Annotated in this window: 210 protein-coding genes, 4 tRNA genes and 1 other RNA gene (2 of these 215 only partly in view); 126 read left to right on the top strand and 89 right to left on the bottom strand. The window is 70.5% G+C overall.

From position 1 onward, the window contains the following. Together pyk and J2X63_RS15300 are read left to right on the top strand one after the other, a co-directional pair. Positions 1-625: the 3' portion of a pyruvate kinase gene (pyk, locus tag J2X63_RS15305; RefSeq protein ID WP_309978780.1), read on the top strand. 791 nt of this gene lie to the left of the window's left edge; only the last 625 of its 1416 coding nucleotides appear in the window; its start codon lies off the left edge, out of view; its stop codon occupies positions 623-625. Positions 626-741: 116 nt separating this feature from the next. Next, a complete protein-coding gene (locus tag J2X63_RS15300; RefSeq protein ID WP_309978778.1) occupies positions 742-1641 on the top strand; it encodes an alpha/beta hydrolase in 900 nt (299 codons plus the stop codon). A gap of 57 nt (positions 1642-1698) precedes the next feature. Here the strand turns inward: J2X63_RS15300 and J2X63_RS15295 are convergent. Next, positions 1699-1781 (bottom strand) — tRNA-Leu (locus tag J2X63_RS15295). 36 nt (positions 1782-1817) lie between these two features. Between J2X63_RS15295 and J2X63_RS15290 the strand changes: the two genes are divergently transcribed. The 17 genes from J2X63_RS15290 (at position 1818) to J2X63_RS15210 (ending at position 25559) form a co-directional block, all read left to right on the top strand. Next, positions 1818-2426 carry an ANTAR domain-containing response regulator gene (locus tag J2X63_RS15290; protein ID WP_159602535.1) on the top strand — a complete coding sequence of 203 codons (609 nt, stop codon included), beginning with the start codon at positions 1818-1820 and terminating at the stop codon, positions 2424-2426. Between the two features lie 138 nt (positions 2427-2564). Then, complete coding sequence (gene polA, locus J2X63_RS15285; protein ID WP_309978776.1) at positions 2565-5285, top strand: DNA polymerase I; 2721 nt, start codon at positions 2565-2567, stop codon at positions 5283-5285. A 113-nt stretch (positions 5286-5398) separates the two neighbouring features. Then, the gene (locus tag J2X63_RS15280; protein ID WP_309978774.1) at positions 5399-7072 is read left to right on the top strand and encodes a DUF885 domain-containing protein; all 1674 of its coding nucleotides are present in this window, start codon (positions 5399-5401) and stop codon (positions 7070-7072) included. A gap of 140 nt (positions 7073-7212) precedes the next feature. Continuing rightward, positions 7213-9549, top strand: coding sequence for a metallophosphoesterase (locus J2X63_RS15275; protein WP_309978772.1), 2337 nt, complete (start codon positions 7213-7215; stop codon positions 9547-9549). Positions 9550-9735: 186 nt separating this feature from the next. After that, positions 9736-11187 (top strand): 30S ribosomal protein S1, encoded by a 1452-nt coding sequence (gene rpsA, locus J2X63_RS15270; protein WP_159599853.1) that lies wholly within the window; start codon positions 9736-9738, stop codon positions 11185-11187. A 112-nt stretch (positions 11188-11299) separates the two neighbouring features. Continuing rightward, positions 11300-11911, top strand: a complete 612-nt coding sequence (gene coaE / locus J2X63_RS15265) for a dephospho-CoA kinase (protein ID WP_309978770.1) — start codon at positions 11300-11302, stop codon at positions 11909-11911. Between the two features lie 60 nt (positions 11912-11971). Beyond that, complete coding sequence (gene uvrB, locus J2X63_RS15260; RefSeq protein ID WP_309978768.1) at positions 11972-14038, top strand: excinuclease ABC subunit UvrB; 2067 nt, start codon at positions 11972-11974, stop codon at positions 14036-14038. Between the two features lie 123 nt (positions 14039-14161). Further along, on the top strand, positions 14162-17053 hold the full coding sequence (gene uvrA, locus J2X63_RS15255) for an excinuclease ABC subunit UvrA (protein ID WP_309978766.1): 2892 nt from the start codon (positions 14162-14164) through the stop codon (positions 17051-17053). 5 nt (positions 17054-17058) lie between these two features. Next, a complete protein-coding gene (gene uvrC / locus J2X63_RS15250) occupies positions 17059-18984 on the top strand; it encodes an excinuclease ABC subunit UvrC (protein WP_309978763.1) in 1926 nt (641 codons plus the stop codon). Positions 18985-19020: 36 nt separating this feature from the next. Next, on the top strand, positions 19021-19896 hold the full coding sequence (gene rapZ, locus J2X63_RS15245) for an RNase adapter RapZ (protein WP_309978760.1): 876 nt from the start codon (positions 19021-19023) through the stop codon (positions 19894-19896). Positions 19897-19932: 36 nt separating this feature from the next. Continuing rightward, entirely contained in the window at positions 19933-20913 is a 981-nt protein-coding gene (gene whiA, locus J2X63_RS15240; protein WP_309978758.1) for a DNA-binding protein WhiA, read from the top strand. Between the two features lie 198 nt (positions 20914-21111). Next, on the top strand, positions 21112-21738 hold the full coding sequence (locus J2X63_RS15235; protein ID WP_309978756.1) for a superoxide dismutase: 627 nt from the start codon (positions 21112-21114) through the stop codon (positions 21736-21738). A gap of 93 nt (positions 21739-21831) precedes the next feature. Then, positions 21832-22836, top strand: coding sequence for a type I glyceraldehyde-3-phosphate dehydrogenase (gene gap, locus J2X63_RS15230; RefSeq protein ID WP_309978754.1), 1005 nt, complete (start codon positions 21832-21834; stop codon positions 22834-22836). A gap of 11 nt (positions 22837-22847) precedes the next feature. Then, positions 22848-24062 carry a phosphoglycerate kinase gene (locus tag J2X63_RS15225; RefSeq protein ID WP_309978752.1) on the top strand — a complete coding sequence of 405 codons (1215 nt, stop codon included), beginning with the start codon at positions 22848-22850 and terminating at the stop codon, positions 24060-24062. Further along, positions 24053-24841, top strand: a complete 789-nt coding sequence (tpiA, locus tag J2X63_RS15220; protein WP_309978750.1) for a triose-phosphate isomerase — start codon at positions 24053-24055, stop codon at positions 24839-24841. The genes J2X63_RS15225 and tpiA overlap by 10 nt, the downstream gene beginning before the upstream one ends. Before the next feature lie 87 nt (positions 24842-24928). After that, positions 24929-25180 carry a preprotein translocase subunit SecG gene (secG, locus tag J2X63_RS15215; protein ID WP_159599832.1) on the top strand — a complete coding sequence of 84 codons (252 nt, stop codon included), beginning with the start codon at positions 24929-24931 and terminating at the stop codon, positions 25178-25180. A gap of 10 nt (positions 25181-25190) precedes the next feature. Beyond that, positions 25191-25559 carry an RNA polymerase-binding protein RbpA gene (locus tag J2X63_RS15210; protein WP_309978748.1) on the top strand — a complete coding sequence of 123 codons (369 nt, stop codon included), beginning with the start codon at positions 25191-25193 and terminating at the stop codon, positions 25557-25559. Positions 25560-25638: 79 nt separating this feature from the next. On the opposite strand, the gene pgl is transcribed toward J2X63_RS15210, so the two are convergent. From pgl to tkt, 6 genes are read right to left on the bottom strand one after another with little or no spacing between them, the layout of a single operon-like run. Beyond that, positions 25639-26409, bottom strand: a complete 771-nt coding sequence (gene pgl, locus J2X63_RS15205; protein ID WP_309978746.1) for a 6-phosphogluconolactonase — start codon at positions 26407-26409, stop codon at positions 25639-25641. 11 nt (positions 26410-26420) lie between these two features. Then, positions 26421-27365 carry a glucose-6-phosphate dehydrogenase assembly protein OpcA gene (locus tag J2X63_RS15200; protein ID WP_309978744.1) on the bottom strand — a complete coding sequence of 315 codons (945 nt, stop codon included), beginning with the start codon at positions 27363-27365 and terminating at the stop codon, positions 26421-26423. Next, entirely contained in the window at positions 27362-28903 is a 1542-nt protein-coding gene (zwf, locus tag J2X63_RS15195) for a glucose-6-phosphate dehydrogenase (protein ID WP_309978742.1), read from the bottom strand. Before zwf ends, J2X63_RS15200 begins: the two co-directional genes overlap by 4 nt. Before the next feature lie 16 nt (positions 28904-28919). Further along, positions 28920-30524: a glucose-6-phosphate isomerase gene (locus tag J2X63_RS15190; RefSeq protein WP_309978740.1), complete on the bottom strand. Its 1605-nt coding sequence runs from the start codon at positions 30522-30524 to the stop codon at positions 28920-28922. Next, entirely contained in the window at positions 30521-31633 is a 1113-nt protein-coding gene (gene tal / locus J2X63_RS15185; protein WP_309978738.1) for a transaldolase, read from the bottom strand. The genes J2X63_RS15190 and tal overlap by 4 nt, the downstream gene beginning before the upstream one ends. Positions 31634-31659: 26 nt before the next feature. Next, positions 31660-33753 (bottom strand): transketolase, encoded by a 2094-nt coding sequence (gene tkt, locus J2X63_RS15180; protein ID WP_309978736.1) that lies wholly within the window; start codon positions 33751-33753, stop codon positions 31660-31662. A gap of 322 nt (positions 33754-34075) precedes the next feature. Here tkt and J2X63_RS15175 point away from each other — a divergent pair, with 322 nt between their 5' ends. Continuing rightward, on the top strand, positions 34076-34996 hold the full coding sequence (locus J2X63_RS15175) for a heme o synthase (RefSeq protein WP_309978733.1): 921 nt from the start codon (positions 34076-34078) through the stop codon (positions 34994-34996). A 7-nt stretch (positions 34997-35003) separates the two neighbouring features. On the opposite strand, the gene J2X63_RS15170 is transcribed toward J2X63_RS15175, so the two are convergent. Together J2X63_RS15170 and J2X63_RS15165 are read right to left on the bottom strand one after the other, a co-directional pair. After that, positions 35004-35597, bottom strand: a complete 594-nt coding sequence (locus tag J2X63_RS15170; protein WP_309978732.1) for a gamma carbonic anhydrase family protein — start codon at positions 35595-35597, stop codon at positions 35004-35006. A 7-nt stretch (positions 35598-35604) separates the two neighbouring features. After that, positions 35605-36543, bottom strand: coding sequence for a COX15/CtaA family protein (locus J2X63_RS15165; protein WP_309978730.1), 939 nt, complete (start codon positions 36541-36543; stop codon positions 35605-35607). Between the two features lie 247 nt (positions 36544-36790). Between J2X63_RS15165 and sufB the strand changes: the two genes are divergently transcribed. The 5 genes from sufB to J2X63_RS15140 are packed head-to-tail and all read left to right on the top strand — an operon-like array spanning position 36791 to position 40903. Continuing rightward, complete coding sequence (sufB, locus tag J2X63_RS15160) at positions 36791-38209, top strand: Fe-S cluster assembly protein SufB (protein WP_309978728.1); 1419 nt, start codon at positions 36791-36793, stop codon at positions 38207-38209. A 14-nt stretch (positions 38210-38223) separates the two neighbouring features. Next, the gene (gene sufD / locus J2X63_RS15155; protein WP_309978726.1) at positions 38224-39393 is read left to right on the top strand and encodes a Fe-S cluster assembly protein SufD; all 1170 of its coding nucleotides are present in this window, start codon (positions 38224-38226) and stop codon (positions 39391-39393) included. 2 nt (positions 39394-39395) lie between these two features. Then, a complete protein-coding gene (locus tag J2X63_RS15150) occupies positions 39396-39722 on the top strand; it encodes a non-heme iron oxygenase ferredoxin subunit (protein WP_309978724.1) in 327 nt (108 codons plus the stop codon). 50 nt (positions 39723-39772) lie between these two features. Further along, positions 39773-40552 carry a Fe-S cluster assembly ATPase SufC gene (gene sufC, locus J2X63_RS15145; protein ID WP_159599804.1) on the top strand — a complete coding sequence of 260 codons (780 nt, stop codon included), beginning with the start codon at positions 39773-39775 and terminating at the stop codon, positions 40550-40552. A 21-nt stretch (positions 40553-40573) separates the two neighbouring features. Beyond that, positions 40574-40903 carry a metal-sulfur cluster assembly factor gene (locus J2X63_RS15140; RefSeq protein WP_309978722.1) on the top strand — a complete coding sequence of 110 codons (330 nt, stop codon included), beginning with the start codon at positions 40574-40576 and terminating at the stop codon, positions 40901-40903. 54 nt (positions 40904-40957) lie between these two features. Here J2X63_RS15140 and J2X63_RS15135 read toward each other — a convergent pair whose 3' ends face one another. Further along, positions 40958-42997, bottom strand: coding sequence for a M3 family metallopeptidase (locus J2X63_RS15135; protein ID WP_309978720.1), 2040 nt, complete (start codon positions 42995-42997; stop codon positions 40958-40960). 97 nt (positions 42998-43094) lie between these two features. Between J2X63_RS15135 and J2X63_RS15130 the strand changes: the two genes are divergently transcribed. Next, the gene (locus J2X63_RS15130) at positions 43095-43928 is read left to right on the top strand and encodes a methyltransferase domain-containing protein (protein ID WP_309978718.1); all 834 of its coding nucleotides are present in this window, start codon (positions 43095-43097) and stop codon (positions 43926-43928) included. Positions 43929-43958: 30 nt separating this feature from the next. On the opposite strand, the gene J2X63_RS15125 is transcribed toward J2X63_RS15130, so the two are convergent. The 4 genes from J2X63_RS15125 to J2X63_RS15110 all read right to left on the bottom strand — a co-directional run bounded on the left by J2X63_RS15125 (position 43959) and on the right by J2X63_RS15110 (position 48713). Continuing rightward, positions 43959-44183 carry a hypothetical protein gene (locus tag J2X63_RS15125; protein WP_309978716.1) on the bottom strand — a complete coding sequence of 75 codons (225 nt, stop codon included), beginning with the start codon at positions 44181-44183 and terminating at the stop codon, positions 43959-43961. Further along, entirely contained in the window at positions 44183-44629 is a 447-nt protein-coding gene (locus J2X63_RS15120) for a GNAT family N-acetyltransferase (protein WP_309978714.1), read from the bottom strand. Before J2X63_RS15120 ends, J2X63_RS15125 begins: the two co-directional genes overlap by 1 nt. Positions 44630-44639: 10 nt before the next feature. Next, entirely contained in the window at positions 44640-47222 is a 2583-nt protein-coding gene (gene valS, locus J2X63_RS15115; RefSeq protein WP_309978711.1) for a valine--tRNA ligase, read from the bottom strand. 141 nt (positions 47223-47363) lie between these two features. Continuing rightward, the gene (locus tag J2X63_RS15110; protein WP_309978709.1) at positions 47364-48713 is read right to left on the bottom strand and encodes an MFS transporter; all 1350 of its coding nucleotides are present in this window, start codon (positions 48711-48713) and stop codon (positions 47364-47366) included. A 75-nt stretch (positions 48714-48788) separates the two neighbouring features. On the opposite strand from J2X63_RS15110, the gene J2X63_RS15105 reads away from it, so the two are divergent. The 5 genes from J2X63_RS15105 (at position 48789) to ndk (ending at position 54957) form a co-directional block, all read left to right on the top strand. Then, positions 48789-49184, top strand: a complete 396-nt coding sequence (locus tag J2X63_RS15105) for a GntR family transcriptional regulator (RefSeq protein WP_309978708.1) — start codon at positions 48789-48791, stop codon at positions 49182-49184. Positions 49185-49413: 229 nt separating this feature from the next. Further along, positions 49414-52722, top strand: a complete 3309-nt coding sequence (gene ileS / locus J2X63_RS15100; protein WP_309978706.1) for an isoleucine--tRNA ligase — start codon at positions 49414-49416, stop codon at positions 52720-52722. Next, entirely contained in the window at positions 52719-54116 is a 1398-nt protein-coding gene (locus tag J2X63_RS15095; protein WP_309978704.1) for a folylpolyglutamate synthase/dihydrofolate synthase family protein, read from the top strand. Before ileS ends, J2X63_RS15095 begins: the two co-directional genes overlap by 4 nt. Further along, a complete protein-coding gene (locus J2X63_RS15090) occupies positions 54113-54538 on the top strand; it encodes a DUF4233 domain-containing protein (protein WP_309978702.1) in 426 nt (141 codons plus the stop codon). The genes J2X63_RS15095 and J2X63_RS15090 overlap by 4 nt, the downstream gene beginning before the upstream one ends. Further along, a complete protein-coding gene (gene ndk, locus J2X63_RS15085; RefSeq protein WP_159602070.1) occupies positions 54535-54957 on the top strand; it encodes a nucleoside-diphosphate kinase in 423 nt (140 codons plus the stop codon). The genes J2X63_RS15090 and ndk overlap by 4 nt, the downstream gene beginning before the upstream one ends. Before the next feature lie 42 nt (positions 54958-54999). On the opposite strand, the gene J2X63_RS15080 is transcribed toward ndk, so the two are convergent. Beyond that, complete coding sequence (locus tag J2X63_RS15080) at positions 55000-55626, bottom strand: vitamin K epoxide reductase family protein (protein WP_309978700.1); 627 nt, start codon at positions 55624-55626, stop codon at positions 55000-55002. Positions 55627-55903: 277 nt separating this feature from the next. Between J2X63_RS15080 and J2X63_RS15075 the strand changes: the two genes are divergently transcribed. Beyond that, positions 55904-58549, top strand: coding sequence for an Rne/Rng family ribonuclease (locus J2X63_RS15075; protein WP_309978698.1), 2646 nt, complete (start codon positions 55904-55906; stop codon positions 58547-58549). Here the strand turns inward: J2X63_RS15075 and J2X63_RS15070 are convergent. Next, the gene (locus J2X63_RS15070; RefSeq protein WP_309978696.1) at positions 58535-58828 is read right to left on the bottom strand and encodes a DUF4031 domain-containing protein; all 294 of its coding nucleotides are present in this window, start codon (positions 58826-58828) and stop codon (positions 58535-58537) included. The two genes, J2X63_RS15075 and J2X63_RS15070, sit on opposite strands and share 15 nt — an antisense overlap. A gap of 219 nt (positions 58829-59047) precedes the next feature. Between J2X63_RS15070 and rplU the strand changes: the two genes are divergently transcribed. From rplU to J2X63_RS15000, 14 genes are all read left to right on the top strand, one after another. Further along, the gene (gene rplU / locus J2X63_RS15065; protein ID WP_159604957.1) at positions 59048-59356 is read left to right on the top strand and encodes a 50S ribosomal protein L21; all 309 of its coding nucleotides are present in this window, start codon (positions 59048-59050) and stop codon (positions 59354-59356) included. A gap of 25 nt (positions 59357-59381) precedes the next feature. After that, complete coding sequence (rpmA, locus tag J2X63_RS15060; protein ID WP_130352862.1) at positions 59382-59639, top strand: 50S ribosomal protein L27; 258 nt, start codon at positions 59382-59384, stop codon at positions 59637-59639. A 74-nt stretch (positions 59640-59713) separates the two neighbouring features. Continuing rightward, entirely contained in the window at positions 59714-61282 is a 1569-nt protein-coding gene (gene obgE, locus J2X63_RS15055) for a GTPase ObgE (protein WP_309978691.1), read from the top strand. Then, positions 61279-62097, top strand: a complete 819-nt coding sequence (gene proB / locus J2X63_RS15050) for a glutamate 5-kinase (RefSeq protein ID WP_309978689.1) — start codon at positions 61279-61281, stop codon at positions 62095-62097. Before obgE ends, proB begins: the two co-directional genes overlap by 4 nt. Before the next feature lie 9 nt (positions 62098-62106). Next, positions 62107-63375: a glutamate-5-semialdehyde dehydrogenase gene (locus J2X63_RS15045; protein WP_309978687.1), complete on the top strand. Its 1269-nt coding sequence runs from the start codon at positions 62107-62109 to the stop codon at positions 63373-63375. Between the two features lie 50 nt (positions 63376-63425). Then, positions 63426-63647 carry a hypothetical protein gene (locus tag J2X63_RS15040; protein WP_309978685.1) on the top strand — a complete coding sequence of 74 codons (222 nt, stop codon included), beginning with the start codon at positions 63426-63428 and terminating at the stop codon, positions 63645-63647. 15 nt (positions 63648-63662) lie between these two features. Further along, positions 63663-64262 carry a nicotinate-nucleotide adenylyltransferase gene (gene nadD / locus J2X63_RS15035; protein WP_309978683.1) on the top strand — a complete coding sequence of 200 codons (600 nt, stop codon included), beginning with the start codon at positions 63663-63665 and terminating at the stop codon, positions 64260-64262. Further along, positions 64259-65356 (top strand): hypothetical protein, encoded by a 1098-nt coding sequence (locus J2X63_RS15030; protein WP_309978681.1) that lies wholly within the window; start codon positions 64259-64261, stop codon positions 65354-65356. Before nadD ends, J2X63_RS15030 begins: the two co-directional genes overlap by 4 nt. 34 nt (positions 65357-65390) lie before the next feature. Continuing rightward, positions 65391-65765 carry a ribosome silencing factor gene (gene rsfS, locus J2X63_RS15025; protein ID WP_309978679.1) on the top strand — a complete coding sequence of 125 codons (375 nt, stop codon included), beginning with the start codon at positions 65391-65393 and terminating at the stop codon, positions 65763-65765. Between the two features lie 92 nt (positions 65766-65857). Continuing rightward, positions 65858-65933 (top strand) — tRNA-Ala (locus tag J2X63_RS15020). Between the two features lie 74 nt (positions 65934-66007). Then, on the top strand, positions 66008-67213 hold the full coding sequence (locus J2X63_RS15015) for a glutathionylspermidine synthase family protein (protein ID WP_309978677.1): 1206 nt from the start codon (positions 66008-66010) through the stop codon (positions 67211-67213). Next, a complete protein-coding gene (locus J2X63_RS15010; protein ID WP_309978675.1) occupies positions 67210-67806 on the top strand; it encodes a hypothetical protein in 597 nt (198 codons plus the stop codon). The genes J2X63_RS15015 and J2X63_RS15010 overlap by 4 nt, the downstream gene beginning before the upstream one ends. Positions 67807-67833: 27 nt before the next feature. Beyond that, on the top strand, positions 67834-68331 hold the full coding sequence (locus tag J2X63_RS15005; RefSeq protein ID WP_309978672.1) for a glutathione peroxidase: 498 nt from the start codon (positions 67834-67836) through the stop codon (positions 68329-68331). Positions 68332-68420: 89 nt separating this feature from the next. Beyond that, positions 68421-68948 (top strand): hypothetical protein, encoded by a 528-nt coding sequence (locus J2X63_RS15000; protein ID WP_309978669.1) that lies wholly within the window; start codon positions 68421-68423, stop codon positions 68946-68948. Between the two features lie 67 nt (positions 68949-69015). Here the strand turns inward: J2X63_RS15000 and J2X63_RS14995 are convergent, their stop codons facing one another. The 6 genes from J2X63_RS14995 to J2X63_RS14970 form a co-directional block, all read right to left on the bottom strand. After that, positions 69016-70500, bottom strand: a complete 1485-nt coding sequence (locus J2X63_RS14995) for a dihydrolipoamide acetyltransferase family protein (RefSeq protein WP_309978667.1) — start codon at positions 70498-70500, stop codon at positions 69016-69018. Beyond that, a complete protein-coding gene (locus tag J2X63_RS14990; RefSeq protein ID WP_309978665.1) occupies positions 70500-71522 on the bottom strand; it encodes an alpha-ketoacid dehydrogenase subunit beta in 1023 nt (340 codons plus the stop codon). The genes J2X63_RS14995 and J2X63_RS14990 overlap by 1 nt, the downstream gene beginning before the upstream one ends. Then, a complete protein-coding gene (pdhA, locus tag J2X63_RS14985) occupies positions 71519-72673 on the bottom strand; it encodes a pyruvate dehydrogenase (acetyl-transferring) E1 component subunit alpha (protein WP_309978663.1) in 1155 nt (384 codons plus the stop codon). The genes J2X63_RS14990 and pdhA overlap by 4 nt, the downstream gene beginning before the upstream one ends. 108 nt (positions 72674-72781) lie before the next feature. After that, on the bottom strand, positions 72782-73276 hold the full coding sequence (locus J2X63_RS14980; protein WP_309978661.1) for an Lrp/AsnC family transcriptional regulator: 495 nt from the start codon (positions 73274-73276) through the stop codon (positions 72782-72784). Next, on the bottom strand, positions 73273-74100 hold the full coding sequence (locus tag J2X63_RS14975) for an oxygenase MpaB family protein (RefSeq protein ID WP_309978659.1): 828 nt from the start codon (positions 74098-74100) through the stop codon (positions 73273-73275). The genes J2X63_RS14980 and J2X63_RS14975 overlap by 4 nt, the downstream gene beginning before the upstream one ends. Before the next feature lie 17 nt (positions 74101-74117). Next, positions 74118-75251 (bottom strand): hypothetical protein, encoded by a 1134-nt coding sequence (locus J2X63_RS14970; protein WP_309978657.1) that lies wholly within the window; start codon positions 75249-75251, stop codon positions 74118-74120. Positions 75252-75330: 79 nt separating this feature from the next. Here J2X63_RS14970 and J2X63_RS14965 point away from each other — a divergent pair, with 79 nt between their 5' ends. Together J2X63_RS14965 and J2X63_RS14960 are read left to right on the top strand one after the other, a co-directional pair. Continuing rightward, positions 75331-76530 (top strand): glycoside hydrolase family 3 N-terminal domain-containing protein, encoded by a 1200-nt coding sequence (locus tag J2X63_RS14965; RefSeq protein ID WP_309978655.1) that lies wholly within the window; start codon positions 75331-75333, stop codon positions 76528-76530. Between the two features lie 71 nt (positions 76531-76601). Continuing rightward, positions 76602-77165, top strand: a complete 564-nt coding sequence (locus J2X63_RS14960; protein WP_309978653.1) for a YceI family protein — start codon at positions 76602-76604, stop codon at positions 77163-77165. Positions 77166-77258: 93 nt separating this feature from the next. Here J2X63_RS14960 and J2X63_RS14955 read toward each other — a convergent pair whose 3' ends face one another. Next, positions 77259-78359 (bottom strand): winged helix DNA-binding domain-containing protein, encoded by a 1101-nt coding sequence (locus J2X63_RS14955; protein WP_309978652.1) that lies wholly within the window; start codon positions 78357-78359, stop codon positions 77259-77261. 120 nt (positions 78360-78479) lie between these two features. Between J2X63_RS14955 and J2X63_RS14950 the strand changes: the two genes are divergently transcribed. Further along, on the top strand, positions 78480-80078 hold the full coding sequence (locus J2X63_RS14950) for an ABC-F family ATP-binding cassette domain-containing protein (RefSeq protein WP_309978650.1): 1599 nt from the start codon (positions 78480-78482) through the stop codon (positions 80076-80078). A 25-nt stretch (positions 80079-80103) separates the two neighbouring features. Here the strand turns inward: J2X63_RS14950 and J2X63_RS14945 are convergent, their stop codons facing one another. From J2X63_RS14945 to J2X63_RS14935, 3 genes are read right to left on the bottom strand one after another with little or no spacing between them, the layout of a single operon-like run. Further along, complete coding sequence (locus J2X63_RS14945) at positions 80104-80937, bottom strand: SURF1 family protein (RefSeq protein ID WP_309978648.1); 834 nt, start codon at positions 80935-80937, stop codon at positions 80104-80106. Continuing rightward, the gene (locus J2X63_RS14940; RefSeq protein ID WP_396133163.1) at positions 80934-81179 is read right to left on the bottom strand and encodes a hypothetical protein; all 246 of its coding nucleotides are present in this window, start codon (positions 81177-81179) and stop codon (positions 80934-80936) included. The genes J2X63_RS14945 and J2X63_RS14940 overlap by 4 nt, the downstream gene beginning before the upstream one ends. Next, positions 81176-81541, bottom strand: a complete 366-nt coding sequence (locus J2X63_RS14935) for a DUF3099 domain-containing protein (RefSeq protein WP_309978646.1) — start codon at positions 81539-81541, stop codon at positions 81176-81178. Before J2X63_RS14935 ends, J2X63_RS14940 begins: the two co-directional genes overlap by 4 nt. A gap of 145 nt (positions 81542-81686) precedes the next feature. On the opposite strand from J2X63_RS14935, the gene J2X63_RS14930 reads away from it, so the two are divergent. Beyond that, positions 81687-82397 carry a beta-ketoacyl-ACP reductase gene (locus tag J2X63_RS14930; protein ID WP_309978644.1) on the top strand — a complete coding sequence of 237 codons (711 nt, stop codon included), beginning with the start codon at positions 81687-81689 and terminating at the stop codon, positions 82395-82397. Positions 82398-82400: 3 nt separating this feature from the next. On the opposite strand, the gene J2X63_RS14925 is transcribed toward J2X63_RS14930, so the two are convergent. Then, positions 82401-83735, bottom strand: coding sequence for an APC family permease (locus tag J2X63_RS14925; RefSeq protein WP_309978642.1), 1335 nt, complete (start codon positions 83733-83735; stop codon positions 82401-82403). Between the two features lie 141 nt (positions 83736-83876). Here J2X63_RS14925 and J2X63_RS14920 point away from each other — a divergent pair, with 141 nt between their 5' ends. Beyond that, positions 83877-85349 carry an anaerobic C4-dicarboxylate transporter family protein gene (locus tag J2X63_RS14920; protein WP_309978640.1) on the top strand — a complete coding sequence of 491 codons (1473 nt, stop codon included), beginning with the start codon at positions 83877-83879 and terminating at the stop codon, positions 85347-85349. A 37-nt stretch (positions 85350-85386) separates the two neighbouring features. After that, a complete protein-coding gene (locus J2X63_RS14915) occupies positions 85387-86736 on the top strand; it encodes a M20/M25/M40 family metallo-hydrolase (RefSeq protein WP_309978638.1) in 1350 nt (449 codons plus the stop codon). Positions 86737-86779: 43 nt separating this feature from the next. Here J2X63_RS14915 and J2X63_RS14910 read toward each other — a convergent pair whose 3' ends face one another. The 3 genes from J2X63_RS14910 to J2X63_RS14900 form a co-directional block, all read right to left on the bottom strand. Beyond that, positions 86780-87724 carry a hypothetical protein gene (locus tag J2X63_RS14910; RefSeq protein ID WP_309978636.1) on the bottom strand — a complete coding sequence of 315 codons (945 nt, stop codon included), beginning with the start codon at positions 87722-87724 and terminating at the stop codon, positions 86780-86782. Positions 87725-87807: 83 nt separating this feature from the next. Then, on the bottom strand, positions 87808-88470 hold the full coding sequence (serB, locus tag J2X63_RS14905; RefSeq protein WP_309978634.1) for a phosphoserine phosphatase SerB: 663 nt from the start codon (positions 88468-88470) through the stop codon (positions 87808-87810). Beyond that, positions 88467-89714: a glucose-1-phosphate adenylyltransferase gene (locus tag J2X63_RS14900; protein WP_309978630.1), complete on the bottom strand. Its 1248-nt coding sequence runs from the start codon at positions 89712-89714 to the stop codon at positions 88467-88469. Before J2X63_RS14900 ends, serB begins: the two co-directional genes overlap by 4 nt. Positions 89715-89794: 80 nt before the next feature. Between J2X63_RS14900 and glgA the strand changes: the two genes are divergently transcribed. The 3 genes from glgA (at position 89795) to J2X63_RS14885 (ending at position 92207) form a co-directional block, all read left to right on the top strand. Further along, positions 89795-90982: a glycogen synthase gene (gene glgA, locus J2X63_RS14895; RefSeq protein ID WP_309978628.1), complete on the top strand. Its 1188-nt coding sequence runs from the start codon at positions 89795-89797 to the stop codon at positions 90980-90982. An 81-nt stretch (positions 90983-91063) separates the two neighbouring features. Next, positions 91064-91849 (top strand): ABC transporter ATP-binding protein, encoded by a 786-nt coding sequence (locus J2X63_RS14890; protein WP_309978626.1) that lies wholly within the window; start codon positions 91064-91066, stop codon positions 91847-91849. A gap of 109 nt (positions 91850-91958) precedes the next feature. Further along, the gene (locus tag J2X63_RS14885; protein WP_122936417.1) at positions 91959-92207 is read left to right on the top strand and encodes a type B 50S ribosomal protein L31; all 249 of its coding nucleotides are present in this window, start codon (positions 91959-91961) and stop codon (positions 92205-92207) included. Positions 92208-92286: 79 nt separating this feature from the next. On the opposite strand, the gene J2X63_RS14880 is transcribed toward J2X63_RS14885, so the two are convergent. After that, positions 92287-93096: an exonuclease domain-containing protein gene (locus tag J2X63_RS14880; RefSeq protein ID WP_309978622.1), complete on the bottom strand. Its 810-nt coding sequence runs from the start codon at positions 93094-93096 to the stop codon at positions 92287-92289. Between the two features lie 113 nt (positions 93097-93209). Here J2X63_RS14880 and J2X63_RS14875 point away from each other — a divergent pair, with 113 nt between their 5' ends. Both J2X63_RS14875 and J2X63_RS14870 read left to right on the top strand, forming a co-directional pair. Then, on the top strand, positions 93210-94103 hold the full coding sequence (locus J2X63_RS14875) for an alpha/beta fold hydrolase (protein ID WP_396133162.1): 894 nt from the start codon (positions 93210-93212) through the stop codon (positions 94101-94103). After that, positions 94100-95200: a glycosyltransferase family 1 protein gene (locus J2X63_RS14870; protein WP_309978618.1), complete on the top strand. Its 1101-nt coding sequence runs from the start codon at positions 94100-94102 to the stop codon at positions 95198-95200. Before J2X63_RS14875 ends, J2X63_RS14870 begins: the two co-directional genes overlap by 4 nt. A gap of 11 nt (positions 95201-95211) precedes the next feature. Here the strand turns inward: J2X63_RS14870 and J2X63_RS14865 are convergent, their stop codons facing one another. Beyond that, positions 95212-95856, bottom strand: a complete 645-nt coding sequence (locus tag J2X63_RS14865; protein ID WP_309978616.1) for a histidine phosphatase family protein — start codon at positions 95854-95856, stop codon at positions 95212-95214. A 31-nt stretch (positions 95857-95887) separates the two neighbouring features. Continuing rightward, on the bottom strand, positions 95888-96709 hold the full coding sequence (locus J2X63_RS14860; RefSeq protein ID WP_309978614.1) for an NAD-dependent protein deacetylase: 822 nt from the start codon (positions 96707-96709) through the stop codon (positions 95888-95890). Between the two features lie 110 nt (positions 96710-96819). Here J2X63_RS14860 and J2X63_RS14855 point away from each other — a divergent pair, with 110 nt between their 5' ends. Together J2X63_RS14855 and J2X63_RS14850 are read left to right on the top strand one after the other, a co-directional pair. Beyond that, positions 96820-97653 (top strand): RNA methyltransferase, encoded by an 834-nt coding sequence (locus J2X63_RS14855; protein WP_309978612.1) that lies wholly within the window; start codon positions 96820-96822, stop codon positions 97651-97653. Further along, on the top strand, positions 97650-98975 hold the full coding sequence (locus tag J2X63_RS14850; RefSeq protein WP_309978610.1) for a D-alanyl-D-alanine carboxypeptidase: 1326 nt from the start codon (positions 97650-97652) through the stop codon (positions 98973-98975). The genes J2X63_RS14855 and J2X63_RS14850 overlap by 4 nt, the downstream gene beginning before the upstream one ends. Here the strand turns inward: J2X63_RS14850 and J2X63_RS14845 are convergent. Further along, positions 98957-99742, bottom strand: coding sequence for an SGNH/GDSL hydrolase family protein (locus tag J2X63_RS14845; protein WP_309978609.1), 786 nt, complete (start codon positions 99740-99742; stop codon positions 98957-98959). The genes J2X63_RS14850 and J2X63_RS14845 overlap by 19 nt on opposite strands. Before the next feature lie 63 nt (positions 99743-99805). Between J2X63_RS14845 and J2X63_RS14840 the strand changes: the two genes are divergently transcribed. Beyond that, the gene (locus J2X63_RS14840; RefSeq protein ID WP_309978607.1) at positions 99806-101611 is read left to right on the top strand and encodes a DEAD/DEAH box helicase; all 1806 of its coding nucleotides are present in this window, start codon (positions 99806-99808) and stop codon (positions 101609-101611) included. 43 nt (positions 101612-101654) lie between these two features. After that, complete coding sequence (locus J2X63_RS14835) at positions 101655-103082, top strand: MFS transporter (protein ID WP_309978605.1); 1428 nt, start codon at positions 101655-101657, stop codon at positions 103080-103082. A gap of 12 nt (positions 103083-103094) precedes the next feature. Here J2X63_RS14835 and J2X63_RS14830 read toward each other — a convergent pair whose 3' ends face one another. Continuing rightward, a complete protein-coding gene (locus J2X63_RS14830; RefSeq protein ID WP_309978604.1) occupies positions 103095-104318 on the bottom strand; it encodes a PLP-dependent aspartate aminotransferase family protein in 1224 nt (407 codons plus the stop codon). A gap of 111 nt (positions 104319-104429) precedes the next feature. On the opposite strand from J2X63_RS14830, the gene J2X63_RS14825 reads away from it, so the two are divergent. After that, positions 104430-104906, top strand: a complete 477-nt coding sequence (locus J2X63_RS14825) for an Lrp/AsnC family transcriptional regulator (RefSeq protein WP_159606183.1) — start codon at positions 104430-104432, stop codon at positions 104904-104906. Between the two features lie 22 nt (positions 104907-104928). Here J2X63_RS14825 and J2X63_RS14820 read toward each other — a convergent pair whose 3' ends face one another. The 6 genes from J2X63_RS14820 to J2X63_RS14795 all read right to left on the bottom strand — a co-directional run bounded on the left by J2X63_RS14820 (position 104929) and on the right by J2X63_RS14795 (position 113037). Continuing rightward, on the bottom strand, positions 104929-106023 hold the full coding sequence (locus tag J2X63_RS14820; protein WP_309978601.1) for a VIT1/CCC1 family protein: 1095 nt from the start codon (positions 106021-106023) through the stop codon (positions 104929-104931). 183 nt (positions 106024-106206) lie between these two features. Then, the gene (locus J2X63_RS14815) at positions 106207-107079 is read right to left on the bottom strand and encodes a DUF3097 domain-containing protein (RefSeq protein ID WP_309978599.1); all 873 of its coding nucleotides are present in this window, start codon (positions 107077-107079) and stop codon (positions 106207-106209) included. A gap of 9 nt (positions 107080-107088) precedes the next feature. Continuing rightward, positions 107089-110523: an error-prone DNA polymerase gene (locus J2X63_RS14810; protein WP_309978597.1), complete on the bottom strand. Its 3435-nt coding sequence runs from the start codon at positions 110521-110523 to the stop codon at positions 107089-107091. Positions 110524-110539: 16 nt separating this feature from the next. Then, positions 110540-112087 carry a DNA polymerase Y family protein gene (locus J2X63_RS14805; RefSeq protein ID WP_309978595.1) on the bottom strand — a complete coding sequence of 516 codons (1548 nt, stop codon included), beginning with the start codon at positions 112085-112087 and terminating at the stop codon, positions 110540-110542. Beyond that, positions 112084-112809 (bottom strand): hypothetical protein, encoded by a 726-nt coding sequence (locus J2X63_RS14800; RefSeq protein ID WP_309978594.1) that lies wholly within the window; start codon positions 112807-112809, stop codon positions 112084-112086. The genes J2X63_RS14805 and J2X63_RS14800 overlap by 4 nt, the downstream gene beginning before the upstream one ends. Positions 112810-112953: 144 nt before the next feature. Further along, a tRNA-Leu gene (locus J2X63_RS14795) sits at positions 112954-113037 on the bottom strand. Between the two features lie 112 nt (positions 113038-113149). Between J2X63_RS14795 and J2X63_RS14790 the strand changes: the two genes are divergently transcribed. Both J2X63_RS14790 and J2X63_RS14785 read left to right on the top strand, forming a co-directional pair. Then, positions 113150-114475, top strand: a complete 1326-nt coding sequence (locus tag J2X63_RS14790; RefSeq protein ID WP_309978592.1) for a M20/M25/M40 family metallo-hydrolase — start codon at positions 113150-113152, stop codon at positions 114473-114475. Between the two features lie 55 nt (positions 114476-114530). Then, a complete protein-coding gene (locus J2X63_RS14785) occupies positions 114531-115349 on the top strand; it encodes an undecaprenyl-diphosphate phosphatase (RefSeq protein WP_309978590.1) in 819 nt (272 codons plus the stop codon). 43 nt (positions 115350-115392) lie between these two features. On the opposite strand, the gene J2X63_RS14780 is transcribed toward J2X63_RS14785, so the two are convergent. Next, complete coding sequence (locus tag J2X63_RS14780; RefSeq protein ID WP_309978588.1) at positions 115393-116340, bottom strand: PAC2 family protein; 948 nt, start codon at positions 116338-116340, stop codon at positions 115393-115395. 75 nt (positions 116341-116415) lie between these two features. Between J2X63_RS14780 and J2X63_RS14775 the strand changes: the two genes are divergently transcribed. The 9 genes from J2X63_RS14775 (at position 116416) to lnt (ending at position 126461) form a co-directional block, all read left to right on the top strand. Continuing rightward, complete coding sequence (locus tag J2X63_RS14775) at positions 116416-117090, top strand: HAD family phosphatase (RefSeq protein ID WP_309978585.1); 675 nt, start codon at positions 116416-116418, stop codon at positions 117088-117090. After that, on the top strand, positions 117087-118097 hold the full coding sequence (locus J2X63_RS14770; protein ID WP_309978584.1) for a tRNA (adenine-N1)-methyltransferase: 1011 nt from the start codon (positions 117087-117089) through the stop codon (positions 118095-118097). Before J2X63_RS14775 ends, J2X63_RS14770 begins: the two co-directional genes overlap by 4 nt. A 44-nt stretch (positions 118098-118141) precedes the next feature. Continuing rightward, positions 118142-119116 (top strand): FKBP-type peptidyl-prolyl cis-trans isomerase, encoded by a 975-nt coding sequence (locus J2X63_RS14765; protein ID WP_309978582.1) that lies wholly within the window; start codon positions 118142-118144, stop codon positions 119114-119116. 49 nt (positions 119117-119165) lie between these two features. Beyond that, the gene (locus J2X63_RS14760) at positions 119166-120185 is read left to right on the top strand and encodes a WYL domain-containing protein (protein WP_309978579.1); all 1020 of its coding nucleotides are present in this window, start codon (positions 119166-119168) and stop codon (positions 120183-120185) included. Next, complete coding sequence (locus tag J2X63_RS14755; RefSeq protein WP_309978577.1) at positions 120185-121219, top strand: WYL domain-containing protein; 1035 nt, start codon at positions 120185-120187, stop codon at positions 121217-121219. The genes J2X63_RS14760 and J2X63_RS14755 overlap by 1 nt, the downstream gene beginning before the upstream one ends. Before the next feature lie 72 nt (positions 121220-121291). Then, positions 121292-121570, top strand: coding sequence for a Sec-independent protein translocase subunit TatA (tatA, locus tag J2X63_RS14750; RefSeq protein ID WP_309978576.1), 279 nt, complete (start codon positions 121292-121294; stop codon positions 121568-121570). A 4-nt stretch (positions 121571-121574) separates the two neighbouring features. Beyond that, positions 121575-122393 (top strand): twin-arginine translocase subunit TatC, encoded by an 819-nt coding sequence (gene tatC, locus J2X63_RS14745; protein ID WP_309978573.1) that lies wholly within the window; start codon positions 121575-121577, stop codon positions 122391-122393. Between the two features lie 12 nt (positions 122394-122405). After that, positions 122406-124835, top strand: a complete 2430-nt coding sequence (locus J2X63_RS14740; protein ID WP_309978570.1) for a DEAD/DEAH box helicase — start codon at positions 122406-122408, stop codon at positions 124833-124835. A gap of 33 nt (positions 124836-124868) precedes the next feature. Next, the gene (lnt, locus tag J2X63_RS14735; RefSeq protein WP_309978567.1) at positions 124869-126461 is read left to right on the top strand and encodes an apolipoprotein N-acyltransferase; all 1593 of its coding nucleotides are present in this window, start codon (positions 124869-124871) and stop codon (positions 126459-126461) included. A gap of 35 nt (positions 126462-126496) precedes the next feature. Here the strand turns inward: lnt and J2X63_RS14730 are convergent, their stop codons facing one another. From J2X63_RS14730 to J2X63_RS14715, 4 genes are all read right to left on the bottom strand, one after another. Then, complete coding sequence (locus J2X63_RS14730; protein ID WP_159604868.1) at positions 126497-126862, bottom strand: RNA polymerase-binding protein RbpA; 366 nt, start codon at positions 126860-126862, stop codon at positions 126497-126499. Between the two features lie 86 nt (positions 126863-126948). Beyond that, entirely contained in the window at positions 126949-127701 is a 753-nt protein-coding gene (locus J2X63_RS14725) for a glycerophosphodiester phosphodiesterase family protein (protein ID WP_309978563.1), read from the bottom strand. Positions 127702-127704: 3 nt separating this feature from the next. Next, the gene (locus tag J2X63_RS14720; RefSeq protein ID WP_309978562.1) at positions 127705-128676 is read right to left on the bottom strand and encodes an SPFH domain-containing protein; all 972 of its coding nucleotides are present in this window, start codon (positions 128674-128676) and stop codon (positions 127705-127707) included. Beyond that, a complete protein-coding gene (locus tag J2X63_RS14715) occupies positions 128673-129146 on the bottom strand; it encodes an NfeD family protein (RefSeq protein WP_309978560.1) in 474 nt (157 codons plus the stop codon). Before J2X63_RS14715 ends, J2X63_RS14720 begins: the two co-directional genes overlap by 4 nt. 129 nt (positions 129147-129275) lie before the next feature. Between J2X63_RS14715 and J2X63_RS14710 the strand changes: the two genes are divergently transcribed. After that, positions 129276-130043, top strand: coding sequence for an SDR family oxidoreductase (locus J2X63_RS14710; protein ID WP_309978558.1), 768 nt, complete (start codon positions 129276-129278; stop codon positions 130041-130043). 82 nt (positions 130044-130125) lie between these two features. Here the strand turns inward: J2X63_RS14710 and J2X63_RS14705 are convergent, their stop codons facing one another. Continuing rightward, a complete protein-coding gene (locus J2X63_RS14705) occupies positions 130126-130734 on the bottom strand; it encodes an HdeD family acid-resistance protein (protein WP_159605501.1) in 609 nt (202 codons plus the stop codon). Between the two features lie 176 nt (positions 130735-130910). On the opposite strand from J2X63_RS14705, the gene J2X63_RS14700 reads away from it, so the two are divergent. After that, positions 130911-132578: a RecQ family ATP-dependent DNA helicase gene (locus J2X63_RS14700; protein ID WP_309978555.1), complete on the top strand. Its 1668-nt coding sequence runs from the start codon at positions 130911-130913 to the stop codon at positions 132576-132578. Positions 132579-132632: 54 nt separating this feature from the next. Next, positions 132633-133010, top strand: coding sequence for an META domain-containing protein (locus J2X63_RS14695; protein WP_309978553.1), 378 nt, complete (start codon positions 132633-132635; stop codon positions 133008-133010). Positions 133011-133019: 9 nt separating this feature from the next. Here the strand turns inward: J2X63_RS14695 and J2X63_RS14690 are convergent, their stop codons facing one another. Both J2X63_RS14690 and J2X63_RS14685 read right to left on the bottom strand, forming a co-directional pair. Further along, complete coding sequence (locus J2X63_RS14690; protein WP_309978551.1) at positions 133020-133253, bottom strand: helix-turn-helix transcriptional regulator; 234 nt, start codon at positions 133251-133253, stop codon at positions 133020-133022. Next, positions 133253-133750, bottom strand: a complete 498-nt coding sequence (locus tag J2X63_RS14685) for a DUF2975 domain-containing protein (protein ID WP_309978549.1) — start codon at positions 133748-133750, stop codon at positions 133253-133255. Before J2X63_RS14685 ends, J2X63_RS14690 begins: the two co-directional genes overlap by 1 nt. 106 nt (positions 133751-133856) lie before the next feature. On the opposite strand from J2X63_RS14685, the gene J2X63_RS14680 reads away from it, so the two are divergent. From J2X63_RS14680 to J2X63_RS14665, 4 genes are all read left to right on the top strand, one after another. Then, entirely contained in the window at positions 133857-134267 is a 411-nt protein-coding gene (locus tag J2X63_RS14680) for a VOC family protein (protein WP_309978547.1), read from the top strand. A gap of 101 nt (positions 134268-134368) precedes the next feature. After that, on the top strand, positions 134369-136756 hold the full coding sequence (locus J2X63_RS14675) for an excinuclease ABC subunit UvrA (protein WP_309978545.1): 2388 nt from the start codon (positions 134369-134371) through the stop codon (positions 136754-136756). Positions 136757-136852: 96 nt separating this feature from the next. Further along, positions 136853-137254 carry a metalloregulator ArsR/SmtB family transcription factor gene (locus J2X63_RS14670; protein WP_309978543.1) on the top strand — a complete coding sequence of 134 codons (402 nt, stop codon included), beginning with the start codon at positions 136853-136855 and terminating at the stop codon, positions 137252-137254. Then, positions 137254-137919, top strand: coding sequence for an SRPBCC domain-containing protein (locus tag J2X63_RS14665; protein ID WP_309978542.1), 666 nt, complete (start codon positions 137254-137256; stop codon positions 137917-137919). The genes J2X63_RS14670 and J2X63_RS14665 overlap by 1 nt, the downstream gene beginning before the upstream one ends. 183 nt (positions 137920-138102) lie before the next feature. Here the strand turns inward: J2X63_RS14665 and J2X63_RS14660 are convergent, their stop codons facing one another. Further along, on the bottom strand, positions 138103-138540 hold the full coding sequence (locus J2X63_RS14660; protein ID WP_309978541.1) for a VOC family protein: 438 nt from the start codon (positions 138538-138540) through the stop codon (positions 138103-138105). Between the two features lie 283 nt (positions 138541-138823). Between J2X63_RS14660 and helR the strand changes: the two genes are divergently transcribed. Beyond that, complete coding sequence (helR, locus tag J2X63_RS14655; RefSeq protein WP_309978539.1) at positions 138824-140977, top strand: RNA polymerase recycling motor ATPase HelR; 2154 nt, start codon at positions 138824-138826, stop codon at positions 140975-140977. An 8-nt stretch (positions 140978-140985) separates the two neighbouring features. Here the strand turns inward: helR and J2X63_RS14650 are convergent, their stop codons facing one another. Continuing rightward, entirely contained in the window at positions 140986-141351 is a 366-nt protein-coding gene (locus tag J2X63_RS14650; RefSeq protein WP_309978537.1) for a hypothetical protein, read from the bottom strand. Between the two features lie 67 nt (positions 141352-141418). Between J2X63_RS14650 and J2X63_RS14645 the strand changes: the two genes are divergently transcribed. Further along, positions 141419-142183, top strand: a complete 765-nt coding sequence (locus tag J2X63_RS14645; RefSeq protein ID WP_309978535.1) for an SDR family oxidoreductase — start codon at positions 141419-141421, stop codon at positions 142181-142183. 24 nt (positions 142184-142207) lie between these two features. Here J2X63_RS14645 and dhaM read toward each other — a convergent pair whose 3' ends face one another. Genes dhaM through dhaK form a run of 3 tightly spaced genes read right to left on the bottom strand, consistent with a single transcriptional unit; the run spans position 142208 to position 144573 of the window. Next, positions 142208-142912, bottom strand: coding sequence for a dihydroxyacetone kinase phosphoryl donor subunit DhaM (dhaM, locus tag J2X63_RS14640; protein WP_309978533.1), 705 nt, complete (start codon positions 142910-142912; stop codon positions 142208-142210). 1 nt (position 142913) lies between these two features. Continuing rightward, positions 142914-143561 (bottom strand): dihydroxyacetone kinase subunit DhaL, encoded by a 648-nt coding sequence (gene dhaL / locus J2X63_RS14635; protein ID WP_309978531.1) that lies wholly within the window; start codon positions 143559-143561, stop codon positions 142914-142916. A gap of 10 nt (positions 143562-143571) precedes the next feature. After that, entirely contained in the window at positions 143572-144573 is a 1002-nt protein-coding gene (gene dhaK, locus J2X63_RS14630; RefSeq protein WP_309978529.1) for a dihydroxyacetone kinase subunit DhaK, read from the bottom strand. A gap of 265 nt (positions 144574-144838) precedes the next feature. Between dhaK and J2X63_RS14625 the strand changes: the two genes are divergently transcribed. Both J2X63_RS14625 and glpK read left to right on the top strand, forming a co-directional pair. Further along, positions 144839-145564 (top strand): MIP/aquaporin family protein, encoded by a 726-nt coding sequence (locus J2X63_RS14625; RefSeq protein WP_235934314.1) that lies wholly within the window; start codon positions 144839-144841, stop codon positions 145562-145564. 107 nt (positions 145565-145671) lie between these two features. Beyond that, positions 145672-147186: a glycerol kinase GlpK gene (gene glpK / locus J2X63_RS14620; RefSeq protein WP_309978527.1), complete on the top strand. Its 1515-nt coding sequence runs from the start codon at positions 145672-145674 to the stop codon at positions 147184-147186. Between the two features lie 99 nt (positions 147187-147285). Here the strand turns inward: glpK and trpD are convergent, their stop codons facing one another. Continuing rightward, positions 147286-148338: an anthranilate phosphoribosyltransferase gene (gene trpD, locus J2X63_RS14615; protein ID WP_309978525.1), complete on the bottom strand. Its 1053-nt coding sequence runs from the start codon at positions 148336-148338 to the stop codon at positions 147286-147288. A 130-nt stretch (positions 148339-148468) separates the two neighbouring features. Here trpD and J2X63_RS14610 point away from each other — a divergent pair, with 130 nt between their 5' ends. The 6 genes from J2X63_RS14610 (at position 148469) to J2X63_RS14585 (ending at position 154294) form a co-directional block, all read left to right on the top strand. After that, entirely contained in the window at positions 148469-149107 is a 639-nt protein-coding gene (locus J2X63_RS14610) for a heme-copper oxidase subunit III (RefSeq protein ID WP_309978523.1), read from the top strand. A gap of 49 nt (positions 149108-149156) precedes the next feature. Next, positions 149157-149948, top strand: a complete 792-nt coding sequence (locus J2X63_RS14605) for a cytochrome c (protein ID WP_309978521.1) — start codon at positions 149157-149159, stop codon at positions 149946-149948. A gap of 33 nt (positions 149949-149981) precedes the next feature. Further along, complete coding sequence (locus J2X63_RS14600; protein WP_309978519.1) at positions 149982-151058, top strand: Rieske 2Fe-2S domain-containing protein; 1077 nt, start codon at positions 149982-149984, stop codon at positions 151056-151058. Continuing rightward, on the top strand, positions 151055-152662 hold the full coding sequence (locus J2X63_RS14595; RefSeq protein ID WP_396133161.1) for a cytochrome bc complex cytochrome b subunit: 1608 nt from the start codon (positions 151055-151057) through the stop codon (positions 152660-152662). The genes J2X63_RS14600 and J2X63_RS14595 overlap by 4 nt, the downstream gene beginning before the upstream one ends. Positions 152663-152696: 34 nt before the next feature. Next, entirely contained in the window at positions 152697-153557 is an 861-nt protein-coding gene (locus J2X63_RS14590) for a putative RNA methyltransferase (RefSeq protein ID WP_396133160.1), read from the top strand. Between the two features lie 74 nt (positions 153558-153631). Beyond that, positions 153632-154294 carry a methyltransferase domain-containing protein gene (locus tag J2X63_RS14585; RefSeq protein WP_309978516.1) on the top strand — a complete coding sequence of 221 codons (663 nt, stop codon included), beginning with the start codon at positions 153632-153634 and terminating at the stop codon, positions 154292-154294. A 72-nt stretch (positions 154295-154366) separates the two neighbouring features. Here J2X63_RS14585 and J2X63_RS14580 read toward each other — a convergent pair whose 3' ends face one another. The 5 genes from J2X63_RS14580 to J2X63_RS14560 form a co-directional block, all read right to left on the bottom strand. After that, a complete protein-coding gene (locus J2X63_RS14580) occupies positions 154367-154789 on the bottom strand; it encodes a cytochrome c oxidase subunit 4 (protein WP_309978514.1) in 423 nt (140 codons plus the stop codon). Next, positions 154790-156526 (bottom strand): cytochrome c oxidase subunit I, encoded by a 1737-nt coding sequence (gene ctaD, locus J2X63_RS14575; protein WP_309978512.1) that lies wholly within the window; start codon positions 156524-156526, stop codon positions 154790-154792. After that, positions 156523-157425: a cytochrome c oxidase subunit II gene (coxB, locus tag J2X63_RS14570; RefSeq protein ID WP_309978510.1), complete on the bottom strand. Its 903-nt coding sequence runs from the start codon at positions 157423-157425 to the stop codon at positions 156523-156525. The genes ctaD and coxB overlap by 4 nt, the downstream gene beginning before the upstream one ends. Positions 157426-157624: 199 nt before the next feature. Next, positions 157625-157975, bottom strand: coding sequence for an iron-sulfur cluster insertion protein ErpA (gene erpA, locus J2X63_RS14565; RefSeq protein WP_309978508.1), 351 nt, complete (start codon positions 157973-157975; stop codon positions 157625-157627). A gap of 79 nt (positions 157976-158054) precedes the next feature. Beyond that, positions 158055-159482 (bottom strand): dipeptidase, encoded by a 1428-nt coding sequence (locus J2X63_RS14560; RefSeq protein WP_309978506.1) that lies wholly within the window; start codon positions 159480-159482, stop codon positions 158055-158057. A 37-nt stretch (positions 159483-159519) separates the two neighbouring features. Between J2X63_RS14560 and J2X63_RS14555 the strand changes: the two genes are divergently transcribed. Further along, complete coding sequence (locus J2X63_RS14555) at positions 159520-160104, top strand: DUF3043 domain-containing protein (protein ID WP_309978504.1); 585 nt, start codon at positions 159520-159522, stop codon at positions 160102-160104. Between the two features lie 36 nt (positions 160105-160140). On the opposite strand, the gene J2X63_RS14550 is transcribed toward J2X63_RS14555, so the two are convergent. Beyond that, positions 160141-161292 carry an alkaline phosphatase family protein gene (locus tag J2X63_RS14550; RefSeq protein ID WP_309978502.1) on the bottom strand — a complete coding sequence of 384 codons (1152 nt, stop codon included), beginning with the start codon at positions 161290-161292 and terminating at the stop codon, positions 160141-160143. 78 nt (positions 161293-161370) lie between these two features. Here J2X63_RS14550 and J2X63_RS14545 point away from each other — a divergent pair, with 78 nt between their 5' ends. Next, entirely contained in the window at positions 161371-163845 is a 2475-nt protein-coding gene (locus J2X63_RS14545; RefSeq protein ID WP_309978500.1) for a DNA topoisomerase IV subunit A, read from the top strand. Positions 163846-163975: 130 nt separating this feature from the next. Continuing rightward, positions 163976-165310, top strand: coding sequence for an FAD-binding oxidoreductase (locus tag J2X63_RS14540; protein ID WP_309978499.1), 1335 nt, complete (start codon positions 163976-163978; stop codon positions 165308-165310). 13 nt (positions 165311-165323) lie between these two features. Here J2X63_RS14540 and J2X63_RS14535 read toward each other — a convergent pair whose 3' ends face one another. Continuing rightward, positions 165324-167402: a DNA topoisomerase IV subunit B gene (locus J2X63_RS14535; protein ID WP_309978497.1), complete on the bottom strand. Its 2079-nt coding sequence runs from the start codon at positions 167400-167402 to the stop codon at positions 165324-165326. A 146-nt stretch (positions 167403-167548) separates the two neighbouring features. Between J2X63_RS14535 and J2X63_RS14530 the strand changes: the two genes are divergently transcribed. Next, complete coding sequence (locus J2X63_RS14530; RefSeq protein WP_159600801.1) at positions 167549-167785, top strand: hypothetical protein; 237 nt, start codon at positions 167549-167551, stop codon at positions 167783-167785. An 83-nt stretch (positions 167786-167868) separates the two neighbouring features. Here the strand turns inward: J2X63_RS14530 and J2X63_RS14525 are convergent, their stop codons facing one another. The 4 genes from J2X63_RS14525 to J2X63_RS14510 form a co-directional block, all read right to left on the bottom strand. Then, positions 167869-168615, bottom strand: coding sequence for a cobyric acid synthase (locus J2X63_RS14525; RefSeq protein ID WP_309978493.1), 747 nt, complete (start codon positions 168613-168615; stop codon positions 167869-167871). After that, entirely contained in the window at positions 168612-169868 is a 1257-nt protein-coding gene (locus J2X63_RS14520; RefSeq protein ID WP_309978491.1) for a Mur ligase family protein, read from the bottom strand. Before J2X63_RS14520 ends, J2X63_RS14525 begins: the two co-directional genes overlap by 4 nt. A gap of 7 nt (positions 169869-169875) precedes the next feature. Then, positions 169876-171351 carry an RNA polymerase sigma factor gene (locus J2X63_RS14515; protein WP_309978489.1) on the bottom strand — a complete coding sequence of 492 codons (1476 nt, stop codon included), beginning with the start codon at positions 171349-171351 and terminating at the stop codon, positions 169876-169878. 221 nt (positions 171352-171572) lie between these two features. Further along, on the bottom strand, positions 171573-172499 hold the full coding sequence (locus tag J2X63_RS14510; protein WP_309978488.1) for a PAC2 family protein: 927 nt from the start codon (positions 172497-172499) through the stop codon (positions 171573-171575). A gap of 88 nt (positions 172500-172587) precedes the next feature. On the opposite strand from J2X63_RS14510, the gene J2X63_RS14505 reads away from it, so the two are divergent. From J2X63_RS14505 to sucB, 3 genes are all read left to right on the top strand, one after another. Then, a complete protein-coding gene (locus J2X63_RS14505) occupies positions 172588-174060 on the top strand; it encodes a leucyl aminopeptidase (RefSeq protein ID WP_309978487.1) in 1473 nt (490 codons plus the stop codon). Between the two features lie 98 nt (positions 174061-174158). Next, positions 174159-175532, top strand: a complete 1374-nt coding sequence (gene lpdA / locus J2X63_RS14500) for a dihydrolipoyl dehydrogenase (protein ID WP_309978486.1) — start codon at positions 174159-174161, stop codon at positions 175530-175532. A 66-nt stretch (positions 175533-175598) separates the two neighbouring features. Beyond that, complete coding sequence (gene sucB / locus J2X63_RS14495; RefSeq protein ID WP_309978484.1) at positions 175599-177221, top strand: 2-oxoglutarate dehydrogenase, E2 component, dihydrolipoamide succinyltransferase; 1623 nt, start codon at positions 175599-175601, stop codon at positions 177219-177221. On the opposite strand, the gene J2X63_RS14490 is transcribed toward sucB, so the two are convergent. Further along, positions 177218-178816, bottom strand: coding sequence for a hypothetical protein (locus J2X63_RS14490; protein WP_309978482.1), 1599 nt, complete (start codon positions 178814-178816; stop codon positions 177218-177220). The genes sucB and J2X63_RS14490 overlap by 4 nt on opposite strands. 143 nt (positions 178817-178959) lie before the next feature. On the opposite strand from J2X63_RS14490, the gene lipB reads away from it, so the two are divergent. The 3 genes from lipB to J2X63_RS14475 all read left to right on the top strand — a co-directional run bounded on the left by lipB (position 178960) and on the right by J2X63_RS14475 (position 181384). Next, a complete protein-coding gene (gene lipB, locus J2X63_RS14485; RefSeq protein WP_309978480.1) occupies positions 178960-179598 on the top strand; it encodes a lipoyl(octanoyl) transferase LipB in 639 nt (212 codons plus the stop codon). Beyond that, positions 179595-180584, top strand: coding sequence for a lipoyl synthase (lipA, locus tag J2X63_RS14480; RefSeq protein WP_309978478.1), 990 nt, complete (start codon positions 179595-179597; stop codon positions 180582-180584). Before lipB ends, lipA begins: the two co-directional genes overlap by 4 nt. An 86-nt stretch (positions 180585-180670) precedes the next feature. Then, positions 180671-181384 carry a DUF4191 domain-containing protein gene (locus J2X63_RS14475; RefSeq protein WP_309978477.1) on the top strand — a complete coding sequence of 238 codons (714 nt, stop codon included), beginning with the start codon at positions 180671-180673 and terminating at the stop codon, positions 181382-181384. A gap of 113 nt (positions 181385-181497) precedes the next feature. Here the strand turns inward: J2X63_RS14475 and J2X63_RS14470 are convergent, their stop codons facing one another. After that, complete coding sequence (locus J2X63_RS14470; protein ID WP_309978475.1) at positions 181498-181932, bottom strand: RDD family protein; 435 nt, start codon at positions 181930-181932, stop codon at positions 181498-181500. Positions 181933-182073: 141 nt separating this feature from the next. Here J2X63_RS14470 and glnA point away from each other — a divergent pair, with 141 nt between their 5' ends. Further along, the gene (gene glnA / locus J2X63_RS14465) at positions 182074-183498 is read left to right on the top strand and encodes a type I glutamate--ammonia ligase (protein WP_309978473.1); all 1425 of its coding nucleotides are present in this window, start codon (positions 182074-182076) and stop codon (positions 183496-183498) included. Between the two features lie 121 nt (positions 183499-183619). Here the strand turns inward: glnA and J2X63_RS14460 are convergent, their stop codons facing one another. Together J2X63_RS14460 and J2X63_RS14455 are read right to left on the bottom strand one after the other, a co-directional pair. After that, positions 183620-186637 (bottom strand): bifunctional [glutamine synthetase] adenylyltransferase/[glutamine synthetase]-adenylyl-L-tyrosine phosphorylase, encoded by a 3018-nt coding sequence (locus J2X63_RS14460; RefSeq protein WP_309978471.1) that lies wholly within the window; start codon positions 186635-186637, stop codon positions 183620-183622. A gap of 11 nt (positions 186638-186648) precedes the next feature. After that, entirely contained in the window at positions 186649-187986 is a 1338-nt protein-coding gene (locus J2X63_RS14455) for a glutamine synthetase family protein (protein WP_309978469.1), read from the bottom strand. A gap of 87 nt (positions 187987-188073) precedes the next feature. Between J2X63_RS14455 and panB the strand changes: the two genes are divergently transcribed. After that, positions 188074-188961: a 3-methyl-2-oxobutanoate hydroxymethyltransferase gene (gene panB, locus J2X63_RS14450; protein ID WP_309978468.1), complete on the top strand. Its 888-nt coding sequence runs from the start codon at positions 188074-188076 to the stop codon at positions 188959-188961. A gap of 48 nt (positions 188962-189009) precedes the next feature. Here the strand turns inward: panB and J2X63_RS14445 are convergent, their stop codons facing one another. Next, positions 189010-189195: an SPOR domain-containing protein gene (locus J2X63_RS14445; protein ID WP_309978465.1), complete on the bottom strand. Its 186-nt coding sequence runs from the start codon at positions 189193-189195 to the stop codon at positions 189010-189012. A gap of 11 nt (positions 189196-189206) precedes the next feature. Between J2X63_RS14445 and map the strand changes: the two genes are divergently transcribed. Together map and ppgK are read left to right on the top strand one after the other, a co-directional pair. Next, positions 189207-190070 (top strand): type I methionyl aminopeptidase, encoded by an 864-nt coding sequence (map, locus tag J2X63_RS14440; protein WP_309978463.1) that lies wholly within the window; start codon positions 189207-189209, stop codon positions 190068-190070. A 34-nt stretch (positions 190071-190104) separates the two neighbouring features. After that, positions 190105-190857, top strand: a complete 753-nt coding sequence (gene ppgK / locus J2X63_RS14435) for a polyphosphate--glucose phosphotransferase (RefSeq protein WP_309978461.1) — start codon at positions 190105-190107, stop codon at positions 190855-190857. Between the two features lie 3 nt (positions 190858-190860). Here the strand turns inward: ppgK and rnpB are convergent. The 4 genes from rnpB to J2X63_RS14415 form a co-directional block, all read right to left on the bottom strand. After that, an RNA gene (rnpB, locus tag J2X63_RS14430) (RNase P RNA component class A) lies at positions 190861-191238 on the bottom strand. Positions 191239-191272: 34 nt separating this feature from the next. Further along, entirely contained in the window at positions 191273-192010 is a 738-nt protein-coding gene (locus J2X63_RS14425; RefSeq protein WP_309978459.1) for a C4-type zinc ribbon domain-containing protein, read from the bottom strand. 37 nt (positions 192011-192047) lie between these two features. Further along, on the bottom strand, positions 192048-192866 hold the full coding sequence (locus J2X63_RS14420) for a Nif3-like dinuclear metal center hexameric protein (protein ID WP_309978457.1): 819 nt from the start codon (positions 192864-192866) through the stop codon (positions 192048-192050). A gap of 47 nt (positions 192867-192913) precedes the next feature. Then, a tRNA-Val gene (locus J2X63_RS14415) sits at positions 192914-192986 on the bottom strand. Between the two features lie 75 nt (positions 192987-193061). Between J2X63_RS14415 and J2X63_RS14410 the strand changes: the two genes are divergently transcribed. Further along, positions 193062-193769: a hypothetical protein gene (locus tag J2X63_RS14410; protein WP_309978455.1), complete on the top strand. Its 708-nt coding sequence runs from the start codon at positions 193062-193064 to the stop codon at positions 193767-193769. A gap of 62 nt (positions 193770-193831) precedes the next feature. Here J2X63_RS14410 and J2X63_RS14405 read toward each other — a convergent pair whose 3' ends face one another. Continuing rightward, a complete protein-coding gene (locus tag J2X63_RS14405) occupies positions 193832-194311 on the bottom strand; it encodes a peroxiredoxin (RefSeq protein WP_309978453.1) in 480 nt (159 codons plus the stop codon). A 147-nt stretch (positions 194312-194458) separates the two neighbouring features. On the opposite strand from J2X63_RS14405, the gene aceE reads away from it, so the two are divergent. From aceE to J2X63_RS14375, 6 genes are all read left to right on the top strand, one after another. Further along, complete coding sequence (aceE, locus tag J2X63_RS14400) at positions 194459-197185, top strand: pyruvate dehydrogenase (acetyl-transferring), homodimeric type (protein WP_309978452.1); 2727 nt, start codon at positions 194459-194461, stop codon at positions 197183-197185. Between the two features lie 11 nt (positions 197186-197196). Continuing rightward, the gene (locus J2X63_RS14395; protein ID WP_309978450.1) at positions 197197-198408 is read left to right on the top strand and encodes a helix-turn-helix domain-containing protein; all 1212 of its coding nucleotides are present in this window, start codon (positions 197197-197199) and stop codon (positions 198406-198408) included. A gap of 113 nt (positions 198409-198521) precedes the next feature. Further along, a complete protein-coding gene (locus tag J2X63_RS14390) occupies positions 198522-199442 on the top strand; it encodes an ACP S-malonyltransferase (RefSeq protein WP_309978448.1) in 921 nt (306 codons plus the stop codon). A 25-nt stretch (positions 199443-199467) separates the two neighbouring features. After that, positions 199468-200472, top strand: coding sequence for a beta-ketoacyl-ACP synthase III (locus J2X63_RS14385; protein WP_309978447.1), 1005 nt, complete (start codon positions 199468-199470; stop codon positions 200470-200472). Between the two features lie 66 nt (positions 200473-200538). Further along, positions 200539-200787: an acyl carrier protein gene (locus J2X63_RS14380; protein WP_056731598.1), complete on the top strand. Its 249-nt coding sequence runs from the start codon at positions 200539-200541 to the stop codon at positions 200785-200787. Between the two features lie 84 nt (positions 200788-200871). Continuing rightward, positions 200872-202107: a beta-ketoacyl-[acyl-carrier-protein] synthase family protein gene (locus J2X63_RS14375; protein WP_309978437.1), complete on the top strand. Its 1236-nt coding sequence runs from the start codon at positions 200872-200874 to the stop codon at positions 202105-202107. A 150-nt stretch (positions 202108-202257) separates the two neighbouring features. On the opposite strand, the gene J2X63_RS14370 is transcribed toward J2X63_RS14375, so the two are convergent. Then, complete coding sequence (locus J2X63_RS14370; RefSeq protein WP_309978435.1) at positions 202258-202779, bottom strand: DUF3145 domain-containing protein; 522 nt, start codon at positions 202777-202779, stop codon at positions 202258-202260. Positions 202780-202993: 214 nt separating this feature from the next. Between J2X63_RS14370 and J2X63_RS14365 the strand changes: the two genes are divergently transcribed. Further along, on the top strand, positions 202994-203662 hold the full coding sequence (locus J2X63_RS14365; protein ID WP_309978433.1) for a helix-turn-helix transcriptional regulator: 669 nt from the start codon (positions 202994-202996) through the stop codon (positions 203660-203662). Here the strand turns inward: J2X63_RS14365 and J2X63_RS14360 are convergent. After that, positions 203644-205440: a bifunctional 3'-5' exonuclease/DNA polymerase gene (locus tag J2X63_RS14360; protein ID WP_309980151.1), complete on the bottom strand. Its 1797-nt coding sequence runs from the start codon at positions 205438-205440 to the stop codon at positions 203644-203646. The genes J2X63_RS14365 and J2X63_RS14360 overlap by 19 nt on opposite strands. A 117-nt stretch (positions 205441-205557) precedes the next feature. Between J2X63_RS14360 and J2X63_RS14355 the strand changes: the two genes are divergently transcribed. Then, positions 205558-206313 carry a hypothetical protein gene (locus J2X63_RS14355; protein ID WP_309978431.1) on the top strand — a complete coding sequence of 252 codons (756 nt, stop codon included), beginning with the start codon at positions 205558-205560 and terminating at the stop codon, positions 206311-206313. Positions 206314-206328: 15 nt separating this feature from the next. Here J2X63_RS14355 and J2X63_RS14350 read toward each other — a convergent pair whose 3' ends face one another. Beyond that, complete coding sequence (locus J2X63_RS14350) at positions 206329-207120, bottom strand: NAD(P)H-binding protein (RefSeq protein ID WP_309978428.1); 792 nt, start codon at positions 207118-207120, stop codon at positions 206329-206331. A 77-nt stretch (positions 207121-207197) separates the two neighbouring features. Here J2X63_RS14350 and J2X63_RS14345 point away from each other — a divergent pair, with 77 nt between their 5' ends. From J2X63_RS14345 to J2X63_RS14330, 4 genes are read left to right on the top strand one after another with little or no spacing between them, the layout of a single operon-like run. Beyond that, a complete protein-coding gene (locus J2X63_RS14345; protein WP_309978426.1) occupies positions 207198-208067 on the top strand; it encodes a sigma-70 family RNA polymerase sigma factor in 870 nt (289 codons plus the stop codon). A 33-nt stretch (positions 208068-208100) separates the two neighbouring features. After that, on the top strand, positions 208101-208418 hold the full coding sequence (locus J2X63_RS14340; RefSeq protein ID WP_309978423.1) for a metalloregulator ArsR/SmtB family transcription factor: 318 nt from the start codon (positions 208101-208103) through the stop codon (positions 208416-208418). Further along, on the top strand, positions 208415-208918 hold the full coding sequence (locus J2X63_RS14335) for an SRPBCC domain-containing protein (protein WP_309978421.1): 504 nt from the start codon (positions 208415-208417) through the stop codon (positions 208916-208918). Before J2X63_RS14340 ends, J2X63_RS14335 begins: the two co-directional genes overlap by 4 nt. Then, positions 208915-209775 carry an alpha/beta hydrolase gene (locus J2X63_RS14330; RefSeq protein WP_309978419.1) on the top strand — a complete coding sequence of 287 codons (861 nt, stop codon included), beginning with the start codon at positions 208915-208917 and terminating at the stop codon, positions 209773-209775. Before J2X63_RS14335 ends, J2X63_RS14330 begins: the two co-directional genes overlap by 4 nt. A 15-nt stretch (positions 209776-209790) precedes the next feature. On the opposite strand, the gene J2X63_RS14325 is transcribed toward J2X63_RS14330, so the two are convergent. Beyond that, positions 209791-210813 (bottom strand): zinc-dependent alcohol dehydrogenase family protein, encoded by a 1023-nt coding sequence (locus tag J2X63_RS14325; RefSeq protein ID WP_309978417.1) that lies wholly within the window; start codon positions 210811-210813, stop codon positions 209791-209793. 53 nt (positions 210814-210866) lie between these two features. Beyond that, the gene (locus tag J2X63_RS14320; protein WP_309978415.1) at positions 210867-212114 is read right to left on the bottom strand and encodes a multidrug effflux MFS transporter; all 1248 of its coding nucleotides are present in this window, start codon (positions 212112-212114) and stop codon (positions 210867-210869) included. A gap of 101 nt (positions 212115-212215) precedes the next feature. On the opposite strand from J2X63_RS14320, the gene J2X63_RS14315 reads away from it, so the two are divergent. Both J2X63_RS14315 and J2X63_RS14310 read left to right on the top strand, forming a co-directional pair. Further along, the gene (locus tag J2X63_RS14315) at positions 212216-213097 is read left to right on the top strand and encodes a helix-turn-helix transcriptional regulator (protein ID WP_309978412.1); all 882 of its coding nucleotides are present in this window, start codon (positions 212216-212218) and stop codon (positions 213095-213097) included. Between the two features lie 89 nt (positions 213098-213186). Next, positions 213187-213393, top strand: a complete 207-nt coding sequence (locus J2X63_RS14310; protein ID WP_309978410.1) for a hypothetical protein — start codon at positions 213187-213189, stop codon at positions 213391-213393. Here the strand turns inward: J2X63_RS14310 and J2X63_RS14305 are convergent. The 3 genes from J2X63_RS14305 to J2X63_RS14295 all read right to left on the bottom strand — a co-directional run bounded on the left by J2X63_RS14305 (position 213360) and on the right by J2X63_RS14295 (position 215084). After that, a complete protein-coding gene (locus J2X63_RS14305) occupies positions 213360-214058 on the bottom strand; it encodes a hypothetical protein (protein ID WP_309978409.1) in 699 nt (232 codons plus the stop codon). The genes J2X63_RS14310 and J2X63_RS14305 overlap by 34 nt on opposite strands. Positions 214059-214128: 70 nt before the next feature. Then, positions 214129-214425: a DUF2277 domain-containing protein gene (locus J2X63_RS14300; RefSeq protein WP_309978407.1), complete on the bottom strand. Its 297-nt coding sequence runs from the start codon at positions 214423-214425 to the stop codon at positions 214129-214131. Between the two features lie 50 nt (positions 214426-214475). Further along, positions 214476-215084 (bottom strand): GNAT family N-acetyltransferase, encoded by a 609-nt coding sequence (locus J2X63_RS14295; RefSeq protein WP_309978405.1) that lies wholly within the window; start codon positions 215082-215084, stop codon positions 214476-214478. Between the two features lie 159 nt (positions 215085-215243). On the opposite strand from J2X63_RS14295, the gene J2X63_RS14290 reads away from it, so the two are divergent. Both J2X63_RS14290 and J2X63_RS14285 read left to right on the top strand, forming a co-directional pair. Then, on the top strand, positions 215244-215840 hold the full coding sequence (locus J2X63_RS14290; protein WP_309978403.1) for a DUF1992 domain-containing protein: 597 nt from the start codon (positions 215244-215246) through the stop codon (positions 215838-215840). Between the two features lie 99 nt (positions 215841-215939). Further along, on the top strand, positions 215940-217919 hold the full coding sequence (locus J2X63_RS14285) for an amino acid transporter (protein ID WP_309978401.1): 1980 nt from the start codon (positions 215940-215942) through the stop codon (positions 217917-217919). A gap of 91 nt (positions 217920-218010) precedes the next feature. Here the strand turns inward: J2X63_RS14285 and J2X63_RS14280 are convergent, their stop codons facing one another. Beyond that, positions 218011-219027, bottom strand: a complete 1017-nt coding sequence (locus J2X63_RS14280) for a LacI family DNA-binding transcriptional regulator (protein WP_309978399.1) — start codon at positions 219025-219027, stop codon at positions 218011-218013. Positions 219028-219139: 112 nt separating this feature from the next. On the opposite strand from J2X63_RS14280, the gene J2X63_RS14275 reads away from it, so the two are divergent. The 4 genes from J2X63_RS14275 (at position 219140) to dinB (ending at position 226573) form a co-directional block, all read left to right on the top strand. Further along, a complete protein-coding gene (locus J2X63_RS14275) occupies positions 219140-220483 on the top strand; it encodes an MFS transporter (RefSeq protein ID WP_309978397.1) in 1344 nt (447 codons plus the stop codon). A 36-nt stretch (positions 220484-220519) separates the two neighbouring features. After that, a complete protein-coding gene (locus J2X63_RS14270) occupies positions 220520-223006 on the top strand; it encodes a family 78 glycoside hydrolase catalytic domain (protein ID WP_309978394.1) in 2487 nt (828 codons plus the stop codon). After that, entirely contained in the window at positions 223003-225291 is a 2289-nt protein-coding gene (locus J2X63_RS14265) for a glycoside hydrolase family 3 C-terminal domain-containing protein (protein ID WP_309978392.1), read from the top strand. The genes J2X63_RS14270 and J2X63_RS14265 overlap by 4 nt, the downstream gene beginning before the upstream one ends. 85 nt (positions 225292-225376) lie before the next feature. Then, positions 225377-226573, top strand: a complete 1197-nt coding sequence (gene dinB, locus J2X63_RS14260; RefSeq protein WP_309978390.1) for a DNA polymerase IV — start codon at positions 225377-225379, stop codon at positions 226571-226573. A gap of 71 nt (positions 226574-226644) precedes the next feature. Here the strand turns inward: dinB and J2X63_RS14255 are convergent, their stop codons facing one another. Genes J2X63_RS14255 through J2X63_RS14240 form a run of 4 tightly spaced genes read right to left on the bottom strand, consistent with a single transcriptional unit; the run spans position 226645 to position 229646 of the window. After that, the gene (locus J2X63_RS14255) at positions 226645-227469 is read right to left on the bottom strand and encodes an anti-sigma factor (RefSeq protein ID WP_309978388.1); all 825 of its coding nucleotides are present in this window, start codon (positions 227467-227469) and stop codon (positions 226645-226647) included. Next, the gene (locus tag J2X63_RS14250; protein ID WP_309978386.1) at positions 227450-228115 is read right to left on the bottom strand and encodes a sigma-70 family RNA polymerase sigma factor; all 666 of its coding nucleotides are present in this window, start codon (positions 228113-228115) and stop codon (positions 227450-227452) included. The genes J2X63_RS14255 and J2X63_RS14250 overlap by 20 nt, the downstream gene beginning before the upstream one ends. 14 nt (positions 228116-228129) lie before the next feature. After that, positions 228130-228795, bottom strand: a complete 666-nt coding sequence (locus tag J2X63_RS14245; protein ID WP_309978384.1) for a class F sortase — start codon at positions 228793-228795, stop codon at positions 228130-228132. A gap of 17 nt (positions 228796-228812) precedes the next feature. Next, entirely contained in the window at positions 228813-229646 is an 834-nt protein-coding gene (locus J2X63_RS14240; protein ID WP_309978382.1) for a DUF4397 domain-containing protein, read from the bottom strand. 191 nt (positions 229647-229837) lie between these two features. Between J2X63_RS14240 and J2X63_RS14235 the strand changes: the two genes are divergently transcribed. Next, positions 229838-229913: the 5' portion of a hypothetical protein gene (locus tag J2X63_RS14235; protein WP_309978380.1), read on the top strand. Its footprint extends 143 nt past the window's final position; only the first 76 of its 219 coding nucleotides appear in the window; it begins with the start codon at positions 229838-229840; the stop codon falls past the right edge of the window.

Here is a 229913-nt window from a genome sequence, read left to right as displayed (position 1 = left end):
CCGCCGCCTGGCGAAGCCGGTCATCGTGGCGACGCAGATGCTCGAGTCGATGATCCACAGCCCGGTGCCGACGCGCGCCGAGACCTCCGACGTCGCCAACGCGGTGCTCGACGGCGCCGACGCGGTCATGCTCTCGGGCGAGACCAGCGTGGGGGAGTACCCCGTCATCACGGTGAAGACCATGGCGCGCATCGTCGAGTCCACCGAGGAGCACGGGCTGGACCGCATCCTGCCGCTCGGCACCAAGCCCCGAACGCAGGCCGGCGCGATCACCCTCGCAGCGGTCGAGGTCGCCGACTTCGTCGAGGCGAAGTACCTGTGCGTGTTCACCGAGACCGGTGAGTCGGTTCGCCGGATGTCGCGCATCCGTTCAGTCATCCCGATCATCGCCTTCACGCCCGATCCCGCGATCCGGCGGCGGATGGCGCTGAACTGGGGCGTCGAGTCCTACGTGGTGGACCGCGTCACCCACACCGACCAGATGGTCGGCCAGGTCGACGTCGTGCTCGCCAAGACCGGGAAGGCTGTGAACGGCGAGAAGGTCGTCATCATCTCCGGTTCCCCTCCCGGCATCCCCGGCACCACCAACGACGTGCGCGTGCACGTCGTCGGCGAGGTGCTCTAGCCGCTCGCCGCCCGATGGCCCGGCCACTCCTCACGGGGCGGCCGGGCCGTCGCCGTGTCGAGGGTGCGCAGCGCGGCATCGTCGTGCGAAACTTCCCACAGGGGAAGGGACACGGGATGTCGATCAGCAAGGACTCCGGGCGCACCACGCGGCGCGCCCCCAGGCGGCCGTCGACGACGCTCGCCGAGCGGTGGACCACCATCGACGGCATCGATGTCTTCTACCGGGAGTCGCCCGTGCCGCCGCCGGGCGCGCCGGCGATGATGCACGTGCACGGGTTCGGGTTGTCTGGGCGGTACCTGCTTCCCACGGCTGAGCGGCTGGCGGACGACTTCCACACCCTCGTGCCCGACCTGCCCGGGTTCGGTCGCAGCGGCAAGGCGGCGGACGCCCTCGACGTGCCCGACCTCGCGCACGCGGCGGCGCGGTTCCTCGACGACCGTGGCATCGAACGCGTGACCCTCGTCGGCAACTCCATGGGCTGCCCGGTGATCTGCGAGTTCGCGTACCACTATCCCGAGCGCCTCGAGCGGGCGGTGCTCGTGTCGCCGGCCGGCGGCATCTTCAACCAGCCCCTGCGCCGGGCGATGGGCCAGATCAGCCGCGACGGCACGCGCGAGCCGCCGCAGCTCATGCGGGTGGTGACCCCCGACTACCTGCGATTCGGCGTGCCGAGCACCGTGCGCATGTTCAAGGCGCTCACGCAGTACCCGTCGCTCGAGCGCATGCTGGCGATGCACATCCCCACGCTCGCGGTGCTCGGCGACCGCGATCCGCTCATGCCCGGCCCCGAGCGCGTGCAGGAGGTGGCGAGCCAGACCGACAACCACGTGCTCATCGTGAAGATCGAGGGGGCGGCGCACGCCATCAACTTCAGCCACTCGGGCGAGCTGGCGCACATGATCCGGCTCTTCATGGCCGACAAGCCGATCGTCGACGACCCGGATTCGCCCGGTCACGCGCGCCTCTACGAGATCCACCGCGGCACGCAGCATCCGCCCGCTCGCGAGGACTGACCGCCGACGGCGAGGTGCACGGATGCCCCGGCTCGCGCCCGCGGCTCATGCCGACGGTGCCGGTGGTGGGGGTCGAACCCACACGCCCTCTCGGGCAAAGCATTTTGAGTGCTCCGCGTCTGCCATTCCGCCACACCGGCCAGAGGCCTCGCTCAGAATACCGTAGGCTTTCCTGCGTGACTGACAGCGAAGAGACCCAGCCGCCCGCGCCGCGCCGCGTCGTCGTCGCGGAGGATGAGTCGCTCATCCGCCTCGACATCGTCGAGATCCTCCGCGACAACGGCTACGAGGTCGTCGGCGAGGCCGGAGACGGCGAGACCGCCGTGGCACTCGCGACCGAGCTGCGCCCCGACCTCGTCATCATGGACGTGAAGATGCCGCAGCTCGACGGCATCTCGGCGGCCGAGCGCCTCTCGAAGGGCCACATCGCGCCCGTCGTGCTGCTCACGGCGTTCAGCCAGAAGGAGCTCGTCGAGCGGGCGAGCGAGGCGGGTGCGCTGGCCTACGTCGTCAAGCCGTTCACGCCCAACGACCTGCTGCCGGCGATCGAGATCGCACTCGCCCGCCACGCGCAGATCATCGCGCTCGAGGCGGAGGTCGGCGACCTCGTCGAGCGGTTCGAGACCCGCAAGCTCGTCGACCGGGCCAAGGGCCTGCTCAACGAGAAGATGGGCCTCACCGAGCCCGAGGCGTTCCGCTGGATCCAGAAGGCGTCGATGGATCGCCGCCTCACCATGAAGGACGTCTCGCAGGCGATCATCGAGCAGTTGGCGCCGAAGAAGTAGCGCACAGACCCCGAATTCCGGATGCCGCGACGACCTGCTCGTCGCGGCATCCGTCGTCTCCGGCCGCCCCGCTGCCACCCCTGGTGCGGGCGTCCGCGGCGGCGAATCGGTGTCGGCGGCCGCTTGTAGGCTTGGGGGGTGCCGGACGCAGACAAGCCCACCCTTCTCGTGATCGATGGCCATTCGCTGGCCTTCCGGGCCTTCTACGCCCTTCCGGTCGACAGCTTCTCCACTCGTGACGGGCAGCACACGAACGCCATCCACGGGTTCCTGTCGATGCTGCTGCTGCTGCTGGCCAACGAGAAGCCGTCGCACCTCGCGGTCGCGTTCGACAGGTCGCGCCAGTCGTTCCGCACCCGGGAGTACGCCGAGTACAAGGGCAACCGGGGCGAGACGCCCGTGGAGTTCAAGGGCCAGGTGCCGCTCCTGCAGGAGGCGCTCCAGGCCATGGGCATCCGCACCATCGAGAAGGAGGACTTCGAGGCAGACGACATCCTCGCCACCCTCGCCACGCAGGCGTCGGCCGACGGCTACCGCGTGCTGCTCGTCTCGGGCGACCGCGACACCATCCAACTCGTCGACGACGACGTGACGCTGCTCTATCCGAACACGCAGGGCGTGTCGCAGCTCAAGCGCTACGACACCGCCGCGGTGATCGAGCGCTACGGCATCCGCCCGGAGCAGTACCCCGACGTCGCCGCCCTGGTGGGCGAGACGAGCGACAACCTGCCCGGCATCACGAAGGTCGGCGAGAAGACCGCGGTGAAGTGGCTGGGCCTCTACGGCGACCTCGAGGGCATCCTCGCGCACGCCGACGAGATCAAGGGCGTCGCCGGGCAGAACCTGCGCGACCAGCGCGAGAACGCCGAGCGCAACCGCCGGCTCAACCGGCTCGTGCGCGACGTCCCGCTCGAAGTGGTGCTCGACGAGCTCGAGGCCAAGCCGATCGACGTGGAGTCGGTGCGTCCGCTCTTCGAACGCCTCGAGTTCCGCACGCTCCTCGAGCGGCTCACGAAGCTCGCCGCCGGCGACCTCAACGGGAACGGCGGCGGGCGTGTCGCCGCCGGCACCGGTGCGCCCGCGGCATCCGCCCCTGCCGTCGAAGAGATCGCCTCCGCTCCCGCACCGACCGCTCCGTCGCCGCAGCGACTCGGCGGTGACGCGCTCGCGTCGTGGCTGGAGCGCGCGACGGCCGCTGAACCCGCAGGACTCGGACTGAGCCTCGAGATCGCCGACGGGCGCGTGATCGGGGCCGGCATCGCGGCCTCCGACGAGACGGTCCAGCTCGCCTGGCAGGCCGGTGCCGCCGACGCGGCGCCGTTCGAAGCCTGGCTCGCCGGTGACGCGCCCAAGATCATGACCGACGCCAAGGCGCAACTCAAGGCGGCCGCGCGATCGGGCCTCCCGGTCGCGGGTCTGGTGCTCGACACGCTCGTCGCCGGGTGGCTCATCCGGCCGATCCTGGCGGAGAAGTCGCTGGCCGACCTCGTCTCGTTCCACCTCGGTGAGACCGTCCCGCAGTCCGACCCCTCGCTGCTCGTTCCCGAGGAGGGAAGCGACGCGGGCGCTCCCGAGTACGCCTGGTACACGCTCCGGCTCGCGCCCGTGGTGCTGCGCGCGCTCTCCGAGGGCTCCCGCCGACTGCTCGCCGAGGTCGAGATGCCGCTCGTGCCGGTGCTCGCCGCGATGGAGCTGCGTGGCGTCACGGTCGACCACGCCGAGCTCGCCTCCCTCTCGTCCGAGCTCGGTTCGCGTGCCATGGCGCTCGCGCAGGCGGCCTACGCCGAGATCGGTCGTGAGGTGAACCTCGGGTCGCCCAAGCAGCTGCAGGAGGTGCTCTTCGAGCAGCTCGGCATGCCCAAGACCCGCTCCACCAAGACCGGCTACACGACCGACGCGAGTGCCCTGGCCGACCTGCAGGAGTCCAATCCGCACCCGTTCCTCGGCTACCTCCTCGAGCACCGCGACGTGACGAAGCTGCGCCAGATCGTCGAGTCGCTCGACAAGTCGATCGCCGCCGACGGCCGCATCCACACGTCCTACGGGCAGGTCGGTGCGGCCACGGGGCGCATGTCGTCGAACGACCCGAACCTGCAGAACATCCCCATCCGCACCGAGGACGGCCGCCGGATCCGCAAGGCGTTCCGTCACGGACCCGAGTACACCGAGCTGCTGACGGCCGACTACTCGCAGATCGAGATGCGGATCATGGCCCACCTCTCGGGCGACCCCGGCCTCATCGAGGCGTTCAACGCCGGCGAAGACCTGCACCGCTTCGTCGGCGCACGGGTGTTCTCCGTCGAGCCGTCCGACGTGACGTCGCTCATGCGCACGAAGGTCAAGGCGATGTCATATGGCCTCGCCTACGGGCTGAGCGCGTTCGGACTGTCGAAGCAGCTGCGCATCGACCGGGCCGAGGCCCAGCAGCTCATGCGCGAGTACTTCGAGCGTTTCGGGTCCGTGCGCGACTACCTGAGGGGCGTCGTCGAGCAGGCGAAGGTCGACGGGTACACCGAGACCATCTTCGGGCGCCGGCGGCCGTTCCCCGACCTGTCGAGCCCCAATCGCGTGCTCCGCGAGAACGCCGAACGCGCTGCGCTGAACTCCCCGATCCAGGGCTCGGCCGCCGACATCATGAAGATCGCGATGACGAGCGTCGAGGCCGACATCGCTTCGAAGGGCCTCGAGAGCCGCATGCTCATGACGGTGCACGACGAGCTGATCTTCGAGGTCGCCGACGGCGAGTCCGACGTGCTGGAGCAGGTCGTCCGCGACCGAATGGCCAATGCCGCCGAGTTGCTCGTGCCGCTCGACGTGCAGATCGGTCGCGGCTCGAACTGGGACGACGCCGCACACTGACGTGGGCGTGGGCGTGGGCGTGGGCGTGGGCGCATGCGCGCGTCGGCATGCATCGCCGGTGCTCGCGTTCGTCAGCCTCGGCGAGGGTCGGCGGGGTGTCATAGGCTCGACCCATGGCATCGAGTGAGCGCATCCCGTCCGACGTCGATCGCATCGCAGAGGGGTGGGTCGACACGCTCGTCGAGCTGAACCCCGCAGTGGGCACGTACATCGGGCGGCCGTCGGCCGACGACCGCCTCGCGGACTACTCGCCCGACGGCCACGCCCGGTCGATCGAGGCGACGCGTGCAGCGCTCGCGGCGCTCCGTGCCGCGGAGCCGGTCGACGACGTCGACCGCATCACCGTCGCCGACCTCGGCAGCGAGCTCGCGCTCGCCCTCGAGAGCCACGACGCGAAGCTGCACCTGCGCGACCTCAATGTCATCGCGAGCCCCGCGCAGGAGATCCGCGAGGTGTTCGACCTCATGCCCACCGACTCGCGCGACGACTGGGAGCGCATCGCCGCGCGTCTCGACGCCGTGCCAGCAGCGATCGACGGGTACGTCGCCACGCTGCGTGCGGGCGGCGCCGAGGGCGTCGTGCCGGCCGTCCGGCAGGTGCGCGAGGTCGCCGCTCAGGCCCATCGCATCGCCAAGGCCGACGGGTTCTTCGCCACGTTCGCCGAGCAGGCGAAGGCCGGCGAGGGCGAGCTTCCCGAGTCGTTGCACCGAGAGCTCGAGCGTGCGGCGTCCGGTGCCGCTGCCGCGTACGGCGAACTGGCCGCATTCCTCGAACGGGAACTCCAGCCGATCGCCGGAGAGCGCGACGGCGTGGGACGTGAGATCTACGCCCTGCAGTCGCGGCACTTCCTCGGCGCCGTCATCGACCTCGACGAGACCTACGAGTGGGGCATCGAGGAGCTCGCCCGCATGGTGGCCGAGCAGGAGGCCATCGCGAACGAGATCCTGCCCGGGGCATCCGTCGCGGAGGCGATCGCCCACCTCGACGGCGATCCCTCGCGCAAGCTGCACGGCACCGACGCGCTGCAGCGTTGGATGCAGGAGACCAGCGATCGGGCGGTCGCGGAACTCGGCGCCACGCAATTCGACATCCCCGATGAGATCCGCACGCTCGAGTGCATGATCGCGCCCACGCAGGAGGGCGGCATCTACTACACCGGGCCGAGCGACGACTTCACCCGGCCGGGCCGCATGTGGTGGTCGGTGCCCGAGGGCGTCACCGAGTTCGACACCTGGCGCGAGCTCACCACCGTCTACCACGAGGGCGTTCCCGGCCACCACCTCCAGATCGGCCAGGCCGTCGTGAACCGCGGCAAGCTCAACACCTGGCGGCGTCAGCTCGCCGGCACATCGGGGCACGCCGAGGGCTGGGCGCTGTATGCGGAGCGCCTCATGGAGGGTCTCGGGTACCTCGACGACCCCGCCGACCGCCTCGGCATGCTCGACGGCCAGCGCATGCGGGCGGCTCGCGTCGTGCTCGACATCGGCGTGCACCTCGGCAAGCCCCGGCCCGACGGCACCGGCCCGTGGACGGGGGAGTACGCGTTCGAGTTCCTCTCCCAGAACGTGAACATGAACGAGGGGTTCGTGCGCTTCGAGGTGAACCGCTACCTCGGCTGGCCCGGGCAGGCCCCGTCGTACAAGGTCGGCCAGCGGATCTGGGAGCAGCTGCGCGACGAGGTGGCGCGGCGTGAGGGCGACCGGTTCGACATCCGGGAGTTCCACCGTCGCGCGCTCGACCTCGGCGGCGTCGGCCTCGACACGCTGCGTGGCGCGCTGCTGGGCTGAGTGCGTGAGTCGCCGCCCCCGTTCGGGGGTTGGCGGACACGCTGAGGTCGGCGTAGACCTAGCCATGTCGAGCCGGCCCGCGGCTCGCGCTGGAAGTTCCGATGACCCGAGTTGGACGCGTTTCCCGATCGCGACGGTTGGTGGCGGCATCGATTGCCGCCACCGCCTCGCTCGCGGCGCTCATGCTCATGCCGACCGACACCGCGGTCGCCGCGGAGGACGACTTCACCATCGTGGTGATCCCCGACACGCAGGCGTACACGAACACCGGCGGCATCGACGCCATCTTCGACCAGCAGACGCAGTGGATCGTCGACCAGCGCGACCAGCTGCACACCAAGTTCGCGATCCATGTCGGCGACCTCGTCGAATCATGGCCGAACGTCAACCAGTGGGCTCGCGCGAGCCGGTCGATGGCCATCCTCGACGCGGCGGGCGTCCCGAGCTCCGTGCTCCCCGGCAACCACGACCTCAGCATCACGACCGGGGAGTCGAGCACCTACGACACGTACTTCCCGCCGAGCCGCTACTCCGCCGCGACATGGAACTCCGCCTCCGTGCGATACGGCGGCTACCTCGGGCAGAACCAGTTCGGGCCCGATGGCATCGATCGGAAGAACAAGGACAACTACGCGCTGCTCGACGCCGGCGGACTCAAGCTCCTCCTCGTGAACCTGGAATTCGAGTCGCCCGCGTACTCGCTGTCCTGGGCGCAGCGCGTCATCGACGCGTACCCCGATCGCCGAGTCATCCTCGCGACGCACGGCTTCATCACCACCACCGGCAACCGGTCGAACACGGTCATCCGCACCGACACGACGCCGAAGTCTGCGAACGACGTCTGGAACGAGCTCGTCTACCGCAACTGCAACATCTTCATGGTCGTCAACGGACATTGGCACGATGGCGAGTTGAGTGAGGCCCGCCGCACCGATCCGAATGCGTGCGGCAGGCCCGTGCACCAGATCCTCAGCGACTACCAGGATCGCGCCAACGGCGGGAACGGGTGGCTGCGGTACTACACGTTCCATCCCGCGACCGACACGATCGACGCCTTCACCTACTCGCCGTACCTGCAGCAGATGGAGAACGACGCGGACAGCCGCTTCACGCTGGCGTACGACATGCACGCGCCGGCGGGCGGCGAGCCGGTGACGCTCCTCGCCGGCGGCTCCTCGTGGAGCTGGCGCTACGAGGGCGGCGCCTGGCCGACCGGTTGGAACACCGAGGCGTTCGACGACACCGCGTGGGCACGGGGCGGCGCACCGCTCGGACGCGGGTCCACCTCCATCGTGACGGTGGTGGACAAGCCCCTGCCGACCACCAATCGCCCGATCAGCATGGTGTTCCGACATCGCGTCGACATCGCTCGAGCCGGCGAACTCAGCGACGTTCGCGTGATCACGCGCGCCGACGACGGCGTCGTGGTGCACGTGAACGGCGTCGAGATCGGCCGCTCGCGGATGCCCACTGGCATCGTGACCTCAGGTACGTACGCCACCGCGGCACCGAGGACCTCGGTCGCGACCGCCACACCGGCCGAGTTCGCGGTGCCCGCCGGCCTGCTGCACGACGGGATCAACACGATCGCGGCATCCACCCACCTCAACTACAAGGGCACGACGGATGCGTCGTTCGACCTGGTCATGTCCGGGACCCGAGTGCACGACACGACGCCTCCTGCACCAGCACCCCCGACGCTCACGGCCGACAGCACCCACGAGGACGTGACCCTCTCATGGGCGCCGGGTGACGCGACGCCCGTGCAGAGCTGGACGATCTCGAAAGATGGTCAGCCCCTCGCTACGGTGGCCGGCGGGACCACCACGACGATCGACACGGACGTCCTGCCGGCGACGGCGTACACCTACGGCATCCGTGCTGTGGGAACGACGGGACTCGAGTCGACGGAGACCACGATCGTGGTGACGACGGATCCCGCGCCGTCGGAACCGGTGCCGGTCGTGCTGGTGGATGCGGGAAGCGATTGGCGCTGGCAGTACCGCAGCGGCAGCTGGCCGGCAGGCTGGACCACATCCGCCTTCGATGATCGCGGCTGGAACGCCGGGAAGGCGCTGTTCGGATTCGGCGCTCCCGGCATCGTCACCGTCGTCGACGTGCCGCCGCCGACATCGGGACGGCCGATCAGCGCGCAGTTCCGACGCTCGTTCTCGGTCGCCGATGCGGACGTGCTCAGCGGCGTCACGCTGACGACTCGCGCCGACGACGGGGTGGTCGTCTTCGTCAACGGCGTCGAGGTCGCTCGCTCGAATCTCCCAGCCGGGGTCATCGGTTCGGGTACGTACGCGACGGCGGCGCCCCGCACCACGGCCGCACCGCAGGTGGTGGTCACGATCCCGGCGTCCGCCCTGCGCGACGGGGTGAACACCATCGCGGCATCCGTGCACCTCAACTACCGCGCGACCCGCGACATGACGTTCGATGCGAGGATCGATGCGATGGCGCCTCCCGGATGACCGCGAGCACGGATGCGTGGGCACGGCTGACGGGCCGGCGCACTGCCGGATTGCGGCCCATGCCAAGGATTGGTTAGGATAGAGCGTCACTCGTGTGACATCCCTGTCCGCATGCCCATCGCGGAACCAACATAACGCTCTACCTCGCGATGGGCTCGATTCTGTCCTTTACGGAGCATTCACTACATGACAACCGCAACGACCAAGGCACCCAAGCAGGTCGCGATCAACGACATCGGATCTGCTGACGATTTCCTCGCCGCGGTCGAGAAGACTTTGAAGTTCTTCAACGACGGCGACCTCATCGAGGGCACCGTCGTGAAGATCGACCGCGACGAGGTGCTCCTCGACGTCGGCTACAAGACCGAGGGCGTCATCCCCTCGCGTGAGCTTTCCATCAAGCACGATGTCGACCCCAGCGAGGTCGTCGGCGTCGGCGACACCGTCGAGGCGCTCGTTCTCCAGAAGGAGGACAAGGAAGGCCGCCTCATCCTGTCGAAGAAGCGTGCGCAGTACGAGCGCGCGTGGGGCGACGTGGAGAAGATCAAGGAGGCCGACGGCGTCGTGACCGGTTCGGTCATCGAGGTCGTCAAGGGCGGCCTGATCGTCGACATCGGTCTCCGCGGCTTCCTCCCGGCGTCGCTCATCGAGCTCCGCCGCGTGCGCGACCTCACGCCGTACCTCGGCCAGGAGATCGAGGCGAAGATCCTCGAGCTCGACAAGAACCGCAACAACGTCGTGCTCTCGCGCCGCGCGCTCCTCGAGCAGACGCAGTCGGAGTCGCGCTCGACGTTCCTCGCGAACCTCCACCCGGGCCAGATCCGCAAGGGCGTCATCTCGTCGATCGTCAACTTCGGCGCGTTCGTCGACCTCGGTGGCGTCGACGGTCTCGTCCACGTCTCCGAGCTCTCGTGGAAGCACATCGAGCACGCCAGCGAGGTCGTCGAGGTCGGCCAGGAGGTCACCGTCGAGGTGCTCTCCGTCGAGCTCGACCGCGAGCGCGTCTCCCTGTCGCTCAAGGCGACGCAGGAGGACCCGTGGCAGGTCTTCGCCCGTACCCACGCGATCGGCCAGGTCGCACCGGGCAAGGTCACGAAGCTGGTTCCGTTCGGTGCGTTCGTGCGCGTCGCAGACGGCATCGAGGGCCTCGTGCACATCTCGGAGCTGTCGGGCAAGCACGTCGAGCTCGCCGAGCAGGTCGTGTCGGTCGGCGAAGAGGTCTTCGTCAAGGTCATCGACATCGACCTCGAGCGTCGCCGCATCTCGCTTTCGCTGAAGCAGGCGAACGAGGGCGTCGACCCCGAGGGCACCGAGTTCGACCCGGCGCTCTACGGCATGCTCACGGAGTACGACGAGCAGGGCAACTACAAGTACCCTGAGGGCTTCGACCCCGAGACCAACGAGTGGCGCGAGGGCTTCGAGGCCCAGCGCGAGAAGTGGGAGCAGGACTACGCTGCCGCCCAGGCTCGCTGGGAGGCCCACAAGAAGCAGGTCGCCGCGGCGAACGCTGCTGCCGTGGCCGACGACTCGTTCACCTCGGGCGCCGCATCGTTCTCGAGCGACTCGGCCGGCGCGGGCACCCTCGCCGACGACGCGTCGCTCGCGGCGCTGCGCGAGAAGCTCTCGAGCAACAACTAGTCGCGTTTCGCGATACGAAAGGCCGGTCCCTCGGGGCCGGCCTTTCGGCGTCTCCCCGGGCGTCGTGTTCGACCCGGATGAAGGCGCGTTCGACCCGGATAGAGTGGTCGGCGTGTATCTGATCGGTCTCACTGGCGGAATCGCCTCAGGCAAGTCCACGGTCGCGCGTCGCCTCGTGGAGCACGGGGCGGTGCACATCGACGCCGACGACCTCGCGCGGCGGGTCGTCGCACCGGGCAAGCCGGCGCTCGCGGCGATCGTCGACGAGTTCGGTCCCGGCGTGCTTCGGTCCGACGGCACGCTCGACCGGGCGAAGCTCGGCGAGCTGGTGTTCGCCGATGAGGCGGCGCGCGCGAAACTCAACGCCATCGTCCATCCCGCAGTGCGGGAGCTCTCGGCCAAGCTCATCGAACGGGCCGCGCAGGAGGACCCCGATGCGGTCGTCGTCTACGACGTCCCGCTCCTCGTCGAGGCGGCCGTCGACCATCCGTTCGACCTCATCGTCGTGACGAGCGCGCCGCGCAAGACGCAGGTCGAGCGGCTCGTCGAGCAGCGCGGGTTCGACCCGCTCCAGGCACAGGCCCGAGTCGACGCCCAGGTCGACAACACCTCGCGGCTGGCGATCGCCGACGTCGTCATCGACACCGACGGCTCGATGGCGCACACGATGAGCCAGACTGACGCCCTCTGGAACCGCATCAGGGCCGAGCGCACGTCGGCCTAGCCTGTTCGCGCGGAGCTGACTCCGGCCGGAGTGTCGGCGGCCGAACCTAGACTTGAAGGCATGCAGGCCACACGATCCGTCCGTCCCTTCGAGGTCGTGAGCGAATACCGGCCGAGCGGTGATCAGCCCACGGCGATCGCCGAACTCGCAGGCCGCATCAACGCCGGCGAGACCGATGTGGTGCTGCTCGGCGCGACGGGCACCGGCAAGTCGGCGACCACGGCGTGGCTCATCGAGCAGGTCCAGCGGCCGACGCTCGTGCTCGCGCACAACAAGACGCTGGCCGCCCAGCTGGCCACCGAGTTCCGAGAGCTCATGCCGAACAACGCGGTCGAGTACTTCGTGTCGTACTACGACTACTACCAGCCCGAGGCGTATGTGCCCCAGACCGACACCTTCATCGAGAAGGACTCGTCGATCAACGCCGAGGTGGAGCGACTCAGGCACTCCACCACCAACTCGCTGCTCAGCCGTCGTGACGTCGTGGTGGTGTCCACGGTGTCGTGCATCTATGGCCTGGGCACGCCCGAGGAGTACCTGAAGGCGATGATGCCGCTCCAGGTCGGCCAGCGCGTCGACCGCGACTGGCTCATCCGCAAGTTCGTGTCGATGCAGTACCAGCGCAACGACATCGACTTCTCGCGCGGCAACTTCCGCGTCCGCGGCGACACCATCGAGATCATTCCGATCTACGAGGAGCTCGCGATCCGCATCGAGATGTTCGGCGACGAGATCGAGGCGCTGTACCACCTGCATCCGCTGACCGGCCAGGTCGTGGAGAAGCTCGATGCCGTACCCGTGTTCCCCGGGTCGCACTACGTCGCGAGCACCGACGTCATGCAGCGCGCGATCGGCACGATCCGCCTCGAGCTGGAAGAGCGGCTCGCGGAGCTCGAGCGCGAAGGCAAGCTGCTCGAGGCGCAGCGGCTGCGCATGCGCACCACGTTCGACCTCGAGATGATGGAGCAGATCGGGTTCTGCTCGGGCATCGAGAACTACTCCCGCCACATCGACGGCCGAGCACCGGGCGAGGCTCCGCACTGCCTCCTCGACTACTTCGCCGACGACTTCCTCGTCGTGATCGATGAATCCCACGCCACCGTCCCGCAGATCGGCGCGATGTTCGAGGGCGACTCGTCGCGCAAGCGCACGCTGGTCGAGCACGGCTTCCGGCTCCCCAGCGCCCTCGACAACCGCCCGCTGAAGTGGGACGAGTTCAAGGCGCGGGTCGGCCAGACCGTGTACCTGTCGGCGACGCCCGGCCGTTACGAGATGGGCATCGCCGACGGCGTGGTGGAGCAGATCATCCGGCCGACCGGCCTGGTGGATCCGCAGATCGTGGTGAAGCCGTCGAAGGGGCAGATCGACGATCTCCTCGAGGAGATCCGGCTCCGCGCCGAGCGAGACGAGCGCGTGCTCGTCACGACGCTCACGAAGCGCATGGCCGAGGAGCTCACCGACTTCCTCACCGAGGCCGGCGTGCGAGTACGGTACCTGCACTCCGACGTCGACACCCTCCGTCGCGTCGAGCTCCTCACCGAGCTGCGCGCCGGCGTCTACGACGTGCTGGTGGGCATCAACCTGCTCCGCGAGGGCCTCGACCTGCCCGAGGTGTCCCTTGTCGCCATCCTCGACGCCGACAAGGAGGGGTTCCTCCGGTCGTCGACCTCGCTCATCCAGACGATCGGCCGTGCGGCGCGCAATGTCTCGGGCGAGGTGCACATGTACGCCGACGTGCTGACCGACTCGATGGCCGCGGCCATCGACGAGACCACGCGTCGCCGCGACCGACAGCTCGAGTACAACAGGGCGAACGGCATCGACCCGCAGCCGTTGCGCAAGCGCATCGCCGACATCACCGAGGTGCTGGCGCGCGAAGAGGCCGACACGGCCGCCCTGCTCGCCGGCCGCGACGCCCGGAAGAAGTCGCCGGTGCCCAACCTGCGGCGGGAGGGCATCGCCGCCGAAGGGGCCAACGATCTCGAAGAGCTCATCCGCGACCTCAACGAGCAGATGCTGGAGGCAGCCGGCGAGCTGAAGTTCGAGCTGGCAGCACGGCTTCGCGACGAGGTGTCCGAGCTGAAGCGGGAGCTGCGGCAGATGGAGAAGGCGGGCCACCTCGGCTGAACCGCGCATGGGCGAGCGGAGCCTACGTCGCTCGCCTCGGTGGAGAGCTGAATCGAACGTATGTTCGCTGAGAGCACGATCAACGCGGGACTCCGTGTCGGTGGGTCTCCCTAGACTCGTAGGGTGCCAGTTTCACGTCTCGATGCCCATTCGCAGCTGAGTGTCCGCGGTGCCCGCGTGCACAACCTGCACAACGTCGACGTCGAGATCCCGCGTGATGCGATGGTCGTCTTCACGGGTCTCTCGGGCTCCGGCAAGTCGTCCCTGGCGTTCGACACGATCTTCGCCGAGGGCCAGCGCCGCTACGTCGAGTCGCTCTCCGCGTACGCGCGGCAGTTCCTCGGCCAGGTCGACCGGCCCGACGTCGACTTCATCGAGGGCCTGAGCCCCGCCGTGTCGATCGACCAGAAGTCGACCAACCGCAACCCGCGCTCGACCGTCGGCACGATCACCGAGATCTACGACTACATGCGCCTGCTCTGGGCTCGCATCGGCGTGCCGCACTGTCCCGTCTGCGGCGAGCCCATCCAGCGGCAGACCGTGCAGCAGATCGCCGACCAGCTGATGGAGCTGCCCGAGGGCACCCGCTACCAGATCCTGAGCCCGGTGGTCTCGAAGAAGAAGGGGGAGTTCGTCGACCTCTTCCGCGAACTCGCCGCCGGCGGATACTCGCGTGCCGTGGTCGACGGCGAGGTCATCCGCCTCGATGAGCCTCCCGTGCTCAAGAAGCAGGTCAAGCACGACATCTCCGTCGTGATCGACCGGCTGGTCGCCGGTCCCGACGTCCTCGGCCGGCTCACCGACTCGCTCGAGACGGCACTGCGACTCACCGATGGCCTGGTGCAGGTGAACTACGTCGACGAGACCGGGCCCGCCGCGTGGGCGACCTTCTCCGAGAAGCTGTCGTGCCCCAACCAGCACCCCATCCAGCTCACCGAGATCGAGCCGCGAACGTTCTCGTTCAACGCGCCGTTCGGCGCGTGCCCCGAGTGCTCCGGCCTCGGCACCAGGATGTCGGTCGACGAGGAGCTGCTGCTCGGCGACCCGTCGCTGAGCATCGCCGAGGGCGTCATCCTGCCGTGGACCTCGCAGGGCAAGAGCCTCTACAACTACTACGAGAAGCTCCTCGACGGCCTGGCCCGCGATCTCGGCTTCTCGCTCCGCACCCCTTGGGAGGAGTTGGCCGACGACGCCCGCCAGGCCGTGCTGCGCGGAGACAACTTCGAAGTCAAGGTGCGTTGGCGCAACCGGTACGGCCGTGAGATGAGCTACTCGTCGGGCTTCGAGGGAGTCGTTCCCTACATCGAGCGGCAATACCTCCAGGCCGAGACCGACGTGCAGCGAGCGCGCTGGTCCGAGTACCTCCGCGAGGTGCCGTGCCCAGTCTGCGATGGCAAGCGGCTGAAGCCCGAGGTGCTGTCGGTGCTCATCCACGAGCACAGCATCGCCGACGTGGGCCTGCTCAGCCTCACCGAGGCCAGGTCGTTCATGGATCGCCTCGAGCTCACCGATCGCGAGCAGGCGATCGCCGCACAGGTCCTGCGCGAGATCAAGCTCCGGCTCGACTTCCTCATCCGGGTCGGACTCAGCTACCTCGACCTGGCCCGCGCCGCCGCGACGCTGTCGGGCGGCGAGGCCCAGCGCATCCGGCTGGCCACCCAGATCGGCTCGGGGCTCACCGGCGTGCTCTACGTGCTCGACGAGCCGAGTATCGGCCTGCACCAGCGCGACAACCGCCGACTCATCGACACCCTGGTCGCACTCCGCGACCTCGGGAACACCCTGATCGTGGTGGAGCACGACGAGGACACGATCCGCACCGCGGACTGGATCGTCGACATCGGCCCGGGCGCCGGCGTGAACGGCGGCACGGTGGTGCACTCGGGCAGCTACGCCGACCTGCTGAAGAACACGCGGTCGCTCACCGGCGACTACCTGTCCGGGCGCAAGGAGATCGCCATTCCCGCCCGTCGCCGACCGATCGACCCGGCACGCATGATCGGCGTACAGGGCGCGGAGGCCAACAACCTGCGCGGTGTCGACGTCGAGTTCCCGCTGGGCACCTTCACCGCGGTCACCGGCGTCAGCGGCTCGGGCAAGTCATCGCTCGTCAACGACATCCTCTACCGGGTGCTCGCCAACCGGCTCAACGGGGCACGCAAGGTCCCGGGCAAGCATCGGCGAGTGACGGGCATCGACCAGCTCGACAAGGTGGTGCACGTCGACCAGGCACCGATCGGGCGCACTCCGCGCTCGAACCCGGCGACCTACACCGGTGTGTTCGACCGCATCCGCACCCTGTTCTCCGAGACCACCGAGGCGAAGGCGCGCGGGTACCTGCCCGGGCGCTTCAGCTTCAACGTCAAGGGCGGCCGCTGCGAGGCCTGCTCGGGCGACGGCACCATCAAGATCGAGATGAACTTCCTGCCCGACGTGTACGTCGCGTGCGAGGTCTGCGGCGGCCAGCGGTACAACCGCGAGACGCTGCAGGTGCACTACAAGGGCAAGAACATCGCCGAGGTGCTCCAGATGCCGATCAGCGAGGCCGCGGAGTTCTTCGAGCCCATCTCGGCGATCCACCGCTACCTGAAGACGCTCGTCGACGTCGGCCTCGGCTACGTCCAGCTCGGCCAGAGCGCCACCACCCTCTCGGGCGGCGAGGCGCAACGCGTGAAGCTCGCCACCGAGCTCCAGCGGCGATCGAACGGGCGCAGCGTGTACGTGCTCGACGAGCCCACCACGGGCCTGCACTTCGAAGACGTGCGCAAGCTCCTCAAGGTGCTCGGCAAGCTCGTCGACAAGGGCAATACCGTGATCGTCATCGAGCACAGCCTGGATGTCATCAAGTCCGCCGACTGGATCATCGACCTCGGCCCCGAGGGCGGCTCCGGGGGCGGGCAGGTCGTGGCGACCGGAACGCCCGAGCAGGTCGCCCGGGTTGCGACGAGCCATACCGGCTACTTCCTCCGTGAGATCTTCGACGCGGCATCCGTGCACGCCGAGGTCGCCAGCTGACGAGGATGACCGACACCGTCCCGTATCGGCCGAAGCCGGGGGAGATCCCCACCGACCCGGGGGTCTACCGATTCCTCGACGCCGACCGCCGCGTGCTCTACGTCGGCAAGGCGAAGAACCTTCGCGCCCGCCTCTCGAACTACTTCGCTCCGCTGCGCACCCTTCACGAGCGCACCCGGCGCATGGTCACGACGGCGGCGTCCGTGGAGTGGACCGTGGTGCAGAGCGACGTGGAGGCACTGCAGCTCGAGATCACGTGGATCAACCAGCTCCACCCGCCGTTCAACGTGCGGTTCAAGGACGACAAGTCCTACCCGTACCTCGTCGTGACGCTCGGGGACGAGGCGCCGCGCGCGATGATCTCCCGACGGCGCGGGATCCCCGGTGCCCGGTACTTCGGCCCCTACCCGAAGGTCTGGGCGGTCAACGAGACACTCGACCTGCTCATGAAGCTGTTCCCGATCCGCACCTGTAAGGACAGCGACTACCGACGGGCGATGGCGAGCGGCAAGCCCTGCTTCGCCGGGCAGATCGGCAAGTGCTTCGGACCGTGCTCGGGCAAGGTGACCATCGAGGAGCACCGGGCCAACGTCGACCGATTCGTCGCCTTCATGCAGAATCAGGACCGGAGGATCCTCGGGGACCTGACGCGTCGGATGCAGGCCGCCGCAGCCGTGCAGGACTACGAGACCGCCGCGCGCCGCCGCGACGAACTCCAGGCCGCCACGGCCTTCTTCGAGAAGAGCGCCGTGGTGCTCGGCGAGAAGGTCGACCTCGACGTCTTCGGCATCGACCACGACGAGCTCGCGGCCGCCGTGCACCTGTTCATCGTCAGGTCGGGGCGGGTGCGCGGTGTGCGCTCATGGACCGTCGACAAGGAGCTCGACGTGCCGTTGGGCGAGCTCGTCGACTCGGTGCTGCAGAACGCCTACGGCGAGGACCTGACGCCGCCCGCCGAGGTGGTGGTGCCCGAACTGCCCGACGATGCACCGGCGGTCGAGGACTGGCTCGCCGGCCTCGCAGGCCGGAAGGTGCGGCTGCGTGCCGCCCAGCGCGGCGACAAGGCGGCCCTGCTCGACACCGCGACCCAGAACGCGCGACAGGCGCTCATGCTCTACAAGACTCGGCGAAGCGCGGATTTCACCACGCGCTCGCGTGCACTGGAGGACATCCAGGAGGCGCTCGGCATGGCGGATGCGCCATTGCGCATCGAGTGCTTCGACGTGTCCCACCTCAGTGGCACGAACATCGTCGCCTCGATGGTCGTCTTCGAGGACGGGCTTCCTCGAAAGGACGAGTACCGTCGGTTCACCATCCCGAACTCCACCGATGACACCGATTCGATCCATCAGGTGCTGACACGTCGGCTCGCCTACCTCGCGAGGCCCGACGCCGGCACGGCCGACGGCGCGGGCGCCACCGCCGGCGGCACCGATGCGGAGACGGATGCCGCGGCATCCGAGCGGCGCAAGAAGTTCGCCTACCGGCCGAACCTGCTCGTGGTCGACGGCGGCGAGCCGCAGGTCGCGGCCGCCGCGCGAGCGCTCGAGGAGTCGGGTGTCGAGGGCATCTACCTCTGCGGCATAGCCAAGCGACTCGAGGAGATCTGGACGCCCGACGCGGATTTCCCGGTGATCCTGCCGCGCAACAGCGATGCGCTGTTTCTCTTCCAGCGGGTGCGCGACGAGGCCCACCGGTTCGCGATCACGCACCAGCGGCAGCGCCGCAAGCGCGACATCGGCACCGTGCTCTCCGACATCCCGGGGCTCGGACCGACACGGGTGAAGGAGTTGCTGAAGCACTTCGGCTCCGTCACGCGGCTCCGCGGGGCGGGCGAAGCCGACATCGCCGAGGTCAAGGGCATCGGTCCCGCGCTCGCGGCCACCATCCACGCGCACCTGCACGCCGACGGCGTGTCGGCGCCCCGCTAGGCTGGAGTGTCGACGCGCGGAAGGGGGCCCGAGACGATGGCAGCCGAAGCCGAGCATCAGGAGATGCTCATCGTCACCGGGATGTCCGGTGCCGGGCGCTCCACGGTCGGCAACGCGCTGGAGGACCTCGGGTGGTACGTGGTCGACAACCTGCCGCCGCAGATGCTCCGCCCCCTCGTCGAGCTCGTGGAACGCGCCGGAGCCTCGCTCCCGCGGATCGCCGCCGTCGTCGACGTGCGCGGTCGCGACTTCTTCTCGGAACTGCAGGACATCATCCAGGCCCTGCGCACGGGCGTCAACGTTCGCGTCGTGTTCCTCGACGCGACCGACGCCGTGCTCGTCCGCCGCTTCGAGTCGGTGCGTCGCCCGCATCCGCTGCAGGGCAATGGCACGCTGCTCGACGGCATCGGCGCCGAGCGCACCCGCATGGCCGAGTTGCGCGAGTCGAGCGACATCGTCGTCGACACCTCCGACCTGAACATCCATCAGCTGGCCACCCTCATCACCGAGACGTTCGCCGAGGCCGGCCGTGCCGGGCTTCGGGTCACCCTCCTCAGCTTCGGGTTCAAGTACGGGCTTCCCACCGATGCCGACCTCGTCGCCGACGCCCGCTTCCTGCCCAACCCGTTCTGGATCCCCGAGCTCCGGCACCTGAGCGGCGAGGACGCCGCGGTCGCCGAGTACGTGCTCGACCAGCCGGGGGCGAGGGAGTTCATCGACGCCTATGCGACGGCGCTCGAGCCGGTGATGGCCGGCTACCAGCGTGAGAACAAGCGACACGCGACCATCGCGATCGGATGCACCGGCGGCAAGCACCGCTCGGTCGCGCTGGTCCGCGAGCTCGCCGAGCGACTCGGGCAGTTCCCGGGCGTGGCGGTCAGCGTGAAGCACCGCGATCGCGGCCGTGAATGACCCGGCCGCGCGACATGAAGAAGGAAAGGACCTGACGTGGCACTGACCGCCGACGTGAAAGAGGAATTGGCGCGGGTCGAGGTGCCGAAGACCACCGTGCGGGCCGCCGAGCTGGCTTCCGTGCTGCGCTTCGCCGGTGGGCTGCACATCATCTCCGGACGCATCGCCATCGAGGCCGAGCTCGACTCGCCGACGATCGCCCGCCGGGTGACGCGCGACCTGGGCGAGCTCTACGGCGTTCGCCCCGACGTGTCGGTCATCTCGCCGTCGGGCATCCGCCGGTCGAACCAGTACCTCGTGCGCGTGCTCGACGGCGGGGAGACCCTCGCCCGCCAGACCGGTCTTCTCGACGCACGCCGCCGGCCCGTGCGCGGGCTTCCGAACAAGCTCACCACCGGGTCGCGCGACGACGTCGCGGCGGTTTGGCGCGGCGCGTTCCTCGCGCACGGCAGCCTGACCGACCCCGGCCGCTCGGCCGCCCTGGAGATCACCTGCCCGGGCAACGAGACGGCGATGGCCCTCGTGGGAGCCGCCGGTCGACTCGGCATCTCGGCGAAGGCCCGCGAGGTGCGCGGCGTGCACCGCGTCGTGATCCGCGACGGCGAAGCCATCAGCTCGATGCTCGCGCTCATGGGCGCCACCGACACGGTGCGCAACTGGGAGGAGCTGCGCCAGCGTCGCGAGGTCCGTGCCACCGCGAACCGGCTCGTCAACTTCGACGACGCCAACCTCCGCCGGTCGGCGCAGGCCGCCGTGGCCGCCTGCGCGCGAGTCGAGCGTGCGATGGAGCTGCTCGGCGACGACATCCCCGACCACCTGAAGTACGCCGGCGAACTGCGCCTCGCACATCGTGAGGCGAGCCTGGACGAGCTCGGCCACCACGCCGACCCGCCCATGACGAAGGACGCGGTCGCCGGCCGTATCCGGCGTCTCCTCGCCATGGCCGACAAGCGTGCGGCCGACCTCGGCGTGCCCGGCACCGAGGCGAGCCTGCCCTCCGACCTCGACGACGTCTGAGCCGCTGCCGAGCCCGTCTCGACGGCGAGCCGCAGGTTGCAGACGACGAGCGGATGCCGCGGCATCCGCTCGTCGTCATGCGCCGTCGCAGTCGGTCAACCCCGGTCGGCCGCCGGCGGGCCGGGCATAGACTCGGGGGTGCGGCCGCGGAACACCGGGCAGGAGCCCGGCACGCCCGGCATCTGACAAGGAGAAGCAATGGCTGACTACACCCTCCCCGATCTCCCGTACGACTACTCGGCGCTGGAACCGTCGATCAGCGGCACGATCATGGAGCTCCACCACTCGAAGCACCACCAGGCGTACGTGACCGGCGCGAACACCGCCCTCGCGCAGCTGGCAGAAGCGCGCGACTCGGGCAACCTCGCCAACGTCAACAAGCTGGAGAAGGACCTCGCGTTCAACCTCGGCGGCCACGTCAACCACTCCATCTTCTGGACGAACCTCTCGCCCGACGGGGGCGACAAGCCCACCGGCGACCTCGCCTCGGCGATCGACGAGCACTTCGGTTCCTTCGACAAGTTCGAGGCGCACTTCACCGCCACCGCGCTCGGCGTCCAGGGCTCCGGCTGGGCCGTCCTCGCGTGGGACTCGATCGGCCAGCGACTGATCATCGTGCAGTTCTTCGACCAGCAGGCGAACCTTCCGGCGGGCATCGTGCCGCTGCTCATGCTCGACGTCTGGGAGCACGCGTACTACCTCGATTACAAGAACGTGCGGGCCGATTACGTCAAGGCGTTCTGGAACATCGCGAACTGGGAGAACGTCCAGCAGCGCTTCACCACCGCACGCGAGAAGACCTCAGGGCTGCTGCTACTGTCGTAGCGGATGGTGTCCCCGGACCCGTCCGGGGACACCGCCGTCCGATCCGTTCACCTTGGAATCGCGCATTCGCGCACGTCAATTCAGGAGACATCCGTGTCCGTAAAGATCGGCATCAACGGCTTCGGCCGCATCGGCCGCAACTACTTCCGTGCCGCCCTCGCCCAGGGCGCCGACCTCGAGATCGTCGCCGTGAACGACCTCACCGACAACAAGACGCTCGCCCACCTGCTGAAGTACGACTCGATCACGGGCCGCCTCGACGCGACCGTCGACTACGACGACGACAACATCATCGTCAACGGCAAGGCGATCAAGGCGTTCGCGGAGCGCGACCCCGCGAACCTGCCCTGGGGCGAGCTCGGCGTCGACATCGTCATCGAGTCGACCGGCTTCTTCACCAAGGCCGCCGACGCGCGCAAGCACATCGCCGCCGGTGCCAAGAAGGTGCTCATCTCGGCGCCCGCGACCGACGAGGACGCGACCTTCGTCATGGGCGTGAACGAGGACGAGTACGACCCCGCCTCGCACCACATCATCTCGAACGCGTCGTGCACGACGAACTGCCTGGCGCCGCTTGCGAAGGTGTTCAACGACGCATTCGGCATCGAGCGCGGCCTCATGACCACGGTGCACGCGTACACGGCCGACCAGAACCTCCAGGACGGCCCGCACAAGGACCTCCGTCGTGCGCGCGCCGCCGCGATCAACATCGTCCCCACCTCGACCGGTGCGGCGAAGGCGATCGGCCTCGTGCTGCCCGAGCTCGTGGGCAAGCTCGACGGGTTCGCCCTGCGGGTGCCGGTGCCCACCGGCTCGATCACCGACCTCACCGTCACGGCATCTCGCCCGGTCACGGTCGACGAGGTCAAGGCGGCCTACAAGGCGGCCGCCGAGGGCCCGATGAAGGGCATCCTCAAGTACACGGAGGACGAGATCGTCTCGAGCGACATCGTGTCCGACCCGCACTCCTCGATCTTCGACGCCGGGCTGCTGCGCGTCCTCGGCGACCAGGTGAAGCTCTCGAGCTGGTACGACAACGAGTGGGGCTACTCCAACCGGCTCGTCGACCTGACCGAGTACGTCGCCGAACGCCTCTGAATCGAGCATCCGTGACCCTGCGAACGATCGACAGCCTCGGTCCGCTCGCCGGCAAGCGAGTCGTCGTCCGTTGTGACCTCAACGTCCCCCTCCAGGGGTCGGTCATCACGGACGACGGCCGCGTGCGGGCGTCGGTCCCCACCCTCGAGGCCCTCACGGGCCAGGGAGCCCGCGTGATCGTGGTCTCCCACCTCGGCCGGCCCGACGGCTCGCCCGACCCCGAGTACAGCCTCGCCCCCGTCGCCGCACGGCTCGATGAGCTGATCGACGCGCCCGTCGCGTTCGCGACCGACACGGTCGGTGCGGATGCCGCGGCGAAGGTCGAGGCGCTCGGCGACGGCGAGATCCTCGTGCTCGAGAACCTGCGGTTCAACGCGGGGGAGACCTCGAAGAACGAGGCCGAGCGCACCGCGTTCGCGGGCGAGCTGGCCGGCTTCGCCGATGCGGTCGTCTCCGACGGCTTCGGCGTCGTGCACCGCAAGCAGGCGAGCGTCTACGAGCTCGAGGAGCTGCGGCCGAGCGCCGCCGGGCTCCTGATCGCGTCGGAGCTCGACGTGCTCGATCGGCTCACCGAGTCACCGGAGCGCCCCTACACCGTGGTGCTCGGCGGGTCGAAGGTCTCCGACAAGCTCGGCGTGATCGCGCACCTGCTGCCGCGGGTCGACACGCTCCTCATCGGCGGGGGCATGCTGTTCACCTTCCTCGCCGCCCAGGGGCACAAGGTCGGATCGAGCCTCCTCGAAGCCGACCAGATCGAGACGGTCAAGGGCTACCTCGCCGAGGCGGAGGAGCGCGGCGTGTCGATCGTGCTGCCCACCGACGTGGTCGTCGCGGCATCCTTCTCGGCCGACGCCGAGCATGTGGTGACCTCCGCCGACGCGATCGAGGAGACACCGTTCGGGGCATCCGGACTCGGCCTCGACATCGGCCCCGCAACAGCTGCGGCGTTCGCCGAGCGGATCCGCGCATCGAAGACGGTGTTCTGGAACGGCCCGATGGGCGTGTTCGAGTTGGCGCCCTTCGCAGCCGGCACCAAGGCGGTGGCCGACGCACTCACCGAGGTCGACGGCCTCAGCGTCGTCGGCGGCGGCGACTCGGCGGCTGCCGTGCGCCAGCTCGGGTTCGCCGACGACCAGTTCGGTCACATCTCGACGGGCGGTGGCGCGAGCCTCGAGTTCCTCGAGGGCAAGAAGCTCCCCGGACTGGAGGTCCTCGGATGGCAGTGAAGCGCACCCCGTTCATCGCGGGCAACTGGAAGATGAACCTCGACCACCTGCAGGCGATCGCGTTCGTGCAGAAGCTCGCGTGGGCGCTGGCCGACGCGAAGCACGACTTCGCCGACGCGGAGGTCGCCGTGTTCCCGCCGTTCACCGATCTCCGTTCGGTGCAGACGCTCGTGTCGGCGGACTCGCTGCCGCTCGCCTACGGCGCGCAGGACGTGTCGGCGCACGACTCGGGCGCGTACACCGGCGAGATCTCGGGTGCCTTCCTTGCGCAGCTCGACTGCAGCTACGTGATCATCGGACACTCCGAGCGTCGCACGCTGCACCACGAGACCGACGCCGACGTGAACGCCAAGGTGCTCGCCGCCCACCGCCACGGGCTCGTGCCAGTGGTGTGCGTCGGCGAGACGGCCGAGGACCTCGAGGCGCACGGTCCGAGTGCCGTGCCGGTGGCGCAGCTTCGCACCGCGCTCGAAGGAGTCGACGGGTCGAAGGGGCTGGTCGTCGCGTACGAGCCCGTCTGGGCGATCGGGTCAGGGCAGGCCGCGACGCCCGCGCAGGCGGAACAGGTGTGTTCCTCGCTCCGTGCGCTCATCGCCGAACTGCTCGGCGACGACGTGGCCTCGGCCACGCGTATCCTCTACGGCGGATCGGTGAAGGCGTCGAACATCGCGTCCTTCCTTCGGGAGCCCAACGTGGACGGCGCGCTCGTCGGCGGCGCGAGCCTCGACATCGACGAGTTCTCGAGCATCGTCCGGTTCAAGAAGCACGTCGGCGCGTAGGCGCTTCGCGCCATGGGCGGAGCCGCGGGTGCGGCTATACTCGATTGTCGGCACTGACACCCTGCGTCGTGCCCGGAAAGGTTCACCGTGGAGATTCTCCAGGTCGTCCTGCAGGTGCTGCTCGGTCTCACGAGCCTCCTGCTGACGCTGCTCATCCTGCTGCACAAGGGCCGTGGCGGCGGTCTGTCCGACATGTTCGGCGGCGGCGTCACGTCCAGCCTCGGCGCGTCCGGGGTGGCCGAGCGCAACCTCAACCGGATCACGGTGATCCTGGCGCTCATCTGGATCACGTGCATCGTGGTGCTGGGTCTCATCACCAAGTTCGACGCCGGAATCTGACGGGAACGCCATGGCATCAGGAAACAGCGCCATCCGGGGCTCGCGCGTCGGCGCGGGGCCGATGGGCGAACAGGACCGCGGATTCCACGCCGACCGGGTGGCCGTGAGCTACTGGGACGCGCAGGGCAACGAGACCGTGCGGTACTTCGCGGCGAGCCTTCCCGAGGAGGAGATCCCCGAGATCATCGACAGCCCGTCGACCGGCCTTCCCGCCGGCCGCGACAAGGAGAACCCGCCCTTGGTCTCCAAGCTCGAGCCGTACAAGACGCACCTCGCCTACGTGAAGGAGCGGCGCACCGACGAGGAAGCCGCCGCGCTCCTCGAGGAGGCGCTGACGCAGCTCCGCGCCCGTCGCGGCCAGTCGGCTCCCCAGGACTGACGCACCGACTCCATCGCAGACGACGAACGGGGCCAGCCGGAAGGCTGGCCCCGTTCGCGTCTGCTCGGGTGCGAGCGACTCAGTAGTCCCGTGCGATGAGCGACTCGGGCACCTCGGCCGCGGCATCCGCGTCGACGAAGAAGACCGTGCGTCGCCGACCCTTGATGCCGGCGACCGGCACCTCGTCACGGCTCGCGCCGGCGAGGGCGAGGCCGAGTGCGGAGGCCTTGTCGGCCCCGGCGAGCACCAGCCAGATGCGTTGCGACGAGTTGATCACCGGGCGCGTGAGGCTGAGCCGCTCTGGCGGCGGCTTGGGGGAGTTGCGCACCGGGATGACGGTGCGATCCGTCACCTGGATACCGGACCGGTGCGGGAAGAGCGAGGCGATGTGCCCATCGGGCCCCACGCCGAGGAACGTGATGTCGAAGATCGGGTGATCGAGCCCGTCGACGCCGTGCTGCGAGAGCTCCGCCGCGTAGGCCTCGGCGGCTTCGTCGAGCTCCATCCCGGAGTCGGAGGCCGGGAACGGGTGCACGTTCTCCGTCGGCACGTCGAGGTCGCCGAGAAGGGCGATGCGCGCCTGCTCGTCGTTTCGCTCGCCGTCACCGCCGGGCACCCACCGCTCGTCGCCCCACCAGAAATGCACCCTCGACCAGTCGATCGAGGTGCGCGCGGGCGATGCGGCGACGGCTTCCAGGACGGCCGAACCCATCGAGCCGCCCGTCAGCACCACGTGGGCGACCGCCTGGGCGTCGAGGATGTCGAGCATCTTCGTGATGAACCGCGCCGACACGGAACTCGCCAATGACGCCTTGTCGGGATGGACGAGCACCCGCCGTTCATTCGTCATGCATGGGCTCCTCACGCCTCGGGATCGCCGAGCAGCGACAGGCCACTCGTGATCACTTCACCGTACAACTCATCGGGATCGAGGCGCCGGAGTTCGTCGGCGAGGCAGTCGCGGAGGTTGCGGCGCGGCAGCGGCACGTCGTGCACGGGCTGGCCGGGCTGGCGGAGCGTCGCTATGCCGGGGATGTCGCGGACCAGTTCGACCTCGCCGCTCTCCCGTTCGAGATGCACGCCGTGGATGCCGTGCGAGCCGGCGTCGACGGGCGTGAGCTCGTACGTCGTCGGCGCGTCGAGCTGCAGGCGCAGCCACGCCGCCAGGAGGGTCGTGGACGGGGAGTCGATCGCCCCGGTCACGCGCACGCTCGTGATCTGCTCGTACGGCGGCTGGTCGAGCACCGCGGCGAGCTGGGCGCGCCACAGGGTCAGGCGGGTCCACGCGAAGTCAGCGTCGCCCGGGGTGTAGCTGGACGCGAGTCGCGCCAGCGCACCCTGCGGGTCGGGCTGCGTCGAGGCATCCGTGATGCGTCGGTGGGCGATGCGCCCGAGCGCCGCCTCACCGGGCACCTCGGGTGCCGCCCCCGGCCACCAGGTCACGACCGGTGCATCGGGCAGGAGCAGGGCCATGACGAGGCTCTCCTCGTCGCGGGCCGCATCGCCGCAGGCGCGGAGCACGATGACCTCGCTCGCGCCGGCGTCGCCGCCCACCCGGATCTCGGCGTCGAGCCGTGCCGCCGTGTCGGGCAGCTCGTGCGGATCGCTCGAGACCACGATGACCCGCATGGGGTGCTCGCGCGAGGCGTCGTTCGCCGCCTCGATCGCCTCCTCCTCGCTGCCGGGCGCGGTGGCGATGACGAGGGTGAGCACACGGCCCAGGGCGACGACGCCGCCCTCCTCGCGGATCTTCACCAGGGTCTTGGAGACCTGGCTGGTCGTCGTGTCGGGAAGTTCGACGATCATGGGCGCCTCCAGCTACGTCCGTCGCGGTGCAGGAGCTCGTCTGCCGAGCTCGGACCCCAGGTTCCGGGGCGGTACTGCTCGGGCTGACCCTGCGTCGCCCAGAACTCCTCGATGGGGTCGAGGATCTTCCAGGAGAGCTCGACCTCCTCTTGGCGGGGGAACAGCGGCGGGTCGCCCAGCAGCACGTCGAGGATGAGCCGCTCGTAGGCCTCGGGGCTCGCCTCGGTGAAGGCGTGCCCGTAGCCGAAGTCCATCGTGACGTCGCGCACCTGCATGCCCGCGCCCGGCACCTTGGAGCCGAAGCGGATGGTGACGCCCTCGTCGGGCTGCACGCGGATGACGAGGGCATTCTGTCCGAGTTGCGAGGTCTGGCTGTCGGCGAAGACCTGCTGCGGCGCACGCTTGAAGACCACGGCGATCTCGGTCACGCGCCGTCCGAGGCGCTTCCCGGCACGCAGGTAGAACGGCACCCCGGCCCACCGGCGGGTGCCGATGAGCAGCTTCATCGCAGCATACGTCTCGGTCGTCGACTCGGGGTTCATGCCGTCCTCGTCGAGGAATCCGACGACCTTCTCGCCGCCCTGCCATCCGCCCGAGTACTGGCCGCGCGCCGTTCCCGTGGCCAGGTCGTCTGGCAGTCGCACCGCGGACAGGATCTTCTCCTTCTCGGCGCGCAGGTCCGCGGCGTCGAACGAGATCGGCTCCTCCATGGCGGTGAGGGCGAGCAGCTGCAGCAGGTGGTTCTGGATGACGTCGCGGGCCGCGCCGATGCCGTCGTAGTATCCGGCGCGACCGCCGACGCCGATGTCCTCGGCCATGGTGATCTGCACGTGGTCGACGAAGTTCGCGTTCCAGATGGGCTCGTAGAGCTGGTTGGCGAAGCGGAGGGCCAGGATGTTCTGGACGGTCTCCTTGCCCAGGTAGTGGTCGATGCGGAACACCGAGTCGGGCGGGAACACGGAGGCCACGACGTCGTTGAGCTCGCGCGCCGACTGCAGGTCGGAGCCGAACGGCTTCTCGATGACCACGCGTCGCCACTGGTTGTCGCGCTGCTCGGTGAGCCCCGACCGCTTCAGCTGCTCCGTCACGAGCGGGAACGACTTCGGCGGGATCGACAGGTAGAACGCGTGGTTGCCCATGGTGCCGCGCTCACGGTCGAGCTCGTCGACGACCGCGTGGAGCCGGTCGAATGCCGCGTCGTCGTCGAAGTCGCCCTGTACGAAGCGGATGCCGCGTGCGAGCTGCTTCCACACGTCCTCGCGGAACTCGGTGCGGGCGTACTGCCGCACCGAGTCGTGCACGACCTTCTCGAAGTCCTGGTCGTCCCAGTCCCGGCGCGCGAAGCCGACGAGCGCGAAGCCCGGGGGCAGGAGCCCACGGTTCGCGAGGTCGTACACCGCCGGCATGAGCTTCTTGCGGGACAGGTCGCCGGTCACCCCGAAGATGATGAGGCTCGAGGGGCCGGCGATCCGGTTGAGGCGGTAGTCCTTGGGCGAGCGCAGCGGATTGTGCTGCGCGGAGATCTCTGCCGGGGCCATGGGATCCTTCCGCGGATCAGCCGACGGCGTCGAACAGCGTCGCGATGTTCGCGGCGGGGTCCGTCAGCGTCAGGGTGAGCACCGGACGGCCGTGCTCGGCGAGCACGCTCGCGTCGCCCGACGCCTGCGCGGCGATGAGCTCACCGAAGGTGAAGGGGCGGTCGGGGATCGCGAGATCCTCGGCCGGCGTCTCGGTGATCTGCAGGAACACGCCGACGGCGGGGCCGCCCTTGTGGAACTGGCCGGTCGAGTGGAGGAAACGCGGACCCCAGCCGAACGTGACGGGGCGGCCGGCACGCGCGGCGAGCAGATCGCGCAGCTGTGCCAGCTCGGGGTGGGCGACGCGGTCGACGTACGCCTGCACCGAGATGTAGCCGTTCGCGGGCAGCTCCTCGAGCAGGACGTCGATCGCCGACACCAGGTCGCTGGCGGCACCGATGACGTGCGGCGTGCCGCGCACCTCGATGCCGTCGGCGACGAAGGCCGCGGGTGCCGGCTCGGGCCGTGCGTCGAGCAGTCCGCGCGCCGCGATCTTCGCGGACTCGACGTCGGGCTGGTCGAACGGGTTGATGCCGAACAGGCGCCCGGCGACCGCCGTGGCGTACTCCCACACGAGCAGCTGGGCGCCGAGGCTGCCCGAGACGCGGATCTCGCCGGTGTCGTGGTGGCTGAAGATCTGGTCGCCGGCGTCGTCGACGACGCGCACGACCTGCACGTCGGGGAGGTCGGCCTTCAGCTCGGGTGCGTCGACGTCGAGGACGACTGGGAGGATGCCCTTGCCCTCCTTGCCCGTCGACTCGGCGATGAGCTGCTCGGCCCAGTCCGCGAAGCCCACGATGTGGGTGCCGTCGGCGACGATCGCGAGCTTGTCGCGCAGCGGCTCGGTGGCGGCGATGGCAGCGCCGAGCACCAGTCCGGGGTTCTCCGGGCTGTCGATCGCGAGCGAGAGCTCGATGGTCTCGGCCTCGTCGAGGATCTCGGCGATGTCGGCGCCGGCGAGCCCCGACGGCACGAGGCCGAACGCGGTGAGTGCCGAGTAGCGCCCGCCGACCGTGGGGTCGGCGTTGAACACGCGGTAGCCGGCGGCACGAGCCGACTCGTCGAGCGGCGAGCCCGGGTCGGTCACGACGATGATGCGGGTCGTCGGGTCGATGCCTGCATCGCGGAACGCGTGCTCGTACACCCGGCGCTGGCTGTCGGTCTCGACCGTGGATCCGGACTTGGAGGACACGACGAGCGCCGACTCGGCGAGCCGGTCGCGGAGCGCGGCGGCGACCTGCCCGGGCTCCGTCGAGTCGAGCACGGTGAGCTCGACCCGCGCGGTGCGGGTGATGACTTCGGGCGCGAGCGAGGAGCCTCCCATGCCGGCGAGCACGATGTGGGTGACGCCGTCGGCCTCGAGCTGTTCGCGGAGCGCCTCGATCTCGGGCACGAGCGGACGGGAGACGGCGACGGCCTCGGTCCAGCCGAGGCGCTTCGACGCCTCGTCCTCGGCGTCGGGTCCCCAGAGCTCGGCGTCCTGGGCGGTGATGCCGCTCGCGACGAGGTCGGCGACGAGCGTCGGCACGGTGCGACGCACCGCGTCGGCGGCTGCGCCGCTCACGGAGATGCGGAAGCTCATCGTGCTGCCTCCAGTGCGCCGCGGACGGTGTCGAGGAGTTCGTTCCAGGAGACGATGAACTTCTCGACGCCTTCGCGTTCGAGGACCGCGGTGACGTCGTCGTAGTCGACGCCGACCCGGGCGAGCGCGTCGAGCACGGCGCCGGCGTCGGCGTACGCGCCGGTCACGGTGTCGCCGACGATCTCGCCGTGGTCGAAGGTCGCCTCGAGGGTCTTCTCGGGCATGGTGTTCACCACGCCGGTCGCGACGAGCTCGGTGACGTAGAGGGTGTCGGGCAGCGCCGGGTCCTTGACCCCGGTCGACGCCCAGAGCGGACGCTGCCGGTTCGCGCCGGCCTGCAGCAGCGCGGTGGCCCGCTCCCCGCCGAACACCTCCTCGTACAGCTGGTACGCGAGCCGGGCGTTCGCGATGCCCGCCTTGCTCTTCAGGCCGAGGGCCTCGTCGGTGCCGATCTCGGCCAGGCGCTTGTCGATCTCGGTGTCGACGCGGGACACGAAGAACGACGCGACCGAGTGGATCGTGGCCAGGTCGATGCCCGCGGCCTTCGCCTGCTCCAGGCCGGTCAGGTACGCGTCGATGACCTGCCGGTACCGGTCCAGGCTGAAGATCAGCGTCACGTTCACGCTGATGCCCGCGCCGATCGCCGCGGTGATCGCCCCGAGTCCCTCGACCGTCGCCGGGATCTTGATCATCACGTTCGGCCGGTCCACCTTCTCCCACAACGCATGCGCCTGCTCGATGGTGCGCTCGGTGTCGTGCGCGAGGTCGGGTGCCACCTCGATCGACACGCGCCCGTCGTAGCCGTCAGTACGGTCGTACACCGGGCGGAAGATGTCGGCGGCGTCGCGCACGTCGTCGGTGGTCGCCTCGAACACCGCGGTGTCGAGGTCGGTGCCGGCCTCGGCGAGCGTGTGCAGCTGCTCGCGGTAGGCGTCACCCTTGGCGAGCGCCCCGGCGAAGATCGTCGGGTTCGTGGTGACGCCGACGACGTTGCGCTCGGCGATCAGGCGCGCGAGGTCGCCCGTGGTGATGCGGTCGCGGGACAGGTCGTCCAGCCAGATGCTCACGCCGGCTTCGGAGAGCGCGGCGGTGGGGGAGTTGGTGCTCATGGGGATGTGTTCTCCTTCTGCTCGCGTCAGGCCGACGCGAGCGTCTCCTTCGCGGCGGCGACGACGGCGTCCGTCGTGATTCCGAACTCGCGGAACAGGGTCTTGTAGTCGGCGGATGCGCCGAAGTGCTCGATCGAGACGCTGCGGCCGCGGTCGCCCACGTAGGGGCGCCACGACAGCGAGATGCCGGCCTCGACCGAGACCCGAGCCGTCACGGCGGCGGGAAGCACGGATTCGCGGTATGCGGCATCCTGCTCCTCGAACCATTCGAGGCTGGGCGCCGAGACGACGCGCGCCTGGATGCCGTCGGCCGCGAGCCGCTCGCGGGCGGCCACGGCCAGTTGCACCTCGGACCCCGTGGCGATGAGGATGACGTCGGGCGTGCCCGACGGCGCCTCGGCGAGGATATAGGCGCCCTTCGCCAGCCCGGCCGCAGATGCGAGCGTGTCTCCGGATGCCGCGCCGTCGCCGCGCTCGAACACCGGGATGTTCTGGCGGGTGAGCGCGATGCCCACTGGGGCGTCGCGCCGCTTCAGGATCTCGAGCCAGGCGATGGCGGTCTCGTTCGCGTCGGCCGGGCGGACCACCGTGAACCCGGGGATCGCGCGGAGCGTCGCGAGCTGCTCGATCGGCTGGTGGGTCGGTCCGTCCTCACCGAGCGCGACCGAGTCGTGCGTCCAGACGAAGATCGACGGCACCTTCATGAGCGCGGAGAGGCGCACGGCCGGTCGCATGTAATCGCTGAAGATGAGGAACGTGCCGCCGAACGCGCGGGTCCTGCCGTGCAGCACGATGCCGTTGATGATCGCGGCCATGGCGTGCTCCCGGATGCCGAAGTGCAGCACGCGGCCGTACGGGTTGCCGGCGAACTCGTGCGTCGACCACTCCTCGGGGATGAACGAGGCCGCGTCGTTGATCGTCGTGAGGTTCGACTCGGCGAGGTCGGCCGAGCCGCCCCAGAATTCGGGGAGCACGCCCGCGAGGGCATTGATGACCTTGCCCGACGCGGCGCGGGTCGAGACCTCGGTGCCACCCTCGAAGGCGGGGAGGACGGATGCCACGTCGTCGGGCAGCTCGCCGGCCTCGAGCCGATCGAGCAGCGCCTTCTTCTCGGGGTTGGCCTCGGCCCAGGCGTCGAACCCGACCTGCCACTCGGCGTGGGCCGCGGCGCCGCGCTCACGAGCTGCACGGGTGTGCTCGAGGATGTCCTCGGCGACGACGAAGGTCTGCTCGGGGTCGAAGCCGAGCACCTCCTTCGTGGCGGCGAGCTCCGACGCGCCGAGCGCCGAGCCGTGGATCTTGCCGGTGTTCTGCTTGCCGGGGCTGGGCCAGCCGATGATGGTCTTCAGGATGATGATCGACGGCTTGGCCGTCTCGCCCTTGGCGGCCTCGATCGCGCGGTGCAGCTCGGCGACGTCCTCGACGTACTGGCCGGTCTTCTTCCAGTCGACCGTCTGGACGTGCCATCCGTAGGCCTCGTAGCGCTTCGCGACGTCTTCGGTGAAGGCGATGTTCGTGTCGTCCTCGATGGAGATCTGGTTCGAGTCGTAGATCACGACGAGGTTGCCGAGCTGCTGGTGGCCGGCGAGCGAGGAGGCCTCGCTGGTGACGCCCTCCTGGAGGTCGCCGTCGCCCGCGACGACGTAGATGAAGTGGTCGAAGGGGCTCGTGCCCGCCGCGGCGTCGGGGTCGAAGAGGCCGCGCTCGAAGCGGGCGGCGTAGGCGAAGCCGACGGCCGAGGAGAGGCCCTGGCCGAGCGGGCCCGTGGTGATCTCGACGCCGTCGGTGTGGCCGTACTCGGGGTGGCCCGGGGTCTTGGAGCCCCAGGTGCGCAGGGCCTTGAGGTCGTCGAGCTCGAGGCCATCGCCGGCGAGGTAGAGCTGCACGTACTGCGTGAGCGAGCTGTGGCCGGCGGAGAGGATGAAGCGGTCGCGGCCGAGCCAGCCGTGGTCGGCCGGGTCGCGCCGCATGACCTTCTGGAAGAGGAGGTAGGCGGCGGGCGCGAGGCTCATCGCCGTGCCCGGGTGCCCGTTCCCGACCTTCTCGACGGCGTCGGCCGCGAGCACGCGCGCCGTGTCGACCGCGCGATCGTCGATGGGTTCCCACTGCAGATTGGCCACGAGGTGCTGTTCCTTCCGATCGTGACGGCGTCGGGAACCGTCCGGCCCCCGACCCGCCGGGACGTTGCGGCGCGGTTCCGCCAGGCCGCGGGTTCTGCCGGGAGTCGTTCGGGAGGCCGGCGTGATCGAACCCGTGAAGCCGGGCGCGCAATCCTCAGTATATGGATTCGGGGGTGGTCTGTGACGGGGGATGACTCACGGCCGAGTCCGCGCTATGTGAGGCGGAAAGCGTATTCCGGATGTCGCGCTCCCGTGCATGGCCTAGAATCGTCGAGGGTCGCGCGGGGAGTGCTCGCGTGCGCCCGCGCCCGGAAGAGGAACGATGTCGGCAGCTGTACACACTCGCGAGTCGCGACCGCAGATGACGGTACGGCGCAAGCTCTCCGCCTACCTCGCGCTCACGAAACCGCGGGTCATCGAGCTCCTGCTGGTGGTGACCGCGCCCACCATGATCCTCGCGCAGAACGGCCTTCCGAACCTGTGGCTGCTCGTCGCGACGCTCATCGGCGGCGCGATGAGCGCGGGCGCGGCCGGCGCCTTCAACTGCTACATCGATCGCGACATCGACCGCGTCATGAAGCGCACGCAGGGGCGGCCGCTCGTGACCGGCGAGCTCACCGACCGCGAGGCGCTCGTGTTCGCCTACGGGCTCGGCGCGGCATCCATCGCCTGGCTCTGGATCTTCACGAACTGGCTGGCCGCGGCGCTGTCGCTCGGCGCGATCCTGCTCTATGTCGTCTTCTACAGCCTGATCCTCAAGCGTCGCACGTCGCAGAACATCGTGTGGGGCGGCGTGGCGGGCTGCATGCCGGTGCTGATCGGCTGGGCCGCCGTGACCGAGAGCCTCAGCTGGACGCCGTTCATCCTGTTCCTCATCATCTTCCTGTGGACGCCGCCGCACTACTGGCCGCTCTCGATGAAGTACAAGGACGACTACGCGGCCGCCGGGGTGCCCATGCTCGCCGTGGTGCGGGGTCGGGCGCAGGTCGGCCTGCAGGTCATCCTCTACGCCTGGGCCACGGTCGCGTGCTCGCTCCTGCTCATCCCGGTGGCCGGCATGGGCCTCGTCTACTCCACCGTCGCCGTGGTGACGGGGGTGTGGTTCGTGTCCGAGACGCACCGCCTCTACAACCTCGCGATCCGCCACGTGCAGGTCTCGCCGATGCGGGTGTTCCACGGCTCGATCGCCTACCTGTCGCTGCTCTTCCTCGCGATCGGGATCGACCCGCTGTTGCCGTTCTGAGTCGGCGTCAGTCGATGACCTCGTCGTCGTCGTGGGCGGCGTAGAACTCCGACTGGCGTCGCATGATCTCGCGCATGCCCTCCTCGACGGGGACGCCGTAGACGGTGCCCACGAAGTCGAGCCCCCGCTGCACGTCCCAGATCTCGTCGTGGCGTTCGGGCGGGAGGATGCGGGCCGGGTCGCCGACCGCGACCCACGCGATCGGCACCACCTCGCCGGCCGGGATGCGGGTGTTCACCTGCACGACGCCGTTGATCCGCACCTCAGCGCCGGCCTCGACGACGGCGCCGGGGAAGACGGAGGCCCCGGTGGCGATGAACGCCTCGTCGCCGATGCTCGCGCCGTTCACGTGCGCGTGCGGCCCGACCAGCACGCGATCGCCGATGACCACCGGATGCCGCGACCGGGCGCGCACGAGCGCGTGCTCCATCACGACGCACTCGGCGCCGACCGTGATCGCGCCGTCCTCCGCGGTCAGCACCGCACCGTGCAGGACCCGGGTGCGCGGCCCGATGCGCACGTCACCGGACAGCACCGCCGTCGGGGCCACCGTGGCCGTGGGATCGACGACCGGGCGCCGGCCGCGATGCTCGATCAGCACGAAGGCCTCAGCGTGCGGATGCCGCGGCCGGCGCGGCGGCGGGCGCGGCTCCCGTCGTCGCGGGTCGCTTGAGGTGCAGGACGACCACCGTCATCGTCGCGGCGGTGAGCGCGGCGAGCACCATGTGCACGCCCACGGCGAGCGGCGGGAGGCCGTTGCGCGCCTGGTAGAGCCCGACCGCGATCTGCACGAGCTCGACGACGAGCAGGGCGCCCACCCAGCGCAGCGTGGGGAGCCGCAGCCCCCACGCGCCGATCAGGAGCACGACCGTGAGCGCGAGCAGGGCGTAGCCGGGCCACGCGTGCACGTGCTCGAGCACCTCCGACTCGAAGCCGTTGCGGCCCGCGGCGGCATCGCCCGAGTGCGGACCCGACCCGGTGGTGAGGATGCCGAACACGATCGTGAGCGCGAGCACGCCGGTGGTCGCGTGCGTGAGCCCCGCGTACCAGCCGGGCACCGCGAGCTCGCGTGGGCCGGGCTGCGCGTCCATGCGCACGAGGAACGCCGCGCACACGCAGACGAGGAGGAGCGACGAGACGTAGTGGAACCCGACGATGAAGGGGTTGAGCCCCGTCCACACCGTGATGCCGCCGACGATCGCCTGCGCGACGATGCCGGCGCCGACGATGAAGGCGAGCACGAACAGGTCGCGGCGCTGGCTGCGGATGCGCCAGACGAGCACGAACAGCGCGAGGGCGATGAGCCCCACGACGCCGGTCATCATGCGGTTGCCGAACTCGATCAGCCCGTGGATGCCCATCTCGGGTGTCGTGATGAGCGAGTCGGCCGTGCAGGTGGGCCAGGTGGGGCATCCGAGGCCCGAGCCCGTGAGGCGCACCGCACCGCCCGTCGCGATGATCACGACCTCCGCGACAAACGACAGCCAGGCGAAGACGCGGATCCGCCCGTCGACTCGGTCGGGCAGCCACTGGATGAAGCGGTTCACGCTGGTCGTCCTGATCCGGGTCGCACTGTGACGGCGCTGGGAGTACGGCGCACCCGACAGCGCGACCCTATAGACTTGAAGGGTTGGGAAGGCCCGCGAGGCGCGCGTCAGCGCGATGCGAGCTCCCAGCCATCTTAGGTTCGCACTGGAGCCGCCCGCACATCATCACCCAGCCAACGAGCGCCTCGACTCGCGAGGGAATGAGCCGGACTCATATCCGGTTGCACGGGAGGAGAAGAGGGAGAGCATGACGGACGTACTGATCGACCGCCCAGAACTCGAAGGACTCGGTGTCTACGAGTTCGGATGGGCCGACTCCGACGCTGCAGGGGCATCCGCACGACGCGGCATCTCGCCCGAGGTCGTCGCCGACATCTCGGCCCTGAAGAGCGAGCCCGAATGGATGCTCCAGCGTCGCCAGCGCGCGCTGCAGCTGTTCGAGCGCAAGCCCATGCCCACCTGGGGGGCCGACCTGTCGGAGATCGACTTCGACAACATCAAGTACTTCGTGCGCTCAACCGAGAAGCAGGCCCAGACGTGGGAGGACCTGCCCGACGACATCAAGAACACCTACGAGAAGCTCGGCATCCCCGAGGCCGAGCGGCAGCGCCTCGTCGCCGGCGTGGCCGCCCAGTACGAGTCCGAGGTCGTCTACCACCAGATCAACGAGGAACTCGAGCGCCAGGGTGTCATCTTCATGGACACCGACACCGCGCTGAAGGAGCACCCCGAGTTCTTCGAGGAGTACTTCGGCACCGTCATCCCGGCCGGTGACAACAAGTTCGCCGCGCTGAACACGGCCGTGTGGTCGGGCGGGTCGTTCGTCTACGTGCCGCCCGGCGTGCACGTCGAGATCCCCCTGCAGGCCTACTTCCGCATCAACACCGAGAACATGGGCCAGTTCGAGCGCACGCTGATCATCGCCGACGAGGACAGCTACGTGCACTACATCGAGGGGTGCACGGCCCCGATCTACAAGTCCGACTCTTTGCACTCGGCGGTCGTCGAGATCATCGTGAAGAAGAACGCCCGCGTGCGCTACACGACGATCCAGAACTGGTCGAACAACGTGTACAACCTCGTGACCAAGCGGGCGACCGCGGCCGAGGGCGCCACCATGGAGTGGATCGACGGCAACATCGGCTCGAAGGTCACCATGAAGTACCCGTCGATCTTCCTGATGGGCGAGCACGCCAAGGGCGAGACCCTCTCGGTGGCCTTCGCCGGTCCGGGCCAGCACCAGGATGCCGGCGCCAAGATGATCCACATGGCGCCGTACACGCAGTCGTCGATCGTCTCGAAGTCGATCGCCCGTGGCGGCGGCCGCGCCGGCTACCGCGGCGAGGTCCGCATCGACGCGAACGCGCACCACTCGGCGAACACCGTGCGCTGCGACGCCCTGCTCGTCGACACCATCTCGCGCTCCGACACCTACCCGGCGATCGACATCCGGGTCGACGACGTGCACCTCGGACACGAGGCCACGGTCTCGAAGGTGAGCGAGGAGCAGCTCTTCTACCTGATGAGCCGGGGCATGCCCGAGGACGAGGCCATGGCCATGATCGTGCGCGGCTTCATCGAGCCGATCGCCCGCGAACTGCCCATGGAGTACGCGATGGAACTCAACAAGCTCATCGAGATGGGCATGGAAGGATCGGTCGGCTAGGAATGACCGCCCAGATGACCAGCACAGCCATGCCCACGGCCGAGCAGCATGGCCTCGTCGCGCATTCGGACGGCGCCTTCGTGCCCGTGCAGACGCGCTCCGAGCGCTTCCGATCGGTGAACGTCGAGGACTTCGCCCCGGTGAACGGGCGCGAGCACGAGTGGAAGCTCTCGCCCGTCGCGGCGTTCGCCGACCTCACGGGCGGCGAGCTCGACGGCGCCCGCCTGCCGATCGAGACGACGGATGCCCCGGGCGTCGACGTCTCATGGATCGCCCGCGACGACGCGCGCATCGGCGCCGCCGGCACGCCCGAAGAGCGTGCGAGCGCCAACGCATGGACGTCGTTCGACGAGGCCCTCCTCATCTCGGTCACCGGTGAAGACGAGAAGGTCGTCGCCGTGACCCGATCCGGGCTCGGCAACGCACCCCGAGGAGCCCACACCGTCATCGAGATCGCGCCGAACAGCCGCGGACTCGTGGTGCTCCGGGGCATCGGCGACGCTCGACTCAGCGAGAACGTCGAGATCCTCGTCGGCGACGGTGCATCGCTCACCGTGGTCTCGCTGCAGGAGTGGAACGACGACGCGGTGCACCTCTCGAGCCAGTTCGCCCGGCTCGGCCGCGACTCGTTCCTGAAGCACATCGTCGTCTCCCTCGGCGGCAAGGTCGTGCGGGTGAATCCCTCGACCCACCTGGCCGAGCAGGGCGCCGACATCGAGTCGCTCGGCCTCTACTTCGCCGACGCCGGCCAGCACCTCGAGCAGCAGGTGTACGTGCACCACGACGCACCGCACACGAAGAGCCGCGTGACCTACAAGGGCGCGCTGCAGGGCGCCGGCGCACGCACGGTGTGGATCGGCGACGTGCTCATCGGCAACGCCGCGACCGGCACCGACAGCTACGAGCAGAACCGCAACCTCGTCCTCACCGACGGCACCCGTGCCGACTCCGTGCCCAACCTCGAGATCGAGACGGGCGACATCGAGGGGGCCGGGCACGCCAGCGCCACCGGCCGCTTCGACGACGAGCAGTTGTTCTACCTCATGGCTCGCGGCATCAGCGAAGACGAGGCCCGGCGCCTCGTCGTGCGCGGATTCCTCACCGAGATCGTCCAGAAGATCGGCTCGCCTGAGCTCGAAGCGCGGCTCCTCGTCGCGATCGAGGCAGAACTGCAGGTGAGCTGACCGTGGCATCCGTTCGTGTCTGCGGCGTCGACGAGCTCGGCGTCAACGAGGCTTCCCGCTTCGTGCTCGACGGCGTGGCGATCGCCGTCGTGAAGGATGCCGCCGGCGAGGTCTTCGCGATCGGCGACACCTGCACGCACGGCGACATCTCCCTGGCCGAGGGCTTCGTCGAGGACGACACGCTGGAGTGCTGGGCGCACGGCTCCAAGTTCTCGCTTCGCAGCGGCAAGCCGCTCACCCTTCCCGCCTACGAGCCCGTCCCGGTCTTCCAGGTCGAGGTCAAGGACGGCGGCGTCCACATCGATCCCTCGGTCACCCTGACCGTCTGAACCAGCTTCCGGCCCGGAACGGCCGGCTCACGAAAGAGATTCACCACCACATGTCAGTGCTCGAGATCAAGAACCTGCACGTCAACGTCGAGACCGACCAGGGCACCCGCGAGATCCTCCGCGGCGTCGACCTCGTCATCAACGAGGGCGAGATCCACGCCATCATGGGCCCGAACGGCTCGGGCAAGTCGACGCTCGCGTACACGATCGCCGGCCACCCGAAGTACCACGTCGTCGAGGGCGAGATCCTGCTCGACGGCGAGAACGTGCTCGAGATGTCGGTCGACGCCCGCGCGCGCGCCGGCCTGTTCCTCGCGATGCAGTACCCCGTCGAGATCCCGGGCGTCACGGTGACGAACTTCCTCCGCACGGCGAAGACCGCCATCGACGGCGAGGCACCGTCGGTGCGCACCTGGGTGAAGGACGTGCGCGAGTCGATGGCGAACCTGCGCATGGACTCGAACTTCGCCGAGCGCAACGTCAACGAGGGCTTCTCGGGCGGCGAGAAGAAGCGCAACGAGATCCTGCAGCTCGAGCTGCTGAAGCCGCGGTTCGCCGTGCTCGACGAGACCGACTCGGGCCTCGACGTGGACGCGCTGAAGATCGTCTCCGAAGGCGTGAACCGCGCCAAGGCGAACACGGGCCTCGGCATCCTGCTCATCACCCACTACACGCGCATCCTCCGCTACATCAAGCCCGACTTCGTGCACGTGTTCGTCGCGGGCCGGATCGCCGAGCAGGGCGGTCCCGAGCTCGCCGACCGCCTCGAGGACGAGGGCTACGACCGCTACCAGGTCGCCGAGCCCGCCGCGGCGGCCGCGGCCGAGTAGGTCGCGACTAGAATCGACATCATGGTCACCTCCCTCGCTCCCGAGCGCTTCGACCAGGTCACCGAAGCGCTGAAAGACGTGATGGACCCCGAGCTCGGCGTGAACGTCGTCGACCTCGGGCTCATCTACGACCTCGGCTGGGACGATGAGCACGATGCCCTCGTCATCCACATGACGCTCACGAGCGCCGGATGCCCCCTCACGGACGTGCTCGAGGAGCAGACGGCCGAGGCGCTCGACGGCATCGTCGACGCGTTCCGCATCAACTGGGTGTGGATGCCGCCGTGGGGCCCCGAGCGCATCACCGACGACGGGCGCGACATGATGCGCGCCCTCGGGTTCGCGATCTAGCCGAGCTCGACGAGATGCCCCGGATGCCGCCAGGCAGCCGGGGCATCGTCGCGTTCACGCCAATCCGCGCCGGCGCAGGAGCGGCTCGATCGACGGGTCACGCCCGAGCAGCGCCCTGATCGACTCGCCCGGGTCGCGGGAGCCACCGGGGTTGAGGATCTCACGTCGGTACCGGGCGCCGTTCGCCCGGGTCGCGCCGCCGTGCTGCTCGAACCACTCCATGATGTCGGCGCCGGGCACCTCGCTCCAGATATACGAGTAGTACCCGGCGTCGTAGCCGCCGGCGAAGACGTGCGCGAAGTAGGTCGTCGAGTAGCGCGGCGGCACAAGCGGGTCGTCGAGGCCGGACGCCACCAGCGAGGAGCGCTCGAATGCCGCGACATCCGCCACCCGGTCGCCTGCGCCGATGCGGTGCCAGGCCTGGTCGAGGGCGGCGGCCGCCAGGTACTCGACGAGGTCGAAGCCGGCGTTGAAACCGCGGGCGGCGGTGAGGCGATCGACGACCTGCTGCGGCATCCGCTCGCCGGTCTCGTGATGCACGGCGAACCGCTCGACCACCTCGGGCCGGAGCAGCCACAGCTCGTTGACCTGACTCGGCAGCTCGACGAAGTCGCGGTAGACGTTCGTCCCGGCCTGCGACGGGTAGCGTACGCGGGCGAGCAGGCCGTGGAGGGCATGCCCGAACTCGTGGAAGAGCGTCTCGGCCTCGTCGAACGTGAGCAGGGTGGGCTCGCCCGCCGCCGGCTTCGGGATGTTCATGTTGTTGACGACGACGGCGAGATCGCCCGTCAGCTCGGACTGCGACACCAGGGCGCTCATCCAGGCGCCGCCGCGCTTGGAGTCGCGCGTGTACGGATCGAAGAGGTAGAGGCCGACGGGCATGCCGTCCTCCTCGAACACCTCGAACACGCGGGTGTCCGGGTGGTAGCCCACCAGGTCCGCCCGCGCGGTGAAGCGCAGGCCGTACAGGAGATGGGCCGCGTGGAAGACGCCGTCGACAAGCACGCGATCGAGCTCCAGATACGGCCGGAGCTCCGCGAGGTCGAGGTCGTGCTGCTCCGCGCGGACCTGCTCGGCGAGGAAGGACCAGTCGGCGGCGACGGGCTCTCGGGCGCCGATGGCCGACGCACGCGAGGCGAGCACGTCCCGCTCGCGTGCCACGTTCCGCATGGCCGGGGCCGTGAGCTCGGCGAGGAGCCCGGTGACGGCCTCGGGGGAGCCGGAGGTCTCGCCCGCGGTCACCGCTGCCGCATGGTTCGGGAAGCCGAGGAGCCGGGCGCGCTCGGCTCGGAGCCGGACGATGTCGAGCAGGATCTGACGGGTGTCGTGCTCGGCCCCGCGGCATCCGCGCGACCGGGAGGCCTCGAGGAGCCGGTCGCGCACGTCCGACCGGGCGAGTGCCGCCAGCGCGGGCTGGCCGGTGGGAAGCACCAGGGTGAGCAACCAGCCGTCGAGCCCGCGTGTGCGCGCTGCCTCGCGGGCCGTGGAGCGCGCGCCCGCATCGAGGCCGGCGAGCTCAGACTCGTCGACGAGGTGGAGGGCGAGGTCGTTCGTGTCCGCGAGGAGGTGCTGCTGGAAGGCCGTGGTCAGTGTCGAGAGCTCGGCGTTCAGGGCCGCCAGGCGCTCGCGCGCCTCGGGGTCGAGCGCGGCACCCGCGAGCACGGCCTCCCGATGGACGCGTTCGAGGAGGTACGCCTGGTCGGGATCGAGCCCGAGCTCCTCGCGCATGCCGTGCAGCAGGCCGATCCGGGCGAACAGCCGCGGATCGAGGCGGATCGCGTCGTGGTGGGCGGCGAGGAGCGGCGCCAGCTCCGCGTCCAGCGCGTCGATCGCCTCGTCGGTGTCGGCCGAGCTCGCGTTCTCGAAGACCGGGAGCACGCGCCGCAGCAGCTCGCCCGAGCGCTCCAGGGCGACGATCGTGTTGTCGAACGACGGCGGCGCCGGATCATCGGCGATCGCCTCGACCTCCGCACGCTGCTCGTGCATGCCCTGCACGATCGCGTCACGGTAGTGCTCGGGCCGCAGGAGCGCGAACAACGGCAGCCCGTACGGGAGGGTGCTGGGTTCGAGGAACGGATTCGACGCGTCGCCCATCCGACCACCCTATGGCGTTGGGGTGGTCGGCCGCCTGCCCGTTCGCGTGGCCGGTCGCGTGGCGAGAAGGCAGCCGCCGCGGTCGTAGGCTCGGAACATGCATGGCGACGCAGAGTCCATCGAGTCCGCACCGGCCGAGGCCTACACGCACGGCCATCATGAGAGCGTCCTCCGCGTGCACTCGTGGCGCACCGTCGAGAACTCGGCGGCCTACCTCGCCCCGCACCTCGCGGCCGGCGCCCGGATCCTCGACGTCGGCAGCGGGCCCGGTACGATCACGATCGACCTCGCGCGGCGGGTGCGCCCGGGTCGGGTCGTCGGCGTGGATGCCGCCTCCGACGTCGTCGAGCGTGCGAACGGGCTCGCCGCCAGCGAGCGGGTCGACAACGTCGAGTTCCGCGTCGGCGATGCCTATGCGCTCGAGTTCGCGGATGCGTCGTTCGACGTCGTGCACGCCCACCAGGTCCTGCAGCATCTGGCGCGGCCGGTCGATGCGCTGCACGAGTTCCGCCGCGTCCTGAAGCCCGGGGGATTGCTGGCCGTGCGCGACGTCGACTACGGCGGCGTCATCTGGAGCCCCGCCTCAGCCGGACTCGACCGCTGGCTCGAGCTCTACCACGACGTGGCCGCGGGCAACGGCGGCGAGCCCGACGCCGGCCGCCACCTGAAGCGGTGGGTGCGCGAGGCCGGCTTCACCGAGATCGAGACGACGGCGACGAACTGGGTGTTCTCGACGGCTCTCGAACGCGAGTGGTGGGGCAGCTCGTGGGCCGATCGCGCCACACAGTCGCAGTTCGCGGCGCACGCCATCGAGTCGGGCCACTCGAACCCGGCCGAGCTCGACCGCATCGCCACGGCCTGGCGCGAGTGGGCGGCAGATGACGACGGCTGGCTGCTCATGCCGCACGCCGAGGTGCTCGCCCGCGCCTGACCGTGCCCGCCTGCACGAGGGCTTGAGCAGCTACCAGTCCTCGTCGGCGTCGTGCACGTCGACGATCGTGTCGCTCACGACCGTGCCGTCGTCGAGCTCGACGATGGGCCGACCCTCGAGCCAGGTGAGGGTCCAGTGCCGGCCCTCGCCGTTGCCGGGGTGCCCTGCCTCAGCCGCGGCGATGCGCGGGCGCAGGTCGGTCGGCACCGACGCCGGCGGCTCGGCGCCGAACGACCACCGGGTTCCGAGCCGCATCAGGCGTCCATCTCGTAGGTCACCCACGTCGTGCGGCGAGCGAGCTCGTCGTAGAGGCGCCGAGCGTCGGCGTTGTCCTCGGCGGTGATCCAGCTGACCCCGCCGGTGCCGACCTCGAGCGAGCGCGCATGCACGAACTCGATGAGCGCGCGACCGACTCCCGCACCGCGGGCGGCCTCGGTGACGTAGAGGTCGTCGAGGTGGATGCCCCGCGTCGCCCGCAGCGTGTCGGGCACGACGCGGAAGTGTGCGAGTCCGACCGGCGTGCCCTCGTCGTCGACCGCGAGCGCCGCGTGGAGCGGGTCGTGCTCGTCGCGGATCCAGTTCCACACGATGAGCGCCTTCGCGTCGTCGAGCTCGGTGTCGTAGAACTCGCAGTACGCCTCGAACAACGGCAGCCATCCGAAGAAGTCATCGTCGCCTGCCAGGCGGATCTCGTGTGCCATCGCGTACCCCCTACGCCTCGGATGCCTCGAACACGATGTCGCGCACCTCGAACTGCTCCGCCTCGACGAACGAGAGGGAGGCGATGCGCCCCACCGCGCGCAGGTCGGCGGATGCCGACTCGATCAGCGCGATCGCCGGCGCGGACGCCGCGATCACGGCGCTCTCGACCGGGGTCTTCTGGGATGCCTTCGCATCGGTCTTCGCACGCCGGATGCCGGTGAGCGCGAGGCTCGCCAGTTCGAGCAGCTCCACGCCGGCCTCGCCGCGTGCCGCGAGCTCGTCGACCGTGGGCCACGGCGCCACGTGCACCGACCCGTCGTTCGACCAGCGCCAGGCCTCCTCGGTAGCGAACGGGATGACCGGTGCGAAGAGGCGGAGCAGTACGCTGAGCGCGGTCTTCAACGCCGCGACGGCCGACGCCTGCTCGGGGCTCGGCGCGCCGTAGGCGCGTTCCTTCACGAGCTCGAGGTAGTCGTCGCAGAAGGTCCAGAAGAAGGTCTCCGCGGACTCGAGCGCCCGGGCGTGCTCGTAGGCGTCGTACGACCTGGTGGCGCTGGCCACGACCTCGGCGAGCTCGGCGAGCATGCTCCGGTCGACCGGCACGGTCACGGGGGCGTCGGCGCGACCGTCGAACGCGAGGATGAACTTCGCCGCGTTGAGCACCTTGATGGCGAGGCGGCGGCCGATCTTGACCTGCGTCGGGTTCTGCGGGTCGAACGCGGCATCCGTGCCCAGCCGGCTGGATGCCGCCCAGTAGCGCACCGCATCGGAGCCGTGCTGCTCGAGCAGGCCGGCCGGGGTGACCACGTTGCCCTTCGACTTCGACATCTTCTTCCGGTCGGGATCCACGATGAAGCCCGAGATCGCCGCGTTCTGCCACGGCTTCACGCCGTGCTCCAGCTCGGCGCGGAGCACCGTGGAGAACAGCCAGGTGCGGATGATGTCCTGGCCCTGCGGACGCAGCGAGTAGGGGAAGACGAGGTCGAAGAGCTCTCCGTCGCGCTCCCAGCCGCCGGCGAGCTGCGGCGTGAGCGACGACGTCGCCCAGGTGTCCATCACGTCGTGCTCACCGATGAAGCCGCCGGGCACGCCACGCTGCGACTCCTCGAAGCCCGGCGCGGGCGCCGACGAGGGATCGACGGGGAGCAGGTCGCGCGTCGCCACGATGGGCTCGTCGAACACCGGGTTCCCGTCCGCGTCGAGCGGGTACCAGACCGGGATCGGCACGCCGAAGAAGCGCTGCCGGGAGACGAGCCAGTCGCCCGAGAGCCCGCCGACCCAGTTCTCGTACCGCACTCGCATGAAGTCGGGGTGCCAGTCGATGTCGCGGCCGTGGGCGACGAGCCGCTCCTTCAGCCCCTCGTCGCGTGCGCCGTTCACGATGTACCACTGCCGGGTGGAGACGATCTCGAGGGGACGGTCGCCCTTCTCGAAGAACTTCACCGGGTGGGTGATCGCCTTGGGCTCGCCGAGGAGGTCGCCCGACGCCCGCAACTGGTCGACGACCGCCTGCTTGGCGGAGAAGGTCGTCTTGCCCGCGAGCTCGGCGAACGCGGCGCGACCCGCCTCGCTCGTGATGGCCTCTGGCGCCTCGGCGATGATGCGGCCGTCGAAGCCCATGATCGCGCGGTTGGGGAGGTTCAGCTCGCGCCACCAGACCACGTCGGTCACGTCGCCGAAGGTGCAGATCATCGCGATGCCGGTGCCCTTGTCCTTCTGGGCGAGGTGGTGCGCCACCACGGGCACCTCGACGCCGAAGACGGGGGTGGTCACGGTGGTGCCGAAGAGCGGCTGGTAGCGCTCGTCGTCGGGATGGGCGACGAGGGCCACGCACGCCGGGATGAGCTCGGGCCGACTCGTCTCGATCTCGACGATGCCGCCGTCGGGCCGGTGGAACGCCACCCGGTGGTAGTGCCCGGCCTGCTCGCGGTCCTCGAGCTCGGCCTGGGCGACGGCGGTGCGGAACGTCACGTCCCACAGCGTCGGGGCGAGCGCCTGATAGGCCTCGCCGCGCTCGACGTTGCGCACGAAGGCGAGCTGCGAGGTGAAGAGCGCCTCGTCGGCGATCGTGCGATAGGACTGCGTCCAGTCCACCGAGAGTCCGAGGGTGCGGAAGAGCGCCTCGAACTGCTGCTCGTCCTCGGCGGTGAGCCGCTCGCAGAGCTCGATGAAGTTGCGTCGGCTGATCGGCTGCTGGTCGGCGGCCCTCGTGCTCTTGTTGTCGCCGCCCTCGAAGGGCGGGACGAAGTCGGGGTCGTACGGCAGCGACGGGTCGCAGCGCACGCCGTAGTAGTTCTGCACGCGGCGCTCGGTCGGCAGGCCGTTGTCGTCCCAGCCCATGGGATAGAAGACGCTTCGACCGCGCATGCGCTGGTAGCGCGCGATGAGGTCGGTGTGCGTGAACGAGAACACGTGCCCGATGTGGAGGGAACCCGACGCGGTCGGCGGCGGCGTGTCGATCGAGTAGACGCTCTCGCGCGTGGCCCGCTCGCGGTCGAACCGGTAGACGCCGTCGCGCTCCCACGCGTCGCCCCAGACCGTCTCGAGTCCTTCGAGCGCTGGCTTGTCGGGGATGCGCGAGTGATCGGTCATGATGCTCCGGTTCGATATCGGCGGCACCGTGTCGGTGAAGAGGTGCCTGAATGTGCGACGATCCAGCCTACCGGAGACGACTCGGCCCGCCGGGAACCGGCGGGCCGAGGGGGTGCCGCTCACGCAGCGGCGGTGATGGGATCAGGCGGCGGATGCCGGCTCGGGGGTCGCCACGACGTCGGGGTCGCCGACCTCGGGCACCGGGGGCATCCGTGACGCCGCCCACGCCGAGATGAGCGTGACGGCCGACAGCAGGGCGAGGATCACGCCGGGGTGCCACCACGCGTAGCCCGTCGCCTCGCCGAGCGCGAGGGTCACGAGCGGCACGAAGCCGCCGACCGTCGCGGCGATCGCGTACGAGAGCGAGAGCGCAGAGTAGCGGAAGTGGTCGGGGAACAGGTCGTTCATCAGGCCGCCGAGCGCCGCCCACGACATGGTCGGGAGGATGCCCCCGATGATCATCGTGCCCACGAGGATCGGGAACGTCGCGAACTGGAGCAGGAAGTACATCGGGAACGTGATGAGCAGCGTGCCGAGTGCGCCCCATGCGACGACGCGCGCCGAGCCGATGCGCGTCGCCCACGATCCGAACAACGGGATGGTGATGAGCTGCAGCAGTCCGCCGATGGTCGTGGCGATGAGCAGGTCCTGGAAGCTGAAGCCCAGCTCCGCCGCGCCGTAGTTGATGGTGTACGTGTTCATCAGCGAATAGGAACCGATGCCGAGCAGCGCCGCGCCGATCGCGATGACGATCGCCACCGGGCGCCGGCGGAACATGGCGATGAAGGGCACGCGGTCGCGTCGCCCCTCGGCGACGACCTCGCGGAACACGGGCGTCTCGTCGATCGTCCAGCGGAGGTAGAGCGACACGAGCAGGAGGGGGAAGGCGATGAGGAACGGGATCCGCCACCCCCACGCCGCGAGCTCCTCGGCCGGCAGTGCGATCGTCATGACGATGAACAACGTCGCGGAGAGGATGGACCCCACGGGCGACCCGAGCTGCGGGATCGCGGCGTAGAACGCGCGCTTCACCGGCCCCGAGTGTTCGGTGGCGAGGAGGATCGAGCCGCCCCACTCGCCGCCCAGTGAGAGGCCCTGGACGACGCGCAGCAGCACGAGGAGCACGGCACCGATCCAGCCGGCCTGCGCGTAGGTGGGCAGCACCCCGATCAGGCCGGTCGCGACACCCATGATGCCGACGGTCCAGAGCAGCGTCGCGCGGCGTCCCAGCCGGTCGCCCATGTGCCCGAAGAGGACGGCGCCGATCGGCCGCACGAGGAACGCGACGGCGACCGTCGAGAAGGCGGCGAGTTGCGCGCCGAACTCGCCGAGCGGGTCGAAGAAGAGCGGCCCGATGAAGAAGGCCGAGAAGTAGGCGAAGACGTAGAAGTCGAAGGACTCGAGCGAGGTGCCGACCATCGAGGCCAACGCGACGCGTCGGGCGGGATTCGTGGGCGCGGGGGTCGCCGGGGCGGGAGGTGCAGTGGTCACGCAGTCATCCTTGCAGCGGTCGCGCGGCCGGACAATCAACTTGTTTGATTTCCCATAGAACAATACGATTTCAATGTGCTGATCCGCCTCGATCCGACCCGTGCGACACCGCTCTTCGAGCAACTCGCCGCCGGCGTGCGCGCGGCCATCATCGACGGTCGCGTCATCGGTGGCGAGCGCCTCCCGGCCGCCCGCGATCTCGGCCGGTCGCTCGGGGTGAACATGCACACAGTGCTGCGCGCGTACGGCGTGCTGCGCGAGGAGGGACTGATCGAACTGCACCGGGGGCGCGGTGCCGTCGTGGCCGTGCGCATCGGCGGGCACGCGGCGCTGGCGGGCGCGATCCACGATCTCGTCGACGAGGCCAAGCTGCACGACCTCCCCGAGAGCGCGCTGCTCGCGCTCGTCAGCGAGGCGTACCGCGGGTCTCCCGCCGCCTCGGGCGTGCTTCGGGGAGCGCGGACGCGGTAGTCTGGAAGGCAACGACTGCGATCCGGCCATCACCGGGGAGTCTTCGGAAGAACGCGAACGGATGCCGCGAGGCATCCGCTCGTCACTAGAACCGAACGGGTGGCCCGTCACAGCCGAATGAGGGGCCTCGACATCCACGGATGGCGAGGCAAGCGAGGTGGTACCGCGGCGGTGCTCGATCGAGCAGCCGGCGTCCTCGCGAGAGCATCCGTCCCCGCAAGGAGCGAGCGTGTACCCCCGTACCCCAGACGACCACGGTGTCGCCCCCTCACCCGACTTCCCCGCCGTCGAGCGCGAGGTCCTCGCCTTCTGGAAGCAGGACGGCACCTTCCAGGCGTCGATCGACCAGCGCGAGGGCTCGCCCGAGTGGGTGTTCTACGACGGCCCGCCGTTCGCCAACGGCCTGCCGCACTACGGGCACCTGCTGACCGGGTACGCGAAGGACCTCTTCCCGCGCTTCCAGACCATGCGCGGCCACCAGGTGCACCGCCGTTTCGGCTGGGACACGCACGGCCTGCCCGCTGAGCTCGAGGCGGAGCGCCAGCTCGGCATCACCGACAAGAGCGAGATCGAGGCGATGGGCATCGCGGCCTTCAACGAGGCCGCGCGCGAGGCGGTGCTGCGCTACACCAAGGAGTGGCAGGAGTACGTCACCCGGCAGGCGCGGTGGGTCGACTTCGAGCACGACTACAAGACGCTCGACGTGACGTTCATGGAGTCGGTGGTGTGGGCGTTCAAGACCCTGCACGACAAGGGGCTCGCCTATGAGGGCTACCGGGTGCTGCCGTACTGCTGGCGCGACCAGACGCCGCTCTCGAACCACGAGCTGCGCATGGACGACGACGTCTACAAGATGCGGCAGGACCAGACCGTCACGGTCACGTTCCCGCTGACTGGCGCGAAGGCGGAGTCGCTCGGCCTCACCGCCGTGCGCGCGCTCGCCTGGACGACGACGCCGTGGACGCTCCCGACGAACTTCGCGCTCGCGGTCGGGCCCGACATCGAGTACGCGGTGGTGCCAGCCGGGCCGAACGGCACGCCCGACGCGACGGTGCTGCGCGAGCGGGCCGGCGCCTCCGACACCGAGGTGCTCGGCGGCGAGTACCTCCTGGCCCGCGACCTCGTCGGCGGCTACGCGAAGGAGCTCGGCTACGACTCGGCCGACGACGCCCGCGCCGCCGTCTCGCGCACCGTGCGCGGTGCCGAGCTCGAGGGCGTCACCTACGACCGGCTGTTCGACTACTACGCCGACGTCGAGCAGTACGGCCTCCAGAACGCCTGGCAGGTACTCGTGGCCGACTACGTGACCACTGAGGACGGCACCGGAATCGTGCATCAGGCCCCCGCGTACGGCGAGGAGGACCAGAAGATCGGCGAGGCCGCCGGCATCCCGGTCGTCATCTCCCTCGACGACGCGGGCCGGTTCCTGCCGGCGGTGACGGATGTCGCGGGGCTCCTCTGGAGCGACGCGAACAAGCCGCTCACCCAGCTGCTCAAGGCCGAGGGGCGCCTGCTGCGGCAGGCGAGCTACGAGCACTCGTACCCGCACTGCTGGCGGTGCCGAAACCCGCTCATCTACAAGGCGGTCTCGAGCTGGTTCATCCGCGTGCCCGAGTTCCGCGACCGCATGGGCGAGCTGAACCAGGACATCACCTGGGTGCCCGAGAACGTCAAGGACGGGCAGTTCGGCAAGTGGGTCGCGGGCGCCAGGGACTGGTCGGTCAGCCGCAACCGCTACTTCGGCTCGCCCATCCCGGTGTGGAAGAGCGACGACCCCGAGTACCCGCGCGTCGACGTCTACGGCTCGCTCGAGGAGATCCAGCGCGACTTCGGCCGGCTGCCCGTGAACACCGCGGGCGAGCCCGACTTGCACCGCCCCTACATCGACGAGCTCACGCGGCCGAACCCCGACGACCCCACCGGGAGGTCGACGATGCGGCGCATCCCCGACGTGCTCGACGTGTGGTTCGACTCGGGCTCGATGCCGTTCGCGCAGGTGCACTACCCGTTCGAGAACCAGGAGTGGTTCGACACGCACCACCCCTCCGACTTCATCGTCGAGTACATCGGCCAGACCCGCGGATGGTTCTACGTCATGCACGTGCTCTCGACCGCGCTCTTCGACCGCCCCGCGTACAAGAACGTGGTGAGCCACGGGATCGTGCTCGGCAGCGACGGGCAGAAGATGTCGAAGTCGCTGCGCAACTATCCCGACGTCTCCGAGGTCTTCGACCGCGACGGCGCCGACGCGATGCGCTGGTTCCTGATGTCGAGCTCCGTGCTGCGCGGCGGCAACCTCGTCGTCACCGAGGAGGGCATCCGAGAGGGCGTGCGGCAGGTCATGCTGCCGCTGTGGAGCACTTGGTACTTCTTCTCGCTCTACGCCAACACGGCGCGCGAGGGCGGGTACGAGGCGACCCGCCGCACCGACTCGACCGATGTGCTCGACCGCTACCTGCTCGCCAAGCTCCGCGACCTCGTGACCGCGGTGACGGACGACCTCGAGTCGTTCGACTCCACGCTCGCCTCGCAGAAGCTGCGCGACTTCGCCGACGTGCTGACGAACTGGTACGTGCGCCGGTCGCGCGACCGGTTCTGGGCCGGCGTCGGAGAAGACGGCTCGGGTGCCGAGGCGTTCGACACGCTCTTCACCGTGCTCGAGACGTACACCCGGCTCGCCGCGCCGCTGCTGCCGCTGATCACCGACAAGGTGTGGCGCGGGCTCACGGGCGGGCGCAGCGTGCACCTGACCGAGTGGCCCGACGCCGAGGAGTTCCCGGCCGACGACGCCCTGGTCGCCGCGATGGACTCGGTGCGCGAGATCAGCGGTGCGACCCTCGCCCTGCGCAAGCAGGCCGGCCGCCGGGTGCGGCTTCCGCTCGCGCGGCTCACAGTAGTGGCGGCGGATGCCTCGGCGCTGGCGCCGTTCGAGGCCATCCTGCGCGACGAGCTCAACGTGAAGTCCGTCGAACTCGTCACCCTCGACGGCTCGAGCGCCGAGCGTTACGGCGTCACGAAGCGGCTCAGCGTCAACGCGCGCGCCGCAGGCCCCCGCCTCGGCAAGACCGTGCAGCAGGCGATCCAGGCGGCGCGCTCGGGCGACTGGACGCTCGACGGCGACCAGACCGTCGTCGCCGGCGGCATCGCCCTGGAGCCGGGGGAGTACGACCTCGTGCTCGAGGCGGGCGGCTCCGGCGACGGTTCGAGCGCGCTCGCGCTCCTCGCCGACGGCGGCTTCGTCATCCTCGACACCGCCACCACGCCCGAGCTCGAGGCCGAGGGCCTCGCGCGCGACGTCGTGCGCGCGGTGCAGGAGGCCCGCAAGGCCGCTGGGCTCGACGTGGGCGACCGGATCCGCCTCGGCCTCACGCTGGACGCGCACGGCGCGGCCGCGGCATCCGCCCATCATGCGCTCATCGCGCGCGAGACCCTCGCCACCGAGCTCGACATCGAGACCGGTGTCGACGTCTCGGGCGCCGAGGCAGCGCGCTCGGTCGGCGACGGCTCGTCGCTGCTCGTGGACCTGGAGAGACTGTGAACGACGCATCCGACGCGAACGAGGCATTCGACGACCGCGACGACCCCGAGTCCCGTGACGCGGCCGACGCCGTCTACGCGGCGCTGCTCGACCGGATCGGCGAGGGCAGCCCGCGGCCGCGCCTGGCACCGACCCGCCGCGCGGTCGAGCTGCTCGGCGACCCGCATCGGGCGGCGCCGGTCATCCACATCACCGGCACGAACGGCAAGACCTCGACGAGTCGCATGATCGAGGCGATGCTGCGGGCCTCGGGGCTGCGCACCGGACTGCTCACCAGCCCGCACCTCGAGCGGTTCACGGAGCGGATCCGCATCGACGGCGAGCCGATCGCCGACGAGGCGGTCGCCCGCAACTGGGAGGAGATCCTCCCGTTCCTCGCCATCGTCGACGCCGAGCTCGACGGAAGCGGCGAGGAGCCGCTCACGTTCTTCGAGACCCTCACGGTGCTGGCGTTCGCGTGCTTCGCCGACGCTCCCGCCGACGTGGTCGTGCTGGAGGTCGGCATGGGCGGCGAGTGGGACTCCACCAACGTCGCCGACGGCCAGGTCGCGGTGTTCACGCCCATCGACCTCGACCACCAGGCGCGCCTCGGCAACACCGTCACCGAGATCGCCCGCACGAAGTCGGGCATCATCAAGCCCGCGGCATCCGTCGTCACCGCGAAGCAGCCCGATGACGCCCTGCGCGTGCTCGAAGACGCCGCGGAGCTCACGGAGTCGACCCTCGCCGTGGAGGGCGACGCCTTCGACGTCCTCGAGTCGCGCGTCGCGGTGGGCGGGCAGCTGATCTCCGTGCGCGGGCTCGCGGGGGAGTACCGCGACATCGCCCTGCCGCTCTTCGGCCGCCACCAGGCCGAGAACGCGGCCGTCGCCATCGCCGCGGTCGAGGCCTTCATCGGCGGAGGCGCGGTGCGCCTCGCCGACGAGGTCGTGCACGACGGGCTCTCGGTCGCGGCCTCCCCGGGGCGGCTGCAGGCCATCGCCTCCGATCCGACGGTCATCGTGGATGCCGCGCACAACCCGCACGGCGCGGAGTCGCTGGTGGCGGCGCTCGACGAGTACTTCGACTTCGAGGAGGTCGTCTTCGTCTTCGGCGTGCTCGCCGACAAGGACGTCGACGGCATCGCCGCCGTCCTGGCCCGGACGGGCGGCTCGTTCCTCGTCACGCGGCCCGAGTCCGACCGGGCCCGCGAGGTGCGGGACGTGGCGGCGATCCTCGCCGCCCGCGTCGGCGCCGACCGCGTGCAGGCCGTCGATCGGCTCGACGACGCGCTCGACGAGGCGCGCGCCTGGGCGGCGGAGTCGCCGAAGCGCGCGGTGGTGGTCACGGGCTCCATCGCCCTCGTCGGCGAGGCCATGTCGATCGCCGCCGACCGTGGATGGGGCCGCGCATGAGCGACGCGCCCGCCGCCGCCGCGCCCGAGCCGGGGAGGGGCCGGCCGCGCTCGATCCGGCAGAGCCTGGCGTCCATCGTGCTGGGCTTCGAGATCATCATCGTGTTCCTCGCGGCGCTCGTGATCTGGGGCCTCGCGCCGACCGAGAACGGCTCGCTGGGGCTTCCCCCGTGGGTCGCGCTCGTCGCGGGCGGCGTGCTGATCGTCGGCCTGGTGGTGACCATCGGGCTGCTCAGGTACCCGTGGGGCTTCACGCTCGGGTGGGTGCTGCAGGCGCTCATCCTCGCGGCGGGCTTCCTCAACCCGGCGATGTTCTTCGTCGGCATCCTCTTCGGCGGCCTGTGGTGGTACTGCATGGTCGCCGGCGCCCGAATCGATCGAGACAGGACGGCGCAGGCCGCTCCGGAACAGGAACAGGAATGACCACCGGCATCGAAGAGACCCTCGTGATCGTGAAGCCCGACGGCGTCGCCCGCAACCTCACCGGCGAGATCCTCCGCCGGATCGAGGCGAAGGGCTACTCCCTCGTCGACGTCCGCATGGTGCAGCCCGACCGAGAGATCCTCGCGAAGCACTACGCGGAGCACGAGGGCAAGCCGTTCTACGAGCCGCTCGTCGAGTTCATGCAGTCCGGTCCGGTCGTGGCCATGCGCGTGGCCGGCAACCGGGTCATCGAGGGCTTCCGGGTGCTCGCCGGCACCACGGACCCCACGACCGCCGCGCCCGGCACGATCCGCGGCGACTTCGGCCGCGATTGGGGTCTCAAGGTGCAGCAGAACCTCGTGCACGGCTCGGACTCGCCCGAGTCGGCCGAGCGCGAGCTCGCCCTCTGGTTCGCCTGAGCGGATGCCGCGCCGGCCGGTCCACCCGGTCGGCGCGGCCCGTCAGCGGAAGAGGTTCTGCAGGTCGATCATGACCCGGGGGATGGCGTTCATCTGCGCCTGGGCGAGCACGATGACGATCGCGTAGCAGACCACGGTGATCAGCGGGATCCACTTGAACCATTCGCCGGCGAGCCGCTGCATCCGTGCCGAGACGGGGATGTGGCCCGTTCGGAGGTTGTGCAGGGTCACCACCCAGAACGTCGGGATCGTCACCGCCCAGGTGAGCATGCACCACGGGCACAGCACGTCGAGCGCGTAGATGCTCTGGGCGATGAGCCATCCCACGAAGACCAGCGCGCCGGCGACGCCGACGTTGAACGCGATCCAGAACCAGCGCGCGAACTGGGCTCCGGCGAGGATCGCGGCGCCGATGGCGATGACGACGGGCCACGCCATGAGGCCGATGAGCGGGTTGGGGAATCCGAACACCTCGCCCTGCCACGATCCGAGGTTCACGCCGCAGCCGACCAGCACGCCCACGTCGCACGACGGCACGAAGTCGGGATCGGCGAGCAGGGCGAGCTTGTCGATCGTCAGGCTCCACGCGGCGAGGAGGCCGAGCGCCCCCGCGATGAGGAGGAAGACGGCGACGCCGACGGGTCGGGACTGGGGGGAGGAGTCCGGCATCCTCGTATTCTGGCATGCGGTTCCACGCCAACCCTGCGCGGCCGTGCGATAATCGAAGGAGTCGTCCGGGCCGCGCCCGGCACGGCGCCAATGAAGGCTTTGAGGATGCACCGCATCCGACTGAGCGGTGAGACGCACCGCGAGACGTGGCGACACAGGCAACCTGCCGGTCGCAGCAGTGAAGGATTGGCGGTCCAGCGCACGGCGCAGGACCGCTCGAGACGAGAACGGGAGCGGATGGCGCGGCCATCCACACCGTCGTAGGAGTGCACCAGAGATGGTGGAAGGCAACGAGAACAACACGAACGAATCCGGCAGCAGCACACCGAGGCGTCGAGGCGGCCTGTTCGGCGCACGACGCGGTGGCCGAGGTCGCGGTGCCGGTGAGCGTGCCCCGCTGACGCCAGAGCCGGTCGACGCGGCATCCGCGGTCGATGCGGGCCCGACGGCGGGCTCGACGTCCGATGCCGTCGCCCCGGCGAACTCGGCGGACGCCGCAGGTGCGCACGCGACCGGCGCTGTCGACCCGTCGAACGGGGAGACCACCGAGGTCGTGGCGGACGCGCCTGACGCACCGGCGCAGCCCGCTACCGCAGCGCCGGCGTCACCGATCCCGGCCACCCTCACGACCACCTCGCTCATCTTCCACGCGCCGCCGGTGCTGGTGCCGAGCGAGCGTCCCGAGCGCGACGAGCGAGAGGGTGGAGCGCCCGCCGACGAGCCGTCGAGCGTGCGCCGCCGCACCCGCCGCCGCAGCGGCGAGGAGGGTCGCCCTGCGGGCGACGAGCCCAGCAACACGGTCGTCAAGGTGCGCAAGCCCCGCGAGCCCGAGCTCATCACGGAGCCGCAGAAGGTCAAGGGCTCCACCCGGCTCGAGGCGAAGAAGCAGCGCCGGCGTGACGGTCGCGACGCGGGCCGCCGCCGCGCGGTCATCACCGAGGCCGAGTTCCTCGCCCGCCGGGAGTCGGTCGACCGCCAGATGATCGTCCGCGAGAAGGGCGGCCGGATCCAGATCGGCGTCCTCGAGGACGGCGTGCTCGTCGAGCACTACGTCGCGCGCAACCAGGAGGCGTCGCTCATCGGCAACGTCTACCTCGGCCGCGTGCAGAACGTGCTGCCCAGCATGGAGGCCGCCTTCGTGGACATCGGCCGCGGCCGCAACGCCGTGCTGTACTCGGGCGAGGTCGACTGGGACGCTGCCGCCGAGAACGGCGAGAAGAACCAGCCCCGCCGGATCGAGCTGGCGCTGAAGCCCGGCGATCGCGTGCTCGTGCAGGTCACGAAGGACCCCGTGGGCCACAAGGGTGCGCGGCTCACCAGCCAGGTCTCGCTGCCCGGCCGCTACCTCGTGTACGTGCCGAACGGCTCGATGAACGGCATCAGCCGCAAGCTCCCCGACACCGAGCGCGCGCGCCTGAAGAAGATCCTGAAGGACGTGCTTCCCGACAACGTCGGCGTCATCGTGCGCACGGCCGCCGAGGGCGCCACCGAGGAGCAGCTCACGCTCGACGTGAACCGCCTCATCGCCCAGTGGGCCGACATCTCGACGCAGCTCGAGAAGGTCCAGGCACCGGCGCTCCTGCACTCCGAGCCCGACCTGCTCATCAAGATCGTCCGCGACGTCTTCAACGAGGACTTCCAGAAGATGATCATCGCCGGCGACGAGGCGCGCGAGACCATCGAGCGCTACCTGCGCGCCGTCGCGCCCGACCTGCTCGAGCGGGTCGAGGCCTACACGGGCGAGCGCGAGGCGTTCGACGAGTTCCGCATCTCGGAGCAGATCGAGAAGGCCCTCGATCGCAAGGTGTGGCTGCCGTCCGGCGGCTCGCTGGTCATCGACCGCACCGAGGCCATGACGGTCGTCGACGTGAACACGGGCAAGTTCGTCGGCTCCGGCGGCAACCTCGAGGAGACCGTCACGAAGAACAACCTCGAGGCGGCCGAGGAGATCGTCCGGCAGCTGCGGCTCCGCGACATCGGCGGCATCATCGTGGTCGACTTCATCGACATGGTGCTCGAGTCCAACCGCGACCTCGTGCTGCGCCGGCTCGTCGAATGCCTGTCCCGCGACCGCACCAAGCACCAGGTCGCGGAGGTCACCTCCCTCGGCCTCGTGCAGATGACGCGCAAGAAGCTCGGCCTCGGGCTGCTCGAGTCCTTCTCCGAGCCGTGCGAGGTCTGCGCCGGCCGCGGCATCATCGTGCACCACGAGCCGATCGTGAAGCACCGGGTTGCCCAGCAGGTCGAGCGCGGCGGACGCAGCCGCGGCCGAGGCGGCAACGGCGGCAACGGCAACGGCAACGGCGGCAACCAGGCCCCGGTGCCGGCGTCGACCGAGCCCAAGGCCCACACCGGCACCCACGCGATCACCGAGGACGTGAAGCACGCCCTCGCGCAGATCGCGGCGTCGACGATTCCCCACGCCGAGCACAAGCCGGCCGAGGCGGATGCCGCGGCGGCGACGGCGCCCGGCGCGAGCACGACCGGCGCCGAGGAGCCGACGGCGCGGCAGAACCGCGGCGGCGAGGCCTCGCCGTCGGAGCAGCAGCCGACGTCCGGCGGTCGCCGGCGCGGACGCCACCGTCGGGTGACCCAGGAGCAGGGCCCCGCCGAGACGACCGAACCGCCCGCCGAGCCGCCCGCGCGCGACGAGGCGGCTGCCGAGGCATCCGATGGATCGCCGCTGGTGCCGCTCGTCGAGCTGCCGCCGGTGGCCCCGCCCGAGCGCCGTCGCACGGTGCGTCCCGCCGAGGCCGAGGTGCTGCTCGACTCCGTGCTCGACGCGCTCCCCGCGCCGAAGAAGGCGGGTGAGGGCCGCGGGCGCAGCCGACGTGTGTCGACCGCCGCGCTGAGCACCGCGGGCGCCGCCCCGGTGATCACGCGTGCCGACGGCTCGGCGACCGCGGACTCAGCCGAGCGCTGAGCCGGTTCTCCGGGCGCGTCGCTCGCGCGGCGTGACCCGGAGACCGCTGGCGGCGAGCCGGCGCACGAGCTCCCGCGGGGCCACGGGCTCCGCACCGGCCGCGACGAGTTCGTCGTAGCGCTCGACCGGGACGTCGTAGTGGTCGAGGTCGAACGCACGCGGAGGCAGCCCCGAGCGCTCCGCGAAGGCGCGAAGCTCCTCGATCGAGCGATCGCTCACGAGGTGCGACCACATCGTGCCGTGCTTCGGCCAGAGCGGGGTGTCGATGAGCACGGCCATGCCGCCGATCCTACGCGGGCGCCTCGCACGACTCGCCGGGGACGCGCGTTTGACCGACCCTGTGGCATCAGGTAAACTCGACCGTTGGTGCCACCGCTTATCCCGGTGTGCCCGCACAGTTTTCTGGCAGTGACGACCCTCCTTCCCGCTGGGGTCCCGCGCAGTGACACCCCATCAGACAGCCGGAACCCCCGGGTTCCCCAGAGATAGGTACGAGTAGTGGTTTACGCAGTAGTGCGCGCCGGCGGTCGGCAGGAGAAGGTCGAAGTCGGCACCATCGTGACGATGGACCGCATCAAGGCTGACAAGGACGGCAACGTCTCGCTCATCCCGGTCCTCCTCGTCGACGGCGAGAAGATCACCTCCGACGCCAAGTCGCTCGCGAAGGTCACGGTCACGGCTGAGGTCCTGAACGACCTTCGCGGCCCGAAGATCGTGATCCAGAAGTTCAAGAACAAGACCGGCTACAAGAAGCGCCAGGGCCACCGTCAGGAGCTCACGCGCGTCAAGATCACCGGCATCAAGTAGCAGCGGCCCGCAAGGAGATACAGACATGGCACACAAAAAGGGAGCGAGCTCCACTCGCAACGGTCGTGACTCGAACGCCCAGCGCCTCGGCGTGAAGCGCTTCGGCGGCCAGGTCGTCAGCGCGGGCGAGATCCTCGTCCGCCAGCGCGGCACGCACTTCCACCCGGGTGCTGGCGTGGGTCGCGGCGGCGACGACACGCTCTTCGCGCTCGAGGCGGGCGCTGTGCAGTTCGGCAACAAGGGCGGCCGCAAGGTCGTCAACATCGTGGCGGCCGGCGAATAGTCGACCGACAGGTCTTGTGAGGGCGGGCTTCGGCTCGCCCTCACGTGTTTTCACCCCGTGAGGAGGGATGCGGCATGGTCAGCTTCGTCGACCAGGTGACGTTGTTCGTGCGCGCCGGCCACGGCGGCAACGGGTGCGTCTCGGTGCGCCGGGAGAAGTTCAAGCCCCTCGCGGGCCCCGACGGCGGGAACGGTGGCCACGGCGGCGACATCGTGCTCGTCGCCGACCCGAACGTCACGACCCTCCTCGCCTACCACGGGCGCCCGCACCGCTCCTCCGACAACGGCCAGCCCGGCATGGGCGACAACCGCTCGGGCGCGGCCGGCGAGCTCCTCGAGCTCCCGGTGCCCGTCGGCACGGTCGTGAAGGACCCCGACGGCAGCGAGCTCGCCGACCTCACCGAGCCGGGCATGCGCTTCGTCGTCGCGCCCGGCGGGCAGGGTGGGCTCGGCAACGCGGCGCTCGCGAGCACCAAGCGCAAGGCGCCCGGCTTCGCGCTCCTCGGCACGCCCGGATTCGAGGGCGAGGTGAAGCTCGAGCTGAAGACGATCGCGGATGTCGCGCTCGTCGGCTTCCCGTCGGCTGGCAAGTCGAGCCTCATCGCCGCGCTCTCCGCGGCGCGGCCGAAGATCGCCGACTACCCGTTCACCACGCTGCATCCGAATCTCGGCGTCGTCCAGGCCGGTGACCACCGGTTCACCGTCGCCGACGTGCCCGGCCTCATCGAGGGCGCGAGCGAGGGCAAGGGGCTCGGGCTCGAGTTCCTGCGCCACGTCGAGCGATGCTCGGCCCTCCTGCACGTGATCGACTGCGCGACGCTCGAGCCCGGACGCGACCCGCTGAGCGACCTCGAGATCATCCTCGCCGAGCTGGCCGCCTACCCGGTGCCCGAGGGCCAGGTGCCCCTGCTCGATCGGCCCCAGCTCATCGCGCTGAACAAGGTCGACGTGCCCGAGGCCCGCGAGCTCGCGGAGTTCGTGCGTCCCGAGCTCGAGGGGCGCGGCTACCGCGTCTTCGAGATCTCGACCGTGAGCCACGAGGGCCTGCGACAGCTCGGGTACGCGCTCGGCGAGCTCGTCGACGAGGCCCGCGCCGCCGCGGCATCCGCCCCCGAGGCCCAGCGCATCGTGATGCGGCCCAAGGCCGTCGACGACTCCGGCTTCGTCGTGCGCCCCGAGGGCGGCAGCTACGGCACGCTCTACCGCGTGCTCGGCGTGAAGCCCGAGCGCTGGGTGCACCAGACCGACTTCACGAACGACGAGGCCGTCGGCTTCCTCGCCGACCGCCTGGCGCGGCTCGGCGTCGAGGACGCGCTCGTGCGCGCCGGCGCGGTCGCCGGATCCACCGTCGTCATCGGGCCGGGTTCGGGCGTCGTGTTCGACTGGGAGCCGACCCTCACCTCGACCGCTGAGCTCATCACCGCCCCGCGCGGCGCGGACCTCCGTCTCGACGACAATCGCCGGGCCACCCGCGCCGAGCGCAAGACCGAGTACCACGAGCGCATGGACGCGAAGGCCGAAGCCCGCGCCGAGCTCCAGCGCGAGCGCGAGGCCGGCCTGTGGGGCGAGGACCCCGACGTCGAGGGCGCCGTCGACGACCTGCAGCCGGCGGACGGCGAGGGATCGGGGGAGGGCGAACGGTGACACCGCGTACGCGCGCCGACATCCCCGATGCCCGGCGCATCGTCGTGAAGGTCGGCTCGTCCTCGATCAGCGGCGCGAACGCCGGACAGATCGGCCCGCTCGTCGATGCCCTCGCAGCCGCGCACGAGCGCGGCACCGAGGTGGTGCTCGTCTCCTCGGGGGCCATCGCCACCGGCATGCCCTACCTCAAGCTCGACGCGCGGCCCACCGACCTCGCCACACAGCAGGCCGCGGCATCCGTCGGCCAGAACCTGCTCGTGTTCCGCTACCAGGACTCGCTCGACCGCTACGGCATCGTCGCCGGCCAAGTGCTCCTCACCGCGGGCGACCTCGAGCACGCCACGCCGCGCTCGAACGCGCAGCGCGCCATGGACCGCCTCCTCGCGCTTCGCATCCTGCCGATCGTGAACGAGAACGACACCGTCGCGACCCACGAGATCCGCTTCGGCGACAATGACCGGCTCGCGGCCCTCGTCGCCGAGCTCATCGGCGCCGACCTGCTCGTGCTGCTCTCCGACGTGGACGCCCTGTACACACGGCCGCCGCACCTCGAGGGAGCCGAGCGGATCGCGCACGTCGCGTTCGGCGACGAGCTTGCCGGCGTCGAGATCGGGTCGGTGGGACGTGCCGGCGTCGGCACCGGGGGAGCGGAGACGAAGGTCTCCGCCGCCCGCATCGCCGCAGAGGCGGGAGCCGCGGTGCTCATCACGGCCACCCCGCTCGTCGCCGACGCCCTCGCGGGTGCCGAGATCGGCACGTGGTTCGATGCGGCACCCGATCGTCACACTCGAGGCGGCGAATCCGACCTCGCCTAGGCTGGTCGCATGGAGCACCCCGACCTCGACACCACGGTGATCGACGCGCGCCTCGCCGCTGCGAAGGAGGCGTCCTATCGGCTCGCGCGCGCGACGACATCCGAGAAGGACGCTGCGCTCGCCCAGGTGTCCTCGCTCCTCCGCGAGCGCACCGACGAGATCGTCGCCGCCAACGCGCTCGACCTCGAAGCCGGGCGGGCGGGCGGCCTCGCCGCGGGGCTCCTCGATCGGCTGACGCTCGATCCCGTACGCATCGGCGCCCTCGCCGACGCCGTGCTCGAGGTGATCGCCCTCACCGACCCCGTGGGCGAGACCGTGAGCGGCCGCTCGCTTCCGAGCGGCGTGCGCATCGACCAGGTGCGCGTGCCGCTCGGCGTCGTCGGTGCGATCTACGAGGCCCGCCCCAACGTGACCATCGACATCGCCGTGCTCGCGCTGAAGAGCGGCAACGCCGTCGTGCTGCGCGGCGGCAGCGCCGCCGAGCAGACCAACGCGGTGCTCGTCGGCGTGCTCCGCGACGCACTCGCGGCGGTCGGACTGCCGGCCGACGGCGTGCAGACCGTCGACGACTTCGGGCGAGCCGGCGCACGCCACCTCATGCAGGCTCGCGACTTCGTCGACGTGCTCATCCCGCGCGGCAGCGCCGGCCTGATCAAGGCGGTCGTCGACGAGGCCCGCGTGCCGGTCATCGAGACCGGGGCCGGGGTGGTGCACATGTTCCTCGACGCGAGCGCGCGTGAGGACTGGGCGGTCGAACTCGTGCACAACGCGAAGACGCAGCGCCCCAGCGTGTGCAACGCCCTCGAGACGCTGCTCGTGCACCGGGAGGCGGCCGAGCGGCTGCTTCCGCCCGTGCTCGACCGGCTCGAGGCATCCGGCGTCACCATCCACGCCGATCAGCGCGTGCGGTCGCTGCGCCCGGAGGCCCTCGAGGTCACCGACGAGGACTGGGCCACCGAGCACATGAGCCTCGACCTCTCCGTGGGCATCGTCGACTCGCTCGACGACGCGCTCGCGCACATCCGGCGCTACTCCACCAAGCACACCGAGTCGATCGTCACGAACGACCTCGGCAACGCCGAGCGGTTCCTCAACGAGGTGGATGCCGCGGCCGTCATGGTCAACGCGTCCACCCGGTTCACCGACGGCGCCGAGTTCGGGTTCGGTGCCGAGGTGGGCATCTCCACGCAGAAGCTGCACGCCCGCGGCCCCATGGGGCTGCCCGAGCTCACCAGCACGAAGTGGATCGTGCGCGGGGCCGGGCACGTGCGCGCCTGACGTCGCTAGACTGTCACGAGCGACACCCGCAGGATCGAAAGGAACGGCGAATGAGCCTCACGACCGCAGTGCTGACCGGCACGGTACTCACCGAGACGGTGCACGCGAGAGAGCTCCCGATGGAGCCGTTCATGTACGGCGTCGTCGCGATCATCATCTTCGCCGCCCTGGCGTTCGTCGCGGCGTCCTACCGCGACGTGGCCAACCGCCACCGCGCGAAGGCCGAGGCCTACGCCGCTCGTCACGGCGGGAGCGAGCACGGCGGGCACTGAGCGGGCCTCCGCGCGATGACGGGTGAGAACGGTCGGCCACGCATCGGCGTGATGGGCGGCACGTTCGACCCCATCCATCACGGCCACCTGGTGGCCGCGAGCGAGGTGGCGCAGTCGCTCGGCCTCGACGAGGTCATGTTCGTGCCCACGGGCGCGCCGAGCTACAAGGCCGACGTCACGCCGGCCGAGCACCGGTACCTCATGACGGTCATCGCGACGGCGTCGAATCCGACCTTCACCGTGAGCCGCGTCGACATCGACCGCCACAAGCCCACGTTCACGATCGACACGCTGCGCGACCTGCACGAGGAGCGGCCCGACGCCGACCTCTACTTCATCACCGGGGCCGACGCGATCGCCCAGATCCTGTCATGGAAGGACGTCGACGAGCTCTGGCGGCTCGCGCATTTCGTCGCTGTGAGTCGGCCGGGACACGTGCTGTCCGTTTCGGGATTGCCGGAGCAGGACGTAAGCTTGCTGGAGGTTCCGGCACTTGCGATCTCGTCGACCGACTGCCGGGACAGGGTGCGCCGGGGATTCCCGGTGTGGTACTTGGTGCCCGATGGGGTCGTCCAGTACATCTCCAAGCACCATCTCTATCGGAGTGTCGAATGACGTCGTCGCAGGAACCCCCGCTGACGCGCCGCGAGTTGCGTGAGCGCGAACGGCTGCGTGAGCAGCAGGAGACTTCGCCGACCCCGGATGCTCAGGCGGCTCCTGCCCAGCCGGTTGTTGCCGCGCCGCAGACGACCGAGCCCGAGCGCCCGCCAGCGCCGCCGGTGCAGGCCGCTCCGCCCGTCCAGCCTCCGTCGCCTGCCGCGCCCGCCGCGCCTGCCCAGGCCCAGCCGGGCTACGCCGCCCCCAGGTCGGCCGGCGCCGGCGCGGACCCCGCCTCCCCGTTCGGCGGCGCCGTCGTCGCGACGCCCGCGGGCGATCCGTTCGCCTCGATCCTACCGCCGCCGATGGGTGCCGATACGGCCATGACCCCCGAGCGCACGCTCACCCGCCGCGAGCTGCGCGCGATGCTCGACGCGAACTCGACGGGCGCGTTCGACGAGCTCGACTTCGGCGATGAGGCCGAGCAGCCCTCTATGCCGGCTCCGCAGGCAGCGCCGGGCCAGGGGCACACCGGATTCGATCCGTTCGCGCCGAAGCCCACGCCCCTGCGGGCGCCCGCCCCTCACCAGGTCGCCGACGCCGCGATCGCCGACGAACCCCTCATCGCGCCGAGGCCGGTCGGACACTGGACCGACCAGCTCAACGCCCCGGTCGACCGGGCCGAACCGTTCGACCAGCTGCTGTCGCGCGGCGGCGTGAGTCACGGCGTGCCGACCACGACGAACGCGCTCATCCTGCCGACCCTTCCCGACCACGGGCCGATGGGCGGCTCGCTGGCGGCGAGCGGCGAGACGATCGTCACCGGCTCCGTCGACCTGCCGCGCAGCTTCGGAGCCACGGGCGTGCACCCCAGCCAGATCGACTCCTCCGACGTCGACCGTCTCTTCGACCAGGTCGAGGACGGCGCCGGCGTGGGCGCCCCGGTTGCCGCGACCCGCGCCATCAGCACCCAGAACGCCGCGCGGGCCATGATGGCTCCGCCGAAGAAGGAGGGCATGAACGTTCCGCTCGTGCTCGCCGTGACCGCCGGCGTGCTCGCGCTCGGCGTCGTCGCCACCCTCGTCATCGGTGCACTGACCGGGCTCTTCTGAGTCCGCCACCGCACCACCATCCGGAAGTGAACGCATGACCGCATCCGACCAGGCACTCGAGTCGCTCGCCCTCGCGGCGCCCGCAGCGGATTCGAAGGGCGGCGAGGACCTCGTCGCCCTCGACGTGTCGGGACCGCTGCCGTTCGCCGACGTCTTCCTCCTCGTCACGGGCAATTCGGAGCGCAACGTCGTCGCGATCGCCGACGAGGTCGAAGACGTGCTGCGCGAGGCCGGGGCGAAGACCCTGCACCGCGAGGGTCACGCCGCGGGCCGATGGATCCTGCTCGACTTCGGCGGGCTCGTGGTGCACGTGTTCCACCGGGAGGAGCGCCTCTACTACGGTCTGGAGCGGCTCTGGCTGGACTGCCCGGCCCTGCCGGTCGCACCCCTGCTCGCGCGCGAGAACTGACGCCCGCGGCATCCGCCGGCTGAGGCCGCCTCGATTTCTTTCGAAGGGCGAGGCTGGTGTAAGCTCAATTCGTTGCCCCGAACGGGGCGCACGGGTCTGTGGCGCAGCTGGTAGCGCACCTGCATGGCATGCAGGGGGTCAGGGGTTCGAGTCCCCTCAGATCCACCATTCATTCGGTTCGGCCGGTTCCCTCTCGGGACCGGCCATTCCTGTCCGTGGTGCCGCGACCCCGAAGGACTCACGTGATCCGCACCTCCTCCACGCCACGTGCCGACTGGCGTGGGCGGTTCGATCGCATCGGCTTCACGTTCTACGACCTGCCTTCCGAAGGCGGGCGTCCGTATTGGCAGGAAGAGGCCGCCTACGGCTTCACGATGGCCGAGATCGACGCCTTCGAGCAGGCGACACGAGAATTGTTCGACCGGTGCATGGACGCGGTCGAACATCTCGTGCGCACCCGCCGCTTCGCCGAGTTCGGCATCCCCACGCCGCTGCACGACCTGGTCGCGCGTTCGTGGGATGAGGACGACCCGACCGTGTACGGCCGCTTCGACCTCGCCTACGACGGCCAGGACACCATCAAGCTCCTCGAGTTCAACGCCGACACGCCGACCTCGCTCGTGGAGTCGGCTGCCGCGCAGTGGCAGTGGCTGGTGGAGACGCGCGGCCAGGACGCCGACCAGTTCAACCTGCTGCACGAGCTCCTCGTCGAGCAGTGGGAGCACATCAGGACGGCTCGCCTCGGCGTGGCGGCCGGAGCGCGGCTGCATCTCGCCTCGCTGCACGACGCGGGCGACGGCGAGCTCATCGTCGAAGACGCCGACACGGTGGCGTACATGGCCGAGACGGCGAAGCAGGCGGGCTTCGACACGAAGCTCATCTTCGTGGAGGACATCCGGTTCGATGTCGACGCCCACCGGTTCGTCGACCCCGACGGGGAGCCGATCCGGCAGATCTTCAAGCTGTATCCCTGGGAGTGGATGGCCCAGGAGCAGTTCGCCGGATTCCTCGAGTCCACGCGCGACTCGACCGTGTGGGTCGAGCCGATCTGGAAGATGCTCCTGTCCAACAAGCAGTTGCTCGTCGTGCTCTGGGAGCTCTTCCCGGGCCATCCGCTCCTCCTTCCCGCGTCGGCGACGCCCGAGCCGCTCTCCGGGACGGCCTACGTCTCGAAGCCGAAGCTGGGGCGCGAGGGAGCCAACGTCACGATGCTCGATGCGTCGGGTGCCGAGATCGCCTCCAACGGGGGCGACTACGGCGACACGGGATTCGTGTACCAGCAGCGTGCCGACCTCGCTCGCATCGACGGCAGGACCGTCGTCATCGGATCCTGGGTGGTGGGCGAGACGCCGGCCGGCATCGACGTCCGTGAGACGAGCGGGCCCATCACCGGCGACCTGGCCGAGTTCGTACCGCATTTCATCATCGATCCCGAGGAGTCGCGATGAGCCCCACTGCACGCCGCCGGTCGGCGCTGGTCGAGGTCTCCGGGGCGACCCGGGCCCCGGCTCCGCGGGTGGTCGCCGCCATCGGCATGGCCGGCGCCATGCTGCTCCTCGCCGGCTGTTCGCCGTTCCCCGAGGACGGCGTGGTCGTGTCGGGTGCCGACGGCGAGGAGTACATCCTCCCCGACGGCACGGAACGCCCCGTGTACGCCTCGAAGGACGACTGCATCGCGGATGTCTCGGAGCAGATCCGGTTGCTCCGGGCAGAGGGCACGGCGGTGGACGCCTCGCCCGACCAGCTGTGCGAATCGTCCGACGGCTACCGCGGTCACTACGGCGCCGGCCTGTGGCTCGGTCCGCTCCTGTTCTCCGGTTCCCGCTGGGACTCGTCGCGTGTCAGCTCCTGGGCGCCCGTGACCGGCGGCGGGTTCGCCAAGCCGGGGTCCACGGCGCACTCCGACGTCGTCGAGCGCGCCCCAGCCGGCGCGAAGGTCGGCGAGCGGGCGCCGCTGTCGGGCGGCTTCGGCTCGTCGGCGAAGTCCGGCGGCTTCGGATCGAGCGTGAAGGGGTCGCATTCGGGCTCGTTCGGCGGTTGAACGAATAGCGCGGGTTAGGCTCGTGAGGTGGACATCCGAGACATCCCCATCACGACCATCGACGGCGGCACCGCCTCGCTCGCCGACTACGGCGACCAGGTCGTGATGGTGGTGAACGTCGCATCGAGGTGCGGGCTGACACCGCAGTACGAGAAGCTCGAGGCGCTCCAGCGCGAGTACGGCCCGCGGGGCTTCACGGTGCTCGGGTTCCCCTGCAACCAGTTCGCCGGCCAGGAGCCGGGATCCGCCGAGGACATCAAGGAATTCTGCTCGATGACGTACGGCGTGAGCTTCCCGCTCATGGACAAGGTGCGGGTGAACGGCCGGCACCGGCATCCGCTCTACGCGGAGCTCACGAAGGTTCCGGATGCCGCGGGCAAGACCGGTCGGGTCAAGTGGAACTTCGAGAAGTTCGTGGTGCTGCCGGACGGCGAGGTCGTCCGCTTCCGGCCTGCCGTGCAGCCCGACGATCCCGCGGTGATCGCCGTCATCGAGCGAGGACTCGCCGAGGCCCAGGCGGCCTGAGCCCGACGGGCCGACGGCGCGCTTCCTTGACCGGTCCCAGAGAGCGGCCCACAATTGGGGGGTCATCCATCCAAGGGAGCGGGGAACCAATGAGCGACGCGTACTCACGTCCGATCGTCGACCAGCCAGGGGCACCCGGTGGTCAGGTCTCCGGTGACGACACGACCGTGGTGCTGCCCGCCTCCGGTGCCGCGCAGGAGAGCCCGACTCCGCGAGGCCCGCGCGCGGCTTCGCCCGCGTGGAGCCGCGACCTGCGGTTCATGCTCGTCGTGCTCGTCGGAATCGTGGTGCTGTTCCTCGCGTTCGCCCTGCTCATCGCGTTCAGCCCGACCGGTGCGGCGATCAGCGCCCTCGCGGTCATCGCGGCTCCCATCGCGACCATGGTGGCGGCGTACTACGGCATCTCGCTCGCGCTCCGCCAAGTCAGCGACGCTCGCAGCTCTGCGGAGGCGTCGGAGGCACGCGCTCGGGCGGCGGAGGCCAGCGCTCGCGAGTCCGACGCGTGGGCGGCGCAGATGGAGTCGGGCCTCAGGGTCGCCGTGGCGAAGCTGCGCGCTGCCGGCCAGGAGACGCGCGACATCGAGCGCGCCGCGGGCACGCCCGACGAGTTCTTCTGATCCGTCGGCCCGCCGGCGCGTTGGAGGTCGACCAGGCGTGCCGTGCCGTGCCGTGCGGCCGGCCCCGTCAGAGCTCGGCGAGCACCGACACCGGCCGCTCGATGCATCCCGCGACGTACGTGAGGAATGCCGCAGCCTCAGCACCATCGCACACGCGGTGATCGAACGAGAGCGTGAGCTCGGTGACCGTGCGCACGGCGAGCTCGCCGTCGACGACCCACGGGCGTTGCACGAGCCGTCCGATCCCGAGCATCGCCGCCTCGGGGTGGTTGATGATCGCCGCGGAGCCGTCGACCCCGAGCGTGCCGTAGTTGTTCAGCGTGAAGGTGCCGCCCTGCAGGGCGGCGGGCGGGAAGGCGCCGGTCGCCGCCTCCTCGCTGCGTGCCCCGATGGCATCGCGGAGCGTGCGGAGCGTGAGGTGGTCGGCGCCGTGGACGACGGGCACGAGCAGGCCCCGTGGCGTCTGCGCGGCGATGCCGAGGTTCACGGCACCGTGCACGACGATCTCGTCGCGCTCAGCGTCGAAGCTGGAGTTGAGCAGCGGATGCCGCGCCAGGCCTGCCACGGCGAACCTGGCCACGAGCGCCGTGACGCCGAAGCGCTCGCCGGTCGCCTCCTGCAGCTCGCGCCGCGCGGCGAGCAGCCCGGTCGCGTCGACGTCCATCCACACGGTCGCCTCGGGGATCTCGCGCCGCGAGCGTGAGAAGTGCGCGGCGGCGGCGCGGCCCATGCGATCGAGCGGCACGCGACGGTCGGTCGCGGCATCCGGCGTCGACGGGGCGGAGGATGGCACGGGTGCGGGCTGCGGGGTCGCCGAGACGTGGTCGGCGGGGGGCGCCGACGACGCTCCGGGGCCCGTGGCGGCATCCGACGCAGCCTGGATCTCGCGGAGGAACGCCTCGACGTCGCGGCGCATCACCAGGTGATCGGGGCCCGAGCCGTCGAGCTGGCTCGCGTCGAAGCCGTGCTCCCGTGCGATGCGGCGCACGATCGGCGAGACGACGGGGGAGCGGCGCTCCGGATCCAGGCGCGAAGGCGGAGGCGGCGCGACCGGGCGGGGCGGAGGCGTGCTCGCGCCGGGCGCGGCCGAGGATCCGCGGCGGCCGAACCTCGTGGGCGCGCCCGACGGGCGAGCGGTCGCGGTGGTCGCGCGGGTGCCGTAGCCGATGAGCACGGCGCCCGACTCCTCGGTGGCCGTGTCGAGGGGCACGGCGATTCCGGGCTCGGCGGCGACGGGTGGCGCGGATGCCGGGGCAGCAGCCGCCGACGCGGCCGCGGCATTCGGGGCATTCGTCGCCGTCTCGACCGCCGCGCCCACCGGGGCGAGCGTCATGAGCACGCTGCCGGCATGGAGCACCTGGCCGGTCTCGCCGCCGAGCGACTCGACGACGCCTGCGAACGGGGTGGGCAGCTGCACGACCGACTTGGCCGACTCGAGCTCGACGACGGGCTGGTCGATGACGACCTCGTCGCCGGGCTGCACGAGCCAGGCGACGATCTCCGCCTCGGTGAGGCCCTCGCCCAGGTCGGGCAGGATGAAGTCGCGTCCCATCAGTCGTCCCACTCCCAGGTGTCGAGCGCGGCCAGGACCCGGTCGGGCGTCGGAAGGTGGAACTCCTCGAGCTTCGGCGAGGGGAACGGGATGTCGAACCCGGTGATGCGCAGCACCGGCGCGGCGAGGTGGTGGAAGTTCCGCTCGGTCACGCGCGCGGCCACCTCAGCGCCGTAGCCGCCGAACTGGGCCGCCTCGTGGATGACCGCGGCCCGCGAGGTCTTGCGCACGGATGCCCCGACCGTCTCGTCGTCGAAGGGGGAGAGGCTGCGCAGGTCGACGACCTCGATCGAGAGGCCCTCGGCGGCGGCGGCATCGGCGGACTCGAGCGCGGTGCGCACCGTGGGGCCGTACGCGAGCAGGGTGACGTCGGTGCCCTCGCGCACGACGACGGCGCGATCCATCGGCGCGGTCGTGACCGGCAGGGCGACCGGCGCCTTCGACCAGTACCGGCTCTTGGGCTCCATGAAGACGACCGGGTCGTCGCCGTCGATCGCCTCGCGCAGCATCGAGTAGGCGTCGGCCGGATTGGAGGGCATCACGACGGTCAGGCCGGGCGTGGCGGTCCAGTACGCCTCCGAGGAGTCCGAGTGGTGCTCCACGCCGCCGATCGCGCCGGCGCAGGGGATGCGCACGACCATGGGCAGCGACATCCGGCCCTTCGTGCGGTTCCGCATCTTCGCGACGTGCGAGACCATCTGCTCGAACGCCGGGTAGCTGAACGCGTCGAACTGCATCTCCACGACGGGACGCATGCCGTACATCGCCATGCCGATCGCCGTGCCGATGATGCCCGACTCGGCCAGGGGCGAATCCCAGATGCGGTCCTCGCCGAACTGCGCCTGGAGGCCGTCGGTGACACGGAAGACACCGCCGAGGGGGCCGACGTCCTCGCCGTAGACGACGACCCGGTCGTCGGCGGCCATCGCGTCGCGGAGGGCGGCGTTCAGGGCGCCGGCCATGGTGAGTTGCGTCGGCGCGGATGCCTGGGGCGCCGCCTGCTCGGTCGTGGTGGCGGTCATCGGGCGGCTCCTGCGGGCTGGGCCGCGCCGGGCTGGGCGGCGTGGATCGCGGCGTCGGCGAGCTCGGCCTCGAGGCGTGCCCGCTGTTCGAGGAGAGCCGCACGCGGACGGGCGTAGACATGGTCGAAGAGCTCGAGGGGGTCGATCTCGGCTTCGACGGTCATCAGGTCGCGCGTGTGCGCGGCGACCGACTCCGCGGCATCCGTGATCTCGGCTCGCATGGACTCGGACAGCGCGCCCTCGGACACGAGGTACTTCTCGAGCCGCTCGATGGGGTCGCGGCGCTTCCAGTGCTCGACGTCGCGGGCCAGACGGTAGCGGGTCGGGTCGTCGGAGTTCGTGTGCGCCTCGATGCGGTAGGTGAGGCCCTCGATGAGCGTCGGGCCGCCGCCGGCTCGAGCCCGTTCGACCGCGGCGCGGGTGACCGCGTAGACCGCCGCGACGTCGTTCCCGTCGACGTGGTAGCCGGGCATGCCGTACCCGACGGCCTTGTCGGCGAGCGTGGCCGCACGCGTCTGGCGTGACAACGGCACGCTGATCGCGAACTGGTTGTTCTGCACCAGGAAGACGGTCGGGGTCTGCCAGACCGCCGCGAAGTTGAACGCCTCGTGGGCGTCGCCCTCGCTCGTGGCGCCGTCGCCGAGGTAGGTCATGGTCACGATCGGGTCCTGCCGGAGCCGCGCCGCGTGCGCGAGGCCCACCGCGTGCAGCGCCTGCGTGGCGAGGGGCGTCGCCTGCGAGGCGGTGCGGTGCGCGTGCTGGTCGTACCCGTTGTGCCAGTCGCCGCGGAACGACTGCAGGATGTCGCCGGGCTCGATGCCGCGCGTGAGCAGCGCGATACTGTCGCGGTAGGTCGGGAAGAACCAGTCGCGCGCCTCGATCGCCGAGATCGCGCCGATCTCGCACGCCTCCTGGCCGTAGGCCGACGGGTAGGTGGCGAGCCGGCCCTGCCTGGTGAGCGCCGTGACCTGCACGTCGAACCGGCGGGCGATGACCATGCGACGGTAGAGCTCGAGGAGCGTGTCGAGCTCGGGCAGCTCGAAGCCGCCGGCTGCCGCGCCGTGCACCGCGTGGCCCGCGTTGTCGAGGAGCCGGATCGGCTTCTCCGACGGGAGGGTTCGGACGCTCTGGTGCTCGACGTTGAGGCTCATACGGCCATGGTGCGACAGTCTGCGCTCGCGCGTGGCGCGTCGAGCGGAAGCGTGAACGAACGGCTGCGGCGCGGGCAAAGCGTTGCCGCGCGTCCACGTCACGGGGGCTCAGGTGCGCCAGATGTCCAGGGTCTGCGCGGGCGGGTGGCCCTCGAGTTCGGCGAGGATCAGGTGCGACCGCGTCGACACGACGCCGGGCATGTCGTGGATGTCGCGGAGGATCGCCTGGCTGAGCTGCTCATGGTCGGGTGCGCTCACCGTGAGCATGATGTCGATGTCGCCGGAGACGGCCTGCACCTTCTCGACGAAGGGAAGGGTGGCGAGCTTCGCCGCGATTTCCTCCCAGGACACCTCTCCGATTCGCACGACGACGAGTGCCGAGATGTTCAGGCCGATCGCCTTGCGGTCGATCTGGGCTCCGAAGCCCGTGATCACGCCGCGCTTCTGCAGCTGCTGGACGCGGTTGTGCGCGGCGGTGCGGGAGATGTGCACCCGCTCGGCCAGGGTGCGGACGGAGAGCCGGCCGTCGCGGCTCAGCTCGGCGACGATGCGTCGATCGATGCTGTCGAGCGCGTCGCTGCGGTGCGGTGTCTGCTGGGTCATCGTCGTCCTCGTGGCTCATGCCCAGCGTAGCGGCTGCGACGACGTGCGCGACGAAGCGAGGCGCGCATCGGGGCGTGCCGCACCCCCCGAGGGAGCCGAGGGTAGAACAGCGAGATCGCGCGGAACCACTCGTCGGCGACCCGCGCCGCACGCGGCGTGTATCGGAACCCGTAGGCGTCACGGATGCCGGACGGCAGGAGCGCGGCGGTCAGCAGGCGCACGGGCGGCAGGAGGACGCGGCTGCCTGGCGGCAGCGCGGACGTGCCCGACATCAGCGCACGCGCGACGGTGCGCGCCTCCTCGCCGACCTCGAGCCGGCGCACCCGCTCGGCCCACCACTCGTCGAATTCCGCCCGCGTGTCGGGCCACCCGCTGCCGGCGGCCTGCAGGCTCGTGCCGAGGCGGGCGTACCCGCGGACGACGGCATCGGCGCTCGCCGTGTCGAGCCGACCCCACACGCGCTCGTGCACCGCGAGGGCCATGGCGAGCAGCGTGGAGGCGACCCAGCGCTGCGCGTCGGCGTCGAAGGCGCTGTACGACGGCCCGTCGTCGGTCGCGCCGCCTCGGACCGGGGCGTGCCGTGCGTTCACCCGTCGCGCCGCATCGCGGGCGAGCTCGTCGTCGCCGAAGCCGATGGCGTACACGTAGTCGAGCGTGCCGAGCAGCCGGTCGAGCGGACGCTCCTGGAAGCCGCTGTGCCGGGCGACGCCCCGCGCGACGCGCGGATCGGCGAGCTGGAGGAGGATCGCGGCGCCGCCGCCCAGCAGCAACGCCCCCTCGGCGCCGTGCCGGCGGAACACCTCGCGTTCGTCGTGATCGGCCATCAGTCCATGATCGGCCATCAGTACCAGTTGGTGGCCTCCGAGTGGGCCCATGCTGCGCAAGGGGAGCCGTACCGGGCGTCGATGTAGCCGAGGCCCCAGTCGATCTGGGTGGCGGCGTTCGTGCGCCAGTCGGCGCCGGCGCTGGCCATCTTGCTGCCGGGCAGCGACTGCGGGATGCCATAGGCGCCGCTCGAGGCGTTGTACGCGTCGGCGCGCCATCCGGATTCCCTCGTCCAGAGGAGGTCGAGGCACCGGAACTGGTCGGAGCCCCAGCCGTAGGCAGGGAGGCGTCCCGCCGCGTACGACTTGGCGGCCGCGCGGTCGACCACGACGCCGGGCGGGGGTGCCCCGCCGCCGCCCACGCCCGCCGTCGCGGCAGCGGCTGCCGCCGCGGCGGCTTCGCGCGCGGCGCGCTCCTGAGCCGCCTGCTCGCCGATGCGGAACTGGCGTTCGAGGTCGACCGACCGGTCGCGGAGGCTCGCGAGCTGCGCGTAGAGCGTGTCGAGCACGGCCTGCTGCTCCGCCACCTGGGCCTCGGCCGCCTCGTGCGCGGCCTCTGCGGCCGCTGAGGCCGCAGCCGCCTCCGCGGCGAGCCGGGTGCGCTCGGCTTCGGCGACCGCCGCTTGGGCGCTCAGCGCCGCGGCATCCGCTCGCGTCGCCTTCGCGCGCGCCGCGACCCCGCCGAAGAGGTTCGTGAGCTGTGCCGCCCGCGACAGCCCCACGAGCAGGTCGGCCTGGTCGCCTCGGGCGAAGAGCAGTCGCAATGTCACGTCGGCGCCGCCCGACCGTGCGAGGACCGCGCCGACGCGACCGAGCCGCGCGGCGGCGTCCTCGGCCGTCGCCGTCGCCGCATCCGCCGCCGCACGAAGGGTGCTCGCCCGTGCCTCGGCGTCGGCACGCGCGGCCTCGGCGACAGCGGAGGCCGCGGCGGCGGCGACGGCGGCATCGCCCAGCCGTCCGGCTTCGGCCTCGAGTCCGTCGACGAACGCGGTGATGCGGCTCGCCTCCGCTTCACGCGACGCCACGTCGGCCTTCGCGGCCTGCACCTGATCCCACGTGGGATAGTCCTCGGCGAACGCCGTCGCAGGGGGCACGGCGAGGAGCGCGAGCAGTACGGCCGCTCCCGCCGTCGCCTTCCATCCGCGTCGCACAGGGCCCCCTCCGAGCCCCGCGAGTCTACCCACGGGTGCGCTCGGCGGTCGCTCGGACACGCAGCGTACACTCGTGCGGATGCGCGCCCTCCGACCCACGGCCACGACCTTCCTGCTGGCGGCGACGCTCGTCGGCGTCACGGCCTGCAGCCCGCTGGCCGCAGCGCACACGCCCGCAGCCACGCCGTCGGTGGAACCGACCACGCCGCCGTCCGACCCCATCGCCGACTGGGTCGACGAGCGGATGTCGCAGCTCACGCTCGAGCAGAAGGCCGCCGCACTGCTCATGCTGCACGCGCCCGGCACCGATCCCGCACCACTCCGCGCCTACGTCGACGCCGGCGTCTCGGGACTCATCCTGATGGGCGACAACGTGCCGGCGACGCCGGTCGAACTGGCCGCCCTGACCACCGCCGTGCAGGGCGACCCCGAGGCGCCCGTGCTCATCGGCATCGACGAGGAGGGCGGCGAGGTGCAGCGGCTGCCGTGGGACGGCGCCGCGAGCGCCGGGACGTTGCGCGACGCACCGCCGCAGGCGGCAGAGGAGGCCTTCGCCGCGCGTGCGAGCACCCTGTCGGATGTCGGCGTCTCCGTGAACTTCGGGGTGGTCGCCGACGTCACGCCCGACCCGGCCTCGTTCATCTCGGGGCGCGTGCTCGGCACCGACGCGGCCGGCGCTGCGGACCGCGTCGCCGCCGCGGTGGTGGGGGAGCGCGGCACCGTCGCCAGTACGCTGAAGCACTTCCCGGGGCACGGCGCGGCGCCGGGCGACTCGCACTCGAGCATCCCGTCGGCGCCGCTCGATCTCGACGCGTGGCGCGCCGGTCCCTCCGTCCCGTTCGTCGCGGGCATCGACGCAGGCGCCGAGCTCGTGATGACCGGGCATCTGGCATACCCGGCGGTCGACCCTGCGCCGGCGTCGCTCTCACCCGCCTGGCATCGGATCCTGCGTGACGAGCTGGGCTTCGATGGGGTGGTCGTGACCGACGACATGCTCATGCTGCAGCACAACGGCCTTCCGGAGTACGCGGATCCCGGGGAGAACGCGGTTCGCGCCGTCGCCGCGGGATCCGACCTTCTGCTGTACGTGCTGCCGGGCGATCCCGGCACGGTGGGCGTCTCGGTCGGCGGCCTCGTCGCAGCGATCGTCGGTGCCGTGCAGTCGGGGCGGATCAGCGAGGAGCGGCTCGATGACGCCGCTGATCGGGTACTGACCCTGCGGCGGACGCTCGAGGAGTCCGAGACGATGTCCGGAATGAATCCGGACGTGGGGGAATAGATCGGAACTCAATGCGTTTGCATGTGTGTGGCCGACCGGGCCGCACCGACATCGAACACGGAGAACCGCACATGACGAGCACCGCCACCACGATCGAGATCCCCGGATACCGCGCAGGCACCTGGAAGGTCGACACCGCGCACAGCGAGGTCGGCTTCAGCATCCGCCACATCATGATCAGCAAGGTCAAGGGCAAGTTCGAGCGCTTCGACGCCACCTTCGTGACCGCCGAGGATCCCCTGGACTCGAGCGTGACCGCGTCGGCGGAGGTCGCCTCGATCACCACGAACGAGCCGAACCGCGACGCGCACCTGCGCACCGGCGACTTCTTCGAGGCCGAGACCTACCCGACGATCGACTTCGCCTCGACGGGCGTTCGCGTCGTGGACGGCGACTTCAAGGTGGACGGTGACCTCACCATCCGCGGCATCACGAAGCCCGTCACGTTCGACTTCGAGTTCGGCGGCTTCGGCGGCGACCCCTACGGCAACTACAAGGGCGGCGCCACCGCGAAGACCGTCATCAACCGCGAGGACTTCGGGCTCTCGTACAACGCGGCCCTCGAGACGGGCGGCGTGCTCCTCGGCGACAAGGTGACGATCACCCTCGAGCTGCAGGCGGCGCTCCAGCAGTAGCCGGATCCGGTCGGTACGGGCGGCGCCCTCGCGGGTGCCGCCCGTGGTCGTCCGGGCCGAGCGTGCGCGGTTCCGCCGATCGCGCCGCCGGGATCAGTGCGCCGATTCGATCGACGCGAGCCGCTCGCCGTGGAAGCGGGCCCACCGGGTGAGCGCCGTGCGGTACCCGGATTCCTCGACGGCGCCCTCGAAGCCGTGCAGCGTCACGGATGCCGCACCCTTCGCCCGTGCGACCCGCCAGACGCCCTCGACGACGCCCCTCCTGTCGACCAGGATCGGCTGGAAGACGCCGTTCGAGCCCGGCACCACGCGGGTGGCGTGCCGTGGATCGCAGACCGCCCCACGCTCGGTGTAGCCCAGGAAGTACTCGTCGAACGCGGCGAGCGCATGCTGCCGGCCCGTTCCGCGGCGCCGCGGTTCGCCCGCCGCATCGAAGCCGTCGGCGGCCACGAGGTGCTCGTCATCGAACGCCTCGAGCGCGTCGCCGGCCGCGGCGCGTGCGAGCCGGGCATCGCCGAGGGTGAGCCCCGTCCACCAGGCGAAGTCGCGCACCGTCACCGGGCCGTGACCGGCCGCGTACGCGACGAGGAGCTCGGCGAGCGTCTGTTCGCGATCGGGCGGCGTGCCGACCGACGGCGCCCATTCGTCGAGCAGCACGAAGCGCTGGCCCCGCCCCTCGACGGGACCGCAGCAGAGCACCGCCTCCTGCGCCAGCCGCCAGATGAGGTGGTACCCCCGCTGGCCGGTCGTCGCGATGCCGGCCGCGTCCCACGCGGCGAGCAGCTCCTCCCGCGAGAGCGAGCCTCCCGCGAGCGCCCGCTCGGCCGCGACGCGGGCCCTGGCGTGGGTGTCGGCGTCGAGCTCGAGCTGACGGTGCCGCGTGGCCGCCCGCTGCAGTTCGCGTGGACCGGTGATCGCGAGGATCGGTCGCAGCGCCTCGGCCGGCACGAAGTGCAGCGTGCCCCGCATCGGCCAGGAGCGCACGATCTCGCGCGACGCGATCGCTGCGTCGACGTCGGCCACGACGGAGCCGGGCACCCGTGCGCCGAGCACCCAGCGGGCCGCTCCGAAATCCTGCGCCTGCACGGCCCCGAGTCGTCGCACGGCGGCGGTGATCGTGGGAAGGCCGCGGCGCAGGCCGTGCGCGTTCAGGCGCGCGGCTCGCACACGGGCCGGGCTCGCGGTCGTCGGCATGCTCCGAGTCTGGCGGATGCCGGTGACATCCCTGGGCAGTGATCGACGCGCCGCGCGATAGACTGGGGGGCTGTGCCGCTCGGCACGCCGTCACCCCACCAACTTCCACGGAGGATCCCCGTGCTCGCCGTCCATGATCTCGAGATCCGCGTCGGCGCACGCGTGCTCATGGAACACGTGGACTTCCGCGTGTCCCCGGGCGACAAGGTGGGGCTCGTGGGCCGCAACGGCGCGGGCAAGACCACGCTCACGAAGACCCTCGCCGGCGAGACGCTGCCCACCGGCGGCAGGATCGACCGCTCGGGCGAGATCGGCTACCTGCCCCAGGATCCCCGCTCCGGCGATCCCGACATGCTCGCCCGCACGCGCATCCTCGACGCCCGCGGGCTGGGCTCGCTCGTGCTCGGCATGCACGAGGCATCCATGAACATGGGCAGCGACGACCCCGCGGTCGCCGAGCGCGCCATGAAGAAGTACGGCAACCTCACCGATCGCTTCACCGCGCTCGGCGGGTACGCGGCCGAGGCGGAGGCGGCGTCGATCGCGTCGAACCTCAACCTGCCCGACCGCATCCTCGACCAGCCCCTGAGGACCCTGTCGGGCGGCCAGCGCCGCCGCATCGAGCTCGCGCGCATCCTGTTCTCGGATGCCGAGACGATGATCCTCGACGAGCCCACCAACCACCTCGACGCCGACTCGGTCGTCTGGCTCCGCGAGTTCCTCAAGGGCTACAAGGGGGGCGTGATCGTGATCAGCCACGATGTCGAGCTCGTCGGCGAGGTCGTGAACCGCGTCTTCTACCTCGACGCCAACCGCTCGGTCATCGACATCTACAACATGGGCTGGAAGCACTACCAGCGCCAGCGCGCCGCCGACGAGGAGCGCCGCAAGAAGGAGCGCTCGAACGCCGAGAAGAAGGCGGGCGCCCTGCAGCTGCAGGCGGCACGCTTCGGCGCGAAGGCGTCCAAGGCGGCCGCGGCGCACCAGATGGTCGCCCGCGCCGAGAAGCTCCTCGCCGGACTCGAGGACGTGCGCGCGGTCGACCGGGTGGCGAAGCTGCGCTTCCCGACTCCGGCGCCGTGCGGCCGCACTCCGTTGACCGCCAACGACCTCTCGAAGAGCTACGGCTCGCTCGAGATCTTCACGGCCGTCGACCTCGCGATCGATCGCGGCTCGAAGGTCGTCATCATCGGCCTGAACGGCGCCGGCAAGACCACGCTGCTCCGCATCCTCGCCGGCGTCGACCGCCCCGACACGGGCGTCGTCGAAGCGGGGCACGGACTTCGCGTCGGCTACTACGCGCAGGAGCACGAGACGCTCGACGTGAAGCGCAGCGTGCTGCAGAACATGGTGAGCGCCTCACCGAACCTCACCGAGACCGAGGCCCGCAAGGTGCTCGGGTCGTTCCTCTTCACCGGCGACGACGTGCACAAGCCCGCCGGCGTGCTCTCGGGCGGCGAGAAGACCCGCCTCGCGCTCGCGATGATCGTGGTCTCGGGTGCGAACGTCCTGCTGCTCGACGAGCCGACGAACAACCTCGATCCCGCGAGCCGTGCCGAGATCCTCGACGCGCTCGCGCACTACGAGGGCTCGGTCGTGCTCGTCTCGCACGACCCCGGCGCGGTCGAGGCGCTGAACCCCGAGCGGGTGCTCATCATGCCCGACGGCACGGAGGACCACTGGAGCCGCGAGTACCAGGAGCTCATCGAGCTCGCCTGAGCCGGCGGCCGCTGACGGCGACCGGCTACCGGCGGTCGAGGATCTCGTCCTCGACGTCGGCGTCTCGGCGTTCGCGTGACGGCTTGCGTTCGCGCGGCGCCGTGGGCGCATCGGGCGAGCCGGATGCCTCGGCGAGGCCCCGCCGTTCCTGGTTCGCGGCCCAGCCGAGGCCCACGAACCCGAGGAGCGCGAACACGAACCACTGCAGCGCGTACGACAGGTGCGGACCCTCGTCGCGCACCGGACGGGCGGCGGCCAGCGGCGGTTCCTCGGCGTCGGCGCCGTCCTGCACGAGGATGCCGTAGGCGCCGGTGTAGCTGGGTTCGCCCACGCGCTCGGCGAGTTCGTCGAGGTCGATCGTGGCGAACTCGATGCCGGTCGAGGTGCGGCCGGCGATGCGACCCTCACCCGCCTTCAGTCGTGCCTCGAGTTCGACATGCCCGGAGGGCGCGGGGTCGTATGCGCCCGGGCGTCCGTCGGAGTCCTGCGCGATCCAGCCGCGGTTCACCATGAACACGGTGCCGTCATCGAGCCGGAACGGCGTCACCACCTCGAACCCCGAGCTGCCCTCGAACGGGCGGTTCCGCACGACGACCTCCTCGTCGGGGAGGTACTCGCCCGAGAGCGCCACCACCCGCCACCGCTGGTCGATGTCGAAGCCGGCCGGGTCGGGCAGCGCCTCGGCTACGGGAATCGCCTCGGCGTCGTAGTTCGCGTCGATCCTGGCGACCTCGGCGAGCGCTTCGGCACGGCGGTTCAGCTGCCAGGTGCCGAGGGCGCAGCAGGCGATCGCGAACACGATCACCAGGGCGAGGTAGCCCGCCCACCGCGGAGAGCGGAGGAAGCGCCAGTCGTTCACGCATCCACTCCCGTCGCGGCATCCGTCGCCGGGTCGAATGCAGCGACCCGCACGGGGAACGACCGCGCCTCGAGGAATCCGCGCAGGTACTCCACGTGCTCGTCGCAGGCGAGCCAGGTCTTCCAGCGGTCACCGGTGTGGATGCGCGGGTTCTGCCAGTCGATGCGCCAGGCGGCGCTCGCGCGGCACGCGGCGCGCGAGCAGACGTCGGGGGCGGCATCCGCCCCGATGCCGCCGATCACGCGGCACCGCGCTCGTCGTCGGGCCGGTCGGATGCCGCGGGGTCGGGGCCGGCGGCGGGTTCGGCAGGATCGGGCCCGTCATGCTCGGTGTCGGGGTGCGGGGGAGTGACGGGGAGGAGCCCGCCAGGCCGCAGCACCTCAGGAGACCGCGACGGGCCGCCCACGTTGGCGAGCACGACCGCGACATAGGGCAGGAAGATCGCTCCCGCCGCGAACACCGCCAGCCACCAGCCCTTCGCGAAGAGCAGCGCGAAGATGCAGGCGACGCGGATCGTCATCGCGATCGTGTACTTGATCATGCGCGCGCGCCGCTCCGCGTCAGGCGAGGGCGGCAGCGAGGTGATCGACTGCTGCTGCTTCATGGTGCTCGCCGTGGGGTCGCGCGGCGCTCCTCACCCTCAAGCCTACGTCCGCTGGGGCCCCGCTGAGCCACGGATCGGGCAGCCTCTAAGCTGGGACGGGCCGATCGGCCGACATGCCCGCGCCATCCGAGAAACGGAGTCCCACATGACGACCAGCCGAACCGTCCTCGTGACCGGTGGAAACCGGGGCATCGGATACGCGATCGCCCGTGAGTTCGTCGCACAGGGACACCGGGTCGCCGTGACCGCCCGTTCGGGCGAGGGCCCCGTGGGAACGCTCACGGTCCGTGCCGACGTGACGGATGCCGCATCCGTCGACCAGGCGTTCACCGAGATCGAAGCCGCCCTCGGCCCGGTCGAGGTCGTCGTGGCGAACGCCGGCATCACCCGCGACACGCTCCTCATGCGCATGAGCGAGGACGAGTTCACGAGCGTGATCGACACCAACCTCACCGGCGCGTTCCGAGTCGTGAAGCGCGCGTCCAAGGGCATGCTGAAGGCCCGCTTCGGACGCATCGTGCTCATCTCGAGCGTCGTGGGCCTCTACGGCTCGGCCGGCCAGGTGAACTACTCGTCGTCGAAGGCGGGGCTGGTCGGCATGGCGCGCTCCTTGACCCGCGAGCTCGGCGCCCGCAACATCACGGCGAACGTCGTGGCTCCGGGCTTCATCGAGACTGACATGACCGACGAACTGCCCGAGGCGCAGCAGGCCGAGTACAAGAAGAGCATCCCGCTCGGCCGCTTCGCCTCGCCCGACGAGGTCGCCCGCGTCGTCGCGTGGCTCGCCGGCGACGACGCCGCGTACATCTCGGGCGCGGTCATCCCCGTCGACGGCGGCCTCGGGATGGGCCACTAGCCGTCAGGAGCCCGCCGAGGCGTTGCCCCCTTCTGGCGCGTCATCGCGAGCGTCGGGTCGGCGCGCGTCCCGCCGCGACTTCCACAGCAGGTCGATGACCACCGACAGTGCAACGATGGCGAGCAGCGCGATGGCGGTCGTCGGTTCGTTCACGAGCGTGGTGGTGCAGAACACGATCAGTGTGCCCAACGTGGCCACGAGGGCGATCACCAGCACGATCAGGTTCGCTCCCGTCGTACGGTGGAGCCGGAAATGGCCGATCGTCACCGTGGAGAACACGATGAGCGCGACCGCGCTGCCGATGGAGGCGATCGCGGTGAGGTCGAACCCCACGACGAGCACGGCCGCGAACGCGGCCATCACGAGCAGCCCGACCGGGAAGCGCCCGAGCGAGCGCCCGAACGCGGGCGGGAACTGCCCGATCGACGCCAGGTTGCGCGTCATGCCGATGGACGGATAGAGGCCGGCGTTGACCGCGCCCGTGGTCGACAGGAGCGCCGTGATCACCATGAGCACGTAGCCCGTCTCGCCCAGCGTGGGCTTGGCCGCCTCGGCGATGGCGGTGGTGCCGTACTCCACCACCTGCTCGGCGGTGAGCGTGCCGAAGACCCCGAGCGAGACGGCGACGTAGATGGTGGTGGCGATCGCGAGGGCGAGGTAGATGGCCTTCGGCAGTTGTCGTCTCGGGTTCGGCAGGTCCTTCGCCGTGAAGGTGATCACGCCGAAGCCGAGGAACGCGAAGAAGGTCAGCGCGACGCTCGCGATGATCTCCTGCACGCCCGGGTATCCGCTCGGGGCCAGGAGTTCGGGGTTCCAGTTCGCGATGGTCACGGCGGCGAAGACGACCAGGATGGCGAGCACCACCGTCACCAGCACCGACTGCACTCGTGCCACGGCGCTCGAGCCGATGGCGTTCAGGCAGGTCATCACGGCGATGAGGAGGACGCCGAGCGCCTTGGCCCAGCCGGCGTCGCCGCCCGCCACGACGGAGCTCGCATAGCCGCCGAACGACGCGGCGATCATCGCGACGACGATGGATCCGGCGGTGAAGAAGAGCCACGCCCCGATGCCGGCGATATGCCCCTCGCCGAACCCGCGGGAGAGGTAGGTCAGCAGGCCGCCGCCCGTCGGATAGGTGGAGCCGAGCTTGGCGAACGAATACCCCTGCAGGCCGGCGATCGCCCCCGCGATGAGGAACGACAGCCAGACGGCCGAGCCCGCGACGTCCCCTGCGGCACCCAGCAGGGCGAAGATGCCCGCGCCCACCATCGATCCGACGCCGATGAAGGTCGCCTGCATGACCGTCATCCGCTTCGCCTGCGCCTCAGGAGCAACCATGCCCGCCTCCCCGACACGAAGCCCCGTCGTCTCGCATCGAAGCCATGCTCGCCGCGCGTCATGGCCGAAACATCATGCAGATCGCGCGATTCCTCCCGCAGCATGCCTGGTGCAGGCTGTGCGATGTAGGGGGTGTTGTCAATGGAGTATGCACTCGTCGTCCTTCAAGCGGTCGTCGTCATCGGCGCGATCGTCCTCGGTGTACGCACCGGCGGGATCGGCCTCGGCCTGTGGGGGGTCGTCGGCACCGCCGTGCTGGTGTTCGGGTTCCGGCTCCCGCCGGGATCTCCGCCCATCGACGCGTTCTTCATCATCATCGCGGTCATCACGGCGTCATCGGCGATGCAGGCGGCGGGCGGCATCGACTACCTCGTGTCGATCGCCTCGAAGATCATCCAGCGGAACCCGAAGCGGCTCACCTACGTCGCCCCGATCGTCGCGTTCGTGTTCACCGTGCTCTCGGGCACCTCGAACATCTTCATCGCCCTCATCCCGGTCATCTACGAGACGGCCTACCGCAACGGGCAGCGACCTGAGAAGGCGCTCGCCTCGTCAACGGTGACCTCAGGGCTCGGCATCACCGCCAGCCCCGTGTCCGCGGCGATGGCGGCCTACCTCGTGCTCATCGAGACCGACGGTTTCGGGCTCCCGCAGATCCTGGCGATCACGATCCCCGCCGCCATCGTGGCCTGCATCGCGACATCCTTCGTGCAGCAGCGGATCGGCAAGGACCTGGTCGACGACCCGGTGTTCCGCGAGCGCGTGGCGGAGGGGCAGGTCGAGGTCCCGGCCGTCCTCGCCGCCGAGTATGCGGCGACGACGACCGACGGGTCGGCACGCGGCGTCGCGGTGAAGGAATCCAGGCCCCAAGACGGCACCGTCGCAGGCGGCACTCCGCCCGGACAGCCTGCCGGCTCGGGCAGCGACCGACCCGTGGTGATCGAGCACACGGTGCCGCCGGGCGGCCGCACGGCCGCGTTCATCTTCATCGCCGGAACGCTGCTGGTGGTCGCCCTCGGGCTGTTCCCGGGTCTCCGTCCCGCCTTCGAGAACGACGAGGGCGAGCTCGTGCCGATCTCGATGTCGATCGTGATCGAGATGGTCATGTTCACGGTGGCCCTCGTCATCATCCTCGTGCGTCGCGTGAAGCCCTCGCTGGTCGTGGAGCAGCCGTTGCTGCGCGCCGGGTTCGTCGCCGCGGTGGCCCTCTTCGGCATCGCCTGGATGGCCGACACCTTCATCTCCGCGAACGAGGAGACGATCATCGAGCCGCTCGGCGCGATGATCGAGGCGCAGCCGCTGCTCCTCGCGGTCGCGCTGTTCCTCGTCTGCGGTCTCACCACCAGCCAGTCCGCGACGACGAACACGCTCATCCCCATCGCGATCGCCGCCGGGCTGGCCCCCGGGATCATCACGGCGATGTGGCCGTCGCTCATCGGCGTCTGGCTGTTCCCGGCGAACGGCGGTCAGATCGCGTCGGTCGAGACCGACCGCACGGGATCGACGAAGCTCACGCAGGTCGTCGTCTGGCACTCGTTCACGATCCCGATGCTGGTCTCGTGGGTGGCCGTCGTGCTGTCCGGCCTGGTGATCCAGCTCGTCATCCCGTCCTGACCCCGCATCGACCGTCTCACCGGACCGAGGAGGAGCAATGCCAGAAACGACCGCCACGGATGCCGCGGCCCTGATGCCCGACGTGATCGAACGTCTCGAGGCCCTGGTGCGCATTCCCTCGGTGGCCTTCCCGGGGTTCGACGCCGAGCCCGTGCACCGCATGGGGGAGGCCGTCGTGGAGCTCTTCGAAGCAGCCGGCGCCGAGGGCGTGCGACTGCTCGACGTCCCCGACGGGTATCCGTGCGTCTACGCCGACCTTCCGGGACCGGCCGGATCGCCGACCGTGCTGCTCTACGCGCACTACGACGTCCAGCCGGCGCCGAAGAGCCAGGGTTGGACGAGCGAACCGTTCGAGCCGACGACCAAGGACGACGGACGCATCTACGGCAGGGGGGCGGCCGACGACAAGTCGGGCCTCGTCATCCACTACGCCACGCTGAAGCTGCTCGGACCCGACCGGCCCTGCAACATCAGGATCCTCGTCGAGGGCGAGGAGGAGACGATCTCGCACCTCGAGGCCTTCGTCGAGGCCAACCCCGACCTGTTCGCCTGCGACGCCGCGGTCATCGCGGACATCGGCCCGCAGGCCGTGGGACGTCCGGGCCTCACCACGGCGCTCCGCGGCGACGTGGCCTGCACGCTGACGGTGCGCACCCTCGAGAATCCCGTGCACTCGGGAATGTTCGGCGGAGCGGCGCCCGACGCCATGACCGCCATGATCCGCATCCTCGACTCGCTGCACGACGAGCACGGAGACACCGTCATCGACGGCGTGGACCGCGGCACCTGGGCGGGCGCCGACATGGACGAGGCGGTCTACCGAGACGGCTCGTCGATCCTGCCGGGCGTCGACTTCCTCGGGACCGGCACGCTCTCGGACCGCATCTGGATGAAGCCGTCGGTCACCGTGCTCGGCATGGACCTGCCGAACACGGCCGAGGCGTCCAATGTGCTGCTGCCCGAGGTGACGGCGAAGCTCTCGATGCGGGTCATTCCCGGGTCGGATGCCGATGCCCAGCTCGAGGCGCTCATGGCGCACCTGCGCGGGCAGCGCCCATGGAACTGCGAGGTCGTCGTCGAACGCGTGAAGGTGGGGAACCCATTCGCCGTCGACGAGGCCCACCCGGCGATCGTGGCGGCGAAGGATGCGCTGTCGACGGCCTATGGCGCGCCGGTCGAGTCGATCGGCAGCGGGGCGTCCATCCCGCTGGTGGCGTCACTGAAGCAGGTCGCGCCGGATGCCGCGATCGTGCTGTGGGGTGCTGAAGACACGGAGCGGTCACGTATCCACGCGTCGGACGAGTCCGTCGACCCCGACGAGATCCAGCGCATGATCGTCGCCCAGACGCGCTTCATCCGGGAGTTCGCCGCGTCGACCGGTTCGTGACGAGCAGGCCAAGATTCGCGGCATCCGCGGTGGCCCCGCCCGGCTAGCGGTCGATCCGCACCACGTCGTACCCGGTGTCGGGCGTCGGCGGCGTGCCGAAGCGCGCGTTCGGCAGGTACAGGCCGGAGCCGAACCTGGCGATGGTCGTCGGGACGGCGAAGTCGGGATCGGTCAGACGGTCGACCACCGTGCCGCTCGTGCCCTGCGCGTCGAGCCGCACCACGGCCACGGTGTTGAGCTGGTTCTGCACGACGTAGAGCGTGCGGCCGACCACGAGCAGGCCGTCGCCGTTCGGCAGGTCGGTGCCGCCGAGGTCGACGACCGTGGCCTCACCCGTGGTGGGGTCGACCCGGTACAGCGTCGACGTCGATGACTGGATCACCAGCAGCGCCTGATGGTCGGGTGTCTCCGCGATCCCGTTCGCGTTGAATCCCGCGACCTGGTCCCAGTCGCCCGTCAGCGGGAGGACCTCGAACGAATTCGAGAGCTCACCCGAGGGGCTCACGGGGACGAAGTACAGTTCGGCGGCCGAGCTGTTCGTGAACCAGGCACCGTCGTGCGTGAGCACGACGTCATTGATGAACGCCGCCGGGTCGGTCGTGAACTGGTACGACTCGAGCACGGCGCCCGTGTCGGCGTCGACGACCCGAGCATCGCCCGCAGGCCCGCCCGCGATGAACAGTCGTCCTCGCTCGTCGACCTTCAGTCCGACGGATGGGGTCCCCGGCCCCTCGAGGCGGTCGAGTTGCTCACCGGTGCGTACGTCGAACACGAAGACGTCGCCGTCGACCAGCGATCCGACGTAGCCGGTGCCGCCCGGGCCGATGGCGATGCCCTCGGGCTGGAACCCGTCGGGGAGCTCGATGGTCTGGGGGAACATGCCCCCGCCCGGTGGAGGACTCGCCTGGGCGGTGCCCGCCGCCGCGACGGCGAGGAGCCCCGTGAGAGCGAAGGTGGCGAATGCGCGTGCGACGATGCGACCGGACATGGCGACATGGTACGTCCGCGCTCGCGCGGCGGTACGGGTTCTGGGGAAGCTCCCAGTCGGACGGTGCGCGGGCCGCGCGGCGCTCAGCCGCGAAGGCCGAGCAGCGGCAGCACGGCGCTGAGGTCGGGTGCGTCGATCGCGACATCCGCCCGCTCGCGCACCACGGGCTTCGCGCAGAACGCGACGCCCAGCCGGGCGGTGCGCAGCATCTCCAGGTCGTTCGCGCCGTCGCCGACGGCGATGGTGCGGTCGAGCCGGATGCCGCTGGCCGCCGCCCACTCCTCGAGCGCCGCCGCCTTGCCGTGCGCGTCGACGATCGCCCCGTCGACCCGCCCCGTCAGGCAGCCGCCGTCGACCTCGAGTCGGTTCGCCCGGCAGAAGTCGAGTCCGAGCCGCTCGGCGAGCGGGTCGAGCAGCTCGTGGAAGCCGCCCGAGACGACGCCGACGCGACCGCCGGCCGCGTGCACGCCGTCGATGAGCTCCTGCACGCCCGGTGTGGGGGTCATCCTCGCCCGGGCCTCGGCGAACACCGAGAGGTCGAGCCCGGCGAGGGTGGCGACGCGTTCGCGCAGGCTGGCGGCGAAGTCGAGCTCGCCGCGCATCGCGCGCTCGGTGACCTCGGCGACGAGGGCGAGGCTCCCCGCGGCATCCGCGAGCAGTTCGATGGCCTCTTCGCGGATCAGCGTGGAATCGGCGTCGAGCACGACGAGGGGGCCGCTCGCGCGGCCGGCTGCCGTCGCCGTCACGCGGTGGCCCGCACCCGCGAACCCTTGCCGACCACGGTGATGCCGCTGTCGGTCACGATGAATCCGCGCGCGAGGTCGTTCGCCCGATCGACGCCGATGTGCGCGCCCGCCTCGACGACGACCTCCTTGTCGAGGATGGCCCGCTGCACCGTGGCCCCGGCCTCGATGCGCGCGCGGTCGAAGAGGATCGAGTCGGCGACGTGCGCGCCCGACCCCACGATCGCCCACGGCCCGAGCACGCTGCGCTCGACGTGCGCGCCCGAGATGACCGAGCCGAGCGAGACGATCGAGTCGATCACCGTGCCGAGCGAGCCCCGCGCGTCGCGGGTGAACTTCGCGGGCGGCGAGTTCAGCTGCTGGCTGAAGATCGGCCACTCGCGGTTGTAGAGGTTGAAGACCGGGAGGACCGAGATGAGGTCCTGGTGCGCCTCGAAGAAGGAGTCGATCGTTCCCACGTCGCGCCAGTAGTAGCGATCGCGGTCGGTCGACCCGGGCACCTCGTTGCGCCGGAGGTCGTAGACGCCGGCGGCACCCTGGTCGACGAATGCGGGGATGATGTCGCCGCCCATGTCGTGACTCGAATCCGTGCGCTCCCCGTCGCGCAGCACGGCGTCGATCAGCGCGTCGGCGTTGAAGACGTAGTTGCCCATGGACGCCAGCACCTCGTGGGGCGCGTCGGGAAGGCCCACCGGGTCCTTGGGCTTCTCGAGGAACCGGCGGATGTGGTCGGGGCGCTTCTCGTCGACCTCGATGACGCCGAACTGGTCGGCGAGCGAGATCGGCTGGCGGATCGCAGCCACGGTCGCGGCCAGGCCCGACTCGATGTGCGCGTCGATCATCTGGCTGAAGTCCATGCGGTACACGTGGTCGGCGCCGACGACCACGATGATGTCGGGCTGCTCGTCGTAGATCAGGTTGAGGCTTTGCAGGATCGCGTCGGCCGAACCCGAGAACCAGCGCTTGCCGAGACGCTGCTGGGCGGGCACGGAGGCCACGTAGGAGTTGAGCAGGCCGTTCATGCGCCAGGTCTGCGACACGTGCCGGTCGAGGCTGTGCGACTTGTACTGCGTGAGCACGACGATCTGGCGCAGGCCGGAGTTGAGGAGGTTCGACAACGCGAAGTCCACGAGGCGGTACTGGCCGCCGAACGGCACCGCGGGCTTCGCCCGATCCTCCGTGAGGGGCATGAGACGCTTGCCCTCGCCCCCAGCGAGCACGATGCCGAATACCTTGCGCGTGGCCATGGACCCAGCGTAGTCAGGCGACGAGGGTTTCCGGGCGACGGAGTCGGGCCATTGCGGAAGCGCTGCGATACCGTTAGGGCATGCGCGTCGACCTGCTCACCCGCGAATATCCGCCCGAGGTCTATGGAGGAGCGGGGGTGCATGTCGCCGAGCTCGTCAGAGCGCTGCGTCGCGACCTCGAGGTCGTCGTCCGCAGCTTCGGCGCTCCCCGCGACGAGCCCGGCACCTTCGGCTACGCCACGCCGGCCGAGTTCGACGGGCGCAATCCGGCGCTCGGCACCATGGGGGTCGACCTGCTCATGGCGGGGGATTCCGCCGGAGCCGACCTCGTGCACTCGCACACCTGGTACGCGAACTTCGCCGGGTTCACCGCGAAGAAGCTGCACGGCATCCCGCACGTCGTGACCGCGCACAGCCTGGAGCCGCTGCGCCCGTGGAAGGCCGAGCAGCTCGGCGGCGGCTACCGACTGTCCTCGTGGGTGGAGCGCACGGCCTTCGAGGACGCCGACGCGGTCATCGCCGTGAGCGACGGCATGCGCCGGGACATCCTGCGCGCGTACCCCGCCATCGACCCCGCGCGGGTGGACGTCGTCTACAACGGCATCGACCTCACCGACTGGAAGCCGAACCACGACGCCGACCTCGCGCGATCGCTCGGCCTCGACCCCGATCGCCCCTCGGTGATCTTCGTCGGCCGCATCACGCGCCAGAAGGGCCTGCCCTACCTGCTCCGAGCGGCCCGGATGCTGCCCGCCGACGTGCAGCTCGTGCTGTGCGCCGGCGCACCCGACACCGAGGAGATCATGGCGGAGGTCACCGCCCTCGTCGACGAGCTGCGCGCCGAGCGCGGGCTCGTGGTGTGGATCGACCGGCACCTGCCCCGCAACGAGCTGACCGCGCTGCTGACCGCGGCGACCGCGTTCGTCTGCCCGTCGGTCTACGAACCGCTCGGCATCGTCAACCTCGAGGCGATGGCGTGCGGCGCGCCCGTCGTCGGCACGGCGACCGGCGGCATCCCCGAGGTCGTGGACGACGGCGTGACCGGGGTGCTGGTGCCCATCGAGCAGGCCGACGACGGCACGGGCACGCCACTGGATCCCGACGCCTTCGTCGCCGACCTCGCCGCCGCCCTCACCCGGGTCGTGGCCGACCCCGCCACGGCTCGCGCGATGGGCCAGGCTGGTCGACGACGCGCCGAGGAGCACTTCGCCTGGGACGCGATCGCCGAGCGCACGCAGGAGCTCTACCGCCGCGTGCTCGCGCGCTGACGCCGATCAGGCGCGCCCTCCGGTGCGTGCACGCCGGCTGCGGACGGAAGCGCTGTCCGCGTCCCGATAGCATTGGTGATTATGGCGAGTACGGTGCTGCAGTTCCGCGATGTGTCGGTGGTTCGAGACGGGAATCCGATCCTCGACTCGGTGACGTGGAGCGTCGACTCCGACGAACGCTGGGTCATCCTGGGCCCCAACGGCGCGGGCAAGACCACGCTGCTCCAGATCGCCGCCGCGGCCATGCACCCGACGAAGGGCACGGCCGACGTGCTGCAGGAGTCGCTGGGCAAGGTCGACGTGTTCGAGCTGCGCCCGATGATCGGCTTCGCGTCGACGGCGATGGCGCGCAAGATCCCGCGCAACGAGACGGTGCTCGACGTCGTGCTGACCGCCGCCTATTCGGTGACCGGTCGGTGGAACGAGGAATACGAGGAGATCGACCTGCGTCGCGCGCAGCGCGTGCTCTCGGAGTGGGGCCTCGAGGGCTTCGCCGGGCGACGGTTCGGCAGCCTCTCCGACGGCGAGCAGAAGCGCGTGCAGATCGCGCGATCGGTGATGACCGACCCCGAGCTGCTGCTCCTCGACGAGCCGGCCGCGAGCCTCGACCTCGGCGCCCGGGAGGAGCTCCTCGGGCTGCTCGGCGGCTACGCGTCGTCGCCGGCCTCGCCCGCGATCATCATGGTCACCCACCATGTGGAGGAGATCCCGCAGGGCTTCACCCACGCGATGCTGCTCTCGAAGGGGCGCATCGTCGCGGCGGGGCCGCTGGCCGAGGCCCTCACGTCGGCCACGCTGACCGAGACGTTCGGCATCGAGATCGGCCTGACCGAGGCCGACGGCCGATACACCGCGCGCGCGGCCTGACTTCCGACCGTCGCGATTCTGCTAGAATCGTTTGTTGGCCCATGGGCCGAGTGCTTTCCTGCCCGCGAGGCAGGTGCGAATCCACCATCCATTCAACAAGGAAGTCTCCATGAAGACCGACATCCACCCCGACTACAACGCCGTCGTCTTCCGCGACCTCGCTTCGGGCGCCACGTTCCTCACCCGCTCGACCGTGTCGAGCGACAAGACGATCGAGCTCGATGGCGTCACCTACCCGGTGATCGACGTCGAGATCTCGTCGGAGTCGCACCCGTTCTACACGGGCAAGCAGCGCATCATGGACTCGGCCGGCCGCGTCGAGAAGTTCAACCAGCGCTTCAAGAACTTCGGCAAGTAATCCTGCCGTACGAGGGCGGGCGACTCCGGTCGTCCGCCCTTCGTCGTGCCCGCGGCATGGCGCGCCGAACCCGACGCGGTCAGAACAGCGCGTCGGGATCCGCCGTAGGCGGGAATCCGTCGAGGACGGCGACCGCCGAGGCCGCCGCGGCAGGGGCTGCGACGGACGCCTGAGCGGGTGCCGTGGTGCGACGGACGGGCCAGGCGCCCGAGGTCGTGAAGTCGGGGTCGCCGTTCGCGCGGCGGTACGCCTGGTAGCTCTCAGCTTGCTCGCGGCACCAGTCAACCTGCCGCGCGTGCAGGTCGCCCACCGCGATGGCCGACAGCTCGGGGAAGGCGCGAACGATCGCCTGGGCGACGCGGCCCGCGGCCACGGCATCGGCGCCGGCGTCATGGGCGTTCGGCAGTGCGACGCCGTAGTGCTCGGCCGTGGCCGTGAGGGTGCGCTTGCCGCGCCGATAGCGGTCGATCGCCTTGTCGATCACGAGCGGATCGATCACCGGTCCGGGGCCGGGCAGGGGAGTGTGCCCGTACCGCTCGGCCTCACGCTCGAGGAGGGTGAGGTCGTAGGCCGCGTTGTACGCCACGATCGGGAGGCCCCGGCCCGCGGCATCCGCGAGGGTGGCGATGATCTCGGCCACGGCCGACACCGGCGACTGCCCTTCGAGCCGGGCACGTTCGGTCGTGACGCCGTGGATCAGCGAGGCGGCCGTGGGGATCTCGACTCCGGGATCGACGAGCCACTCGTGACGCTCGAGCTCCTCGCCGTCGGCTCCGATCACGCCCACGTGGGCGGTCACGATGCGGCAGGTGTCGACGTCGATGCCGGTGGTCTCGAGGTCGAACACGGCGAGGGTGTCGGCCCATCGGGCGCTGCTCGTGGCATCCATGGTTCGAAGGCTATGCGGGCCCACCGTCAGAGCCGCGGAGCGACCCGCGGGTGCGCAGATCGGCGGTGGCCGGGCGGGACGACGCTCAGGCGGCCCGCCGTAGAATGTCGGGGATGATCGAGTCCCCGTACGCCGAGCAGCTCGCTCGCATCCCCGTCAGCGAGCACCGCACCGACGTCGACGGCACCGAGACCGCGTGGTGGGAGTACGGCGCAGCGGACGCGCCGGTGCTCGTGCTCGTGCACGGATTCCGGGGCGATCACCACGGCCTCGAACCCGTCGTCGCGCAGCTCCCCGGCTTCCGCATCATCTCTCCCGACCTGCCGGGCTTCGGTTCCTCCTCGGTGTTCGTCGACCGCCCGCACGACATCGAGGCGTACGCCGACTGGCTCAGCGCGTTCATCACGGCGGTGGGCATCGACGGGCCGTACACGCTGCTCGGCCACTCGTTTGGCTCGATCATCGCGGCGAACGCGGTGGCCCGAGGCCTCGCCCCCGAGCGGCTCGTGCTCGTGAACCCGATCGGGGCGCCCGCGCTCGAGGGGCCACGCGGCGTGATGACCCGGCTGGCGGTGGTGTACTACCGCGCGGCAGCGGCGCTGCCCGAACGTGCCGGCTTCGCGCTGCTGCGCAACGGCGCCATCGTGCGCGTCATGAGCGTCACCATGGCCAAGACCCGGTCGAAGCCGCTGCGACGCTGGATCCACGACCAGCACGACCGCTACTTCTCGGCGTTCGGCGATCGAGACGCCGTGCTCGAGGCGTTCCGCGCCTCGGTCGGCAACGACGTGAGCGAGGTCGCCGCCGACATCCACGTGCCGACCCTGCTCGTGGCGGCGGAGCGCGACGACGTCACCCCCCTCGACGCCCAGCGCCGCCTCGTCACGCGCTTCCCCGACGCGACGCTCGAGGTCATTCCCGAGGTCGGCCACCTCATCCACTACGAGACGCCGGGCGACGCGGCGGCGCGCATCCTCCGGTTCCTCCGCTCGGGAGCGAACGCGTGAGGATCGTCGTCGACTGCCGCTACGTGCGCATCGGCCGGCACGACGGCATCAGCCGCTTCACCGCGGGCATCGTCACCGAGCTCGGCAAGCGGCATCCGCTCACCATGCTCGTGAGCGACCACCGCCAGCTCGACATGCTGCCCCCGCTGCCCTGGCAGCTCGTGAGCTCGCCCACGAGCCCCCGTGAACCGCTCGTCGCCCTGCAGGTGCGCAAGCTCCGCCCCGACGTCGTCTTCAGCCCCATGCAGACCATGGGGTCGTGGGGCCGCAACTACCGGCTGCTGCTCACGCTGCACGACCTCATCTACTACGAGAACCGCACGCCGCCGCGCGACCTGCCCGCACCCGTGCGGCTGCTGTGGCGGCTCTACCACCTCGCCTGGTGGCCGCAACGGATCCTCCTCAATCGCGCCGACGCCGTGGTCACCGTCTCCGAGACCACCGCGGGGCTCATCCACGAGCACCACCTCACCGACCGTCCGGTCACGGTCATCCCGAACGCCGCCGACGACCTCGCCGTGCCCGACCTCCCGCGCGTCCGCCCCGCCGGGCACCGGCTCGTGTACATGGGCTCCTATATGCCCTACAAGAACGTCGACACCCTCGTGCGGGCGGTCGCCGCGCTGCCCGACCACGAGCTGCACCTGCTGAGCCGCATCAGCGCCGACGAGCGAGCGCGGCTCACTCGGCTCGCCCCGCAGGCGCGCCTCGTCTTCCACGACGGCGTGACGGATGCCGAGTACGCCGAGCTGCTCACCGGCGCGACCGCGCTCGTGCACGCCTCACGAGCCGAGGGGTTCGGCATCCCACTCGTCGAGGCCATGCGGCTCGGCACGCCGGTGGTGGTCAGCGACATCCCGATCTTCCGGGAGATCGGCGGCGACGCCGCCCTCTACTTCGACGCGGCCAATCCCGAGGCGCTCGTGGCGGCCCTGTGGTCGCTCGAACGCGACGGGGAGTGGGAGCGCCGCTCCGCGGCATCCGTCGCCGTCGCTGCCCGCTACACCTGGGCGTCGTCGGCCGAGCAGCTGCTCGAGCTCATGCGTCGCACGGTGGGGCCGGCCACGCGTCGTCGTCGGTCGGCTCGCCGCGCCTGAGCGCGTGGGCCTCAGGCGCCGTCGGTGCCCGTGAGCGCTTCGGGGGCCACGAGCTCGATGGCGTCGCCCACCACGCGAAGCAGGTGCACGGACCCGTTCTCGATCACGTAGGAGGCGCCCGGCAGCGTCCAGCCGCTGAGGTGCATGATGAGCGCGTGGATCACCCCGCCGTGAGTGACCACGATGACGTCCCCGCCGGGATGGCTGCGCGCGATGGCGAGCAGCGCGGCCGACGCGCGCGCGATCACCGCCGACCGGGACTCCAGCCCCTCGATGGTCGCGGCCTGCGCCTCCACGGCGGCGCGACCGGCATGGTCGAGGCCTTCGAGCACCCCGTGGCTGCGCTCCGCGAGGTCCGCGACGAGCACAGGCTCGGGAAGTCCGAGACGGTCGGCGATGATCGCGGCGGTCTCGGCGGCCCGCGACAGCGTGCTGGCGTAGATCGCGTCCCACTGGTCGCCCGCGAGTGCGGACGCCGTGTGCGCGGCCTGCTTCCGCCCGGTGTCGTTCAGCGGGATGTCCGTGGACCCCTGGATGCGGCGGGCGCGGTTCCAGTCGGTCTCGCCGTGGCGCACGATCGCGAGGGTCACCGGCCTGGCGTCGAGCGCGGCGAGCCCGTCGCTGGGAACGGTCTCATCGGGTGCGGCATCCGTCATGCCCACCATGCTGGCAGACCCGTGAGGGGCGTCAGGACCGCAGCGCCTCGGCCATGGCGGTGAGCGTCTCGCTCGCGCCCGCGTCGATCTTCACCGCGGCCCTGCTGTCGCCCTTGGTGATGCCGCGATTCACGACGATGATCGGCATGCGCCGGCGCCGTGCCAGCTCGATGAGCCGCATGCCCGAGTTCACGACGAGCGACGACCCCGCCACGAGCAGCGTGTCGGCGGCCTGCACGAGCGAGGCCGCGGCCTGGTACACGTCGACCGGCACGAACTCGCCGAAGAACACGACGTCGGGCTTCAGGATGCCGCCGCAGACGGTGCACGCGGGGATCACCATCGTGTCGACGTCGTCGACGTCCACATCGCCGTCCGGCCGGGCCCGGATCGCGCGCTCGAGGTCGATCGAGGGATTCAGTTCGGCCAGCCGGTCGGCGATGGACTGCCGGGCGTAGTGCTGGCCGCAGGTGAGGCAGAGCACGCGGTCCATGCCGCCGTGCAGCTCGACCACGTGCCGGCTGCCCGCCCGGCGGTGCAGGCCGTCGACGTTCTGCGTGACGACGCCGTCGACGATGCCGCGCGCCTCGAGGTCGGCGAGCGCGAGGTGGCCGCGGTTCGGCTGCGCGCTGCCGAAGCTGCGCCAGCCCAGGTGGCTGCCCGCCCAGTACCGCTTGCGGGCCGTCTCGGAGGCGAGGAACGCCTGCAGCGTCATCGGCGTGCGCACCGGCGCGCCCTCGCCGCGGTAGTCGGGGATGCCCGAGTCCGTTGACACCCCCGCGCCGGTCAGCACCGCCACGCGCGAACCGCGCATGAGGCCGATCGCCGTCTCAAGCTGTTCGTCGGCGATCATCGGAGCTTCGAGGCCAGGCACCACGGCGTCTCCCTTCGACGTGGTCCGATTCTAGACGTGTCCGTTTTCCGGAATGTTTCGCGCACTGGCAGGCTAGGGGGAGGAGATCAATGCACATCGAACGAGTCCGCGACGCGGCATCCGACGCCGTGGCCGACTACGCCCGGCTCACCGACGTGACCCTGCGCAGCGCCCACGAGCCCGCCGAGGGCCTGTACATCGCCGAATCGGCCAAGGTCATCCGCCGTGCGATCGGCGCGGGGCACCGCCCGCGCTCGGTGCTGATGGAGGAGAAGTGGCTGGCGGGCCTCGAGGCCGAGCTCGCGCCGTTCGACGTTCCGGTGCACCTGGCCGACCCCAACCAGCTCGAGGAGATCACCGGATACCGCGTGCACCGCGGCGCCCTCGCCGCGTTCGAGCGGCCGGTGCTGCCCGACCCCGTCGACCTGCTTGCGAGCGCGCATCGGGTGGTGGTGCTCGAGGACATCGTCGACCACACCAATGTCGGCGCGATCTTCCGCTCGGTCGCCGCGCTCGGCGCCGACGCGGTGCTCGTCAGCCCGCGCTGCGCCGACCCGCTCTACCGCCGAAGCGTGCGGGTGAGCATGGGCACGGTGTTCCAGGTGCCGTGGACCCGGCTTCCCGAGTGGCCCGAGGCGCGGCGGATGCTGCACGCGCACGACTTCTCGATCGCCGCGCTCGCCCTCGCCGACGACGCCGTGTCGCTCCGCGACCTCGCGGCGGATCCGCCCGAGCGGCTCGCCCTCGTCTTCGGCGCGGAGGGCGACGGACTCAGCAGGCACGCGCTCGAGGCATCCGACCTGGTCGTCACGATCCCCATGGCTCACGGCGTCGACTCGCTCAACGTCGCGGCCGCCGCCGCGGTCGTGCTGTACGCGCTGGCGGTCGAGCCCGCGGCATCCGATGCAGGAGACGCCCGATGAGCGCGACGCGCACACAGGCGCACGGGTCGAGCACGCCCCCGACGCAGGTCGTCCCGTCGCGACGGCCGAGCCCTCGCGTGTACCGGCGTCGGCGCATCGTCGTGTTCAGCGTGCTCGCGGTGGTGCTCGCCCTGCTCGTCAGCGGCGGCGTGTACACGGCCAACGCGCTCGGCGCACCCATCCCGTCGGCCGCGCCGCAGGTCACCGATCCCGCACCGGTCGCGGCCGCGCCGCAGCCGCTCGCTCTGCCCGGATTCGGCACCTACGCCGTCGGCGCGGTCGGATTCGACGGGCTGCTCGCGGCCGGCTCCGAACAGCAGCCCATGCCGATGGCGAGCATCGCCAAGGTCATCACGGCCCTCGTCGTCCTCGACGCGCATCCGGTCGCGGCGGGGGAGGGCGGGCCCGACATCACCTACACCGAGGACGACGTCGACATCTACTGGGACCAGGTGGCGCAGAACTCGTCGGTCGCCCCGGTGGTCGCGGGGTCGACGCTGTCACTCCGCGAGAGCCTCGAGGCGATGCTGCTGCCGTCGGGCGGCAACTACTCGATCTCGATCGCCAACTGGGCGTTCGGCTCCGTCGAGGGCTACCTGACCGCCGCCCGCACCTGGCTCGACGCGCACGGGCTCGTGAACACGCGCCTCGTCGACACGAGCGGCCTGTCGCTCGATGACGTGAGCACGGCGGCCGAGATCGTCGAGCTCGGCAAGCTCGCCCTCGCCGACCCGACCGTCGCCGAGATCGTGGCGCTGCCCTCCGTGGAGGTGCCCGAGATCGGGAAGCTGAAGAACTCCAACAAGCTGCTCGGCACGCACGGGGTCGACGGCATCAAGACCGGCACGACGGATGACGCCGCGAACCTGCTCTTCTCCGCGGACTACCCCGTCGGCTCCAGGACCGTCACCGTCGTGGGCGTGCTCCTCGGCGGCGAGACGCACGCAGTGCTCAACGACGCGATCGCCGCGCTGCTCGACTCCGTCGCGCCCGGCTTCCACGAGGTGTCGCCGCTCCAGGCGAACGAGGTGCTCGCCGAGTACGACACCCCGTGGGGCGACACCGCGCGCGCCCGCACGACCGAGGGCGCCACCGTCGTCGTCTGGAACGACACGCCCGTCGACGTCGAGGTGCGGGCCGATCCGCTCACGCTGGCGAGCCGTGGCGCCGAGGTCGGCACGGCGGTGGTGCACGCCGGTGCGCAGGAGATCACGGTGCCCCTGGTGCTCGACGCCTCCCTCGAGGACCCCGGCGCCTGGTGGCGGCTCGCGAACCCGGGAGCGCTCGACGCACCGAAGCCGGCTCAGTCGGGCAGCGAGTAGGGACCGGCGTCCGGCCGCTTCGCCGAGATGAGGTCGCCCGACGACTGGTGCCGGATGCGGCGGAGCACCCACGGCACGAGGTACTCCCTGGCCCACGACAGGTCCTCGACCCGGGCCTGGCGCCACGTGCTCGCGGGCAGCGGTTCGGGCTTCATGGGCTCGAGTCCGTTCTCGACGTTGAGTGCCGCGAGCACCATGCGGGCGACCGTGTGGTGGCCGAGCGCGTTGAGGTGCAGGCGGTCGGGCGCCCACATGCGCTGGTCCTGGATCTCGGTCAGCGCCCACTGGTCGGCGACCACGCAGTCGTAGCGCTTGGCGATGGTGCGCAGGTTCTCGTTGTAGATCGCCACCTTGCCCCGGATGCCGCGGAAGACGGGTGAGAAGCCCACGTCGACGCCCGTGAAGATCACGATGGTGGCGTGGTCGCGGGAGAGGCGCTCGACGGCGTACTCGAAGCGCGCGGCGATCTCGTCGGGGTCGGTGCGCGGCCGGATGACGTCGTTGCCGCCCGCGGAGATCGTGATGAGGTCGGGCCGCAGCGCGAGGGCCGGCTCGAGCTGCTCGTCGATGATCTGCTGGATGAGCTTGCCGCGCACCGCGAGGTTCGCGTAGGCGAAGTCGTCGACGCCCTGCGACAGGACCTCGGCGACGCGGTCCGCCCAGCCGCGGTGCCCGCCGGGCACGCCGGGTTCGGGGTCGCCGATGCCCTCCGTGAAGGAGTCGCCGAGAGCGACGTAGCGCGACCAGGGATGCTGCTGCGTGACCATCCCCCCATTGTGCCAAGTCGCCGGGTTCGAGGATGTCGGGCGGCTCCGCTACCCTCGAATCCAGTGAGCACAGCGACCCCTTCCGGCCATCAGCCGGGCACCTCGGCCGCCGAGCATCTCCCGCCGTCGTTCCCCGAGCGGGCCGCCTGGGGCACCGCCAGCAAGCTCCGGGCGTGGCAGGCCGACGCCCTCGAGCAGTACCTGGCCGACCTGCCGCGCGACTTCCTCGCCGCCGCGACCCCGGGCGCGGGCAAGACGACCTTCGCGCTCCGGCTCGCCGCCGAGCTGCGATCACGTCGGCTCATCGATCGCATCACCGTGGTGGCGCCCACCGACCACCTGAAGCGCCAGTGGGCGGATGCCGCGGCGCGCGCCGGCATCCGGCTCGACCCGGGGTTCCGCAACGCCCATGGCCAGACGGCCCGTCACTACCACGGCGTCGCCGTGACGTATGCGCAGGTCGCGATGCGCCCGGCGCTGCACCGCGAGCTCACCCTCTCGGGTCGTTCGCTCGTCATCCTCGACGAGGTGCACCACGGCGGCGACACGCTCTCGTGGGGCGATGCCATCCGGGAGGCGTTCGAGCCGGCGACGAAGCGGCTGTCGCTCACCGGCACGCCGTTCCGCTCCGACACGGCGCCGATCCCGTTCGTGGAGTACGTGCCCGACAACCAGGGCGTGCGGCTCTCGAAAACCGACTACAACTACGGGTACGGGCGTGCCCTGGCCGACGGCGTCGTGCGGCCGGTGCTCTTCATGGTGTACGCGGGCCACATGCGATGGCGCACGAAGGCCGGCGACGAGATGGAGGCGCGGCTCGGCGAGGACAACACGAAGGACATCACGTCCTCGGCGTGGCGCACCGCGCTCGAGCCCACCGGCGAGTGGATCCCGGCGGTCCTGCAGGCGGCCGACCGCCGGCTCACCGAGGTGCGGCACGGCATCCCCGACGCCGGAGGCCTGGTGATCGCCACCGACCAGACCGTCGCCCGTGCGTATGCGCAGATCCTCGAGCAGATCTGCGGCGAACCCGTCACCGTGGTGCTCTCCGACGAGAAGGAGGCGAGCACGCGCATCGAGGAGTTCTCAGGCAATACGCGGCGCTGGATGGTGGCGGTGCGGATGGTGTCCGAGGGCGTCGACGTGCCCCGCCTCGCCGTCGGGGTGTACGCCACGAGCGCGTCGACGCCGCTCTTCTTCGCCCAGGCGATCGGCCGGTTCGTGCGCGCCCGCCGTCGCGGCGAGACGGCGTCGGTGTTCCTGCCCAACGTGCCGACGCTCATGGGCCTCGCCGCGCAGATGGAGCTCGAACGCGATCACGCGCTCGACCGGCGGTCGGGCGACCAGGATGACGACGGCCTCGACGACAGCCTGCTCGAGTCCGCCAACCGCGAAGAGCGCGCATCGGAGGAGGCCGGTCTCGGGACGTGGGAGGCGATCGGGTCGGATGCCTCGTTCGACCGCGTGCTCTACGACGGCACGGAGTTCGGCACGCTCGCCGAACCGGGCAGCGACGAGGAGTACGACTTCATCGGCATCCCCGGCATCCTGGAGCCCGAGCAGGTCTCGGAGCTGCTCCGGCACCGGCAGGCGAGGCAGGCCCGGCGTGCGGGAGAGCGGCGCAAGCACACCGCCGAGGCGGAGGAGTCGGGCCGCGCCGAGCCGGTGGCGCTGTACCGCACCCTGAAGGAGCAGCGCGCACTCCTGAACAGCCTCGTCGGACTCTGGGCCAGGCACACGGGCGAACCGCACTCGCAGGTGCACGCCGAACTGCGCCGGGTGTGCGGTGGGCCTGCCGTCGCGCAGGCCACGGTCACCCAGCTGCAGGCGCGCATCGACTTCCTGCGGCGGCGGCTCGGCAGCCGCTGACCGGGCGATGCCACGCTCCCGTCGACTGTGCGAGCATGGGCTGATGGACCGTCGCACACGGGTGCTCGTCGTCGCCATCATCGTCTCGTTCATCGCGTTCCTCGACGGCGCGGTCATCAACGTGGCGCTCCCGTCGATCGCGGCGGAGCTCGGCGGCGGCCTCGCGCTGCAGCAGTGGGCGGTCGACGCCTACCTGCTGACCCTCGGCTCGCTGATCCTCCTCGCCGGCTCGCTCTCCGACTCCTTCGGCCGGCTCCGCATCATCAGGATCGGGCTCTACGGCTTCGCGGCGACGTCGGTGCTCTGCGCGCTCGCACCCACCGGACTCGTGTTCGTGATCGGGCGCGCCCTCCAGGGCGCCGCGGGCGCGCTGCTCGTGCCGAGCTCGCTCGCCCTCATCATCGCGACGTTCTCCAAGGCCGAGCAGGGCAAGGCGATCGGTCGCTGGACGGCCTGGACGACGAGCGCGTTCCTCATCGGACCGCTCTTCGGCGGCATCCTCGTCGACTTGGCGTCATGGCGGGCCGTGTTCTGGATCAACCTCCTGCCCATCGCGATCGTGCTCGTGCTCATGCGCGCCCTCGGGCGGGACGACCCCAACCCGAACCGCGAGCGCATCGACTGGGTGGGCGCTGTCCTCGGCGTCGTCGGCCTCGGCGGCACGGTGTTCGCGCTCATCGAACAGGAGCGGTTCGGCTGGGACTCGCCCGTGGTGTACGTGCCGCTCCTCGTCGGCCTCGCCTCGCTCGTCGCGTTCGTGCTCTGGGAACGGCGGGTGCCGCAGCCGATGCTGCCCCTCACGCTGTTCCGGGCCCGCAACTTCGCCGCCGGCAATCTCGCGACGGTGTTCGTCTACGCCTCGTTCTCGCTGGGTCCGTTCGTGATGACGATCTTCCTGCAGCAGACCGCGGGCTTCTCGGCGACGGTGGCCGGGCTCGCGACCCTGCCCCCGACCATCATGCTCGTGCTGCTCGGGTCGTGGTTCGGCGGGCTCTCCACGCGCTTCGGCCCCCGGGTGTTCATGACGCTCGGACCGATCATCGTGGCGGTCGGGTACCTGCTCACGCTGAGCGTCCAGCCCGAGCTGAACTACTGGCTGCAGTTCCTGCCCGGCATCCTCGTCATCGGCCTCGGCATGGCCATGACGGTCGCGCCGCTCACCTCGGCGATCCTCGGCGCAGTGGATCCCGCCCGGGCCGGCATCGGGTCGGCCGTGAACAACGCAGTGGCCCGCATCGCCGGCCTCGTCGCGATCGCGAGCCTCGGCGTGATCGTGGGCACGCAGCTCGACGTCGACGGATACCACCGGGCGGCGACGGCCACCGCGGTGTTCCTCGTCATCGGCGGGATCGTCTCGTGGATCGGCATCCGGAACCCGGCGGCGAGTCCGGATGCCACGGGCGCGACACCGCCGCCGGCCGAGGCGTCCTCGACCGGGTCCACGCACATCCCGCCGCACACCGTCGAGTGAGCGACCCGGCGGTCACGCCACGGTCGCGTGATCGCGCCGCGTCACGAGGCCACCGACCTCCGCCGCCGCGTCGAGCGCCGCCATGAGGTCCGCCGTGAGATCGTCGACGTGCTCGAGTCCGATCGAGAGGCGCACCACCGCGGCATCCGGCTTCGCGTCGCCCGCCACGGGACGGTGCGTGAGCGATGCCGGGTGCTGCACGAGCGAATCCACGCCGCCGAGTGAGACGGCGTGGGTGACGAGCTCGCACGCCTCGGTGAACCGCGCCGCGGCGTCGTAGCCCCCGGCGAGTTCGAGCGCGATGATCGACCCCGGCCCCTCGAGCTGCGTGCCGACGAGACCCGCCGGGTCCTGGCCGGGCAGCCCGGGGTAGCGCACCCTCGCGACCGCGGGGTGCTCGCCCAGGCGCTCGGCGAGCACCTGCGCCGTCGCCTGCTGCGCCCGCACGCGCACGGGCAGGGTGCGGAGGCCCCGATGGAGCAGGTACGCAGCCATCGGATGCAGCAGTCCGCCGGTGAGCGCCCGAACCCGTCGGAGCCGCTCGACCCAGTCGCGGTCGGCCGCCACCACGCCGCCCATGACGTCGCCGTGCCCGCCGAGGTACTTCGTGGCGCTGTGCAGCACGAGCGTGGCGCCGAACTCGGCCGGGCGCTGCAGCACGGGCGTGGCGAAGGTGTTGTCGACGAGCACGGGCACGTCGCCCGCGGCATCCACGACGCGCCGCAGGTCGACGAGTTCGAGCGTGGGGTTCGCCGGGGTCTCGACGACGACGAGGCCCGTGTCGGCTTCGATCGCGTCGGCGATGCCGGCGGCATCCGTCCAGGTCACCCTCGTGCCGAGCAGTCCGCTCTCGAGCACGTGGTCGGTGCCGCCGTAGAGCGGCCGAACAGCGACCACGTGCGGCGTACCCGCGGATGCCGCGGCGATGAGCGTTGCCGCGAGCGCGGCCATGCCGCTGCCGAACGCGACCGCCCCATCCGTGCCCTCGAGGCCGGCGAGCGACTCCTCGAAGCGGGCGACGCCGGGCTGCCAGAGGCGCTGGTAGACCGCCGACCGGCCCTCGCCGAGGTCGTGGCCGGTCGCGAGCTCCTCGTAGGAGAGCCCGCCGGTATCGACCGACGGCAGCGGGTTCGTGGTGGAGAAGTCGATGACGGGCACGTGGGATCCGCTCGCCCGGACGCCGCTCATGCCACCGTGGACGGCGCGGGTCTCGAACTGCGACGACGATGTCTGCATGCCTTGAATGAAGCAGAAGCTGTGACGAACAGCAAGTCGTCATGCATGATCTAGTGAGGTAGGCTATAAACCTCGAAGCATCTGCATAACCGAGATCCGGGAGGTCCGACGATGGCGCAGAAACCCGAACTCGACCGTGTCGATCGAGCGTTGCTCCAGGCGCTCTCCACGAACGCCCGCGCGTCGGGCGCGGCCCTCGCCGCCGAGGTGGGCGTCGCCGAGTCCACGGTATCGCTTCGCCTGCGCCGGCTGCAGAGCCTCGGCACGGTGCGCGGCTACCGGGTCGACGTCGACCTGGCCTCGCTCGGCGTCTCGTTGCAAGCGCTCATCGCCATCCGGCTGGTGAAGCACGACCGCAGCGAGATCGACGCGTTCCGCGCGCAGGTGCCGCACCTGCCCGGCGTGCTCGGGGTCTTCCACATGGCCGGCGCCGAGGACTACCTGCTGCACGTCGCCGCCCGCGACGCCGAGGAGCTGCGCGAGTTCGTGCTCGCCCACCTCACGGGGCATCCGGCCGTCGCCCACACCGAGACCAACCTGATCTTCGAGCACGTCGACGGCGACGGTTGGAACAAGCTCGTCGGGTGATCCGTCGCGCCACTGCCGTGCGTCAGCCGATCGACGTACCGAACGCGAGACCGAGCACGTAGGTGACCGCCGCCGCGCCGAGGCCGATGCCGAGCTGGCGCAGCGCCCGCTTCAGCGGCGATGCGCCCGAGAGCAGGCCCACCGTCGCGCCGGTGGCCAGCAGGGCGACGCTCACGAGCACGGTCGCGGTGATGATCGCCGCAGTGCCGCTCAGGCCGAAGATCCAGGGAAGCACGGGGATGAGCGCCCCCGAGGCGAAGAAGAGGAAGCTCGAGATCGCGGCGGCGAGCCCCGTGCCGACGGCCTCGTCGTCGTGCGCGACGACGGCCAGCGCATCGGTGGCTGTCGAGGACTGGCCCGCCGCCTGCACGCGCGCCATCACGAGCGCCGCGTGCTCCCGCGATTCGGCGTCGCCCATGCCCCGAGCGCGGTAGACGAGCGCCAGCTCGTTCGCGTCGATGTCGAGGTCCACGAGCGCCTCGCGCGCGGTCGGGTCAGGGGCGGATGCCTCGAGCAGCTCGCGCTGCGACCGCACCGACACGTACTCGCCGGCGCCCATCGAGAGGGCTCCGGCGAGGAGGCCCGCGATGCCGGTGAACAGCACCACTGAGGCCGGAACGCCGGTCGCGCCGATGCCGAGCACGAGGGCGAGGTTCGAGACGAGCCCATCGTTCGCACCGAACACGGCCGCGCGGAACGTGCCGGCGAGCCGTCGCCTGCCGCGAGCGGCGAGTCCGCGCACGACCTCGCCGTGGATCCGCTCGTCCGCCGCCATCGCCGGCGTCGCGTCGGGGTCCGTCGCGTACGGCGAGCGGGCCTCGGCGCGCTGGGCGAGCGCCAGCACGAAGATCGAGCCGAATCGGCGGGCGAGGGCGCCGAGCATCCGGGTGCGCACGTCGGCGCGCGGCGTCTTCGAATCGTCGCCGTCGAGCAGGGCCAGCCAGTGCGCCTCGTGGCGCCCCTCCGCGGCGGCCAACGCCAGGAGGATCTCGCGCTCCTCGCCCTCGCGTCGTGCGGCCAGCTCGCGGTAGACCGCGGCCTCGGCGCGTTCATCGGCGAGGTAGCGCCGCCACCTCGCGCGGTCGGCGTCGGTCGTCGTGCGCGGTACGTCGCTCATCTGCTCCACATCCTGCCCAGGAGCGGCCGACGGTGATCGGCTGCTCCCGCCCCATCACGTCACGGCCGCCTGCGCGGCCTCCGCCACGATATCGGCGGCGGGAGGGGCAGCCGGCCGATTCGCCGGGATTGGCAGGATTTCGGACCACCGAACCGCGGGTCGGCGGCGGAGCGCCGGCAGAGGTCAGTCCTCGCGCGGCGCGGTCACGAAGTCGATGAGCTCCTCGACCCGGCCGAGCAGCGCGGGTTCGAGGTCGCCGTACCCGCGGACCCGGCCGAGGATGTGCTGCCATGCACGGGCGATGTCGGCCTGCTCGGCGTGGGGCCAGCCGAACGCCTCGCACACGCCGTGCTTCCACTCGGTGCCGCGAGGGACCACCGGCCAGGCGTCGCGCCCGAGGCGGGCCGGCTTCACGGCCTGCCAGACGTCGATGAACGGATGCCCCACGACGAGCACGTGGCGGCCGTGCCGCCCCTGAGCGACCGAGTCGGCGATGCGCTGCTCCTTGGAGCCGGGCACGAGGTGGTCGACGAGGATGCCGGCGCGCCGCCCCGGCCCGGGCTGGAACTCGTCGAGCTGCTCGGCCAGCACGTCGACGCCCTCGAGGTACTCGACGACGACGCCCTCGACGCGCAGGTCGGCGCCCCACACCTTCTCGACGAGCTCGGCGTCGTGGCGGCCCTCGACGAAGATGCGGCTCGGCAGGGCGACGCGTGCCGGCGCCTGCTCGACGGCGAAGGAGCCCGACGCCGTGCGGAGCCGGCCGGCCGGTGCCTTCGGGGCGGGGGCGGCGAGCTGCACGGCCTCGCCGTCGATGAGGAAGCCGTGCCCGAGCGGGAACATGCGCCGTCGTCCGAGGCGGTCCTCGAGCGTGACCGTCCGCTTGTCGGCGGCCACCACGGCCCCGCAGAATCCGTCGGCGGCGAGCTCGACGACGAGGTCGCGTTCCACGGCCACGGTCGGGATGACGCGTCGACCCTGTGCCCGCCAGTCGCCGGCGAGCACGTCGGCGCCGTAGCGGTCGGGTCCGTTCTGGTCGTGGGTCGCAGTCGGCACCGGTCGAGGCTAACGGAAGTCGCGGGAGCGGGTGGGCGCCGACACGGTGAGGCGCTCGAACCGGTCGGCGACGAGGTTGGTGACCCCCTCGGGAGAGCGTTCGAGGATGCCCCGTACGATCAGCGCCGGTGCCTCCCGGGCCAGGCGGCGATACCTGGTCCAGACGCCCACGCCGGCGATGACGTTGAGCGTGCCGGACTCGTCCTCCAGGTTCATGAAGGTGATGCCGCTCGCGGTGGCGGGTCGCTGCCGATGGGTGACCACGCCGCCGACCTCGATGCGACGTCCGCTCTCGGCGTGGCTGAGGAGGTCGATGCGGATCGCCCCGCGCTCGTCGAGCTGCTCACGGATGTGGCGGATCGGATGGTCGTCGGGCGAGATGCCCGTCGCCCACAGGTCGTAGATCACCTGCTCGGCTGGGCTCAGCATCGGCAGGAGCGGCGGCTGCACGACGACGATGGACCCGGCCAGGTACTCCTCCCGGTCCTCGGCGGCCTCGCCCGCCAGCCAGAGCGCCTCGCGCCGTTGCAGCCCGAAGACGTCGAATGCACCCGCCGCGGCGAGCGCCTCGAGCTGCTCGGCGTTGAGGCCGGCGCGGCGAGAGACGTCGGCCATGTCGCGGTAGGGTCCGTGCGCCTCGCGTTCGGCGACGATGCGCTCGGCCACGGCCGCGCCGATCGAGGAGACGTCAGCGAGGCCCAGCCGCACGGCGAACGCGCCGTCGCGCCGATGCTCCGACGACCGGTCGGGTGCGGTGCGGTCGAACCGGCTGATGGGCGGTTGCACGGGGTCGATGCAGGCCGCCATGCCCGTCGGCTCGCGCCGGTCGCTGCCACCGAAGTCCCCGGATGCCGCATCCGTGCCGGTCGCCTCGAGCCCCGCGTCGACGCCCGAGCGCAGGATGTCGGGGCGGAGCATCTCGACGCCGTGCCGTCGCGCGTCGGAGGTGAGCGTCGCCGGCGAGTAGAAGCCCATGGGCTGGGCGCGGAGGAGGGCCGCGAGGAATGCGGCGGGGTAGTGCAGCTTCAGCCACGAGCTGGCGTAGACCAGCAGGCCGAAGCTCAGGGCGTGGCTCTCGGCGAACCCGAAGTTGGCGAACGCCTCGATCTTCGCGTAGATCGAGTCGGCCACGTCGGGCTCGATGCCGTTCTCGGCCATGCCCTCGTAGAGCTTCGAGCGGAGCCGCTCGATCTTCTCGACGCCGCGCTTGGAGCCCATCGCCCGCCGCAGCAGGTCGGCGTCGGCGGCGCTGCAATTGCCCACGGCGACGGCCATCTGCATGAGCTGCTCCTGGAAGAGCGGCACGCCCAGCGTGCGGGCGAGTACGGGTTCGAGGTTGGGATGCAGGTAGGTGACGGGCTCCTCGCCGGTGCGCCGACGGATGTAGGGGTGCACGGCGCCGCCCTGCACGGGGCCCGGCCGGATCAGGGCGATCTCGACCACGAGGTCGTAGAAGCAGCGGGGCTGCAGCCTGGGGAGGGTGCCCATCTGGGCGCGGCTCTCGACCTGGAAGACCCCGATCGAATCGGCGCGGCAGAGCATGTCGTAGACGGCGGCCTCCTCTTTCGGGATGGTGGCCAGCTCCCACTCTTCGCCGGTGTGCTCGCGGATGAGGTCGAACGTGTACTGCAGGGCGGCGAGCATGCCGAGGCCCAGCAGGTCGAACTTCACGAGACCCATCCAGGCGCAGTCGTCCTTATCCCACTGCAGCACCGTGCGGTGCTCCTTGCGGGCGTGCTCGATGGGGCACACCTCGCCGACGGGGCGGTCGGTGAGCACCATGCCCCCCGAGTGGATGCCGAGGTGGCGCGGGAACGTGAGCAGCTGCTCGGCGAGCTCGACGACGGGCGCGGGGATGTCGTGGTCGTCGGTGGAGACCACCGCGCCCCACCGCTCGACCTGCCGTGACCAGGCGTCCTGCTGCCCGGTGGAGTAGCCGAGCGCCTTCGCCATGTCGCGCACCGCGGCCTTGGGCCGGTAGCTGATCACGTTCGCCACCTGCGCGGCGTTGTTGCGCCCGTACTTGCCGTAGACGTACTGGATGATCTCCTCGCGGCGGTCGGAGTCGAAGTCCACGTCGATGTCGGGCTCCTCGTCGCGCAGCGCGGAGAGGAACCGCTCGAACGGCAGGTCGAAGAAGATCGAGTCGACCGCGGTGATGTCCAGCACGTAGCAGACCGCCGAGTTCGCGGCCGAACCGCGCCCTTGGCACAGGATGCCGCGGCTGCGCGCCTCGCGCACCAGGTCGTAGACAATCAGGAAGTAGCCGGGGAAGTCCTTCTGCTCGATGACGTCGAGCTCGCGGGCGAGTCGCTCGCGCACGTGGTGGGGGAGTCCTGGGTAGCGCTTCTCGGCGCCGGCCCACACGAGCTCGCGCAGCCAGCTCATGGGCGTGTGGCCGTCGGGCACCTCCTGGCGGGGCAGGCGCGGACGCGCGCTCCGCAGCCGGAACCCGAGCTCTTCGGCCAAGGTCACGGATCGCGCGACCGCACCCGGGTACCGCTCGAATCGCCGCATCATCTCGGCGCCCGAGCGCAGGTGCAGCCCGTCGGAGGCGGGCAGCCATCCGTCGAGCTCGTCGAGGCTGCGCCGGGCCCGCACCGCCGCGAGCGCGGAGGCGAGCCGGTGCTCACCCGGAGTGGCGTAGTGCACCGCGTTCGTGGCGAGCAGCGGCAGCCCCGCCCGTTCGGCGAGGCCGGCGAGGGCGTCGTTGGCGTCCTGGTCGAGCGGATGCCCGTGGTCGAACAGCTCCACGACGACATGGTCGCGACCGAAAAGCGCGACCAGCCGGTCGAGCTCGCGCCACGCGGCATCCACCCCGCCCGCGGCGAGCGCGCGGCGGACCATTCCTTTACGGCATCCGGTAGGGATGATCCATTCATTCCCGGAATGCTCGGCGAGCTCTTCCAGCGAGTAGGTGGGCCGGCCCTTCTCGCCCCCGGCGAGCTGCCCGGCGGTGATCGCGCTGGCGAGACGGTGGTAGCCGGCCTCCTGCCGGGCGAGCACGAGCAGGTGCTCGCCCGCGGGGTCGGCGGCGCCCATCTGCGGCTCGGTGAGGCCGAGCGAGAGCTCGGCGCCGAACACGGTGGCGAGCTCGGGGAAGCTCTCGGCCGCCTCGGCGAAGCGCACGATGCCGTAGAAGCCGTCGTGGTCGGTCATCGCGAGCCCCGAGAGACCGAGGCGGTGCGCCTCCTCGACCAACTGCTCAGGCGTCGAGGCGCCGTCGAGGAAGCTGAACGTGGAGTGCGCATGCAGCTCGGCGTAGGGCACGATCGGCCCGGCCTGCACCTCGAGGCCCTCTGACGGGCGATACGGATGCCGCTTGCGGCTCCATGCCGGGCTGTCGCCGCCGTCGGCGATGAGCGGCGGGCCGCCCGGCCGCCGCTGGTCGGAGAGCTTGCGCTCGAGGTCGGACCACGGGATCGACGGATTGTTCCAGCCCACTGCTACACCCGGCCCATCAGTCGTACCTCGCCTCGGCCCACCAGCCCTCGCGGTCGCGAACGAGGAGCCACGCGCAGCCGTCGTCGTCGACGACCTGGAACCGGTGCACGCGCTTGGCGTGCTCGGCGTCCCACCAGCGCTCGACCACCGGCCATGGTCCGGCCCACGCCCGGACCGGCGTCGCCTCACGTCCACCGACGGCGAACCGGTCGGGCGCCGCCGAGATCGCCCCGCGATCGTCGATGGCGACGATGCCGCCGCGCCCGTCGAGCAGGGCGATCGGCAGCCGTTCGCGGAAGACGCTCGCGGGCGCGAGCGTGGGCAGGCTGCCGGGCCACGGCGCGTCGCCGGCGTGCTCGGGCGGTCGGTCGCCCCAGGGCACGAGCACCTGCCGGTCGGCGAGCATGCGACCGCCGCCGATCGTCGCGGTCACCACCGCCTCGTGCCCGAGCATGCTCTGCACGCGGGTGAGCCCGTGGTGCACGCGCTCGTCGGGGCCGCCGCCCCACAGGCCCTCCTCGTGGTTGCTCGTGGAGTCGATGCGCTCGGGGATGACCCGCAGCCGCACGATCGGCGAGGCGAGCCCGCTGTCGGCGGTGCCGGCGCCCTGCAGCTGCCACCGCACGCGGTCGACGACGTCGGCCGGCGTGAACCACCGTGGATGCAGCCAGCTGCGGCTCGAGTGGCCGCCGCCCTCGTCGTCGAGCTCGATGCGCAGGCCCGTGCACACGAGCCGCACCGCCCGCATGCGCTCGATGAACTCCTCGGCCCGCACCCGGAACGCGAACGCGAGCTGGTCGACGCGGTCGAGGGGCGGCTCGAAGTGCTGCTCCACCTCGAACTCGGGCGGCGGGGTGCGGGCGATCACCCTGGCCTGCTCGCGCCCGGCGGCGCGGTCGTGCGCGAACGCCCCTGCGGCCCCGAACCGGCGACGCACGTCGTCGGGGGGAAGCGCCGCGAACTCGCCGAGGGTGCGCACGCCGAGACGGTTGAGCAGTGTCGTGGTGCGGGGATCGACCACGAGCCCTACCGGCAGCGGGGCGATGAAGGCGGCGGATGCCCCGTGCGGGACGATCTCGACGGACGCGGGCCCGCGCGCCGCCCGGGCGGCCTGCTCGGCGGCGAAGGGCCCGTCGGCGACGCCGACCCTGGCCCCCGGCACCCCGAGCTCCGCCACGGTCTCGAGGAGGGCCGCCGCCGCGGCCGCCTCGCCGCCGTAGTAGCGTGCGGGGCCTCGAGCCCGCATGGCGAGCGTGCCGGGGCGCACGAGCTGCACGCCCGGCACCGTGGCCTCGACCCGTCGCACGACGGGTTCGAAGGCGCGCACGTCGAGGGCGATGTCGTAGTCGAGCACCGTGAGCCCGGGAGAGCGGTACTGCGCCTCGCGGAGCTTCAGCCCGCGGGTCACGCCGTCGCGTCGCGCGGCGGGCGAGCAGGCGTAGACGAGGCCGGCCTCGACGAGGGCGAGGGGTGCGTCGGCTTCGAGGCCGTGCTCGCGGCACACCGCGAGGATGGGCCAGTCGGGGCACCAGAGCACGATGGTGCGGCCGAGGTCGGCGGTCATCCGGTGGCCCTCCGCTCGAGCTCGTCGAGGTGCGCCGGCGGGATGGCGTCGGCGATGCCGGCGGGCTCGGCCGGCGCGAACTCGAGGGAGCGGCCCGGCAGCCGCAGTCGCGACCGGGCACGACGCACGAACTCGCCGCGGCCCGCGACGCTCACGACCACCTCGCGTTCGGCGAGGTGCCCGTGCCCGCGTTCGAGCCCCTGCCATTCGCTCGCCTCGACCCCGAGGCGGGCGTCGCTGCCCGCCCACTCGCCCGCGACGAGCAGCGTGGTGCCGCGCTGTCGGAGCCTGGCCTGCAGGCGACTCGTCTCGGCGGGGGAGACCCGGCCCGCCGGCCGCACCGCCACCACGGGGATGACGTCGGCGAGCGCGGCGACGACCGTGAGCCACTGCCGCCCCGGGTCGGGCACGAGCACGAGCCGCTCGAGGTCGATGCCGAACCGTGCGGCGGCCTCGACCCCGAACTCGGGCATGCCGGCCACCGCCACCCACCGGCCGCTCGCGCTGGGGCCGGCGAGGAGGGCCATGAGCAGGGTGGTCGAGCCCTCGACCTGCACGACCGTGCCCTCGCGGAGCGTGCCGCCCGGCAGCACGGAGGCGAGCGCCGGATGCGTCGGCACGGCCTTGGAGTCGAGCCGGGTCGCCTGCATCCCGCGGATGCGGGCCTGCAGCTCCTCGACTCGCGCCGGACCGGGTGCCGGGGCGATGCGGGGAGCGGTCATGGTCATACCCCAGTTTCGAACATATGTTCGAAGGTGGCAAGTCCGGGGAGCCGACCGTCCCGCATCCGGCGTCCATCGGCAACGGAGGCCACCGGAAAACGAAAGAAGGCCGGATCATGATGATCCGGCCTTCTTCACAACGCGTGCGCGAGGGGGGACTTGAACCCCCACGCCCGTTAGGGCACTAGCACCTCAAGCTAGCGCGTCTGCCATTTCCGCCACCCGCGCGTTGTGTCAGGCCCTCGATCGCTCGGAGGCCCGAGAGAAGACATTAGCACGGATTCAGAGGCGCTTCGAACGCCGGTGGCCCGGCCCCGATGGCGGCGGCTACGGTGAACGCATGGCCGAGTCATCCGCAGTCCAGCGCCCGATCGACGACCTCGACGAGACGGCGGTGATCGCCAGGGACCTCATCCGGATCGACACGACGAACTACGGCGAAGGACGGGCCAACGGCGAGCGCGAGGCCGCCGAGTACGTCGAGGCGAAGCTCGCCGCCATGGGCCTCGCGCCCGAGCTGTTCGAGCCCGAGCCCCGGCGCACCAGCGTCGTCGCGCGGGTGCCGGGACGGAACCCGGACAAGCCCGCGCTCGTGCTGCACGGCCACCTCGACGTCGTGCCGGCCGACCCTCGCAACTGGAGCGTCGACCCGTTCGCCGGCGAGGTGCGCGACGGCATGCTGTGGGGGCGGGGCGCCGTCGACATGAAGGACATGGACGCGATGATGCTCACCGCCCTCGGCGGCATCCTCGGCTCGGGCGCGCTTCCCGAACGGGAGATCGTGATCGCCTACTTCGCCGACGAGGAGGCCGGCGGCGGCGTGGGCGCCAGCTGGCTCGTCGATCACCGGCCCGAGCTCTTTGACGGGGCGACCGAGGCGATCAGCGAGGTCGGCGGCTACTCGATCACCGTCGGCGGCGAACGGGCCTACCTCCTGCAGACGGGGGAGAAGTCGCTCATCTGGGTGCGCCTCGTCGCCCGAGGCGTCGCGGCGCACGGATCGCGCCTCATCCGCGACAACGCCGTGACCAAGCTCGCCGAGGCGATCGCCCGGCTCGGACGCACCGAGTGGCCCCTGCACCTCACCGACACGACCCGCGAGCTGCTCTCCGCGATCGCCGAGACCCTCGGCGTCGATCCCGAACAGGTCTCGCCCGACGAGCTCGCCCTGGCCACGGGCTCGGCCTCGGGGTTCATCACGGCGACGCTCCGCACGACCACGAATCCGACGAAGCTCGAGGCCGGCTACAAGCACAACGTCATTCCCGACCGGGCCGACGCGCTCGTCGACATCCGCACGCTGCCCGGCCAGGAGGAGGCCGTGCTCGCCGAGGTCCGCGCCATCATCGGCGACGACATCGAGATCGAGTTCGTGCACAAGGACGTCGGGCTCGAGGCATCCACCCGCGGGCCGCTCGTCGACGCGGTCACCCGCTCGCTCGGCGCGCACGACCCGGGTGCCCGGGTGTTCCCGTACCTGCTCTCAGGCGGCACCGACAACAAGTCGCTCAGTCGCCTCGGCATCGCCGGCTACGGCTTCGCGCCGCTGCGCCTGCCCGACGACCTCGATTTCCCCGCGATGTTCCACGGCGTTGATGAACGAGTACCGCTCGACGCACTATCCTTCGGTAACAGGGTCCTGCGAGACCTGTTGCTCAGCTACTGACCAAAGACCGGTCTCGTTCCTCCGGCTTCCGCGGAGGCGGAAGGCGGATACCACTGTGCTCGAAGCGCTCATCCTCGGGTTCGTCCAGGGCCTCACCGAATTCCTCCCCGTCTCCTCGAGTGCGCACCTGCGCATCCTGGGGGAGTTCCTCCCCGGCGCCCAGGATCCGGGGGCCGCGTTCACCGCGATCACGCAGCTCGGCACTGAGACGGCGGTCGTGGTGTTCTTCTGGCGCGACATCGTGCGCATCGTCTCGCACTGGTTCGGCTCGTTCACCGGTCGCGTGCCGCGCAACGACCCCGACGCCCGTATGGGCTGGCTGATCATCGTCGGCTCGATCCCGATCGTCGTGCTCGGCATCCTGTTCCAGGACGAGATCGAGACCACGTTCCGCTCGCTCTGGATCGTCGCGACGATGCTCGTGGTGTTCGGCATCATCCTCGGCCTCGCCGACTGGGCCGGGGCGAAGCGGCGCAAGCTCGACGAGCTGACCGTCCCGCACGGCATCATCTTCGGATTCGCCCAGGCGCTCGCCCTGATTCCCGGCGTCTCGCGCTCGGGCGGCACGATCACCGCCGGCCTGTTCCTCGGCTACGAGCGGGGCGCCGCCGCGCGCTACGCGTTCCTGCTCGCCATCCCCGCCGTCTTCGGCTCGGGGTTCTTCCAGCTGTTCAAGAGCATGGGTGAGCCCTCGGTCTACGGCCCCATCGAGACGGCCGCGGCCACGCTCGTCGCCTTCGTCGTCGCGATCCTGGTCATCGCCTTCTTCATGCAGTGGATCTCGCGGCACAGCTTCCTGCCGTTCGTGATCTACCGCATCCTGCTCGGCGGCACGATCTTCGCGCTGCTCGCCACGGGCGTCATCGACGCGTGACGGATGCCGCGGCATCCGCTTCGACGATGTGCGACGGATGCCGCTACGCGCCGTCCCGCGGGCGCCACGGCTCGTCGCGGGGCCCCTCGCGGCCGTCGCGCCCGTCGGCCCGTCCGTCGGGACCCTCGCCCCGCCGCCGAAGGTACCGCTCGAACTCCTGGGCGATGGCCTCGCCGCTCGCCTCGGGGGCGTCGACCGCATCGCGGGCCTGCTCGAGCTGGGTGATGTAGCCGGCCATGTCCTCGTCGTCCGCGGCGAGCGCGTCGACGCCGGCCTCCCACGCCTGCGCCTCGGTCTCGAGGGTGCCGCGGGGGATGGAGAGGCCGGTGAGCTCCTCGAGCTTGCCGAGGAGGGCGAGCACGGCCTTGGGGGAGGGCGCGTTGTGCACGTAGTGCGGCACCGAGGCCCAGAGCGACACGGTGGGGATGCCGGCGCGCTCCGCCTGGTCGGCGATGACGCTGAGGATGCCGACGGGCCCCTCGTAGCTCGAGCGCTCCACGCCGAGTGCGTCGCGCACCTCGCGGTTCTCGCTCGACGCGAAGACCGACAGGGGGCGGGTGTGCGGCGCGTCGGCGAGCATGGCGCCGAGGAGCACGACGCCCTCGATGTCGGCGGTGAGCGCGGCGTCGACGAGCTCGGCGGCGAAGCCCTTCCAGCTGCGCGCCGGCTCGGCCCCGAGGAGCACGTGGAGGGTGTCGGCGCCCGGGCCGGTGACCTGTTCGTCGACGTCGTCGGTCGGCGCCCCGCCTGGGCCGAGGATCGCGGCGCCGGGCCATTCGAGCCGGCGCGAGCCGTCGTCGCCCATCACAACCGTGGGCCGGGTGAACTGGTAGTCGAAGTACAGCTCCGGGTCGACCGCGGCGATCTCGACGAGGCCGAGCCGCTCCGCGAGCAGCTTCGCCGCCCCGGTCGCCGCCTCGCCGGCGTCGTTCCATCCCTCGAAGGCGACGACGAGCAGCCTTCCGCCCTCGAAACCGGCCCGCTGATCCACTCCAGGTGCCCCGCTTCCCGCCCCGGACTCCCGGGGTCCTCTCCACAATAGGCCGTGCCCGTAGACTTGCGGGTTGTGACCACTCGCCTTCCCGCCGCCGTCCTCTGGGACATGGACGGAACCCTCGTCGACACCGAACGCTACTGGATGGCGGCCGAGGAGGAGCTCGTCGAGTCCTTCGGGGGCCGCTGGACCCACGAGGACGCCCTCGGCCTCGTCGGCAGCGGCCTCTGGGAGGCGGCGGCGGTGTTCCAGGCGGCGGGCGTCGACCTCGACGCCGACACGATCGTGGCGCGCCTCACCGCACGCGTGCAGGAGCAGCTCGCCGAGCACGGCGTGCCCTGGCGGCCGGGCGCGAGGGAACTGCTCGAGGCGCTGCGCCAGGCATCCGTGCCCACCGCGCTCGTGACCATGTCGGTCAGGTCCATGGCCGACGACGTGGTGCGCGCGATCCCGTTCGAGGCCTTCGACGTCATCGTCACGGGCGACGCGGTCGAGCACGCGAAGCCGCACCCCGAGCCCTACCTCGCGGCGGCCGAGGCCCTCGGCGTCGACGTGCGCGACTGCGTGGCGATCGAGGACTCGCCCGCTGGACTCACTTCGGCCTGGTCCGCCGGCGCCGTCACGGTGGGGGTGCCGAACATCCTCGACCTCGCCGAGGCACCGGCGCACGTGCTGTGGCAGACCCTCGCCGACAAGTCGGTGTCGGATGTCGCGTCACTCCTCGAGGTTCGCGAGGCCCGCGCGTGAGCGAGAGCCGAGGCGAGCGCAGCGGGCCGTTCCGGGTCGGCGACCGCGTGCAGCTGACCGGCCCCAAGGGCCGGATGCACACCATCACCCTCGAGCCGGGCAAGCTGTTCCACTCGCACAAGGGCCCGATCGCGCATGACGACCTCATCGGCCTGCCCGACGGCTCGGTCGTCGCCAACCAGGTCGGCATCGAGTACCTCGCCCTGCGCCCCCTGCTCAGCGACTTCGTCATGTCGATGCCGCGGGGCGCGGCGATCGTGTACCCGAAGGACGCCGCGCAGATCCTCGCGCAGGCCGACATCTTCCCCGGCGCCACCGTGGTCGAGGCGGGCGTCGGCTCGGGCGCCCTGTCGCTCTGGCTGCTCCGCGGCATCGGCCCCTCCGGCCGGTTGCTGTCGTTCGAGCGCCGCGAGGAGTTCGCCGAGGTCGCGCGCGGCAACGTCGCCACCTTCCACGGCTACGACCCCGAGAACTGGTCCATCACGCTCGGGGACCTGGCGCTGGCGCTGCCCGAGGCGGCGCCCGCGGCATCCGTCGACCGCGTCGTGCTCGACATGCTCGCTCCCTGGGAGTGCATCGACGTCGTGTCCGATGCGCTGAAGCCCGGCGGCGTGCTGCTCTGCTACATCGCGACCGCCACCCAGTTGTCGCGGGTCGCCGAGGCGATCCGCGCGACGGGGGAGTACACCGAGCCGCAGTCGACCGAGACGATGGTGCGTGGCTGGCACGTGCAGGGGCTCGCGGTCCGGCCCGACCATCGCATGATCGCCCACACCGGCTTCCTCCTCACCGCCCGCCGGCTCGCGCCCGACACGGTGCTGCCCGAGCTCAAGCGGCGCCCGTCGAAGACGGAGTTCAGCGACGAGGACGTCGAGGCGTGGACGCCCGGCGCGCTCGGCGAACGGGCAGTGAGCGCCAAGGCGCTGCGCAAGCGGGTGCGAGCAGCGGATGCCGCGGCCGAGCGCTCGCGAGCGACCGACACCGATCCCGCAGGCGAAGCCTTGTAGGCTACCAACGCCCCTCCGCGACCCACCCCATGAATCGAGGATCAGTGCGCTCGTCACTCGCGCTCATCGCCACCGCCGGCCTCGTCGCCGTGGCCCTCTCCGGCTGCACGCCGGCGCCGGCAGCTCCCGAGGCGACCTCGGGGCGGTCCTCCGACGCCGTCGTGGTGAAGGGCGACTTCGGCGACGCGCCGAAGGTGGAGTTCCCGGCGCCGCTCGCGCCCGACGAGACGCAGTGCACCGAGGTCATCGCGGGTGACGGCGCGAAGCTGCAAGACGGCCAGCAGGCCCTCATCGGCCTCGCCGTCTACAACGGCACCACGGGCGAGACCGTGCAGGAGCCGACGGGCTTCGGCGACGAGGACCCGATCGCGCTCACCGTGTCGGACGCCACGCTTCCGGGGTTGCGCAAGGCGCTCACCTGCGGCAGCGAGGGCTCGCGGGTCGCGGTCGTCGTGCCCGCCGAGGACGCCTTCGGCGACCAGGGCAACGAGTCGATCGGCATCGGCGCCGACGACAGCCTCGTGTTCGTCATCGACGTGAAGCGCGCGCTGCCGTCCCGGGCCGACGGCGCACCCCAGCTCTCCCGTGACGGGTTCCCGGCCGTGGTGCTCGCACCCGACGGCCGCCCCGGCATCACCGTGCCGAAGTCCGACCCGCCCGTGAAGGACGAGATCGCGGTCGAGGTGCTGAAGAAGGGCTCCGGCGAGGTCGTCGAGGACGGCGACTCCGTGGTCGTGCAGTACACGGGCGTGCTGTGGGACGACAACTCAGTGTTCGACTCCACGTGGACGACCGCGGACGAGGGCAACCAGCAGCCGGGTCCCAAGACCTTCGTGGTGAGCACCGGCGACGACGCGCAGGTCATCCCCGGGTTCTCGAACGCGATCATCGGCCAGACCGTGGGCTCGCAGATCGGGGTCATCGTGCCGTCGTCGCAGGGCTACGGCGACCAGGGCAACGACAAGGTGCCCGCCGGTTCCACGCTCTTCTTCGTCATCGACATCCTGGGTGTCGTCTGACCCGGCGATCGCGGCCGAGGGCCGCCCGCGGTTCAGTATGATCGCTCCTGTGTCGGGTGCATCGCGCAAGGGTGAGCCGAGGATCCCGGTCGAAGATCGGCTCTTCAGCCTGGTGCTCGCGCTGCTCGCCACCGAGACGGGCCTGCTGAAGTCCGAGATCCTGTCGTCGGTGCGCGGCTACGCCGAGCGCTACGACGAATCCGGGCAGAACGCCAACCTCGAGCGCCAGTTCGAGCGCGACAAGGACGACATCCGGGAGCTCGGCATCCCGCTCGAGACGGTCGAGTCTCCCGACCGACCGGGCGACAACCAGGCGCTGCGTTATCGCATCCCGAAGGGCCGGTACGACCTTCCCGAAGAGGTGCGGTTCACCCCAGACGAGCTGGCACTGCTCGGCCTCGCGGCCGAGGTGTGGCGCGAGGCGTCACTCTCCGCCGACTCGCAGCGGGCGCTCACCAAGCTGCGGTCGCTCGGCATCGAGCCCCGCGAGCCCGTCATCGGCTACGCCCCGCGACTCCGCGTGCGCGACGCGGCGTTCGAGCCGCTTCGGCAGGCGCTCGACAGGCGGCAGACGGTGCGGTTCCGCTACTTCAAGCCCGGCGAGGGCGCTCCGAGCGAGCGCACGGTCGACCCCCTGGCCGTGGTGCTCCACGAGGGGCGCTGGCACCTGCACGCCTACGACCACGACGCCCGGGCGCCCCGCACCTTCCTGCTCTCGCGCATCGTCGGCGGCGTCGAGCCGTTGCCCGGGCGAACCTTCGAGGCACCGCCGCCCGACATCCAGGACCGCATCCTCGCCGAGCTCGACGAGGTGCGGCTCGGCAACGCCGCAGACCTCGCGGTCACGGCGGGCAGTGACGCGGAGGTCCGGCTGGGCAAGCGGGCCGTGCTGCGCGACGAGGACGCCGGCGTGATCCGGTTGCACTACACGGATGCCGCGGTGTTCGCCGACGAGCTGGCGGCCTACGGCCCCGAGGTCCGGGTGATCGCCCCGGCCTCACTGCGCGACGAGGTGCGCGATCGCCTCGCCGCCGTCGCCGCCGCCCACCGCGACGGAGGAGCGTCATGATGGCTGCGCGCAGCAAGCCGCTGAAGGCACCCGACAAGCTCGTGTTCCTGCTCTCGTTCGTGCCCTACCTGCTCGAGCAGCGCGTCGTCGACGTCGCCGAGGCCGCGGCGCACTTCGGCATGACCGAGCCGGAGATCCGCGACGCCGTGCGCCTCATCGCCACGTCGGGCCTTCCCGGCTCCACGGGCACCTACCAGCCGAACGACCTCTTCGACATCGACTGGGACTCCTTCGAGGACGACGACGTGATCGTGATCGTGCATCACGTGGCGATCGACGACGCACCGCGGCTCTCAGCGCGAGAGGCCGCGGCGCTCATGGCGGGCCTGCAGTACCTCTCCGCGGCGCCAGAGGGGGCGGGCAGCGCCTCGCTGGCCTCCCTCCGCGCGAAGCTCGCCGCCGGAGCCTCCGCCGCCCCCAGCCGGCTCGCGGTCGCCGAGACCGAGGCCGACGCGTCGCTGGCGCTCATCCGCGAGGCGGTGGCCGAGGGGCGCCAGCTCGAGTTCGACTACCTGAACGCGCGTGGCGAGCGCGGCCGCCGTCGCGCGGATCCGCTGCGCATCATCTCGCAGGACGCGGACTGGTACCTGCAGGCGTACTGCCACACGCGGGAGGACGTGCGCAACTTCCGCGTCGACCGCATGAGCGACCTGCTGCTGACCGACGAGCCGATCGGCGACCACTCCGACCGCGCGGTCCCCGACACGCTCTTCCAGGGTTCCGACTCCGACCTCGACGTCGTGGTCGACGTGTCGCCGGCCACGCTGCCGCTGCTCGCCGACTACCTCGCCGACGCGAGCGCCCGCGAGGTCGACGGCAGGTTGCGCGTGACCCTGCGGCTGGCGCACGTGCACGGGCTCAAGCGCCTCGTCGCGGGGCTGCCGGGGCTCGTCACGGTCGTCGCGCCGGCCGAGGCGCGTGCGGCCGTGGCGGAGTGGGCGGCGGCGGGCCTCGCCGGCTATCCGACGCCGGATTCCGAGCAGAGCGTGGGTCCGGCAGAGCGGCCGAGGGCGCCCGGCTCCGACGGCTCCTGACCGACTTCAGGCGGCGTTCCCCGGCGGCAGGTAGACTGTCGTCACGATCCTCCCGAGAACGGACGAACACCCATGTGGCAAGGCTTCACCGGTTGGCACGCGCTGATCATCCTCGTGGTCATCCTGCTGCTCTTCGGCGCCCCCAAGCTCCCGGCACTCGCCCGCAGCCTCGGACAGTCGATGAAGATCCTCAAGAGCGAGGTGCGCTCCGACAAGGACGAGCCCGCCGCGGCCGACTCGGCTGCGAGCACGCCCGCGGCTCCCGCAGCGCCGGCAGCGAACACCGCTGCGCCTGACGCCACCGTCGTGACGCGCAAGCCCGACGAGGCCGATTCCGGCTCGAGTCGCTGACTTCATGTCCGCGGTGAAGGATCGCGGGGAGAAGGACCGCGAGGAGAAGAACCGCGAGAAGCGGATGTCGCTCGGCGCGCACCTCATCGAGCTGCGCAAGCGACTGTTCATCTCCGCCCTCGCGATCGTGATCGGCGCCGCGATCGGGTGGTGGCTCACCGACGCGTTCGTGTGGAACGCCCTCCAGGAGCCGGTCCTCCGCCTCGCCGACGCGCAGGGCAACACGAGCGAGATGGCGATCATCTTCCCGACGATCTCGAGCTCGTTCGACCTGATGCTCCAGATCTCGTTCACCCTGGGAATCGTCATCTCGAGCCCGGTGTGGCTCTACCAGATCTTCGCGTTCCTCGTGCCGGGGCTGAACACCCGTGAGCGCCGGTTCACGTTCGGGTTCTTCGCCACGGCGATCCCGCTGTTCTTCGCCGGCTGCGCCGCCGGGTGGTTCGTGCTGCCGAACATCGTGAAGATCATGACGAGCTTCGTCCCCGAGGGCGGTGAGACGCTGCTCACGGCGAAGGAGTACATCGACTTCGTGCTGAAGCTCGTCGTGGCGATCGGCATCGCGTTCGTGGTGCCGGTGTTCATCGTGCTCCTGAACTTCGCCGGGGTCATCAGCGCGGCGTCCATCATCAAGTCGTGGCGGGTCGCGATCCTCGTCATCGTGCTCTTCACCGCGATCGCCACGCCCTCGGCGGACATCGTCTCGATGTTCCTGCTCGCGATCCCGATGGTGGCGCTCTACTTCGCGGCCTGGTTCATCGCGCACCTGCACGATCGTCGTGTCGAGCGCCGCAACCGCCTCGAGTTCGGAGCGGCTGTCTAGGCTGGAGGGGTGATGAGCCTCTCCCCGGCCGAACGGTATGCGATCTCCCGCGACCAGCGCCGGAAACCACGACTCGCCGAGTTCGCCGCCAGGCTCCGATTCGACCTCGACCCGTTCCAGCGCGCGTCGTGCGGTGCGCTCGACGAAGGGCGCAGCGTGCTCGTCGCGGCGCCGACGGGTGCGGGCAAGACGGTCGTCGCCGAGTTCGCCGTGTTCCTGGCCATGCAGGAGCCCGGTGCGAAGGTGTTCTACACCACGCCCATCAAGGCGCTGAGCAACCAGAAGTTCCAGGAGCTGAGCGACGAGTGGGGCGCCGACCAGGTGGGCCTGCTCACGGGCGACACGAACGTCAATTCGGGCGCGCGCATCGTGGTGATGACCACCGAGGTGCTGCGCAACATGCTGTACGCCGACTCGCCGCTGCTCGACCGCCTCGCCTACGTCGTCATGGATGAGGTGCACTACCTGGCCGACCGGTTCCGCGGCGCCGTGTGGGAGGAGGTCATCATCCACCTCCCCGAGGCGGTGCGGCTCGTGTCCCTCTCGGCGACCGTGTCCAACGCCGAGGAGTTCGGCGACTGGCTGCAGGCGGTCCGCGGTGACACCGACGTGATCGTCTCCGAGGATCGGCCGGTGCCGCTCGAGCAGCACGTGCTCGTGAAGGCGAAGCTCCTCGACCTCTTCGACTCCTCGGGTCAGGCCGCCACGAATCGCGTGAACCCCGAGCTCCAGCGCCTTGCGCGCAGCGGCGGCCGGTCGATCTCGACGCGCTCCGCTCGCGGACGGCGGGGTGGCGATCGCGGTCGGTACCACCAGCCGGCTGCGGGGAGCGGCCGAGCCGACCGCCCCGAGGTGATCGAGCTGCTGCACGGCAAGCACCTGCTTCCCGCCATCGTGTTCATCTTCTCCCGGGTCGGCTGCGACCAGGCGGTGCGCCAGGTGCTCCGATCCGGCATCCGGCTCACCGATTCCGCCGAACGCGACGAGATCCGCTCGATCGTCGAGGAGCGGGCGCGGATGCTCCGCGACGAGGACCTCGCGGTGCTCGGCTACTGGGAATGGCTCGAGGGGCTCCAGCGCGGCGTCGCCGCCCACCACGCCGGCATGCTGCCCGCGTTCAAGGAGATCGTCGAGGAGCTGTTCCAGCTCAAGCTGCTCAAGGTCGTCTTCGCCACCGAGACCCTCGCACTCGGCGTGAACATGCCCGCGCGTTCGGTGGTGCTCGAGAAGCTGGAGAAGTTCAACGGTGAGGCCCGGGTGCCGATCACGCCGGGGGAGTACACGCAGCTCACCGGCCGCGCCGGGCGCCGCGGCATCGACGTCGAGGGGCACTCGGTGATCCAGTGGGTCGACGGACTCGACCCCGAGGCCGTTGCCTCGCTGGCGTCCCGTCGAAGCTACCCGCTGAACTCGAGCTTCAAGCCCACCTACAACATGGCCGTGAACCTCGTCGACCAGTTCGGCCGCGAGCGAACCCGCCAGATCCTCGAACTGTCCTTCGCGCAGTTCCAGGCCGACCGCGCGGTGGTCGACCTGGCCCGCACCCTCCGCAAGCAGGAGGAGTCGATGGCCGGCTTCGAGGAGGCCATGCGCTGCCACCTCGGCGACTTCGGCGAGTATGCCGCCATCCGTCGACGCATCGGCGAGCTCGAGCGGCAGACGTCCAAGGGCAACCCGACGCACGCCCAGCGCGAGCGGCTGCAGCGCGAGCTCGGCGACGCGCGCAAGGCCATGCGCGCGCATCCCTGTCATGGTTGCGCTGAACGGGAGCAGCACGCCCGGTGGGCCGAGCGCTGGTGGCGGCTCAGGCAGGAGCACGACCAGCTCTCCCGCCAGATCCGCACGCGCACGGGCCAGGTCGCCAAGCGATTCGACCGCGTCGCCGAGGTGCTCGAGCAACTCGGATATCTCGAGCGCGACCCGAACGGTTCGCTGGTCTCGACGTCGGCGGGCCGCATCCTGAAGCGGATCTACGGCGAACGCGACCTGCTGGTCGCGGAATGCCTGCGTCAGGGGCTGTGGGACGGGCTCGATGTGCCCTCCCTCGCGGCGATGGCGGCGTCGCTCGTGTACGAACCGCGGCGGGATGACCGCGGCGAGCAGTTCCGCCTGCCGCGCGGCCGCTTCCGGGACGCGTTCGATCGCACCACCGATGTGTGGAGCGAGCTCGACGACCTCGAGCGCGATCATCGCCTGTCGGGCAGCGAGGTTCCCTCGCCCGCCCTGGCGACGGCGATGCACGCCTGGGCCAACGGCGCCGACCTCGGGTTCGTGCTGGCCGACACCGACCTGGCCGCGGGCGACTTCGTCCGCCTGACGAAGCAGGTGGTCGACCTGCTCGACCAGGTGTCGATCGTGGCGGACGCCGAGCTCGGGGCGACCGCGCGCGCGGCGATCGATGCGGTGCGCCGGGGCGTCGTCGCCTACGGCTCGGTGGCGTGAATCGCTCCCGTTCAGGTCGCCTAGGCTGATCTGGTGCCCGAGACCGACCGCCGCCCGCTGCTGCCGCTGTGGGTCGCACTGCTCATCGCGGTCGCCGGCGGACTCGTCTACGACCTCGGCTTCCCCGGGGCGAGCATCTGGCCGCTCGCGTTCGTGGGCATCGGGCTCGCACTGATCAGCCTGATCGGGCGGAGCGTCTGGTCGGCGGCCCTCGTGGGTCTCGCGTTCGGACTCGCCTTCTACCTGCAGCAGGTGTCGTGGACGGCCCTGTACCTCGGTCCGATCCCGTGGCTGGCCCTGTCGATCCTCGAATCGCTGTTCGTCGCCGGTGGCGGCGTGCTCATCGCGCTGGCCTACCGCTGGGTTCCCCGCGCCGGCTCGTCGCGCTGGGTGCGTCTCGTGTGGCTGCCGCTGCTCGTCGCGGGGCTCTGGTGCGTGCGCGAGGCCGCCACCGGCACCATCCCGTACGGCGGGTTCCCGTGGGGCCGTGCGGCGCTCAGCCAGTCGCAGAGCCCGTTCGCCGACGTCGTCTCGTGGATCGGTTCGACCGGACTCGGATTCGTGATGGTGGCGATCGTCGCCGGCGTCATCGAGTGGGTGCGCCTGCGCGGATGGCAGGATCTCCGCACGGCCATCCCCGTCGCCGCGGTGCTGCTGGTGGCCATGGTGCTGCCCGCCTGGACGACCGCCGGGGCGGGCGAACTGCGTGTCGCGAGCGTGCAGGGCAACGGCCCGGCCGGCTACTTCGACGAGCGCGCCCCCGGCGACGTCCTCCGGGCCCAGCTGGAGGCGACCGAGCCGATCCTCGACGAGCCCGGCATCGACGTGCTGCTGTGGCCCGAGGGCGGCTCCGACATCGACCCCCTCCGCAGTGCCGAGACCGCCGCGGTCTTCGACGACCTCAGCGAACAGCTCGACGCCCCGCTCGTGCTCAACACCGTCACGACGCGCGATGACGAGTACTTCAACACGTCGCTGCTGTGGCGAGCCGGCGAGGGTGCCGTCGACAGCTACGACAAGCGCCATCCCGTGCCGTTCGGCGAGTACATCCCCGATCGCGCCTTCTGGGAGCCCTTCGCTCCCGACCTCATCGGGCTCATCCAGCGCGGCTACACCCCGGGCACCAACCCGCCCGTCTTCGACCTCGGCGACGCGGTCACCGGCTTGGCCATCTGCTTCGACGTGATCTACGACGACGTCATCTGGGAGGGCGCGCGAGATGGCGCCGAGCTGTACATGTTCCAGACGAACAACGCCGACTTCCGCGGCACCGACGAGAACGAGCAGCAGCTCGCGATCGCGCGGCTGCGGGCGATCGAGACGGGTCGCTCCGTCGTGAACATCTCGACGGTCGGCACCAGCCAGGTCATCGACCCGAGCGGGCGCACGATCGATGCCCTCCCCGCCTACGAGCCGGGTGCGATGGTGACGGATGTCGCGCTGCGAACGGGCCTGACGCCGTCGGTGATGCTCGGAGCCGCCGTTCCGGCGGTCATCGTCTTCGGGTCCCTCGCCGGACTGATCGCGGCCGGCATCCTTGCCAGGCGCCGGTCGCCACGCAACGGTCGGCCGTCAGGCGATGCGGAGTCGCTGCGGGCCGACGAGATGACGACCGCCGCCGACTGAGTCGCGGCAGGCGTCAGCCGCTCGGGCCCAGTCGGTCAGGCGCCGATCTTCTGCTGGCCGCGACGGGCGCGCAGGAAGGCCAGTCGCTCCTCGAGGAGCTCTTCGAGCTCGGCACGGGTGCGACGCTCGAGGAGCATGTCCCAGTGGGTACGCGCGACCTTCTCGCCGGAGCGGTCGATCTCGACCGGCTTGGAGTCCACGAGCAGGGTGGCCCCAGCCCCGCAGTACTTGCACTCCCAGGTCTCGGGAAGCTCTGCCTCGGTGGAGAACGTCATGACCGTCTCGCGGCCGCACGTCTCGCAACGGTAGGTGTAATCGGCGCGGTCGGCGAAGATCACGCCGTCCTCGCTCTGCAGGCTCTGCGCGCCGATTCGCATGCCCCGAAGGCTCCGGTCCGCCATGGCGTAACTCCTCTCGATCGTCTACAGGTATAAACGATCAAGCTGGGCATTCCCCTTCCAGCGGCTGGGTGATTGCCGGGGAATTCTCAGATTCGCGTGGCGACGAGCGGAACGGCGAGGTCGGCGCGATCGGTGACGAGTCCGTCCACGCCGAGGTCGAGCAGGCGCGTCATCCGCTCCGGTTCGTTGACCGTCCAGACGTGCACCTCGACGCCCGCCGCATGCGCACGATCGACGAAGCGGGGGGTGACGATCCGCACTCCACCGAGCCCTTCGGGCACCTGCAGGGCGATCGCTCCGCGGAGGGCGCGGCGGAAGGCGACCGCCGTCGAGTACGAGGCCCGGAGCGCGCGGACGACCCCCTCCCGTCCGGCCGAGGTGACCGCCTCGGGCACGAGCGCACCGAGTCTCCGTCGGCGCGGATCGGAGAAGCTCGTGAGCAGGACGCGCCGTGCGGCCGCCGTGCGGCGCACGGCGGCGACCGTGGCGGGCACCGCGCCCTCCGCCTTGACGTCGATGTTGAACCGGAGGTCGCGGAAGCCGTCGAGCGCCTCTTCGAGCGAGCAGAAGCCCTGCCCGAGTCCGAGGTCGACCTTGCGCAACTCGCCCATGGTCAGCTTCGCGACCGGCACGTCCCGTCCGGCGACGCGCTTCAGCGTGGGGTCGTGTGCGATCACCGCCACGCCGTCGAACGACACGTGCACGTCGGTCTCGACATAGGCGGCGCCCGCCTCGGCGGCCTTGCCGAAGGCGAGGAGTGAGTTCTCGGGCGCATCGATCGCGAGTCCCCGGTGCGCGAGCACGCGCGGCCCAGGCGGGTCGAAGTAGGTCGAGGCCACGGGTCAGGGACGGCCGACGGGCGGTTCGCCGGTCGACGGTGCGCCGTCGACGGGCGTCGCGCTCGTGGCATCCGTCGAGGGAGCGGCCGGGGGAGTGAAGGCCTTGCCGATGCCCTTCAACGCCTCGGTGAGCTCGCTCGGGACGATCCAGAGCTTGTTGGCCGGCCCCTCGGCGAGCTGCGGCAGCATCTGCAGGTACTGGTAGCCCAACAGCTTGGGGTCGGGGTCGCCCTTGTGGATGGCGTCGAAGACGGTGAGGATCGCCTCCGCCTCGCCCTGCGCGCGGAGGACGGCGGCCTTGGCATCACCCTCGGCCTGCAGGATCGCGGCCTGGCGCGCGCCCTCCGCGGTGAGGATCTGCGACTGCTTCGTGCCTTCCGCGGTGAGGATGAGCGCACGACGATCCCGCTCGGCGCGCATCTGCTTCTCCATCGAGTCCTGGATGGAATGGGGCGGGTCGATCGCCTTCAACTCGACGCGGGACACGCGGATGCCCCACTTGCCGGTCGCCTCGTCGAGTACGACCCTCAGCTGTCCGTTGATGTTGTCTCGGCTGGTGAGCGCCTCCTCGAGGTTGAGGCCGCCGACGACGTTGCGGAGGGTGGTGGTGGTGAGCTGTTCGACCGCCCCGAGGTAGTTGGCGATCTCGTAGGTCGCGGCCCTGGCATCCGTGACCTGGAAGTACACGACGGTGTCGATCGACACGACGAGGTTGTCCTCCGTGATCACGGGCTGCGGAGGGAAGGACACGACCGTCTCGCGCATGTCGACGAGCGGCCGGAGGCGGTCGATGAAGGGGATCAGGATGTTCAGGCCCGGCATGAGCGTCTTGTGGTACCGGCCCAGCCGTTCGACGACACCCGAATACGCCTGCGGGATGATGCGGATCGACCGGGCGAGCACCACGATGACGAAGATGGTGATGGCGGCGACGATCACCACGCCGATGATCGAGCTCACCTCGATTCCGTTCACTGCGGGGCGCTCCTCTCAACGGGCACGACGACGGCCGTCGCGCCATCGATGCCGGTGACGAGCACGCGCTCGCCCACCGCCACATCGGCCTGCTCGGTGATGGGGGAGAGCCGCGCCGTCCAGGTCTCCCCGTTCTGAAGCCGCACCTGCCCGCCCGCGGGGCCCAGGGTGCGCACGACGCTGCCCTCGGCGCCGATGAGGGCGTCGATGTTGCTCCGGGCCGGGTCGCCGCCGCGACGCAGCATGCGGAGGAGCGGGGGTCGCAGGGTCAGGATGAGCGCCACCGCCACGACGGCGGCGATGATGAACTGCGCCCACCACGGGATGCCGAAAAGGCCGGAGAGCAGGCCGGCGACGCTGCCGAGCGCGAGCATGAGGAACGTCATCTCGAGCGTGAAGACCTCGATCGTCGCGAAGACGAGGATGAGCACCAGCCAGACGATCCACGCGTACTGGGTCAGCACATCCATTCGGTCTCCTTTGCACGCGCCCCCTTCGAAACTATCAGGGCGGATGCCGCCGCGGGGGAGTTGATAGTCTCGGTTCGGCGCATCGCCAGGACCCGAGAGTCCGTTCCAAGAGCCACGAGGAGTCCCGCCGTGACCAACCCACTCGCCCCCGGATCGCTCGACGGTCGCGTCGCCCTCGTCACGGGGTCCTCGCGCGGCATCGGGGCCGACACCGCCCGCTACCTCGCGGGCGCGGGCGCAGCCGTGGTCGTGAACTACCGCAGCAAGGCGCCGCGTGCCGAGAAGCTCGTCGGCGAGATCACGGATGCCGGTGGTCGCGCGATCGCGGTCGGCGCCGACCTCACCGACCCCGCCTCGGTCGCGGCGATGTTCGAGCGCACCGTCGCCGAGCTCGGCCTGATCGACATCCTGGTGTTGAATGCCTCCGGCGGCATGGAGACGGGCATGGGCGAGGACTACGCCATGCGCCTGAACCGCGACGCGCAGGTCAACGTCGTCGAGGGCGCGGAGGCGCACCTCGCCGAGGGGGCCCGCATCGTGTTCGTCACGAGCCACCAGGCCCACTTCATCCGCACGACCCCCACCATGCCCGAGTACGAGCCCGTCGCCCTCTCGAAGCGCGCCGGCGAGGACGCCCTCCGCGCGAAGCTGTCCGAGTTCGAGGCATCCGGCGTCGAGTTCGTGGTCGTGTCGGGCGACATGATCGAGGGCACGATCACGGCGACCCTGCTCGAGCGGGCGAACCCCGGCGCCATCGCGGCGCGCAAGGAGGACGCCGGACGCCTGTACAACGTGTCCGAGTTCGCCGCCGAGGTGGCCGCGGCCGCCGTCGATCCGATCCCCGCGGAGCACACCCGGTACGTCGGCGACACGTCGGGCTTCGTCCGCGAAGGCTGAGTCGCCCCGGCACACGCGAAGGCCGGTCGCGAAGCGGTGAACGCTTCGGACCGGCCTTCGTCGTCGGTGGATCCGCTGGATGCTACGCGGCAGCCGTGGCGCCGCGGCCGAACGTGAACGCGCGCACGATCTGCACGATGCCGAGCACGATCAGGCTGATGCCCGCGATGATGAAGAGCACGATCGCGCCCCACAGCGGCGAGAAGAGCAGCACGATGCCGGCGACCACGCTGAGGATGCCGAAGAAGATCGCCCAGCCGCGCGACGGGGCATCGCCCGACTGCACGAGGGTCACGATGCCCTCGACGATCCACAGGATTCCGATGAGGATGCCGAAGAACACGGCGAGCACCTCGGCCGTGGCCTGCACGTTGGCGAGCGCGATGACGCCGCCGATGACGAAGAGCACGCCGAGGATGATGTCGAGCGCTCTCGCGCCCCCGGAGATGCCCTTCGAGAAGATGCCGAGGCCCGCGTAGGCGATGCCGGCGATGATGAAGTAGATGCCGAGGATCACCGTGATCACGAGGAGCGAGTTCTTCGGCCAGAACGTGATCAGGATGCCGACGATGAGGGCGACGGCGCCGCTGACGCCGAGGGCGGTGCGCACCGTGTTGATCGCGGACTTCGACAGCTCGGCTGAATCCAGCGAGAACGCGGCGAAGACCGTATTGGACTGTGGCGAAGACATGAGACTGTCCTTTCTGAGGGCGACGTCGAGGTGCGTTGCTGGGGTCAGGCTATTCCTCGACGCCCGCTGTGCGTCGGATGTGAACGCGCGCGTCGTCGCGCGTCGCACTGCGTCGCGGTGTCAAGGGGTGTGGATGGATGCCACGGGGGCGCGCCGCATGTGGTGCGATGAGTCCGATGAACGGGATCGACGTCGACATGGTGGGACTCCGGCAGCGGATGGACGCGGTCGCGTCCACGGTCTACGGATGGAGCGGACTGAAGCCGGGCCAGGCCGAGGCCATCGAGGCGGTCGTCGCAGGGCGCGACGTGCTGGCCGTGATGCCGACGGGCTACGGCAAGTCGGCCATCTACCAGGTGGCGGCCCACTTGCTCGACGGGCCGACGCTCATCGTCTCTCCGCTCATCGCGCTGCAGGTCGACCAGGTCCGCCAGATCACCGAAGCCGAGGGTGAGGGCGAGGCCGTCGCCGTGAACTCCAGCCGGGCCGCGGGTGCGAACGCCGACGCGTGGGAGGCGGTGCGCAACGGCGAGGCCGAGTTCCTCTTCCTCGCTCCCGAGCAGCTGGCGAAGCCAGAGGTCGTCGCCTCACTCGCCGATGCGGGCGTGTCGCTCGTGGTGATCGACGAGGCGCATTGCGTCTCGTCATGGGGACACGACTTCAGGCCCGACTACCTCGGCCTCGGCGCGGTGATCCAGGCGCTCGGCCACCCCCGCGTGCTGGGGCTGACGGCGACCGGCTCCGCGCCGGTCCGCGAGGAGATCGTCGAGCGGCTGGGCATGCGCGGCCCGCGCATCCTGGTCGGCGGCTTCGATCGGCCCGGCATCCACCTCGCGGTGGAGCGCCATGAGCAGGCGCGCGAGAAGGAGGAGGCCGTCCTGCGGTCGGTGGTCACGGCCGAGAAGCCCGGCCTGCTCTACGTCGCCACGCGCAAGGACACCGAGCGGCTGGCCGAGCGCCTCCGCGAGGAGGGGCTGCGCACGGCGGCGTACCACGGCGGGATGGCCGCGCGGGCGCGACAGGACGTGCACGAGGCCTTCCTCGCCGACGGCCCGTCGGGCTTCGACGTCGTGGTCGCGACGAGTGCGTTCGGGATGGGCGTCGACAAGCCGAACGTGCGATTCGTGGTGCACGCGGCCGTCACCGAGTCGCTCGACGCCTACTACCAGGAGGTCGGTCGCTCCGGGCGCGATGGGCGACCGGCATCCGCCGTGCTGCACTACCGGCCGGAGGATCTCGGCCTTCGGGCGTACTTCGCGTCGGGCAGGCCGAGGGCGGAACGCGTGGCATCCGTCGCCACAGCCCTCGAGGCGGCCCCGCGGCCCGTCGGGGTTCGCGCGCTGGCTGATGAGCTCCGACTGCCCCTGCGCGCGGTCACCACGATCGTGAACATGCTGGTCGAGGGCGGCGCGGCCCGATCCGGTCCCGGTGGCGTGGCCGCGCGCGGTTCGCTCACCCCCGAGCGGGCGCAGGAGATCGTCGACGACCTCGTCGAGCGAAGGAGCCGGATCGACGAGTCGCGGCGCGCCATGGTCCGTGCCTACGCCGAGACGCCGCGGTGCCGCCGCGCCGTCATCCTCGAGTACTTCGGCGCGGAGGCGGTCGAACCATGCGGCAACTGCGACACGTGCGACCGCGGCACCGCGTATGAGGAGCAGGCCGACGCCGCGACCGACGACGCTGCGTCGTTCGCGGTGGACCAGCAGGTGCGTCACACGTCCTGGGGCGAGGGTCGGGTGATGAGCATCGAAGCGGACCGCATCACCGTGTTCTTCGAGGAGGAGGGATATCGCGTGCTCTCGCGGTCCGCGATCGAAGCCGACGGCCTGCTCCGGCCGGCGTGACTTCCGCCCGCGGGGATCTGCCCCCACGCGAGGCCCGCGGGCTATGCTGCGAGCATGTCTGGGAAACGAGCGGCTCTCGCCGCATTCGTGGTGCTGTCCGCCGTCGCACTCACGGGGTGCGCAGCCTCGGGTGACGACTCCGTCGACGCTGTGGGCACATGGTCCGAATCGAGCGACGCGGATGCGCCGTCGTTGACCCTCGATGAAGGTGGGAAGCTGTCCGGAACGGACGGCTGCAACCAGCTCTCGGGCGAATGGAAGGTCGAAGACGACGACATCGTGTACTTCGGCTCGGTGGCCTCGACGCAGAAGGCCTGCGAGGACGTGGACACGTGGCTCGCCGGACTCAGCCAAGCCACCATCTCGGGTTCGACCATGACCGTCGAAGGTGCTGACGGCGCGGAGATCGGTCGGCTCGAACGCGCCGACTGAGCCCGAGGCTCACTCCTGGACCGTGGGTGGTTCGGGTGGTTCGTCGACCCATTCGAGCAGGTCGCCCGGCTGGCATTCGAGCACCCGGCACATCGCGTCGAGCGTGCTGAACCGCACGGCCTTCGCGCGGCCGTTCTTGAGCACGGCGATGTTCGCCGGGGTGAGCCCCACGCGCTCGGCGAACTCGCCGACGCTCATCTTGTGCTTGGCCAGTTGCACGTCGATGCGCACGACGATCGGCATCAGATCACGTCCTCCAGGTCGGACCTGAGCACGCTCGCCTGCCGCAGGAGGGCGCGCAGCACCACGAGGGTGAGCACCACGACGCCGCCGATGAGCACCATGCCGGTGAGGAGCACCGGGATGCCCGGATCCCGGAGCTCCGGCGTGAAGTAGATGACGCCGACGAGGTAGGCCGAGACGGAGGCGAGCAGCAGCCACGCGGCCGCGAGCGACCATACGATCGCGTCGACCCATCCGAAGGCCTGTTCGCTGAAGATCCGGTCGGATCTGACGAGCGTGAGCAGTCGCCACGTGCACACGATCACGACCTGGAAGCAGAGGACCTCGAGGATGCCGAGGGTGAGCAGCAGCCAGGGGATGCCTCCGAGTTCGGGATGCTCGGCGGCCATGTGCGTGAACTGGCCCGGCAGGCTCAGGAACTGCGCCACGACGAGACCGGCGAAGACCATGACGAGCAGCACGCGGAGGGGGAGGACGACACGATCGAGCTTCTGCATGTATCGACTTTCGCTCACTATCTATCGTTTGTCAATCGCCCAGTACTGTTGGATCGGTCAGGAACGGAGAAGCAGCCGGTGGCACGTGACGCGTAGCGTCGCAGCCATGCGCCTCATCATCCACGCGAGCTTCCTCTCGCACGACGACCCTGCACGTGCCCTGGTGTTCTACCGAGACCTGCTCGGGTTCGAGGTCCGCGGTGACGTCGGCTACGACGGGAAGCGCTGGATCACCGTCGGACCCGTCGATCAGCCCGACACGTCCATCGTGCTGGAGCCGGCCGCCGCCGCGCCTGGCCTCACGGAGGAGGAGCGCGAGACGATCGCCGCCATGATGGCGAAGGGCACGTACGGCGGCCTGCTCCTGGCATCCGCCGATCTCGATGCGACCTTCGAGCGTCTGAAGCAAGCCGGCGTCGAGATCGCGCAGGAACCGACCGACCAGCCCTACGGACTGCGTGACTGCGCCGTGCGCGACCCGGCCGGGAACATGATCCGGATCCAGGAGCTGCGATGACGGGGGAGAGCTCGCCTCTCGCGTCGGACGGAACTGGTTGAATCGTGGCAGGCCATGCCGGGGCATCCGGGCGCATCGGTGCGCCCGGCGGAGGGAGACAGATGAGCACGACGACCGTGACGCACGCCAGTGACAGCGAGGCGCGCGTCGCCGACAGCCACGACCTGATCCGGGTGCAGGGCGCCCGGGTGAACAACCTGAAGGACGTGAGCGTCGAGATCCCGAAGCGCCGCCTGACCGTGTTCACGGGGGTGTCGGGCTCAGGCAAGAGCTCCCTCGTGTTCGGCACGATCGCCGCCGAGTCCCAGCGCATGATCAACGAGACCTACAGCGCATTCGTGCAGGGCTTCATGCCGACGCTCTCACGCCCCGACGTCGACGTGCTGGAAGGGCTCACCACGGCCATCATCGTCGACCAGGAGCGCATGGGCGCGAATGCGCGCTCCACGGTCGGGACCGTCACCGACGCCAACGCGATGCTGCGCATCCTCTTCAGTCGACTCGGCCAGCCGCACATCGGGTCGCCGCAGGCGTTCTCGTTCAACATCCCGAGTGTGCAGGGCAGCGGTGCGATCACCATCGACCGTGGTCAGAGCACGACCGTCTCACGCGACTTCAGCCAGATCGGCGGCATGTGCCCGCGGTGCGAGGGCATGGGCACGGTCTCCGACATCGACCTCACGCAGATCTACGACGACACGAAGTCGCTCGCCGGGGGAGCGATCACCGTTCCCGGCTACACGGCCGACGGCTGGTCGGTGCGCATCTTCTCGGAGTCCGGGTTCTTCGACCCCGACAAGCCGATCCGCGACTACACCGAGTCCGAGCTGCACGACTTCCTCTACCGCGAGCCGGGCAAGGTGAAGGTCAACGGCATCAACCTCACCTACGAGGGACTCGTCTCGAAGCTGCAGAAGTCGATGCTGTCGAAGGACGTCGACGCGATGCAGCCGCACATCCGCGCGTTCGTCCAGCGGGCCGTGACCTTCACCGCCTGTCCCGAGTGCGGCGGCACCCGGCTCAGCGAGGGAGCGCGCAGGTCGAAGATCGACGGCATCAGCATCGCGGATGCCTGTGCGATGCAGATCAGCGACCTCGCCACCTGGGTGCGCGGCCTCGACGAGCCCTCGGTCGCGCCGCTCCTCGCCGGACTGCAGCAGAACCTCGACTCGTTCGTGGACATCGGCCTCGGCTACCTCTCGCTCGACCGGCCCTCGGGCACGCTGTCGGGCGGCGAGGCGCAGCGCACGAAGATGATCCGCCATCTCGGGTCGTCGCTGACGGATGTCACCTACGTGTTCGACGAGCCCACGATCGGCCTGCACCCGCACGACATCCAACGGATGAACCGACTCCTGCAGCAGCTTCGCGACAAGGGCAACACCGTGCTGGTCGTGGAGCACAAGCCCGAGGCGATCGCGATCGCCGATCACGTCGTCGACCTCGGTCCGCGCGCTGGGTCCGCCGGAGGAGAGATCGTCTTCGAGGGCACGGTGGACGACCTGCGGGCGAGTGACACGCTCACGGGGCGGCACCTCGACGACCGGGCGTCGCTCAAAGGGGAGGTGCGAACGCCGAACGGCGCATTGGAGATTCGCGGCGCCTTGGAGAACAACCTCCAGGACGTCGACGTGGATGTCCCGTTGGGCGTGCTCGTCGTCGTGACGGGGGTGGCCGGATCGGGTAAGAGCTCGCTCATCCACGGGTCGGTGGCAGGGCGCGACGGCGTCGTCTCCATCGACCAAGGCGCGATCCGCGGGTCTCGTCGCAGCAACCCGGCCACGTACACCGGCCTGCTCGAGCCGATCCGCAAGGCGTTCGCGAAGGCCAACGGCGTCAAGCCGGCGCTGTTCAGCGCGAACTCCGAGGGCGCCTGCCCGAACTGCAACGGGGCCGGCGTCATCTACACGGACCTCGGCATGATGGCCACGGTCGAATCACCATGCGAGGTCTGCGAGGGACGGCGCTTCGACACCTCCGTGCTCGAATACAAGCTCGGCGGTCGCGACATCAGCGAGGTCCTCGGCATGTCCGTCGCCGACGCCGAGTCGTTCTTCAGCGCGGGGGAGTCGCGCCTGCCGGCGGCGCACGCGATCCTGGAACGGCTCGTCGACGTCGGGCTCGGCTACCTCACCATCGGCCAGCCGCTGACGACCCTGTCGGGCGGTGAGCGCCAACGGCTCAAGCTGGCGACGCACATGGCGGAACAGGGCGGCGTCTACGTGCTCGACGAGCCGACGACGGGGCTGCACCTGGCCGACGTCGAGCAACTGCTCGGACTCCTCGACCGGCTCGTCGATGCGGGCAAATCCGTGATCGTCATCGAGCATCATCAGGCTGTCATGGCCCACGCCGATTGGATCATCGACCTCGGGCCGGGAGCCGGTCACGACGGCGGTCGCATCGTGTTCGAGGGCACTCCGGCCGAGCTCGTCGCGGCGCGCTCGACGCTCACGGGCCAGCACCTGGCAACGTACGTCGGCTCCTGACGAGCGGGCGGTCGCTCGCCCGGATGGCGCGGCCAGCTCATGTCGCCTACCAAATTCAGCCTTGACTTATATAAGCACTGACGCAAGAATCGACGCATGCACGCGCTCGATGTCCTGGGGGACCCGGTTCGCCGCCGCATCCTCGAGTTGCTCGCCGACGGCGAGGCCCCGGCCGGCCGCATCGGCGCGACGATCAGCGAAGAGTTCGGCATCAGCCAGCCGGCGGTGTCGCAGCACCTTCGGGTGCTGCGCGAACAGGGCTTCGCCACCGTCCGGGCAGACGGCACCCGACGCCTCTACGCCGTCGATGCAGGCGGGCTCCAGCAGGTGAAGACCTGGCTGAGTCCGTTCGAGCGGTACTGGCGCGGCCCGTTGGCGGCCCTCGGAACGGAACTCGCCCGCGGCAGACGCGAGCAACGCATGGCCGGCGGAGACCCCGGGGCGAGTGACGCCGGGGATCCACGCGATCCAGCACCACCACGAGATGAGGAGCAATGATGGTTGACGTTCGTTCACAGGTCGAGGCCGTGACCCGCACCCTGCGCACCGACACGGTCGACGGTGCGGCATCGCGGATCCAGACGATCGCCCAGGACTATCCCGCCGGCATCGATGACGTCTGGAAGGCGACCACCACAGCCGATCGGATCGCACGCTGGTTCCTGCCCGTCTCGGGCGACCTTCAGCTCGGTGGTCGGTACCAGCTCACGCGCAACGCGAGCGGCGAGGTCCTCGAGTGCACGCCGCCCTCCGACGGAAGTGCGAGCTATCGCGTCACGTGGGAGTTCGCCGGCAGCGTCTCCTGGGTGACCGTCCGGCTCACGTCGCTCGGATCGGACCGCACCCGGTTCGAGCTCGATCATGTCGCACGAGCCGCCGACCTGCCGGCCGGCATGTGGGAGACGTACGGGCCGGGTGCCACGGGCGTCGGCTGGGATCAGGCGCTGCTCGGCCTGGCATTGCACCTCGGCGCGCTGGACGGCCGGATCTCACCCGAGGAGGGCGAGCAGTGGGCGCTGTCCGCCGAGGGCAGCATGTTCAGCCGAGCCGCGGCGGACCGCTGGGCCGACGCGCACGTCGCCGACGGCGCAGATCCCGACGACGCTGCTCGCGCGGCTGACGCGACGTTCGCGTTCTACACCGGGCAGACGCTTGGTGCCTGACGGGAAGCGGCCGTCGCGACGAGCCCGGCCATTGCGTCCGGCTCGTCAGCCCTTCCAACAGGCATTGCCGTGCGCCGATAATGCACATTATGTCGGTTTGACTTTCGCGGCCTCGGTTTTCTCTCACGACCGCGAGAGCCGACGTGGAGTGCCCGCTCCCCTGAGAGCCGGGCCGCGAGGGCGTCAGTTCTTCTTCAGCTCCTGGGCGAGCATCACGAGAATGCCGCTCGGACCGCGCAGGTACGTGAGCTTGTAGACATCCTGGTACGTGGCCACGCCGCGCAGCGGGTGGCAGCCGTGTCGCGCGGCGATCGCCAGCGCCTCGTCGAGGTCGTCGACGGAGAAGGCGACGCGATGCATGCCGATCTCGTTCGGACGTGTCGGCTCCGTCTCGATCGCCTCGGGATGGAGATACTCGAAGAGCTCGAGTTGGCCATGACCGTCGGGCGTGTTGAGCACGGCGATCTTGGCGTGATTGCCATCGAGGCCCACGGCGGTGTCGGTCCATTCCCCGCTCACTGTGTCCCGGCCGACCACCGTCAGTCCCAGGTCGGTGAAGAAGGCGATGGTCGCCTCGAGGTCGCGCACGGCGATCCCGACATTCTCGAGCTTGATCGGCATGCTTGCATGCTATCGACCCGAACCGACACGCGACTCGAGTCGGCCGGATACGGCTTTCCTGAAAGTTTGCTGAGAAGTACCGGTGCTCCCCCGGCCCTGCCAGGGCGATGGGCACCCGAAGCCCGGCACATGGCACATCGAGCCGGACACACGAACGGGAGGTCGTCTCGACCTCCCGCTTTCAGGATATCGGAGCGAGGGGGCCTTGCCGCAAGGGCCCCCTGATGGCGCACAATGGACGGCCGTCCCGCCGCCCACTCGAGGAGCCGTCCTGACCACCAGCGTGTTCGACCTTCCGCCTAGACTCGCCGACAAGGCGCAGCCCGCCTTGATCGGCGCCGATGAACAGCACTTCGCGGCCATCGCGACGACCTTGGAACGCTCCATCGCCGCCGTCTCGACCAGGCTCGACCGCGTCCGCAAGACAGCGGGAGGTCGAGGGCAGGCTGCGCTGGACCGCGATCTCGAGATCCACCAGCTCGCCGCGCGCTTGCGCACCCTGCGACGCTACGGGCTGGACCTCTGCCTCGGCCGCATGGATCCCGAGGGTGGAGACCCGCTCTACATAGGCCGCCTGGGCCTCGTCGACGAGGACGGGCACCGCCTGCTGCTCGACTGGCGCTCCCCCGCCGCCGAGCCGTTCTTCGGCGCCACGCACGGCGATCCGATGGGACTGGCGAGCCGGCGACGTTACCGCTGGACCCGAGGCCGGATCACCGACTACTGGGACGAGGTGTTCACGATCGACGGGTTCGAGGGCCACCGCGCTGCGCTCGACGACCAGTCCGCGTTCATCGCCTCGCTCGGTGGGACGCGGTCCGACCGCATGCGCGACGTCCTGGCGACCATCCAGGCCGACCAGGACGCCATCATCCGTGCCGGTTCCCGAGGCGCGCTGGTCGTCGACGGGGGGCCGGGCACCGGGAAGACGGTCGTCGCGCTGCACCGAACGGCGTACCTGCTCTACTCCGACCCGCGCCTCGGTCATCGCCGAGGTGGCGTGCTGTTCGTCGGGCCGCACCAGCCCTACCTCGACTACGTCGCCGATGTGCTGCCGAGCCTCGGTGAGGAGGGCGTGCAGACCTGTACTCTGCGGGATCTCGTTCCAGAGGGCCTCGCAGCCGTCGGCGAGCTGGACGCGGCCGTCGCACGGCTCAAGGCCTCGGCACGGTTGGTGGACGCCGTCGCGGCCGCGGTCGCGCACTACGAGCGGCCACCCGCGCGAGGGATGACGGTGGAGACCCCCTGGGCGGACGTCTGGCTGGATCCCGGCGACTGGGCCGAGGCGTTCGACGCCCGAGAACCGGCGACCCCGCACAACGAGGCGCGCGACGAGGTCTGGGAGGCGCTCATCGCGATCCTCATGGACAACCACGACGAGGGCGTCACCGACGCCCGCCTGCGCCGAGCACTCGAACAGAACACCGAACTGCGCTCGGCGTTCACTCGCGCATGGCCGCTGCTCGACCCGGCGGGCGTCGTCGGCGACCTGTGGTCGGTTCCCTCGTATCTGGCGGCATGTGCACCGTGGCTCTCCCCCGTCGAGATCCGGATGCTCCGACGCGACGACGCCCGCGCCTGGACCGTCTCCGACCTGCCGCTGCTCGACGCCGCACGGCAGCGGATCGGAGACCCAGAGGCATCGCTTCGAAGACGTCGCGATGAGGCGGCCCTCGCCTCGCACCGCGAGGTCATGGATCGCGTCGTCGACGACCTCATCGCGGCCGACGACTCCGCATTGGGCGTCATGAAGATGCTCCGCGGGCAGGACGCGCAGCTCACGCTGGTCGACGAGGCGGTGCAGGTGACACGCGATCACGACCTGCTCGCCGGACCGTTCGCGCACATCGTGATCGACGAGGCACAGGAGCTGACGGATGCCGAGTGGCAGATGCTGCTCTCACGCTGCCCGTCCCGCAGCTTCACCATCGTCGGCGACCGAGCGCAGGCCCGGCACGGCTTCACCGAGAGTTGGCGGCAACGCCTCGAGCGGGTGGGCATCAAACGGATCGACCTCGCGAGCCTGAGCATCAACTACCGCACGCCCGAGGAGGTGATGGCCGAGGCCGCGCCGGTCATCCGCGCCGTCCTTCCCGACGCCAATGTGCCGACCTCGATCCGCAGCAGCGGGCTCCCGGTGCTGCACGGCGCGGTTGCCGAACTCGACGCCATCCTCGCGTCGTGGCTGGCCGCCCACGACGACGGCATCGCGTGCGTGATCGCGAGGGACGATGCGCACCTCCACGCGATCGGCATCTCGGCCGAAGCCGCCACCCGGATTCGCCGACTCACGCCCGAACTGACGAAGGGACTGGAGTTCGACCTGGTGGTCCTGCTCGAGCCCGATGGGTTCGGTGACGGCATCGAAGGCGCCGTCGACCACTACGTCGCCATGACGAGGGCGACGCAGCAGCTCGTCCTGCTCTCCCCCGGCTGAGCGGTTCCTCAGAGCTGCTCGGCGCGTTCCTCCCGGACGTCGCGTTCGCGGGCCTCGCGCTCCTCGTACTTCTCCAGTCGCCGCCCGCTGGCCGGCATGCCGAGTTCGTTGAGCGGCCCCTCGACCTCGTGCTCGGGCAGGCGTTCATCCGTCGGGCAGAGCAGCACGGTGTTCGCGGTCGAGTGGTCGATGACATGCTCGAACATCGGGCGCCCGCAGAGCGGGCACGGCTTCTGGTCCTCTGGCATCGCGGATGACTCCTCGTCGGCGGGCATGAGCGGCGAAACGAACGCGGGCCCGAGGACCCGGTCGACGCGATCGAAGAACCTGGTGAACGAATTGCCCTGTGGCGGGCTCGCCTCCTCGCGTGCCATGCGCCCGATGGTACGCCCGCTGGTCACACCGGCGCCAGACCCGTCCCGCGCGTCATAGTCTGGGCGAATGCAGACGGATGCCCCTCGCCGCCCGGTCACGATCGTCACGGGGGCCAGTCGTGGCATCGGTGCCGCGATCGCCGAGCGCCTCGCACGTGAGGGCCACGACCTCGTGCTGACCTACCGCGACCGCGAGGAGGATGCCGCCGAGGTCGGGCGCGCATGCGAGGCATCCGGCTCGCGGGTGCTGCTCCTGCAGGCCGACCTGGCCGACCTCGATGCGGCCGCGACCGTGGTGCCGGCGGCCGTCGAGCGGTTCGGCACCGTGACCGGGCTCGTCAACAACGCCGGGATCACTGGCCTGATCGGCGGATTCCTCGATGCGTCCATCGAGGAGTCCGAGCTGGTGTTCCGGGTCAACGTACTGGCGCCGATCGTGCTCACGCGCGCGGCGATCGCCCACATGGCGACGGACCGCGGTGGTGCGGGCGGGTGCATCGTGAACATCTCCTCGGGCGCGGCGACCACCGGATCGCCGAACACCTATATCCCCTACGCGATGAGCAAGGCGGCGCTCAACGTGCTGACGATGGGAGCGTCGAAGGAGTTCGGGCCGGTCGGGGTGCGCGTCAACACCGTGTCGCCCGGCACGACACGCACCGAGATCCACGCAGCGGCCGGCCGCCCGAACGCCCCCGACGAGCGTGCCCCCGGCATCCCGATGCGCCGACCGGGCGAGGCACACGAGGTCGCCGGGGCGGTCGCCTACCTGTTCGCTCCGGACGCCTCCTACACGTCGGGCGCCGACATTCGCGTCGCCGGCGGCAACTGACCACTCGTCGTCAGCGACGACCGGTCACGCCTCGCCGAAGCCCGACTCCGCCAAGGCGGCGATGGCGTCGACGGCCTCCCGGCCCGCAGGGTCGTCGCTCGCGATCTCGACGGTCGCGCCCTTCGTGAGGCCGAGCGACATGATGCCGAGGAGGCTCTTCGCGTCGGTGCCGTTCACGGTGACCCGTTGCGGGAACGTGCTCGCCAGCTTCACGAGCTCGGCAGCGGGGCGCGCATGGAGGCCGTCGGCATTCACCAGGGTCACCGTGCGCTGCACCCTGGATGCCTCACCGCCGCCGTCAGCCGGCGCCACCGTGTCGCCGCCGTGCACGGAAGGCCCGCCGCGCGCGGACTCCGCCGCCGCGACCACCTGGTCGAGAGGGTCGCCGGCTTCGGCGGCGACCGCGGCCGCCACCCCGCCCTCGACGAGCGGGGCGTCGACGATCCGCACCCGGGCGCGCGCGTCGTCGTCGAGGAAGTCGAGTGCCGTCTCCGCCGTGAGGATCGCCGATCCCAGGTCGCACAGGACGACGACGCCGTCACCGGCATCCGCTGCGCCGATGCCCGCGCTCACGAGGTCGAAGCTGGTGCCGATGCGTCCGTCATCGGTGCCGCCTGCGGCGACGAGTGCCGCGCTCGGGGCCATCTGGCGGGCGAGCTCGACGAGGCCGTCGGCGATGCGCGCGGAATGCGAGACGAAGACGACGCCGACCTTGCCGGGTGTCCCCACCTCAGGCTCCCGCGGCCGTCGACGCGGTGTCGGCGGCGGCCCTGAGCAGCAGCGCCGTGGACTGCGCCCCGGGATCGCGGTGACCGGCGGAACGCTCCCCCAGGTAGCTGGCACGCCCCTTGCGGGCGACGAGCGGCTCCGTTGCGACGGCACCGGCCTCAGCGGCCTCGGCCGCGGCGGCGAACACGGCCGCGGCATCCGCGCCGTTGCCCGCAGCCGACTCCGCGGCGTCGACCGCAGGCGTCCAGGCGTCGATCATGGTCTTGTCGCCCGGTTCCGCCTTGCCGCGGAGCACGATCCCGTCTCGGGCCGCCGCGAGGACGGCGGCGACGGCGGCACCGTCGAGCGTCGCGTCGGAGCCCGCCGCCACGGCGCCCTTCAGGTAGGCGGTGCCGTAGAGCGGACCAGCCGCCCCGCCGACCGTCGAGATGAGCGTCGTCGCGACGAGCTTCAGGACGTCACCCGGGGTGGAGCCGGCGGGCAGGTCGTCGAGTTTGGGCAGGACCGCCTGGAAGCCGCGATCCATGTTCTCCCCGTGGTCGCCGTCGCCGATCTCGCGGTCGAGCGTGAGCAGTTCGACGCGATGCTCGGAGATGACCTCGGCGCTTCGCCTGACCCACTCCACCGCCCAGGTGCTGTCCAGACCCACGGATGCCTCCCTATCGTGCCCAGCGGAGCGCCGCGGTCTGCACCGGGTCGTCCCACAGCCTGATCATCTCGTCGTCGAGCTTGAGGAGCGTGAGCGACATGCCCTGCATCTCGAGCGACGTGATGTAGTTGCCGACCAGCGATCGAGCGATCTCGATGCCGCGTTCCTCGAGCACCTCGGCGGCCCTGCGGTAGGCGAGGTAAAGCTCCACGAGCGGCGTGCCGCCCATGCCGTTCACGAACAGCAGCACCCGGTCGCCCGAGGCGTACGGCAGGTCTTCGAGGATCGGCTCGATGAGGCGGTCCACCAACTGGTCGGCGGGCTCGAGCTTGATCCGCTCTCGACCCGGCTCGCCGTGGATGCCGATGCCGATCTCGATCTCGTCCTCCGCGAGCTGGAAGCTGGGTTCACCGGCGTGGGGAACGATGCACGGGGTGAGCGCCAGCCCCATCGAACGTGCGTTCGCGTTCACCCGCTCGGCGATCTCGGCGACCTCGTCCAGCGAGTCGCCGCGTTCGGCGGCCGCGCCGGCGATCTTCTCGACGAGCACGGTGCCGGCGACGCCGCGACGCCCGGCGGTGTACAGCGAGTCCTTCACTGCGACGTCGTCGTTGGTCACCACCGCGCGGACGGTGATGCCGTCGGCCGCCGCCAGGTCGGCGGCGGTCTCGAAGTTCAACACGTCGCCGGTGTAGTTCTTCACGATGTGCAGCACGCCGGCGCCACCGTCGACGGCCTTCGTCGCGGCGAGGATCGGGTCGGGCGTGGGCGAGGTGAACACGGCGCCGGGCACTGCGGCATCCAGCATGCCGAAGCCCACGTAGCCGGCGTGCAGGGGCTCGTGCCCGCTGCCGCCGCCGCTCACGATGCCGACCTTGCCGGCGATCGGCGCGTCGGCGCGCACCACGTGGATCGGGTCCATCTCCACGCGCACGAGATCGGCGTGCGCCAGTCCGAAACCGGCGACGGACTCGTCGACGACACGCTTCGGATCGTTGATGATCTTCTTCACGAGCATCCCTTCACCATGGCTGTCGCACGCCACGCGACCGTGCATCGGCGCCGACGCAGCACTCGCGACTCAACCTACGCCCCTCGGGGTCGCCGTGGTAGGAGCATCCGCAAATCCAGCGCGCCCATTCCGCGCGGTGCATGGCCTGAGTATGGTGGGCAGTGTTCCGCCCCTGGGCGAAGCCCTCGGGGCCAAGCGAAAAGGATGGAAGGTCGACGTGGACAATCTCGGAATATTGTTCCTCTCGGAACTCGTGGGCACCGCGATGCTGGTGCTCCTCGGCTGCGGTGTCGTGGCCAACGTCGCCCTCGCGAAGACGAAGGGCTTCAACGGCGGGTTCCTCATGGTGACGTTCGGCTGGGGCTTCGCGGTCTTCGCCGGCGTGATCGTCGCCTACGCCTCCGGCGCGCACATCAACCCGGCAGTGACGCTGGGCCTCGTCGCGAACGGTGCGACCGAATTCGGCAACGCCGCGCTCGACCTCACGGTTCCGGTCAACTTCCTCTCCGTCATCGCCTACATCGGTGCCCAGCTGATCGGCGCCATCATCGGTGCCGTCATCGTCTGGCTCGCCTACAAGCAGCACTTCGATGAGGAGCCCGACCCGGCGCCCAAGCTCGGCACCTTCTCGACGGGCCCCGGCATCCGCAACTACGCATGGAACCTGGTCACCGAGATCATCGGCACGTTCGTCCTGGTCTTCGTCGTGATCGGCTTCGGCCGACAGGGCGATCCCTCCGGACTCGCCTCGCTCGGTGCGCTGCCGGTCGCCCTCCTCGTGGTCGGCATCGGCGTCTCGCTCGGTGGCCCGACCGGATACGCGATCAACCCGGCCCGTGACCTCGGGCCCCGGCTCGCCCACGCGTTCCTCCCCATCAGGGGCAAGGGCGCCTCCGACTGGTCCTACTCGTGGGTTCCGGTCGTGGGCCCGATCATCGGCGGCGTCCTGGCCGGCTGGGCGGCGCTCTGGCTGCTGCCGATCATCACCTGACCATCCGGCGGGGCCGGTCCGAACGGGCCGGCCTCTCCGTCTTTCGCACGCAACAGGCCCCCTCGGCATGCGTGCCCTCGGGGCATCCGCACAATTGAGAGGAAGTCATGGCCGACTACATCCTGGCGATCGACCAGGGAACGACGAGCACCCGCACGATCATCTTCGACAAGAAGGGGTCGATCGTCGCCACCGGACAGCTCGAGCACGAGCAGATCTTCCCCAGGGCAGGGTGGGTCGAGCACGACCCGCTGGAGATCTGGCGCAACACGCGCGAGGTGATCGGCCAGGCCCTCGGCAAGGCCGACCTCACCCGCCATGACATCGCTGCCGTGGGCATCACCAACCAGCGCGAGACGGCCGTGGTGTGGGACAAGAACACCGGCCAGCCGGTCTACAACGCCATCGTCTGGCAGGACACCCGCACCCAGCCCATCGTCGACCGCCTCGCCGCCGACGGCGGGGTCGAGCGGTTCAAGCAGGATGTCGGCCTGCCGCTCGCCACCTACTTCTCGGGCACGAAGATCGTCTGGATCCTCGAGAACGTCGACGGCGCGCGCGAGAAGGCCGAGGCCGGCGACCTGCTCTTCGGCACCACCGACAGCTGGGTGCTCTGGAACCTCACCGGCGGCGTCGACGGCGGCGTGCACGCCACAGATGTCACCAACGCCAGTCGCACGATGTTCATGGACCTCGAGACGCTCAGCTGGCGCGACGACATCCTCGCCGCGTTCGGCGTGCCGAAGTCCATGATGCCGGCGATCAAGTCGTCGTCCGAGGTCTACGGCACCGTCGAGCCGTCGAGCCTCCTCCGCGAGGTCCCCGTCGCCGGCATCCTGGGCGACCAGCAGGCCGCGACGTTCGGCCAGGCGGCGTTCGACGCCGGGGAGTCGAAGAACACCTACGGCACCGGCAACTTCCTCATCTTCAACACCGACACCGAGGTCGTGCACTCGAAGAACGGGCTGCTCACCACGCTGGGCTACAAGCTCGGCGACGGGCCGGCGCACTATGCCCTCGAGGGGTCGATCGCCGTGACCGGATCGCTGATCCAATGGCTGCGCGACAACCTGGGCCTGATCTCGAGCGCGGCAGAGGTGGAGGATCTCGCCAAGACGGTGGAGGACAACGGCGGCGCGTACTTCGTGCCCGCGTTCTCGGGTCTCTTCGCGCCGTACTGGCGCTCGGATGCCCGCGGGGCACTCGTCGGACTCACCCGCTACGTGAACAAGGGCCACATCGCCCGGGCCGCGCTCGAGGCGACGGCGTTCCAGACCCGCGAGGTGCTCGAGGCCGTCAACGCCGACTCCGGGGTGGACCTGACCGAGCTGAAGGTCGACGGCGGCATGATCGCGAACAACACGCTCATGCAGTTCCAGGCCGACATCCTGGGCGTTCCGGTCGTGCGTCCGGTCGTCGCCGAGACGACCGCCCTCGGCGCCGCGTACGCCGCGGGACTGGCCGTGGGGTTCTGGTCCGACCTCGACGAGCTCCGCGCGAACTGGCAAGAGGACTCCCGGTGGGAGCCCAAGATGGAGGCCGAGGAGCGCGACCGTCAGATCCGGCTCTGGAAGAAGGCCGTCACGAAGACCTTCGACTGGGTCGACGACGACGTGCGCTGATCACCTGACGACAGGCCCCGCGACCTCCGCGGGGCCTGTCGCATGCCCGGCCGCTGTCGTACGCCGGGTTCGCATCACGCTGGCCCGAGTTCAGCGGAGTCAGCGCCTCGTGGCGGCGATCCACTCCTCGAGCTTGCGCGCTGCCGCGCCGCTGTCGATCGCCTCCTCGGCCACTGCCATCTTGTCGCGGAAGCGGTCCAGGATCGCCCGCTGGAACTCGGTCGGGTCCTTCGCGAGCGCGAACGACACCAAACCTGCCGCGGCGTTCAGCACGACGATGTCGCGTACGGGTCCGCGTTCCCCCGCGAGGACCCGATGCACGATCTCGGCATTGTGCGCGGCATCGCCGCCGACGAGCTGGTCGATACGCGCGCGCTGGATGCCGAGGTCGCGCGGGTCGAGGTCGTGCTCCTTCACGGTGCCGAGCGAGACCTCCCACATGTGCGAGTGGCCGGTCGTCGTCAGCTCGTCGAGCCCATCGTCGCCTCGGAAGACGAGCGCGGTCGCGCCGCGGGTCTGGAACACGCCCACGATGAGCGGCACCCGATCGAGGTGGGCGACTCCGACGGCGGATGCCTCGGGGCGTGCGGGATTGCACAGCGGACCGAGGAAGTTGAACACCGTGGGCACGCCGAGTTCGGCCCGCACGGGCCCCGCGTGCTTGAAGCCCGGGTGGAACGCGCCGGCGAAGGCGAACGTGATGCCCGCCTCCCCCAGCACCTCGGCGACGCGCTCCGCCGGGAGGGCGAGGTCGAGGCCCAGCGCCGCGAGCACGTCGGACGAGCCCGACGAGGAGCTCGCCGCACGGTTGCCGTGCTTGATCACGGGCACTCCGGATGCCGCGGCGACGACGGACGCCATCGTCGAGACGTTGACCGTGCCGAAGCGGTCGCCGCCCGTGCCGACGATGTCGAGGGCCATGGGGTCGACCGGCAGCGGGATGGCGTGCTCGAGGACGGCATCGCGGAAGCCGACGATCTCGTCGACCGTCTCCCCCTTGACCCGGAGGGCGATCAGGAAGCCGGCGAGTTGGGCCTGGGTCGCGGTGCCCGTCATGACCTGCTCCATGCACCACGCGGCATCCGACACGCTGAGGTCCTCGCCGTCGAGGAGCGCGGAGATGATGGAGGGCCAGGTCTGTTCGGCGGGCATGGCTCGATCCTAGCGAGGGGGTTCAGGGCGGATTCACGGCATGAACCCATCGGAAGTTAGGTTTCCCTTACCGTTCGACGTCGAAACGAACGCCGAGGTCGACGAAAACTCACGCTTGATTTCAGCCATAATGGGGAGCGTGACGAGCACCTCAATCACTTATCAGGCGAGCGCGCCCGTGATCAAGCGACCGAACACCGTTGCGGTGGGCACGATCGTCTGGCTCGGCAGCGAGGTCATGTTCTTCGCGGGGCTCTTCGCGATCTACTTCACGCTGCGGTCGACGTCGCCCGACCTGTGGAACTTCGAGGCCGATCGCCTCAACTTCCCGTTCGCGCTGACGAACACGATCATCCTCGTGCTCTCCTCCTTCACGTGCCAGTTCGGCGTCTTCGCCGCCGAGCGCCTGCAGCCCTATGCCACCGGCTGGAAGCCGACGCAGTGGGGCATGGTCGAGTGGTTCTTCCTCACCTATGCCATGGGCGCCACCTTCGTCGCCGGCCAGATCTGGGAGTACGCCACGCTCGTCTCCGAGGGAATCGCGCTCGACTCGAACTCCTACGGCTCGGCGTTCTACCTCACCACCGGCTTCCACGGCCTGCACGTCACGGGTGGCCTGATCGCGTTCCTCCTCGTCATCGGCCGCGTCTTCGCCGTGAAGAACTTCGGCCACAAGGAGGCGACCAGCGCGATCGTCGTCTCCTACTACTGGCACTTCGTCGATGTCGTCTGGATCGGCCTGTTCCTCGTCATCTACGTCCTCAAATAGAGACAGCAGGAGCTTCACGAACAGCATGCCCGCGAACAGGAAGAAACTGATGAACCGCTCGAAGCGACGCACCGGACGCCGGCACCCGCTCGCCACCGTCGCCCTGCTGGCGCTCGGACTCGTCTTCACCGGCGGGGCGTACGCGGCGCTGAGCACGGGCACCGCCCAGGCCGAGGCCGAGCCGACGTCGCAGGCGACGATCGAAGAGGGCAAGAAGCTCTTCCAGGCCAACTGCGCCACCTGCCACGGCCTCGAGGCACAGGGCACCAACACCGGGCCGAGCCTCATCGGCGTCGGTGCGGCAGCGGTCGACTTCCAGGTCGGCACCGGCCGCATGCCGATGCAGATGCAGGGTCCGCAGGCGCAGCAGAAGCCGCCGCAGTTCGAGGACGAGCAGGTCAAGCAGCTCGCCTACTACGTCGCGTCGCTCGGCCCCGGCCCCGACATCCCCGCCGATCACCTCGTCAACGGCGGCGGCGACGCGGCCAACGGCGCCGAGCTGTTCCGCATCAACTGCGCGATGTGCCACAACGTGGCCGGCGCCGGCGGCGCGCTCACCGAGGGCAAGTTCGCTCCTCCGCTCACCGACGTCTCGGGCGTGCACATCTACGAGGCCATGGTCACCGGCCCCCAGAACATGCCCGTCTTCAACGACCTGAACATCTCGCCGGAAGACAAGCGCGACGTCATCACCTACCTCAAGTACGTGCAGGACAACCGCTCCCCCGGCGGCTTCGAGCTCGGCTCGCTCGGCCCGGTCGCCGAGGGCCTGTTCATCTGGATCTTCGGTCTCGGCGCGATCGTCGCGATCACCGTGTGGATCACGGCGAAATCCAACTAGCGCCCGGCACCGAATACCTCAAGAAGGAGAACCATGGCACAGGACGACCACAGCGGCGCTGATCTCGCCGTTGCCGACTCGTCGCACGCCGCGCACGAACCAGCCGTTTCGCCGGGCACCGCGATCGTCACCACAGACGGGTTCCAGAACCCCGGCTTCCCGCCGCACCGTCCGCGCGTCACCGACGAGGACCCGGCGCGCGAGAAGCGTGCGAGCCGCACGGTCTACACGCTCTTCTACCTGTCGATCGTCGGCAGCGTCTGGGCCGTGGCGGCCTACATGCTGTTCCCCATCGAGTCCAACGACGTCGGCGCGGTTCGACTGAACAACATGTTCATCGGCCTCGGTGCCACGCTCGCCCTCCTGGGGCTCGGCTTCGGCATCGTGCACTGGGGCAAGTCGATCATGGCCGACGTCGAGCTCGCCGATGAGCGGCACCCGGTCGGCGGTTCCCCTGAGACGCAGGCGGCCGCCGTCAAGGTCTTCACCGATGCAGACCGCGAGTCCGGCTTCACCCGTCGATCGGTGATCCGCAACAGCCTCATCGGCGCGCTCATCGCGTTCCCGCTGCCCGCGGTCGTGCTCTTCCGCGGCTTCGCACCCCAAGACCAGCTTCCCGTCGAACTGCTCAGCCACACCATGTGGGCCAAGGGCACGCGTCTCACGCTCGACCCGTCGGGCGTGCCGATCAAGGCCGCCGACATCACGATCGGCAGCGCGTTCCACGTCATCCCCGAGGGCCTGGCGGAGCTGGAGCACGGAAAGCTGGAGGAGAAGGCCAAGGCGGCCGTCCTCCTCATGCGCCTCGAGCCGAGTGAGCTCAACCAGGCGCCGGATCGGGAGTCATGGTCGTACGACGGCATCGTCGCCTACTCCAAGATCTGCACGCACGTCGGATGCCCCGTGGCCCTGTACGAGCAGCACACGCATCACCTGCTGTGCCCGTGCCACCAGTCGCAGTTCGACGTGGCCAACCACTGCGAGGTCATCTTCGGCCCCGCCAAGCGCCCGCTGCCGCAGCTTCCGATCGCCGTCGACGATGAGGGCTACCTCATCGCCCAGAGCGACTTCAACGAACCCGTCGGCCCGAGTTTCTGGGAGCGCAGTTGAGTACCATCACCTCTCGCGACGACACGCAGAAGCGGTCGTTCACGGCTGCGGCCTCGACCTACGTCAACGACCGCACCAGCCTCGCCGGCTTCGTCAAGGAGCTCGGTCGCAAGGCCTTCCCCGACCACTGGTCGTTCCTCCTCGGCGAGGTCGCGCTCTTCAGCTTCGTCGTCATCCTCATCACCGGCACCTTCCTGACGTTCTTCTTCCAGGCGTCGATGGCCGAGGTCCAGTACGACGGCTCGTACGTACCGCTCAAGGGCGTCGAGATGTCGGTGGCGATGGCGTCGACCCTCGACATCTCGTTCGACATCCGCGGCGGCCTGTTCGTGCGCCAGATGCACCACTGGGCGGCGCTCCTCTTCGTGGCCTCGATCGGCCTGCACATGCTGCGCATCTTCTTCACGGGTGCGTTCCGCAAGCCGCGCGAGCTCAACTGGGTGATCGGCTTCACGATGTTCATCCTCGCGATGGGCGAGGGCTTCACCGGGTACTCCCTCCCCGACGACCTGCTCTCGGGCAACGGCCTGCGGATCATCGACGGCCTGATCAAGGGCATCCCGGTGATCGGAACGTGGACCTCGTTCCTGCTCTTCGGCGGCGAGTTCCCCGGCACGGCGATCGTCGGACGCCTGTACACGCTGCACATCCTGCTGCTGCCGGCCATCCTCGTCGCGCTCATCGCCATCCACCTCGTCTTCGTCGTCGTGCACAAGCACACGCAGTACGCCGCACCCGGCAAGACGCAGCAGAACGCGGTCGGCCCGCCCATCCTGCCGATCTATGCGGCGAAGGCCGGCGGATTCTTCTTCATCATCTTCGGCGTGCTCGCGCTCATCGCCTCGATGTTCACGATCAACCCGATCTGGAGCTACGGGCCCTACGATCCCTCGCCGGTTTCGGCGGGCACCCAGCCCGACTGGTACATCGGCTTCGCCGACGGCGCGCTGCGTCTCATCCCGCCGGGCTGGGAGTTCGTGTGGCTCGACCGCACCTGGTCGTTCAACATCCTCGTCCCGCTCATCGCGATCGGCATCTTCATCGTCCTCGTGCTGGCCTATCCCTTCATCGAGGCCTGGGTCACCGGCGACAAGCGCGAGCACCACATCGCGGACCGGCCCCGCAATGCCCCGACTCGCACCGCGATCGGCGCTGCCGGCGTCACGTTCTACGCCGGCCTCTGGGCCGCGGCGAGCTCGGACATCCTCGCGACGCACTTCGCACTGACGATGGAGGGGGTCATCCACGCCCTCCAGGCCGTCGTGATCATCGGGCCGTTCGTCGCGTACTTCATCACGAAGCGCGTGTGCATCGCGTTGCAGAAGAAGGATCGCGAGATCGTCCTCCACGGGTACGAATCGGGCCGCATCGTGAAGCTGCCCGGTGGCGAGTTCATCGAGGTCCACCAGCCGCTCGACGAGTACGACCGCTGGCGCCTCGTGAGCTACGACGCGTACCAGCCGCTCATGCTGCGGCCGAACGCGCGTGGCAAGATCACGGTCGGCCAGAAGCTCCGTGCGGGTATGTCGCGTTGGTTCTTCGAGGACCGCATCGCACCGGTCACCCGGGGCGAGCTCGAGGCATCGCACTCGACGCATCACTGAGTCACGGCTTCAGACGGAATCGGGCACCGGGCCCATGTCGATCGATTCGACGTGGCTCCGGTGCCCGAACTGTTTCCGTGACCTCGCCGCCGTGGACGAACGGGTCTACGGGTGCACTGCAGGCCACCGTTTCGACCGCGCCAAGCACGGCTACTTGACGCTCCTGCCTCCACGTGCGCCGAGAACCCTCGGTGACGACCGCGAGATGCTCGCGGCGCGGGCCTCGTTGCTCGACGGCGGTGCCTACTCCCCCATCTCCGACGCGGTGATCGAGGCCGGCCGGGTCGATTCCACGGTCTCGAGTGACCCTTCGATGCGCATCGCCGACCTCGCCTGCGGCACCGGCTACTACTCTGGTGCCCTCGCGCGTTCGGTTCCAAGTGCACGTCTGCTCCTGGCCGACCGCTCCCCCGACGCCGTTCGCATGAGCCTGCGGTCGACCCCCGACGCAACCGGCATCGTCCTCGACCTGTGGAGTCCGCTGCCGATCCGGGACGGCGTGGTCGACGTCGCGCTCAACGTGTTCGGTCCGCGCAACCCGGCCGAGTTCGCACGCGTGCTCGCGCCCCATGGGCGCCTCGTGGTGGTGGTGCCGCGCCCCGGTCACCTCGCCGAACTCCGACGAGACGGCCAGATGCTCGACGTGCCGGCCGGTAAGGCCGAGCAGGTGGTGAACCAGTTCGCGCCCCATGGCCTCGGCCTGACCGTATCGACGACGATCGAGTACGCGCTTCGAACCGATCCGCCCATGCGTCGGCTCCTCGTCGGCATGGGGCCCTCTGCTCGCCATGCGACGACGTCGACGACGACCGATGCTGGACTCGACCAGCCGATCGATGTCACGATCTCGGTCGATATCCTGGTCTTCGGACGCACGACCGCATCGACCGGCTGACTGGTCCGGGAGGCACGGTATCGTGATGGCGTTGCGGCGGCGACAACACCGAGCGATCGACTCATACTGTTCCCATGGACGAGTGCTGCGGTCCGACCGACCCGAGTGGCTATGATGCGGTCTTCGATGCGAGATTCGCCGAGAAGCGGGCGCGTCGGTACCGTCGGAACGGCCTCACGCCCAGTGAGCGGCAGCTCGTCGAGTTCCTCGCCTCTACCGGCACCGGACTGAGCGGCCGAACGGTGCTCGAGGTGGGTGGGGGTGTCGGCGAGGTGCAACTGGAACTCCTCGCCCGCGGCGCCGCCCACACGACGAATCTCGAGCTGTCCGCCGCATACGAGGCTGAGGCGGCCCGGTTGATCGAGGAGGCCGGAGTGGGCGGCCGAGTCGACCGCATCCTCGGCATCGATCTCGCCGCGTCGCCCGAAGCCGTCGAGCGAGCCGATGTGGTGGTACTGCATCGTGTGGTGTGCTGCTATCCGGACGTCCAGCGGTTGCTGGGTGCAGCGGCAGATCGTGCGCGCAGAACGATCGTCTTCTCGTATCCGCCGCGCACCGTCCTGACGCGAGCGACGGTGGCCATCGGCAACCTCATGGTCCGGGTATCGGGGCGGAGCTACCGCGGCTATGTGCATTCGCCTCACCTCATGGTCGACGTCGTCCGTTCCCACGGCCTCGAACCCACCTACCGCCATCGTGGTGCGGCCTGGTGCGTCCTCGGTGCCGTGCGGGGCTGACGTCCGGCGAGAGGGCATGCGCGAAGCCCCGGCGCCTTGGCGCCGGGGCTTCAGAGACGTGCGGAGCTGGACTCAGCGCGCGAAGTTACCGCGGTAGTACTCGAAGACCCAACCCACCAGGGCGATCACCACGATCGGCACGGCGATGAATGCGATCCAGAATCCGATGGCGAGACCGAGGAAGCCGAGGGCCGCACCGGCCGCGAGCACCATGGGCCACCAGCTCCACGGGCTGAAGAAGCCCAGCTCGGGGTCGCCGTCGTCGATGTTGGCATCGAGACGGTCCTCGGGAAGCTCAGCCCCCTGCGCCTTGTGCACCCGTCCGAGGTAGAACGCGATGAAGGCGGCCAGGACGGTCGTGAGCGACAACGCGACGGTTCCCGCCCACTCCACACCGGGGTCGTTGCCGTCGATGCTGGTCCAGACGCTGTAGAGGATCGCCGAGAAGGCGAAGAAGCCCGCCAGGATCCAGAACAGAATGGCGTTCGCGCGCATTTACTTGACTTCCTTCGTCGCTGCGTCGTAGACCGGTGCTTCAGGTGCGTCCTTCGCCGGACCGATGCCCACAGGGATCCCGGCTTCGGGGTGGTTCAGGTCGAACGCGGGTGCCTCGGAGCGGATGCGCGGGATGGACGTGAAGTTGTGGCGCGGCGGCGGGCAGCTCGTGGCCCACTCGAGCGAGCGGCCGTAGCCCCACGGGTCGTTCACGGTGACCTTCGGCGCGCGACGTGCGGTGAGGTACACGTTGAGGAAGAACGGGATCATCGAGACGGCCAGGATGCCGGCGCCGATGGTCGACAGCTGGTTCATCCAGGTGATGTTGTCCTCGGGGAGGTACGAGTAGTACCGGCGAGGCATGGCCACGACGCCCAGCCAGTGCTGGATGAGGAACGTGGTGTGGAAGCCGATGAACAGCAGCCAGAAGTGCCACTTGCCCAGCGTCTCGTTGAGCATCTTGCCGGTCCACTTCGGCCACCAGAAGTAGAAGCCGGCGAACATCGCGAACACCACGGTGCCGAACACGACGTAGTGGAAGTGGGCGACGACGAAGTAGGTGTCGGAGACGGCGAAGTCGAGCGGCGGCGATGCGAGGATGACGCCGGTCAGTCCACCGAACACGAAGGTGATCAGGAACCCGATCGACCACACGAGCGGCGTCTCGAAGGTGATCGAACCACGCCACATGGTGCCGATCCAGTTGAAGATCTTCACGCCGGTGGGCACCGCGATGAGCATGGTCATCAGTGCGAAGAACGGCAGCAGCACGGAGCCGGTGACGTACATGTGGTGGGCCCAGACCGTGACCGACAGCGCAGCGATCGCGATCGTCGCGTAGATGAGGGTCTTGTAGCCGAAGATCGGCTTGCGGCTGAACACCGGGAAGATCTCCGACACGATGCCGAAGAACGGCAGCGCGATGATGTACACCTCTGGGTGCCCGAAGAACCAGAACAGGTGCTGCCACAGGATGACGCCGCCGTTGGCCGGATCGTAGATGTGGGCGTCGAAGACCCGGTCGGCGCCGGCCGCCAGGATCGCGGCGGCGAGCACCGGGAAGGCCATCAGCACGAGGATCGAGGTGACGAGTGTGTTCCACGTGAAGATCGGCATGCGGAACATGGTCATGCCGGGCGCGCGCATGGTGATGATCGTGGTGATGAAGTTCACGGCGCCGAGGATGGTGCCGAAGCCCGAGAGGCCGAGACCCAGCATCCACAGATTGCCGCCGATGCCTGGCGAGAACGTCGTCGACGCGAGCGGTTGGTAGGCGAACCACCCGAACGAGGCGGCGCCCTGCGGCGTGAAGAAGCCGGCGACCGCCATGAGCGAGCCGAAGTTGAACAGCCAGTACGCGAAGGCGTTGAGGCGCGGGAACGCGACGTCGGGCGCGCCGATCTGCAGCGGCATGAGCACGTTCGCGAACCCGGCGAAGAGCGGCGTCGCGAACATGAGCAGCATGATCGTGCCGTGCATCGTGAACAGCTGGTTGTACTGCTCGCGGGTCTGGACGATCTCGAGGCCGGGCTCGAAGAGCTGCGCGCGGATGATGAGCGCCATCACGCCGCCGATGCAGAAGTAGATGAACGCGGTGATCAGGTACAGGTACCCGATGACCTTGTGGTCGGTGGAGGTGATCCACCGAACGAGGATGTTGCCCTTGCGTTCGACCTTCGAAGCGCCGAACGGCAGGCTGCTCGACTGAGGGCGAGCCGGTGCGGTCGTGGTGCTCATTCGGACTGGGTCTCCTCTTGCAGCTTGGGCGTGCCCGTGCCGGGCAGGTTCTGGTTGCGGTCGTACTCGTCGGAGAGCTGACCCTCCTGGCCGAGGTCGCGCAGCGACTCGATGTACTGCTCATACTCGGACTCGGAGACGACCTCGACGTTGAAGAGCATGAGCGAGTGGTACTCGCCGCAGAGCTCCGCGCACTTGCCCTCGTACGTGCCCTCACGCTCGGGGACGAATGACATGTAGTTCGTCTTGCCCGGGAACATGTCCTTCTTGTAGAGGAAGTCCACGACCCAGAACGAGTGGATCACGTCGCGCGACTGGAGCTCGATCTCGACGTTCTTGCCGACGGGCAGGTAGAGCGTGGGCAGTTCGGACTGCACGAGCGAGCCCTTCGCACCCTCGTCGGAGAGCTGGCCCTGGATGCCGGGCGAGTACACGTCTTCGTTGACGTAGTTGAAGTCCCACGCCCACTGCTTGGCGATGACCTCGACCTTGACGTCGATGTCGTCCTCCGCGAAGCGCTGCTCGATGATCGCCTGGTCGCGCGCCGTGAAGGCGAAGAAGCCGAGCACGAGGATCAGCGGCACGATCGTGTAGAACACCTCGATCGGCATGTTGTAGCGCAGCTGGACCGGGAGTCCGGTCTGGCCCTTGCGGCGGCGATAGGCGATGACCGCCCAGATGGTGAGGCCCCAGGTGATGACGCCGACGACGAGCAGCACGATCCATGACGTGACCCAGAGGCCCGACACGAGCTCGGTGTGGTTCGTGACCGGCGGCTGACCGGCTTCGAATCCCGGGAGGAATCCGTTCAGCTGCGCCTCGGTGCATCCTGCGAGGACGAGGCTGAGCGACGCTGCGATCGGGATTGCAGCCCATCGGAGACGGCGATTGTGGCGCACCGGTGACCTTTCGGGAGACTCGAAGGCGCTTCTCAGCGAAGCGCGGTGATCAAGACCTAGCCTACTCCGAACCTGCTGCCCGGGTGTGCACGCGGGGCTCCGATCGAGCACGTCGCGACGCGGATTCCCATCTCGATCGGCGGAAAAAACGAAGGGAGGCCGCCTCGGCGACCTCCCTTCGGAGTGTGACGGGCTGCGCTCAGTGGAACGAGTCCCCGCACGCGCAGCTGCCCTGGGCGTTGGGGTTGTCGATCGTGAAGCCCTGCTTCTGGATGGTGTCCTCGAAGTCGATGGAGGCCCCGTCGAGGTAGGGCACGCTCATCTTGTCCACCACGACCTCGACGCCCGAGTAATCGACCACCGCGTCGCCGTCGAGGAGACGCTCGTCGAAGTACAGCTGGTAGATGAGGCCGGAGCAACCGCCGGGCTGCACCGCGACGCGGAGGCGCAGGTCATCGCGTCCCTCCTGCTCGAGGAGGCTGCGCACCTTGTCGGCGGCGGGGTCGCTCAGCTTCACGCCGTGCGCGGTCTCGGTGATCGTGTCGCTCATGTCTCTCCTCGGTGCGTCGGAAACGCGGGAACCTTCCTCAATGGTAACCGCGGAACCGGAGTGCGCGTCCGGTCTTTGCTCAGGAAGTCGTGGTCCGGTCCTCGAGGCGCGCGAGGAACAGCGCCTCGCTGAGCAGGGCGCGCTTGAACACCCCGAGGTGCAGCGACTCGTTGGGGCTGTGGGCGCGGGAGTCGGGATCCTCGACGCCGGTCACGAGGATCTGCGCTCCGGGGAACTCCTCGACGAGCTCGGCGATGAACGGGATCGAGCCCCCTACGCCGATCTCGACCGGCTCGCGACCCCAGCCCGCGGCCATCGCCGCCCGCGTCTCGGCGACCGCCCAGCCGCTCGTGTCGACGAGGAACGGTTGCCCCGTGTCGACGTCCTCGAAGGTGAGGCGCGCGCCGAACGGGGCATTCGCCTCGAGGTGCGTACGAATCGCCTCGAACGCCTCGTCGGCGTCCTGACCGGGAGCGATGCGCGCGCTGACGCGCACGCGCACTCCCGGGACCAGCGTGTTGGAGGCGTTCGCGACATCCGGGGCATCGATGCCCGTGATCGTGACCGCCGGCTGCGCCCAGATGCGCGACAGGATCGTGCCGTGGCCGATCGGTGAGACGCCGTCGAGCAGTCCGGTCTCGCGGCGCAGTTGGTCCTCGTCGTACGCAGGCGTCTCGAGGTCGGCGCTGCGGACGCCCGCCACGGCCACCGACCCGTCGGGGGCCCAGAGGGTGTCGAGGGTGCGGATGGCCGCGAGCATGGCGTCGGGCACCGCTCCCCCGTACATGCCGGAGTGCGACGCGTGGTCGAGGGTGTCGAAGCGCACGTTGAATGCGACGGCGCCCCTGAGCGCGACCGTGATCGCGGGCGTCTCGAGGTCCCAGTTGCCGGAGTCGGCCACGATGATGGCATCGGCGCTGAGGAGATCGCGGTTCTCGCGGAGGAAGTTCGCGAACGACCGCGACGCCCACTCCTCCTCGCCCTCGACGAACACGGCGATGCCGAGATCGAAGTCGCCGGATGCCTCGGCGAACGCGCGGATGGCGCCGACATGGGCCATCACGCCCGCCTTGTCGTCGGCCGCGCCGCGTCCGTGCAGGCGATCGCCCCGCTGCGTGGGCTCGAACGGAGGGGTCTCCCAGTCCTCGTCCTTGCCGGGAGGTTGCACGTCGTGGTGGGCGTAGAGGAGCACGGTGGGCCGGCCGTTGCGCGCCGGACGGCTGGCGACAACCGCCGGCTGGCCGAGCTCGGATCCGTCCTCGACCGCCGCCCGGCGCACCTCGACCAGGTCGAAGACGCCGGTGCCGCGCAGGAGTGCTGCGACCGCCTCGGCGCTCTCGGCCACGTGGGCCGCGTCGAACGCCGGCCACGACACGGATGGGATGCGGACCAGGCCGGCGAGGTCGGCGACGGCGGCCGGGAATCCGGCGTCCACGGCCGCGCGGATGGCCTCGGACGTCTCGGGGGCGGGAACGACGTCGGATTCGGTGAGTCGGGGGTCGGTCATGCCGGTAATCTTAAGGGCAACCGAACCGAGGACTCCCGTGGCAAAGCAACCGAACAGCAGCGACCAGCCGAGCGTCGAGACGCTCGAAGAGACCCAGGCCCGGGTGAAGGCCGGCAAGGGTGCGCCCACGCCGAGCCGCGCCGAGCAGGAGGCCGCACGCAAGCGACCGCTCGTCCCCAACGACCGCAAGGAAGCGGCGAAGCAGGCCCGCGCCCAGCAGTCCGAGGCGCGCGAGCGCGCCCGGGTCGGCATGGCCCTCGGCGACGACCGCTACCTGCCCGCACGCGACCGCGGACCGCAGAAGAAGTTCGTGCGCGACTACGTCGACGCCCGGTTCAGCATCGGCGAGGTGCTCATCCCGGTGATGTTCCTCGTGATCCTCCTGACGCTGATCCCGAGCGCCCAGGTGCAGACCATCGGCATCCTCGCGCTCTGGGCGTTCTTCCTCATCGCCGTCGTCGACGTCGTGATCCTCGGATACGTCGTCACGCGCAAGGTGCAAGCCAAGTTCGGCGCGGACAAGGCGGAGCGCGTGCGCTGGTACGCGGCGATGCGTGCGCTGCAGCTTCGTCCGCTGCGGCTTCCGAAGCCGCAGGTCAAGCGCGGGCAGTACCCGTCCTGACGCGAATGCGCACACGTTCGCGAACGGCCACACGGCTCAGTCCGCTCGCGCGTACGCTCCGGCCCTGATCAGCGGCACCCGGGTCTCCTCGTCGCTGAGCGAGCCGTGCTGGCCGATCATCGACTCCGCCTGCCGATTCGATTCCCGCCGGTCGTAGTACGCGATGCCCGCCCGGGCGATCACGAGCAGGTCGCCGATGCGGGGCCGCACCTCGTCGGCGACGTCGCCGTACATGCCCGCGGCGATCGCCTCCTCACGCGTGACGACCCACGCGCGATGCTCCTCGGCGGCACGCCACCGGTCGACGAGCTCCGCGCGAGCCGCAGCGTCGAGGCCGGGCTCGAGGTAGAGCGAGAGGAACCGGGGCTCACCGCCGACGTGTCGCACGCCGTCGACGAGCCCGGGCTTCGCGTCGATGAACACGTGCCGGTGGGCTGGCACGTCGATCACGCCGTGGTCGGCGGTGACGAGCAGGCCCGTGCCACGCGGCATCCGTCGCTCGAAGGCGGACAGCTCGGCGTCGAGCTGCTCGAGGATGCCGAGCCAGCGGTCCGACTCCCAGCCGTGCGCATGGGCCGCCTGGTCGAGTTCGGGAACGTAGAGGTAGACGAGCGCACCCGCATCCCCCTCGAGCAGCGTGCGCGCCTCGGCGAACCGGTCGGCGATCGTCGCGGCCGCCCGGTACTCCGCTCCGCGCAGCACGGCCCTGGTGAAGCCCGAGTCGGCGTAACGGGCCGCGCCGACGGCGAAGCTCCGGATGCCGCGCCCTGCGGCCTCCTCGAAGCGGGTCGCCGAGCGCTGCCAGGTCTCGGGGACCATGCCGGCGTCCCAGCCACTCAGCTGGTTGACGAGGCGATCGTGGGCGGCGTCGAGCACCCGGTAGCCCACGAGCCCGTGCTCGCCCGGCATCCGGCCGGTGGTGAAGCTCGCGATCGCCGCGGCGGTCGTGGACGGCACCACCGTGCGGATGACGTCGCGCCGCGACATCCGCCCCGCCAGGAAGCGGGCGTGCCCGGCCCTGGCCTGGATGTTGGCCGCGCCGAGCCCGTCGATGAGCACCACGACGGCTCCGGATGCCGCGGGGAGCGCGAACTCGTTCGCCTCCCCCGCCAGGCTCGCGATCGAACTGGCGAGCACCCCGGCAAGCCGCGGAGCTGTGACGGCGGGCACCGGTAGCATGGCAGGCATCGCGCCCAGTCTGGCACAGGCCAGGGCGCGCTCCTCGTTCGCCGCGTGCCCCCAGCACGCCTGCCGCAGAGACCACGGATGACCCGAGCCAAGAACCCGCCCGCAGACGAACCGATCGTCGAACGCATCGAAGACGTCGACGTCGCCACCGAGATGCAGGGCTCGTTCCTCGAGTACGCCTATTCGGTCATCTACTCGAGGGCACTGCCCGACGCACGCGACGGGCTGAAGCCCGTGCAGCGACGCATCCTCTACCAGATGGTCGAGATGGGGCTCAGGCCCGATCGAGGGCACGTGAAGTCGGCGCGGGTCGTCGGCGAGGTCATGGGCAAGCTGCATCCGCACGGCGACACGGCCATCTACGACGCGCTCGTCCGCATGGCGCAGGCGTTCACGCTCCGCGTGCCGCTCATCGACGGCCACGGCAACTTCGGCTCACTCGACGACGGTCCGGCGGCGCCGCGATACACCGAGGCACGGCTCGACGCCCCCGCCCTGGCGATGACCGAGGGCCTCGACGAGGACGTCGTGGACTTCGTGCCGAACTACGACAACCAGCTGACCCAGCCCGAGGTGCTGCCGGCGGCCTACCCGAACCTGCTCGTCAACGGAGCCAGCGGCATCGCCGTGGGCATGGCCACCAACATGGCGCCGCACAACCTCATCGAGGTGGTCGGGGCGGCCCGGCACCTCATCGCACACCCGAATGCCACGCTCGACGAGCTCATGGAGTTCGTGCCCGGCCCCGACCTTCCCACCGGCGGCACGATCGTCGGCCTCGCCGGCATCAAGGACGCCTACGCCACCGGCCGCGGCGCGTTCAAGACCCGGGCCAAGGTGCGGGTCGAGAACATCACCGCGCGCAAGACCGGGCTCGTCGTCACCGAACTGCCCTACCTCGTCGGTCCCGAGAAGGTCATCGAGAAGATCAAGGACGGCGTCAACGCCAAGAAGATCAGCGGCATCTCGGACGTCACCGACCTCACCGACCGCACCAACGGGCTCCGGCTCGTCATCGGGATCAAGACCGGCTTCAGTCCCGACGCCGTGCTCGAGCAGCTCTACCGGCTCACCCCGCTGGAAGACTCCTTCAACATCAACAACGTCGCCCTCGTCGACGGCGGACCGCAGACCCTCGGGCTTCGCGAGCTGCTGCAGGTGTACGTGGCGCACCGCATCTCGGTCGTCACGCGTCGGTCGCAGTACCGCCTCGCCCGCCGGCGCGAACGCCTGCACCTGGTCGACGGCCTGCTCATCGCCATCCTCGACATCGACGAGGTCATCCAGGTCATCCGGTCGAGCGACGACACCGCGGCGGCACGCGCCCGCCTGATGGAGGTGTTCGACCTCAGCCACGTGCAGGCCGAGTACATCCTCGAGCTGCAGCTGCGCCGGCTCACCAAGTTCTCGCGGATCGAGCTCGAAGCCGAACGCGACAAGCTGCGCGCCGAGATCGCCCAGCTCGAGGAGCTGCTGGCGAGCCGTCATCGCATCGAAGCCCTCGTGTCCGACGAGCTCGCCGAGGTCGCCGAGCGTTATGGCACGCCGCGGCGCACCCTGCTCACCGACGCCCGTCCGAGCATCGCCGGGGCGGCCGCCAAGCGACAGGCCGCCGTGCTCGAGGTGGCGGACGTCCCGTGCCGCGTGTTCCTCAGCGCCACCGGGCGCATCGCGCGGGTCGACCTGCCCGACGGTCCCGACGGGCCGCCGACCATCACGCCGCCCGCCCGCCGCAGCAAGCACGACGCGATCCGATCGACCATCGACACCAGCAGCCGGGCCGAGATCGGGGCCGTCACCAGCCTCGGCCGCCTCATCCGGTTCACGCCCGTCGACCTGCCGATGCTGCCGCCGACCTCCGTGCAGCTCGGCGCCGGTGTCCGGGTCGGTGACTACCTCGCGCTGCCGAACCGCGACGAGAAGGTGCTCGCACTCGTCTCGCTCGACGGCGATCGCTCGATCGCCCTCGGCACCAAGCAGGGGGTCGTGAAGCGGGTCTCCACGGGCGCGTACCCCAACAAGCCCGAGTTCGAGGTCATCGGCCTGAAGGCCGGCGACGAGGTCGTCGGTGCGGTCCAGGGCGACGAGTCCGACGAGCTCGTGTTCGTGGCATCCGATGCTCAGCTGCTGCGGTTCCCGGCATCCAGCGTGCGTCCGCAGGGCTGCCCCGCCGGCGGCATGGCGGGCATCAACCTCGCCGCCGGCTCCCACGTCGTCCATTTCACGAGCATTCCCGCCGACGCGGCCGACGATGCAGTCGTGGTGACGGTGGCCGCGAGCAACGAGACGCTGCTCGGCACCGACCCGGGCTCGGCGAAGGTGAGTTCGTTCGCGGAATTCCCGCCCAAGGGGCGGGCCACCGGGGGCGTGCGTGCCCAGCGGTTCCTGAAGGGCGAGGATGCGTTGCACCTGGCCTGGGTGGGCCGCTCCCCCGCGCTGGCGGTCGGCGCCGACGGGTCGGCCCGGCAGCTGCCCGACGGCGGGGCGAAGCGCGACGGGTCGGGTCAGCCGCTCGAAGCCGTCGTCGCCGCGATCGGCGCCCGCATCGGCTGAGACCGGCGGTCGGCCTGCGCTGCTGAGGCCGCCCGACCTTGACGCCCGACCCACGCCGCGGCATATTCGGGCGTGGCTGCGACGACACGACCGACGGCCGTCGACCGCCCAGCCGTATGGAGGGGGCGCGATGACGCGGACAACGCTCGGATCGACGATCGACGGCCGGGTGCTCGAGCCGGGAGATCCTGGCTACGACGGGGCGCGCACCGTATGGAATGCGATGATCGATCGCACGCCGCGATACGTGGTGCAGTGCGCAGGCGCCGGGGATGTCGCCGATGCCGTGCGGTTCGCGCGGGCGCACGACCTCGACCTCGGCATCCGCTGCGGCGGCCACGGCATCGTCGGTCACGCCGTGCCGGATGACGGTCTCATGATCGACCTGCGACCGATGGGAGCGGTCGCGGTCGACCCGGCGTCCCGGCGCGCACGCGTGCAGGGCGGCGCCTTGCTCGGCGCGCTCGACCGCGCGGCGCAGGCGCACGGCCTCGCCACCACAGCGGGGAACGTCTCGCACACGGGCGTCGGCGGCCTCACCCTCGGCGGCGGGATGGGCTGGCTGGCACGGGAGCACGGCCTCACGTGCGACAACGTGGTCTCGTTCGAGATGGTCACCGCCGATGGCGAGGTCGTGCACACGAGTGCCGAGGAGCGTCCCGACCTGTTCTGGGCACTGCGCGGTGGAGGCGGCAACTTCGGTGTCGTCACGGACTTCGAGTTCGCACTGCATCCCGAGACGGGGCACGCCATCGCCGCCGAGTTCCACTTCGCGGCCGCCGAAGCCGGCGTCCCGATGCGCCGCTGGCGTGACCTGAGCGGCGCGGCGCCACGGCGGGCCACCTTCACCGTGACGATCGTCGGCCAGGTGGTCGCACTCGGTCTGGTCTGGGTCGGGGACCCGGCCGAGGGTGACGCGATCATCTCGGCGCTCCGCGACGAGCTCGCCCGCGACGCCGAGCCTGTGCAGGAGACCATCATCCCGATGACGTACCTCGAACTGCAGACCCGCGAGGACGACGAGAAGGGCCACGCGTGGCGCCGGTACTGGAAGGGCCACTACTTCAGCGCACTGGGCGACGAGGCGATCGATGCCCTTCTCACCCGTGAGGGGCCCGACCTCCCGAACGTGAGCCTGCAGGCGTACGGCGGGGCGATCGCCGACGTGCCCGACGCCGACACGGCGTTCGCCAGGCGCGACACCGCCTTCGAATTCGTCGCGGCGTCGCGCTGGAGCGACCCGGCCGAGGACGAGGCACGGATGTCGGCCGCTCGCCGCTACGCCGCGGCGCTCGACGACTATGCCAGCGGCGCCTATGTCAACGTGCTCGGCGACGATGGAGCCGCCGGGCTCCGGCGGGCCTACACCGAGCACAAGCTGGCCAGGCTCACGGCGGTCAAGGACCGGTACGACCCGGGCAACGCCTTCCACCTCAACCAGAACATCCGGCCGAGCCGGGGCTGACCTCGATGGGCACTCAGGCGTCGATGCGGTCGCGCTCGAGGGAGTCGGAGCTGTCGATGATGAACTCCTTGCGCGGCGCGACGTCGTTGCCCATCAGCAGCTCGAAGACCCGCCCGGCGTTCTCAGCGTCGCCGAGGCCGACGCGCCGGAGCGTGCGATGGCGCTTGTCCATCGTGGTCGTCGCCAGCTGGTCGGCATCCATCTCGCCGAGTCCCTTGTAGCGCTGGATCGGGTCCTGGTATCGACGCCCCTGCTTCTTCAGCGTGGCGAGCACCCCCTGCAGCTCCGCCTCCGAGTAGGTGTAGACGATCTCGTTCGGCTTTGAGCCCGGGTTCATGACGACCACCCGGTGCAGCGGCGGCACAGCCGCGAAGACGCGGCCCTCCTCGATCATCGGACGCATGTAGCGGAAGAACAGGGTGAGGAGCAGCGTGCGGATGTGGGCGCCGTCGACGTCGGCGTCGCTCATGATGATGACCTTGCCGTACCTCGCCGTCGACAGGTCGAAGCTGCGGCCCGACCCGGCCCCGATGACTTGGATGATCGAGGCGCACTCCGCGTTGCCGAGCATGTCGGAGACGCTCGCCTTCTGCACGTTCAGGATCTTGCCGCGGATGGGCAGGAGCGCCTGGTGCTCGCTATCCCGAGCGAGCTTCGCCGTGCCGAGCGCCGAGTCGCCCTCGACGATGAACAGCTCGCTGTGCGCCACGTCACTCGATCGGCAGTCGACGAGCTTCGCCGGCAGCGACGAGCTCTCGAGCGCGTTCTTGCGACGCTGCGTCTCCTTGTGCGCGCGTGCCGAGATGCGCGACTTCATCTCCGCGACGACCTTGTCGAGGAGCAGGGCGGACTGCGCCTTGTCGTCGCGCTTCGACGAGGCGAATCGCGCTCCGAGCTCCTTCGTGAGCACGTTGGCGACGATGGCGCGCACGGCCGGCGTGCCGAGCACCTCCTTCGTCTGGCCCTCGAACTGCGGCTCGGGAAGGCGCACCGTGATCACGGCGGTGAGGCCCGCGAGCACGTCGTCCTTCTCGAGCTTGTCATTGCCGGCCTTCAGGCGACGGGCGTTCAGCTCGACCTGCTGGCGGAGGAACTTCAGGAGGCCCTGGTCGAAGCCGGTCTGGTGCGTGCCGCCCTTGGGCGTGGCGATGATGTTGACGAACGACTTCACGATCGTGTCGTACCCGGTGCCCCAGCGCAGGGCGATATCCACCTGGCATTCGCGGTGCAGCTCGGTGGGCACCATGGCGCCGGCGTCGGTGAGCACGGGCACCGTCTCGGTGAACGGGCCGACGCCGGTGATGCGCCAGATGTCGGTGAGCGCCGCATCGGTGGCGAGGTGCTCGGCGAACTCGGAGATGCCGCCCTCGAACTGGAATGAGGTGGTGTGCGGCTCGGCCCCGCGCTCGTCGGTGACGTCGATCGCGAGGCCGGGCACGAGATACGCCGTCTGGCGCGCACGCGAGAGCAGCTCCTCGGTCTGGAACTCCGCGCCCTTGGTGAAGATCTGACGATCGGCCCAGTACCGGATGCGCGTGCCCGTCACGCCCTTGGCCACCTTGCCGACGACGCGGAGCTCACTGCGCTCCTCGAACGGGGTGAACGGCGCGTCGGGGCTCGGCGTGCCGGCGTCGGCGAAGATGCCCGGCTCGCCCCGGTGGAACGACATCGCCCACGTCTTGCCGTCGCGGTCGACCTCGACGTCGAGCCGCTCTGAGAGCGCGTTGACCACGGATGCGCCGACACCGTGCAGCCCGCCGGAGGCCGCGTACGAGCCGGAGCCGAACTTGCCGCCGGCGTGCAGCTTGGTGAAGACGACCTCGACGCCCGAGAGGCCGGTCTTGGGCTCGATGTCGACGGGGATGCCGCGGGCGCGGTCGCGCACCTCGACGCTGCCGTCGGGGTGGAGGACGACGCCGATCTCGCTGCCGTGGCCGCCCAGGGCCTCGTCGACGGAGTTGTCGATGATCTCCCACAGGCAGTGCATGAGCCCGCGCGAGTCGGTGGAACCGATGTACATGCCCGGTCGTTTGCGCACCGCCTCGAGTCCCTCGAGGACGGAGAGATGGCGGGCGGAATAGTCGGAGCTCACGTCGCACAAGCCTACTGACGGTCGACGACACCGCGTGCGAGGCGCTACGCGCTGAGCGAAATGCCCGGCTCAACGGGCGGTGGACCGCCGCGGGCGTGCTTTCATTGAGGAACGGAAGCATCGAGCGTGAGCCAGGAGGAGGAGCCATGACGAACTACACCGACACCACCGGTGCGGTCGACGAACTCGACACCCCATATGAGCTCACCGCGCTCGACCGCTGTGACGCGTGCGGCGCCCAGGCCTACATCCGGGTCGTCGTCGCTAGCGGCGAGCTGCTGTTCTGCGCCCACCACGGCCGCAAGCACCAGGAGAAGCTCTCGCAGATCGCGCACAGCTGGCACGACGAGTCGAGCAAGCTCCTCGTCGACGGCCGCGACTGAGCCCACCGATCAGACACGAACGCCCCGGCCTCGGCCGGGGCGTTCGTGCATTTCGGGTCGGTGGTCGGTCGCGGGTCGCCGGGTCAGGCCTCGGTGACGGATGCCGCGGCGCCGACGGCCGCGAGCTGCGTCTCGCGCGCAACAGCCGCGTACGCGTCGGCGACAGCTGCCGCAGGCCCGGCCACGTACTCGAGCCCGGCCCGCTCCGCCATCGACGCGAGCAGGTGATCGGCGAACTCCGGGTTCTTCGCCAGCACGGGACCGTGCAGGTGCGTGCCGATGACCGCGCCCATCACGACGCCCTCCTGGCCCGAGCCGCGGCCGTTGCCGGTGCCCGAGCGGAGGCGCCCGAGCGGCGAGCCCTCGGCGCCGACGTAGTCTCGGGCATGGTTCTCGAACCCGACGAGCAGCCCGAACCGCGGCGACGCGACGACGACATCGCCGGTGGCCCGGCCGTCGCGGGGCACGGCACGCCCCGGGAGGATGCCGAGGCCCTCGACGGTCGAGCCGTCGCGGCGCTCGATCCCCCAGCTCAGCAGCTCCCACCCGGTGCCGACCGAGAGGATCGGGATTCCGTCGGTGCCCCACGTGCGCAACTCGTCGTGGATCGTGAGCAGCTTCGACCGGACCGCCTCGAGCGAGGCGTCGCTTCCCGAGCCGATCACGACCGCGTCCACCCGACCCGGCAGGTCGGCGGGCGAGTCGACGGCGATGACACACGCCTCGAGGCCGGCCCATTCCGCGCGCCGCTGGAGCACCGTCGCATTCTCGGCATCGCCGTTCGTGTTCATCAGCGAGGGCAGGAGCGACACGATGTTCAGGGTGGTCATTCCGCTCCCGTGAGTCCGAGGTGGGCGCGTGTCCGGCGCATGGCGTCGGCGGAGAACACGATGGTCTTCACGCCGGAGCCGGGCTCCGGCGCGGCGAGGAAGTCGTCCAGGGCTTGTCCGAGGTCGGGCTCCACCCGGTCGATGGCGACGCCGTCGTACGCGAGCATCAGCGCCGCCTCGGCGGCCTTCGAGCCGCTGACGATGGAGACACGGCCGAGCGACGAGGCATCCGTCGGCCAGAGATAGGACGGGTCACGCACGTCGGACCCGATCGCGAAGAGGATCTGCTCGGTGCCCGGTTCGATGCTGTCCACGTTCAGCTGGTAGCTCGCGGGGTTCTGCACCAGCACGAACTCGACCTCGTGACCGCGCACGGTCACCCGCTCGCCGCGGCCGAACACCGCGGGAATGGCGCTCAGGGCGTCGGCTGCCGTGGAGGCGGCGAACCGCTCCCCCAGCACGGCCTGTGCCGTGGCGTAGGCCGCGGCCGCGTCGACCGCGTAGTGCGTGCCCCTCGCGGGCAGCGTGATCTCGACGGATGCCTCGCCGTCGCGCAGCACCGCGGCCGCCCCGTCGACCGAGGCCACGACCACTCCGTCGCTCGAACCGAGGCGCCCGCCCGTGGTCTCGGTGTACCCGAGGCCGCGAGGCGAGCGCGCGAGGACGTCGGCGGACACCCCGAACCGCCGCACCGCCACGCCGGGCCCGGCCTTTGCCGCCAGCCGCTCGAGGTAGGCGTCGTCCGCGTTCACCACGATCGCCTCGTGCGCTCGCGCGGCGATGCGCTCGAGCATCCCGGCCACCATCTCGGAATCGTGGAAGCGGTCGATCTGGTCGACCATCACGTTGGTGAGCGCGACCACCCGGGCATCGACGCCCTGCATGACGAGGGCGCCGTGGCCCTCGTCCATCTCGAGCACGGCGACCTCGCCCGGCACTCGGCCCTGCCAGTCCGCCCGTTCGAGCAATGCGGAGGTGAGCCCCTGGCTGATGTTCGCGGTGGACGGGTTTGTGAACACGTCGATGCCGTGGGCGCGGAGGATCGCCACGAGCATCTTCGTGGTGGTCGACTTGCCGCTCGAGCCGGAGACCACGACGAGTCCCTGCGGGAAGCCGGACAGCGTGCGGGTCAGGTACCCGGGCGCGAGGCGGTTGACGACGAGTCCCGGAACAGCCGAACCGCCGCCCGGCTTGCGCAGCCGGGCGGCGAATCGGGTGAGCCTGCCGACGAGGATCGCCGGCGCGTAGCGCACCTGGGTCCTACTCGAGGTAGTCGCGGAGCGACTGCGACCGCGACGGGTGGCGCAGCTTCGCCATCGTCTTCGACTCGATCTGGCGGATCCGCTCACGGGTCACGCCGAAGGTGTCGCCGATCTGGTCGAGGGTCTTCGGCATGCCGTCGCCGAGGCCGAAGCGCATGCGGATCACGCCCGCCTCACGCTCGCTCAGCGAGTCGAGCAGCGACTCCAGCTGCTTCTGCAGCATCGTGAAGCCGACCGCGTCCGCGGGCACGACCGCCTCGGTGTCCTCGATGAGGTCGCCGAACTCGCTGTCGCCGTCCTCGCCCAGGGGCGTGTGCAGCGAGATGGGCTCGCGGCCGTACTTCTGCACCTCGATGACCTTCTCGGGGGTCATGTCGAGCTCGCGGCTCAGCTCCTCGGGCGTGGGCTCGCGACCCAGGTCCTGCAGCATCTGCCGCTGCACGCGGGCGAGCTTGTTGATGACCTCGACCATGTGCACCGGGATGCGGATGGTGCGAGCCTGGTCGGCCATGGCGCGGGTGATCGCCTGGCGGATCCACCACGTCGCGTACGTGGAGAACTTGAAGCCCTTGGTGTAGTCGAACTTCTCGACCGCACGGATCAGGCCCAGGTTTCCCTCCTGGATCAGGTCGAGGAACTGCATGCCGCGACCGGTGTAGCGCTTGGCGAGCGAGACCACGAGGCGCAGGTTCGCGCCCAGCAGGTGGCTCTTCGCGCGCTGCCCGTCCTTCGCGACCCACTGCAACTCACGACCGAGCTGGGAGCGCTTCTCGGCGTCGCTCATGTGAGACAGCTTCTCCTCGGCGAACAGGCCCGCCTCGATGCGCATTGCGAGTTCGACCTCTTCGGCCGCGTTCAGGAGCGCGACCTTGCCGATCTGCTTCAGGTAGTCCTTGACCGGGTCCGCTGTCGCACCGGTGATCGCGCTCGAGTAGACCGGCACCTCGTCCTCGTCGTCGACGGCGCGCAGCACCAGCGCGCCCGTCGGGTGCGGCTCGACCGCGACGGGCTTCGCCTCGTCGTCGTCGGTGTCGGTGTCGGCATCCGTCTCGGGGGCCTCGACGACCGCCGCCGTGTCGACCTCGACCTCGACCTCGGCGTCGACCTCGACCTCTTCGAGCTCGCCGGGCTCGACCTCGTCCTCATCGTCGCCCGTCGCGCCGGCCTTGGCCTTGGTGCGCGGCTTGGCGGCGGTCTTGGCCGTGCTGGTGCGCGGCGTCTTCGTCGCTGGGGTGACCGCCTTCGTGCCGGCCTTCGCCGCGGAGGCCTTGGTGGCCGTCGCGGCGGTCTTCGCGGCGGTCGACTTCGCAGCCGTCGTGCGCGCAGCGGGCTTGTCCGCCTCGCTCTTCGCCGACGTCGCAGCCTTCGTCGTTGCCATTGGTTGAACCTCTCCTACCGTTGCCCGGCGCGTGCCCTCTCGGGCGCTCGGCTCGTGCTGTCGGCCCGGTCGTTTTCGGACACTATGAGGACCCATGTCAAGTCTGCTTCGTCGGCGCACGTGAACTGCGCCAGCAGACCAGAACGGGTCCTGACTCCATTATACAGACTCGGGGTCGGCCGGACGTCGCTCCGCCCGCTCCTCGCCCACAGTGTGCAACGCGCGGATGGCAACGGGAATTCCCGGTTGGCCGGGCGCTTCGACCGATCGTGAACGCCGAACGACGGCCCCGGCAGGCCCTCCCCGATCGGTCGAGGTCACCCGCCGAGGGGCGTGTCGTCGTCCCGGGTGCGGCGGTAGGCGAGGAACTTCTCCAGCTCGGCCGCCAGCTCGTCGGCCGACGGCAGCTCGCCGTCCTCGTCGGTGAGCGGTGAACGGAGCGAGGTCCCCTCCATGTAGGAGTCGTGGCGCTGCTCCAGTGTGCCGACGAGCTTGGCGAGCTCGCCGTTCTCGGCCACCTGCTCGTCGATACGGGCGACGAAGTCGCGGCCCTGTTCGCGCAGCGCATCGGTGGGGAAGATCCGACCGGTCGAGGCGCTGATGGCCTCGAGTGCCGCCACGGCGGCCGTCGGATACTCCGCGTCGCTCAGGTAGTGCGGCACCAGGAGCACGAAACCGGTGGTCGGGTGCCCCTGTTCCTGCAGCCGGTACTCGACGAGGTGCAGCGCATTCGAGGGAACCTCGGTGGTCGGCCGCCAGATCGACATGGCCTCGATGAGGTCGGCGCGGTTGCCGCTGACCGTCATGCCGATGGGCCGGGTGTGCGGCACGGGCATGGGGATGGAGTTGATCCACGTCGTCGAGGAGACCTGCAGGTCGTCGATGAGGCCGAGCAGGGCCGCACCGAACCGCTCCCACTGGAAGTCGGGCTCGTAGCCCGTGAGCATCAGGAACTCCTGCCCGATCTCGTCACGCGCGAGGTCGAGGCTGAGTCGGGGCGGCCGGTAGTCGGCGAGGTGGTCGCCTTGGAACAGGATGATCGGACGGCGCGCACGGTAGTCGAGCAGCTCGTCGGCCTCGAAGGTGGCCACGACGGTGGTGTCGAGCGTCGACAGCAGGTAGTCGCTGGTCTGCGCGACCGCGGAGCCGGCGTCGGCGAATCCGGTGAGGCCCGCCACGAGTGGCAGCCCGGGTGGGACCTGGACGTCCGGATTCAGCTCGTAGAGTGACCGGGGATCGCGCATGCATCCAGCCTACTGACGCCGTTCGGGACCCCCTCCCGTTCGCGGACCGGTGGAATGATGCCGAGAGCGAACACGTACGATCGCCTGCATGACCGTTCCCTCGCTCTCCGTCTCCGCCTCCCCCGCCCTCGGTTCCGACGCGGACGTCGTGATCCTCGCCGCGATGAGCGGCAGCGACGGCGCCGAGCTCATGGCGGTCCCGGGCTACGAGTGGGTGCCCGCGGCGCTCGCCGCCGTCGGCGCGAAGGGCACCGCCGAGGAGTTCACGCGACTTCCGGGCAACGGCGACGGCCCCCGCATGGTGGCCGTGGCCGGCACGGGCGGTGCAGCGGATGCCGCGGCGTACCGCCTCGCGATCGGCAGCGCCGTACGCCAGCTCTCCGGTGTCACGTCCATCGCCATCGCGATCCCGATGGAGGACCCCGAACTCGCCGCCGCGGCCCTCGAGGGCGCAGCCCTCGGCGCCTACGCCTACTCCGAGTACAAGTCGACGGCGAAGGCGCCGATCGAGCGCATCATCCTGCACTCGGACCTCGACGAGACCGCGATCGGCGTGGACCGCGTCCGGGCCGTCACGGCCGGCGTCGCACGCACGAAGGACCTCGTCAACGCGTCACCCGCCGACCTGTTCCCCGAGCGCCTCGCCGAGCTGGCGGTCGAGGCCGCGAGCGCTGCCGGGGTCTCGGCGAAGGTCTGGGACGAGGAGGCGCTCGCCGAAGGCGGCTTCGGCGGCATCCTCGGGGTCGGGCTCGGCTCCAGCCGCGGGCCGCGGCTCGTCCGACTCGACTACGCGCCCGACGGGGCATCCATGCACCTGGCCCTGGTCGGCAAGGGCATCACCTTCGACTCCGGTGGCCTGTCGCTGAAGCCGATGGCCTCGATGGTCGGCATGAAGACCGACATGGCCGGAGCGGCCGCCGTCCTCTCGGCCGTCGTCGCCCTCGCCGAGCTGCAGGTGCCCATCCGCGTCACGGGATGGCTCTGCCTCGCGGAGAACCTGCCGTCCGGAACAGCGGTGCGCCCCAACGACGTGCTCCGCATGCACGGGGGCACCACGGTCGAGGTGCTGAACACCGATGCCGAGGGCCGGCTCGTCCTCGCCGACGGGCTCGTCGCGGCGACCGCAGAGCAGCCCGACGCCATCATCGACGTCGCGACGCTGACCGGAGCGCAGGTCGTCGCGTTGGGCCATCGCATCACCGGACTGATGGGTGACGACGGCCTCGTGGCCGACGTGCGGGCCGCAGCCGACGCCGTGGGCGAGGCGACCTGGCCGATGCCGCTCCCGGCCGACCTGCTCCCCCTGCTCAAGTCCGATGTCGCGGACCTCGCGAACACGAAGCTCGGGGTCACGGTGCCCGGCATGCTGCTGGCGGGCGTGTTCCTGCGCGAGTTCGTGGGCACCCGCGACGGCTCGGACGAGCGGATCCCGTGGGCTCACCTCGACATCGCGGGCCCGTCGAACAACTCCGGCGCGGCGTGGGGATACACGGGATCGGGGGCCACCGGAGTGGCCGTGCGCACCCTCGTCCGGCTGGGCGAGGACCTCTCCGCCGGGTAGTAAGGTCATATGGGCGAGAACGTCGCCCGAGCACCCTGCCCCCGATCATCAACGGCGGCAGTCCGTGTCGCAGATCAATTGCGCAAGGGAGATTGCGGTTGTCCGAGCAGAACTTTGACATTGTCATCCTCGGTGGCGGCAGCGGAGGGTACGCGGCGGCGCTGCGTGCCGTCGAGCTGGGCTTCACCGTCGGCTTGATCGAGAAGGACAAGCTGGGTGGCACGTGCCTGCACCGCGGGTGCATCCCGACCAAGGCGCTGCTGCACGCGGCCGAGGTCGCGGACAGCTCGCGGGAGTCGGCGAGGTTCGGCGTCCGTTCCACGTTCGAGGGCATCGACGTGCCCGCGGTCACGCAGTACCGCGAGAGCATCGTCGCCAGCAAGTTCAAGGGCCTGCAGGGGCTCGTCAAGGCGCGCGGCATCACCGTGGTCGAGGGCGAGGGCCGCCTGGTCGCCCCCAACGCGGTGCAGGTCGGCGACGACCGCATCGTCGGCAAGAACGTCATCCTCGCGACCGGTTCGTACTCCCGCTCGCTTCCCGGCCTCGAGATCAGCGGCCGCGTCATCACGAGCGAGCAGGCGCTCGAGCTCGACTTCGTGCCCCGCAAGGTGGCCGTGCTCGGTGGCGGCGTCATCGGCGTGGAGTTCGCCAGCGTCTGGAAGTCCTTCGGCGCCGACGTCACGATCATCGAGGCGCTCCCCCACCTCGTCCCGAACGAGGAGGAGTCGGTCTCGAAGCAGCTCGAGCGCGCCTTCCGCAAGCGCGGCATCGAGTACAAGCTCGGCGTCCGCTTCCAGGGCGTCACCCAGCACGACGACGGCGTCGTCGTGACCCTCGAGAACGGCGACACCGTCGAGGCTGAGCTGCTGCTCGTGGCCGTCGGGCGTGGACCCGTGACCCAGGGCCTCGGCTACGACGAGGTCGGCGTCACGATGGATCGCGGATTCGTCATCACGAATGAGCGCCTCGCGACCAACATCCCCGGCGTGTACGCCGTGGGCGACATCGTTCCGGGCCTGCAGCTCGCGCACCGCGGCTTCCAGCAGGGCATCTTCGTCGCCGAGGAGATCGCGGGCCTGAACCCGATCGTCGTCGAGGACGTGAACATCCCCAAGGTCACGTACTGCGAGCCCGAGGTCGCGTCGATCGGCTACACCGAGGCGCGCGCTGCCGAGAAGTTCGGCGCAGACCAGGTCTCGGCGTACGAGTACAACCTCGCGGGCAATGGCAAGAGCCACATCCTCGAGACCAGCGGCTCCATCAAGGTGGTCCGCGTGAACGACGGCCCCGTGGTCGGCGTGCACATGATCGGCGCCCGCGTGGGTGAACTGATCGGCGAGGCGCAGCTCGCGGTGAACTGGGAGGCGTACCCCGAGGACATCGCCCCGTTCATCCACGCGCACCCGACGCAGAACGAGGCACTCGGCGAGGCGTTCCTCAAGCTCGCCGGCAAGCCGCTGCACGCGCTCTGAGCCCGACCCCGGAAACACGACTGCAATAAGCTAGATAGCGTCACACGCTGTGAAGGAGACAAGCGCATGAGCGAATCCGTCAGCCTCCCGGCACTCGGTGAGAGTGTCACGGAGGGCACGGTCACCCGCTGGCTGAAGAACGTCGGCGACCGTGTGGAGGTCGACGAGCCGCTGCTCGAAGTGTCGACCGACAAGGTCGACACCGAGATCCCATCGCCGGTCGCCGGCGTGATCGAGGCGATCCTCGTCCAGGAGGACGAGACGGTCGAGGTCGGCACGGCCCTCGTGACCATCGGCGACGGCTCCGCAGCTGCGGCGCCCGCCGAGGCCGCGCCGGCACCCGAAGCGGCCCCCGCGCCGGAGGCAGCGCCCGCTGCACCGGCACCTGAGGCTGCACCGGCGCCTGAGGCCGCACCCGCCGCGCCGGCGCCCGAGGCCGCACCGGCACCTCAGGCTGCCCCGGCACCGGCGGCGCCTCAGGCTCCCCCGGCGGCCCCGGCCACCGCGCCGCAGGCCGCCCCCGCACCGGAGGCCGCGCCTGCCCCGCAGCCGGCTCCCGCTGCGCCGGCTCCCCAGGCCGCACCCGCTGCTCCGGCACCGGAGGCCGCACCCGCCGCGCCGGCACCTGCCCCGCAGGCCGCTCCCGCTGCTCCGGCTCCCGAGGCCGCACCGGCGCCACAGGCGGTTCCCGCCCCGGCAGCCGAGGCCGCACCGGCGCCGCAGGCGGCTCCCGCCCCGGCAGCCGAGGCACCGGCGGCTCCCGCCGCCACCGGCGGAGCGCACGCCGGCCCGAGCGGCTACGTGACCCCCATCGTGCGAAAGCTCGCGAACGAGCAGGGCGTGGACCTCTCGAGCGTGACCGGTACCGGTGTGGGCGGACGCATCCGCAAGCAGGACGTCATCTCAGCCCAGGCGCCCGCAACCGCTCCCGCCCCCGCGGCGGCACCTGCCCGTACGCCGCTCGAGACGTCGCCCCTCCGCGGGACGACCGTGCCGATGACGCGCCTCCGCAAGGTCGTCGCAGAGCGGGCCGTGGTCTCGATGACGTCCACGGCACAGCTCACCACCGTCGTCGAGGTCGATGTGACGCGTGTCGCTCGTCTCCGGGACCGCGTGAAGGGCGACTTCCTCGCGAAGACCGGCAACAAGCTCTCGTTCCTGCCGTTCTTCGCGCTGGCAGCAGCCGAGGCGCTCCGTGCCTACCCGATCGTGAACTCGACGGTCGACGGTGACAGCATCGTCTACCCGCCGACCGAGAACATGAGCATCGCGGTCGACACCGAGCGTGGACTGCTGACGCCGGTCATCCGGAACGCGGGCGATCTCGACATCGCCGCGCTGGCTGCGCAGATCGCCGACCTGGCCGACCGCACCCGCAACAACCAGCTCAAGCCCGACGAGCTCTCGGGCGGCACCTTCACGCTGACCAACACCGGATCCCGCGGCGCGCTGTTCGACACGCCGGTCGTGTTCCTGCCGCAGTCCGCGATCCTCGGCACGGGCATCGTCGTGAAGCGCCCGGTCGTCGTGAAGCAGGACGGCGAGGACGCGATCGCCATCCGCTCGATGGTGTACCTGGCGCTCTCGTACGACCACCGCATCATCGACGGCGCCGACGCGGCCCGCTTCCTGACGGCGGTCAAGGAACGACTGGAAGAGGGGGCCTTCGAGGCCGACCTCGGGATCTAGTCGAAGACGTCGCGCAAGCGCCATCCGGCCTCGCCCCTCACCATGAGGAGCGAGGCCGGTTCGCGTTCCGCCACGGTCTCCGCCTGCACCAGGACCGCTCCACCCAGATCTGCGGTGAGGACGATCGACGTGGGGTCGAAGCGCGGGACATGGTGGTCTGCCCCGTCTCGGGCGAGCGCAATGGCATCACGGTCGGACAGCCCGATGGCAGAGCCCGGCTGGTCGACGGCGTCAAGGCACCCGAGGTCGAGCATCTCGAAGCAGGACGCCCGCCGATCGAGCAGCCAGCGCGCCGCCGCGAGGGGATCCGCCTCCGCGTCGGTCTCGGGCTCTGCGGCGCCGCTCGTGCCGCCCGATGACAAGGGTTCGCCGGGACCCGCTCCGGTCGCATCCACATGCGCGGTGGCGTCCGGCTCCGCTGCCACCGCCTGATCGTGCCCATCGGGTGGTGCCTGAGGCACCATCGTGAGCAGCAGCACGAGGGCACCCCCTCCGACCAGGCCGCCGACGACGAGCGCGCCACGCCGACGGCCGATCGCGCTGGTGATCCGCGCGCGAAGCGGACCTGCCGGGCGGAGGTCCGCCGCCTCCGCGAGCTGCTCGACGAGGTCGTCGGGGCCGTGCACCAGCGCGAGCACGCGTCTGAGGCCCATCCCGAAGCGCGGCTTCCCGCCCGGGTCCGGTGAAGGCGTGGGTACCGCTTCGGCGGCAACCGGTGGGATCGCCCGCGCCGGCGCCGCTCGCGGAGTGACACGCGGCGTGAACCCTCGTACCGGTTCGGGCGCGGCCGACGTGAACAGGCGCCGTTCGACCTCGCCGTCGCAGGGTTCGAAGGGGCGAACGGCCAGCCGACCGCGGAGGTACCGGGACACGTCCTCGAGGGCATCGCGCGGTGACACGACCGACCCGACCTCGTCGATCAGCTCGGCGAGCGCCTCGTGGCCGGCACGCTGCAGGGCGGAACGCGCCTCGCCGGGACCCGGAAGGCGTCGCAACGCGCCGAGCCCGAGCAGGCGGGGTCTTCCGTCGTCGTCGAGGACGACATCGGTCGTCGAAAGGCGGTCGTGCACGAATCCGACGCGTGCCAGCTCGCCGACGGCCACGACGAGCGGCGCGAGGATCGTGACCGCCTCACCTGGACTGAGCCGTCGCTCGGCGAGCACCCGTGCCAACGTGCGGCCGCCCAGCCGCTCGACCACGAGGCAGCACCGGCCGTCTTCGAGGTTCGCGACGTCGATGAGCGAGGGCAGGGTGCCCGTGGCATCCGCCGACATCGCCTCGATCTCCGCGGCGATCGAGTCGTCTGCCGTGCCGGCCTCGTAGACCCGCAGCGCGACGAGCACCGCCGTCGTTCGCCCCGCCTCGACGGGGTCGTGCGCAGCAGGGGCAGAGCCGGTCGCCGATCCCGCCGTTTCGGCCAGTGCGGAGTCGTGGAGTGCAGCCGACTCGGCCGCGGCCAGGTAGATGTCGGCACGCGATCCGGATGCGATGCGCCGCACGATCCGGTAGCCGACCAGGCGACCCTCGACCGGGTCGGAGGCCTGCATCGGCTGTGGCTCGGTCGGCACGGGGACGGATCGGCGCGTGCGGCTCATACGGGCATCGTGTCGCTTCCGGCGGGCGCGTGGCGGCCTCCACCCCGGCTTGGAAGTTGCCGATCCCGATCCCGGTCTGGCGAGGACGAGTCGATCCGCGGTCGAGGGCCGCCCGCGGCATCCGCGCACCTAGACTGGACGACATGCTCGACTTCGTCGTCGCGGGGCTAAGCGCCAACTCCGTGCCGTACATCGAGGGTCTCGACCTTCAGCGCGCCGTCCATCGCGCGGTCGTCAGGGGCGAACGCCCCGACACCGTCATCCTCCTGGAGCACCCCTCCGTCTACACCGCCGGGAAGCGCACCGCTCCCGAGGAACGACCGACCGACGGCACCCCCGTCATCGACGTCGACCGCGGCGGCAAGATCACGTGGCATGGCCCCGGCCAGCTGGTGGGGTATCCGATCCTCCACCTGGCCGAGCCGATCGACGTGGTCGGCTACGTCCGCCGTCTCGAGGGCATCCTCATCGACGTCCTGGCCGACCTCGGCGTCGGCGGACGTCGCGTCGAGGGACGGTCGGGAGTCTGGGTCGGTGAACCCGGCCGCGAGAACAAGATCGCCGCCATCGGCATCCGTGTCGCCGACGGCGTGACGATGCACGGGTTCGCGCTGAACTGCTCGAACTCGCTGGAGCCCTACGAGAAGATCGTGGCCTGCGGCATCCGGGACGCCGGAGTGACGACCATCACCCGCGAGGTCGGACACCGGGTCGTGCCCGAGGACCTCGTCGAACCGATCACGCGGCGGTTCCTCGCCGAGGCCGCGGCGGTCGCCGCATGAGCACTGCACCCGATGGGCGCCGGATGCTGCGCCTCGAGGTCCGAAACGCCCAGACGCCGATCGAGCGAAAGCCAGAGTGGATCAAGACCCGCGCCAAGATGGGCCCCGAGTACCGGCAGTTGCAGAGCCTCGTGAAGAGCGAGGAGCTGCACACGGTCTGCCAGGAGGCCGGCTGCCCCAACATCTACGAGTGCTGGGAGGACCGCGAGGCCACCTTCCTCATCGGCGGCTCGCAGTGCACGCGGAGATGCGACTTCTGCCAGATCGACACCGGCAAGCCCGCCGACTACGACGTGGACGAGCCGCGACGCGTCGCCGAGTCGGTGGTGCGGATGCAGCTGCGCTACTCCACGGTGACGGGCGTCGCTCGCGACGACCTTCCCGACGAGGGCGCCTGGCTCTACGCGGAGACGATCCGGGAGATCCACCGGCAGTCGCCGGGCACCGGGGTGGAGATCCTCGTGCCCGACTTCTCGGGCAACCCCGTGCACCTCGCCGAGGTGTTCTCCGCCGGGCCCGAGGTGTTCGCCCACAACGTCGAGACGGTCCCGCGCATCTTCAAGCGGATCCGGCCCGCGTTCCGTTACGAGCGCTCGCTCGACGTGATCACCCAGGGCCGCGACGCCGGCCTCATCACGAAGTCGAACCTGATCCTCGGGATGGGCGAGGAGCGGGCCGAGGTGTCGCAGGCCCTCCACGACCTGCACGACGCCGGCACCGACATCATCACCATCACGCAATACCTGCGGCCGAGCCCTCGCCACCTCCCCGTCGATCGTTGGGTGCGCCCTGAGGAATTCGTGGAGCTGAAGGATGAGGCCGAGGAGATCGGCTTCCTCGGCGTCCTCGCCGGTCCGCTCGTTCGCTCGTCGTACCGCGCCGGGCGCCTCTGGGCGCAGTCGATGCACGCGAAGGGCCGCGCCCTGCCGGCCGAGCTCGCCCACCTCGCGGACGCCTCGCTCGGCTTCGCCCAGGCGGTCGGCTAGACCGGCAGAACCCGGCGCCCAGACGTCGCCTCCGCCCATCGAGAACACGGTCGGGGGCGGCGTCCGCCGCCGGTATCCTTGTGACCATGGCACGCACCAAGGACAAGGGCTCCGCTCCGAAGGAGCCGGGTCGCATGAAGCAGATGTGGCAGGTCTTCCAGATGACCCGCCGCTACGACTCGAGCGCGCAATGGCTCATGCTGCTCGGATTCCTCGTCCCCGTGCTGATCGGCCTCGGACTCGCGCTCTGGCTCGGCGAGGGCAACGGGTTCACGATCGCCCTGTGGATCGTCGCCGGTGTGCTCGCCGGTCTCCTCCTCGCGCTCGTCATCCTCGGCCGTCGCGCCGAGCGTGCCGCGTACGCGCAGATCGACGGACAGCCGGGCGCCGTCGGCGCGGTGCTCCGCAGCGGCCTGCGGGGCGGATGGGTCGGCAACGAGATGCCGATCGCCGTGAACGGCAAGACGCAGGACGCCGTGTATCGCGCCGTCGGTCGCGGCGGTGTCGCGCTCATCAGCGAGGGCCCGGTCACGCGCACCAAGCGCATGCTCGACGAAGAGCAGCGCAAGGTCACGCGGATCCTGCCGAACGTGCCCGTCACGCTCATCTCCGTCGGCCACGACGACGGCTCGATCGAGCTCTACCGCCTGCCTGCGACGCTGCGCAAGGCGAAGCGCACGCTCACCAAGCCCGAGGTGCTCGCGGTGTCGAACCGCTTGAACTCGCTGCAGACGGCGCTTCCCATTCCGAAGGGCATCGACCCGATGAAGGCGCGCCCGCAGCGCGGCAAGATGCGCTGACCCGGGTCGGCAGCACGCGGCATCCGTCGATCGGCGGATGCCGTTCGCCGTCCCATGGGCGAACGGCCGTCACCGTCACCGCTGCTCGACTCCGCCACACCCGATCGACCTCGTCACACCCGGATCAACACCGTGCCGGCGACCTTGTCGTGGAAGCCGCGCTGGTCCGAGTCCCAGACGAGCGCGGGCACGACCAGCACCAGCAGGAGCGTGCGCACGATCGGCCGACGGACGCCGACCCAGCCACCGGTGAGCGGCACCACCCGCATGCCCGTGAGACGGTGGCCGATGCTACCGCCGATGGTCGGGATGAACACGACCTGCATGATCGCGAAGATGACGAGGGTCACCCACGAGTGGGTGAGCGAGCTGTACGGGGCGAAGAGCAACGCGATCAGCAGCGCCAGGCCCCAGTCGATGGCGATCGCGCCGAGGCGACGACCGACGCGGCCGACCGAGCCGCGGCCCGTGTCGGGAAGGCCGAGCCGCTCCCCCGGCCACCTGCTGGGCTCGAGCTCGCCGAAGGTGCGGGGGCTGGGGTCAGGCATCCCCCGAGTCTACCGACCGGCCATGCGCGTAACATGGCGGAAACATCGGCGTCATGGCAGGGAAACCGCGACTCGATAGCGTCGCTAGCGGCTGTGCACGTCCGTCCGGTCCCACCCCGCCCCTCTTGGAGATTCCGTCACATGTTCAGTGATTCGTCCGAAGTGCTCACGTTCATCAAGGAGACGGATGTCAAGTTCCTCGACATCCGCTTCACCGACCTCCCGGGCGTGCAGCAGCACTTCAACATCCCGGCGTCGACCGTCGACGAGGAGTTCTTCACGGTCGGCCAGCTGTTCGACGGTTCCTCGATCCGCGGCTTCGCGTCGATCCACGAGTCGGACATGCAGCTGATCCCGGATGTCTCGACGGCCTACGTCGACCCGTTCCGCGCCGAGCGCACGCTCGTCATGGTCTTCGACATCTACAACCCCCGCAACGGCGAGATCTACGCGAAGGACCCGCGCCAGGTCGCGAAGAAGGCCGAGAAGTACCTCGCCTCGACCGGCATCGCCGACACCGCGTACTTCGCACCCGAGGCGGAGTTCTACATCTTCGACGACGTGCGCTACGAGGTGAAGCAGAACGCGAGCTTCTACTCGGTCGACTCCGAGGAGGGCGCGTGGAACTCGGGCCGTGTCGAGGAGGGCGGCAACCTCGGCAACAAGACCCCCTACAAGGGCGGCTACTTCCCCGTCTCGCCGGTCGACAAGCAGGCGGACCTGCGCGACGACATCTCGCTGAAGCTCATCGAGGCGGGCCTGATCCTGGAGCGCGCCCACCACGAGGTCGGCACCGGCGGCCAGGCCGAGATCAACTACCGCTTCGACACGATGGTGCACGCCGCCGACGACATCCTGAAGTTCAAGTACATCGTCAAGAACACGGCCAACGAGTGGGGCAAGACGGCCACGTTCATGCCGAAGCCGCTCTTCGGCGACAACGGCTCGGGCATGCACACCCACCAGTCGCTGTGGAACGACGGCAAGCCGCTGTTCTACGACGAGGCCGGCTACGGCGGTCTGTCCGACCTCGCACGCTGGTACATCGGCGGCATCCTCCGCCACGCGCCCGCGCTGCTCGCCTTCACGAACCCGACGGTGAACTCGTACCACCGCCTGGTGCCCGGCTTCGAGGCACCGGTCAACCTGGTCTACTCGGCGGGCAACCGCTCGGCGGCCATCCGCATCCCGATCACCGGCACGAACCCCAAGGCCAAGCGCATCGAGTTCCGCGCTCCGGATGCCTCGGGCAACCCCTACCTCGCGTTCGCCGCCCAGCTCATGGCCGGCCTCGACGGCATCAAGAACCGCATCGAGCCGCACGAGCCGGTCGACAAGGACCTCTACGAGCTCCCGCCCGAGGAGGCCAAGACGATCCCCCAGGTGCCGGGCTCGCTCGACGCCGTGCTCGACGCGCTCGAGGCCGACCACGACTTCCTCCTCGAGGGCGGCGTGTTCACCAAGGAGCTCATCGAGACCTGGATCGACTACAAGCGCGAGAAGGAGCTGAAGCCCCTGGCCCAGCGTCCGCACCCGTTCGAGTTCGAGCTGTACTACGGCGTCTGATCCGCCCCTGCACTCCCACGAAGGGCCCGCATCGCTTCGGCGATGCGGGCCCTTCGGCCGTTGGGTGATCCGGCGACGATGAGCGATGGGCGACCCTGGCCGAGCGCCGTTCGACGCCGCCTCAGCCCGTGCTGGGCTCGCGACGCGTCTCCAGGCCGTAGAACCCGCGCTCGAACACCGCACGGGCGCGGCGGGTGACCTGCAGGTAGTCGTCCTCGAGCCGGGTGGCCGAGCCGGGCGGGTAGCCCATGATGCGCGCCACGCCCTCGAGCTGCGATCGCTCCACCGGCAGCACGTCGGTCGTGCGGTCGAGCCACAGCGTCAGCGATGACCGCGCACGCGACGCGAAGACCCATGCCGCACGCAACGTGCGCGCGTCGCCGGCCGGGATGTGTCCGTGCTCCACGGCGGCGGCCAACGCGTCGAGCGTCGACGGGGTGCGGAGCGACGGCTCCGCCGCGCCGTGCTCGAGCTGCACGAGCTGCACGAACCACTCCACGTCGGACAGCGATCCGCGTCCGAGCTTGAGGTGGCGTCGCGGGTCGGCGCCCTGGGGCAGCCGTTCGTTCTCGACGCGGGCCTTGATGCGCTTCACCTCGCGCACGTCCTGCTCGGTGAGGTGCTCGGGGTAGCGCACCGTGTCGGCGAGTTCCATGAAGTCGTGGAGGAGCGCGGTGTCGCCTGCCACCGGACGGGCGCGCAGCAGTGCCTGCGCCTCCCAGGTGAGCGACCACCGGGCGTAGTACGCCCGGTAGGCGTCGAGGGAGCGGGCGACGACGCCGTTGCGTCCTTCGGGGCGCAGGTCGGCGTCGAGCTCGAACGGCAGTCTGGCGTCCTCGGTCAGTCGCACGAGGTCGGCGACGATGCGCAGCGCCCGCGCCTGCGCGGCCTCGGCCGCGGCATCCGTCGGCCGGAACACGTACACGATGTCGGCGTCGGATCCGATGCCGAGCTCGCGCCCGCCGAACCGTCCCATGCCGATCACGGCGAACTCGATGCCGTCGGGCTCGACGCCGCGAATGGCCGTGAGCGTCGCCGAGATGTGGCTCTCCGTGACATCCGAGAGCCCGTGACCGAGCTCCTGGACGGTGCACACGTCGAGGATCGCCGAGAGGGCCAGTCGCAGCACCTCCCGGCGGCGGATGGCGCGGAACACCTTCGCGGCGGCCGCGGCGTCGACATGCCGGCCGAGCACCGCGCGCTTCTCGTCGTCGAGGGCGGCGAGGGATCGCGGCCGCAGCTCGTCGACGTCCTCGAGCCAGGCGACCGCCTCGGGCGTGCGTTCGAGGAGCTCGCCGGCGAAGCGCGACCCTGACAGCACTCGCGTGAGCCTCAGCGCGGCATCCGACGAGTCACGCAGGAGGCGCAGGTACCAGTGCGTCGTGCCGAGCGTCTCGCTCAGACGCCGGAAGGCGAGCAGGCCGTAGTCGGGATCAGCGCCCTCCGCGAACCAGGAGATCAGCACCGGCATGAGGTGCCGCTGGATGGTGGCGCGGCGGGACACCCCCGCGGTCAGCGCACCGATGTGCGCCAGCGCGCCGCGGGGATCGCGGAATCCGATCGCCGCGAGTCGGGCCGCGGCCTGCTCGCTGGTCAGCTCGAGCCCGCTCGCGGGCAACGCCGCGACCGCCGACAGCAGCGGCCGGTAGAACAGGCGTTCGTGGAGGCCCCGCACGCGCTGCCGCGTGGACTGCCAGAGCGCCGACAGGTCGTGGTCGTCACGCCCGAGGCCCGACGACCGTGCGAGGGCGCGGAGCTCGGCGGCGCCGCGCGGCATGAGGTGCGTGCGCCGCAGGCGCTGCAGCTGCAGGCGGTGCTCGAGGACCCGGAGGATGCGGTAGTCGCGCGAGAACTCCGCCGCCTCCTCGCGTCCGACGTATCCCCCGTCGGCCAGCGCCGCGAGCGCCGGCAGGGTGCCGGCCTGATGGATGTCGGCATCGGTCGCCCCGTGCACCAGCTGGAGGAGCTGCACGGTGAACTCGATGTCGCGCAGCCCGCCCGGCCCGAGCTTCAGCTGGACGTCGACCTCGCCGGCTGGGATGTGCTCGGTGACGCGTTCGCGCATGCGCTGCACCGACTCGACGAACCCCTCCCGGCCCGAACTGGACCACACCTTCGGCGCCACGCCGGCGGCGTACCGGGCACCGAGCTCGGCGTCGCCGGCCAGCGGTCGCGCCTTCAGGAGGGCCTGGAACTCCCAGCTCTTCGCCCAGCGGTCGTAGTACTGCAGGTGCGAGTCGAGTGTGCGGACGAGCGCGCCGTCCTTGCCCTCGGGCCGCAGGTTCGGGTCCACCTCCCACAGCGGCGGTTCGATGCCGGGCTCGGCGATGACCCGCATCGCGATCATGGCGATGCGCGTGGCGATGTCGAGCGCGCGCGGCGTCGACACGACCTCCTCGTCGGCGGAGTCGGCCACGTAGATCACGTCGACGTCGCTCACGTAGTTGAGCTCGCGCGCGCCGGCCTTGCCCATGCCGATGACGGCGAGCCGGGTGGCGTCCACCTCCGCGGCCGGGAACGTGCCGGGCGCAGCCGGGGCGCCATCCGCTCGGGCGATCGCACGCCGTGCGGCCACGATCGCCGCGTCGAGGGTCGCGCCCGCCAGGTCCGCGAGGCCGGATGCCACGACATCGACGGCCTCCACCGCGTCGGCCCGGCTGAGATCCCACACGGCGATGCCCGCCAGCAGCCGTCGGTAGCGGACGCGCAGGGCGGATGCCGCGGCGTCGAGGTAGCCCGCCGGCGGAGCATCGACGTCGTCGAGCGCCGCGAGGAGCGACTCGCGCGCTTCCGCGGTCGCCGGCGGCGGCATGGGCACCTGCTGCAGCAGTCCCGCCTCGCCCGGATGACGCATCAGGAAGTCCGCGAACCCCCGCGATGCGCCGAGCAGTCGGGCCAGGCGCTCGGCCGAGGCGTCCTGTTCGAGCACGACGGCCACCTCATGCGGCGCGCGCTCCCGCAGCCGTGCGACCGCGACCAGCGCCTCGTCGGGGTCACCAGCGTGGGCGAACGCGGCGAGCAGGCGCTCCTCGTCGACGCCCGTCGCGGTGGCGAGGGCCTCGAGGCCGGCCGCCGCCGAGTCGAGGTCGTCGAAGCCCGCCCGCGCGAGTCGACCGAGGGTCGGGGCCTGGCGTGACATCCGGTCGCGGGTCAGAGGATCTCGAGGTTGCGCTGCAGCTCGAAGGTCGTCACCTGCGAGCGGTAGTCGCGCCACTCCGAGCGCTTGTTCGCGAGCACGTAGTTGAACACCTGCTCGCCGAGCGTCTCGGCGACGAGCTCGGACTCCTCCATGTACTCGATGGCGTGGTCGAGGCTCGCCGGCAGCGGGTGGTACCCGAGGGCACGTCGCTCGCTGTCGGTGAGGGCCCAGACGTCGTCCTCCGCCTCGGGCGGGAGGTCGTAGCCCTCCTCGATGCCCTTCATGCCCGCGGCGAGCAGCAGCGAGAACGCGAGGTAGGGGTTCGCCGCCGAGTCGATCGCCCGGTACTCGACGCGCGCGCTCTGCCCCTTGTTGGGCTTGTACAGCGGCACACGCACGAGCGCGGAGCGGTTGTTGTGGCCCCAGCAGATGAAGCTCGGCGCCTCGTCGCCGCCCCACAGGCGCTTGTACGAATTGACGAACTGGTTGGTGACGGCGGAGATCTCGTTGGCATGGCGCAGGAGGCCCGCGATGAACTGGCGCCCGATCTTGGAGAGCTGGTACTGCGACCCGGCCTCGTAGAAGGCGTTCGCATCGCCCTCGAAGAGGGACAGGTGGGTGTGCATGCCGCTGCCGGGATACTGCGAGAACGGCTTCGGCATGAAGGTCGCGTACACGCCCTGCTCGATCGCCACCTCCTTGATCACCGTGCGGAACGTCATGATGTTGTCGGCGGTGGTGAGCGCGTCGGCGTACCGCAGGTCGATCTCGTTCTGCCCCGGGCCGGCCTCGTGGTGGCTGAACTCCACCGAGATGCCCAGGTCCTCGAGCATCCGCACGCTGCGTCGCCGGAAGTCGTGCGCGGTACCACCGGGCACGTTGTCGAAGTATCCGGCCGAGTCCACGGGGACGGGCCCCTCCTCGCCGTACTTCGACGAACGCAGCAGGTAGAACTCGATCTCGGGGTGGGTGTAGAACGTGAAGCCACGATCGGCCGCGCGGGCCAACGTGCGCTTGAGCACATTGCGCGGGTCGGCGACGGCCGGCTCGCCGTCAGGCGTCGTGATGTCGCAGAACATGCGCCCCGTGGGGTCGATGTCGCCGCGCCACGGAAGCGTCTGGAACGTCGTCGGGTCGGGGTAGGCGAGCAGGTCGGACTCGAACGTGCGGCTCAGCCCCTCGATCGCGGATCCGTCGAACCCGATGCCCTCGGTGAACGCCCCCTCGACCTCGGCCGGGGCGATCGCCACCGACTTCAGGGTTCCGACCACGTCGGTGAACCAGAGCCTGACGAACTTGACTCCTCGTTCCTCGATGGTCCGGAGAACGAAGTCGCGCTGCTTATCCATCCACACCCTCTCTCGCACCTCTCAGGGTAGCGGCAGAACGGCCGGCGGAGCGCCGGGCGCGGATGCCGCGTGTGCCAGACTGGCGACATGTCAGAGCAGCCCGTCAACGACACTCCTTCCGACAGCACGGCGAACGTGGAGACGAACCCGTACGGCGGCGGCGCGGCATCCGGAGGCCCCAAGCGGGTGCGCACCCGCCACTTCCAGAACGCGAAGCGCGACGGCATCAAGATCACCGGCCTGACCAGCTACGACATGCTCACCGCGCGCATCTTCGACGAGGCGGGCATCGACTTCCTGCTCGTCGGCGACTCGGCCGGCAACAACGTCTTCGGCTACGAGACCACACTGCCGGTGAAGGTCGACGACCTCATCCCCCTCACGCGCGCCGTCGCCGGCGCGGTGAGGCGCGCGTTCGTCGTCGCCGACATGCCGTTCGGCTCCTACGAGAACGGACCCGAGGAGGCGCTGCACACCGCCGTGCGCTTCATGAAGGAGACCGGCGCCCACGCCGTGAAGCTCGAGGGCGGCGAACGCAGCCACAAGCAGATCCGGCGCATCGTCGGCGCCGGCATCCCCGTCATGGCGCACATCGGCTACACACCGCAGAGCGAGCACGGCCTCGGCGGGCACGTCATCCAGGGCCGCGGCGAGGGCGTCAAGCAGTTGCTCGCCGATGCCAGGGCCGTGCAGGACGCCGGGGCGTTCGCGGTCGTGCTCGAGATGGTGCCGGCCGATGCGGCACGTCAGGTCACCGAGCTGCTCGACATCCCCACGATCAGCGTGGGTGCCGGCCCGCACACCGACGGCCAGCTCCTCGTCTGGACCGACTGGGCCGGGCTCACGATCGGGCGCGTGCCGAAGTTCGTGAAGCAGTACGCCGACCTGTCGGGCATCCTGAGCGGTGCGGCGAAGGCGTGGCGGGCAGACGTGGAGTCGGGGAGCTACCCCGACGCCGAGCACAGCTACGAGTAGCGGCTGCGCTCTCACGGCCTGCCGGCCAACTCTTCGGCGCGAAGAGGATCAGCGGTCCTCGGCCTCTTCCTCGGCCCACTTCGCGCTGTTCGCACGCAGGATCTCGAGCGCCCGCTCGGCTTCGGCGCGGGTCTCGAACGGCCCCACGCGATCGACCGCCGGCGACTGGAAGCCCTGCTCGACCTCGCCCGTGTGCATGTTGTACCAGAACTGGTGCTCGACATCCTCGGCCATAGGCTGATCCTATGCCCAAGGACGCCTCCGGCCACCTGATCCCCGGCCTCCGTTCGCCGATCCGAACCGTGCCCGAGTCCGTCGTCCGGCCCGAGTACGTGGGCCGGCGCGCACCCGCTCCGAACGCCGCCGGCGACTGGTACACGCCCGAGGAGGTCGAGCGGATCCGTGCGGCCGGCCGCATCGCCGCCGGGGCGATCGAGGCGGCGGCGGCGGCCATCCGACCCGGGGTGACGACCGACGAGCTCGACCGCATCGCACACGACTACGTCGTCGCGCACGGCGCCTACCCGTCGACGCTCGGCTACCGCGGCTATCCCAAGTCGTCGTGCACGTCGGTGAACGAGGTGATCTGCCACGGCATCCCCGACGACACCGTGCTCGACGACGGCGACCTCGTGAACCTCGACGTCACCGCCTACCTCGACGGCTACCACGGCGACCTCAACCACACGTTCCTCGTCGGGCATGCGACGGAGGAGGCGACGCTGCTCGTCGAGCGCACGCGCGAAGCGCTCGCCCGCGGCATCCGCGCCGTCGCCCCCGGCCGGCAGGTGAACGTGATCGGCCGAGCGATCGAGGCGTACGCCAAGCGATTCGGCTACGGCGTCGTGCGCGACTACACGGGCCACGGCGTCGGGCGCGCGTTCCATACCGGGCTCATCATCCCCCACTACGACGCGCCCGAGTTCGACACGGTGATGGAGCCGGGCATGGTCTTCACGATCGAGCCGATGCTCACGCTCGGGACGACCGACTGGGACCTCTGGGACGACGACTGGACCGTGGTCACCCGCGATCGCGCCCTCACGGCCCAGTTCGAGCACACGCTCGTGGTGACCGACCGCGGCGCCGACATCCTGACACTCCCCTGAACGTCGGCCGTGGGCCGCGCGATAGTCTGGCCGCATGGCGACGGACCACGCGATCGGGATCGACATCGGCGGCACGGGCATCAAGGGGGCGGTCATCGACCTCGGCACCGGAGAGCTCGTCACGGATCGCGTGAAGGTGCGAACGCCCGAGGGCGGCCGTCCGGCCGACATCCTCGCCGCGACGGAGGAGCTCGTCACGGGGATCGACCAGCGCACCGGCACGAAGCTGCCGCTCGGCGTCTGCTTCCCCGCGGTCGTCAAAGGCGGGCGCACCCTCTCGGCGGCGAACATCTCCCGCGAGTGGATCGGGCTGCCGGCCGAGGAGATGTTCGAGAAGGCGCTCGGCCGCGACATCCACTTCATCAACGACGCGGATGCCGCCGGCTACGCCGAATCCCGGTACGGCGCCGCGGTCGGCGTCGAGGGGCTCGTCATCCTCACGACCCTCGGCACCGGCATCGGCTCGGCGCTCATCAACGACGGCGTGCTCGTGCCCAACTCGGAGCTCGGCCACCTCGAGCTCGACGGCCACGATGCCGAGAGCCGAGCGGCGTACTCCGCGATGGAGCGCGAGTCGCTCAGCTGGGAGAAGTGGGCGAAGCGCCTCCAGCGCTACTACTCGCACCTCGAGTTCATCTTCTCGCCCGACCTCTTCGTGGTCGGCGGGGGCGTGTCGAAGCACCACGAGCACTTCCTGCCGCTGCTGAAGCTCACCGCGCCGATCGTGCCGGCCGTGCACCGCAACAACGCGGGCATCCTGGGCGCCGCGGCGCTCGCGATCCGGTAGGTGCGAGCGGGCCGGCTGATACGCCGGGTTCTGTTCACCGGGCGCTTGCGCGACACCGGCTGGACGGCCATCTCTCTCGGAGCTGCGTTGCCGCAGCCCTCCAGCGGCCTACCCGGGAACGGGACGGGCAGCCCCATCGTTCCCTGTCTGGCCTTGCTCCGGACGAGGTTTACCGAGCCGACCGCGTCACCGCGGCCGCTGGTGGGCTCTTACCCCACCGTTTCACCCTTACCCCGGGCCGAAGCCCGGGGCGGTCTGCTTTCTGTGGCACTGTCTCGCGGGTTGCCCCGGGTGGGTGTTACCCACCGTCCTGCCCTGCGGAGCCCGGACGTTCCTCGGCACCCGGTTCGCACCGGATGACGCGGCCGTCTTGCCGACCCGCTCGCCCCTTCAGGCTACAGGCCGCGACCCCCGATCAGAGACCGGACTCGTCGGTGCGGACCAGGATGCGGTCGCACTCGGGGCACTGCACGACGTCGTCGGGAGCCGAGCGGCGCACCTTCTCCAGATCGGAGCCGGTGAGGGTGATGGTGCAGCCGTTGCAGGTGCGCTGGCTGAGCAGCGCGGCGCCCACGCCGCCTCCGCGGGTGCGTCGCTGCTCGTAGAAGGCGAGCAGGTCGGCGGGGATGCTCCCGGCGACGACGGCGCGGTCGCGCTCGGTGGCGTCGCGTTCCGCGGCGAATCCCGCGGCGGCGTCGTCGCGCCGGCCTTCGAGCACCGCCGCCTCGGCCGCGATCGACGCGCGTTCCTCGTCGATGCCGGCGACCACGGCCTCGGCGGTCTCCACCTTCTCCATGACGACGAGCTCCTGGTCCTCGAGGTCGGAGAGGCGCTTGGCGAGTGACGCGAGCTCGGACTCGAGCGCCGCGACATCCTTCGTCGAGGACGTGTGCTGCAGCCGGTCGCCGTCGCGGGCGATGCGCGCCTCGACGACCTGCACGTCCGACTCGAGCCGCTTCAGCTCGGCACGTGCGTCCTCGAGCCCGCCGACGGCCTCGGCGCGCGTGCCGCGGACGGCGGTGTCGCGCTTGGCGAGCTCGGCGAGCGGCGCGGCCTGGGGCAGCGATCCCAGCCGATGGGCGAGCTGCTGGAGACGGGTGTCGAGGGACTGGAGTCGCAGCAGTTCCTGCTGGTCGGCTGGGCTGGCCTTCACGTGGTGCTCCTCGTGGGGGACGGAGTGGAAGTGGTCATCATTGCACGACCTGGAAGTCCCAGGGGTCGGTGCGGAGTTCGCTCACGCGCACGTCGAGCTGCGGGTGCGCCTCGCGCAGCTGGGCGGCCGCCGCATCGAGCCAGAGCCATTCGCTGGCCCAGTGCGAGACGTCGAGGAGCGCGGGGCCGCCGGCGAGCAGCGCCTGCTCACGAGCCTCGGAGGCCGGGTGGTGACGCAGGTCGGCGGTGATGTAGACGTCGGCACCACGGACGACGGGGTCGCCGAGCAGCGAGTCGCCGGCGCCGCCGCAGAGCGCCACGGTCTCGACGCGGTCGTCGAAGCCTCCAGCGGCGCGGACCCCCGTCGCCGTCGGCGGCAGCAGCTCGGCGAGGAGCCTGGCGAGCCGGCCCAGCGTCGTCGGCTCGGGAAGGCGTCCGATGCGGCCGAGTCCGGTCGACGGGTCGGCGCCCGGCACGATGGGCCGCACGTCCACGAGCCCGAGTCGTGCCGCGAGCACGGCGGAGGTGCCCTGCTCGACGACATCGGCGTTCGTGTGGGCCGCGACCAGCGCGCAGTCGGCGCGGATGAGCCGTGCGAGGAGCGCGCCCTTGTAGCGGTCCTCCGCGATGCTCGTGACCCCGCGGAGGAGCAGCGGGTGGTGGGCGATGAGGAGGTCGGCCTCGGCGTCGACGGCCTCGTCGATCGTGGCGGCGACGGCGTCGACCGCGAGCAGGACGCGGTCGACCGGAGCGTCGGGATCGCCCGTGACGAGCCCCGGCGCGTCCCACGGCTCGGCGCCGCCGAGCGGCCAGAGTCGATCGATCGTCGTCAGGACCTCGGCGAGAACGGCTGGCACGCGCCCCAGCCTATCCCCCGCACCGGAGGCGGGGGCCGAGTCGGCGGTGGGCCCTGCCGGGCTCGAACCGACGACATCCACGGTGTAAACGTGGCGCTCTACCAACTGAGCTAAAGGCCCGCACGCGCGGCCGCCTGGCGGCACACGCCGCGCGGCGCATGCCCATGGTAGCGGAGCGTCCCTAGACTCACGCCCATGGAGCCCGGGACGCAGCATCCGAGCCGCACGGCACCGCCCGAGCATCGGTGGCCGGCGGTGGGAGCGCTGCTCGCCGCCCTGGCGCTGTACGCGTTCCTCCCGAACGAGCTCATCGGTCCGCTGCGCTTCGTCGTGGTCGGAGCCGGCCTGGCGCTCCTCGTGCCGCTCATCATCGTGAACCCGCACCGGCTGACGCGCGAGACCAGCTGGACCCGGGCGCTGTCGGTTTCGCTCGCGCTGCTGCTGGTGCTCGCCAACCAGGTGGCGCTCGTGCTGCTCGTCTTCAAGCTCATCAGCGGCCGGCACGATGCGCCCGGTCTCCTCCTCGCGGCGCTCCAGGTCTGGGTGGCGAACGTGATCGGGTTCGCGCTGCTGTACTGGGAGGTCGACCGTGGCGGGCCCGTGGTGCGCACCACGTGGGCGCGCACCGAGCTGCCCGCCGCCGACTTCCGCTTCTCGCAGGACGAGGACCACGACGCGATCGCCGAGGTGGCCGCCGGATCCGCCGCCGTGCTCGACTGGACGCCGCGGTTCGTCGACTACTTCTACACGTCGCTGTCGAACTCGATGGCGTTCAGCGCGAGCGACGCGATGCCGCTCTCGCAACGCGTCAAGCTGCTCATGGGGCTGCAGGCCTTCGGCGGGTTCGTGATCCTCGCACTCGTCATCGCCCGCTCGGTGGGAATCCTCGACACCGGCGGGTGAGCGGATGCCGCGGCATCCGCTCACCGTCGTATCGCGGGCTCCGTCGCGTCAGGCCCGTCGCATCAGGCTCCGAGCGCCACGCGGTACTGCTCGAGCGACCGGGGCTCCCCCGGTCCGGTGGCGAAGCTCGCACGGATGACGCCGTCGACGCCGATCACGAACGTCGCTCGCGCGGCGTAGCCGGGTTCGTCGAGGAACACACCGTACGACCGTGCCACCTCGCCGTGCGGCCAGAAGTCCGAGAGGAGCGGGAAGTCGTAGGACTGCTCCTCCGCCCAGGCGCGGAGGGCGTGCTTCGAGTCGACCGAGATGCCCAGGAGCTCCGTCCCGGCGGTGCGGAACAGCTCGGGGTGGTCGCGGAGCTCGCAGAGTTCGCCCTGGCAGGTCCGCGAGAAGGCGAGCGGGAAGAACACGAGCGTCACCGGGGTGGTACCCCGGAACGCCGAGAGGGACACCGCTTGCCCGAACTGGTTGCGGAGCGAGAAGTCGGGGGCGGCCGTGCCGGGCTGGAGGATCATCGTCGTCTGGCTCCCGGGGTTCATGCGGCTTCGACGGCGCCCAGCCTAGCCCCGACGCACGGGGCATAGAATCACTAGGATGGCGTGGTGCCACGCGACCGTGATCCGGTCCCTCCGTCGTGCGCACGCCCCCACACCGCAGGCATGATCTGCTGAAGAGAGAGGTCGAGTGTGACTGTCAACGACCAGGACCCCTACTCGGTCGAGGCGATGGACTCCGATCCCGAGGAGACCTTCGAATGGGCTGAATCCCTCGACGCACTCGTCGCGGAGAAGGGGCACCAGCGGGCGCGCGAGATCATGCTCAGCCTGCTGAAGCGCTCGAAGGAGCTGCACCTCGGCGTGCCGATGGTCCCGACGACCGACTACCTCAACACGATCGCCCCCGAGAACGAGCCCGAGTTCCCGGGCGACGAGGAGGTCGAGCGCCGCTATCGCGCGTGGATCCGCTGGAACGCCGCCATGCTCGTGCACCGCGCGCAGCGGCCCGGCATCGCCGTCGGTGGCCACATCTCGACGTACGCGTCGTCCGCCGCGCTCTACGAGGTGGGCTTCAACCACTTCTTCCGCGGCCAGGACCACCCCGGTGGCGGCGACCAGATCTTCATCCAGGGGCACGCCTCCCCCGGCACGTATGCCCGCGCGTTCCTCGAGGGCCGGCTCACCGCCGACCAGCTCGACGGCTTCCGGCAGGAGAAGTCGCACGCGCCCAACGGCCTCTCGTCGTACCCGCACCCGCGCCTCATGCCCGACTTCTGGCAGTTCCCGACCGTGTCGATGGGCCTCGGCCCCATCAACGCGATCTATCAGGCGCAGCTCAACAAGTACCTCACCAACCGCGGCATCAAGGACGCCTCCGACCAGCACGTCTGGGCATTCCTCGGCGACGGCGAGATGGACGAGGTCGAGAGCCGCGGGCAGCTGCAGGTCGCCGCGAACGAGGGCCTCGACAACCTGACGTTCGTCATCAACTGCAACCTCCAGCGACTCGACGGCCCGGTGCGCGGCAACGGCAAGATCATCCAGGAGCTCGAGAGCTTCTTCCGCGGCGCCGGCTGGAACGTCATCAAGGTGGTCTGGGGCCGCGAGTGGGACGACCTGCTCGCGCGCGACCACGACGGCGCCCTCCGCAACCTCATGAACGTCACGCCCGACGGCGACTACCAGACCTACAAGGCCGAGTCCGGCGCCTACGTGCGCGAGAACTTCTTCGGGCGCGATCCGCGTGCGCTCGAGCTGGTGAAGGACCTCTCCGACGAGCAGATCTGGAACCTGAAGCGCGGCGGCCACGACTACCGCAAGGTGTACGCCGCGTTCAAGGCCGCGACCGAGCACAAGGGCCAGCCCACCGTCATCCTCGCCAAGACCATCAAGGGCTACGGCCTCGGTCCGAGCTTCGAGGGCCGCAACGCGACCCACCAGATGAAGAAGATGACGCTCGACAACCTCAAGACCTTCCGCGACGCGATGCGCATCCCCATCAGCGACGCGCAGCTCGAGGAGAACCCCTACCTGCCGCCGTACTACCACCCGGGCGAGCAGGACGAGGCGATCCGGTACCTCCACGAGCGCCGTCGCGAGCTCGGGGGCTACCTGCCCGAGCGCCGCACGAACCACACCGCGATCACGCTGCCCGACGACTCGGCCTACGCGATCGCGAAGAAGGGCTCGGGCACGCAGGAGATCGCCACGACCATGGCGTTCGTCCGGCTCCTGAAGGACCTCATGCGGGCGAAGGACTTCGGCAACCGCATCGTCCCGATCATCCCCGACGAGGCCCGCACGTTCGGCATGGACGCGTTCTTCCCGAACGCCAAGATCTACAACCCGAACGGCCAGCACTACACCTCGGTCGACCGCGAACTGCTGCTCGCCTACAAGGAGAGCCCGCAGGGCCAGATCGTGCACGTCGGCATCAACGAGGCGGGCGCGCTCGCCGCGTTCACCAACGTCGGCACGTCGTACTCGACGCAGGGCGAGCCGCTGATCCCGATCTACGTCTTCTACTCGATGTTCGGCTTCCAGCGCACCGGTGACGCGATCTGGGCGGCGGGCGACCAGATGGCGCGCGGCTTCATGATCGGCGCGACGGCGGGTCGCACCACGCTCACCGGCGAGGGCCTCCAGCATGCCGACGGGCACTCGCTGCTCCTCGCCTCCACGAACCCGGCCGTCGTTTCGTACGACCCGGCCTACGGCTACGAGATCGGCCACATCGTGCGGGCGGGGCTCGACCGGATGTACGGCGGCACCCACCCCGACCCCAACGTCATGTACTACCTCACGGTCTACAACGAGCCGATCGTGCAGCCCGCCGAGCCCGAGGGCACCGACGTCGAGGGCATCGTCCGCGGCATCCACCGCCTCTCGGAGTCGACGGTGCAGGGCCCCAAGGCGCAGCTGCTCGCCTCGGGCGTGGCCGTGCCGTGGATCGTCGAGGCGCAGGAGCTGCTCGCGAACGACTGGGGCGTGTCGGCCGACGTGTGGTCGGTCACCAGCTGGACGGAGCTCCGTCGTGACGGCCTCGCCGCCGACGAGCACAACTTCCTGAACCCGGATGCCGAGCGCCGCTCGGCCTACCTGACGCAGAAGCTCTCGGGCGTGCAGGGCCCGTTCGTCGCGGTGTCCGACTACATGCACGCGGTGCCCGATCAGATCCGCGCGTACGTGCCCGGTGACTACGCCACGCTCGGCGCCGATGGGTTCGGCTTCTCGGACACCCGCCCGGCGGCGCGCCGCTTCTTCACGATCGACGGCCCGTCCGTCGTGGTGCGCACGCTCGAACTGCTCGCGGATCGCGGGGAGGTCGACCGCTCCCTCCCGGCGCAGGCCATCGCGAAGTACCGGCTCCACGACGTGAACGCCGGCACCACCGGATCGGCCGGCGGCGAGAGCTAGCGGGCGACGAGGTGGCGACGAAGCCCAAGACGAAGGCGGAGACGCTCGCGTGGTTGCGGACCATCGCGGGCGAGCTCGCCACCCAGACGCTGAAGCGCCTCGAGGACACGCTGCCGTGGTACGGCGACATGCCCCCGAGCCGCAGGTCGGCCGTGGGCCTCGTCGCCCAGGCGGGCATCTCCTCGTTCATCTCCTGGTTCGACGACCCTCGCTCGACCCCGTGGATCGCCGCCGACGTCTTCGGCGCCGCTCCCCGTGAGCTGCTCCGCTCGGTGAGCCTGCAGCAGACGTTGCAGCTCATCCGGGTCACCGTCGAGGTCGTCGAGGACCGCGTGAAGGACGGCAGCGAGCCGCTCCGCGAGGCGATCCTCCTGTACTCGCGCGAGATCGCCTTCGCCGCCGCCGACGTTTACGCCCGGGCGGCCGAGGCGCGCGGGCTGTGGGACGCGCGTCTCGAGGCGCTCGTCGTCGACTCGATCCTGTCGGGCGAGTACGACGACGAGCTGCCGAGCCGCATCGCGGCGCTCGGCTGGCACGGGCACGGCGAGGTCGCGGTGCTCGTGGGCACGGCGCCGAAGCAGCTCGACGTCGACCACGTGCGCCGCGCCGCCCGGCACATGCACGCCGACGTGCTCATCGGCGTGCAGGGCAACCGGCTCGTGCTCGTGATCGGGCGCTCCGACCCGCTCGGATCCGAGCCGGAGGAGACCATCGGCACGTCGGCCGCACTCACCTTCATGGAGATCGCGACCCAACTGGAGCCGCACTTCGGGCCGGGGCACCTCGTTCTCGGGCATGAGGTGCCGAACCTGGTCGACGCGTCGAAGAGTGCGAAGGCGGCGCTCGCGGGCTTCGCCGTGGCGAGGTCGTGGCGGCACGCGCCGCGGCCGGTGCACGCCGACGACCTGCTGCCCGAGCGTGCGCTCGCCGGCGACCCGCTCGCCCGCGCGACCCTGGTGCACCGCATCTATCGCCCGTTGCAGGCCCACTCGACCGAGCTCCTCACCACGCTCTGGAGCTACCTCGACAACGGCCGGTCGCTCGAAGCCACGGCCCGTGAGCTGTTCGTGCACCCGAACACGGTGCGGTACCGCCTGAAGCGCGTGTCCGACGTGATCGGGTGGGACGCGACCGGAGCGCGCGAAGCGCTGATCCTGCAGTCGGCCCTCATCATCGGCTCCATGAGCGACCACGAGCACCAGCCTCGACGCCGCCCGAGCTGACCCTTTCGAGCACCGCCACGCGGCGCCGCATGTCGGCCACGCACAAGGCTTTCGACGAGAGCTTGTGGCATCGTCACACACCCGCACCACGCGACCTTGACAGACTAGAGAGCGTGATCGTCGTCGTCTGCCCTGGACAGGGCTCGCAGACCCCCGGTTTCCTCGCGCCCTGGCTGGCCGACTCCGCTTCCGCGGAACGCCTCGCCGGGTACTCGGAGGCAGCCGGCGTCGACCTGGCGACCCACGGCACCCAGAGCGACGCCGACACCATCCGCGACACGGCCATCGCGCAGCCACTCATCGTCGCCGCCGGCCTCCTGACGCTCGAGCACCTGCTCGCCGACGGACGCAGGGAGCGCATCGGCGGCATCGCCGGGCACTCCGTCGGCGAGATCACGGCCGCCGCGGGCGCCGGAGTGCTCGCCGACGCCGACGCCATGCACTTCGTCGCCGAGCGCGGCCGGGCGATGGCGGATGCCGCAGCCCTGGCGCCGACCGGCATGAGCGCCGTCCTGGGTGGCGACGAGTCGGCACTGATCGCGCGGCTCGACGAGCTCGGTCTCGAACCGGCGAACTACAACGGCGGCGGCCAGATCGTCGTCGCGGGTGCGCTCGACGCCCTCGAGCAGCTCAAGGCCGAGCCGCCCGCGGGCGCGCGGGTCATCCCCCTGCAGGTCGCCGGAGCCTTCCACACCCGCTACATGCGTCCGGCCGTCGAGCGCCTCGCGGCGGTCGCAGCCGACCACGACGTCTCCGACCCCGGGATCACCCTCTGGACCAACCGCGACGGCAGCGTCGTCACCTCGGGCTCGGCGTTCGTCGACCTCCTGGTGGGCCAGGTCTCCTCGCCGGTGCGCTGGGACCTCTGCATGGAGTCGTTCGCCGACGCGGGGATCACCGGCCTCATCGAGGTCGCACCCGCCGGCGCCCTCGTCGGCCTCGCCAAGCGCGGGCTCAAGGGCGTGCCGACGGTCGCCGTGAAGACGCCCGACGACCTCCCGGCCGCGATCGAGCTCATCGAGCAGGCCGCCTGAACCGGGCGCGAAGAGAAAGCCGAGCATGACGAAACCCACGCTGCAGCAGTCGCACGGACCCGCCTACACCCGGATCTACGCGGTGGGCGCCGCGCGCGGCGAGAACGCCGTCCCCAACGACGACCTGGTCGGACCGATCAACTCATCCGACGAGTGGATCCAGCAGCGCACCGGCATCATCACGCGCACGCGCGCCGGTGCCGACGTGTCGGCCCTCGACCTGGCGACGGATGCCGCGACGGAGGCCATCGCCAAGTCGGGCGTCGCGCCCGAGCTCATCGACCTCGTCATCATCGCCACCATCTCGAACGTGCAGCAGACGCCGTCGATGGCCGCGGTCGTCGCCGACCGGGTGGGCTCGAACCCCGCCGCTGCGTACGACACGAACGCCGCGTGCGCCGGATACGCCTACGCCGTGGCCCAGGCCGATGCCCTGATCCGCACGGGGGTCGCGCATTACGCACTCGTGATCGGCGCCGAGAAGCTCTCGGACGTCGTGGATCCCACCGATCGCTCCATCTCGTTCCTCCTCGGCGACGGGGCGGGCGCGGTGGTCATCGGTCCGAGCGACTTCCCCGGCATCGCCCGCACGATCTGGGGCTCCGACGGCTCCAAGGCCGGCGCCGTGGGCATGAACGGCACCCTCACCGACTTCCGTGATGGCGCCGCCGAGTGGCCGACCCTCCGCCAGGAGGGCCAGACCGTCTTCCGCTGGGCCGTGTGGGACATGGCCAAGGTCGCCAAGCAGGCACTGGATGCCGCAGGCGTGACGAGCGCGGACCTCGCCGCCTTCATCCCCCACCAGGCGAACATGCGCATCATCGACGAGTTCGCGAAGCAGCTGAAGCTGCCCGAGTCCGTCGTGATCGCCCGTGACATCGCGACGACCGGCAACACCTCGGCGGCGTCGATCCCGCTCGCGACCCACCGGCTGCTCGCGGAGCATCCGGAACTCTCGGGGGGCCTCGCCCTCCAGATCGGCTTCGGCGCCGGCCTCGTGTTCGGCGCCCAAGTGGTGGTTCTGCCCTGAACCACCGATCACTGTCCATCTAGACTGTCTCTCGGTCAAACGAGACACCCTCAAGGAGAAGAACCAATGGCATTGTCCACCGAAGAAGTGCTTGCCGGCCTGGCCGAGCTCATCAACGACGAGACCGGCATTGCGACCGACACGGTTGAGCTGGACAAGTCGTTCACGGATGACCTCGACATCGACTCGATCTCGATGATGACGATCGTCGTCAACGCCGAGGAGAAGTTCGACGTCAAGATCCCCGATGAAGAGGTGAAGAACCTGAAGACCGTCGGCGACGCCGTCGACTTCATCGTCAAGGCCCAGGCCTAGTCGCTGCTCGGGCGGGCGACACGCACTCGTGCCGTCCGCCCGATCACGCAGCCTGTTCCCTCCAATCCACGGAGTGCTTTCGTTATGACCAAGAAGATCGTGATCACCGGCATCGGCGCGACCTCGCCGCTCGGCGGCACCGCGCGCGACAGCTGGAACTCCCTGCTCGCGGGCGAGTCCGGTGCGCGCACCCTCGAGCAGGAATGGGTCGCCGAGCTCGAACTGCCAGTGACCTTCGCGGCGACCGCCAAGGTCCCGTCGTCCGACGTGCTCGAGCGCCACGAGCTCAAGCGCCTCGACCCCTCGAGCCAGTTCGCCCTCATCGCCGGCCGTGAGGCCTGGGCGGACGCGGGCGCTCCCGAGGTCGCCCCCGAGCGACTCGCCGTCGACTGGTCGACGGGCATCGGCGGGGTCTGGACCCTGCTCGACGCCTGGGACACGCTGCGCGAGCGCGGCCCGCGTCGCGTGCTCCCCATGACCGTGCCCATGCTCATGCCGAACGGCCCGGGCGCCGCGATCGGCATGGACCTGCACGCGCGCGCCGGCATCCGCACGGTCGTCTCGGCGTGCGCGTCGAGCACCGAGGCCCTCGTGAACGCCTACGACCACCTGCAGGCCGGGCTCGCCGATGTCGTGATCGCCGGCGGCTCGGAAGCCGCGATCCACCCGCTGCCCATCGCCGCCTTCGCGTCGATGCAGGCGCTGTCGCGCCGCAACGACGAGCCGGCCATCGCCTCGCGGCCGTACGACCTCGGGCGCGACGGCTTCGTGCTGGGCGAGGGCGCCGCGGCGCTCGTCGTCGAGACCGAGGAGCACGCCAAGGCCCGCGGCGCGCGCATCTACGCCGAGCTGCTCGGTGGCGCCGTCACGAGCGACGCGTACCACATCACCGCCCCCGACCCCGAGGGGTCGGCGGCGGCGCGGGCGATGAAGGCGGCCATCGAGGGCGCCGGGGCGTCCCTTGCCGACGTGCGGCACATCAATGCCCACGCCACGAGCACGCCGGTCGGGGACATCGCCGAGTACAACGCGCTCCGTCGCGTCTTCGGCGACGCGCTCGACGGCATCGCCGTGACGGCGACCAAGGCTTCCACCGGGCACCTCCTCGGCGGTGCCGGCGCGATCGAGGCGCTCTTCACGGTGCTCGCCCTGCACGAGCGCACCGCGCCACCCACGATCAACCTGACCGAGCAGGACCCTGAGATCCCGCTCGACGTCGTCACGTCGCCGCGTGCGCTGGGCGACGGCGAGGTCGTCGCGATCTCGAACTCGTTCGGCTTCGGCGGCCACAACGCGGTCGCGGCCTTCCGCACCGCCTGAGCGGATGTCGCGGGGCGCGAGCCTCATGAGAAGACCCCGGTCGCCCTTCGGCGCCGGGGTCTTCTCGTCATGGTCCGCGGGTTTCGCTCCACTCGACGCCGGGAATGGGACATCCGACCTCGCGTCACGCCACCCGCGGACCGCGCCGCCTCAGCCCACCTGGTGCAACCAGACGACCGGGGCGAAGTCACTCGCGTGGCGGAAGGGTTCGAGCTCGTCGTCCCAGGCCTGTCCGAGCGCCAGCCTGAGCTCGCGGTGCAGCTCGACGGTGTCGTGCCCGGCCACCTCCATTGCGTAGCGGATGCGATCCTCGGGGATGACGGTGTTGCCCGCGGTGTCGGTCTGCGCGAAGTACACGCCGAGCTCGGGCGTGTGCATCCACCGGGCACCGTCGGAACCCGGGGTCGGATCCTCGCTCACCTCGAAGCGCAACTGCTCCCAGCCGCGAAGCGCTGAGGCGAGCTTGGCGCCGCTTCCGGCTTCGCCCTCCCAGTAGAACTCGGCGCGCATGAGCCCGCGATAGACCGGCTGCTCCGACCAGTCGAAGTTCACCGCCGTGCCGAGCGCACGACCTGCAGCCCACTCCACATGCGGGCAGAGCGCCCGCGGCGAGGAGTGCACGAACAGCACGCCTCGCGCGGCGCGCTGAGCCCGCGTGACCTTCTCCGCCATCTCCGTCTCCGTTCTCGAGGTGCGTCTTCCCCTACGACCTCGGAACCGCCGGATGGCGAGTGTTCGATTGTGGACGGCGAGCCGTCATGGGCCGATTATGCCGTGGAATCCCGCGCAGGACAAGGCTCCGCGCGGTCCGGAGCGCCGCCGACGGGGTGGCTGCCCGGAACACTATGCTCGGTGAAGCGTTTCTCATCCCTCAGGGAGGCACTCCATGGCCGTGCGCGATGCACTGCTCGCACTGCTCACCGCCGGACCCGCGTACGGCTTCCAGCTGCACGGCGGGCTCCCGGCCCGCACCGGCGGCCGTCGGGTGGTGAACGTCGGCCAGACGTACGCGACGCTCGAACGGCTCACCAAGCAGGGGCTCATCGAGTCGGCCGGATCGACGAGCGACGGCCTGCCGCTGCATCGGCTCACCGTAGCGGGCGAGGGTGCGGCGACGGCCTGGCTCGGTGGGGCGGATGCCTCAGGCGGGGACCCATGGGACGAGACCGTCGACCGGGTGCTCGTGGCGTGGTCGCTTCCAGGGTGCGATGCGGCGGCCGTCGTGTCGGCGGAGCGCGAGAGGTGGGCGCAACGCCGGCTCGCGGCATCCGCGGCGGCTGCGGCCACGGCCGACGGCTCGGACGCCGACCATGAGGCGAGCGGCGAGGACGGGTCGGCTGCACGGCGAGCCGAGGCCGCACTCGGCCGGCTCGCGGCATCCGCTGAACTGCACCGCACTGAGGCGGCACTCGCCTGGCTCGCCTCGCTCGCCGGCACGACGCGGCTGCCCTTCGCCCCGAGCACCGATCGACCGAAGCGCGGCCGGCGACCCGGAGGGCCGGCCGAGGACGTGCCCGAGCCCCGTCGCTCCGAGCCTCAGCCGGCTGACGCGTAACTGTCGACGACCGCGAGGTCGAGGGGGAACTCCACCGGGAAGTCGCCGAACAGCAACCGGCCGGCACCCTTCGCGGCCGTCTCCACCGCTGCAGCGACCTCGTCGGCCAGCTCGCGAGGCGTGTGCACGATGATCTCGTCGTGCAGGAAGTACACGAGGTGCGGCGCCCGCTCGAACACGGGGCCGGAGGCGATGGCCCGCGTCACGGAGGTCGGCGGCTGTGCGCCGAGCTCCGCCAGGCGGCCGCGGAGCGCCGCCATCCAGCACAGCGACCACTCGGCGGCGCTCCCCTGCACCACGAAGTTGCGCGTGAAGCGCCCCCAGTCCCTGGCCGAGGATCGGGCACGGCGTTCGTCGGCGGCGGTCGCGTCGGGCTGGCTCGCACGAGCCTGCACCGCCCGCCAGTCCGCGGACGGCAGCGGCGAGGATCGACCGAGCAGCGTGCTGACGGAGCGACCGCGCTCACCGTCGCGAGCCGCACGGTCGACGAGCTGCATGGCGCGTGGGAACGCGCGCGCAAGTCGCGGAACCAGGCGACCGCTGTCGCCCGTGGTCGCGCCGTACATGGCACCGAGGATCGCGATCTTCGCCTCGTCACGCGTGGCCACCACGCCCGAGTCGACGAGGCCGCGATAGAGGTCGCGACCCCGGCCGGCCGTCGCCATCGACTCGTCGCGCGCCATTCCGGCGAGCACCCTCGGCTCGAGCTGGGCGGCGTCGGCGACGACGAGCGTCCACCCGGGGTCGGCGACGACCGCCGCGCGGACGTTCTTGGGCAGCTGCAGCGCTCCCCCGCCCGAGGTCGCCCACCGTCCGGTCGCGGTGCCGCCCGGCACGTACTCGGGGCGGAACCGGCCGTCGGCGATCCACTCGTCGAGCCAGGACCAGCCGTTCGCGCTCAGCAGCCGTGCCAGCTTCTTGTAGTCGATGAGCGGTTCGATCGCCGGGTGGTCGTGCTCGCGCAACTCCCACCGCGACGTGGAGTCGACCTGGATGCCAGCGCCCCGGATGGCGCGCAGGAGGTCGACCTGGGAGTCGAGGTTCAGTCCGGGGGCCTCCAGGTCGAGCCGCACCCGCGCGGCGAGCTCGTCCATGCGCGCCGGCTTGCGCCCCTGGGACGGCCGCGGACCGAGTTCGGCCTCGAGGACGCCCTCGTGCACCGTGCGGTTCCACGGCAGCCCGGCCGCGCGCATCTCCAGGGCGATCAGGGCCCCGGCGGACTCGGCTGCGAGCAACAGGCGCAGGGCGCGCGGATCGTCGCTCGCCTCGACGAGGGCGAGCTGGCGCGCGAGCTCGTCGAGGACGGCCCGCGCTGCCGGCTGCCCGGTCGGGGCGACGCGAGGCGGCGCGGGGACCGCCTCGGTGGGTGCGTCGAGCCCACTCAGGGCGTCGAGGTCGAAGAGCGTGCTGTGGGCGGCGCCCACGGGCGAGGGGCGTGGCTGGCCGCCCACGTCGGACCCCGCCTCCGAGGGGCCGGCCGGCACCCAGTCGGGACGGGGATATCGCCCGCTCGACCTCGCCTGCTCAGTCGCCACCGCATGGTCGAGGATCGCCGCGCACAGCCGCAGGTCGTGGCAGCGCTCGACTCGCACCCCGGCATCGAGCAGCACCGGATAGAAGGCACGCGCGTCGACCCACACCCAGCGCGGACGATGCTGGGCCTCGAGCCGACGCATCACCTCGGGCAGGTGCTCGTCGCCGCCGACCGCGATCGGCTCCGACGGACGGTCGGGGTCGATGAGGACGACGCGACCCGACTCCCCCGCTGCGACGACCACCTGCACCTCCCCATTCTCGTGGGCGCCGATGACATGACCCGCTCACGCGCACGCCGATGTCGGCGGCGACCGTCACCATGGAGCCATGGAACGGCGAGACGGGCGAGCATGGTCGCGGTGAGCTTCCGGTGCGGGCACGGCGCCGGCGTCGACGATCCGGGCGCCGTGCGGCTCGGCCGCGTGTGCCCGCTCTGCATGCTCATCCACGAGACGCATCGCAGCCGCGGCGAGCTCCTCGGCCGGGTCGCTCCGGCCCAACGACGCGCTCTCGCCCACGAGACGAGGGTGGGCGCCGCATACGACTGGCGGTGCGCTCGAGGCCACGATCGCTACACGGCCTCGGTGCGCGAGGTCCTCACCGGACCCGGATGCCCGAAGTGCGGCACCAACGCGGCCGGCCCGAGCTCGGTTCGGGAGGCCGGGGTGGCCTACATGAATCCGGGCCTGCGCACACGCACGTCGCAGACCGAGCAGCGGCTCCGGGTGCTGCTGGCCGAACGCATCCGCCTCCACCACGGCGTCAACGCGGTCCGCATCGCGCGCACGTTCTACGGACGCCAGGAGGTCTGGCCCGACATCCTCGTGCCGCAGCTGCGCATCGCGATCGAGTACGACGACCCGGGGCGCTCCCGACGGGCTCACAGCGGCCTGAAGCAGGGCTCCGACGTGGAGAAGGACGAGGCGCTCGCCGAGGTGGGCTGGGAGGTCATCCGCATCCGCGCCGGCGGGCTCGAGGCCATCAACGCGAACAGCATCGTGTGCCGTGCGCTCGGCCCGACCGTCGTCGACGCGGTGGTCGAGCGCATGCGAGAACTCCGCGGCCACGAGGCCGTTGATGCGCTCGTCGTCGCACCGGCGCACCGCGCAGAATGACGGCCGCGGCTGCGCTCAGCGCGAGGTCGTCGCCTGCCGGGGCGTCGAGCCCTGGGCGGTGAGGAACTCACGCCACGTGACGCTGCCGCGCTGCGCGTCGGCGCCCGCGAGGTTGGCGCCGCCACGGTAGGCGCGGCCGACGGCCCCCGGCATCCGGATCGGCAGTCGACGACGCATCCGTCCGCCCCTGGCTTCGACGAGTGCGGCGGCGAGCTGCGGGATGTCCAGCACCTCGGGTCCGGCCAGGTCGGCCACACGCCCCGACGGCCGGCCGAGGGCGATCTCAGTGAGGCGCGCGGCGACGTCGCCGACGTCCACGGGCTCGAAGCGGAGGCCGCCCGGCACGGGAAGGAGGGGCAGCTTGGCCATGCCGCCCACCACCGGGAGGACGAAGTCGTGGAGCTGTGCGGCGCGGAGCACCGACCACGGCACGCCGGATCCGGCGATCGCCCGCTCCGCCTCCGCCTTGGCGCGGAAGTAGCCAATCGGCATGTGGTCGGCGCCGATCACCGAGATCAGGATGAGGTGCTGCACTCCGGCATCGCGCGCCGCAGCGGCGAGGTTCCGCGCCGCGACGTCGTCCCCCTTCGCACCGCCGGCGAGGTGGAGCACGACCTTCACCCCGTCGAGTGCCGCGGCGAGTCCTCGGCCGGCGACGGTATCGCCTTCGACATGATGGATGCCGGGCGCGGCCTCGCGCGGGTGGCGGGTCAGGATGCGGACGTCGCGGCCGGCCTCGCGCAGCATTGGGACGACGCGGCCGCCGATGGTGCCGGTGCCGCCCGTCACGAGCAGAGGTGCGTTCATATTGGTGTTCCTCCCGTGTCACAACGGAGGGCGTTCCCTCGTCGACATCACGACGAACGACACCGAGGAGATGTGACATGACCGATCGACGAATGTTGGCCCGGCGGTTCGAGTCCGAACGGCCCCGGCTGCACGCCATCGCGACACGGCTGCTCGGCTCGCCCGCTGACGCCGACGATGCCGTGCAGGAGACGTGGCTCCGGCTTGAACGCGTGGACGTCGACGGCATCGACAACCTCGAGGCCTGGCTGACGACCGTGGTGTCCCGAGTGAGCCTCGACCTGCTCCGCGCACCGCGCCGGAAGCGCGAGCACTCGTGGCAGGTCGAGCCCTGGCGGGATGAACCCGTCGCACCCGAGGCCGACCCGGCCGAGCTCGTGGCGCAGAGCGACCAGGTGAGCGTGGCGCTGCTCGTGCTGCTCGAGACCCTCAGCCCTGCCGAACGCATCGCGCTCGTGCTCCACGACGTGTTCGGCCGCTCCTTCGACGAAGTGGCCGACGTGCTCGACCGCTCCCCCGAGGCGGCCCGCCAGCTCGCGTCTCGAGCACGTCGCCGGGTGCGCGGCGCCGAGAGCCCCGCGCGCCCCGACCGTGACCGCGGCCGACGCATCGTCGACGCGTGGCTCATCGCGGCGCGTGACGGCGACGTGCGGGCCCTGCTGGAACTGCTCGACGACGGCGCCGTGCTTCGGGCCGATTATGGCACCACGGTGCAGCTCGTGGATGGTGCCCAGGCCATCGCCGGGCAGGCGGTGCTCGCGGGGAGGCTGGCGGCGCATTCGACCCCCGTGCTCATCGACGGCCGACCCGGCGTCGCGGCCATCATGCACGGGCGGGTCGTGTCGATCATGGCGTTCGAGCTCGACGGCGACCGGATCGTCGGGCTCGACGTGCTCGCAGACCCCGCCCGAGTGGAGGAACTCGCGGTCGCATCGTTTATCTCTTGACAGTTATATTACCAGCGAGTGATACTAAGGCTCGTGATCGAATCACTGAACGCACTCTCCGAGCCGAATCGGCTCGCCATCGTCGAGCTGCTGCGCGACCACGGGCCGCGTTCCGTCGGCGAGATCGCCGCAACGCTCGACCTGCGCCAGCCGCTGGTCTCCAAGCATCTGCGCGTCCTGAGCGACGCCGGCATGGTCGCCGCGCGCGTCGACGCCCAACGTCGCATCTACGACCTCGAGGAGGCTCCGTTCCAAGAGATCGACGGATGGCTCGATTCCTTCGCCGCGGTGTGGGAGAGCCGCCTCGACCGCCTCGACGCCCACCTGCGCCGCAGCGAGGACCCCGTATGACGGCCCTTCGCATGGTCAAGGACCTCGAGCGGCGCGAGATCACCCTCGAGCGCGAACTCGGCGCCGATCCCGACCGCGTGTGGCGTTCGTGGACCGTAGCCGAGGAGCTCGAAGCGTGGTGGGGGCCGGAAGGCTGGGCGACGACCGTGCGCTCGCTCGACGTTCGTCCGGGTGGGCTGTGGCACTTCGGCATGGGCCCCGTCGGCAGCAGCGAACCCGAGGTGTGGATCCGCTCGATCTACAGCGAGGTCATCGATCACGCGGTGCTGGCGTACGTCGAGGGCTTCTCGGACGCCACGGGCGCCGACCTCGATCCCGAGTCGCAGGCGGTGACGGTCGAGTTCTTCGGGCTCGACCCCGGCCGCACTCGGCTCGTCCTGCACACCAGGTTCCCCTCCATCGCCCGCCTGGAGCGAATCGCCGCCATCGGCATGGTGGAGGGGTGGCGGGGCGGATTCGACCGCCTCGACCGTCATCTCGAGAAGGGAACGCCATCATGAGCAGCACGCGCGTCGGCGGAGCGAACTCCACCGCCGCACCCGCGACCTCGACCGTCGTCTCCGCCGACGGAACACGCCTGACCACGCAGGCCGTCGGCACCGGCCCTCTCCTCGTCCTCGTCGACCCCGCCATGGCGACCCGCCGCGACTCCGCCAAGCTCACGACCGCGCTCGCACCGCACTTCACGGTCGTCGGCTACGACCGCCGCGGGCGCGGCGACAGCGGCGACGCCGATCCCACCGGCACGGATGTCGCCAACGAGGTCGCCGACGTCGCAGCCGTCATCGCGGCGCACGGCGGTCGGGCCATCCTCTTCGGCAGTTCGTCGGGAGCGGCGCTCGCCCTCGAGGCTGCCGCACGCCTGGGCGACGCCGTCACGGGCCTCGTGATCTACGAGCCCCCGTTCATCGTCGACGACAGCAGGGCCCCGGTCCCGCACGACCTCCCCCGTCGGATCGCCGCGGACGTCGCGGACGGCCGGACCGGCGCGGCATCCGCAGCGTTCTTCACGGAGGCGGTAGGCGTGCCACCCGTCTTCGTCGCGATGATGCGCCTCATGCCGATGTGGCGGCGGGCGAAGCGCATCGTGCCGACCGTCCGCTACGACTTCGCCGTACTGGAGGGCCTGCAGGACGGCCGACCGCTCCCGGCCGATCGCTGGAAGGAGCTCACGGCACCGGGCGTCGTCATCGTGGGCTCGCGCAGCGAGCCGTTCTTCCGCGCCGGTGCGCGGTCGCTCGCCGAGGTGGCGCCCTCCATCGAGTTCGAAGTGCTCGAGGGCGGACATCACGGCACGCCGATGATGTCGCCCGCTCCCCTCGCCCAGCGGATGATCGCCCGCTTCGCGAGCAGCTGACGGGATGCGCCCCGATCAGTCCGTGGTGAGCAGCACCTTGACGGCTCGCCGTTCGTCCATCGCCCGGTAGCCCTCCGCCGCCTCCTCGAGGGGAAGCGAGAGGTCGAAGACCTTGCCGGGGTCGATCCTTCGGGCCCAGATCAGCTCGATCAGCTCGGGGAGGAATCGGCGCACCGGGGCTGGTCCCCCGTGCAGGTGCACCCCCGAGAAGAAGAGCTCCTGCCCGTCGAGCGCGACGTCATGGGCGACCCCGACATAGCCGACGTGCCCGCCGGCGCGGGTGGCGCGGATCGCCTGCATCATCGACTCCTGCGTGCCCACCGCCTCGATGACGCTGTGCGCCCCGAGCCCGTCGGTGAGTTCCCTGATCTTCGCGACGCCGGCATCCCCGCGCTCCTCGACCACGTCGGTGGCCCCGAACTCGCGGGCGAGCGCCTGCCGGTCGGCGTGGCGGCTCATCGCGATGATCCGTTCGGCGCCGAGCTCCCTGGCCGCGAGGATGCCGAGCAGGCCGACCGCGCCGTCGCCGACGACCGCGACCGTCTTGCCGGGGCCCGCCTCCGCGGCGACGGCGGCGAACCACCCGGTGCCCAGCACGTCGGAGGCGGCGAGGAGCGACGGGATCAGGTCGGGATCGGGATGGGCGGGCGTGGCCACCAGGGTGCCGTCGGCGAGGGGGATGCGGGCGTACTCCGACTGTGCGCCCGTCGGCGCGCCGGGCTGGCGGTGCACGCAATGGGTCTGGTAGCCGGCACGGCAGATCTCGCAGGTGTTGTCGGACGCGAAGAACGATCCGACGACGAAGTCGCCGATCCTGATGTCCTCCACCTCGTCGCCGATCTCGGTGACCACGCCGACGTACTCGTGGCCCATCGGGGTGCGGTCCACCGGCTCAGCGCCGCGATACGGCCAGAGGTCAGACCCGCAGATGCAGGACGCGCTGAGGCGGATGACGGCATCGGTCGGCTCGACGATCGACGGGCGGTCGCGGTCCTCGACGCGGACGTCGCCTGGTGCGTACATGATCACTCCACGCATGGGGTGCTCCTTCGTGTTCGGTGAGGGTGGTGTTCGGTGCGGCTGCTCGCAGCTCAGTGGAGGGCCGGCTCGGCCGAGGGCGTCGACGGCGCGGCGGCCTTCGGCCGCGACCTGCCGAGGGCGGCGAAGGCGACCCCGGCAAGCGCGACCGCGGTCACCGTGACCACGCCGAGGGGCAGGATGCTCGTGGCCCCGGCGATGCCGACGAGCGGCGCGGCGACCCCGCCGAAGCCGAAGCGCACCATGCCGAGGAGCGACGATGCCGTGCCGGCGACCTGCGGGTACCCGACCAGGGCGATCGTCGTCGCCGGCGGGGAGGTGATCGCCACGCCGCCCACCAGCGCGAACAGCGACGCGAGCACGACCCACAGCGGCACGGCGCTCAGGCCGGCGGCGAGCAGGCCGACGGCGCCGAGCCCGGCGACGGCGATCCCGATCGTGAGGGTGCCACGGACGCTCCAGTGCTCGGAGGAGCGGCCGGCGAGGTATCCGAAGACCATGAAGCCGGCCGAGTTCAGCCCGAATGCGAGCGCGTACTCCTGCGGCGAGAGCGCGTAGACGTCCTGCAGCACGAAGGTGGCTCCGGCCAGGTAGGCGAACAGTGCGGCGTAGAGGAAGCCCTGGTTCAACACCGCGCCGACGAAGACCCGGTCGGCGAGCAGCATGCGGAAGTCCCGGATGGTGTGGGCGAAGCCCCCGGCGGTGCGACGCTCGAGGGGCAGCGTCTCGCGGAACACGACGAGCGTGACGACGAGGATCGCGACACCGATCAGGGCGAGGAGCACGAACAGGCCCCGCCAGTCGGTCATCGTGTTCAGCAGCCCGCCCAGGAGCGGGCCGACGACCGCGGCGAAACCGCCGATCACCGTCAGCCGGCCGTAGAACCTGATCAGCGCCCCGCCCGAGTAGACGTCACGGCCCGCGGCCTGCGCGATGACGATCCCGACTCCGCCGGCGAGCCCCTGCACCAGGCGGGCGGCGATCAGCAGCTCGATCGTCGGACTGATCGCGCACAGGGCGGACGTGACGATGTACGCGAGGATGCCGATCAGCAGGATGCCGCGGCGGCCGAACCGGTCGGACAGCGGGCCCGCGACGAGCTGGCCCGCGGCCAGTCCGACGAGGCACGCGGTGATCGTGAGCTGCGCCACGGAGGTCGCGGCGCCGAGCTGCGCCGTGAGCGCGGGCAGCGCCGGCAGGTACAGGTCCATCGAGATCGGCCCGAACACCGTGAGCAGCAGGAGCAGTGTCGGCAGCCACCGGCTGTGCGAAGGCCGCGGGGCGAGAGCGTCGGGAAGCATGTGCACCAGCCTGCTCGCGGGCCATCGCGCTCGGGAGCCCCGGACGGAGCGTGTACTGGGAGGGCACCCCTCGCGGAAGCCGCGCGACGTACGCTGGCGGAATGGACAACCGATCCGAGGTGCGCGAATTCCTGATGTCGCGCCGCGCGCGGCTCGCGCCGGAATCCGCGGGCGTGATCACCGGCGGCAATCGACGGGTTCCCGGCCTGCGGCGGAGCGAGGTCGCCTCGCTCGCCGGCGTGAGCGTCGAGTACTACGCCAAGCTCGAGCGCGGCGCGATCGCGGGGGCATCCGCCGCGGTGCTCGACGCGCTCTCTCGGGCACTGCAGCTCGACGACACCGAACGCGCCCACCTGCTCGACCTCGCGCGCGCCGCTGACGGCATCCCGTCATCCGGGCGGATGCGCCGCCGTGCCACGCGCTCCTCGATGCCGCGGCCGAGCCTGGAGTGGGCGCTCTCGGCCATCACCGAGGCGGTCGCGTTCGTCCGCGACCAGCGACAGGACCTCATCGCGACCAATGCGCTCGGTGCGGCCTTCTACTCCCCCGTCATCGGCACCAACGGCCGCACGCCAAATCTCGCCCGATTCCAGTTCCTCGACCCCGCGGCGCGCGACTTCTACCCCGACTGGGACCGGTTCGCCGAGATGTGCGTCGCGATCATGCGCGCCGAAGGCGGACGCGACCCGCACGACAAGGGACTGCAGGACCTCGTCGGCGAACTGTCCACGCACAGCGAGACCTTCCGTACCCTCTGGGCGGCGCACAACGTGCGCACGCACGGCACGGGGACCAAGCGTTTCAACCATCCGATCGTCGGCGAGCTCACCCTGGCGTACGAGGAGTTCGCCATCACGGCGGAGCCCGGCCAGGTCCTGCTCATCTACACCGCGGAACCCGGATCCCCGTCGGCGGACCGCCTCAGGCTCCTCGCGTCGTGGAGCACGGAACACGCGGTCTCGGCGTCGAGGGCGTCGTCCTGACCGCACCTTCGTCTCTGGCCGTTCTTCTCGAGGTCACACGTCCGTCATGTGCTGCGGCTACGTTGCCGGAAAACGATCGGAGGTGCGGCATGGACGCGATTCACGGGTTCGACGTCATCGAAGCGGGCGAAGGAAGGTGGGACATCCAGCTCCGCGAGAGCTTCTCGGTCGCGGGCCACGTCTGGCACACGGCATCCGCCTTCGTGGTCTGGGACTGGGCCGACCGCCAGGTCGGGGTGTTCGACTCCCTGCCCAGAGCCCTTCAGGCCCTGGCGACGCTGGAAACGGCGAGGTAGGCGGGCGGAGCCTGCTCGCTGGGCCGCGGGCCCGACCTGTCCACGAATCGCGCGGTATCGGACACCGCCGCCGTCAGGAGCGTGACGAGCCGATCGTCGCGATCACCGACGCACGCCCGCGCGATCCCGTCGACCGCGCCGGTCACGATGTCCCGGCATTGCTGGGCGCTCATGCCGCGGCGTCCCGGACCGACGTTCTCGATGAACCGGATGCCCCAGGCATCGGCTGCCGGTGCGCTGCGAAGGGCGGCGTCCGCGAGCTCGCGCGGCTCCGAGGTGAGCTCGTCGTCGCGGTCCGCGAGGACTCGGAGCGCCATGCGCAGCCCCACCGCCTGCGATCGCTGGCGCTCCTCCGCGGCGACGGGGAGGGCGGCCGCGGCGGCACGGACGGCGAGGAGGACATCGAGCAGCGGGTCGTCGCTCGTCAGCCCGATGACCGTCGGGATGAGCGGCGTGAGCCGGGCACGGCCGGCATCGCTCACGGAGTCGTTCACCAATCGCGCGAGGTGCGCCAGGGTGGCGTTCGTGCATGCGGGATGGTCGCTCCAACGCTCCCCCGCGAGGTACGACGCGAATTCCATGAAGCAGGCGCCGCGCCGTGGTGAGCGATGCCGACCCGGGGAGAGCATCGGCAGGACATCGGGTTGGGCGATCGCGTCGCGCATGGAACCTCCCTCGACCCCTCCACTCTGCGCCTGTCAGTGCCGTGATTCAAGTGCCTCGATCGGATGCCGCTCAGGCTGAGGCGGTTCGGATGCGGACCTCGCGCTCCATCCGCTTCTCGTGGCGCTCCCGTCCCTTGACCGCCTCGAGGTCGCGGTTCTTCGGTGGCGCGTTCGTCACGAGACCGTCGAGCAGCCGTCGGGTGGCCTGAGCGATCTCATCGATCGCCCGGTCGAACGCTTCGGTGTTCGCCCGCGAGGGGTGCGTCGATCCGCTGACCTTTCGCACGAATTGCAGCGCGGCCTCACGCACCTCGTCATCGGTCGTCGGCGGCTCGAAGTTGTGGAGCACTCGGATGTTTCGGCACATGCGAGCGACGATACCCGGAGGGCGGTCAGCCTTGAAGCCCCCGGCCCGCGTCAGCCGAGGGCCGGTGGAACCGTCTTGCGCATCACCGTCTTGCTCTTGCCGATGTGGCGCTCGAACGTGAATCCGGCCTTCTCGAACATGGCCCTCGTGCCGTTGTGGAGGAAGGAGGACGACGTCTTCTTGCCCGGGACCAGCTCGTTGGGGAACGAGACCACCTCGCCTCCGCCGGCCTGCGCGATCAGGTCGAGCGCGCCGTCCAGCGCCTCCCGGGCCACCCCCGACCGACGGTGGTCGCGGTCGACGAAGAAGCAGGTGATGCGCCACGGTGCCGGTGCGGTCTCGCCCGCGTCGTACTGCTTGCGGTGGTAGATGTTCGGCAGTTCGACCGGACTGCCGTACTCGCACCACGCGATCGCATGGTCGCCGTCGAAGACGAGCGCGGCATGCGCGACGCCCTCCGCCACGAGTCGCTGCTTGAACGTCGGCCGATCGACCTCGTCCTTGGCGGTGTGCTCGGTGTCGTCGTGGAAGTACGAGCAGTAGCAGCCTCCCCAGACCCCGTTGTGCTTCTGCGCGAGGGCCAGCCACGCCGGGAAGGTCTCGGGAGTGAGCGGCTTGATCACGTGGGCCGTCACCGGCACCTCGTCGTCGTCGGCCATGGCAGACTCCTCGCCTCTGTGCTGCCAGTCTGCCGATCGGCACCGACGTTCGACAAGACCGGCACAGTCACCTGCCGCCCGCTGCCGTGCATTCGGGGTGACGCGGTCGCCGTCGTATCGTGGAGTACGGGAATTCCGACGCCGCGAGGGAGGTCGAGGATGAGCGACGATCCCCAGCGCGCCGCGTGGCAGTATCGGCTCGATCGCACCGCCTGTGAAGAGGCGATCGCCCGTGGCGAAGCACCCGATGTCGCCGATGCGGCGGCGGAACAGGCTCGATCGTTCACGCAGGCGGAGCGGTCGGCGTACGTGGAGAACGCGATCCAACAGGCGATCCGTCGGGGCGAGTTCGACAACCTTCCCGGCGCCGGAAAGCCCCTCGAAGGGCTGAACGGGCAGCACGATCCCGACTGGTGGATCCGCCGCAAGATCGAGCGCGAGCAGCTGACCGGATTGGGTCCGCCGGCGCTCACCCTGCGAGTCGAGAACGGCCAGCTCGAGGCCCGCCTGGATGCGATGCACCGTGAATCCGAGGTCCGCGAGGCCGTCGAGGACTTCAACCGGCGCGTGATCGAGGCGCGACGCCAGCTGCTCGGCGGCCCACCGGTGGTGACCCCGACGCGGGATGCCGATGCGGAGGTCCGTGCGTGGCGCGAGCGGCGCGAAGTCCGACGGCGCCAGGCGATCGAGGAGCGCGCACGCCTCGAGCGTGAGCAGACGACGCCACGCCGTCCCTGGTGGCGCCGTCGCGGCTGACGATCCGGTCGCCCCTCGCTCGGGAGTCGACCTATTGGATCGGCCGACGGGGTGGGATGATCGATCGTCCGTCGCCGATCGGCGGCTCGGAGGAGTGTGATGCGCGACTGGTCCCAGTTCGAATTCCCGGCGCGGGTTCCGGGACCGGATGCCCACCGCCCCGAGAACCGGTTCACCCGGTGGTTCCTCGAGCACACCGTGCAGCCGGCGGGGCCGGAGGTCGAGGAGTCGAGCGTCGAGCAGCATTCCTGGTGGAAGGTGATGTGCCTGACCGGTGTCGACTACTTCTCCACGCTGTCCTACCTTCCCGCCATCGCCATCGTGGCCGCCGGCGCCGTGTCGCCGATCGCCACGCTCCTGATCGTGGCCCTCACCCTGCTCGGGATGCTCCCGATGTACCGCCAGGTGGCGAAGGAGAGCCCGCACGGCCAGGGTTCGGTGGCCATGCTCGAGCGGCTGCTTCCGTTCTGGCGCGGAAAGATCGTCGTGCTCGTGCTCCTCGGCTTCGTCGCGACCTCGTGGATCATCACCATCACCCTCTCCTCGGCGGATGCGACGGTGCACCTCATCGAGAATCCGCTCGTGCCCGAAGCGCTCAGCGGTCAGGCCGTCGCCATCACGATCGTCTTCCTGCTCGTGCTCGGCGGTGTCTTCCTCCTCGGGTTCACGGAAGCCGTCAACGTCGCGATCCCGCTCGTCGCCGTGTTCCTCGGCCTCAATGCCGTCGTGATCGCGACCGGCCTGGTCGAGATCATCGACCACCCGGCCACCATCACCGACTGGTGGGCCGCCCTCACCCGAGGCGGCGGGGGCTTCACCGACGTCATCGTCCCGGCCGTCCTGGCCTTCCCGCTGCTCGTGCTCGGCCTCTCCGGCTTCGAGACCGGCGTGAGCATGATGCCGCTCGTCGCCTCCCGGGGAACGACCCCCGAAGAGCGGCTCGCCTCGAGGATCCGGAACACGAAGAAGCTGCTCACGGCGGCGGCCGTGATCATGAGCGTGTTCCTGATCACCAGCAGCCTCGTCACCACCCTGCTGATCCCGGCGGACCAGTTCGAACCGGGCGGTCAGGCGAACGGCCGCGCACTCGCCTACCTCGCCCACGAGTTCTTCGGCGACGCCTTCGGCACCGCCTACGACATCAGCAGCATCCTCATCCTGTGGTTCGCCGGCGCGTCCGCGATGGCCGGCCTGATCAACATCGTGCCCCGGTACCTCCCCACGTACGGCATGGCTCCCGACTGGAGTCGCGCGGTCCGCCCCGTCGTGGTCGTGTACACCGGAATCAGCATCGCGATCACGGTGGCCTTCCAGGCAGACGTCGACGCCCAGGCCGGCGCCTACGCCACGGGCATCCTCGCCATGATGGTCTCGGCGTCCGTGGCGGTGCTCATCTCCGCCCTCCGTCGCCGACGGGCCCCGGCGATCCTCGGATTCGCGGTGCTGACCGTGGTGCTGGGGTACGCGCTCGTCGACAACATCATCGAGAAGCCCGACGGACTCGCGATCTCAGCCATGTTCATCCTCGGCATCGTCGTGGTGTCCATCGTGTCGAGGGTGACGCGCACCACCGAGATCAGAGCCGACCGGATCGAGTTCGACGAGACGGCCCGGCGCTTCATCCAGGATTCGCTGATGCACGACGGCCGGCTCAGTGTCATCGCGAACCGTCCGGGCGTCGGAGACGCCGCCGAGTACGAGCAGAAGGAACGCGCACAGCGCCGGCTCAACCCGGTGCCGGGTCGGGCGGACGTCTTGTTCCTCGAGATCCACGTCGTGGACCCGTCCGAGTTCCGCGAGGTGCTCCACGTGCGGGGCGTCGACGTCGACGGCCATCGCGTGCTCCGCGCCGACAGCCCCGCCGCTCCCAACGCGATCGCCGCGATCCTCGTCGCGATGCGGGATGCCTCGGGCGTCCTCCCCCACGCGTATTTCGAGTGGTCAGAGGGGAACCCGCTCGTGCACATGGTGCGCTACATCCTGCTCGGGCGAGGCGACACGGCCCCTGTGGTCCGCGAGATCCTGCGAGAGGTCGAGAAGGATCCGGCCGAGCGGCCGACCATCCACGTCGGCGGTTGACGCGGGTCGCCCGGACATCTCCTGGGAGGGGCTCACCCTGAGTTGCATCGGATGCGCGGCCGGGGGCTGCACGCCCGCAGGCAGGGGCAGGTCAGTGCACGGGCCCGCCGTTCGTGGGCGCTCGGGTCGATGCCCGCACGATGAGCTCGGAGGTGAACTCCGGGCCGACCTCGGGCGCGGGTCGGCCCGTGGCGGCGCTGATCGCGAGCGCGGCCGAGAAGCGCCCCAGCCCCGCCGTGTCGATGCGCACCGTGGAGAGCTGGGGCTCGATCATGGTCGCGAGCGGGGTGTCGTCGTAGCCGATGACGGCGAGCTCGTCGGGAACTCGAAGTCCCAGCCGGAGGGCGGCGCCCAGCGTCGTCGCGGCGATGTCGTCGTTGTAGGCGGCAACCGCCGTGACCCCGGCGTCTCGCCAGTGGGCGATGAGCTCGGGCACTGCGGCATCCGCGTAGTCGAAATCGGCGGTGAGCACCGGCTCGATGCCGAGCCCGGCGGCCGCGCGCTGGAACGTCGCGCGTCGGGTGCTGACGAGGTCGGCGATGCGGGGGTCCCTGGAGCCGGCGAACGCGATGCGGCGGTGGCCGAGCGCGACGAGATGCTCGGCCTGCAGGCGCGGCCCGTCCTCGACATACGCCCGGTCCTCGGACGCATCGGGGTCGGGGATGATCGCCGAGATGCCGGCGGCGCGGATCGACGCGACCTGGTCGGGCGCGAACCCGGTCAGCGACATCACCACGTCGGGTTCCAGCGTCTCCCACAGGGGGCGAGCGGCCCCGGTCGGATGGGGTGTGTAGGTGATGAGCGAGTAGCCGGCCTCGTCGAGCGCGAGTGAGGCCTCTTCGATGTTGCGGCGGAGGGTGAAGTCGAGCGGCCAGTCGGGCAGCACCATCAGGATGAGGTGCGTCCGCCCGCTCGCGAGCGCACGGGCCGCCGAGTGAGGCCGGTAGCCGAGACGCTTCGCCTCCTCGATGACCCGCAGGCGTGTCCCTTCCGAGATCGTCTGGCCCGGCGTGTCGTTCAGCACGAACCCGACGGTGGCGCGGGAGATGCCGAGAGAACGGGCGATGTCGGCCGCCGTGACCCTGCGCGTGGTGCTGGTATCGGACATCCTCGCCTTTCATGGCGCGATCGCTTGCGCGCTCTAGTCGCCTAATGTAGCATCGACCGCATTCGCTAGCACGCGCTAGTTGACGCCCCGACCACACGACAACGGAGTCCCGATGAACCCGAACGAGCGCGAGAACGAGCCGACCATCACGCCGGTGGCGTACCCGCTCCCCACCACGACGGTCGACCCCGAGGCGATCGCCGAAGCCGTCGAGCCCGCGCCCGGCCTTCCCGAAGTGGGTCCCAGGTACATCTGGCTGATGGTCCTCGCCCAGTTCGGCGTGTTCATGGCGTTCATCACGCCGATCGCGATCTCGCTGGCGGTGCGACTCGGTGAGCTGGCACCGGACAACCAGGAGTACCTCGGATACATCACCGGAGCGGGTGCACTCTGGGTGATGCTCACGGCCCCGTTCATGGGGATCTGGAGCGACCGCACCCGCTCCCGCCTCGGTCGGCGCCGTCCGTTCATGATCGGCGGGATGATCGTGGGCGTGCTCTCGCTGGTCGTCATGGCGCTGGCTCCCTCGGTGCTCGTGCTCGGCGCCGGGTGGATCCTGGCCCAGTGGGGCTGGGGAACGGTGCTCGGCAACCTGCAGAACTCCACCGCCGACCGGCTGCCCGAGTCCCAGCGCGGAAAGGTGGCGGGCCTCACCGGCTTCGCGACCCAGGTCGCCCCGGTGATCGGGGTGATCGCCACCATGGGCCTCACCGGCGATCCGCTGTTGCTGTTCCTCGTTCCGGGCACGGTAGGGGTCGTCCTCGTCACGCTCTTCGTCACCCTCGTCCACGAGGACGACAGTCGCGCGCTCCCGCTCGAACGCATCGGCTTCGCCGGCGTGCTAGGCAAGTACGTCTACAACCCGCGCCGCTTCCCGGACTTCTCGTGGAACTGGCTCGGGCGCTTCCTCTTCTACTTCGGCCTCACCCTGAACACCACCTTCACCGCGTTCTTCTTCGCCGATCGCCTCGGCCTCTCCATCACCGACGTCTCCGGGGTCATCGGCACACTCGGTGCGGTGGGCGTGCTCGCGACCACAGCCGGAGCGATCGGCGGCGGCTTCATGTCCGACCGCTTCCGCCGGCGGAAGGTGTTCCTGGTCATCGGCGGTGCGATCATGGCGGTCGGCATGGTCACGATGGCCCTCTCGTCGGATCTTCCGTTCCTGTTCGCCGGATCGCTGGTCGTCTCGCTGGGCATCGGTCTCTTCGCCGCCGTCGACATGGCGCTGCTTCTCGACGTGCTGCCCGAGAAGGAGACGGACGCCGGGCGATTCATGGGCATCACCGGCTTCGCCACGTCCATCCCCCAGGCAGCCGCCCCCTTCATCGCCTCGGGAATCCTCGTGATCGGGGTGACCGGCGACGCGAAGAACTACTCGCTGCTGTTCTTCCTCGCCGCCGCATTCGTCCTGCTCGGTGGGCTCGTCATCCTTCGCATCAAGTCCGTCCGCTGAGCAGACCCCCGCCCCGACCAGTCGAGGAGATCGACCATGCCTGACGCCACCTTCATCACGCCGGCCTTCGAGAGCGGGCGTGAGGGCGACCCGGCCCCCTACTTCCGACGCCCGTTCGCGGCATCCGCCGGCCTGCGGCGGGCCACCCTCCGCATCACCGCGATCGGCCTCGTGGAGGCGTGGATCAACGGCACTCGCGTGGGCGACGAGGTGCTCGCGCCGGGGTGGACCTCGTATCGGCACCGTCTCGCGATCTCGAGCCACGACGTCACCCCGTTGGTTCACGAGGGCGAGAACGTCGTCGGCGCGATCGTCGGCGAGGGGTGGGCGCTCGGACGTCTGGGCTGGGAGAACCGGCGCAATCACTACGGCGACCGACCCGCCCTGTGGGCCGAGCTCGTGCTCGAGTACCCCGACCGCGTCGAGACGGTGGTGACGGATGCCGCGTTCCGCTCGTCGACCGGCGCGATCCGGTCGTCGAGCCTCTACGACGGCGAAGTGGTCGATGCCCGGCTCGAGCCCGAGGGCTGGAGCGACACCGGATTCGATGACGGCGACTGGTCACCGGTCGAACCCTTCGAGTGGCCCGCTGAAGCCCTGTTCGAGCCGACTGCGGAACCGATCCGGCGGATCGAGGAACTCGCGCCGGTGTCGATCACGACCAGCCCGAGCGGCCGCACGGTCATCGACTTCGGCCAGAACATCTCGGGCTGGGTGCGCTTCACCGTGCACGCGGCACCCGGTGACACCATCACCATTCGACACGCGGAGACCCTCACCGACGGTGAGCTCGACTTCGAGACGCTGCGCACCGCGAAGGCGACCGACGTGTACGTCGCGCGCGGCGGCGGCGGCGAGACGTTCGAGCCGCGGTTCACGTTCCACGGGTTCCGATACGTCGAGGTCGACGGCTGGCCGGGCGACGTCTCCGCCGAGGACGTCCGCGCGGTCGTCGTGCACAGCGACATGACCCGCACCGGTTGGTTCGAGACCTCCAACGAGCTCGTGAACCGCCTGCACGAGAACGCCGTGTGGTCGATGCGCGACAACTTCGTGGGTGTGCCGACCGACTGCCCGCAGCGCGACGAGCGCCTCGGCTGGACCGGCGACCTGAACGCGTTCGCGCCGACGGCGGCCTTCCTGTACGACGTGCGCGGCGTGCTGGGCTCCTGGCTCGACGACCTCGCGGCCGAGCAGCAGGAGAAGGGCTTCGTGCCGTGGGTCGTGCCCGACGTGCTCTCCACACCCTCGTCACCGACCGCACTGTGGTCGGACGTCGCGGTGAGCCTGCCCTGGGCGCTGTACCGGGAGTACGGCGATCTCGAGATCCTGCGCCGGGCGTATCCGTCGATGACGTCGTTCATCCGCAGCGTCGAACCCTCGCTGGATGCGTACGGCCTGTGGTCGACCGGGTTCCAGTACGGCGACTGGCTCGACCCCGATGCGCCGATCGACAATCCCGCAGGCGGCAAGACCGACCGCCACCTCGTCGCATCCGCGTACCTCTGCAAGACCACCCGCGAGCTGGCCCACGCCGCCGCACTGCTCGGTGAGGAGGCGGATGCCGCGCACTTCACGGCGCTCGCCGACCGGGTGCGGGCCGCGTTCCGTCGAGAGTATGTGACCGAAGCCGGCCGCATCGTGAACGAGTCCGCCACCGCGTACGCGCTCGCGATCGTGTTCGACCTGCTCGAGCAGGAACAGCGCGAGCACGCCGGCGACCTGCTCGCCAGGCTGGTCGCCAAGGCGGGGTTCACCATCTCGACCGGATTCGCCGGCACCCCGCTCGTGACCGATGCGCTCTCGAGCACGGGCCACCTCGACGAGGCGTACGCACTGCTCATGGAGACGCGCTGCCCGTCGTTCCTCTACCCCGTGACCATGGGCGCGACCACGATCTGGGAGCGCTGGGATTCGATCCGGCCCGACGGGACCATCAATCCCTCGGGGATGACCTCGCTCAACCACTACGCGCTCGGCGCGGTCGCGTCATGGCTGCACCGCGTCGTCGGCGGCATCGAGGCGATCGAGCCGGGCTACCGACGCGTGCGGATCGCTCCGAAGCCGGGTGGCGGCCTCGTGTCGGCGAACACGCGGCACGACACAGTGCACGGACAGATCGCTGTCGCGTGGCGCGTCGACGGTGCCGACGTGACGCTCGACGTCGCGGTGCCGGCCGGCGTCGTGGCCGACGTGGAGCTCCCGTTGCATCCGGATGCCGCGACCGCGACGGTCGGCGCCGGCACCCACTCATGGCGGTACGAACTGCCGACGGTCGACCGGCCCGAGTACTCCATGGACACCATGCTGAACGTGCTGGCCGCCGACCCGGTCGTCTGGCGCGACGTCACCGAGGTGTTCGCCAAGCACCTGCCCGGCATCCCCATCGACGGGACCGCCCCCGAGGCGGCAGCGATGAGCCTCGACATCGTGCTCGGCTACATCCCGGGCGCCTCCGATGAACTCCGCGCCGACCTCGAGCACGCCGTCACCCACTCGAACGCCGAAGGAGCCCTCGCATGACCGACATCCGTGATCGCGACCACGAGCCGGCAGGCGATGACGACCGGCGGACCCTCGAGGCACAGGCCGCGCTGCTCAGTGGACGCGACTTCTGGTCGACACGTGAGGGCGGCGGCATCCGCTCGCTCGTGCTCGTCGACGGCCCGCATGGCGTCCGCAGGCAGGCGGGCACCGCCGACAACCTCGGCTTCAACCAGAGCCTGCCATCGACGTGCTTCCCGCCCGGCGCCGGGATCGCCTCGAGCTGGGATCCCGCGCTCGTTCGCGAAGTCGGCGAGGCCCTCGGCCGTGAGGCGCGCGCGCTCGACGTCGACGTGCTGCTCGGGCCGGCGATCAACATCAAGCGGTCCCCCCTCGGCGGACGCACCTTCGAGTACTTCTCAGAGGATCCGCGCCTCACCGGCGCGCTCGCCGTCGAGTACGTGCGCGGGGTGCAGAGCACCGGCGTCGGCACGTCGGTGAAGCATTTCGCCGTCAACAGCCAGGAGACCGAACGCATGCGCGTGAGCGCCGAGGTCGATGACCGTACGCTTCGCGAGATCTACCTGCCCGCGTTCGAGCGTGTCGTGAAGGAAGCGGCGCCGACCTCGGTGATGAGCGCGTACAACGCGATCAACGGTGTGTTCTCGTCGGAGAACCGTTGGTTGCTCACTGGACTGCTGCGAGACGAGTGGGGCTTCGACGGCCTCGTCGTGTCGGACTGGGGCGCGATCAAGGACCGGGTCGACGCGCTCGCCGCCGGTCTCGACCTCGAGATGCCCGGCACCGGCGACGAGGGAACCGAGGCGATCCTCCAGGCGGTTCGCGATGGTCGGCTCGACCGCTCGGTCGTGGAGACGAGTGTCGAGCGGCTGCGGGGGCTCGCCGAGCGCACGGCTCCGACGACCGGGCCAGCGGGCTTCGACGCCGACGCACACCACGCGCTCGCCCGCCGGTCGGCCGCGGCATCCGTCGTGCTGCTCCGCAACGAGCGCGAGACGCTGCCGCTTCGGGCGGATCAGCACATCGCCGTCATCGGGGAGCTCGCCGTCCAGCCGCAGTACCAGGGCGGGGGCAGTTCGCACGTGAACCCGACCCGGGTCGACGTGCCGCTCGACGAGCTGCGACGGGCACTCGGGGACGAGCGCGTGACGTTCGCGGCCGGGTACGCGAAGGGTGCGACGGAGGCGGCGACCGACGCGATGCTGGACGAGGCGCGGGGTGCCGCGGCATCCGTCGATGTCGCCGTCGTGTTCGTCGGGTTGTACGAGGAGGACCAGTCGGAGGGGTTCGACCGCGAGCACCTCGACCTGCCCGCCGCCCACACCGCGCTCATCGAGGCGGTCGCCGAGGTCGCAGCGCGCACCGTCGTGGTCCTCTCGAACGGCGGCGTGGTCACGCTCGAGCCGTGGCACGACCGCGTCGAGGCCATCGTCGAGGGTTGGGCGCTCGGGCAGGCCGTCGGCAGCGCCCTCGCCGACGTGCTGACCGGCTCGACGAATCCCTCGGGAAGGCTCGCCGAGACGATCCCACTCGCACTCACCGACACCCCGTCGTACCTGAACTTCCCCGGCGAACAGCAGATCGTGCGGCACGGCGAGGGAGTCTTCGTCGGGTACCGGTACTACACGAGTGCCCAGCGGGCGGTGCGCTACCCGTTCGGACACGGGCTCAGCTACACGACGTTCGGAGTCGAGTCCTTCGAGGTCGAGACGACCGGCCATGACACGGCGGTCGCACGGGTGACGGTGCGGAACACCGGAGCGGTGGCCGGAGCGGAGGTCGTGCAGCTGTACGTCGCGCCCGCTCCCTCGGACGTGCGCAGGCCGGTTCGGGAGCTGGGCGCGTTCGCGAAGGTCTCGCTCGAGCCTGGCGAGGCGGTGACCGTGACGCTCGAACTCGAACGTCGCGCCTTCGCCCACTGGGATGTGCGCGGCTCGCGCTGGCGGGTGGACCCGGGCACCTATCGCGTCGAACTCGGCCGTTCGGCGACCGACATCATCGACGTGCGCGAACTCCCCCTCGTCGGCGATGTCGACCGCCCGGCACCGCTCAGCCTCGTTTCGACGGTGAAGGAGTGGTTCAGCCACCCGATCGTCGGACCCGCACTCATGCAGGGCATGATGGCGAACGGGACGCCCGAGCAGCAGGCGGCCGCCGAGGCGAACGGGAACGCGCTGAAGATGGTCGAGTCGATGCCGATGGGCCAGTTCGCGCGATTCCCCGGCGTCGAGATCCCCGACGACGCGCTCGAGCAGTTGATCGCCCTGAGCGTCGCGTCGGCGCAGGCGGAGCCCGCCGTGTGACGGAGTCGGCTTGCAGGGACTGAGCGTCCCCGTGTCGCCGGGGCGTGCGACCATCGGCAGGACGGACGATCAGTGGGAGGGCAGGATGCGCGGCGCAGCGACCGTGTTGCACGCGGATCTCGACGCGTTCTACGCCTCGGTCGAACAGCGTGACGCGCCCGAGCTGCGCGGCAGGCCGGTCATCGTCGGCGGCGGTGTCGTGCTGGCGGCGAGTTACGAGGCGAAGGCCCGTGGAGTGCGCACCGCGATGGGCGGCCGGCAGGCGCGCGAGCTCTGCCCCGATGCGGTGGTCGTTCCGCCACGCATGGACGCGTATTCCGCGGCCAGTCGAGCCGTGTTCGCGATCTTCCGGGACACGACGCCGCTCGTGGAGGGTCTTTCCATCGACGAGGCGTTCCTTGAAGTCGGGGGGCTCCGACGCATCTCGGGCACGCCCGAGCAGATCGCGGTGCGATTGCGCGAGCGGGTCCGTGCGGAGGCCGGATTGGCCATCTCGGTGGGGATCGCGCGGACGAAGTTCCTCGCGAAGGTGGCGAGCGCGGTCAGCAAGCCCGATGGGCTCTTGGTCGTCGAACCTGAGCGGGAGCAGGAGTTCCTGCTCCCGCTGCCAGTGGAACGCTTGTGGGGGGTCGGTGCAGTCACCGCGGAGAAGCTGCATCGGCTCGGCATCCGTACCGTCGGGCAACTGGCAGAACTCGAAGCGGCGACCGCCGAGAAGCTGCTCGGCAAGGCGACGGGAGCGCACCTGCACGCGCTGGCCCGGCTCCGGGACCCGCGCCCGGTCGACACCACACGGCGCCGTGGCTCCATCGGTTCTCAACGCGCGCTCGGCAGCCGCCCGCGCTCGCCCGACGAACTGGACGTCATCCTCACCCAGATCGTCGATCGCCTCGCCCGTCGCCTCCGCGATGGGGACCGGGTGTGTCGCACGGTCGTGCTGCGCCTTCGCTACGGGGACTTCGCGAAGGCCACGCGGTCGCGCACCCTCGGCTCCGCGTCCGACCGCACCGCCGTGCTGCTCCCCATCGCGCGAGGGCTCCTCGCCGGGGCGCAGCCCGAGATCGCTGAGCGCGGCATCACGCTGATCGGAATCTCGCTGTCGCAGCTGGCGCGCGCCGACAGCCTCCAGCCGGAGCTGCCCATCGACTGGGACGACGGCGTGCGCCTCGACACGGTGCTGGACGCCGTACGCGATCGATTCGGCACGGCGTCGGTCGCGCGAGCTGCGCAACTCGGCCTCGACCCGGGCTGGTCGTCGCCGCGGCTGCCCGAACACGAGTGACGACGATCGACGACGCGGCGTCACCCCTCGCCCGGATCCACCGCACCACTCGGGTCATCCGTCGGATGGGCTCAGATTCGCCGCAGCTCACCGCGCACGATGGAATCGCCCGAGTGCGCCGGGTCGCCGTCGACGGGTTCGGCCGAGACGTCGACCAGGGTGAACTCGTCGAGGTCGATGCCGTCGGGCACCACGAAGCGGCCCGTCGCGCCTTCGAGCAGTCCGAGGCTCACGAGCCCCGAGGCGTCGGACCGGATCAGCCAGACCTCGCGCACGTCGGTCGACGGAACCTCGGCGTCGAGGTCGACGACGATCGACCTGACGCCGTCATCGTCCTCCTCCAACTTCGCCGAGCCGGTGGCCGACCAGCCGGGAAAGGCGTCGAGCGCGGCGGTGGCCACGACCGTCTGGGGCGTTGGCCGGGTTCCGAACCCTCCGCTCACGCCGGCGCCGATGGCGATCCCCGCCACGATGCCCACTGCGGCGGCCGCCGCGGCCACGGGCCACCAGCGCTGCGCCCGTCTTCCGCGGAGCGGCGTGACCGTTGCGGTCGGCGGCTCCTCCGCGGGTCGAGTCGCGTCGGTCGGCGGAGCCGCGATCGGTTCCGGGGGCGCGGGCGCGAGGGCGTCCTCAGCGACTGCGTCGGCAGCGAGCGGGTCGGCCGCGAGCTCGGGTGCGAGCGACAGCTCCTCGTGGATGGCCGCCCACACCGACGACGGCGGTGCTTGGAGCCCACGTCGCGGCGCGCCGGTCCGGCCGAGCTCGACCGTGCGCGCCAGCGCCTCGTACTCCGCGCGGCACGCGTCGCAGGTGTCGAGGTGCGCGCGGGTGTCGCCCTCGGGGCGTACGCCGTCGAGTGCGAGGGTTGCGAGGTCGTCAGGCTCGATGTGGCCCATCGTCCACCTCCCATCGCGTCCTCAACCTGGTGAGGCTCCGTCGCACGTGACTCTTCACCGTACCCACCGGCAGTCCCAGCGTCTCGGCGATCTGCGAGTGGCTGAGCTGGTCGTAGAAGGCGAGTTGCATGACGCGTCGAGGGACCGGCTCCAGCCGGTCGAGCTCCTCGGCGACCATCACCCGGTCGGCGACGTCGTCGACGACCTCGGGCCGAGCGGATGCCTCGGCCACGAGCGCGTCCTCGAGTCGCCGCGCGCGCGACCGCGCCTCGTGCGCGTCAGCGATGCGGTGGCGGGTGATCCCGACGATCCAGGCGCTGAGCGCAGAGCGGGAGTCGTCGAAGCCCGATCGCGTGCGCCAGGCGGAGATGAACACCTGCTGCGTCACGTCCTCGGCGTCGGTGCGGTCGCCGAGTGACCGCAGGGCCAGCCGGAACACGAGCGGCGACCAGCGGGCGTACGCCTCGCGAAGCGCCCATTCGTCGCCGGCGGCGAAGGCGGCCGCGAGGGCGTGATCGTCGACCGATCCGGGAGCAACTGCCTCGCCCAGCTGACGCTCACCTCTTCGCGATCGTCGGGGCCGCACCTCGGGAGTTGTTGCGCGCACCGGGGTGGCGACCATGCCCTGCCGTGCTTCGACCAGCATATCGATCCTCCACGTCACTCCGCCGGGGTGGCGGTCAGCACGAGATTGCTGAGGTAGTGGCGGTTCTCGTAGTCGAACTCACCGCCGCACGTCACGAGCGTGAGTCGCGGTGGACCGGCGCGGTCGAAGGCGGCGTTCCAGTCGACGTCGGCCTTCTCGACGACCTGCACGGACTGCACGGCGTACGGATGACGCGTGCCGGCGGCATCCGTCACGATGATCTGCGTGCCCGCCGGCGCATCCTTCAGGCGCGCGAACGGGAGCAGGTCGTACTCGAGGGAGTCGACGTGGGCGGCGATCACCGTCGAGCCGGTGGCGCTGGCCGGAGCCGGCCCCCACTGGTACCAGGCGGCGATCGACGGATCGTCGAACAGCCCCATACGGCCCTGGTCGTCGAGACCGACCGGTCGCACGGTGACGTCGATACCGAGGTCGGCGATCTCGATCCGGTTCGGCGCCGGCGGCGCGATGGTCCGATTGTCCTCGAGCGCTGCCGACCTGCGCGGCACCGCCGGCACCGCCGGCGGCGGGGGCGACGAGCGAACGGTGAGCTCGGGAGCGGTGGTCGCGGCTGACGACGCCGGTATCGGTTCCGCGCCCGACCCTCCGACGCAGGCGCACAGGGCCGAGAGCACGGTGGTGGCCGCGACCAGGGAGACACCCGCCCTGGTCGCAGCCATGATCCGCTTCGGCGGGGTCAGCGCCGGTCCTCCGCGGCACGGCGCCCACGAAGCGCGGCGAGACCGAGGACGGCCCCCGCGAGGAGTGCCGCTGCCGTGACCAGCCATCCGACGGCTCCCGACCCCGGCGCGTTGGTGGCCGCGAGCCCCGCGACACCGGCGGGCACGCCGTCGGGCGTCGAGTGAAGCCCGCCGATGGGCTGGACCGCGAGGGCCAGGTTGGCGTCGTCCAGGCTGCCCCACGCGTAGACGATCGTGTTCGTCCCTTCGGCGACGTCGACGTCGGCCGGGCCGATGACGGGGGTGGTCGTCCCGGCAGCCGCGACGGACGCCGAGACGACAGCCGCCGGCAGGGTGAGGATCTGCTCGTTCGGGTTCGTCAGGTTCGTGATGACGGGGGCCCCGCCGGCGAGCACGTCGACCGCGGGTGCTGCCGCGACGTGGCGCACGGTCAGCCGGCCCTCGCCGGGCGCGATCTGCGAGATGTCGTTCGTGAAGAGCGTCGCGGTCGGCTCCCCCGCCTCGGTGAGGTGGGCGACGGCGGTGTAGTTCTTGCCCGACTCCAGCGGGAGGTCGACCGGCCCGATCGCGGGAGACGATGCGTCCGTGGCATCCGACGCGGTGATGGCGACGGTGTAGGTGCCCGCGGGCAGCTCGAGCGGACCGCCGAGGTTGCCAGGCTCGAAGTCGTCGAGCTTGAGTTCGTTGTTGACGTACACGTCGACCGTGAGGCCGGGCACCCCGTGCAGCACGGAGAGCGTGGCCGGCGCGTCGGCGGCGTTCGCGGGTGCGACGGCACCGAGCACGACGAGCGCTCCGGTGCCGATGGCGGCAGCGAGGATCTTCTTCATGGTTCCCTCCAGGTCAGCCCGTAGGCGGGGCAGCGAGTCGCCTTCACCACCTACTTCGGCCGCCCAGCCCGAATCGGATGCACTCGTATGGAGTTCGAAAATCAGGTGAGGAGCTGCATCCAAAGCCGCGAAAGGAAGCGAAGTACATAGTGTCGGGTGATCCCGCACCCGCCGACAGAAGGGAAAGTCCAATGAAGCGCATTCTCGCCACCGGATTCATCGTCGCGCTCGCCACGTTCGGCGTCGCCGGCACCGCCCACGCTGCGC

The organism is Agromyces sp. 3263 (assembly GCF_031456545.1).
Taxonomy (GTDB): Bacteria; Actinomycetota; Actinomycetes; order Actinomycetales; family Microbacteriaceae; genus Agromyces.
The sequence above is the reverse complement of the archived record's forward strand: the minus strand, read 5'-3'. Positions and strand labels throughout refer to the sequence as shown.

Excerpts from the sequence above, each read along its gene's own strand:
- J2X63_RS15300 (WP_309978778.1), top strand. The coding sequence starts at position 742 with ATGTCGATCAGCAAGGACTCCGGGCGCACCACGCGGCGCGCCCCCAGG.
- J2X63_RS15280 (WP_309978774.1), top strand. The coding sequence starts at position 5,399 with ATGGCATCGAGTGAGCGCATCCCGTCCGACGTCGATCGCATCGCAGAG.
- rpsA (WP_159599853.1), top strand. The coding sequence starts at position 9,736 with ATGACAACCGCAACGACCAAGGCACCCAAGCAGGTCGCGATCAACGAC.
- uvrB (WP_309978768.1), top strand. The coding sequence starts at position 11,972 with ATGCAGGCCACACGATCCGTCCGTCCCTTCGAGGTCGTGAGCGAATAC.
- uvrC (WP_309978763.1), top strand. The coding sequence starts at position 17,059 with ATGACCGACACCGTCCCGTATCGGCCGAAGCCGGGGGAGATCCCCACC.
- rapZ (WP_309978760.1), top strand. The coding sequence starts at position 19,021 with ATGGCAGCCGAAGCCGAGCATCAGGAGATGCTCATCGTCACCGGGATG.
- J2X63_RS15235 (WP_309978756.1), top strand. The coding sequence starts at position 21,112 with ATGGCTGACTACACCCTCCCCGATCTCCCGTACGACTACTCGGCGCTG.
- tpiA (WP_309978750.1), top strand. The coding sequence starts at position 24,053 with ATGGCAGTGAAGCGCACCCCGTTCATCGCGGGCAACTGGAAGATGAAC.
- J2X63_RS15210 (WP_309978748.1), top strand. The coding sequence starts at position 25,191 with ATGGCATCAGGAAACAGCGCCATCCGGGGCTCGCGCGTCGGCGCGGGG.
- pgl (WP_309978746.1), bottom strand. The coding sequence starts at position 26,409 with ATGACGAATGAACGGCGGGTGCTCGTCCATCCCGACAAGGCGTCATTG.
- J2X63_RS15200 (WP_309978744.1), bottom strand. The coding sequence starts at position 27,365 with ATGATCGTCGAACTTCCCGACACGACGACCAGCCAGGTCTCCAAGACC.
- zwf (WP_309978742.1), bottom strand. The coding sequence starts at position 28,903 with ATGGCCCCGGCAGAGATCTCCGCGCAGCACAATCCGCTGCGCTCGCCC.
- J2X63_RS15190 (WP_309978740.1), bottom strand. The coding sequence starts at position 30,524 with ATGAGCTTCCGCATCTCCGTGAGCGGCGCAGCCGCCGACGCGGTGCGT.
- tal (WP_309978738.1), bottom strand. The coding sequence starts at position 31,633 with ATGAGCACCAACTCCCCCACCGCCGCGCTCTCCGAAGCCGGCGTGAGC.
- J2X63_RS15175 (WP_309978733.1), top strand. The coding sequence starts at position 34,076 with ATGTCGGCAGCTGTACACACTCGCGAGTCGCGACCGCAGATGACGGTA.
- sufB (WP_309978728.1), top strand. The coding sequence starts at position 36,791 with ATGACGGACGTACTGATCGACCGCCCAGAACTCGAAGGACTCGGTGTC.
- sufD (WP_309978726.1), top strand. The coding sequence starts at position 38,224 with ATGACCAGCACAGCCATGCCCACGGCCGAGCAGCATGGCCTCGTCGCG.
- sufC (WP_159599804.1), top strand. The coding sequence starts at position 39,773 with ATGTCAGTGCTCGAGATCAAGAACCTGCACGTCAACGTCGAGACCGAC.
- J2X63_RS15140 (WP_309978722.1), top strand. The coding sequence starts at position 40,574 with ATGGTCACCTCCCTCGCTCCCGAGCGCTTCGACCAGGTCACCGAAGCG.
- J2X63_RS15135 (WP_309978720.1), bottom strand. The coding sequence starts at position 42,997 with ATGGGCGACGCGTCGAATCCGTTCCTCGAACCCAGCACCCTCCCGTAC.
- J2X63_RS15130 (WP_309978718.1), top strand. The coding sequence starts at position 43,095 with ATGCATGGCGACGCAGAGTCCATCGAGTCCGCACCGGCCGAGGCCTAC.
- J2X63_RS15125 (WP_309978716.1), bottom strand. The coding sequence starts at position 44,183 with ATGCGGCTCGGAACCCGGTGGTCGTTCGGCGCCGAGCCGCCGGCGTCG.
- J2X63_RS15120 (WP_309978714.1), bottom strand. The coding sequence starts at position 44,629 with ATGGCACACGAGATCCGCCTGGCAGGCGACGATGACTTCTTCGGATGG.
- valS (WP_309978711.1), bottom strand. The coding sequence starts at position 47,222 with ATGACCGATCACTCGCGCATCCCCGACAAGCCAGCGCTCGAAGGACTC.
- J2X63_RS15090 (WP_309978702.1), top strand. The coding sequence starts at position 54,113 with ATGAGCGACGCGCCCGCCGCCGCCGCGCCCGAGCCGGGGAGGGGCCGG.
- ndk (WP_159602070.1), top strand. The coding sequence starts at position 54,535 with ATGACCACCGGCATCGAAGAGACCCTCGTGATCGTGAAGCCCGACGGC.
- J2X63_RS15080 (WP_309978700.1), bottom strand. The coding sequence starts at position 55,626 with ATGCCGGACTCCTCCCCCCAGTCCCGACCCGTCGGCGTCGCCGTCTTC.
- J2X63_RS15075 (WP_309978698.1), top strand. The coding sequence starts at position 55,904 with ATGGTGGAAGGCAACGAGAACAACACGAACGAATCCGGCAGCAGCACA.
- J2X63_RS15070 (WP_309978696.1), bottom strand. The coding sequence starts at position 58,828 with ATGGCCGTGCTCATCGACACCCCGCTCTGGCCGAAGCACGGCACGATG.
- rpmA (WP_130352862.1), top strand. The coding sequence starts at position 59,382 with ATGGCACACAAAAAGGGAGCGAGCTCCACTCGCAACGGTCGTGACTCG.
- obgE (WP_309978691.1), top strand. The coding sequence starts at position 59,714 with ATGGTCAGCTTCGTCGACCAGGTGACGTTGTTCGTGCGCGCCGGCCAC.
- J2X63_RS15045 (WP_309978687.1), top strand. The coding sequence starts at position 62,107 with ATGGAGCACCCCGACCTCGACACCACGGTGATCGACGCGCGCCTCGCC.
- J2X63_RS15040 (WP_309978685.1), top strand. The coding sequence starts at position 63,426 with ATGAGCCTCACGACCGCAGTGCTGACCGGCACGGTACTCACCGAGACG.
- nadD (WP_309978683.1), top strand. The coding sequence starts at position 63,663 with ATGACGGGTGAGAACGGTCGGCCACGCATCGGCGTGATGGGCGGCACG.
- J2X63_RS15030 (WP_309978681.1), top strand. The coding sequence starts at position 64,259 with ATGACGTCGTCGCAGGAACCCCCGCTGACGCGCCGCGAGTTGCGTGAG.
- rsfS (WP_309978679.1), top strand. The coding sequence starts at position 65,391 with ATGACCGCATCCGACCAGGCACTCGAGTCGCTCGCCCTCGCGGCGCCC.
- J2X63_RS15010 (WP_309978675.1), top strand. The coding sequence starts at position 67,210 with ATGAGCCCCACTGCACGCCGCCGGTCGGCGCTGGTCGAGGTCTCCGGG.
- J2X63_RS15000 (WP_309978669.1), top strand. The coding sequence starts at position 68,421 with ATGAGCGACGCGTACTCACGTCCGATCGTCGACCAGCCAGGGGCACCC.
- J2X63_RS14995 (WP_309978667.1), bottom strand. The coding sequence starts at position 70,500 with ATGGGACGCGACTTCATCCTGCCCGACCTGGGCGAGGGCCTCACCGAG.
- J2X63_RS14990 (WP_309978665.1), bottom strand. The coding sequence starts at position 71,522 with ATGACCGCCACCACGACCGAGCAGGCGGCGCCCCAGGCATCCGCGCCG.
- pdhA (WP_309978663.1), bottom strand. The coding sequence starts at position 72,673 with ATGAGCCTCAACGTCGAGCACCAGAGCGTCCGAACCCTCCCGTCGGAG.
- J2X63_RS14980 (WP_309978661.1), bottom strand. The coding sequence starts at position 73,276 with ATGACCCAGCAGACACCGCACCGCAGCGACGCGCTCGACAGCATCGAT.
- J2X63_RS14975 (WP_309978659.1), bottom strand. The coding sequence starts at position 74,100 with ATGGCCGATCACGACGAACGCGAGGTGTTCCGCCGGCACGGCGCCGAG.
- J2X63_RS14965 (WP_309978655.1), top strand. The coding sequence starts at position 75,331 with ATGCGCGCCCTCCGACCCACGGCCACGACCTTCCTGCTGGCGGCGACG.
- J2X63_RS14960 (WP_309978653.1), top strand. The coding sequence starts at position 76,602 with ATGACGAGCACCGCCACCACGATCGAGATCCCCGGATACCGCGCAGGC.
- J2X63_RS14955 (WP_309978652.1), bottom strand. The coding sequence starts at position 78,359 with ATGCCGACGACCGCGAGCCCGGCCCGTGTGCGAGCCGCGCGCCTGAAC.
- J2X63_RS14935 (WP_309978646.1), bottom strand. The coding sequence starts at position 81,541 with ATGAAGCAGCAGCAGTCGATCACCTCGCTGCCGCCCTCGCCTGACGCG.
- J2X63_RS14930 (WP_309978644.1), top strand. The coding sequence starts at position 81,687 with ATGACGACCAGCCGAACCGTCCTCGTGACCGGTGGAAACCGGGGCATC.
- J2X63_RS14925 (WP_309978642.1), bottom strand. The coding sequence starts at position 83,735 with ATGGTTGCTCCTGAGGCGCAGGCGAAGCGGATGACGGTCATGCAGGCG.
- J2X63_RS14920 (WP_309978640.1), top strand. The coding sequence starts at position 83,877 with ATGGAGTATGCACTCGTCGTCCTTCAAGCGGTCGTCGTCATCGGCGCG.
- J2X63_RS14915 (WP_309978638.1), top strand. The coding sequence starts at position 85,387 with ATGCCAGAAACGACCGCCACGGATGCCGCGGCCCTGATGCCCGACGTG.
- J2X63_RS14910 (WP_309978636.1), bottom strand. The coding sequence starts at position 87,724 with ATGTCCGGTCGCATCGTCGCACGCGCATTCGCCACCTTCGCTCTCACG.
- J2X63_RS14900 (WP_309978630.1), bottom strand. The coding sequence starts at position 89,714 with ATGGCCACGCGCAAGGTATTCGGCATCGTGCTCGCTGGGGGCGAGGGC.
- glgA (WP_309978628.1), top strand. The coding sequence starts at position 89,795 with ATGCGCGTCGACCTGCTCACCCGCGAATATCCGCCCGAGGTCTATGGA.
- J2X63_RS14890 (WP_309978626.1), top strand. The coding sequence starts at position 91,064 with ATGGCGAGTACGGTGCTGCAGTTCCGCGATGTGTCGGTGGTTCGAGAC.
- J2X63_RS14885 (WP_122936417.1), top strand. The coding sequence starts at position 91,959 with ATGAAGACCGACATCCACCCCGACTACAACGCCGTCGTCTTCCGCGAC.
- J2X63_RS14880 (WP_309978622.1), bottom strand. The coding sequence starts at position 93,096 with ATGGATGCCACGAGCAGCGCCCGATGGGCCGACACCCTCGCCGTGTTC.
- J2X63_RS14875 (WP_396133162.1), top strand. The coding sequence starts at position 93,210 with ATGATCGAGTCCCCGTACGCCGAGCAGCTCGCTCGCATCCCCGTCAGC.
- J2X63_RS14865 (WP_309978616.1), bottom strand. The coding sequence starts at position 95,856 with ATGACGGATGCCGCACCCGATGAGACCGTTCCCAGCGACGGGCTCGCC.
- J2X63_RS14860 (WP_309978614.1), bottom strand. The coding sequence starts at position 96,709 with ATGATCGCCGACGAACAGCTTGAGACGGCGATCGGCCTCATGCGCGGT.
- J2X63_RS14855 (WP_309978612.1), top strand. The coding sequence starts at position 96,820 with ATGCACATCGAACGAGTCCGCGACGCGGCATCCGACGCCGTGGCCGAC.
- J2X63_RS14850 (WP_309978610.1), top strand. The coding sequence starts at position 97,650 with ATGAGCGCGACGCGCACACAGGCGCACGGGTCGAGCACGCCCCCGACG.
- J2X63_RS14845 (WP_309978609.1), bottom strand. The coding sequence starts at position 99,742 with ATGGTCACGCAGCAGCATCCCTGGTCGCGCTACGTCGCTCTCGGCGAC.
- J2X63_RS14835 (WP_309978605.1), top strand. The coding sequence starts at position 101,655 with ATGGACCGTCGCACACGGGTGCTCGTCGTCGCCATCATCGTCTCGTTC.
- J2X63_RS14830 (WP_309978604.1), bottom strand. The coding sequence starts at position 104,318 with ATGCAGACATCGTCGTCGCAGTTCGAGACCCGCGCCGTCCACGGTGGC.
- J2X63_RS14825 (WP_159606183.1), top strand. The coding sequence starts at position 104,430 with ATGGCGCAGAAACCCGAACTCGACCGTGTCGATCGAGCGTTGCTCCAG.
- J2X63_RS14820 (WP_309978601.1), bottom strand. The coding sequence starts at position 106,023 with ATGAGCGACGTACCGCGCACGACGACCGACGCCGACCGCGCGAGGTGG.
- J2X63_RS14805 (WP_309978595.1), bottom strand. The coding sequence starts at position 112,087 with ATGACCGCCGACCTCGGCCGCACCATCGTGCTCTGGTGCCCCGACTGG.
- J2X63_RS14800 (WP_309978594.1), bottom strand. The coding sequence starts at position 112,809 with ATGACCGCTCCCCGCATCGCCCCGGCACCCGGTCCGGCGCGAGTCGAG.
- J2X63_RS14790 (WP_309978592.1), top strand. The coding sequence starts at position 113,150 with ATGGCCGAGTCATCCGCAGTCCAGCGCCCGATCGACGACCTCGACGAG.
- J2X63_RS14755 (WP_309978577.1), top strand. The coding sequence starts at position 120,185 with ATGGCTGCGCGCAGCAAGCCGCTGAAGGCACCCGACAAGCTCGTGTTC.
- tatA (WP_309978576.1), top strand. The coding sequence starts at position 121,292 with ATGTGGCAAGGCTTCACCGGTTGGCACGCGCTGATCATCCTCGTGGTC.
- tatC (WP_309978573.1), top strand. The coding sequence starts at position 121,575 with ATGTCCGCGGTGAAGGATCGCGGGGAGAAGGACCGCGAGGAGAAGAAC.
- J2X63_RS14740 (WP_309978570.1), top strand. The coding sequence starts at position 122,406 with ATGAGCCTCTCCCCGGCCGAACGGTATGCGATCTCCCGCGACCAGCGC.
- J2X63_RS14730 (WP_159604868.1), bottom strand. The coding sequence starts at position 126,862 with ATGGCGGACCGGAGCCTTCGGGGCATGCGAATCGGCGCGCAGAGCCTG.
- J2X63_RS14715 (WP_309978560.1), bottom strand. The coding sequence starts at position 129,146 with ATGGATGTGCTGACCCAGTACGCGTGGATCGTCTGGCTGGTGCTCATC.
- J2X63_RS14705 (WP_159605501.1), bottom strand. The coding sequence starts at position 130,734 with ATGTCTTCGCCACAGTCCAATACGGTCTTCGCCGCGTTCTCGCTGGAT.
- J2X63_RS14700 (WP_309978555.1), top strand. The coding sequence starts at position 130,911 with ATGAACGGGATCGACGTCGACATGGTGGGACTCCGGCAGCGGATGGAC.
- J2X63_RS14695 (WP_309978553.1), top strand. The coding sequence starts at position 132,633 with ATGTCTGGGAAACGAGCGGCTCTCGCCGCATTCGTGGTGCTGTCCGCC.
- J2X63_RS14690 (WP_309978551.1), bottom strand. The coding sequence starts at position 133,253 with ATGCCGATCGTCGTGCGCATCGACGTGCAACTGGCCAAGCACAAGATG.
- J2X63_RS14685 (WP_309978549.1), bottom strand. The coding sequence starts at position 133,750 with ATGCAGAAGCTCGATCGTGTCGTCCTCCCCCTCCGCGTGCTGCTCGTC.
- J2X63_RS14680 (WP_309978547.1), top strand. The coding sequence starts at position 133,857 with ATGCGCCTCATCATCCACGCGAGCTTCCTCTCGCACGACGACCCTGCA.
- J2X63_RS14675 (WP_309978545.1), top strand. The coding sequence starts at position 134,369 with ATGAGCACGACGACCGTGACGCACGCCAGTGACAGCGAGGCGCGCGTC.
- J2X63_RS14670 (WP_309978543.1), top strand. The coding sequence starts at position 136,853 with ATGCACGCGCTCGATGTCCTGGGGGACCCGGTTCGCCGCCGCATCCTC.
- J2X63_RS14665 (WP_309978542.1), top strand. The coding sequence starts at position 137,254 with ATGGTTGACGTTCGTTCACAGGTCGAGGCCGTGACCCGCACCCTGCGC.
- J2X63_RS14660 (WP_309978541.1), bottom strand. The coding sequence starts at position 138,540 with ATGCCGATCAAGCTCGAGAATGTCGGGATCGCCGTGCGCGACCTCGAG.
- J2X63_RS14650 (WP_309978537.1), bottom strand. The coding sequence starts at position 141,351 with ATGGCACGCGAGGAGGCGAGCCCGCCACAGGGCAATTCGTTCACCAGG.
- J2X63_RS14645 (WP_309978535.1), top strand. The coding sequence starts at position 141,419 with ATGCAGACGGATGCCCCTCGCCGCCCGGTCACGATCGTCACGGGGGCC.
- J2X63_RS14625 (WP_235934314.1), top strand. The coding sequence starts at position 144,839 with ATGCTGGTGCTCCTCGGCTGCGGTGTCGTGGCCAACGTCGCCCTCGCG.
- glpK (WP_309978527.1), top strand. The coding sequence starts at position 145,672 with ATGGCCGACTACATCCTGGCGATCGACCAGGGAACGACGAGCACCCGC.
- trpD (WP_309978525.1), bottom strand. The coding sequence starts at position 148,338 with ATGCCCGCCGAACAGACCTGGCCCTCCATCATCTCCGCGCTCCTCGAC.
- J2X63_RS14610 (WP_309978523.1), top strand. The coding sequence starts at position 148,469 with ATGGGGAGCGTGACGAGCACCTCAATCACTTATCAGGCGAGCGCGCCC.
- J2X63_RS14605 (WP_309978521.1), top strand. The coding sequence starts at position 149,157 with ATGAACCGCTCGAAGCGACGCACCGGACGCCGGCACCCGCTCGCCACC.
- J2X63_RS14600 (WP_309978519.1), top strand. The coding sequence starts at position 149,982 with ATGGCACAGGACGACCACAGCGGCGCTGATCTCGCCGTTGCCGACTCG.
- J2X63_RS14590 (WP_396133160.1), top strand. The coding sequence starts at position 152,697 with ATGTCGATCGATTCGACGTGGCTCCGGTGCCCGAACTGTTTCCGTGAC.
- J2X63_RS14585 (WP_309978516.1), top strand. The coding sequence starts at position 153,632 with ATGGACGAGTGCTGCGGTCCGACCGACCCGAGTGGCTATGATGCGGTC.
- J2X63_RS14580 (WP_309978514.1), bottom strand. The coding sequence starts at position 154,789 with ATGCGCGCGAACGCCATTCTGTTCTGGATCCTGGCGGGCTTCTTCGCC.
- ctaD (WP_309978512.1), bottom strand. The coding sequence starts at position 156,526 with ATGAGCACCACGACCGCACCGGCTCGCCCTCAGTCGAGCAGCCTGCCG.
- erpA (WP_309978508.1), bottom strand. The coding sequence starts at position 157,975 with ATGAGCGACACGATCACCGAGACCGCGCACGGCGTGAAGCTGAGCGAC.
- J2X63_RS14560 (WP_309978506.1), bottom strand. The coding sequence starts at position 159,482 with ATGACCGACCCCCGACTCACCGAATCCGACGTCGTTCCCGCCCCCGAG.
- J2X63_RS14550 (WP_309978502.1), bottom strand. The coding sequence starts at position 161,292 with ATGCCTGCCATGCTACCGGTGCCCGCCGTCACAGCTCCGCGGCTTGCC.
- J2X63_RS14545 (WP_309978500.1), top strand. The coding sequence starts at position 161,371 with ATGACCCGAGCCAAGAACCCGCCCGCAGACGAACCGATCGTCGAACGC.
- J2X63_RS14540 (WP_309978499.1), top strand. The coding sequence starts at position 163,976 with ATGACGCGGACAACGCTCGGATCGACGATCGACGGCCGGGTGCTCGAG.
- J2X63_RS14530 (WP_159600801.1), top strand. The coding sequence starts at position 167,549 with ATGACGAACTACACCGACACCACCGGTGCGGTCGACGAACTCGACACC.
- J2X63_RS14525 (WP_309978493.1), bottom strand. The coding sequence starts at position 168,615 with ATGACCACCCTGAACATCGTGTCGCTCCTGCCCTCGCTGATGAACACG.
- J2X63_RS14515 (WP_309978489.1), bottom strand. The coding sequence starts at position 171,351 with ATGGGTCCTCATAGTGTCCGAAAACGACCGGGCCGACAGCACGAGCCG.
- J2X63_RS14510 (WP_309978488.1), bottom strand. The coding sequence starts at position 172,499 with ATGCGCGATCCCCGGTCACTCTACGAGCTGAATCCGGACGTCCAGGTC.
- J2X63_RS14505 (WP_309978487.1), top strand. The coding sequence starts at position 172,588 with ATGACCGTTCCCTCGCTCTCCGTCTCCGCCTCCCCCGCCCTCGGTTCC.
- sucB (WP_309978484.1), top strand. The coding sequence starts at position 175,599 with ATGAGCGAATCCGTCAGCCTCCCGGCACTCGGTGAGAGTGTCACGGAG.
- J2X63_RS14490 (WP_309978482.1), bottom strand. The coding sequence starts at position 178,816 with ATGAGCCGCACGCGCCGATCCGTCCCCGTGCCGACCGAGCCACAGCCG.
- lipB (WP_309978480.1), top strand. The coding sequence starts at position 178,960 with ATGCTCGACTTCGTCGTCGCGGGGCTAAGCGCCAACTCCGTGCCGTAC.
- lipA (WP_309978478.1), top strand. The coding sequence starts at position 179,595 with ATGAGCACTGCACCCGATGGGCGCCGGATGCTGCGCCTCGAGGTCCGA.
- J2X63_RS14475 (WP_309978477.1), top strand. The coding sequence starts at position 180,671 with ATGGCACGCACCAAGGACAAGGGCTCCGCTCCGAAGGAGCCGGGTCGC.
- J2X63_RS14470 (WP_309978475.1), bottom strand. The coding sequence starts at position 181,932 with ATGCCTGACCCCAGCCCCCGCACCTTCGGCGAGCTCGAGCCCAGCAGG.
- glnA (WP_309978473.1), top strand. The coding sequence starts at position 182,074 with ATGTTCAGTGATTCGTCCGAAGTGCTCACGTTCATCAAGGAGACGGAT.
- J2X63_RS14460 (WP_309978471.1), bottom strand. The coding sequence starts at position 186,637 with ATGTCACGCCAGGCCCCGACCCTCGGTCGACTCGCGCGGGCGGGCTTC.
- J2X63_RS14455 (WP_309978469.1), bottom strand. The coding sequence starts at position 187,986 with ATGGATAAGCAGCGCGACTTCGTTCTCCGGACCATCGAGGAACGAGGA.
- panB (WP_309978468.1), top strand. The coding sequence starts at position 188,074 with ATGTCAGAGCAGCCCGTCAACGACACTCCTTCCGACAGCACGGCGAAC.
- J2X63_RS14445 (WP_309978465.1), bottom strand. The coding sequence starts at position 189,195 with ATGGCCGAGGATGTCGAGCACCAGTTCTGGTACAACATGCACACGGGC.
- map (WP_309978463.1), top strand. The coding sequence starts at position 189,207 with ATGCCCAAGGACGCCTCCGGCCACCTGATCCCCGGCCTCCGTTCGCCG.
- ppgK (WP_309978461.1), top strand. The coding sequence starts at position 190,105 with ATGGCGACGGACCACGCGATCGGGATCGACATCGGCGGCACGGGCATC.
- J2X63_RS14410 (WP_309978455.1), top strand. The coding sequence starts at position 193,062 with ATGGAGCCCGGGACGCAGCATCCGAGCCGCACGGCACCGCCCGAGCAT.
- J2X63_RS14405 (WP_309978453.1), bottom strand. The coding sequence starts at position 194,311 with ATGAACCCCGGGAGCCAGACGACGATGATCCTCCAGCCCGGCACGGCC.
- J2X63_RS14385 (WP_309978447.1), top strand. The coding sequence starts at position 199,468 with ATGACGAAACCCACGCTGCAGCAGTCGCACGGACCCGCCTACACCCGG.
- J2X63_RS14380 (WP_056731598.1), top strand. The coding sequence starts at position 200,539 with ATGGCATTGTCCACCGAAGAAGTGCTTGCCGGCCTGGCCGAGCTCATC.
- J2X63_RS14375 (WP_309978437.1), top strand. The coding sequence starts at position 200,872 with ATGACCAAGAAGATCGTGATCACCGGCATCGGCGCGACCTCGCCGCTC.
- J2X63_RS14370 (WP_309978435.1), bottom strand. The coding sequence starts at position 202,779 with ATGGCGGAGAAGGTCACGCGGGCTCAGCGCGCCGCGCGAGGCGTGCTG.
- J2X63_RS14365 (WP_309978433.1), top strand. The coding sequence starts at position 202,994 with ATGGCCGTGCGCGATGCACTGCTCGCACTGCTCACCGCCGGACCCGCG.
- J2X63_RS14350 (WP_309978428.1), bottom strand. The coding sequence starts at position 207,120 with ATGAACGCACCTCTGCTCGTGACGGGCGGCACCGGCACCATCGGCGGC.
- J2X63_RS14345 (WP_309978426.1), top strand. The coding sequence starts at position 207,198 with ATGACCGATCGACGAATGTTGGCCCGGCGGTTCGAGTCCGAACGGCCC.
- J2X63_RS14335 (WP_309978421.1), top strand. The coding sequence starts at position 208,415 with ATGACGGCCCTTCGCATGGTCAAGGACCTCGAGCGGCGCGAGATCACC.
- J2X63_RS14330 (WP_309978419.1), top strand. The coding sequence starts at position 208,915 with ATGAGCAGCACGCGCGTCGGCGGAGCGAACTCCACCGCCGCACCCGCG.
- J2X63_RS14325 (WP_309978417.1), bottom strand. The coding sequence starts at position 210,813 with ATGCGTGGAGTGATCATGTACGCACCAGGCGACGTCCGCGTCGAGGAC.
- J2X63_RS14320 (WP_309978415.1), bottom strand. The coding sequence starts at position 212,114 with ATGCTTCCCGACGCTCTCGCCCCGCGGCCTTCGCACAGCCGGTGGCTG.
- J2X63_RS14315 (WP_309978412.1), top strand. The coding sequence starts at position 212,216 with ATGGACAACCGATCCGAGGTGCGCGAATTCCTGATGTCGCGCCGCGCG.
- J2X63_RS14310 (WP_309978410.1), top strand. The coding sequence starts at position 213,187 with ATGGACGCGATTCACGGGTTCGACGTCATCGAAGCGGGCGAAGGAAGG.
- J2X63_RS14305 (WP_309978409.1), bottom strand. The coding sequence starts at position 214,058 with ATGCGCGACGCGATCGCCCAACCCGATGTCCTGCCGATGCTCTCCCCG.
- J2X63_RS14300 (WP_309978407.1), bottom strand. The coding sequence starts at position 214,425 with ATGTGCCGAAACATCCGAGTGCTCCACAACTTCGAGCCGCCGACGACC.
- J2X63_RS14295 (WP_309978405.1), bottom strand. The coding sequence starts at position 215,084 with ATGGCCGACGACGACGAGGTGCCGGTGACGGCCCACGTGATCAAGCCG.
- J2X63_RS14290 (WP_309978403.1), top strand. The coding sequence starts at position 215,244 with ATGAGCGACGATCCCCAGCGCGCCGCGTGGCAGTATCGGCTCGATCGC.
- J2X63_RS14285 (WP_309978401.1), top strand. The coding sequence starts at position 215,940 with ATGCGCGACTGGTCCCAGTTCGAATTCCCGGCGCGGGTTCCGGGACCG.
- J2X63_RS14280 (WP_309978399.1), bottom strand. The coding sequence starts at position 219,027 with ATGTCCGATACCAGCACCACGCGCAGGGTCACGGCGGCCGACATCGCC.
- J2X63_RS14275 (WP_309978397.1), top strand. The coding sequence starts at position 219,140 with ATGAACCCGAACGAGCGCGAGAACGAGCCGACCATCACGCCGGTGGCG.
- J2X63_RS14270 (WP_309978394.1), top strand. The coding sequence starts at position 220,520 with ATGCCTGACGCCACCTTCATCACGCCGGCCTTCGAGAGCGGGCGTGAG.
- J2X63_RS14265 (WP_309978392.1), top strand. The coding sequence starts at position 223,003 with ATGACCGACATCCGTGATCGCGACCACGAGCCGGCAGGCGATGACGAC.
- dinB (WP_309978390.1), top strand. The coding sequence starts at position 225,377 with ATGCGCGGCGCAGCGACCGTGTTGCACGCGGATCTCGACGCGTTCTAC.
- J2X63_RS14255 (WP_309978388.1), bottom strand. The coding sequence starts at position 227,469 with ATGGGCCACATCGAGCCTGACGACCTCGCAACCCTCGCACTCGACGGC.
- J2X63_RS14250 (WP_309978386.1), bottom strand. The coding sequence starts at position 228,115 with ATGCTGGTCGAAGCACGGCAGGGCATGGTCGCCACCCCGGTGCGCGCA.
- J2X63_RS14245 (WP_309978384.1), bottom strand. The coding sequence starts at position 228,795 with ATGGCTGCGACCAGGGCGGGTGTCTCCCTGGTCGCGGCCACCACCGTG.
- J2X63_RS14240 (WP_309978382.1), bottom strand. The coding sequence starts at position 229,646 with ATGAAGAAGATCCTCGCTGCCGCCATCGGCACCGGAGCGCTCGTCGTG.